The organism is Bradyrhizobium sp. USDA 336 (assembly GCF_044908355.1).
GTDB classification, from domain to species: domain Bacteria; phylum Pseudomonadota; class Alphaproteobacteria; order Rhizobiales; family Xanthobacteraceae; genus Bradyrhizobium; species Bradyrhizobium yuanmingense.
The window spans coordinates 6,685,104-6,909,693 of sequence record NZ_JBIYDC010000002.1 but is presented as its reverse complement, the minus strand read 5'-3'; the positions used below and the strand labels follow the sequence as shown (position 1 = coordinate 6,909,693).

Below are 224,590 nucleotides of genomic sequence, written 5' to 3'. Positions count from 1 at the left end.
GATGCCGATGATGGCGCCGGTGATCTGCGACATGGCTTTCCGCGTCGCTTCCTTCGGCGGCAGGCCTTCCTCGGCCATGATGCGCTCGACGTTCTCGACCACGACGATGGCGTCGTCGACGAGGATGCCGACCGCGAGGACCATGCCGAACATCGAGAGCATGTTGATGGAATAGCCGGCGAGCAGCAGCGTGGAGCAGGCGCCCAGCAACGCCACCGGGACCACGATGGTCGGAATGATGGTGTAGCGGATGTTCTGCAGGAACAAGAACATCACCACGAACACCAGCACCACGGCTTCGACCAGCGTCGTCAGCACCTTCTCGATCGAGGCCTCGACCACAGGCGTGATGTTGTAGGGGATCTCGTAGGTGATGTTGGCCGGGAAGAAGCGCGACAGCTCCTTCATCTTCGCTTCGACCGCGCTGGCGGTCGCCAGCGCATTGCCGGTCGGCGACATCAGGACCGACAGGCCCGCCGTCGGCTTGCCGTCGAGGCGCGTGTTGAACTGGTAGCTGAGGCCGCCGACCTCGACGCGCGCGACATCGCGCAGGCGCACGGTCGAACCGTCGGCATTGGCACGCAGGATGATGGCGCCGAACTCGTCCGGCGAGGAGAGCTGGCCCTTGACCAGCACCAGCGCAGAGGTGCGCTGGTTCGAGGTCGACGGCTCGGCGCCGATGCTGCCGGAAGCGACCTGCGCGTTCTGCGCGGTGATGGCCTTGTTGACGTCGTCGGCGGTCAGGCCATAGCCGACCAGCTTGGCCGGATCGACCCAGACACGAAGCGAGCGCTCGGTCGAGTACAGTGTGGCGCGGCCGACGCCGGGAATGCGGCGGATCTCGCCGAGCACGTTGCGGATCATGAAGTCGCCGAGGCCGACTTCATCCAGGCTGCCGTCGGTCGAGTTCAGCGTGATGATCTGCAGCACTGCGCTCGAGGCCTCCTCGATCAGGATGCCCTGCTGCATCACCGCGCGCGGCAGGCGCGCCTCGACGCGCTTGATGCGGTTCTGGACCTCGACCGAGGCGGCACTGGTGTCGGTGCCCGGCTGGAAGTTGGCGATGATCTCGACCTGGCCGAGCGAGTCGCTGGTCGATTCGAAATTGAGGATGTTGGCGGCGCCGTTGAGCTCCTCCTCGATCAGCCGCGTGACGCTGTTGTAGAGGTTTTCCGGCGAGGCGCCGGGATAGCTGGTCGAGACCGAGATCGAGGGCGGCGCGATGATCGGATATTGCGCGATCGGCAGCAGCGGCACCGCGATCGCGCCGATCAAGCAGATGAACAGCGCGACCACCCAGGCGAAGATCGGCCTGTCGATGAAGAAACTCGGCATTGGCCGTTTTATCCTCGTTGTTCGGTTAGACCCTCATGGTGAGGAGCGCGGAACGCGCGCTCCGGACGATGCCGCGCATCGCCGCGAGAACCATGAAGGCCCGGCTCTCTCCCGCGGCCATCCTTCGAGACGCCCGCTTGCAGCGGGCTCCTCAGGTTAAGGACGACACTTGCTGCGCGGAGCGTTACCGCGTGAGCTGCTGAGCGTGCCGGTTGTCTGCGGTCGCTTCCGCCTCCGACCAGGATTGCGGCTTGACCTTGTCGCCGGCCGCGAATTTCTGGAAGCCTTCGACCACGACCTTGTCGCCGGACTTCAGGCCTTCGGTGATGAACCAGAGGCCGTCCTGCACCGAGCCGGTGCGCACCGGCTGCACCGCGATGTGATTGTCGTCCTTGACGACGAACACCTCGCTGCCGCCGCCGCCATTGCGCTGGATCGCCTGCTGCGGCACCGCGATCGCGTCGGAATCGAGACCCTGGTCGATGCGGACCCGGACATACATGCCCGGGAGCAGCTCGCGCTTGGGATTGGGGAACTCGCCGCGCAACGTCACCTGCCCGGTGTGGGCGTCGACCTTGGCGTCGGAGAACAGCAGCTTGCCGTCGAGCGAATAGATGGTGTTGTCGTCGAGCACGAGGCGCACCTTGGCGGCATCGGCGGCGATGCGATCGAGGTCGCCGGTCTCGAAGGCGCGGCGGAGCTGGTTGAGCTCGGTCACCGACTGGGTGAAGTCGGCATAGATCGGATCGAGCTGCTGGATGGTGGCGAGATTGGTCTCGTTCTGCACGGCGAGCGCGCCCTCGCTGACGAGGGCCGCGCCGACCACGCCGTCGATCGGCGCACGCACGGTGGCGTAGTCGAGATTAAGCCTGGCCCGCGCGAGCTCGGCCTTGCGGCCCTCGACCTCGGCATGGGCCTGGCGTTCGGCCGCAATCGCCTTCTCGTTCTCGGCTTCGGGGGCGGCGCGATCCCTGGTCAAGGTGGCGATACGATGCGCCTGCTGCTTGGCCTGCGCCAATGCCGCTTCGGCCTTGGCCAGCGCGGCCTCGTTGGCCATGACCTCGACCTCGAACGGGCGCGGATCGATGCGGTAGAGCGGATCGCCGGCCCTGACCTCGCTGCCCTGGCGGAACAGGCGCTCGACCACGATGCCGGACACGCGCGGCCGCACGTCGGAGACCCGGGTCGGGGCGATGCGGCCCGGCAGCTCGCGCACTACGGCGCGCGGCTGCGGCTTGACGATAACGATGCTGACGTCAGGGGCAGGCGGCTGGGCGGCGGACACCGCGGAACTGGATTCCTCGCAAGCACCCAGCAGCGGCGCAAGGGCCGCGAGCATCATTGCAACGCATGCCGATCGCGCTCGAATTCCAAACATGAAGTGGGATGCCCCGATTGTTGAAACTGATCATGCTCGCGCGAAGCCCGTTCTGGACCTTTTGCACGCGGCTGATGCCGCCAAGATAGAATGCATCTGCTGCGATGCAACGCATGGCGCGGGCGGCTCATTGTCACACAGCTTATCCTGTTGAAATCAGAGATCTTTTGCGGTGTAACTTGATTGTGAATCTAAGTTCCACCGCCGCGTGTGCGGCCGAACATCGCAATTACTCGGCGGCCTTCATCCGGTAATGGCTGACGCCCCATTCCGTTCCGTCGGCGTGACCGAACAGGCCCGAGGTCCCGAGCAGGAACCAGCGCCAGCGGCGCATCCAGAGAGCGGTCTCCTCGTCGTGGACCCTGCGCAACGAGACTTCGATGGGGTCGCGATGCGCATCGAAATTGGCCAGCCAGTCGTCGGCGGTGCGCTGGTAGTGCGTGCCGCTCCAGCACCATTCCTTCTCGATGGCAAAGATATCGTCGAACTGCCTGACGAGGTGATGGCTCGGCATCAGCCCGCCCGTGTAGACGTATTGCGCGATCCAGTCGTCGCGATCGGCCGGGTCAGGCAGATGCGAGCCGGACCGGTGGGTGACGACGTGCATGAAGAACCGCCCCTCCGGCGCGAGCCATGACCGCGCGCGTGTCATCAGCTTGCGCCAGTTGCTCATCCGCTCGAACATCTCGACCGAGACGATCCGGTCGAACTGGCCCTCGGGCGCGAACACGTTCATGTCGGCCGTGACCACGCGCAGATTCAGCAGTCCGCGCCGCCGCGCCTCCTCCTCGACATAAGCACGCTGAGCCTGTGAGGCCGCGACCGCCGTCACCGTCGCGTGCGGAAACTGCCGTGCCACCCACAGCGCCAGCGAGCCCCAGCCACAGCCAAGCTCCAGGATGGCCTGGCCGTCGGCCAGGCCGGCATGCTCGACGGTCTGGCGCAGCGCCTCCTCCTCCGCCTCCCGCAAGGTGGTCGCGTCGGTCTTGTAGAAGCAGGAGGAGAATTTACGTTTGGGGCCGAGCAAGTCGGCGAAGAAGGCCGCGGGCACCTCGTCATGGCCCGCTGCCGCGCCCTCGGCGATCGGCCGTAGCATCATCCGCCCAGCGAAGGCGGCATCGTCGCCGGGGCCGAGCCCGGACAGGCGCGTCGCCATGCGGGAGCACAGGCGCTGGATCGCGGCGCGGACCACCACGTCCGGCAGCGGCACGCGCTCGGCAGTCCCGATGATCGCGGAAACGACGCTCATGCGCCCCCCGAATGGCGAACTTCTGCAGAGACTTGGCTATCAAAGCGCCGCTTCCGGTCCGGGTTCCCGAGCTGTCCCCGAAATCGGCGCATCCGGCGCTTTTTTTGGGCCGGCGCTGTGCCATAGTGCGCGCCGCAAGCAAGCTTTACGTAACGGATGATACCGGCATGCGGTCTGGCACTTCCCGATCCACCATGGACATCGAGTACACCAAACTGTCCTCGCCCAGCGTCTTCCTGGTGCGGATGCTGGTCTTCCTGGTGCTGTGCACGCTGGTGAGCGTGGTGCTCTACAAGCAGATCGTCCAGGCCTTCTTCGCCAATCCCGGGCTCAACGCCCTGATCGGGGGGGTGCTGTTCATCGGCATCATCCTGGCCTTCCGCCAGGTCATCCGGCTCTATCCCGAAGTCTCCTGGGTCAACAATTTCCGCGTCGCCGATCCCGGCCTGGCGCCGGCCCGCCACCCCAAGCTGCTGGCGCCGATGGCTGCGATCCTCGGCGGGGAGCGTTCGGGGCGGATGACCATCACCCAGACCACGATGCGGCACCTGCTCGATTCGATCGCGACCCGCCTGGACGAGGCCCGCGACATCTCCCGCTACATGACCGGCCTCTTGGTCTTCCTCGGCCTGCTCGGCACCTTCTGGGGCCTGATCGAGACGGTGGGCTCGGTGGGCAAGGTGATCGACGGGCTCAAGGTCGGGAGCGATTCCGGGGCGCTGTTCGACACGCTGAAGGAAGGCCTCGCCGCCCCGCTCGGCGGCATGGGCATCTCCTTCTCCAGCTCGCTGTTCGGCCTTGCCGGCTCGCTGATCCTCGGCTTCCTCGATCTGCAATCGAGCCAGGCGCAGAACCGCTTCTACACCGATCTCGAAGACTGGCTCGCCACCACAGTGCGCGAGTATGGCAACGGCGAGGCGCCTGTCGCGACCGGCGGCGGCGTCGCCAGCGGCGAGCTTCAGGCCGCGGTCGAACGGCTGCGGTCCGTGCTCGAGGAAGGCAGCGCCGGCCGCGGCACCACCGCGGCGATGGCGAGCCTTGCCGAAGCCATCCAGGCGCTGGTCTCGCACATGCGCACCGAGCAGCAGATGATCCGCGAATGGGCCGACGGCCAGGGCGAGCAGAATCGCGAGATCCGCCGCCTGCTGGAGCGGATCGCGCGCCAGCCCGAGAAGAGTTGAGGGCTCGCCGAACCATCGTGCCCCGGACGCAGCGCAGCACGTAGTGATGCGCTGCTGAGCCGGGGCCCAGAGAAACGAGGAATGGGTCCCGGCTCTGCGCAGCAGCGTTGCACGCTGCAGCGCGTCCGGGACACGAGAGCAGAAGCGGAGAACTAAATGGCCCTTGCCCGCGCCCGCCGCAGCGAAGGCGGTCTCAACTACTGGCCCGGCTTCGTCGACGCGCTGTCGACGCTGGTGCTGTCGATCGTGTTCCTGCTGTCGGTGTTCCTGGTCGTGCAGTTCTTTCTCTCACAGGAGGTCACCGGCAAGGACAAGGCGCTGGAGCAGCTCAATGCCAAGATCGCCCAGCTCAACGAGCTGTTGTCGCTGGAGAAGCTCGGCAAGCTCACCCTCGACGACCAGGTCTCGTCGCTGAAAGCCGGGCTCGCCTCGGCCGAATCCGAGCGCGACCGCATCAAGGGCCTCTATGACGGCTTAGCTGCCGCCGGCAACGACGCGCAAGGCAAGACCGCCGAGCTCGGCAAGGCATTGGACTCCGAAAAGGCGGTCTCGGCGCGGGCGCTGGCGCAGATCGAGGTGCTGAACCAGCAGATCAGCGCGCTGCGCCGGCAGTTGGCGGCGCTGGAGGAGGCGCTCGATGCCTCCGAGAAGCGCGACAAGGAATCGCAGAACCGCATCGCCGACCTCGGCTCCCGCCTGAACGTGGCACTGGCGCAGCGCGTGCAGGAATTGTCGCGCTACCGCTCGGAATTCTTCGGCCGGCTGCGCGCCATCCTCGGCAACCGCCCCGACATCCGCATCGTCGGCGACCGCTTCGTGTTCCAGTCCGAAGTGTTCTTCGACACGGGACAAGCGGTGCTGCTGCCCGAGGGCCGCGCCGAGCTCGACACCTTGGCAGCGGCGCTGATCGAGCTCGACAAGAAGATCCCGAGCGACATCCCCTGGGTGCTGCGCGTCGACGGCCATACCGATTTGCGGCCGGTGAGCGGCGCGAACTTCAAGTCGAACTGGGACCTGTCCGCAGCGCGCTCGATCTCGGTGGTGCAATATCTGGTCTCGCTCGGCGTGCCCGCCCAGCGCCTCGTCGCGGCCGGCTTCGGCGAGTTCCAGCCGCTCGATACCGGCAACACAGAAGAGGCCTACAAGCGCAACCGCCGCATCGAGCTGAAGCTGACGGAGCGGTAGTGGTGAGGGACACACTACCTCAACGTCGTGGCCGGGCTTGTCCCGGCCATCCACGATCTTTGGCCCGCCGCGACAGAAAGGCGTGGATGCCCGGGACAAGCCCGGGCATGACGACCTTCGTAAAATGAGCCCCCTCCACCTCCGCCCCTACCGTCCCGAGGACGAGGCGGCTGCGATCGATCTCTGGCATCGCACCTGGCAGCAGGCCTATCCGCAGATCGACTTCGCCGCACGACTCGAATGGTGGCGCGAGCGCTGGCTGAGGGATCTGGTGCCGAAGGCCCAGATCGTGGTGGCGGAGCAGGACGGCGCGCTGACCGGCTTCGTCACCATCGACGGCGAAGGCTATCTCGACCAGCTCGTCGTCGATCCCGCGCATTGGGGCTCCGACGCGGCAAGGCTGCTGGTGGACGAGGCCAAGCGCCTGTCGCCCTCGGGCGTCACGCTGCTCGTCAACAAGGACAATGCCCGCGCGATCCGCTTCTACGAGCGCAACGGCTTCGCCCATGCGGGCGACGACGTGAACCCGACCTCGGGGCGGCCGGTGTTGAAGATGGTGTGGCGGGCGTGAGGTCCACGGCACTTCCAACCGTCAATGCAAGCGCCGCGAAAATGAACTCACGTGCCCCGGACGCAGCGCAGCGCTTCTTCAGCGCTGCGCTGCAGAGCCGGGGCCCAGAGCGCTGGGTCCCTGTGTCTTGGAAGTCTGTCAGAATAGGGTTGGGCGGGAAGCCGTTGGGTCCTTGGCGCTTGACGCCGTGAGCCGGCTCGGTCTCCCGCCCGTTCCATTACCAACCTGAACAGTTGCACGAGGCTGCGCCAACAGACCTCGCATCACAGGGACAGGCACCGTGATCATACCCCTTCGCTACGTTGGAATCGACGTCTCTAAAAAATATCTCGATATCTTCGATGAAGGCCTGGGCGTGCCGGAGCGCATCGCCAACGCGACGCAGGCCATCACACAGATCGCGGCGCGTTGGCGATGCGATGTGCTGGTCGTCTTCGAGGCCACGGGCGTCTATGACCTCGAACTTCGCGAGGTGCTGAGCCAGGCCGGGATCCGCTTCGCCCGGATCAACCCGGCCCGAGCCCGCGACTTTGCGCGCGCCAGCGGCCAACTTGCCAAGACGGACCCGATCGATGCGCGGATGCTGGCGGCCTTCGCGCGAGCCATGCAGCCGGAAACCGAGCAAACGGCTACCCCCGCCCGCAACGCCTTGGCAGGGCTCGCAAAACGGCGAGATCAGTTAGTCCGCATGCGCGCGCAGGAGAAGAACCGGCGCAGCGAGGCCGATAACCGTGGTATGGCCGAACGGATCAGCCGCCTCATCGAGATCCTCGACGGCGAGATCGCCGAGATCGAGGCCGACATCAAGGCACTGATCAAGGCCGAGCAGGAGATCGCGGACGATGCGCGATTGATGCGCTCGCTGCCTGGCGTCGGGCCCGTGGCTTGCATGCAACTCATCGCAAAGATGCCGGAGCTCGGACATGTTGGGCCCAAGCAGATCGCGGCGCTGGCCGGCCTCGCCCCCTTCAACGTCGATAGCGGTGCCTTCCGTGGCAAACGCAAGATCGCCGGCGGCCGCAAGCGCGTCCGTGATGCCCTCTACATGGCCGCTCTGAACGCAGTCCGCCGCGCCGATCCGTTCAAGACCTTCTACGCACGGTTGCGACAGGCCGGCAAACCAGCCAAGCTTGCCCTCATTGCAGTTGCCAGGAAGCTGCTCACGATACTCAACGCCATGATGCGAGACAGAAAACCGTATCTGAAGGACGTGCCAACGTAACAGTTGCCGGCTCTGCGGAGCGGCACTGCGCGCCGCACCCCGTCCGGGACACTGGGCTCTCACGCGCCTTCGAATTGAAGCCTGGCCAATCTAGCGTAAAGCCCGTTCGCCGCGACGAGCTCGGCATGCGTGCCCTGCTCGACGATCCGGCCCTGGTCCATCACGAGGATGCGGTCGCAGGAGAGCACGGTGGCGAGGCGATGGGCGATGACGAGCGTGGTACGGTGGCGCATCAGCTCTTCCAGCGCGGTCTGCACAAGCGTCTCGCTTTCGGCGTCGAGTGCCGAGGTGGCTTCGTCCAGCAGCAACAGTGGCGCATCGCGCAGGATGGCGCGTGCGATCGCAATGCGCTGGCGCTGGCCGCCGGACAGCGTCACGCCGCGCTCGCCGAGCGCGGTCTCGAAACCTTCGGGCAGGCGGCGGATGAATTCGGCGGCATGGGCGAGCTCGGCGGCGCGCTCGACCTCGGCATCGCTCGCATCGGGCCGGCCGAAGCGGATGTTCTCGCGGGCGCTCGCGGCAAACACCACGGATTCCTGCGGCACCAGAGCGATGCGCGCGCGGAAATCGCCGGGGTCGGCGGACCTGACCGGCACGCCGTCGACCGAGATCGTCCCGCTGCGCGGATCGTAGAAGCGCAGCAGCAGATGAAAGATGGTGCTCTTGCCGGCCCCGGAGGGACCGACGATCGCGACCTTCTCGCCGGGGCGCACGGTGAACGACACCGCGTCGAGCACCTTGACGTCGGAGCGCGCCGGATAGGCGAAGCTGACCCGATCGAAGCCGACCTCGCCGCGCGCCGGCACCGGCAGCGCAAGCGGCGCTGCGGGTGCCGTGATCTCGGGCTCGACGTGGAGGATCTCGAACAGGCGCTCGGCCGCGCCCGACGCCGCCGAGACCTCGCCCCAGACCTCGCTGAGCTGGCCGAGGCCCGCTGCCGCGAACACAGCATACAGCACGAACTGGCCGAGCCGGCCCGGCGTGATCGCGCCGGTGAGCACGTCATGCGAGCCGATCCAGAGGATGGCGACAACGCTTGCGAACACGATGAAGATGATGATCGCCGTGAGCACGGCGCGCGCTTGGGTCGAGGTGCGCGCCGCTTCATAGGCCTGCTCGACCTCGCCGCCGAAGCGCTTCTCGGCAAATTGCTCGCTGGTATAGGCCTGCACGGTGCGGATCGCGCCGACCAATTCGCCGGCATAGGCGGAGGCGTCGGCGAGCGTGTCCTGCGCATTGCGCGACAGGCGCCGCACCCAGCGCCCGAACGCCACCAGCGGCAGCACGATCAAAGGGATGGCGAGCAGCACGAAGCCCGACAGCTTCGGGCTCGTGATCACCATCATCGCCGTCGCGCCCAGGAACATCATCAGGTTGCGCAGCGCGATCGAGACGGAGGCGCCGACGGCCGATTTCAGCTGGGTGGTGTCGGCGGTGAGGCGCGAGATCAATTCGCCGCTGCGGGCGGAATCGAAGAAGGCGGGAGAAAGCGACAATAGATGGGCGAAGACGTCGCGCCGGAGATCGGCGACGATGCGTTCGCCGATCGTCATCACGAGGTAGTAGCGCGCGGCGCTGGCGATCGCGAGCACGGCGACGACCGCGAGCATCACCGAGAAGTAGCTGTTGATCAGCTCGATGCCCTCGGGCGTCAGGCCGAAATCGATCATTCGGCGCACCGCGACCGGCACCAGCAGCGTGGTCAACGCTGCGATGGTGAGCGCGACGAAGGCCAGCGCCGCCCGGCCGCGATAGCGGATCACATAAGGCGCGAGCGCGAGCAGCGGCCGCAACTTGGCGCGGCCCTTGGCCGGCGCTTCGATCAGCTCGGCCTCGATCGAGGGAGTGTCTGCGGCGTTCATTGCGGGCCGTTCGACATCGTGGTCATCCAGCCGTTCCACTGCGCTCATGAGATCCGACCCGTTGCATCGATCTGCTCCCAATAGGCCGGTGCAGGAGTAGTGGCAAATCCGGGAAGTCCCTTAGGGGCAAACCCGGTCCAGCGCGCCGGCATGGCTTGTTTTGCGGGGTTTCGTGAGGTATAGAGCCGCCCAAATCCGTCATTCGCGAGCCACCCAAGAAGGCGCCGGAGCGCCGAGGAATTGCCATGAAAGCCGAAATTCATCCGAATTATCATACGATTAAGGTCGTCATGACCGACGGAACCGAGTACCTGACCCGCTCGACCTGGGGCAAGGAAGGCGACACGCTGAACCTCGACATCGACCCGAAGTCGCACCCGGCCTGGACCGGCGGCTCCGCCCAGATCATGGACCGCGGCGGCCGCGTCTCGCGCTTCCAGAAGAAGTTTTCGGGCTTCCTCAAGAAGGATTGAGCCGGCCGCAAGGCTGGAGACGAAAACGCCCCCGGGAGACCGGGGGCGTTTTTGTTTTTGGGCTGTCATTCCGGGGCGCGACGAAGTCGCGAGCTACGATGCGCAATTGCGCATCTGAGAATCTATAACCACGATCGGGAGTATGGATTCCGGGCCCGCGCCAAGAGGCGCGTCCCGGAATGACGATTTGAACTGTTGATAGACCCTAACGCTCGAACGCGGCCTTCAGCGCGTTGAGGTGCGGCACCAGCGGGTTGCCGATCGTGGCCTGCTCGGCCGGCGGGGTGTGGATCGTGCTGTCGAGGCGGCGGACGCGCGTCTGCAGGCTCATCGAGCGATGGATCAGGTCCTGAAGCTGCGCGGGCAGCTTCTCGATCGTGTCGGCGGGACCGGGATCGGCGGCGGTGAGCTTGACCTTGGTCTTCTCGCGATTGGCCTGGCTCAGCGTCATCTCGCCTTCCTTGACCGCGCGGTGCAGCAGCAGCCAGGAGGCGAGCTGCATCAGGCGCGTCGTGAGGCGCATGCTCTCGGTCGCATAGGTGAGGCTGACGGCGCGGTCGAGCGCCTTGGCCTCGACGCGGCCGGCGCCGTCGAGATAGGCGGCGGTCTCCTCGACGAGGTCCATGCCCTCACGGAACAAATTGCCGAACGCCGCAGAATTGGTGAATCGCTCACTGAGCTGAACGAGCGCGCCGTCGGCCTGCAAACGTTCCATGGTTAACGCCTCTTACGCAACTGTTTGACTGCCCGGCTTTGGCGCCGGCTTATGATGAACAAATCATTGCGCGGGCGGGACGCGGAGTCCAGTGACAAGCGCGGATATGGTTTCCGCGGGTCAATCCTTTCAAATGCAACCGGGATGAGAGGCCCAAACCGGGCAGTGAACGCAAAAAAGAGCCGCCGGAGACCGGCGGCTTTGAAAGTTGATAACAGGGAGGCGTCAAACAGAGTGGACAGGAGCCACTCGGTGTCCAAACGAGGACAGTTCCAGTCATAAACCCGAAAGCTTAATCTGAAGTAAACGAGCTAATTTTTTCAGAGTTCATTAGTCATGTGAGCCAGTGGCCGAGTGTGCTGCGGGAACAGACGTCTCCGTCGTCATTCCGGGGCGCGACGAAGTCGCGAGCCCGGAATCCATAACCACGAGCGGATGGAACGGCCCGGCTCTCTTAGCGCGCCCTTTTGCAAGAGCCTGTGATTATGGATTTCCGGGCTCGGCGCTGACGCGCCGCCCCGGAATGACGAGACGGAGAAAGTTCGGCCCACGCGTCCGGGACGACAGTGGCTGTGTGGCGACTGCTACGACTTGAAAATACTGTTCGCCGCATCGCGCGAGGCGCGCTTTTTGGCGGCGGCTTCTTCCAGTCTTGCGATCTCGGTCTTGAGCAGCGCCACGCGCTCGGTCAGTTCCTCCACTGACAAAAGTGAGAGGTCCTGCCCAATTTCATGACTGATCTTCTTGCGCGGGCGGTCGTCGTCTTCGATCGGCATCGTCGTTCCTCCTCTCCGTCCGCGGGTCGGACCACATCGCTGAGGCGGTTGCCAGCCTGCACCGCGCTGGCTAAGCAAGGGCCTCGTTTCCTCCCGCACTTTTGCTCAAGGACACATCATGGACAAGCTGCCCGCGCAAATGACCGTGGTCGCCATCTCCAAGCCCGGCGGGCCGGAGGTGCTGGTGCCGGAGCAACGCAGTGTTCCGCAGCCCGGGCCCGACGAGATCCTGGTCAAAGTCGAAGCTGCCGGCGTCAACCGGCCCGACGTGGCGCAGCGCTCCGGCGCCTATCCGCCGCCGCCCGGCGCCAGCGACCTGCCCGGCCTCGAGATATCAGGCGAAGTCGTCGCGGTCGGCAGCAACGCCAAGCGGCACAAGGTCGGCGACAAGGTGATGTCGCTGGTCGCCGGCGGCGGCTATGCGCAGTACTGCATCGCCCAGGACGCCCAGGCGATGAGTGTGCCGCCGGCGCTGTCGATGAAGGAAGCCGGCGCGCTGCCGGAAACACTGATGACGGTCTGGCACAATGTGTTCGAGCGCGGCGGCCTCAAGGCCGGCGAGACGCTGCTGATCCATGGCGGCTCGTCCGGCATCGGCACCATGGCCATTCAGCTCGCCAAAGCCTTCGGTGCGAAAGTGTTCGTCACCGTGGGATCGCAGGACAAGATCGACGCCTGCCTCAAACTGGGGGCCGACCGCGCCATCAACTACAAGACCGAAGATTTCGTCGCCGTGGTGAAGGCGGAGACCAACAACGTTGGCGTCAACCTGATCCTCGACATGGTCGCCGGAGAATATGTCGATCGCAACTATGATGCCGCCGCGGTCGACGGCCGCATCGTCCAGATCGCGACCCTCAACGGCCCCAAGGTCAGCGTCAACATCGCCAAGGTGATGGTCAAGCGCCTGACCCATACCGGCTCGACCTTGCGCCCCCGTAGTAATGCGGACAAGGCGGCGATGGTGGCCGCGATCGAGCAGAAAGTGATGCCGCTTTTGCGCGAAGGCCGCGTCAAGCCGGTGATGGACAGCACTTTCCCGCTGGAAAAGGCGGCAGACGCCCACCGGCGCATGGAAACGAGCGCACATATTGGCAAAATTGTGTTGGAGGCCTAGGCCGCTGGCCCACAGGGCAAGCCGGAAACCCTTTGATTTTCCTCGCTTTCGTGGCATCTATCGCGACGCACCGAACCATATCGGTCCGGTCTGAATCGTCTTCTAGATTTGCCTTGCACTGACGAGTTTGCGTCGAACGCGGAGAACTGACCTTGCGTCTGATCAGGTGCCTCGCGCCCATCGCGCTGGGCCTCATGATTCTTGTCGCCGCGTATCCCGCGCGCGCGCTCGACGCCGTCAGCGTCCGTAGCGACGCGCCCGCGATCGACCTCACCGGCGTGCTCGAGCATCAGCGCAGCGATGCCGATCGTATCCAGGTCTCCACCGCACCCGGCACCGACGGCATCGTCCGCCGCATCGAGGTGCGCGCCCGCGAGGGCGGACAGAACTGGGTGGTGTTCGCGCTCGCCAACAACACCGACGACCAGCTCGACCGCCTGATCGTCGCTCCGCATTACCGCATCGTCTCCTCGGGATTGCTGTGGCCCGACCTCGGCCTGTCACGCATCGCGACCATCACGCCCTCGATCGGCGACCGCCCGGAACGGCAGGAAAGCGCCACCGCGGACGTGTTCCGCATCACGCTCGACCCCGGCGCCGTCGTCACCTTCGTTGCGGAGCTGCGCACCGACAAGCTGCCGCAGCTCTATCTGTGGGAGCCGGAAGCCTACAAGGACAAGGTCAACTCCTTCACGCTGTACCAGGGCATCGTGATCGGCATCTCCGGGTTGCTCGCGCTGGTGCTGACCATCCTGTTCGTGGTGAAGGGCAGCATCATGTTCCCGGCCGCGGCGGCGCTGGCCTGGGCGGTGCTGGTCTATATCGGCGTCGATTTCGGCTTCTGGGGCAAGGTGCTCGACATGTCGAACAACGCCGAGCGCATCTGGCGCGCGGCGGGCGAGGCGATCCTGGCGGCGACACTCCTGGTGTTCCTGTTCGCCTATCTCAATCTCAGCCGCTGGCACGTGCGCTATTCGCACATCACGGTCGGGTGGCTCGCGTTCCTCGGCTCGCTGGTCGCGCTCGCGCTGTTCGACCCGGCGGTGGCCTCCGGCATCGCACGCATCTCGCTGGTGCTGATCGCCTTCGCCGGCTTCGCGCTGATCGTCTATCTCTCCACCCACGGCTTCGACCGCGCCGTGCTCTTGATCCCGACCTGGTTCCTCCTGGTGGTCTGGGTGGTCGCGGCCGGCATGACGGTGGCGGGCTCGGTCACCAACGACATCGTCGGCCCTGCCCTGCTCGGCGGCCTCGTGCTGATCGTGATGCTGATCGGCTTCACGGTGATGCAGCACGCCTTTGCCGGCGGCGGTGCCAGCACGGGCGTCGTCTCCGACATCGAGCGGCGCGCTTTGGCGCTGGCCGGCTCCGGCGACCTGATCTGGGACTGGGACGTCTCCGCCGACAAGGTGTTCACCAGTCCCGAGACCGAAGCCCTGCTCGGGCTGAAGCGCGGCACGCTGGAAGGCCCGGCGGCGTCCTGGCTAGAGGTGCTGCATCCGCTCGACCAGGACCGTTTCCGCGCCGCGCTCGACAGCGTGCTCGACCAGCGCCGCGGCCGCCTGGTGCAGGATTTCCGTCTGCGCACGCCGGACGGTCATTTCATGTGGTTCGCGCTCAAGGCGCGCCCGGTGGTCGGCTCGGACGGCGAGGTCTCGCGCGTGGTGGGCACGCTGACCGACGTCACCGAGTTGCGCAACGCCGAGGAGCGCCTGCTGCACGATTCCGTGCATGACAATCTCACCGGCCTGCCCAACCGAAAACTGTTCATGGACCGGCTGGGCGCGGTCGCGCATTTCGCCAAGACCATGCCGACGCTGCGGCCGACGCTGATGGTGATCGACCTCGACCGCTTCAAGCAGGTCAACGATTCCGTCGGGATCGCGGTCGGAGATTCCATCCTGCTCACGCTGGCGCGCCGCCTCACCCGCATCCTGAAGCCGCAGGACACGCTGGCGCGGATGGCCGGCGACCAGTTCGGCCTGATCCTGCTGTCGGAGCAGGACCCGGCCCGCATCACCGCTTTCGCCGAGACCATCCGCAAGACCATCCGCGCGCCGATCGCCTTCAACGACCGCGAGATCTTCCTCACGGCGTCGATCGGCCTCGCGCTGTCCGATCCGCAAACCCAGCTCACGGACGAGATCATCAAGGACGCCGAGCTGGCGATGTATCACTCCAAGCGGATCGGCGGCGACCGCATCGACGTCTACAAGCCGGCGATGCGGGCGCGCAAGACCGACCGCCTGACCTTGGAGAGCGAATTGCGCCGCGCCATCGAGCGCCAGGAGATCACGATCCTGTACCAGCCGATCGTGCGGCTGGAGGATCGCTCCATCGCCGGCTTCGAGGCCCTGGCGCGCTGGGACCACCCGAAGCTCGGACGCATGGCGCCCTCGGAGTTCATCACCATCGCCGAAGAGACCGGGTTGATCGTCGACCTCGGCATGTTCGTGCTCGACCAGACCGCCAAGCAGCTTTCGGTGTGGCAGCGGGCGATGCGCTCGCGCGAGCCGATCTTCGCTTCCGTCAACGTCTCCTCGCGGCAGCTGCTGCGCCACGATTTGATCCACGATGTCCGTACCGTGCTGTCGCGCTCCTCGGTGGCGCGCGGCACGCTCAAGCTCGAGCTGACGGAATCGCTGGTGATGGAGAATCCGGAGCACGCGGCCCAGATGCTGACCCGGATCCGCGAGCTCGGCACCGGGCTGTCGCTCGACGATTTCGGCACCGGCCACTCCTCGCTGGCCTATCTGCAGCGCTTCCCGTTCGACACCATCAAGATCGACCAGTCGTTCGTGCGCACCACCAGCCGCGGCACCCGCCCCGTGATCCTGAAGTCGATCATCGCGCTCGCCCACGATCTCGGCATGGACGTCGTCGCCGAAGGCGCCGAGACCGATTCGGACGCCGTCGAGCTCTACCAGATGGGCTGCGAATACGCGCAAGGTTTTGCCTTCGGCGAGCCGATGGACGCGGACGCGGCGATGCGGCTGCTCACGGAAGTGCGGCTGGAAGCGGCGAGCTAGGCTCTCTTACCCTCTCTTGGAGGGCAGGGCGATCGCATATAGGCGAACTCGCCTGTGGCCATCCTTCGAGACGCCCGCCGTTGGCGGGCCCTCAGGATGAGGGCGGAGTTCGCGGCAACAGTTTCAACGAGCACTGACGGTAGATTAGCCTCATCCTGAGGAGGCGCGTAAGCGCCGTCTCGAAGGACGAGGCGTGCGCACCGGCGCCGCGACAAGTCATATGCGATCGCCCTGCCCTGGAGGGGGAGAGTGGACGGCGTGCCCTACGATACTATCGCCGCCGCTCGCCCTTCTGCTTCCTGAACCGTACGCTCTGGCCGTCCGGCATGCGCGTTGCCACGAAGCCGGCGGCGAGGCAGGCTTCGCGTTGCGGCATCTGGATGTCGGGGCTGCGCAGGCTGTCCCACCATGAGGCGCGCTGGGCCGCGCGCGGCAGCGCCGCGCCGATGATCTCCTCGATCTGCTCGAAGCTCAGCACGAGCTCCTCCTGCTTCTGCCGCAGCAGATAATCGCGCAACGCGTCGTAGTCGTTCACACTCGTCCTCTCGTCAGGGGCGATGTCAGGTTGCTCAAAACCGTCAGCCGCATAAACCGATTCTTAACTCATTGCGGCAGCGCCGTCGCGGCTTAAACACTACGCAAGCTTTCGGGCGCATCCACTATGGACAGGAGCGAACAATGTTCTCTGGATGGCGCGACGTTGCGGCCCGCCGGCCGTTGCGGATTTCGGCGAAGCTGCTGATCATCTCGTCCGTGGTGACGGTGATCGGCTTTTCCGCCATTTGCGTCAACGTCATGCTCGACATGCGCCGCGGCGAGGAGGCACTCGCCCGCCAGACGCTGGAGAACCTCGCGACCACGATCGAGTCCGACGTCAGCCGCAACGTCGAGATCTACGATTTGTCGCTGAAGGCGGTCGCCAGCAACATGCTGCTGCCCGAGCTGGCGACGGTCTCAAAGACGATCCGTCACCTGATCCTGTTCGACCACGCGACCACCGCCAAGCATTTCGGCGCCATCCAGGTGTTCGACGCCGAGGGCCGGCTGACCATCGATGCCTCCACGCTCGATCCCCTGCCCGAGGACCGCAGTGAGGAGGATTATTTCAGGGTTCACCGGGACAGTCCCGGCGCAGGCCTGTTCATCAGCCGTCCCATGCTGTTTCGCGGCGCCTACTCGATCGTGCTGAGCCGGCGCATCAGTGACGCTGACGGCGGCTTCATGGGCGTCGTCGCCGGCTCGATCCGCTTCAGCTATTTCCACGAGCTGTTCGATCGGCTCACCCTCGACCCTGAGGACACCATCACCGTGCTCAAGCGCGACCGCACCATCATCATGCGGCGACCGTTCGATCTCGACATCATCGGCACGAACCTGAACGACCGTCAGAACTGGAAGGCCGACAATCTCAGGGTCGGCGCCGCCTATTCGGGACAGGGCCCGGTCGATGCGACGCCGCGGCTCTATGTCCGCAGCAAGAACAATGGTCCGCTGTTCGTGGTCGCCGGCAAGCCTTTGGCCGCGGTGTTCGCACTCTGGCAAAGGGAGGCGCTCCGCATCGGCACCGTGGTGCTGGCGCTCATCCTGTTCGTGCTGGGATCGACCCTCGTGCTCGCGCGCGAGATCGGCCGGCGCGCCGAGGCCGAGCGCAAGCTCGAGGAGTTGGCGACGACCGACGCGCTCACGGGCCTGAAAAACCGCCGCAAGTTCGATTCCGTCATCGACGTCGAATGGCGACGCGCCATGCGCCAGAAGGCGCCGATCGCGCTGCTCATGATCGATACCGATCACTTCAAGGCCTACAACGACACGTTCGGCCATCAGGCCGGCGATCAGGTGCTGGTCGGCATCGCCATCTGCATTTCCGATTCGGTGAGCCGCGCCGGCGATTGCGCGGCGCGCTATGGCGGCGAGGAATTCGCCGTGCTGCTGCCGAACACCTCCTCCGCCGAGGCCTTCAAGGTGGCGGAGACGATCCGCCGCAAGGTGCAGGGCTGGTCCGACGAGCAAGCGACGTCGACGGTGTCCTGCGGCATCGCCAGCCTGGTCCCGGATGCCGGCATGGATTGGCCGATGCTGGTTGCCGCCGCCGACAAGGCGCTCTACGCCGCCAAGGCCGGCGGGCGCAACCAGTCGGTGGTGGCGAGCCTGCCGCAGCTGTCGCTGGTGGCGTGAGGCGGTCTCTCCCCGTCGTCATTGCGAGGAGCTCTTGCGACGAAACAATCCAGACTTCCTCAGCGGAAGGATTCTGGATTGCTTCGCTTCGCTCGCAATGACGAGCGGCCCGCTACTGCCCCAGATACTTCTTCATCTCCGCGACCAGGCCGTCGCGCAATTCCGGGCGCTTCAAGCCATAGGCGATGTTGGCGCGCAGGAAGCCGGGCTTGGAGCCGCAATCATGGCGCTCGCCTTCGAATTCGACGCCGTAGAATTTCTGCGTCTTGGCAAGCCCGATCATGGCGTCGGTGAGCTGGATCTCGCCGCCGGCGCCGCGCTCCTGGGTCTCCAGGATCTTGAAGATCTCGGGCTGCAGGATGTAGCGGCCGGTGATCGAAAGGTTGGAGGGCGCGGTGCCCTTGGCCGGCTTCTCGACCATGCCATCGACCTCGAACATCTTGCCGTTGCGCTTGCCGACGCCGCAGATGCCGTATTGATGGGTCAGGTGATCGGGCACCGCCTCGACCGCGATCAGGTTGGATTTCTCGCCGAGCGAGGACGCCATCTCGATCATCTGCTTCAGGCAGCCGGGCGTGTTGAGCACGAGTTCGTCCGGCAGCACGACGGCGAACGGCTCGTTGCCGACGATGTCGCGCGCGCACCAGACCGCGTGGCCGAGGCCGAGCGGCGCCTGCTGGCGGGTGAAGCTGACCGCGCCGGCTTCGGGCTGGTTCTGCGCCAGGATGTCCTGCTCCGCTTTCTTGCCGCGCGCGGCAAGCGTCGCGTCGAGCTCGAACATCCGGTCGAAATGATCCTCGATGACAGCCTTGTTGCGGCCGGTGACGAAGACGAAGTGCTCGATGCCGGCTTCCTTCGCCTCGTCATAGACGTATTGGATCAGCGGCTTGTCGACGATGGTCAGCATTTCCTTCGGCATCGCCTTGGTGGCAGGCAGAACGCGGGTGCCGAGGCCGGCGACGGGGAATACGGCTTTGCGAATCTTCATGGGATCGATCGAATACCTTGGGGGCACATGGGACGGGAGCAATGGCATCCTTGCTAGCCTGTTTGCAGCCGCCAACAAAGGCGGATGTGGGGCCTCGCCCCGACGGAGTTAAGAAAAAGGCCGCCACCAAAATTTCACCTTTGTTAAGCTATTGGCAACGCTAACCAGGCCTCCTGTGGCGGGTTTTTAGGCCGACGGGTGGAATATGATGCGATCAATGGCAGGACTGGCGAGACGGGCTGGCGGAGCAATCGTTGCGGCCGCTTTGCTGCTGCCGGCTGGCGCGCACGCCCAGGCGCAGAACGGCCTGTCCAACCTGTTCGGCGGCATCTTCTCGGGATCGAACCCGGCACCGGCGCAACCCACACCTGGCCCGAGCGGCGCGCCGACGGGTCCATTGCCGTGGAGCGGCGAGGATGGCGCCTCCGGCCATCCCTTGATGACGGCCGCCGCGATCCGCGAGGCTGCCGGCAATTTCGACAATTGCGTCGCTGCGATGTGGCCCGATGCCGCACGACGCGGCGTTACGCAGGAGAACTTTCAGCGCTTCACCGCCGGACTCTCGCCCGACCTGCGCATCATGGACCTCATGGATTCGCAGCCGGAATTCACCAAGTCGATCTGGGCCTATCTCGACATCCTGGTGAACGACAACCGCCTCGCCAAGGGCCGCGAGGTCCTCGCCAAATACAAGACGCAGTTCGACGCCACCGAAAAGGCCACCGGTGTCGACCGCTACATCATCGCCTCGATCTGGGGCATCGAGTCCAATTACTCGACGCAGATCGGCGATCGCAGCGTGCTGCAATCGACCGCGACGCTCGCCTGCATCGGCCGCCGCCAAGCCTATTTCAAGGACGAATTCCTCTCCGCGCTGGAGATCCTCAACCGCGGCGATTTGCGTCCGGAGCAGCTGCGCGGCTCCTGGGCCGGCGCCTTCGGCCCGACCCAGTTCATGCCGACCGCGTTCAAGCGCTTCGCGGTGGACGGCGACGGCGACGGCCGGCGCGACGTCGTCGACAATCCGACCGACCTGATCGCGTCGACCGCCAACAATCTGAAGAAGGACGGCTGGCAGCCCGGCCAGACCTGGGGCTACGAGGTCGTGGTGCCGCAAGGCTTCAACTACATGCTGGCCGACCGTGCCAAGGCGATGCCGATCGCGCATTGGGAGAAGCTCGGGCTCAAGCGTCCGAACAACCAGGCCTTCCCGCATCCTGCGGACAAGGCTTACCTGCTGGCACCCGCCGGCGCGCAGGGACCGGGCTTTTTGATGCTGCAGAATTACCGCGTCATCATGAAGTACAACCCGGCCGAGGCTTATGCGCTGGCGATCGGCCATTTCGCCGACCGGCTGCGCGGGGGACAGCCTTTCGTGCAGCCTTGGCCGCGGCAAGAGCGCGAGCTGTCCCGTACCGAACGGCTGGAGCTGCAGCAGCTGCTGGCTCAGCGCGGCTACTACAAGGGCACCCCGGACGGCCAATTCGGCGGCCTGACCAGGGAGGCCCTGCGTAATTTCCAGGCCTCGATCGGGGTCCCCGCCGACGGTTTTGCCTCCTCCGACGTGCTGGACCGGCTGCGCGGGCGGTAAAATCGCGCCTGAAGTAATCTTGAAGGGGGATTTTGGCTGATAGCCTTGACCGGGACTGGTGTTCCCCGGTCTATGGACAAGAATCTGAGATGGAATTTGCCCGTTTGGCGCCTGATTCCGTTATTATATTGAGCTAACTTCGATCCCCCATTGCGCGTGCCCGAGATCGCATGTCGAAGAAGTCCCTGTTCAAGGCGCTAACCGAGACCGGCCCGTTGATCGCGCTGGGGACGGCGCTTGCGATCCTGGTGTCGGTGGCGGCACCCGCTTCGGCGCAGTTCTTCAACTTCCCCGGCTTCGGCGGTCCGCCGCAGCGTTCGGCCCCACCACCGCCACCACGGGGCGGCGGAGGTGGCGGCTGGTTCGGCGGCGACTTCTTCTCACCATTCCAGCCACCGCCGCAGGCGCCGCGCCAGGATTTTTCGCGCGCGCCGGCACCGGCCAAGCGCGACACGATTCCCGAGAAGAACGTGCTGGTGATCGGCGATGCCATGGCCGACTGGCTCGCCTATGGCCTAGAAGACGCCTACGCCGAGCAGCCCGACATGGGCGTGATCCGCAAGCACAAGACCACGTCCGGCCTGATCAGGTATCAGCCCAAGGGCGAGCCCGCGGACTGGGCCGCGGCGGCCAAGGGCATTCTCGAGACAGAGAAGCCGGACGTGATCGTCGTCATGCTCGGCCTCAACGACCGCGTCGCGATCCGCGAGCCGGCCGCCGACAAACCCGACAAGCAGGCCGCGGAAAAGGACAAGGACAAGAAGAACGACAAGGGTGCGCGCGCCAAGCCGCCTGGCAAGCCGGGCGACGCCAAACCCGGCGACAGCGCCGCCAAGCCGGACGACAAGCCTGCCGATGCCGACCTGCCGCAGGACGACGCCGACAATTCCGACACGCCGGCGGCCGCCCCGGAAAAGACCGCGCGCAATCCGAACGGCCTCTACGAATTCCGTGACGAGCGCTGGGTCGAGCTCTACGGCAAGAAGATCGAGGAGCTCGCGGCCGTCCTCAAAACCAAGGGCGTGCCGGTGCTCTGGGTCGGCCTGCCCGCGGTCCGCGGACCGAAGGGCACCGCGGACACGCTGTTCCTGGATTCGCTGTACCGTGAAGGCGCGGCCAAGGCCGGCATCACCTATGTCGACGTCTGGGACGGCTTCGTCGACGAAGCCGGCCGCTTCCTGCAGAAGGGCCCGGACTTCGAAGGCCAGATCCGCCAGCTGCGCAGCTCCGACGGCATCTATTTCACCAAGGCCGGCGCGCGCAAGCTCGCGCATTATGTCGAGCGCGAGATCACGCGCCTGCTTGCCGGACGCTCCGGCCCGATCGCGCTGCCGAGCGAGCCCGCGACGCCCGACACCAGCGCCGAGCCGGGCAAGCCTGCGCCGCGGCCGCTGGCCGGGCCGATCGTGCCGCTGGTTGCAGCCTCGATCTCGACCGATCAATTGCTGGGCGGACCGGGCACGCGTCCCGCCGCCGTCGATGCGCTCGCCGCCAAGACGATGGTGAAGGGTGAGCCGCTGGCAGCTCCTGCCGGCCGCGCCGACGATTATGCCTGGCCGCGCCGGGAAGTCGGCCGCGAGCAGGCCAAGGGCGATACGCCGATGGCGGCAACGACGCCGGACGGCGGGGCGGCTCAGGGCGCACCGGGCGCGGCCGCTGCAATCGCGCCGCCAAAGCTCGCGCCGAAGAAGCCGCAGGTCGCCCCGCAACTGCCGGCCCAGGCAACGCCCACATTCCGTGATTTCTTCGGCTTCGGCTCGCCGCAGCCCCCGCCGCCGCGCCAAATGGCGCCGCCGCCCGGGCCGCGCAATCCGAATCCCAATCCTGGGATCCCGCGTCCGCCGGCTAACGTCGGCCGTTCCGCCGAGATGTTCCGGTAAGGTAAGATCTCGTGTCCCGGACGCGACGCAGCACCTTCTGGTGATGCGGCGCAGAGCCGAGACCCAATTCGTGCGGCATTCAGAAAAGATGGCCCCGGCTCAGCGATGCAGCGTCTCACGCTGCATCGCTGAGCCGGGGCACGCGTGACAGGCGTTCGGCAACTAGCCCTAATAGCGCCAGCGTGACGGCGGGCGGCGGGCGGGACGCGACATCAGCAGCGCCAGCGCGAAGCCGATGCCGCCGGCAACCAGCAGCGCGCCGAGCGGATTGTCCTGCACCTTCTGCGCAATGGCCTTCGAGCCGTCGCGGAAAGTCTCACCACTGTTCTCGTAGGCGTCCTTGGCATAGCCCGCGGCGGTGTCCGTGGCGTCGCGCACGGCATCCTTGGCCTGGCCGTAGAGATTCTGCACCGTGCCCGCGGCTTCCCGCGCCTTGCCCGACGCCTGCGTCTTGGCATCGCCTGCCATGTCTCCGATCGCGCCTTCCGCGCGTCCGGCATATTCCTTCGCCGATCCAACAATCCGATCCGTGTCCATGATGATCCTCCTCGGTGGTCAGCCGAAGTAACCGATCAGACGCAGCGCGGTTCCTTAGGCTCTCCTATAGAATCAGGCCACCATCGACGACCAGCGTCTGGCCGATGATGTAGGACGACAGCGGCGAGGCCAGGAACAGCGCCGCGCCCGCCATGTCGGCCGGCGTGCCCAATCGCCGCAGCGGGATGCGCGCGAGCGCGCCTTCGAGCCGCTTCGGATTGTCGGTCGTCACCTTCGTCATCTTGGTGTCGACGAGCCCTGGCGCGATGCCGTTGACGCGGATGCCGTCCTCGGCCCAGGCCTCGCCCAGCGTGCGCGTCAATCCGACCGCACCGGTCTTCGAGGCGTTGTAGGCCGGATTGCCCATGGTGGAATGATAGGCCGCGGTCGAGGACACGATGATCAGCGCGCCCTTCGCGTCCCGCAACATGGAATGAAAGCGCGTCGCGCAGGCCATCAGGCTCATCAGATTGACCTCGACGACCTTGCGGAAACCCGCCATCTCGAATTCGCCGCGGCGGTAGATCACCGCGCCCTGCGCGAGCACCAGGATGTCGAGACGGTCGAACGGCGGCCTGAATGCTTCGATGGCATTGGGATTGCTGACGTCGAGCTGCGCGTAAGCAAGACCTTCGAGATCGGAGCCTTCGTCGGCTGAATATTCCGTTGCGCGAGCACGCGTGCCGCAGACGGCAACAGCTGCGCCCTTGGCGCGAAAGGCCTGCGCGATGCCGTTGCCGATGCCGCTGGAACCGCCGACCACCAGCACCTGCTTGCCTGAGAAATCGAGCTCGTTTGCCATTGTCGGCCTCCCCTTTTGTTTTCTGCTTGTTTGACCTGTCTGCGGATCGATGCCAGCCTTGTCAATCACAACAAGAACCAGCTCGGCGCGAGGGAACAGCATGTCCGACGTCAGGGAGCTCAGCCGGTCCGTGAAGGGGCTCACCGTACTCGTCACTGGCGCAGCCAGCGGCATGGGGCGCGCCACTGCGCGTGTGTTCGGAAACGAAGGTGCGAACGTCGCCGTCACGGATTTCGACGAGCAAGGCGCGCAGGACGTCGCCAGGGAGATTGCGGCAAGCGGTGGCGCGGCAAGGGCGTGGAAGCTCGACGTCGCCGACGGCGGCGAGATCAAGCGCGTGGTCGGCGACGTCGCCGCGCATTTCGGCGGCCTCGACATCGTCGTCAACAATGCCGGCATCTCGTTGCGCGTCGCGATCGACGATGAGGGCTTTGAGGATGCCTGGGCGAAGGGCATCGCCGTGATGCTGACGGCGCACCCACGCATCATCCGCGCCGCGCTGCCCTACTTACGCAAGTCGAAGAGCCCGCGCATCGTCAACATCGCCTCGACCGAGGCGCTCGGCGCCACCGCATTGCACAGCCCGTATTCGGCCGCGAAGGGCGGCGTCGTGAGCCTCACCCGCTCGCTGGCGGTGGAGCTCGGCCGTGAGGGCATCACCGTCAACTGCATCTGCCCCGGACCGATCCGCACGGGAATCACCGACCGCATCCCGGAGGAGCACAAGACCATCTACGCCAAGCGCCGCACCGCACTCGGCCGTTATGGCGACCCTGAAGAGGTCGCGCATATGACGCTGAGCCTGTGCCTGCCGGCGGCGTCCTTCCTCACCGGCGCGGTGATCCCGGTCGATGGCGGGCTGATGGCGCGGAACGCGTGAGAGGCATGCGCGCGGCGCGTTGACATCGCCGGATGCGGGAGTCATTTTTTCCACAAACAGAGCGGGGAAACCGCTCGTAGATGCGGGAGGAACGCAATGACCATCGCCATCCGGCAGCTTCAGAAGCATTTCGTCGGCGAGGTGTCCGGCCTCGACTTGCGCAAGGCGCTCACGCCGGATCAGGCGCGCGAGATCGAGGCTGCCATGGACAAATACGCGGTGCTCGTCTTCCACGATCAGGACATCACCGACGAGCAGCAGATGGCGTTCGCGCTGAATTTCGGCCAGCGGGAGGAGGTGCGCGGCGGCAACATCACCAAGGCGGACGAGTACCGCCTCACCTCGGGTCTGAACGACGTCTCCAATCTCGGCAAGGACGGCAAGCCGCTGCCCAAGGACAGCCGCGCCAATCTGTTCAACCTCGGCAATTGCCTGTGGCACTCGGACAGCTCGTTCCGGCCTATCCCCGCAAAGTTCTCGCTGCTGTCGGCGCGGGTGGTGAACCCGAAGGGCGGCAACACCGAGTTCGCCGACATGCGCGCGGCCTATGACGCGCTCGACGATGAGACCAAGGCGGAGATCGAGGATCTCGTCTGCGAGCATTCGCTGATGTATTCGCGGGGATCGCTCGGCTTCACCGAATACACCGACGAAGAGAAGGAGATGTTCAAGCCGGTGCTGCAACGGCTGGTGCGCACGCACCCCGTGCACCGCCGCAAGTCGCTGTATCTGTCATCGCATGCCGGCAAGGTCGTCGGCATGAGCGTGCCCGAGGGGCGGCTGCTGCTGCGCGATCTGAACGAGCACGCCACGCAACCCGAGTTCGTCTACGTGCACAAATGGAAGCTGCATGACCTCGTGATGTGGGACAACCGCCAGACCATGCACCGCGTCCGCCGCTACGACCAGTCCCAGCCCCGCGACATGCGCCGCGCGACGGTGGCGGGGACGGAGCCCACGGTGCAGCAGCAGGCCGCGGAGTAGGCGCCGCACAGCTCCGCTCAGCAAATGGTGTCATCGCCCGGCTTGACCGGGCGATCCAGTATTCCGTGATGGTCGTGATCGAAACGATAGGCTGCGGCGTACTGGATGCCCCGGTCAAGCCGGGGCATGACAGCGGAGAGGATGTACGACATCGGAAGGATGCCACACCCCCTACGCGTGCCCGGCCTCGTTCGAGAGCATGCCGGGGTCGATGCCGATCTTCTGCAAAGCACGGTTGTACTTGTCGTCGACGTCGTCGCCGAAAATCAGATCCGCGTCCGCGTCGCAATGCAGCCAGCCGTTGCTCTGGATCTCCGTCTCGAGCTGGCCCGGCGCCCAGCCGGCATAGCCGAGCGCGAGGATGGCGTGCTTGGGGCCGGAGCCGTTGGCGATGGCGCGCAGAATGTCGACCGTCGCGGTCAGGCAGACGCCGTCATCGATCCGCAGCGTGGCGTTCTCGATGTAGAAGTCGCTGGAATGCAGTACGAAGCCGCGCCCGGTGTCGACCGGCCCGCCCCGCAGCACCTTCATGCTTTCGGCGTTCTCCGGCAGCTTGATGTGCTCGCCCTTCTTGATGATGCCGAGCTGCTGCAAGAGCTCGGGGAAGTCGATGCTGCCGGCGGGATGGTTCACGATGATGCCCATCGCCCCCTCCGCCGAATGGGCGCAGAGATAGATCACCGAGCGCTCGAAGCGGGAATCGCCCATCACGGGCATTGCGATCAGGAGCCGGCCGTCGAGATAGCCGCCGGAACTGGGCAGCGCGGCGCCCGAGCTGCGGGTGCTTTCGCCCGTCCTCTTGCCTGTGGGAGCCATCGCTCGAGCACTCCGGTTTCAATTCCTATCCTGATGTCGGGCCGGGCGGCTGTCAAATCAAGGCTTGCGGCGACTTGATTCGAGTGCATCCATCACAAGCAATTCAATGGTTTGGCCCTGGGCGACCCTGTAAAGACGTGCCATGTCCAGCATTGTTCCCCTGCGTGCGGCGATTGGCGTCGCGACAACCCTGCTCGCGTCGTCGTTGGCCCTCGCGGCCCGTGCCGATGACGCCTCGCCCTGGCAGCGCGATGGACATTCCGCGGTGCGGTTACTCGCGGGATCGCGCAGCGGCGCGGTGCTGCTCGGCGGTATCGCCTTCCAGCTGCAGCCCGGCTGGAAGACCTATTGGCGGTCGCCTGGCGATTCCGGCGTTCCACCCCGGTTCGACTTCTCCAAGTCCGACAATGTCGAAGCGGTGACGGTGATGTGGCCGGCACCGCTGAAGTTCGACGACGGCGCGGGCGGCCATTCGATCGGCTATCGCGACCAGGTGGTGCTGCCCCTGCGCATCGTCGCCAAGGCTGCGGACAAGCCGGTGACCTTGCGCGCCGAGATCAACTACGCGGTCTGCGAGAAGCTCTGCATTCCCGTGGAGGCCAGCGCCGAGCTGGGTTTCAACAGCGTCGCCTCGACCGAGGATGCGAACTTGCGTGCCGCGCTCGACACCGTGCCGAAGCCCGCCAATATCGGCGATCCCAATCCGCTCACCATTCGTGACGTCAAGCGTGACGGGCCCAAGAACGTGGTGGTCGACGTGGTGGCGCCGGACAGAAGCAACGTCAATCTGTTCGTGGAAGGCCCGACACCCGATTGGGCGCTGCCGATTCCGGCGCCGGTGCAGCACGGCGCGTCGGGAGTCGTGCGCTTCTCGTTCGAGCTCGACGGGCTGCCGCCGGGTGCCAAGCCCGAGGGCGCCGCACTGAAGTTCACGCTGGTCGGGCCGGAGAAGGCGTACGAGTTCAACACGAATTTGGAGTGAGGCCGGACGGCGCGAGTGAGTTGCACTGCTGCCGTTCCACTTTCAGCTGTGGTCCCGGATCGGCGCGCGCTTGAGGCGCGCTTGTCCGGGACGACACCGAGCATTGAATAGCTGCCCAACCGAATCTTAACGAATGGTTGCTAATCCCACGCCTGCCGCTGCAGGTCGCTAGGGATTGTTCGAATTGGCCGTGATGGACGCACCACCCGCAACGACCGGACCGGCCGGGCTGGTCGCGCGGCTGCGCGCCAAGCTCGCGGGCGGATCGAGCGAGGCGTCGCTGACCCGGCGGCTCGCCGGCACCATCTTCATCATTCGCGTCATCAGCGCCGGCCTCGCTTATGTCTCGCAGGTGTTGCTCGCGCGCTGGATGGGCACGTCCGATTACGGCATCTACGTCTATGTCTGGACCTGGGTGCTGCTGCTCGGCAGCATGATGGATTTCGGCATCTCGGCCTCCGCGCAAAAAATCATTCCGGAGTACCGCGCCAGCGGCGCGCACGCGCTGCTGCGCGGCTTCCTGTCCGGCAGCCGCTGGCTGACCTTTGCCGTGTCCACGCTGGTGTCGCTCGGCCTTGCCGGCATCGTCAAATTGCTGTCGCCCTGGATCGATCCGGCCGAGGTGCTGCCGCTTTATATCGGCTGCATGACGCTGCCCGCTTTCGTCGTCGCGAACACCCAGGACGGCATCGCGCGCTCGCACGACTGGATGCAACTCGGCCTGATGCCGCAATTCATCATCCGTCAGGCGCTGATCATCGGCATCACGGCGCTCGCCTTCCTGCTCGGCTATCACCTCGGCGCGGTCGCCGCGATGGTGGCAAGCCTTTGCGCGGTATGGATCGCAATGGCCGGGCAGATGGTGGTGCTGAACCGCAAGCTCGCCGATCACATCACACCGGGACCGAAGGCCTATGACGTCAAGGGCTGGCTCGCCGTCTCGCTACCGATCCTGCTGGTCGAGAGCTTCTACCTGCTCCTGTCCTACACCGACGTGCTGGTGCTGCAGCAATTCCGTCCCTCGGACGAGGTCGGCGTCTATTTCGCCGTGGTGAAGACGCTGGCGCTGGTCTCGTTCATCCACTACGCGATGTCAGCCACGACGGCACACCGCTTCGCCGAATACTATGCCAGCGGCGACAAGGCGCGCCTGTCGGCCTACGTCGCGCATGCCATCACCTGGACGTTCTGGCCGTCGCTGGCCGCGACCATCGTGCTGCTCGCGCTCGGCAAGCCGCTGCTCTGGCTGTTCGGACCACAATTCGTGATCGGCTACGACATCATGTTTGTGGCCGCGATCGGCCTCGTGGTGCGCGCCGCGATCGGCCCGGTGGAGCGCCTGCTCAACATGCTCGGCCAGCAGAAGATCTGCGCGCTCGCCTATGCGCTGGCCTTCGTGATGAACCTAGTGCTCTGCATCGCGCTGGTCCCGCGCTACGGCGGCCATGGCGCGGCGGCCGCGACCTCGATCTCCCTCACCTTCGAGACGGTGCTGCTGTTCTGGATCGTGCGGCAGCGGCTCGGGCTGCACGTGCTGGCGTTCGGACGTTAGCCATCAGCTTGAGATGATTGGAAAGCTCTTCGGCACCTGATATAGTCGGGTATGGCTGCAAGCGATCTGCGAGATCTTCTGGAACGTGCCCAGACTTGGCCCGAAGAGGCCCAGAACGAGCTGGTTGCGATTGCCAGCGAAATCGAGAGCGAACTGCTCGGCGGCGAGTATGTTGCGACGCAGGAAGAGCTGCGAAGTATCGACGCTGCGTTAGCCTCCATAGATCGCGGCGAGTTCGCTTCGGATGCCGAGGTCGCAGAAGTCTTCGCGAAATTCAGGCGCGGATGAAGGTCGTCTGGTCCCGAGAGGCGCTTGCTGACCTCGAAAACATTGCAACCTATTATGCCAGCAACGCCAGCCCAGCGATCGCCGATGCCATAGGACGAAGATTTGCGGATGTTATCGAGCGCGTCCGGGGTGCGCCTTTCTCATCGCCACGGGTCACACAACGTTCCCAAGTCCGCGTGGTAACGGTCGTCCGCTATCCATTTCGGATATTTTACCGTGTCAGTGGCGAGTTCGTTCATATCGTCCATATCCGCCACACGTCGCGGCGGCCCCTTGCCGGACTGAACGAACCGGAAAGCCAATATGGTTCGCCTCGGACCTGAGAACGGCTGGTTCGCAGAAGGCGCGGGAAGAGGTGAGACACCCAGTGCCGCTGACGCTGGTCGCGAGCAGCGGAAAATTGGTGGGCACGGCGCAAGAACGCCTTTGCCCACCCTACGGCATCGCCTCTTACTCCGCGGTCCAGCCGCCGTCGATCGAGAGGTTGGTGCCGGTGATCTGGGCGGCGTCGTCGCTGCACAGGAACAGGGCGAGCGCGGCGACCTGCTCGGAGGTGACGAACTCCTTGGTCGGCTGCGCATCGAGCAGCACGTCGTTGATGACCTGCTCGCGCGTCAGATTGCGCGCCTTCATCGTGTCGGGGATCTGCTTCTCGACCAGCGGGGTCCAGACGTAGCCGGGGCTGATGCAGTTGCAGGTGATCTTGTGGGTCGCGACTTCCAGCGCCACGGTCTTGGTGAGGCCGGCGATGCCGTGCTTGGCCGAGACGTAGGCCGACTTGAATGGCGAGGCCACCAGCGAGTGCGCCGACGCCGTGTTGATGATGCGGCCCCAGCCCTTCTTCTTCATACCGGGCACCGCGGCGCGGATGGCGTGGAAGGCCGAGGACAGATTGATCGCGATGATCTGGTCCCATTTCTCCGGCGGGAATTCCTCGATCGGCGAGACGAACTGGATGCCGGCATTGTTGACGAGGATGTCGACCGAGCCGAACGTCTTCTCGCCGAGCGCGATCATGCCGGCGACCTCGGCGGGCTTGGTCATGTCGGCGGGCGAGTAGACCGCCTTGACGCCGAAATCGGATTCGATCTTGGCGCGCTCCTTCTCGATGTCCTCCGGCGAGCCGAAACCGTTGATGACGACGTTGGCACCGGCGCCGGCGAAGGCGCGCGCGTAAGCGAGCCCGATGCCGCTGGTCGATCCGGTCACGACGGCGTTCTTGCCTGACAGAGTACCCATTCTATTCGCTCCTTTTTGCCGGGGGCGCGGTGACGTCCCCCGTGAGATCGTAGGTCACCATGGTCTCGCCGGACTGCGGCCGCTCCAGCCAGTCCTTGTGGCGCATCGACAGATGCACGTCGCGCACGCCGGCTTCCCAATGCTCGACCATGGCAATGTGCGAGAAATCGTAATCCTTGGACGAGGATTCGTAGTTCTTGCTGCGATAGATCAGGTGCACCACGGTGACGGTGCTTTCGCGCGACACTTTCGCCAGGAATTCGACGGAAGGATCATTCTTGAGATAGTCCGGCAATTTGCCGATCAGATCGCGCACGGCCCTGCGGGCGTTGTGCAGCTGCTTGTTCTTGTCGGTGTTCATCCGCGTGCGGCTGGAATAGCGGATGTCCTTTTCGCGCTCGGCCGCCTCCAGCAGCGAGTTCGGCAGTTCGCCCCGCGCGGAAAACAAATCGACCTGAAAGATCAGCATGTCGCGTTCGACCTCGGCATCGAGCACGTAGTCGAGCGGAGTGTTGGAGGCGATGCCGCCGTCCCAATAATGCTCGCCGTCGATGACGACGGAGGGAAAGCCCGGCGGCAGCGCGCCGGAGGCCATGATGTGCTCGGGGCCGATCTTCTTGCCGAGCTTCTTGCACGCGTAATTGTCGAAATATCTGAAATTGCCCGAGGTGACGCCGACCGCGCCGACCGACAGGCGTGTCTTCAGATCGTTGATGCGGTCGAAATCGACGAGACGTTCCAGCGTCTTCTTCAGCGGCGAGGTATCGTAATAGCTTTCGGCCTCGGGATGCCCCGGCGGCCACAGCGGCGCCGGCGGAATGCGTGGCGTGAAGAAGCCGGGCACGCCGAACGTCGCAATCAGCGCGGCACTGGTGGAATTGAACAGCTCGCGGCTGCGGTCGCTCTTGCCGACCGGCTTCCACGGCACCGGGGCCGACACCATTTCCCAAAATTCCTTGAGCCGCTCGACGCGGGTGTGCCCCTCGTTGCCGGCGATGATGGCGGCATTGACCGCGCCGATCGAGATGCCGGCGACCCATTCCGGATCGAAGCCGTAGCCACACAGCGCCTGGAAGGCGCCAGCCTGGTACGAGCCGAGCGCGCCGCCGCCCTGGAGGACCAGGACGCGTTGCGCATTCGTGGGGATTGTTGCGGTTTCCGGACTATGATCGCTCATGCGGGAACAATAGCAAAAGGCTGGCCACCGTGGCGACACTCCGCCGCGACGTCAATGCATACCCGGGATCAAGTCTGGCTTATCGAGGCTCGGTGGAGGCCAGGATCATGGTCCAGAACACCTTGTATTTGGTTCCTGGAGCATAGCTCGCCGCGATGCCTAATTTTGTGACACCGCTCTTGAGCATGTTGGCGCGGTGCGGAGGCGAGTCGCGCCAGCCGGAAAACGCTTCCGCCAGCGTATGATAGCCGGCGGAGATGTTCTCGACCGCCACGGTGGCGGGATAACCGCCAGAGGCCAGACGCTTGGCGAGCGGCGCGCGGACGTCGTGGTCCATCTTGTTGGCCGCCGCCATCGCGCCCGATTGGGATTCGGCGAGCCGAGTCAAATCCGGGTCGACCACGACCGTACCGAGCCCGTTGTTCTGGCGGTATTGCGAGATCATGATCGCAGCTGCCTGGACGTCGAGCTTGGAGCCCGGGACCGCCATGTCGGCATACATCGACGGCTGCTGGACCGGAGCTTCGTTGCCGGCACAGCCGGCAAGCAGCAACATGATGAGAATTGCGGCCGCAGCGCGCATGAATCGGGGCCCCCAAATGAGGGGCTGTTGTTGCATACCAACAATGGCTGAAAGGTGAATTTTGAAGAGAATTTGAGCCGTCATTCCGGGGGCGGAATGACGACGGGCCTAGCCCGCAAAAATTCGGTAGCGGCGCGGATTGAGGCCGATCGTGTCGCCGGCACGCAGTTCCTTGTCGCGGGGGGCGTCGATCTCGATGGTCTCGCCGCCGGACAGGGCTACTTCCGCCCGCTGCACCGGGCCGAAATTACGGACGTGCTGGACCGCGCCCTCGAAGGCGCCGCTGCCGGGCGGGCCGACCAGCATGTCATGTCGCCGCACGAACAGCTTCGACGCGCCAGGCGCAAGCCCATCGGCCGCCAGATCGAGCTGCCGGTCGCCGAGCCGGATCGCACCATCGCCGATCTGGATCGGCAGCACGATGGATTCGCCGATGAAGCCGTGCACGAACGCCGTCGCCGGATTGTCGTAGACATCGTCGGGCGAGCCGATCTGCTCGATCCGTCCCTTGTCCATCACCACGACGCGGTTGGCGACTTCCAGCGCCTCCTCCTGGTCGTGCGTGACGAAGATCGAGGTGACGTGGATCTCGTGATGCAGCGAGCGCAGCCATTTGCGCAGCTCCTTGCGCACCTTGGCGTCGAGCGCGCCGAAGGGTTCGTCGAGCAGCAGAATGCGCGGCTCGATCGCAAGCGCACGGGCGAGCGCGATGCGCTGACGCTGGCCGCCGGAAAGCTGGCTCGGATAGCGGTCGGCGAGCCAGTCGAGCTGCACCAGATCGAGCAGCTCCTTGACGCGCGAGCGGATAGCAGCCTCATCCTTTCGGACCGCGCGCGGCTGCACGCGGAGGCCAAAGGCAACGTTCTCGAACACCGTCATGTGGCGGAACAGCGCATAGTGCTGGAACACGAATCCGACGTGGCGCTCGCGGGCTCCTTGCGCCAGCGCGTCCTCACCGTTGAAGGAGACTTCGCCTGAGTCCGGCCAGTCGAGGCCGGCGATGATCCGCAGCAAGGTAGTCTTGCCGGAGCCGGACGGGCCGAGCAGCGCCAGCAGCTCACCGTCATTAACCTTGAGATCGACGCCGTCGAGGGCTGCAAAACTGCCGAATTTCTTGACGAGATTCTTGACTTCAATGGTCACTGGCGTCTTGTCCTTCGTCGAGATGACGTTCGAGAACGGTTTTTGCGATCAGCGTGATCAGCGCCAGCATTGCGAGCAGCGAGGCGATCGCGAAAGCGGCGACGAACTGGTATTCGTTGTAGAGGATCTCGACCAAGAGCGGCATGGTGTTGGTCTCGCCGCGGATGTGGCCGGAGACGACGGAGACCGCACCGAACTCGCCCATCGCGCGCGCGTTGCAGAGCAGGACGCCGTAGAGCACGCCCCATTTGATGTTGGGCAGGGTGACGCGGAAGAAGGTCTGCAGGCCGGAGGCGCCGAGCGAGATCGCGGCCTCCTCCTCCTGCGTGCCCTGCTCCTGCATCAGGGGGATCAGCGCGCGCGCCACGAAGGGGAAGGTTACGAAGGTGGTGGCGAGCGCGATGCCGGGGACCGCGAACAGGATCTGGATGTCGTGCTCGCGCAGCCAACTGCCGAAATAGCCTTGCGCGCCGAACAATAGCACGAAGACGAGGCCCGAGATCACCGGGCTGACCGAGAACGGCAGGTCGATCAGCGTGATCAGGAAGGTCTTGCCCGGAAACTCGAATTTTGCAATCGCCCAGGCGGCGACGAGGCCGAACACCAGATTGAGCCCGACCGAGATCGCCGCGACGATCAACGTCAGCTTGATCGCCGCCATCGCCTCCGGCTCGGCGAGCGCGGCGAAATAGGCGAGGATGCCGCGCGAAAATGCCTGCGCGAACACGACGACCAGCGGCAGCACGACGAAGACGGTGAGAAACAGCAACGCCAGCGTGATGATGATGATACGGACAGCGCGCGGCTCGGTGCGCAAATTGTTCCGCGCCGCCGCCGCGTGCGCGCGTGCCTGCGAGTCGGAGGCCGAGAGCGACACGGAATCTGCGATCTGCATCGTCATGGTCCGCCCTCAGCGCGCCGGGATCCGGCTCTGCGCCCAGCGCTGGAGCCGATTGACCGCGAAGATGATGACGAAGGAGACGACCAGCATGACCACCGCAATCGCGGTCGCATCGGCGTAACGGAATTCGGACAGGCGTATCACGATCAAGAGCGGCGCGATCTCGGAGACGTTGGGCAGATTGCCGGCGATGAAGATCACCGAGCCGTATTCACCGACCGCGCGGGCGAAGGCGAGCGCGAGGCCCGTGAGCAGCGCCGGCGCGAGCGAAGGCAGGATCACGCGAACGATGGTCTGCAAGCGGCTGGCCCCCAGGCTGCCCGCGGCCTCCTCGATTTCAGGGTCGAGATCCTGCAGCACCGGCTGCACGGTGCGGACAACGAAGGGAATGCCGATGAAGATCATAGCGACGAAGATGCCGACCGGCGTGAACGCCACCTTGAGGCCGAGCGCGGCGAGCGGCGCACCCAACCAGCCCTTCTCGGCGAACAGCGCCGTCAGCGCGACGCCGGCCACCGCCGTCGGCAGCGCAAACGGCACGTCGACGATGGCATCGAAAATGCGGCGGCCGGGGAAGCGGTAGCGGACCAGCGCCCAGACGATGATGCTGCCCATCACCAGATTGACGCAAGCCGCCGCAAAGGCGAGGCCGAACGAGACGCGGAGCGCGTTCAGGGTGCGGCGGCTGGAGAGGATGTTCCAGAACTGCTCGGGGCTGAGCTCGAGCGATCTCAGGAACAGGCCGGCGAGTGGAATCAGGATGATCACGGACAGCCAGGAAAGCGTCAGTCCCATGGTGAGACCGAAGCCCGGCAATGTCCGGCGTCGTGCTGCGAGTGCGCTCACCAGGCCCCCTGCTAAAGCCCCCTACGACAGCGCCCGATCAGTTCTTGTAAATCTGATCGAAAACGCCGCCGTCTGCAAAATGTTCCTTCTGTGCCTTGGTCCAGCCGCCGAAGACGTCGTCGATCGTGAACAGCTCGACCTTGGCGAAGGAATTTTCATACTTTTTGGCGGTCTCGGCATCGCGCGGACGGTAGAAATTGCGCGCGGCGATCTCCTGCCCTTCCTTGGTGTACCAGTATTGAAGGTAGGCGTCAGCCGCATTGCGGGTGCCCTTTTTGTCGGCAACCTTGTCCACGATCGCGACCGGCGGCTCGGCGAGGATCGACTGCGGCGGTGCAACGATCTCGAACTTGTTCGCACCGAATTCCTTCAGGGCCAGGAACGCCTCGTTCTCCCACGCGAGCAGCACGTCACCGACGCCGCGCTCGACAAAGGTCACAGTGGCGCCCCGGGCGCCGGTATCGAGCACCGGCACCTGCTGGAAGAGCTTCCCGACGAAGTCCTTGGCCTTGTCGGTCGAACCGTATTTCTTCTGCGCAAAGCCCCAGGCGGCCAGATAATTCCAGCGCGCGCCGCCCGACGTCTTCGGGTTCGGCGTGATGACGGCGACGCCCGGCTTGATCAGATCGTCCCAGTCCTTGATGCCCTTGGGATTGCCCTTGCGCACCAGGAAAACGATGGTCGAGGTATAGGGTGATGAATTCTGCGGCAGCCGCTTCTGCCAATCCGCCGCGGTAAGGCGCTTGTTCGCGATGGCGTCGATGTCATAGGCGAGCGCAAGCGTCACCACATCGGCCTGCAAGCCGTCGATCACCGCGCGTGCTTGCGAGCCGCTGCCGCCGTGCGACTGCTTGATCTCGACGCTCTTGCCGGTTTCCTTCTGGTAGGCGCTCGCGAACGCCTTGTTGAACTCGACATAGAGCTCGCGCGTCGGATCGTACGACACGTTCAGCAGATTGATGTCGGCGGCCAGAGCCGAGCCTGCCCAGAGCCCCGTCGCGAGCAATCCTGCGGCGAGCGGAACGATACGGCGCATCATGTCCATCTCCATTCACCTCGACGACATCGGCGTCGTCGACGGCAGGCATAACTCCTGGCGAAACGCTCTTGTGTCAACGGAACCCGATTTTCTTGTTCGCTAGCTCGCAGCGTGACTGTGCTACGAAGTCTTCATCGTATGGATGCCGCATTCTGTCTTGGCCCGGCCGCGCCACCGGCCGGCGCGTGCATCCTCACCTTCAGTCGTTCTGCTGGTGCAAGGCATGCACCCAACCGACAGGAATCCTGACACAACCAGAGGGTGCCGCGGCAATTTGGCGCGGGTGAAGATCGCCTCGATCTCCTCGCGCGAGACGTTGGCGAAGGGATTGAACTTCAGCCGCGCGCCGTCGTCCTCGACGACCGGAATGTCGGCGCGCGCATTGCCCTGAAAGCGCTTGCGGCCGTTGAGCCAGGCGTCGAACGGCTTCAGCGCACGCGCCAGCGGCTCGACCTTGCGGATCCGGCAGCAGGCGTCGGGATCGGAGAACCAGAGGTCGCGGTCGGGATCTTCGCGCAACAGCGTCTCCTCGGCCGGCTTGATCGAGCGAACGTCCTTCAGGCCCAGCGTCGCAATCAGCGTATCGCGATAAGCCAGCGTCTCCTCAAACAACCAGCCGGTGTCGAGAAAGATCACGGGGATTGCGGGATCGACATCCGACATGACCTTCAACAGCGTCGCCGATTCCGTGCCGAAGGACGACACCAGCGCAAGCTTCTCGCGCCCGACCGTCTTCAGCGCCGCGGCAATGACCTCCGCGGGCGAGGCATCGCGCAAGGCGCGATCGAGCTCGTCCGCCGAAGGTAGCGCAGACACGGGCGAAACCTGAGGCGCGATCGCGTTCACGTGCCGACCCCTTCGGAATGGCGCAGCTGCATGCGCCGGTGCAGCGCGGTGATGCGGCCATCGCCGGTCGGCTGGTAGAACACCGAATAGCGCTTGGCGGTCTGCATGAAGGCCTCCGCGTCGGCCTGCTTCTTGACTTCGAAGGCATCGAAGCCGGCGCGCAGCATGAACACGAACTGGTCGCGCAGCACCTGACCGGTCGCGCGCAATTCGCCGCGATAATTGTAACGTTCGCGCAGCAGCCGCGCCTGACTGTAGGCGCGCCCGTCACGGAAGGTCGGGAACACCAGCGCGACGGCGGCGATCTGGCCGAGATACGGCACGAGTTCGGCGATGTCGCGATTGTTGGGCCAGATCACGCCGACCTTTCCGGCGCGCTTGAGCAAGCCCTCGGCCTCGCCGAGGAAGCGCTCGGCGGGCACCAGGATGTCGCCGCCCTCGGGCAGCGGCGTGTCGACGGCGAGCTTGACGAAGCTGTCGTCCGTGATCTTTCCGCCATTAACGAGTGGCATAGACGCGCTCCTTGAAGGGTTCGACGCCGAGGCGCTTCACCGTGTCCATGAACAGCTCTTCAGGCCGCTCGCGCAGCGCCAGATAGGCTTCCACGATGTCCTCGACCACGTCGGCGACCTCGTCGAACTTGACGCCGGGACCGATCAGGGTGCCGAGCGCGGCGTTCTCGTCGGCACGGCCGCCGATGGTGATCTGGTAGACCTCCTCGCCGTTCTTCTCGACGCCGAGAATGCCGATATGGCCGACATGGTGATGGCCGCAGGCATTGATGCAGCCGGAGATGTTGATGTGCAGGCGGCCGATCAGGTTGGCGAGCTCGTGATTGGCGAAGCGCCGCGTCAGCTCCTGCGCGATCGGGATCGAGCGCGCATTCGCCAGCGAGCAATAATCGAGCCCGGGGCAAGCGATGATGTCGGTGATCAGGTTGACGTTGGGCGTCGCCAGCCCGAGCTTGTCGAGCGCCTTCCACAGCGCCGGCAGGTCGCGCTTGGCGACGTGCGGCAGCGCCAGGTTCTGCTCATGGCCGACGCGGATCTCGCCGAAGGAATATTTGTCGGCAAGATCTGCCAGCGCGTCCATCTGCTCGGCGGTGGCATCGCCCGGAGGCCCGCCGGCCGGCTTCAGCGAGATCGTGACGATGGAGTAACCCTGCACCTTGTGCGGGGCCACCGAGTTCTTGCGCCATGCCTCGAAATCGGGGTCGGCCGCGGCCTGCCGCAGCTCGTCCGGCATGTGCGGCAGCTTCTCGTAGGCAGGATAGGTGAAGCGCGAGCGGATGTCCTCGATCACCTCGTCGTCGATCTGGAGCGAGGAGTTGCGAATGTGCTGCCACTCGTCCTCGACCTCGCGCGAGAATTTCTCGATGCCGAGCTCGTGGACCAGGATCTTGATGCGCGCCTTGTAGATGTTGTCCCGGCGGCCGTACTGATTGTAGACGCGTAAGATCGCCTCGATGTAGCTGAGGATGTCGCGGCCGTGCACGAAGTGCTTGATGGTCTTGGCGATGAACGGCGTGCGGCCGAGACCGCCGCCGACCAGCACCTCGAAACCGGTCTCGCCCTTCTCGTTCTTGATCAAGCGCAGGCCGATGTCATGGATCTTGATCGCGGCGCGGTCGTGGTCCGAGGCGGTGATCGCGATCTTGAACTTGCGCGGCAGGAACGAGAATTCCGGATGCAGCGTGGTGTGCTGGCGGATCAGCTCCGACCAGATGCGGGGGTCCTCGATCTCGCCCGGCGCGACGCCGGCCCACTGATCCGAGGTGACGTTGCGCATGTTGTTGCCGGAGGTCTGCATCGCGTGGATGCCGACCTTGGCGAGGTCTTCGAGTGCATCCGGGAGTTCGGCAAGCTTGATCCAGTTGAACTGGATATTCTGCCGCGTGGTGAAGTGGCCGTAGCCGCGATCGTATTTGCGCGCGACATGGGCGAGCGCCCGCATCTGGTTCGTCGCCAGCGTGCCATAGGGGATCGCGACGCGGAACATATAAGCGTGCAGCTGCAGATAGACGCCGTTCTGCAGCCGCAGAATTTTGAACTCGTCCTCGGTGAGCTCGCCGGACAGGCGCCGCTTCACCTGGTCGCGGAACTCCGAGACGCGCTCGTTGACGAGCGTGCGGTCGATTTCGTCGTAAGCATACATAAGTGGGCGCCTTAAACCTGGGCCGGCTGTCCGATGGTGACGCCGGTGCGGCGAATCTGCTCGCGCAGATTGCCGGGCTGGACCTTGCCATCGTCGCCGATCTGCACCGGCGCGATATAGGGGCCGATGGCGCCGACGTCATCGGCCACGGCTTCCGCAAGCAACGCCTTGGCCTCGTCGGAGTTGCGCACGATCGCGGCTTCCGACAGCTCGGCGGACCAGCTCTTGGCGGCGGTGCGGTAGACCACGATGCCGTCCCAGGTACGGTTGGCGGTCACGACCGAGGGGCCGGCGATACGAATCTTCTTTTGTTCGAGCGGAGAGGTCATTCGGCTGCATCCAATAGGTCAGAGATGATTTGTTTGGGTGTCTGGCGGCGAAGCGAGCCGGCATGCCGGACCACGTCGCCGATGATGAGGATGGCGGGACCGCCATGGATCTGCCGCACCAGTTCCGGCAGATCGCGCAGCGTGCCAATTGCGCCTTGCGCATCCGGCCGCGTGACGCGGGCGAACACGCCGACCGGCGTCTCCGGCGAGCGGCCGGCCGCGAACAAGCCTGCGCGCACGGCGGGCGCTGCGGTCATGCCCATGTAGACCACGACCGTCATCCTCGTGTCGGTCAGCGTCGACCAATCCACGTTCTCGGCATCGCGGGCCTTGTGTGCGGTGAGGAAGGTGATGCGGGTCGCTTCGTGACGATAAGTGAGCGGCACCTCGAAATCGGCGGCGGCGCCGAGCCCTGCGGTAATGCCGGGAATGATCGAATAGGCGACGCCGGCGGCGCGCAGCGCTTCCACCTCTTCGCCGCCGCGGCCGAACACGAAGGAATCGCCGCCCTTCAGCCGCACGACACGCTGGCCCGATTGCGCGGCCTCGATCATGCGCTTGTTGATGGCGTCCTGACCGATGCCGGGCTTGCCGACGCGGCGGCCGACCGGAACGCGCGTGGTGTCGCGGCGAATGCGGTCGAGAATCTCGGGCGAGACCAGCTCGTCATGGAAGACGATGTCGGCGTCCTGCAGCGCGCGCAGCGCCTTGATGGTGAGCAGATCGGGATCGCCGGGGCCGGCGCCGACCAGTGCGACGGAGCCTTCCGGCTTGTCGGCGCGCGCGAATGCGGTGGGATCGGAGATCGCCTTGAGCGATGCATCGGCTTCGCTGTTGCGGCCGGCGAGCACGGCGGCGCCGATCGGACCGTCGATGACGCGCTCCCAGAAGCGGCGGCGCAGCGGAAACTCGGCGATGCGCTCGTTGATCGACTTGCGGAAGGTGCCAATGAACTCGGCGAGCTCGCCGATGCGCGCCGGCAGCAGCGCCTCGATCTTCTCGCGCACGCGCCGCGCCACCACCGGGGAGGTGCCGCCGGTGCCGACCGCGACCACGACATCGCCGCGATCGACGATGGCCGGAAAGATGAAGCTGGAATGCTCGAGGTCGTCCATGACGTTGACGGGCAGGCCAGCCGCCTTGGCGCGAGCCGACATGGCGACACCGACATCGCCTGCGCCCGCACAGACGACGGCGATGACGCCGGAAAGATCCGCCGTGAGCGGATCGCCCGCCGCGATCTCGATGCGCGCTCCGTCTTCGGAGCCCAAGCCGAGGTCATGATTGCCATCGATCGCATGCACGCGCAGGCGCGCGCCGGCAGCGGCGAGCACGCGCAGCTTGGCGCGCAAAAGCTCGCCCGCCCCGATGAGGACCACCGGGCCGGCCTTGAGATCGAGAAACACCGGCAAGAACCGCATGTGATACTCGCTTCCCCACAAACGGGGTTGACTGGAATTATTTTCTATATATGTCTCGTTTCTAGCGCGCAAAGAGAAAATTTTTTCTTCTCTTGCGCACTGCAACTATAGAATTTTCGCCTCCAAACGCAAAGTGGCAGAGATGCATCTTCTCAAGGACGATTCCGCTGCTGATCGACTGAGCAATCCGGCGCTGGCTGAGCGCGTGCGCGCCCACGAATTTTCTGCCGAACTTGCCCCGAGCATGGACCATCTCGACCAGCTCGAAGCGCAGAGCATCTACATCTTCCGTGAGGCCTTTGCCCGGCTGAAGAAGATTGCCCTGTTGTGGTCGCTCGGCAAGGACTCCAACGTCATGATCTGGCTGGCGCGGAAAGCCTTCTTCGGCAAGATGCCGTTCCCGGCCCTTCACGTCGATACTGGCAAGAAGTTTCCGGAGATGTATCGCTTCCGCGATCATTACGGCAAGGAATGGGATCTCGATCTGCGCGTCGAGCCCTGCCCGCCGATCGATGCCGTCGACCCAACGTTGCCGCCGGCCGCCCGGTCCGCCGCGCGCAAGACCGAGGGCCTCAAGATGGCGCTCGCCAAGTATGGCTTCGACGGCCTGATCGCCGGTATCCGCCGCGACGAGGAAGCGACGCGCGCCAAGGAGCGGGTGTTCTCGCCGCGCGGCTTGGAGGGCAATTGGGACGTGCGCGACCAGCCGCCGGAGTTCTGGGATCATTTCAACGCCTCGCCGCCGCAAGGCGCGCATCTGCGCATCCATCCCATCCTGCATTGGACCGAGGCCGACATCTGGGCCTACACCAAGCGCGAGAACATCCCGATCATTCCGCTGTACCTCGCCAAGGACGGCAAGCGTTATCGCTCGCTGGGTGACCAGGACATCACCAATCCGGTTGCCTCGAACGCTGCGAGCATCGACGAGATCCTGATCGAGCTCGAGCAGACCAAAGTGCCGGAGCGCTCGGGCCGCGCACTCGACCACGAGACCGAGGACGCCTTCGAGCGCCTTCGCGTCGCCGGCTATCTCTGATCAAGGACGCGGCCATGAACATGATCGTCACGTCAGCCTCGCCCGGCACGCCGAACGGCACCACGCGTCCCCAGGTCCGCATTGTCATCGTCGGCCATGTCGACCACGGCAAGTCGACCCTGGTCGGCCGCCTCCTGCATGAAACCGGCAGCCTGCCCGAGGGCAAGCTCGAAATGCTCAAGGCCGTCAGCGCGCGGCGCGGCATGCCGTTCGAATGGTCGTTCCTGCTCGACGCGCTGCAGACCGAGCGCGACCAGGGCATCACCATCGACACCACGCAGATCCGCTTCCGCACCAATTCGCGCGACATCGTGCTGATCGATGCGCCCGGTCACGCCGAATTCCTCCGCAACATGATCACCGGCGCCTCGCAGGCCGACGGTGCGGTGCTGATCATCGACGCGCTGGAGGGCGTGCGCGACCAGACCAGGCGGCACGGCTATCTCCTGCATCTGCTCGGGGTGAAGCAGGTCGCGGTCGTCGTCAACAAGATGGACCGCGTCGATTTCTCCGCCGCACGCTTCAAGGACATCAGCGACGAGATCTCCGCGCATCTGAACGGCCTCGGCGTGACGCCCACGGCCGTGATCCCGATTTCCGCGCGTGACGGCGACGGCGTCGCAATGCGCACCGACCGCATCTCTTGGTACAAGGGACCGACCGTGGTCGAGGCGCTTGATCACCTTGAGCCGGCGCGTCCGCTGGAAGCGCTGGCGCTGCGGCTCCCGGTGCAGGCGATCTACAAGTTCGATGATCGCCGCATCGTCGCCGGCCGCATCGAATCCGGCAGCCTGATTGCGGGCGACGAGATCGTGATCATGCCGGCCGGTAAGATCGCCAAGATCAAGACGGTCGAGAGCTGGCCGGCGACGCCGGTAGCGGGCCGTCAGGGCGCCGGCCGCTCGGTCGGCATCACGCTCGACCGTGAATTGTTCGTCGAGCGCGGCGACATCATCGCACATGCCGGCACTGCGCCGCGCGAGACGCGGCGGCTCCGCGCGCGCATCTTCTGGCTGCACGACAAGCCGCTCGCCAAGGGCGACCAGCTTTTGGTGCGGTCGGGGCCAAAGGAAAGCCGCGCCACCGTGGTCGCCATCGAGAAGGCGGTCGATCCCGGCGAGCTCTCGAGCAGCGAGAACAAGGCGATCGGCCGCAACCATGTCGGCGAGATCGACATCTCCCTGTCCAATCCGATCGCGACCGATCCCTACACCGAAAATCCGCGCACCGGCCGCCTCGTGATCGAGGTGTCCGGGCGCATCGCCGGCGGTGGCCTGGTGCTGTCGGTCGATGCCGGTCAGCGTGCCGTGCCTGTCGACATCGTGCCGGTGGAATCGGCGCTGCGTAGCGATGAGCGCTCGGCCCGCTACCGCCACAATGGCGCCGTGGTCTGGCTCACCGGCCTGCCGGCCTCCGGCAAGTCGACGCTGGCGCGGGCGCTGGAGCGGCGCCTGTTCACCAATGGCGGCTCGCCGATCCTGCTCGATGGCGACACGCTGCGCGCCGGGCTCAACAGCGATCTCGGCTTCTCCGCCACTGATCGCAGCGAGAACATCCGCCGCCTCGCCGAGGTCGCGACGCATCTCGCCCGCAACGGCCACATCGCCATCGTCGCGGCGGTCTCGCCCGCGCGCGAAGATCGCGCCGCCGCGCGTCGCATCGCCGACACCGTGTTTCGCGAGATCCATGTCGCGACGCCCGCCGAGGTGTGCGAGGAGCGCGATCCCAAGGGCCATTACAAGAAAGCCCGCGCCGGCGCACTCGCCTCGTTCACTGGCATTGGCAACGACTACGAGAAGCCTGAGGCCGCCGAGCTCGTGATCGATACGTCGAAGCGAACGGTTGCGGAAGCGGCCGACGAGATCGAGCAGATGCTGAAGGCATCAGGCGTGCTGTTCGACGAGCTCGTGGACCTCGCTGCGAATATTTGAGGCCTCCCTAGTCGTCGCCCGGCTCGGCCAGGCGACCCATTATTCCAGAGACAGCGTAGAAGCCGCAGCGTACTGGATTCCCCGCTTGCCGCCTTCGCTAAAGCTTCGGCGCCCCTAGAGCTCAACCTCGGCGAAGCCTTAGCGTAGCCGGGTCGCGGGGAATGACACCGGTGCGTGGGGCCTTCCCCTCTCCTTGACATTTTGACAAGCCCCCGGGGGTCTTCTCACGGCCTCTTTTTTGGGGCTAATAGGTCCGGAAAGCTGCCCCGCGCGGGCGCATTTTGCTGCTGTCGGGTCAAAAGCAGCCAAAAACAGCCATTTCCAACAAGAAAGCCCATCATGAAACGCGTCGACGCCCACGGATTGAAGATCGCCCCTGTTCTGTTTGACTTCATCGCCAAGGAAGCGGCCCCGAAAACCGGGATCGCGCCGGATGCGTTCTGGGCTGGGCTCGCCGCCATCATTAAGGAGCTCGGGCCGAAGAACCGTGAGCTGCTCGCATTCCGCGACAATCTGCAGGCCAAGATCGACGACTGGCACCGCGCCAACAAAGGCAAGGCGTTCGACCTCGATGCCTATACCGCCTTCCTAAAGGAGATCGGCTATCTCGTCCCGGAGCCGGCGACGCAGAAGGTCGAGACCGCCAATGTCGACGAGGAGATCGGCAAGATCTGCGGCCCGCAGCTCGTCGTGCCGCTCACCAATGCGCGCTACGCGCTGAACGCGGCGAACGCACGCTGGGGCTCGCTCTATGATGCCTTCTACGGTACCGATGCGATTCCGCATGATCCGTCCGAGAGCGGCAAGGGCTACAACAAGGCGCGCGGCGACAAGGTGATCGCCAAGGCCAAGGCGTTCCTCGATAACGCCGTGCCGCTCGCAACCGGCAGCCACACCGACGTGACCGGCTATAGCGTCGTCGCGAGCCAGCTCGCAGTGAAGCTGAAGAGCGGCAACGCCACCGCGCTGAAGAATGCCGCGCAGTTCGCGGGCTTCCAGGGTGATCCAGCCGCGCCGAGCGCCGTGCTGCTCGTCAACAACGGCCTGCATATCGAGGTCAAGATCGACCGCAGCAGCGCGATCGGCAAGGACGATCCGGCCGGCGTCGCCGACATGATCATGGAGGCTGCGGTCTCCACCATTCTGGACATGGAGGACTCGGTCACCGCTGTCGATGCCGAGGACAAGGTGCTGGTCTACCGCAACACGCTCGGCCTGATGAACGGCACGTTGTCGGCCGATTTCGAGAAGGGCGGCAAGACGCTGACGCGTTCGCTCAATTCCGACCGCCTCTACAAGACGCCGGACGGCAAGGGCGAGCTCAAGTTGCACGGCCGCAGCCTGCTGTTGATGCGCAATTGCGGTCACCACATGTTCACCGACGCCGTGCTCGACGAGAAGGGCGAAGAGGTTCCGGAAGGCCTGTTGGACGCCGCCGTCTCGGGCCTGCTCGCGATCCACGACCTCAAGGGCCATTCCAAGGTCAAGAACAGCCGCACCGGTTCTGCCTACATCGTCAAGCCGAAGATGCACGGCCCGGACGAGGTCTCGCTGACCTGCGAGATCTTCGACCGCGTCGAGAAGGTGCTCGGCCTGCCCGAGAACACGCTCAAGGTCGGCATCATGGACGAGGAGCGACGCACCACCGTCAACCTCAAGGCCTGCATCCAGCGCGCCTCCAAGCGCATCATGTTCATCAACACCGGCTTCCTCGACCGCACCGGCGACGAGATCCACACCTCGATGGAAGCGGGCCCGATGATCCGCAAGAATGAGATGAAGGCGCAGGCCTGGATCAAGGCCTATGAGGACTGGAACGTCGACATGGGCCTGACCTGTGGCCTGCCCGGCCACGCCCAGATCGGCAAGGGCATGTGGGCCGCCCCCGACAAGATGGCGGACATGCTGGTGCAGAAGCTCGGCCATCCGCAGGCCGGCGCCACCACCGCCTGGGTGCCCTCGCCGACCGCGGCGACGCTGCACGCGCTGCACTACCACCAGGTCAACGTGATCGCGCGCCAAGAGGAGCTCGCCAAGGGCGGACCGCGCGCAAAACTGTCCGACATCCTCACGATTCCGGTGTCGAAGTCGAACTGGGCGCCCGATGACGTCAGGCAGGAGATCGACAACAATTGCCAGGGCATTCTGGGCTATGTCGTGCGCTGGATCGACCAGGGCGTCGGCTGCTCCAAGGTGCCCGACATTCACGATGTCGGCCTGATGGAAGACCGCGCCACCTTGCGCATTTCCAGCCAGCACCTTGCCAACTGGCTGCATCAGGGCGTCATCACCGAGGCCCAAGTGATGGAATCGCTCAAGCGCATGGCCGTCGTCGTCGACAAGCAGAACGCGGGTGATCCCATCTATAAGCCGATGGCACCCGCCTTTGACGGCGTCGCCTTCAAGGCCGCCTGCGACCTCATCTTCAAGGGGCGCGAGCAGCCGAACGGCTACACCGAATACATCCTCACCGCGCGCCGCCGCGAGGCCAAGGCTCTTGCATAAAGAGGCTCTTGGATAGAGAGGCGCTTGGATAAGCGCGCTCGGCTGAGCAAAGTCACGGGAACATCGAAAGCCCCGGCCGAGCCCGGGGCTTTTTGTTGGGCGAAACGTCCCGCTGTGTCACGGAACAGGCTGCGTGCGCCTTGCGTTGTCGGGCCATCAACCAACGGGAGATGGTCATGGACTGGAATCGGATCGAAGGAAACTGGAAGCAGTTCAAGGGATCGGCCAAGGAGAAATGGGGCAAGCTCACTGACGACGACCTCCAACTGATCGAGGGCCGCCGCGAGCAGCTTGAGGGCCGGTTGCAGGAGCGTTACGGCAAGGCCAAGGACCAGGTCCGTCAGGATGTCGACGACTGGCTGAAGTCGCTGCACTGAAGCAGCACGAACGAAGCCCCGGCGAAAGCCGGGGCTTTTGATTTGAGGTGTAGCCCCGGATGGCGTGAAGTGCGATCCGGGACCTTCGTTGCGGCCCGGATACCGCTTCGCTTGTCCGGGCTGCGATTGCTAGAACACCGCCAGGTATTTCAGCAGCGAAACAATGCCGATGATGATGACGATGACGCGCGCGATCTGCTTGGCGCGGCCGTCCATTGGCAGCATGTTGATGAGATAAAGCACAAGAATGACGACGAGAAAGGTGACGAGTACGCCGACCAGCATCGCGAGGCCCCCTTCAGGCAATTGCTACGCTGTTCTAACGCGCTGCACCCAAGCCGGTTCCATCTCGGAAACCCTGCCGCGCGATCTCATGAGGCCTCCGCGGCAGGCCAATCCGGCATTTGCCGTCCGACAAGGTTCGGAGGCCGACAGATGCGGCGCTCCCTACTCTTTCGCCACCACGGGGACCTGGCGGAATCTCGCGCGCACTGAATCCGGCAGCGGCGAGAAATTCATCGCAACGCCCCGGCGGTCGTTGGCATTGCGGCTGGCGACCACTAAACCATTGGCGCCGGCGACGATATCCCCCTTGCGCAGGGTCGGATCGTCCTCGACCTTGACGGATGCGAGCCCCACCGGGTCCTTGCCGTTGCAGGTGCAACCCGCGACGATCTCATTGCGATAGCGGTATGCGTTGGGCAGATCCGAATAGGATTTTCCCTTCTCCGTCGTGGCATCGTCGATGTTGCCGCCGTAGACCAGCGAGGTTTCCGAGGCAGGGCAGAAACTCTTGCAAGATTGCGCCTTGCTCTCCGCATCATTGCCTTGTGCCGGGAAGTAGCGACCGTCGCAGCTGCGCACGCAATAGGCGGTGCCGCCGCCGTAGGACGCGCGCTGGCGTGGCGCCTCATAGCGCGGCATATCGTCGGTGGGGAAAGGCATCCGGATTTCCGGCGGCGGCCGCATCCGAAAGCCGCCGAACAGGCCCGAGAAGAAATCCTGCGCATGCGCCGACGGCGCCATTGCCAGCCCGCTGGAGACGACGACGACAATCGCCGCTCCGCCCGCCAGTTTGTCAATCAGCCGTCTCGCCATAGGACCTCGCAGACTAATTCACGGCCGACGTGGTCATGTTCAGCGCCTGCCGACCCGAAGGCAGCGTCGTCACGGCCGGACGCTTGCGCACGGGATCACCTCCCTTCGCCATTAGCGGCACGTTCTTCGGCAGCACCACGACCTTGGCTCCGACATTGACGCGGCTGTACAGATCCATGACGTCCTCGTTGGTCATGCGGATGCAGCCGGACGAGACGAACTTGCCGATGGTGGAGGGATCGTTGGTACCGTGGATGCGGTATTGGCTCGAGCCGAGATACATCGCGCGCGCACCGAGCGGGTTGCCGGGCCCGCCGGCGACGAAGCGCGGCAGATAGGGCTGGCGCGCGATCATCTCGGCCGGCGGATGCCAGTCCGGCCACTCGGCCTTGCGGCTGACGCTTTGCACGCCCGACCAGGTAAAACCCTCGCGGCCGACGCCGACGCCGTAGCGGATCGCGCGGCCGCCTCCGAGCACGTAATAGAGATAGGTGCTGTTGGTATCGATGACGATCGTACCGGCCGGCTCGCTCCGGTCGAAGCCGACGATCTGCCTGCGCAGCCGGTCGGGCAATTGGGCATCCTCATCGGCGACCTGCGGCGCCTCGTTGATGTCATCCTGCGAATAGCCTTGGTCCTGCAAGTATTGGCCCTGCGAGTAAAGGTCCTGCGGGTACACCCGCTGCATCGGCGCATAGCCGAAGGTTTGCGCGCTCGCGGTGCCCACCGGCACTGCGAGAAGAGCGGTTGCGAAGGCGAACGCGCCGACGGCGCGCGGCGAGAAGCTGCGACGGACTGCAAACAACTTTGTCATGAGCTGCCCCGTTGGATGTGCATCAGGTGATGCGCTGCCTCAACAAACTCCGCCGGGTCGATCGAAGTTCCGGCGCAGCGTGCGGCAGCGACGTCACAGTCAAGCGAGCACCTGTTCACGAGGCCGCGATGGAACCAGCCCGCCGCCCAAGCATTAGTCAGGTCATCAATGGGCGCGCGGATCACGGATTCCGTGCGGGAGAGAGATTGTGCGCGTCCTACCCAGTGAACGTTTGATTTCCGGCAACAGCGAAGGCGATCCGTTTCCCGAGAGCCATGTCGAGCTGCCGCCGGTTATCCGCCGCACTGAATTCGTTGCGTTCGCGCTGGCCGGGCTGTTGCTGATCGCCATCGTCGCCGTGCTCTATGTCGGCCGGGCGTTCTTCCTGCCGGTTGTGATGGCGTTCGTCATCGGGACCATGCTGTCTCCGGCGGCCACCTTCCTGGAGCGAAGCAAGGTCCCACGCAGTGTCGGCGCCGTGCTGATCGTGGTCGCAGTGAGCGCGGTGGTCGCTTTCGCCGTCGCGTTGATCGCTTCGCCAGTCATGGCGTGGAGCACGCGCCTGCCGGAGCTCGGCGCGCAATTGAAGGACAAGCTGCACGTATTCGACCGGCCGCTTGCGCTCTGGCGGGAGCTGCAAGCCATGCTCGGCGGCTCGGAGGGATTGCCGAGCCTCCACATGCCCAAGATCGAGTGGGTGCAGCCGACGCTGGAATTCCTGTCACCGACCTTTACCGAATTCCTGCTGTTCTTCGTCACCCTGATCCTGTTCATCGCAAGCTGGCGCGACCTGCGGCGGGCCATGATCATGACCTTCAGCAATCATGACGCGCGGCTGCGCACGCTCCGGATCCTCAACGAGATCGAGGTCCATCTCGGCAATTATCTGCTGACCGTCACCCTCATCAATGTCGGCGTCGGCGTCGCCACCGGCCTGATCTGCGCGCTCACCGGAATGCCCAATCCGGCCGGGCTCGGCGCACTGGCGGCCACGCTCAACTTCATCCCGATCATCGGGCCCGTGGCGATGTTCGTGGTGCTGGTCGTGGTCGGGCTGATCGCCTTCCCGACCCTCGGCGGCGGCCTGATGGCCGCGCTCGCCTTCGGTGGCCTCACCTTTCTCGAGGGTCACTTCATCACGCCGACGATCATCGGGCGGCGGCTCGCCCTGAACGCGCTCGCCGTGCTGCTCGCGCTCGCGTTCTGGACCTGGCTGTGGGGGCCGATGGGCGCGTTCCTGTCGTCGCCGCTCCTGATCGTCGCGCTGATCCTGAAGGACCACCTGCTGCCGGAGAATTCGCCGCAGCTGCCGCAAGCCTGACCGGTTTCAGCGAACGGAACTTACCCGGCGACGAAACGTTCTCCGCCCATCTCAGCCGTCAACAGTTCGGAGCTCCCGATGTCCACGCCCAATGCCGAAGCCGGGATGAGAGACTGGACCGACAAAGCCACCCGAGACCGCCTCGAAAAGGATGTAGCAGCCGTGAAAAGCGATATCGCCGCCCTCACCGACCAGATCACCGACGCGCTCAATACTTTCGCAAACTCCACCAGCAAGCAGGCTCGCCGCGGCTATCGCCAGGCGCGCGAGAACATGGACTCCGCGATGGACGACATGTCCGAGCGCGGCAGCGCGATGATGGAAGCCGCACATGACGCCTACGGCTCGATCGAGGAGACGCTGGAAGAGGCGATCACGCAGCGGCCGCTGGCGACCGTCGGGCTGGCGCTCGGCATCGGCTTCCTGATCGGCGTCGCCTGGCGTCGCTAAGGATGTCGACGCCCATTTGATACGGCGGCGGCACGCCGCCGCTGCCGGCTCGTGACCATTCGGCTGGCGGGGATTGAGGAGCAAGGTCATGTTTCAGCGCATCATCGACGGCATCAGCGCATCAACCGGCACGACGGTTCGGCTGACCTCCCTTGCCGCGGGCGCTGCCTTCGCGCTGCTCGTGACCACAGGCTTCCTCTGTGCCGCCGTCTTCATTTGGGTGCTGCAGAAATATGGCCCGGTGCAGGCTTGTCTTGCCGGCGCCGGCATCTTCTTTCTGTTGACCTTGGCCGCGGCAGGCTCCTATTGGAGCTACAAGCGCGAGGTGCAGAAGCGCGCCCAGATCGCGGCCGAGCGCGCCGCGAAATCGGCCGCGCAGAGCATGCTTGCAGACCCGATGCTCCTCGCCACCGGGCTCCAAATCGTTCGTGCCATCGGCGTCAAGCGGCTGCTGCCGATTCTGGCGATCGGGGGCGTTGCCCTTGGCATCCTGGCGAGCCGCGCCGGCGTGTCCGACGAGGTGTCGGCCGAACCCGCCGAGTAAAGGTCCGGCATTATAATTACTGCGCGCGCATCTATCTGCATTTCATGGAGCAAGCGGCACATTTGACGCCGTTTGGCGCGGTTCTTCCCCGCTCACGCAAACGCTACTCGGACGAGCAGGCGGTTGCCGTTAAAAGCATCATCCTGATTCCCAAAGCTATTTTGCTCAATGAAACCGTCCGTCAAGGCGAACCTCGCCGCATTCCAGCATGATGCCAGGCTCTATCTGACGCTCGGCATCGCCAATTGGTCCATATTCGTCGACCATATTCCCAACAACGTCGTCAACCTGCTGACGCTGCGCAATTTCGGCTTCAGCGGCGCGGCGGACCTGTTCGTGTTCGTGGTAGGGTATGGGGTTGCCATCATCCATGGCAGGATGGCGCTGGAACGCGGCTACCTGGTCGCGGCGACGCGCATCTTTCGCCGGGTCTGGCGGCTCTATGCCGCCTATGTCGTGCTGTTCGTGATCTATATCGATGCCATCGCCTATGTCGCCAGGCAATCGATGGCGCCGGAGATCATCCACCAATACAACATCTCCGGAATTCTCGAGCACCCGCTGCGCATCCTTGTCCGCGGTCTCGTGCTCCAGGAAGAGCCGCTGAACCTCGACCTGCTGCAGCTGATGGTCCCGCTGATGGCGTTGTTTCCGTTGGTGCTGTGGGGCCTGCTGCGAGGACCGAACCTGACGCTGGCAGCATCGGTCGCGCTGTATCTCGCCGCACGCTGGTTCGACTGGAATTTTCGGATCTATCCCGACGGAGAATGGACCTTCAATCCGCTGTGCTGGCAGATGCTGATGGTGCTGGGCGGCTGGTTCGCCGTGACGGGGGCGCCGGGCCGTGCGCTGCATGGCATGTCCTGGCTGCGGATCCTCGCCGGCGCCTACCTGGTCTTCGCGATGGCCGTCACCTTGATGCGCCATTCGCCGGCGCTGTCCGCTTACCTGCCCGATCTACTCCTCAACAGCATCGCTCCGACCGACAAGGAAAACCTCGCTCCCTATCGGGTGGTCCACTTCCTCGCCCTCGCGTTCATTGCCACCCATCTCATTCCGGCGGATCACCCCGGCCTGAGATGGAAACCGCTGCAAGCGGTGATCGCATGTGGTGAGGAATGGCTCGCGGTATTCTGCGTCGCCGTGTTCCTATCCTTCGCTGGCCACCTCATCCTAATCACCGGGCCGAACCTGGTGGTGATGCAGGTGGCGGTGAGCATCACCGGCTTCGCGGCGATGACCGGGCTCGCCTACTACATCGCCTGGTCGAAACGGCAGGATCTGCCGGCAGCCCTGCGGCAGCGGGCCCGGAGCTGAGCGCTTCTCGCGACGAATCGTGCGATTCTGCTAGGCCGAATGGCGCCCCTGCGCTATGCCGGGACCCTGCGTGAGGAGACCGGGCGTGGCGATGGCGAAAGACGGGCGTGAAGAGGCGGAGCGCGCGCCCCGGCGCGGCCGGCCAAGGTCGATCGAGACCACCAACGCCATCCTCGAAAGTGCCTATGCGCTGATGGCGGCCACCGGCCTTGCCGCCACCACCATCGATGCGATCGCACGGCACTCCAGCGTGTCCAAGATGACGATCTACAAATGGTGGCCGTCGCGGGAAGCGCTATTGATCGACGCCTTCCTCCACCATGCGTCGCAGATGCTGCCGCTGCCGCCCGCGAGCGCCGGCACGCCCGCGGCGCGCGCGCGGCGCCACGCCGCTGCCTATGCCGAGGCGCTGCAGGGCGAGTTCGGCAAGGTCCAGCTCGCCGTCGTCTCCGAATGCATCTCCAAGACCGGGTCGGCCGAGCTGTTCTACGCCCGGTACCTGCAATTCCGCCGCGACGCGCTGGTGGACATGATCGCCGCCGGCCAGAAGGACGGCAGCATTCAGGCCGAGGGTCCCCCCGAGAATCTATACGACGCGATCTATGGCAGCCTGTTCTACCGCTATATCTTCGGCATCGCGCCGATCACACCCGGCTACGCGCGCAGCCTCGTCGATCTGGTGTTACGGCCGAAGGGCTAGCTTCGCACCGGCCTGACCGGCGCCGAGATTTTATCCGTGCGGTCGCGCTCGGTCATGTCGACCACCGTCTCCATCGGCGCGGTCAATTCATAGACGTAGGAGACGTCGGTGAAGAAGCGCTTGGCGGTCCCCCCCAGCGCCTCGGGCGCGACACGGTCGAGCAAGATCAGGCCGAAATCGGAATCGGGCCGGCGCGTCGCCTCGCTGGTGTTGAACTCCTCCCAGCGGAAATGGAAGACCTCATCGCCCTCCTCGCCGGTCACCGTCCAGTTCGCGGTGATGTGCGGATGCTTGCCGACCAGCGACAGGCCCTCGTCGGAATGCGAGGCGAGCTCGAAAAACAGCAGCGACAGGCTTTGTGCGGCACGCGCGCTGACCGCGATGTCGGGGCCGGTGACGGCGATGCGATCGGCATGCGGAATCGCGCGCGCCTCGAACAGGCCCTTCAACTTGACACCCTGCCACTGGCTCTCGCTGAGCAGCGACACCACGTTGGACATGGCGTGGATGCGCCCGATCAGGAGCTCGCGCGCGATGTCGATGTCCGAGCCGTGACGCAAGGTGCGCGTCACGATCGACTGGATCACCGCCAGGATGTTCTTGACGCGGTGGTTGAGCTCGTCGATCACCGCGGTCAACCGCCGCTCGAAGCCGATCCTGACCTGGATCTCCCGGCTGAGCCGCAGATTGTTGTAGGCGACGTAACCGAACAGGCCGCACACCATTGCGGTGATGGCAAAACCGATCGCCGCTACGATGATGGCGGTCTGCTCGGCGCGGCGCACCGAATTGGTCTTCGCGTAATAGCCGAGCTGCCAATCGCGGCCACCGAAGCTCACCGTGCGCGTCGCCGACGGCGCCCCGTCCGCCGCCGCGATCCGCGTCGAGACCACGCCCTGATCATTGGCGATCAGCTCGCCGCCGTCCTTGCGCGGATCCCTGAGCGCCACCGCGAACAGCGACATGTCGTCATTGGCCAGCATCAGCGAGGCGAGCTCGTAGGAAAATGTGACGAAGCCGGCCGGCTCCGTCGCACCCTCGGGAACGACTGGCGCGGCCACGATGATGCCGATCGGACCGTTTCCGCGGATCAACGGCACCGGGTCGGAGGCAACCGACCTCTTTTGGGCGCGCGCCCGCGTGAGCATCGCGCTGCGAACCGGATCCTGATCGTAGCTGCGGCCGGGCAAGGCCGTGGTCTCGTTGCTGCGCGGCTCGAGATCCAACAGCACGTCGATCGGCTGGGTGACATCGGCAGGATTGATCGGCTTGTCGTCAAACGAGCGGATCTGCGGATTCGGGAAGCCGGCGCTGGCGATGGCGGCTTGCGCGTCCGCAAGCTCGTTCGGCTTCAGCCGGGCGATCCAGCCGGCCACCACAAAGTCGGTCTTGAAGGCGTAGATCGCCGAGCGCAGCGGCTCCAGCATGTTCGGCTTGATCACCGACGGCGCGCGGAACAGGCCCGAGGCGACACGCGCGAGCAGCTCCCGCTCGGTCAGGCGGTCCTGAACCAGGCTCGCATGCACGTCGATCGCACGCGCCAGCGCGATCCGGTCCAGTGCCAGCTCCTGGTCGTGGACGCGATAAGCCGCAAGCCCGGAGAGCAAGGCCCCGAGCAGAGCGATGAAGCCGATGATGAAACCCAGCCTGACCACGCGATTACTCAGGCGAAAGCAGGAAGTCGGCAATGAACACGGAGCACATGAACGCCGCTCGAACGGCCAGAGGCCGAAGCAGGGTAAATCCCAGTGGCGGAGATAATGAAGGAGGAGGCATCAGTACGCAACTTGGGTCGCCTGGAAAGCTTAATCCGTCCGGCCGATGGTCTGGCCGGGATGAATTCGCCCCGGGCGCCGGAGGTAGTTAATCGCCTTGTCCGAAATTTGTTCCGCGGGTTGCGGCACGGCCCAGGCGTTACGGCGAAAAACGCCTGCGCCAACTGGTCGCGTCCGGTCAGCCCGCCCGTTTCAGCCCGCCTTTGGCCTCGATGAAGCCGACGATTCGGTCGAGCCCCTCGCTCTTCTTGAGGTTGGTCATGACGAAGGGACGCTCGCCGCGCATGCGCCTGGCATCCGTCTCCATCTTCTCCAGGGACGCCCCGACATGGGGCGCAAGGTCGGTCTTGTTGATGACCAGGAGGTCGGACCGGGTGATGCCCGGGCCGCCCTTGGACGGGATCTTGTCGCCGGCGGCGACGTCGATGACGTAGATGGTGAGGTCGGCCAGCTCCGGGGAAAAAGTGGCAGCGAGATTGTCGCCGCCGGATTCGATCAGCACGAGGTCAAGTCCGGGAAACTTGGCGCGCATGTCCGCGACCGCAGCGAGATTCATCGAGGCATCCTCGCGGATCGCCGTGTGGGGACAGCCGCCGGTCTCGACGCCGGCGATGCGATCCGGCGTCAGCGATCCCGAACGCACCAGGAACTCCGCATCCCATTTGGTGTAGATGTCGTTGGTGATCGCCGCAATGTCATAGCGCTCGCGCATGGTCTTGCAGAGCAGGTCCATCAGCGCGGTCTTGCCCGATCCGACCGGACCGCCGACACCGACACGCAGGGGACCGTGAGATTTCGCCATGTGACTAGTTCTCTCCTGATGACTTGACGGCCGCACCGCTCACGACCGAAACAAGCGGGTATACTGCGTCTCGTGCCGCAAGCTGGCGAGATCGGCCCGGAACGTCGCGCTGCCGAGATCGTCCAGGGTTGCATTCAGCGCGCGATTGGCGGTGGCGGCGACGGCGGCTTCCAGCTTCACCAGCACACGCTGGCTATCGGTCTGGCCGAGCGGAATGAGCCGGCTGGCGGCGGAAATCCAGTTCGAGACCAGCGCATGCAGGAAGGCGTGCAGCGTCGGCGCCAACGGCACGGCGTGCATCGCGGCAACCACACCGACCGCGACTGGATAGACCAATGGCGCGCAGCATGCCGCGACCGTCGCGTCCAGTCCGTCGGCATCCCATGCGGCGCGCGAGATATCGATGAAGGCGCGACCCTGCGAGGTCGTCTCCAGCTGCCGCTCGCGCGACGGCACGAAGGCGCTCGCGAGCTCGGCGATCTCGTTCAATGCGGCCGTCTCGCCCGATTCCGTGGCGCGATAGGCGTGGACCAGAAACGTGGCGTCACAGAAGCCGGAGCCGTCGCCGAGCATCGCATCGAGCCAATCCGCCAGCGTCGTCGTGTCGGTGACGTCGCCCGCCTCGACCGCCCATTCGATGCCGCTGGAGTAGGAGAAGCCGCCGACGGGAAATGCCGGCGAAAGCCAGGTCATCAGCCGGTACAGCGCCGCCGCCTCGCCCTCGGCAGGATCACCGGCGCCGACCGGCTCATTTGTGGTCATGAGCATGCTTGTGGCCGTGGTGATGATCGGGATGATCGCAATGCTCGTCGTGGTGATGGTGGTGCTCGTGGCCATGGTCATGCGAGCCATGATCATGGTGGTGACCATGGTCATGGTGATGATGGCCGTGATCGTGATGCGCATGGTCGTGTCCATGCGCGTGGCCGGCATCGGCGTAGGCGCCGCCTTCGGGATCGAACGGCGCCTCGATCTCGATCACACGCGCGCCAAGGCCCTTCACCATCGCCTCGATGACGTGATCGCGGCGGATGCGCAGGGCCTTGGCCATGATCTGGGTCGGCAGATGACGGTTGCCGAGATGCCAGCCGACGCGGACGAGGTGGTGCGGATCGCGGCCGCGGATTTCGAGCAGCGGCTCGGGCGCCGCGACCACCTCGATCAGCCTTCCGTCCTCCAGCACCAGCGCATCGCCGCCGCGCAGCGCGACGGCATGTTCCAGGTCGAGCAGGAATTCGAGACCACGCGTTCCGGTCATCGCCATGCGGCGGCGGTGCCGGTTGTCGAAATCGAGCACAACCGTGTCCACTGGTGCTTCCGTGAAACGGTGCTGTCCCCTGACCTGCGTCGCCCGGATCATGCGTCTTACCTCTTTACCGTGTCTCGACCTTCTCGGGCGTGATGTATTCGATCTTCGGCGGCGCCGTGAAGCATTTCACCGCAACGCGGCCGAACGTCTTCATGTGCTCGGCAGCGCGATGCGGCCCCAGCGCTTCCATATTCTCCCACTGCTCGACGAACACCATCTTGGCAGGGTCGGTGACGCTCTCATGCAGGTCATAGGCGATATTGCCGGGCTCTTTCCGCGTCTCCTTGATGCAGGCGGTGGCGGCTGCAATGAATTCGGCGCGCGTCTCGGGCTTGATGGTCAAGGTTGCAACGACGTAGATCACGAGAAATCCTCCCGGCTTTTCTTCTGAGGGTTACGATACCGGGCGGGACATTAGACCAGGCGGGACCGAACGCAAAACCGCAAAAAGCCGTCCCCGGACACCGCCGGGGACATGTGTCGAGGCGCTATTTCAGTACATGAAATATCGCTGCGCCATCGGGAGCACTTCGGCCGGCGCACAGGTGAGCAACTCGCCATCCGCGCGCACTTCATAGGTCTCCGGATCGACCTCGATATTGGGCGTCGCGTCGTTGTGGATCATGCTCTTCTTGGAGATCTTGCCGCGGGTGTTCTGGACCGCATAGAGCTTCTTCTCGATGCCGAGCTTGCGCGCGAGGCCACCGGTGATCGCGGCCTTGGAAGTGAACACCACCGAGGATGCCGTACGCGCCTTGCCGAACGCGCCAAACATCGGCTGGTAATGCACCGGCTGCGGCGTCGGGATCGAGGCGTTGGGATCGCCCATGGGTGCCGCTACGATGGTGCCGCCCTTGACGATGCAGTCCGGCTTGACGCCAAAGAAGGCCGGCGACCACAGCACGAGGTCGGCAAGCTTGCCCTTCTCGACCGAGCCGATCAGCTTCGACACGCCGTGCGCGATCGCCGGATTGATCGTGTACTTGGCGATGTAGCGCTTGACGCGGAAATTGTCGTTGTCCTTGCCCTTGTCCTGCGGCAGCGAGCCGCGCTGCTTCTTCATCTTGTCCGCGGTTTGCCAGGTCCGGATGATGACCTCGCCGAGGCGGCCCATGGCCTGCGAGTCCGAGGACATCATCGAGAGCGCGCCGAGGTCGTGCAGGATGTCTTCGGCCGCGATCGTCTCCTTGCGGATGCGGCTCTCGGCGAACGCCAGATCTTCGGCGATCGAGGGATCGAGATGGTGGCACACCATCAGCATGTCCAGATGCTCGTCGATGGTGTTGCGGGTGAAGGGCCGCGTCGGGTTGGTCGACGACGGCAGCACGTTCTTCAGCCCGGCCACCTTGATGATATCAGGGGCATGGCCGCCGCCGGCGCCTTCGGTGTGGAAGGCGTGGATGGTGCGGCCCTTGAAGGCCTTGATCGTGTCCTCGACGAAGCCGGATTCGTTCAGCGTGTCGGTGTGGATCATCACCTGGATGTCGTGATCGTCGGCCACCGACAGGCAATTGTCGATCGCGGCCGGCGTGGTGCCCCAGTCCTCGTGCAGCTTCAGCGCACAGGCGCCGGCCCTGATCATCTCGACCAGCGCGGCGGGGCGCGACGCGTTGCCCTTGCCGGAAATGCCGAGATTGACCGGGAAGGCGTCGAACGACTGGATCATTCGCCCCATGTGCCACGGCCCCGGTGTGCAGGTGGTCGCGAAAGTGCCATGGGACGGTCCTGTGCCTCCGCCCAGCATCGAGGTGACACCTGACATCAGCGCGTGCTCGATCTGCTGCGGGCAGATGAAATGGATGTGGCTGTCGAAGCCGCCGGCGGTGAGGATCTTGCCCTCACCCGCGATCACGTCGGTGCCGGGACCGATGATGATGGTGACGCCCGGCTGGATATCGGGATTGCCGGCCTTGCCGATGCCAGCGATCATGCCGTCCTTGATGGCGACGTCGGCCTTCACGATGCCCCAATGGTCCACGATCAGCGCATTGGTGATGACCGTATCGGCGGCGCCCTGCTTGTTGGTGACCTGCGACTGCCCCATGCCGTCGCGGATCACCTTGCCGCCGCCGAACTTCACCTCCTCGCCATAGGTGGTGAAATCCTTCTCGACCTCGATGATGAGGTCGGTGTCGGCCAGCCGCACCTTGTCGCCGGTGGTCGGACCGAACATGTCGGCATAGACGGAACGCTTCATCTTGACGGACATCACAAGCCCCGTTTGCGATTGAATGTCTGGTTGGTCACAGCAAGGCCTTTGCTGCTTTCACGGCGTCATCGAATTTTTCGTCGAGCCACGCATTGCCGCCGCGGCACCCAGCCACGACCTTCGTGGCCCAGGCGATATAGTCGGCGAGATCTTCGCGCTCCCCAGCACTCGGATCGGTTTGAATGCGCGCGCCCGTATTGCTGATCTTGTCGGCGATCTTGATCAGCTTGGCGCCCGGCGACTTGTGGGGCGCGTCCTCGATCTGCTTCTGCCGCCGCTTCGCTTTCGGCAAGCTCATGTCGTCGGTGCACTCGGCAACGAGGGACGCGACCCGATCGGAAAATCTCTGCGCGAGTTCCTCGCGCGTGGTGTCGGTGTCCTCGATGGTGTCGTGCAGCCAGCCGGCCGCGACCAGTTCGGCATCGGCGCCGTCGGTCGCAGTCGCGAGCAGGTTCGCGACCTCGGCGAGATGATTGATATAGGGTTCGTTGCCGCGGCCCTTGCGCGCCATGCCGTTATGGCGCTGCGCGGCGAGCTCGGCAGCTTCCGAGACGAGGCGGATTGGTGAGAGCATGGAAATACCTCCGTTTCCGCCTCAACCATGCCGCGGCGTGCTCGTTCCTGCGGAGGTCACAGCTTCCCCATCACATCGCCGCGGAAGCCGTAGATCGTCTTCTTGCCGGCCATGGCGACGAGCTGGACGTCGCGGGTCTGGCCGGGTTCGAAACGGACGGCGGTGCCGGCGGCGATGTCGAGGCGCATGCCGCGCGCCTTCTTGCGGTCGAACTTCAGCGCCGGGTTGGTCTCGAAGAAATGGTAGTGCGAGCCAACCTGGATCGGGCGGTCGCCGGTATTGGCGACCGTCAGCGTCACGGTCTTGCGGCCGGCATTGAGCTCGATCTCACCGTCCTGAATGAAGAGTTCGCCGGGGATCATGTGCTACCTCGTCTTGCTCCGCTGCGTCATGGCCGGGCTTGTCCCGGCCATCCACGTGTTGGCGTCTGGTTTGATAGTCGTGGATGCCCGGGACAAGCCCGGGCATGACGATGTTGATACAATCTCGCGCTTCAACGGATCGGCTCGTGCACGGTGACGAGCTTGGTGCCGTCAGGAAAAGTTGCCTCGACCTGAATGTCGTGGATCATCTCGGGAATGCCCGGCATCACCTGGTCGCGGGTCAGCACCTGCGCGCCTGACTGCATCAGCTCGGCGACGGTGCGGCCGTCGCGCGCCCCTTCCAGAATGAAATCGGAGATGATCGCGATCGCCTCGGGATGGTTGAGCTTGACGCCGCGGTCCAGCCGGCGGCGGGCCACGATCGCGGCCATCGAGATCAGAAGCTTGTCCTTTTCGCGGGGAGACAGATTCATGCGACATCTCTTCCGTTCAACACGTCAATTCAACCAGTCTAGTTCAGCCAGAGCCGCGGCAGGGCCGCACCGGTGCGCGCCAGCACCGTCATCATGTCGGCGCGCAAGCGCGCCGCATCTTGGGCACAGAACCGCGCCATTGCAAAGCCATTCCAGGCCGAGATTCCGACCTCGCCGGAGAACGATTCCGACGCCTCCCGGATACGCTCGACCAGAGCCCCGTCGCCGGGCACGATCAGGGCTGTGCCGATCGCCGCGCCACCTTTGGCGACCGCGGGCCGTGCAAGCTTGGCACCGATATCGCCGTCGAGCCGGACCGTCTCGGCGAACACCAGCCGCCCGCCGCGGCGTAGCCGCCAGCGGTCGACGAACTCGCCCTTCTGCATCCGCTCGCCCATGGCGGTGCGGCCGAACACGACGATCTCGCAGAGCAGGAGCGAGGCCGCCTCGTCGAGATCGATATCGAAGCGGCGCTGGACGCGGGCACGGTCGAACAGAATCGTCTCCTGGGGCAGCCAGGCAAGATGCGCGCCCGCGCCGACCTTCAGGGCGATGTTGAGCTGCGCTGCCGCTCCGGGTGTGCGATAGACCTTTTCGGCGGCCGCTGTGGTCAGTGTCAGCCGCGCGCCATCCGCCGCCGCGATGTCGATATCAAAACTGTCCCCGCCGGCGACCCCACCGGCCGTGTTGACGAACACGCCGGACAGACCCTGATCTTCCGGCGAGGGAAAGCGGACGCGGAGCGAACCGGATTCATGCAAGGCGCCGCGACGCGTCACGCCGTCGCGCGCATGCACGTCGAAGCGCACCGCGCCACGGGCGCGGTTGGCCTCGAACAGCGTGGACGTGGCCGACAATTCGCTGCGCATCCGCCTCCCCCAGCCGGTCGCGGCAGAATGGCCTACAGCGCCATCTGGCGGCTGATCTCGGCCGGATCGAGATTGGAGCGGTCGCAGGTGAACTTCACCGCGCCGCGATCCATCACCGCGAAACTGTCGCCGAGTTCGCAGGCAAAGTCGAGATATTGTTCGACCAGCACGATGGCGATGTTTCCGAGATTGCGCAAATAGGAAATGGCGCGGCCGATGTCCTTGATGATCGAGGGTTGGATGCCTTCGGTGGGCTCGTCGAGCAAAAGCAGTTTTGGCCGCATCACCAGGGCGCGGCCGATCGCGAGCTGCTGCTGCTGGCCGCCGGAGAGGTCGCCGCCGCGCCGGCCGAGCATGGATTGCAGCACCGGAAACAGCGAGAACACGTCGTCCGGAATGTGCTTGTCCTCGCGCTTGAGCGGGCCGAAGCCGGTCTTGAGGTTCTCCTCGACTGTCAGCAGCGGGAAGATCTCGCGGCCCTGCGGTACGAAGCCGATGCCCTTGCGCGCCCGCTCGTACGGCCTGAGGCCGGTGATATCGCTGCCGTCGAACACGATTGCGCCCGAGGAGATCGGATATTGCCCGACCATCGCGCGCAGCAGCGAGGTCTTGCCGACGCCGTTGCGCCCGAGCACGCAGGTGACCTTGCCGGGCTCGGCCGATATCGAGACGCCGCGCAGCGCCTGGGCAGCACCGTAAAACAGGTTGATGTCTTTCACTTCAAGCATCGGAAACACCTTTGCGGGCGAATAGCGAATGGCGAGTAGCGAATAGGAGAAGCGGCCAGTCCATTCGCCATTCCCTATTCGCCATTCCCTATTCGCCATTCGCTACCTTCCCAAATACACTTCGATGACCCTCTCGTTGGACGAGACCTGGTCGATGGTCCCTTCCGCGAGCACCGTGCCTTCGTGCAGGCAGGTGACTTTGACGCCGAGCTCGCGCACGAAGGTCATGTCGTGCTCGACCACCATGACGGTGTGGGTCTTGTTGATTTCCTTCAGCAGCTCGGCGGTGAGATGCGTCTCGACGTCGGTCATTCCCGCGACGGGCTCGTCGACCAGCAGCAGTTTCGGATCCTGCGCCAGCAGCATGCCGATCTCCAGCCATTGCTTCTGGCCGTGGCTGAGGCTGCCGGCGAGACGATTGCGAGCCTCGGTGAGGCGGATCGTCTCCAGCACCTTGTCGATACGCTCGGACTCCGCCTTGCTGCCGCGCCAGAACAGCGTGCCGCGGACCGAATGGTCGACATTGAGCGCCAGCAGGAGGTTGTCCTGCACGGTCTGGCTCTCGAACACGGTCGGCTTCTGGAATTTGCGGCCGATGCCGAGCTCGGCGATGCGGGTCTCGTCGAGCCGCGTCAGGTCGGTGACGCCGTCGAACAGCACGGTGCCTTCATCCGGCTTGGTCTTGCCGGTGATGATGTCCATCATCGTGGTCTTGCCGGCGCCGTTCGGGCCGATGATGGCGCGCATCTCGCCGGGCTCGAGCGTCAGCGACAGATTGTTGATGGCGTGGAAGCCGTCGAACGAGACGTGCACGCCGTCCAGATAGAGCATTGCGGAGGTTGCGCGGGTGTCCATGACGTTCATGACCGCTTACTCCGCCATCTTGGGTTCGGTGACGCCGTCTTCGGCCGCAGCGCTCACGGAAGTCGCGGGGGTGCGTTTTTCCTTCGACTGATCCCACCAGGCATTGAAGGTGCCGACGATGCCCTTGGGCAGCAGCAGCGTCACCAGGATGAACAATGCGCCCAGCATGAACAGCCAGTACGGCGCGAGCACGCCCGAGGTGAAGAACGTCTTGGCGTAGTTGACGACGACGGCGCCGAGCGCCGCGCCGACCAGCGTGCCGCGGCCGCCGACCGCGACCCAGATCACCGCCTCGATCGAATTGCCCGGTGCGAATTCGCTCGGATTGATGATGCCGACCTGCGGCACGTAGAGCGCGCCGGCGACGCCGGCCATGCAGGCCGAAACCGTGAACACGAACAGCTTGTAGGATTCGACACGGTAGCCGAGGAAGCGCGTGCGCGATTCGGCGTCGCGCACGGCAATCAAGACCTTGCCGAGCTTGGAGGAGACGATGGCGCGGCAGATCAGGAAGCCGATGATCAGCGCCAGGCAGCTCAGCGCGAACAGCGCGGCGCGCGTCCCCTCCGCCTGCACGTTGAAGCCCAGGATATCCTTGAAGTCGGTCAGGCCGTTATTGCCGCCAAAACCAAAGTCGTTTCGGAAGAAGGCGAGCAGCAACGCATAGGTCATCGCCTGCGTGATGATCGACAGATAAACGCCGGTGACACGGGAGCGGAAGGCGAGCCAGCCGAAGCAGAAGGCGAGCAGGCCGGGCACGACCAGCACCATCAGCGCGGCGAACCAGAACATGTCGAAGCCGTACCAGTACCAGGGCAGCTTCTCCCAGTTCAGGAACACCATGAAATCCGGCAGGATCGGATTGCCGTAGACGCCGCGGGTGCCGATCTGCCGCATCAGGTACATGCCCATGGCGTAGCCGCCGAGCGCGAAGAAGGCGCCGTGACCGAGCGAGAGGATGCCGCAATAGCCCCAGATCAGGTCGATCGACAGCGCCAAGATGGCGTAGCAGACATACTTGCCCCAGAGCGCGACGAGATAGGTCGGCACCTGCAGGAACGAGCCCGCGGGCAGCAGCAGGTTGGAGAGCGGGATGAGGATACCGCAGGCCGCGACCACGGCAAGGAAGATCGCCGCGCTGTGGTCCAGCGATCGCGTCAGCATGTGAGGGGTCATGCTTCCACCGCACGGCCCTTGAGCGCGAACAGGCCGCGCGGCCGCTTTTGAATGAACAGGATGATGAGGACCAGGATCGCGATCTTGCCGAGCACGGCACCGGCGACCGGCTCCAGGAACTTGTTGGCGATGCCGAGCGTGAAGGCGCCGACCAGCGTGCCCCAGAGATTGCCCACCCCGCCGAACACCACGACCATGAAACTGTCGATGATGTAACTCTGGCCGAGATTGGGGCTGACATTGTCGATCTGCGACAGCGCGACGCCGGCGATGCCGGCAATGCCCGAACCGAGGCCGAATGTGAGCGCGTCGACGCGCGAGGTGGCGATGCCCATGGAAGCCGCCATGCGGCGGTTCTGCGTCACCGCGCGCATTTCGAGGCCCAGCGCGGTGTAGCGCAGCATCGCGAGCAGGATCGCGAACACGGCGAGCGTGAAGAGAAGGATCCAGAGCCGGTTATAGGTGATGGTGATTTGGCCGAGCTCGAACGCGCCGCTCATCCAGGAGGGGTTGCCGACCTCGCGGTTGGTCGGGCCGAACATGGTGCGCACCGCCTGCTGCAGCACCAGCGAGAGGCCCCAGGTCGCGAGCAGCGTCTCGAGCGGGCGGCCGTAGAGGAAGCGGATGATGCTGCGCTCGATCAGCACCCCGATCGCGCCGGCGACGAGGAAGGCGAGCGGCACGGCGATCAAGAGCGAATAGTCGAACAGGCCGGGATAGCGGGTGCGGATCACCTCCTGCACCACGAAGGTGGTGTAGGCTCCGATCATCACCATCTCGCCGTGCGCCATGTTGATGACGCCCATCACGCCGAATGTGATGGCGAGCCCGATCGCGGCGAGCAGCAGCACCGAGCCGAGCGAGAGGCCGTACCAGGCATTCTGCACCATCGACCAGACCGCGAGCGAATTCTGGATCGAGCCGATCGCGCTCGCGGCGGCCTTGGTGACCGAGGCCGGCTGGTCGCCCATGCCGGTGAGCAGCGCCAGCGCATCCTGGTCGCCCCGCGCCTTGAGGGTCGCGACCGCTTCGAGCTTCTCGACCTCGGTGGCGTCGGATTTGAACAGTAGGATCGCGGCGCGGGCCTCAGCGAGCGCCACCTTGACGGATTTGTTGGCTTCCTTGGCAAGCGCGGCATCGACCGCCTCGAGCGCGGTCTCCTCGTGCGACTTGAAGACGGACTGCGCGGCCTGCAGGCGCGTGCCGACGTCCGGAGACTGCAGCGTCAGGCTGCCGAGCGCGGCATCGACGCTGCGGCGCAGGCGGTTGTTGAGGCGAACCGCGCTCGCACTGTCGGGAACGCTGGCAACGGCCTCGCCGGTCGCAGCGTCGATCGACTTGCCGTCTCCATCAGTGACGTACACCTTCTTGCTGTCGGGATCGGCCATGAGGCGACCGTCCTGAAGCGCATTGATGATCGGAAAAGCCAGCTTGCTGCCGCTGCCCGCGATCACACCGATCGCCTCTTCCGTGTCGGAAAAATCATCGTTGGCGAATTTGGCGACCGCATCCTCGAAAGGACCGGCGAAGGCCGGCAGCGCGAACGCAATCAGAAACAACGAGAGTGCAAGCGAACAGAGACGAGCAGACAAATGGGCTGGCACTGTGAATGACCCCGGCAGAAATGAGTGGAGAAGGCGGCGGGATCGCCGCCCTCTCCGGTCTTGCAATGGAGCGTCAGATCGGGATCAGGAGCCCGAGCCGAGGCACTTGTTGGACTTGGTGTTGAAGTTGCCGCACTTCTTGCCGACCCAGTCGCCGATCAGGTCCTTGGAGCCGTCGAGCTCCTTCGACCAGGCGTCGCCGGGGACGAGGCTCGGGGTCTTCCAGACCACGTCGAACTGGCCGTTGCCCTTGATCTCGCCGATGAACACCGGCTTGGTGATATGGTGGTTCGGGAGCATCTTGGAGGTGCCGCCGGTCAGGTTCTTGGCTTCGATGCCCGGGAGAGCGTCGATGACCTTGTCGGGATCGGTCGACTTCACCTTCTCGACCGCCTTGACCCACATGTCGAAGCCGATCACGTGCGCTTCCATCGGATCGTTGGTCACGCGCTTCGGATTCTTGGTGTAGGCCTGCCACGCCTTGATGAACTTCTCGTTCTCCGGCGACTTGATCGACTGGAAGTAGTTCCAGGCGGCGAGGTGGCCGACCAGCGGCTTGGTGTCGATGCCGGCGAGCTCTTCCTCACCCACCGAGAACGCCACCACCGGGATGTCCTTGGCCTTGATGCCCTGGTTGCCGAGCTCCTTGTAGAAGGGAACGTTGGCGTCGCCGTTGATGGTCGAGACCACCGCGGTCTTCTTGCCGGCCGAGCCGAACTTCTTGATGTCTGCCACGATCGTCTGCCAGTCGGAATGACCGAACGGCGTGTAGTTGATCATGATGTCTTCCTGGGCGACGCCCTTGGACTTCAGATAGGCCTCGAGGATCTTGTTGGTGGTGCGCGGATAGACGTAGTCGGTGCCCGCGAGCACCCAGCGCTTCACCTTCTCGTCCTTCATGAGGTAGTCGACGGCAGGGATCGCCTGCTGGTTCGGCGCAGCCCCCGTGTAGAACACGTTACGCTCGCTCTCCTCACCCTCGTATTGCACGGGGTAGAACAGGATGCTGTTGAGCTCCTTGAACACCGGGAGCACCGACTTACGCGACACCGAGGTCCAGCAGCCGAACACGACCGAGACCTTGTTCTTGGTGATCAGCTCGCGCGCCTTTTCGGCGAACAGCGGCCAGTTCGATGCGGGATCGACGACGACGGCTTCCAGCTTCTTGCCGAGCACGCCGCCCTTCTTGTTCTGTTCGTCGATCAGGAAGAGGATGGTGTCTTTCAGCGTGGTTTCGCTGATTGCCATGGTGCCGGACAGGGAGTGGAGTACACCCACCTTGATGGTGTCGTCGGCGGCCTTTGCGCCAGTCAATGAAGCCAGACCGAGCATCAGTCCGGCGGTCGCAGCGAGCACGCCGCGGCGGCTAAATGACGCCGCTATATCGTGAGTGGATTTGTTAAACATGAGTGCCTCATCTCCCTGACGCAGACGTGAAAAACGCTGCGAAACGGCCCCACGGCCGCCTGCGGTTAATGGAATCGCAAGAACCATGCCATGGGCTGGGCACCCATCAACTGATTGAATTTGCAAAGCTAATTGGCAGAAATCGAAGTTTCTCCGCAGTCTTGCAGCCTAAATCATAGGCAACATAAATGTATGCGAAAGCGGCAGTCAGACTACTTTCTAAGCAAATCGCCAATTTTGGCTAAATTTCTGGCAGCAGTATTTTTGCACCGCACCCGCTGTTTCGGAGGCAAGTGCCTTGAAAGCGCCCCCTCGATGTTCCATATGAGCGTTCGAGACCTCTTGCGAATCAAGGGGTCGTAGCGAGCCGCGTGTTCTTAAGCCCTCTACGGGCCTCTGGCTTGCCCCATATCATCCAAGCCATCCGACACCCCAAACACGCAGGTGTCTTCTCGACACCCTTTTGCGCGCGCCGCGCTGATGCGCCGGGCGTTCGCTTTTGACATGGAAAGAACCCCTCTTTTGACTTCGTTTCAGGACTTCGGCCTCGCCGAACCCATCGCGCGCGCTCTTCGTGAAGAGAATTACGTCACCCCGACCCCGATCCAGGCCCAAACCATCCCGCTGGCACTGACCGGCCGCGATGTCGTCGGCATTGCCCAGACCGGTACAGGCAAGACCGCGTCCTTCGCGCTGCCGATCCTGCATCGTCTGCTTGAGAACCGCATCAAGCCGCAGCCCAAGACCGCCCGCGTGCTGGTGCTGTCGCCGACCCGCGAGCTGTCCGGCCAGATCCTTGACAGCTTCAACGCCTACGGCCGCCACATCCGCCTGTCCTCGACGCTCGCGATCGGCGGCGTGCCGATGGGCCGCCAGGTCCGTGCGCTGATGCAGGGCGTCGACGTGCTGGTCGCCACCCCCGGCCGCCTGCTCGACCTCGTGCAGAGCAACGGCTTGAAGCTTTCGAGCATCGAGTTCCTCGTGCTTGACGAGGCCGACCGCATGCTCGACATGGGCTTCATCAACGACATCCGCAAAATCGTCGCCAAGCTGCCGATCAAGCGGCAGACGCTGTTCTTCTCGGCCACCATGCCGAAGGACATCGCCGAGCTCGCCGATTCCATGTTGCGCGACCCCGCCCGTGTCGCGGTAACCCCGGTGTCCTCGACCGCCGAGCGGATCAACCAGCGCATCCTGCAGGTCGACTTCGCGGCCAAGCCCGCCTTCCTGACCAAGCTGCTGCAGGACGAGGCGATCAACCGCGCGCTGGTCTTCACCCGCACCAAGCACGGCGCCGACAAGGTGGTGAAGACGCTGGCCAAGGCCGGGATCGCCGCCAACGCCATCCACGGCAACAAGTCGCAGAACCACCGCGAGCGCACGCTCGCCCAGTTTCGCTCGGGCGAGATCCGCACCCTGGTCGCCACCGACATCGCCGCTCGCGGCATCGACGTCGACGGCATCAGTCACGTCATCAATTTCGACCTGCCGAACGTGCCGGAGACCTACGTCCACCGCATCGGCCGCACCGCGCGCGCCGGAGCCGACGGCACCGCAATCTCGCTGGTCGCGGGCGGCGAGGAGCTCGGCTATCTGCGCGACATCGAGCGGCTGATTCGCGTCGCCCTGCCGCGGGAGGACCACCGTACCGACGCCGGCCGCCGCGATCCCGGTCCCGCCCCGTCGCAGCAACGACAGGGCCGGCCGGCCGGTCGTCCGGGCCAGCGCCCGCAAGGCGCACGGCACGGTGACGGACGTCGCGCCGACGAACGGCATGCCGACGGGCGCCACCATAGTGCGGGCAAGCAAGGCGACGGCAGGCACGGTGAGGGACGCCACGCCGAGGCAAGGCATGCCGACGGACGGCCCGGCAGTGGCCCGAATGCCTCCAAGGGTTCTCGCCGCCGCCGCTCCGGTGGTAAGATGCATTCAGCGCCTGTCGACCGTCCGGAACAGCGTTCCGCGCATAGCGCCGGGACCCCTGATGGGATACAAGGCGTTGCCTTTTTGCGCCGCCAGAGTCGGCCAAACAGCCAACCGAACCGCAAACCCTATTCGCACTAGCCGTCCACGACCTGGAGATATCAATGGCTAAGGAAGAGCTGATCCAGTTCGAAGGACTGGTCACCGAAATCCTCCCCGATGCCCGCTACCGCGTGCAGCTCGACGCCGGACACGAGATCGTTGCCTATACCGCCGGCAAGATGAAGAAGAACCGCATCAAGACGCTCGCGGGCGACCGCGTGACGGTGGAGATGTCGCCCTATGACCTCGAGAAGGGCCGGCTGATTTTCCGCCACAAGGACGAACGTCCCAGCACCCCGGGCGGACCGCCCCGTCCCGGACAGCGCGGCGGCCAATTCCGCCGCCGCTAGTCGGCTGCGGCGCGGGTTCGAATTCCGATCTGTAGATTGATCCGCCGTTGACATCACGGCGGATCAAAAAATCGTGCGCGTCCGGATTGTTTCGAACCATTGCTTCCGATAAAATGAATTAATCGATTTTCGGCCGGACGACATTGGCATCCACCGGTACAGCCGGTTCAGACACGCTGACGACCCTTCCAGAAATTCGATCTAACCCTGCCCGCGCGAGCGGGCTCCGACATAGTGTTATCTGAGAGGGACTACCCCCGTGAGCATGGGAACCGTGAAGTGGTTTAACGCAACCAAGGGCTATGGCTTCATTCAGCCCGACGATGGCGGCCAGGACGTGTTCGTTCACATCAGCGCCGTGGAGCGCGCCGGCCTCGGCTCGCTCCGCGAGGGCCAGAAGATCTCCTATGAGATCGTGGCCGACCGCCGTTCCGGCAAGTCGGCGGCGGACAACCTGCGCGCTGCGAGCTGAGCCCGCCGGGCGCCGGCCCGATCAGCGAGCCAAAGCAAAAAGGCCGTGCGCGACGCACGGCCTTTTTTTCATGTCACGGACGGCTGACGAATCTCAACACGTCGATGGCACGTTGTTGTAGGGCACGCAGGTGACCTGACGCGGCCGCGTGTAGGAGAGATCGCTCAGGGTTACGCTCGACTTCAACACGTAGCCGATAGTCGGCGTGTAAGTGTAGTTGGCTTCGCTCAGGATGAGATAGCTCGACGGAATCAAGAGTGCCGGGGGAATCATCGTAGTGACCGTGTCGCCGGCGTTCCGAGCCGAGGTCGCAAGCGTGGCTTGCGTCGCGCCGCTCGCAATCGTGCCGGCCCTGCTCCACTGGACCTTGGCGATGCTGTTGGCGTCGATGTAGATCTGGGAGATCGTGCCCTTCACGAGCGCAGCGTCGTAAGGCATGACGACGGAGATGCTTGCCGTGAACGTATCCTTCATGCCGGCATCGTTGAGCGTCGTCGACTGCGAGGTCAAATCGGACAATGTCCGCGCGATCAACGTGATCTTGCGGTCGATCGCCACGGCGGACGAAAATTCGACGGTGCCGAAGAACATCACCAGCATCAGCGGTACGATGATCGCGAATTCGGTCGCCGCCAGCGCGCGCTTGTCGGCGACGAAGCCGCGCACGGAGCCGCGTGCATTCCTCCAGATGTTCGCAATCGCCCGCATCGGTCCGCCCAGATCCATCTGCCTCAGAAGGGTTCGTTCTTGAAAGCCACCGTCGCCACCATCAGCCGCTTGTTGCTGCATCCCGCGTTGTAGCCGAGGCCCGTGACGATGAGCGGCCATTGATAGAACAGGCGCACCACGACGACCTGGCCGGAGGTTCCGGCACTGTACTGCATCCCGGAGGGATTGAAGGTGCAGGAATTGCCGAAATTGGTGAGGCTGAGCGTCCCGAACGAGCTGGTGCTGACGACGTCGACGTACAGCTTGCTGCAATCGAACAGCGCCGGAATCTTGCTGCAGACGAAGGTCTTGAACGTCGTCTGATCGCATGCAGCGACCGTGTTGGGCGCGGACTGGCAGGCCGCCACCGAGCCGCCCTGTGCCTGAGCCTGGCCGGTTAGAATCGCGCGCGCGGAGTCCTGCGCGATGGTCTCGAGCACCTGGCTGGAGAAGAACATGAGAGCCGTCTCGAGGATCGCGAACAGCAGCGCGAAGAACATCGGTGCGACCAGCGCAAATTCGACGGCTGCGGAGCCGCGGCGGTTGCCGCGAAACCGGAGCAGCGCTTTCCGGAGCGTGAACCTCGTAGGTGCAGGCGATGGCATCTCTTCAAATTCCCCAGCGACCGGCGATCATCTGCCCGTTCAATAGCGGAAACTGATTGTCTAAGTGTTTCAGACGATCCGCTTCCGGCGGTCCGCGCCGTTAACACCGTGTTAACCAGGCGCGCCCGCAAGCGGGAGGAAGCACGGCATGCAACGAGGGCCGCCCTCGAATCGAGCGGCTTGGCGGGATCGAGGCCCGCCGGTCGGCTAGTTTGGCTTGGCAGCCGCGCCGGCACCCGCACCTCCGCTGGCGCTGCTGCTCAGCGTACCGGCCTGGCTCATCGCGTTGTTGAAATAGGTGTCGCTGTCGCCGAGCGTCACGCGGCGCTGGCAAAGCGGCACGCAGCTGTAGGACTCCCTCTCGACCCCGCGATAGACGGTGACGAGCCGGTCGCTCGGACCTTCGACCTGGATCTGGCGATCCACCAGAATCTCGCCGCCGCGGTCGAGCGCGATGAAGTTGGTGGCCCCGTAGCCCTTTCCGGTCACGACGATCATGCCGCCGGGCTGGAGCGTGACGTCGGCGATCAGGGGATTGCCGACCACGATGGTCGCCACCTTGCCGGGCAGCCGCACCAGCTTGGCCTGGTCGACATTGACGGCGATGGTATCGGCGGCAGGCTCGGCGAGGCCGGCGGCCGGCGATGCCAGCACCGCAGCGGCAACCAGAACACAGACGCGCACATGACGGCGCAGCATTTCTTTACGCATACTCTTACCCCCGGGACGTCACAGACCGGCAGAAGCGACCGAATACAGCGGAGCCGGTGCCCGACCCGGCTAACCTGCCTTTAATTCGTGAACGTTCCGCAAACTCGCCGAGTATTGTTTGAACGGACGGACATTTGCGGGCTCGCCCCTAAAGCGCGATGAGTTTTGGATGAATCGTCATCGCGATTTAGGTTGTTGTTTACGCATGATCTTTCCGGAAAACCGCTTCGCACTTTTCCGGATCATGCTTTAGTGCCGGAACGGATAGGCGAGCTGGCCCCCGATCTCCTTGGGCATGGCCGCTTCGTCCTTGCCGTAATCCTGCGGCAGCTTGCCCTCCGGCATGCGGAAGGTGCCGAACAGCACGTCCCAGATCGGGAACGTTCCGGCGAAATTGGTGTCGCCGCCCTCTTCGAGCGAGGTGTGGTGCCAGCGATGGAAGACCGGCGTCGCCAGGACGTATTTGAACGGTCCGAAAGTCCAGTTCAGGTTGGCGTGCACGAAGGCCGAGTGGAAGGTGGTGAAGGGGCCGACCCAGACCATGACGTTCGGGGAGATGCCTGCCATCAGCAGCACGACGTCGACGCTGATCGTCCCGAGCAAGAGATTGACCGGATGGAAGCGCGCCGCGGAGATCCAGCCGATCTCCTCCGACGAATGATGGATGGCGTGATATTTCCAGAAGCCGCCGTCGTGGAAAAGCCGGTGCAGCCAGTACAGCATGAAATCGGACAGCACCAGGAACAGCAGGGCCTGCAGCCACAGCGGCAGCTGCGCCAGCGGACCGTGGCCATTGTCGTAAAAGGCGATGAGCTCGTCGGCGTCGTGGATGTTGAAGACGACGCTGGCGCCGACGACCAGCAGCCCGATCCGCATGGTGCGGGCGAACACCGGAACGAAGAACCAGTAGCAGATGTCGGTGACGATCTCCCGCTTGCGCCACCACGGCGCGCCGGGATTGCAGGCCCAGAAATGCTCCAGCATGGTGAAGACCGCCGCGAGCACCAAGGTGACCGGGATCACCTTGACGATGGTCTCGCCGAGCATCAAGGCGACTTGCATGGGCAGGCTCGACATCGTCGCCTCTCTCCGCGAATTCCGCTGTAGCTTAAGGCCTACTCCGCGAAATTTAAGGGAGGGTGAAGCACGCGTCGCGTTGTCGGCGCATCCGGAACAGAAGCGAATTTGCAGGTGCCGTCTTAAGGTGAAATTCACTCTGGGCAAAAGCATCGCGCCGGACGTGGGATTACCCGATCGAATTAACTCTCCCGAAAGAGCTCGGCTCTCATGGTCGTCGCGTCAACGACAGCGCCGAACGAGGCGGTCCCCACCCAGACGGAGTTTTGTTCATGAAGAGCTTGATTGCGCGTTTCGCGAAGGATGAATCCGGCGCCACCGCCATCGAATACGGCCTGATCGCCGCCGGCATCGCGCTGGCCATCATCACCGTCGTCAACAATCTCGGCACCACGCTGAACGCCAAGTTCAGCTCGATCAGCACTTCGCTGAAGTAAGCGGGTCCACGAACGACGGCAAAAGCCCCGGACCTCCGGGGCGTTTGTTTTTCTGAAGACGGCGAGTTCCAGTGGCGTTGCACGAGTTCAGAACCGATGCCGCGGTCGCGGCGCAGGAGGCGGAAGCGGCGCAGGCCGGCTCGCCGGTCTATTGGATCTGCCTTGCGCTGCTGGTTGCGACGGTCGCGCTCGCCGCACGTATTGCCAGCTTCTGGTGAAAGCGCGTTCGTCGGCCGAGGCCCGGGCGCGCCCGTGCCGCCGTTGTCGGTTTGTTTAGCATCGCGCGCTAGCATCGCCCGAAGCAGCTCCCGCGACAAACCCAGGCCTCAAGACGCAGCTCATGATTCTCGACCTTGCGCGCCTTCTGCTCTTCCCGGCCCTGATGGCGTTCGCCGCCGCGAGCGATCTCTTCACGATGACGATCTCGAACCGCGTATCGCTGGCGCTGGTGGCGGGCTTCTTCGCGCTCGCCCTCGCCGGGGGCATGGCACCTTACGAGATGCTGAGTCATGTCGGCGCCGGTGCGCTCGTTCTGGTCGTGGCCTTCGCCTGCTTCGCCATGGGCTGGGTGGGCGGCGGCGACGCCAAGGTTGCGGCCTCCGTCGCGCTCTGGTTCGGCTTCCCACATCTAATGAACTTCCTGCTCTACGCCTCGCTGTTCGGCGGCGCGCTGACGCTGCTCCTGCTGCAGTTCCGGCAGTGGCCGCTGCCTTACGGGCTGGCAGGACAGGCCTGGCTCGCACGGCTGCACGCCAAGGAGAGCGGCATTCCCTACGGCATCGCGCTCGCGCTGAGCGCGCTGATGGTCTACCCGGACACCGAATGGGTGAAGGCGATCGACCTCGCTCGCCTCGCGCTGCGCTGAACGCTCCGGGTAAACCCGGCGTTAAGGCGATTTAGATACGCCTCATTAACCATGCTTTGACGAATAGCTGGTCAACTGCCGATCACGGCGGCGGCAGCGTCGCGGCGTATTGTTGGAAAGTTGAAGCGTATGAATAGGGCACGCATTGTCGTCCTGACGGTCGCCATCTGCGCCGGCGGCGTCGCCGCGTACCTGGCGAGCGGCTCCGACAATTCTGCGCCGCCTCCGGTTCCGGTCGCGCAGCTGCCGACCGTCGACGTCCTCGTGGCCAAGAACGACATCGGCCTCGGCCAGACCGTGAAGCCCGAAGACGTGCAATGGCAGACCTGGCCGACCGCGACCGCCAGCGCCACCTTCATCCGACGCAACGAGCGCCCCGACGGTGCGACCCAGGTGACCGGCTCGATCGCGCGCGCGCCCTTCATCCAGGGTGAGCCGATCCGCGACCAGAAGCTGGTCAAGGCCGAAGGTTCCGGCTTCATGGCGGCAATCCTGCCCACCGGCATGCGGGCGATCTCGACCGAGATCTCGCCGGAGACCGGCGCGGGCGGCTTCATCCTGCCCAACGACCGCGTCGACGTCCTGCTCACCCGCCGGCTGAAGAACCCGGATCAGAGCAGCGGCGCTCCCGACATCGTCACCTCCGAGATCATCCTGGCCAATATCCGGGTCCTGGCCATCGACCAGGCACCCAAGGAGAAGGACGGGCAGAACGCGGTGATCGGCAAGACCGTTACCCTCGAGCTCAATCCCGCGCAGACCGCAACGCTCTCCGCGGCGCGTCAGAGCGGCACGCTGTCGCTGGCGCTGCGCAGCATCGTCGACGTCAAGATGAGCGAGATCACGCTCGATGACTCCGCGCAGAAGCGCGAGGGTGTCTCGATCATTCGCTACGGCATTCCAAGTCAGGCGGCTAAGGCACGATGAAGACAGTCGACATCAAATACAGGGCAGATTCGGCGACGATGCGGACCTCACTGGTCCGCGCCCTGTCGTTTTCGGCCGCCCTCACGCTGGCGCTCAGCCCGACGATCGCCCCGGCGGTCGCCGCCGATTACCGCCCCGTGCCGCAGGCCGCGGCGGACGGCCAGATCAACGCGCGTTTCCTATCGCTCGGCATCGGCAAGTCGGTCGTGATCGACCTGCCGCGCGACATCAAGGACGTGCTGGTCGCCGATCCCAAGATCGCGAATGCGGTGGTCCGCTCCGCACAGCGCGCCTATATCATCGGCGCCGCGGTCGGCCAGACCAATATCGTGTTCTTCGATTCCGCCGGGCAGCAGATTGCGGCCTACGACATCGCGGTCAAGCGCGACCTCAACGGCGTGCGGGCTGCGCTGAAGCAGGTTCTGCCCAATTCGGACATCCAGATCGACGGCCTGGGCGACGGTATCGTCCTGTCCGGCACGGCCGCCAACCCTATGGAGGCGCAGCAGGCCAACGAGCTCGCTGCGCGCCTGGCCGGCGGCGTCGACAAGGTGGTGAACTCGATCGTGGTCCGCGGCCGCGACCAAGTCATGCTCAAGGTGACCGTTGCCGAAGTCGCGCGCACGATCGTCAAGCAGCTCGGTATCGACCTCACCGCCAACCTCAACTACGGCACCTCGGTGGTGAGCTTCAGCAACTCCAACCCGTTCACGGCCCTCGGCCGTAATCTGGTGGATGGCAACAATCTCACTGCGAGTTTCGGCGCGACGCCTTCGGTGCAGGCGACCCTGCGTGCGATGGAGAGCGCGGGCGTGATCAGGACGCTTGCCGAGCCGAACCTGACCGCGATCTCCGGAGAGTCCGCCACCTTCCTCGCCGGCGGCGAATTTCCGGTGCCTGCAGGTTATTCGTGCGATCCCGTCACGCGCGTCTGTACCACTCAGATCAGCTTCAAGAAGTTCGGCATCTCACTCAACTTTACGCCTGTGGTCCTGAGCGAAGGCAAGATCAGCTTGCGGGTGATGACCGAGGTCTCCGAACTGTCCAATGAGAATGCGATCACGCTGTCGCAGGCGGTGACCTCGAACACGGTCAACTCGCTGACGGTCCCCTCAATCAAAACACGCCGCGCAGAGACTTCGCTGGAAATTCCGTCCGGCGGCGCGATGGCGATGGCCGGCCTGATCCAGCAGCAGACCAAGCAAGCTGTCAACGGAATGCCGGGGCTGATGCAGCTCCCGATCCTCGGCACGCTGTTCCGCAGCCGCGACTTCGTCAACAATGCAACCGAGTTGGTCGTGATCGTGACGCCCTATGTGGTCCGCGCGGTGGCGCCGAAGGACCTGTCGCGGCCGGATGACGGCTTCGCCCCGCCTGCGGATCCGCAGGCGCAGCTGATCGGTAATATCAACCGGATCTATGGCGTGCCGGGCCGGACCGAACCGGCCAAGAACTACCGCGGCACCTACGGCTTCATTACCGACTGAGGCGGGGATTTCATGATGATCACGAGACCACCCCAGCTTCGCAAGCGCGCCATCAGCCTCGGTGGTGCGCTCATCGGCCTCGCGCTCGCGGTCGGGGGCTGCCAGCACGACGAAGTCCTCACGGCGTCCATTCCCGACGACTACAAGCAGCGCCATCCGATCGCGGTCGAGGAGCAGAATCGCTCGATCGTCGTCTTCGTGGGTCATGCCCGCGGGGGATTAACCGCTGCCCAGCGCGCTGACGTGATGGGCGTGGCATCGGCGTGGTTGCAAGAAGGCACCGGCGCGATTCGCATCGACGTGCCTTCCAATACGCCCAATGCTCGCCCGGTCGCCGATACGATGCGTGAGATCCAGGCGATGCTGGCGGCGGCAGGCGTTCCGCCGCGCGGCGTCAGCCTTCACCCCTACCAGCCGCAAGACACGCGCTTCCTCCCCCCGATCCGGCTCACCTATTCCAGGATTGCCGCAGTCGCCGGTCCCTGCGGCCTGTGGCCGGAAGACATCGGACCCTCGATGAAGAACAAGCGCTGGTTCGAGAATAAGGACTATTACAATTACGGCTGCGCTTATCAGCGCAACCTCGCGGCCATGGTCGACAATCCGTCGGATCTTGAGCAGCCGCGGCCCGAAACTCCGTCATACACGCCGCGGCGCATCACCGGGTTCGAGAAGTATCGCAAGGGAACGACGACGGCGACCACCTATCCCGAGGCCGACAGGGCCAAACTCAGCGACACCGGCAAATGATCAGTTACGCGCGCCAGACACACGAAGAGCAGCCGGCAGCAGCTCCTCCGCCGGTCGAGGAGCATATTGCGCCTGCGCCGCGCGTCTCGGTTCAGGCTTTCTGCGAAACCGTGGAGACGGCCGCCGCGGTGCAGTCGGCCGGCGAGGATCGCCGTCTCGGCAAGGCTCACCTGAAGATCCAGATGGGCGGCATGGCGGCCGCGATCGAAGCCTACCGCTCGGCTCCCACGCCGAACGTGATCGTGCTCGAGAGCGACGGCCGCAACGACCTGCTGGGCGGACTCGACCAGCTCGCCACCGTCTGCGATGCCGGGACCCGCGTGGTGGTGATCGGCCGCATCAACGACGTCACGCTCTATCGCGAGCTGGTGCGCCGCGGCGTCAGCGATTACGTGCTCGCGCCGGTCGGCGCGATCGACGTCGTACGCTCGATCTGCAACCTGTTCTCGGCCCCTGAAGCCAAGGCAGTCGGCCGCATCATCGCCGTGGTCGGAGCCAAGGGCGGCGTCGGGGCTTCGACCATCTCGCACAACGTCGCCTGGGCGATCGCGCGCGACCTCGCGATGGACGCCGTCGTCGCCGATCTCGACCTTGCCTTCGGCACCGCCGGCCTCGACTACAACCAGGATCCGCCGCAGGGTATCGCCGACGCGGTGTTCTCGCCCGACCGCGTCGACACCGCCTTCATCGACCGCCTGCTGTCGAAGTGCACCGACCATCTCAGCCTGCTGGCGGCGCCTGCGACGCTTGACCGGGTCTATGATTTCGGCACTGACGCTTTCGATGCCGTATTCGACACGCTACGCTCCACCATGCCCTGCATCGTGCTCGACGTTCCGCATCAATGGTCGGGCTGGACCAAGCGCGCCTTGATCGGGGCGGACGACATCCTGATCGTGGCCGCCCCGGACCTCGCCAATCTGCGCAATACCAAGAACCTGTTCGATCTATTGAAGGCCGCCCGCCCCAATGACCGGCCACCGCTCTACTGCCTGAACCAGGTCGGCGTGCCGAAACGGCCCGAAATCGCCGCCGCGGAGTTCGCCAAGGCGATCGAGAGCCAACCGGTCGTCTCGATCCCGTTCGAGCCGCAGATCTTCGGCTCGGCGGCCAACAACGGCCAGATGATTGCGGAGATCTCCGCCAACCACAGGTCGATCGAGATGTTCCTGCAGATCGCCCAGCGCCTGACCGGCCGTAGCGAGACCAAGAAGCAAAAGTCGTCCCTGCTTTCACCTCTGATTGAGAAGTTGCGGGGAAGATAAGCCGCCGCATGGAGTTGTTAAGTGTTCGGTAAGCGTAGCGGAACAGACACCGACCTTCGGGCGCCCAAGCCCGGCGCCGTGTCGCTCGAGCCTGCCCCGGCTCAGGCGTCGACGGTGTCGCGCGCTCCGCCTCCGCCGGCCGTCGCCTCGCCGCCGCTTGCGCCCGCCAAGGCTCCGCCGCCTCCGGCCATGGAGAGCCGGCGTTCGGACAATTATTACGAGGTCAAGGCGACCATCTTCGGCGCGCTGATCGAGGCCATCGACCTCGCCCAGCTCGCCAAGCTCGATTCGGAGTCCGCGCGCGAGGAAATCCGCGACATCGTCAACGAGATCATCGCGATCAAGAACATCGTGATGTCGATCGCCGAGCAGGAGGAGCTGCTCGACGACATCTGCAACGACGTCCTCGGCTACGGGCCACTCGAGCCGCTATTGTCGCGCGACGACATCGCCGACATCATGGTCAATGGCGCCAACACCGTCTACATCGAGGTCGGCGGCAAGATCCAGCGTACCGGCATCCGCTTCCGCGACAACCAGCAGCTTCTCAACATCTGCCAGCGCATCGTCAGCCAGGTCGGCCGGCGCGTCGACGAATCCTCGCCGATCTGCGACGCGCGCCTCGCCGACGGCTCTCGCGTCAACGCCATCGTGCCGCCACTGTCGATCGACGGCCCCGCGCTCACCATCCGCAAATTCAAGAAAGACAAGCTGACGCTGGATCAGCTCGTCAAGTTCGGCGCGATCACGCCGGAAGGCGCCGAGATCCTTCAGATCATCGGCCGCGTCCGCTGCAACGTGCTGATTTCCGGCGGTACCGGCTCGGGCAAGACGACCCTGCTCAACTGCCTCACCAACTACATCGAGCACGACGAGCGCGTCATCACCTGCGAGGACGCCGCCGAGCTCCAGCTGCAGCAGCCCCACGTGGTGCGGCTGGAAACCCGTCCGCCCAACATCGAGGGCGAGGGCCAGGTCACGATGCGCGAATTGGTGCGCAACTGCCTGCGTATGCGTCCCGAACGCATCATCGTCGGCGAGGTCCGCGGACCCGAAGCCTTCGACCTGCTGCAGGCCATGAACACCGGCCATGACGGCTCGATGGGCACGCTGCACGCCAACAACCCGCGCGAGGCGCTGTCGCGCTGCGAATCCATGATCACGATGGGCGGCTTTTCCCTTCCGTCGCGAACAATTCGCGAGATGATCTGCGCCTCGATCGATGTCATCATTCAGGCCGCGCGCCTGCGCGACGGCTCCCGCCGCATCACCCACATCACGGAGGTGATGGGCATGGAAGGCGACACCATCATCACCCAGGACATCTTCCTCTACGACATGGTCGGCGAGGACGCCAACGGCAAGATCATCGGCCGGCACCGCTCAACCGGCATCGGCCGTCCGAAGTTCTGGGAACGCGCCCGTTATTACGGCGAGGAGAAGCGCCTCGCCGCGGCACTCGACGCGGCGGAAGTCGCGCCGAAGACGTGAGCAGATCGGCAGCGCCATGAACATGCAGGTCCTCGCCCTCGCCTTCCTCGCCACCGCAGCAGTCGGTGGCATCGCCTGGGTATTCCTCTATCCGGTGCTGTCTGGGGAGCGAAAGGCGGAAAGCCGCCGTGCCTCGGTCGCGCGCGCCGAAGCGCCCACGGCCCGGCAAGCCGAGAAAACCCAGCGCTCGCGCCGCGAGCAGGTCGAGTCCACGCTGAAGGACCTCGAGGCGCGGCGCGCCCAGGAGAAGAGCGCCCCGCTCAGCGTCCGCCTGTCGCAGGCCGGGCTCGACTGGACGCCGCAGAAGTTCTGGACCGTGTCCGCCGTGGTGGCCGGCGTTTTTTTCGCGGCCGCCATGTTCGCGGGCGGCGGCCTGATCGGCGCCGCCGGTCTTGCCTTTGCCGGCGGCTTCGGCCTGCCGCGCTGGGCACTCGGCTTCCTCAAGAAGCGTCGCGAAACCAAGTTCCTGGCTGCACTGCCCGACGCGGTCGACGTGATCGTCCGCGGCATCAAGGCAGGCCTGCCCTTGTTCGAATCGATCAAGGTCGTAGCCGCCGATTCGCCCGAGCCGCTGCGCAGCGAGTTTCTGGCCATCATCGAGACGCAGGCGATCGGCATGCCGCTGGGCGAGGCCTGCGCGCGGCTCTACGAGCGCATGCCGCTGCCGGAAGCCAATTTCTTCGGCATCGTGGTGTCGATCCAGCAGAAATCGGGCGGCAACCTCTCCGAAGCGCTCGGTAACCTCTCCAAGGTGCTGCGCGACCGCAAGAAGATGAAGGAAAAGATCCAGGCGATGTCGATGGAAGCCAAGGCCTCGGCCGGCATCATCGGCTCGCTGCCGCCGATCGTGATGTTCCTGGTCTATCTCACGACGCCGCAATACATCTCGGTGCTTTGGACTCATCCCACCGGCCAGCTGATGCTGGTCGGCTGCGTCGTCTGGATGTCGATCGGCATCCTGGTGATGAAGAAGATGATCAACTTCGATTTCTGACGGTGTCGCATGGTCGAATTCCTCGTCTCGAAACTGCACGACGTCCGTTTCATGACCATGCTGCTCGCGGCCATCGCCGCGAGCGCCACCGTCTATACGCTGGTGATGCCGTTGTTCGCCGGCGAGGGCCTCTCCAAGCGCATGAAGGCGGTGGCGAGCGAGCGTGAACGCATCCGGCAGCGCGAGCGTGAGCGTCTCAACAAGAGCGAGAAGGTTTCGCTGCGCCAGACGCCCAAGCAACTCGTCTCCAAGGTGGTCGAGGACTTCAACCTAACCAAATGGCTCGCGCAGGAGGCTGCGCGGGACAAGCTCATCATGGCAGGTTACCGCGGACAGGCGCCCTACATCACCTTCCTGTTTGCCCGCATGGTCGCCCCGATCGTGTTCTTGATCGGCTCGGCCCTCTACGTGTTCGTGATTGGAAACATGCAACAGGCGTTGCCGATCAAGATCGGCATCTGTATCGGCGCCGCCTATCTCGGCCTCCAGGCGCCGATGCTGTTCCTCAGAAATGCGATCTCCAAGCGCCAGCTCTCGATCAAGCGTGCGTTTCCCGACGCACTCGATTTGCTCCTGATCTGCATCGAATCCGGCATGTCGGTCGAGATGGCATTCCGGAAAGTTGCGACCGAAATCGTGGGCCAGTCAATCGCGCTGTCGGAGGAGTTCACCCTGACCACGGCCGAGCTGTCCTACCTGCAGGATCGTAAGGTCGCCTATGAGAACCTGGCACGGCGCACCGGGCTGGAGGGCGTCAAGTCGGTGTGTCTGGCGCTGCAACAGGCGGAACGATACGGCACCCCGCTCGGCCATTCTCTGCGCGTCATGGCGCAGGAAAATCGCGACATGCGCATGAACGAGGCCGAGAAGAAGGCGGCCGCGCTGCCGCCGAAGCTCACGGTGCCGATGATCCTGTTCTTCCTGCCTGTGCTGTTCGTGGTCATTCTCGGACCCACCGCCATCAAGGTCACCGAGATGCAATGAGCCGGGCTGGACCATACGGTCCGCCACCAAGGCCAGGAAGTCAGATGATCAGCCGGGCTGGCTCAGCGAAGCGACCGCTGCATCCGCTTCGGCGCGCCGCGCGGGACCTCGCTACGGCTCAGCATCTCCTTGAGATAGGCGACATTGGCCGCAGCCTGGTCCGGCGGCAGGTCCGCCTTGACGATGGTCTCCGCCTCCGCGAAGCGGCCCTGCAGGCCGACGACCAGGCCGAGATTCTGCCGGACCCGGGCGCTGGCACGCGGCGAGGCATGCGCCTGCCGCAGCGCCTCTTCCGCCTTCGGCAGCTCTTTCGACAGCATGTAGGACAGGCCGAGGTTGGAGAGCACGCCGGGATCACCCGGTGCGATCTTGAGCGCGCTCGCGTAATAGGATCGCGCCTCCTCATGACGGCCCATCTGGTCGAGCGCGGTGCCCTGCACCGAGAGCAGGCGCCAGTCCGGATTGTCGGGCGAATGCGCCTTCGACAGCACGTCGAAGGCCTGCTGGAAATTGCCGTTGTCGGCGAGTGCGCGGCCGTACTGGGCAAGCAGCGCCTTGTTGCCGGGGTTGGCGATGGTCGCCTGCTCGAGCACGGCGGCGGCCTGGGCGCGCTGGCCGTTGGCGCGCAAGGCCTGTCCATAGGCGAGCGCGGCGTCGGCATCTTTGGGATTGGCGCGGTAGCGCTCGCCATAGGCTTCGACCGCACGCGCCGGATCGGTGGGCGCGCGATCGGCGGAGGCCGCGTCCGCCCGGCCGACCGAGCCCGTCACCTCCGAGAGTTTCGACATCGCCGTGCAGCCGCCGAGGCTCATCGCCACCGTCGCGACCAGCGACGTCGAAGCAAGTAGCCGGGTAAGCCTGATCCGTTGACGCATGACGCTTTGACTCTCGAGCTGCTCGATCGAGCCGAACGTGTCAGCAGTAGAATGTTAACCCTAACGGCCGGTTAACAGCGCTCAGACGCGCTTCTCTCACGCCGGCGATGGTTGCGGCGGCGCTTTGCCGCCGAGGCCGAGATCGAGGCCGAGCGCCTGCACCTGCTGATCCAGCTCCCGCAGCAATTGCAGCCGCTGCCGCCCCCGCCGCTGAACGTCGACACTATCACAAGGCAGCCGCGGCACCTGACGCAGGAAGTCGTTACAATTGATCAGGCCTTTCCCGTAGAGCTCATCGAGCCGAGCGCGATCAATGCCGAGCACGTCAGCGGATTGCTCGATCAATCGGTTGAGCAGCGTTTTCACCGCGGCGAGCGCGTCGCTGTCGAATCCCGGCCGGGATCTCGCGGCCTTACGCTCGAGCTCCGCCCAGGCATGGGCCGAGACCATGTAGGTGTAGAGCGCTATCGCCCAGTTCGGCTCCGCCTCATCGTAAAAGCTGCCACGCATGAACAGCCGGCGGACGATCGCCGCGACCTGGTCGCGTTTCAGTGAGCGGGACGAGGCCGCCTCGATCGCCGACTGGACGGCCGGATCGCGAGAAAAATCCCGCCCCGCCGACAGCCTGATGACGCCGCCCGGCAGGTTGGAGTCGAGCGGCCTGAAGGCCGCATCGTTGCGGAGCCTCGTGTAGCGGGTGATCGCGAAGCGGTGCTCGTTGCGGCCGGCCGCGGGGCCGAAATGAACGAGGTTGAAACCGGCATCGTCGCCGGCTTGCCCGGTCGAGGACGGACAGGAGAGCACGTAGATCGTGCGCCAGAACGCCTCACCGCTCTCGCTCGACGTCGCACGCGGATCGGGGATGGAATAGCGGGTCAGCCCCTCGACATGGCGATGACCGTGCAGAACCAGATCGACGTTGAGCGAGGTGGCGGCCTCGAGGAAGGTCGCGGGTGCGGCGAGATACATCAGCGGCTCGTCCGGCATGCCTAGAAAGCGCTTTCCTTCGCCGGTGGCCTGCGGCAGCGGGTGATGGTGCAGGGCCAGCACACGCACCAGATTTTCCGCCGGCTCGGCGTAGTCGGCGCGCCCGGTCGAACCGATGCTTCCCGCGACCTCGGCGCTCAGCCGGGCGGAATCGGCGACCATCGCCTTGTAAGCGCTCTCGTCGATCTTGCCGCTCGCGAGCGCCTTCAAGTTGGCGCGATTGGAATCGAGCAGCACCAGGTCGAGGCCTGCCTGAGGGTAATAGACATTCTTCGCGGTCCGCGGCAGGTGCAGGTAGTCGTAGGCGTCGTGACGGCCCGCACGCTGGCTCGGCCGCTTGACGTCGTGATTGCCTGCCACGGCCTGGATATCGGTGAACAGCCCTGTCTGCCGGAAGGATGCGATGACGGCGAGCGCCTCGTCGAGCGCGCGCGGCGTTGGGTCGTCCACCAGATCGCCCGTGATCAGCAGGATGCGATCGGGAACATTCGCGGCAGCCGCCATCTTCTCGCAAATCGCGGCCCTGAGCGTCTCGATGGCCGGAAGCAGCCGGCCCGACCCGTCCAGATGCAGGTCGGAAATCTGCGCAACAACGAACGATCTATCCATTTTGCGCCGCTCATCTGCACATGCTGCGCCGCCTAAACAATGAGAAAAATGCTTCGACGAACAGATTCAGCCGTATCGACCCAACCTGGGCGGGCACCATGCCGCCGCGTGTCTGCGTTCGGGTTCATGCAGAGCAAGCGACACAATCTAAAATGTTCGTTGATAATGCCACAACCGAAGCGCTAGTAAAGCCCTGCGGCCGTGGCGTTGCGAACGGCAGCTCTCGGCGTGAGATACGAGATTTGTCCGCGGACGGTTTCGTCGCGCCCGGTCGATATTCGATGGCAAGCCGCTCGCGGATCCCGTCGAGCGCATCGAACCGCATGCCCACCTTGCGACGCGTAGCGGCTCGCTGAACGGTGACGGCAAAGCCGATTGCAGCGGCGGCCAAACTCTGCGAAGTCTCGTCCGTTCGCATGACTCGCCTGAACTGACGATCCGGACCCGCCAATGCCTTCTGTCTTCGAGACGTCATCCGCCGCCACCCCGATCACCTTCGTCACCAAATCGAGCTGGGATCAGGTCGCCGAGACGCTGCCGCCGGCGCAACGCCAGTTCGCGCGTGCCAGCGCCTTCGCCGCCAAGCCGGGCAGCTATCTGGCGCTGCCCGCGACCGACGGCACCATTGCGCAGGTACTGTTCGGGCTGGAGGAAGAGGATGCAAGATCGCGCGACCTGTTTCGGCCCGGCGCCCTGGCCGGCCTCTTGCCGCCCGGCACCTATCGGTTTGCCAATGCACCGCACGATGCGCGGCTGGCCGCGCTCGCCTTCGCACTGGGTTGCTACCGCTTTGCCCGCTACCGCAAGGCAGACCGCCCCGAGATCCGGCTGGTGCCGCCTGACGGGGTCGAAGCGGCCGAGATCGAGCGGATTGCCGATGCGGCAATGCTCGCGCGCGACCTCATCAACACGCCGTCCAACGACATGGGCCCGGGTGAGCTCGCCGCAGCCGCGCAAGCGCTCGCCGCCGAGTTCGGCGCGAGCTTTTCCTGCACCATCGGCGAAGAGCTGGCGAAGAACTTTCCGCTGATCCACGCCGTCGGCATGGCCTCCAGCCGCGCGCCGCGGCTGATCGACATCGTCTGGGGCAATCCCGATCATCCCAAGGTGACGCTGGTCGGCAAGGGCGTGTGTTTCGACACCGGCGGCCTCGACCTCAAGCCGTCGAGCGGCATGCTGATCATGAAGAAGGACATGGGCGGCGCCGCCAACGTGCTGGCGCTGGCGCGCATGGTGATGGATGCAAAGCTGAAGGTGCGGCTGCGCGTGCTGATCCCGGCGGTGGAGAACGCTGTCGCGGGCAATGCCTTCCGCCCGCTCGACATCTTCACCTCGCGCAAAGGGATCACCGTCGAGATCGGCAACACCGACGCCGAGGGCCGCCTCGTGCTCGCCGACGCGCTGGCCCTGGCCGACGAGGAGAAGCCTGATCTGCTGATCGACCTGGGCACGCTGACCGGTGCGGCCCGCGTCGCGCTGGGGCCGGATCTGCCGCCCTTCTACACCCATGATGAGACGCTGGCCGCCGACGTCGCGCGCTGCGCGATGAAGGAGAACGATCCGTTGTGGCGCATGCCGCTGTGGCCGCCTTACGATGCCTGGCTGGACTCCAAGACCGCCACCATCACCAATGCACCGTCGGGCGGTTTCGCCGGCTCGATCACCTGCGCGCTGTTCCTGCAACGCTTCGTCGAGCACGCCAAGAGCTGGCTCCATGTCGACATCTATGGCTGGACGCCGTCGGCGAAGCCGGCGCGGCCCGAGGGCGGCGAATGCCAGGCCGCACGCGCCATCTACGCACTGCTGAGCGAGCGCTATGCCTGATCCAGGACACGACCCGAGGCTGACGCCGGCGCGGGGCGACCTTGCCGCCAAATATCTCGAAGGCAAGGTCGAGGCGCAGCGCTTCGTCGAGGGTGACGAGTTCGAGGTCGTCGAGCCGATCGCGCCCATACGCGAGCAGCCGTCCTCGAACGCGACGTTGATGACCGAAGCGCTGCGCGGCGAACGCGTCACCATCTACGACCGCAACGGCGAGGGTTGGGCCTGGGGCCAGCTCAATGACGATGGCTATGTCGGCTGGCTGCCGGATGCGGCGCTCGCAAAGCCGTCGGCTGCCGCAACGCACTTGGTCGGCGCACTGCGGACGTTTGCGTTCCCCGGCCCCTCGATCAAGCTGCCGCCGGCCGACACGCTCGTGATGGGATCGAAGCTCGCCGTGGCGCGCGAGGACGGCAGCTTCGCCGTGACGCACGACGGCAGATATCTGCCGAGAACGCATCTCATCCCGCTCGATCGTCGCGAACCGGATTTCGTCGCGGTGGCCGAGCGCTTCGTCGGCACGCCCTATCTGTGGGGGGGCAAGAGCAGCTTTGGCATCGATTGCTCCGGCCTCGTCCAGGTCTCGCTGACATCAGCCGGGATCGGCTGCCCGCGCGACAGCGACATGCAGCTCGCCGGTCTCGGCCGCACACTGGAGCCGCATGAATGGAGCAGCTTGCAGCGGGGCGATCTGATCTTCTGGAAAGGTCATGTCGCGATCGTGCGCGACGCCACCACCATGGTTCACGCCAATGCGCATGACATGGCAACGGTGATCGAGCCGATCGAGCCAGCGATCGCGCGGATCAAGGCGGCTGGCAGCGAGGTCGTCGCGATCAAGCGGCTCTGACGGAGCGCTACGTCGCCACCGCCCCGTTCCCGGCCGTCTCCAGCCGGAACGCGGCTGCGAACAACGCACGGGTGTAGTCCGTTTTCGGATTCCTGAACAATTCGGCCGCCTGCCCCTCCTCGACCACCTTGCCGCCGCGCATCACGATGAGGTGGCTGGCGAGCGAGGCGACGACACGCAAATCGTGCGAAATGAACATGTAGGTGAGCTCGCGCTTGCGCTGCAGCTCGCGCAACAGATCGACCATCTGCGCCTGGAACAGCATGTCGAGCGCGCTGGTCGGTTCGTCCAGCACGACGAAATCAGGCTCCAGCACGATCGCGCGCGCGATCGAGATGCGCTGACGCTGGCCGCCGGAGAATTCGTGCGGATAGCGGAAGCGCGTCTCCGGATTGAGTCCGACATCCTCGAGTGCCTTGACCACGCGCGCCTCGCGTTCCTCGCGCGAGAGCGCCGGCTGATGCACGGACAGGCCCTCGGCGATGATGTCGGCCACCGACATGCGCGGTGAGAGCGAGCCGAACGGATCCTGGAACACGATCTGCATGTCGCGACGGAAGGGACGCATCTCCTTGAAGCGCAGGCCCTGGATGTCGTTCCCCAAGAACACGATGCGTCCGTTCGAGGAGATCAGCCGCAGCAGCGCCAGCCCCAGCGTGGTCTTGCCCGAGCCGGATTCGCCGACCACGCCGAGCGTCTCGCCCTTGCGTACGGCGACACTGACCCCATCGACCGCCTTGATGTGACCGACCGTCTTGCGCATCAGGCCGCGCTTGATTGGGAACCAGACCTTGAGATCATTGGCCGACATCACCACCGGCGCATTCGGCTGCGGCGGCGCCGGATCGGGCTTGGGCTCCGCCGCGAGCAGGTCACGCGTATAGGGATGTTTCGGGGCCTTGAAGACCTGCTCGACCGGACCCTGCTCGACGATCAGGCCGCCCTTCATGACACAGACGATGTCGGCGATGCGGCGCACGATGCCGAGATCGTGGGTGATGAACAGCAGGCTCATGCCGAGCCGCGCGCGGATCTCGGCGAGCAGCGCCAGGATCTGCGCCTGCACCGTGACGTCGAGCGCCGTGGTCGGCTCGTCCGCGATCAGAAGGTCCGGCTCGTTGGCGAGCGCCATCGCGATCATTACGCGCTGGCGCTGGCCGCCGGAGAGCTGGTGCGGATAGCTGTTCAGCCGCGTCTCGGGATCAGGGATGCCGACCTGGGTCAAGAGCTCCAGCGTCCGCTTGCGCGCCTGCGCATTGCCGGTCGGATTGTGCAGCTGGATGATCTCGCCGATCTGCGCCTCGATCGTGTGCAGCGGATTGAGCGAGGTCATCGGCTCCTGGAAGATGATGGAGATGTCGCTGCCCCTGATCTCCCGCATCTGCTGCTCGGACCGGTCGATCAGCTCCTGGCCCTTGAAGCGGATGCTGCCGGACGGATGGGAGGCATTCGGATACGGCAGCAGCTTCAGGATCGAGAGTGCGCTGACCGACTTGCCGGAGCCGGACTCGCCGACCAGCGCGACGCATTCGCCCCGCTTGATCTGGAACGAGACCTTGTCGACCGCGAGCGTGGTGGCGCCGCCCTGGTGAAAGGCCACCGAGAGGTCGCGAACGGCGAGCAGGGGCTGGTTGATCGCATCCATGGCCTTACCTGAACGTCTTGCGCGGATCGAAGGCGTCGCGCACGGCTTCACCGATGAAGATCAACAGCGAGAGCATGATCGCGACCGAGAAGAAGCCGGAGAAGCCGAGCCACGGTGCCTGCACATTGGCCTTGGCCTGCGAGAGCAATTCGCCGAGCGAGGGCGATCCCGGTGGCAGGCCGAAGCCGAGGAAATCGAGCGCCGTCAGCGTCATCACCGAGCTCGAAACGATGAACGGCAGGAACGTCATGGTCGCGACCATCGCGTTCGGCAGCAGGTGGCGGAACATGATCAGGGGATTGGAGACGCCGAGCGCACGTGCCGCCTGGACGTATTCGAAATTACGCCCGCGCAGGAACTCGGCGCGCACGAGGCCGACCAGCGACACCCAGGAGAACAGCAGAAGGATTCCGAGCAGCACGAAGAAGCCCGGCACGAGCACCGAGGACAGGATCAGGAGAAGATAGAGCGAGGGAATCGCCGTCCAGATCTCGATAAAGCGCTGGAAGATCAGATCGACCCGGCCCCCGAAATAGCCCTGCACCGCTCCCGCCGCGATGCCGATGACGGACGAAACGATGGTGAGGCAAAGACCGAACAGCACCGAGATGCGGAAGCCGTAGATCAGCCGCGCCACCACGTCGCGCCCCTGATCGTCGGTGCCGAGCCAATTGTATTCGAGATCGCGGCAGCTCTTCAGTCCCTTCTTCTCCACCACCGGCTTGCACTGCTTCTCCGTCAGCATCCAGGTCGGCGGCGACGGCGCCGGCGTCGGCAGATCGAGATTGTGGGTATCGTAGGAGTAACGGATCAGCGGCCAGACGATGCTGCCGCCCTTCTCCTTGATCAGCTTCTGCAAGTAGGGGTCACGATAGTCGGCCGCCGTCTCGAAATCCCCGCCGAAGGTCGTCTCCGAATAGGTGACGAAAGCCGGCCAATAGAGACGGCCATCGAATTTGATCAGGAAGGGCCGATCATTGGCAATCAGCTCGGCGAACAGCGAAATCACGAACAGGCCGATGAAGATCCAGAACGACCAGTAGCCGCGGCGGTTGGCCTTGAAATTCTGCCACCGCCGCTTGTTGAGCGGTGAAGGCACGAAGGCTTTGCGCGTGATAGGAACGGCATCGCCAAGCGGCGACTTCGCGGTAGTCTCGATCGGCGTCGGCGCGGTGATCGTCATCAGACCTCCCGTGCCTCGAAATCGATCCGGGGGTCGATCCACATATAGGTCAGGTCGGAGATCAAGTTGATCACGAGTCCGACCAGCGAAAAGATGTAGAGCGTGCCGAACACCACGGGATAGTCGCGATTGAGCACGCTCTCGAAGCTGAGCAGTCCGAGCCCGTCCAGCGAGAAGATGGTCTCGATCAGCAGCGAGCCGGAAAAGAAGGCGTGGATGAAAGTGCCGGGGAAGCCGGCGATCACGATCAGCATCGCGTTGCGGAAGACGTGGCCATAGAGCACCCGGTTCTCGCTGCAGCCCTTGGCGCGCGCGGTCATGACGTATTGCTTGCGAATCTCGTCCAGAAACGAGTTCTTGGTCAGAAACGTCATCGTGGTGAACGCGCCCAACCCCATGGCGATCAGCGGCAGCGTCAGGTGCCAGAAATAATCGATGATCTTCCAGTACCAAGGAAATTGCGACCAGCCGTCCGAGGTCAGCCCGCGCAGCGGGAACCAGTTGAAGAACGAGCCGCCGGCAAACAGGATGATCAGCAGGATCGCGAACAGGAAGCCGGGGATGGCATAGCCGAGCACGAGCACCGTCGAGGTCCAGGTGTCGAACCGCGCCCCGTCATTCACGGCCTTGCGAATGCCGAGCGGAATCGAGATCAGGTAGGTCAGAAGCGTCAGCCAGAGACCAAGCGAGATCGAGACCGGCAGCTTTTCCTTGATCAGCTGCAGCACGCTGACGTCGCGAAAATAGCTCTTGCCGAAATCGAAGCGGGCGAAATTCCACACCATCAGCAGGAAGCGTTCCGGCGCCGGCTTGTCGAATCCGAACTGCACTTCCAGCTTCTTGATGAAATCGGGGTCGAGGCCCTGCGCGCCGCGATATTTCGAGTTGACGGAATCGCCGCCCGCACCGACCTGCCCCGGGGCGCGCTGCGCAAAATCGCTGCCGCCCGATATGCGCGAGGTGCCGCCGGTGTCGGCGCCCGAGAGCTGCGCGATCACGCGCTCGACTGGGCCGCCCGGCGCGAACTGCACGACGACAAAGGACACGAAGAGGATCCCGAGCAGGGTCGGGATCATCAGGAGCAGGCGGCGGGCGATATAGGCGCTCATGGCTATTTTGCCTGCTCGAGCTTGGCCGCCTTGGCGGATTCATACCACCAGATCTCCGGCGCTCCGACGCCGTTGGCATAGCGCGGGAGCTTCGGCGGATGGCCGAACTGATCCCAATAGGCCAGCCGGTGCGTCTTGTTGTACCATTGCGGCACCCAATAGCGACCGGCGCGGAACAGGCGATCGAAGGCGCGGCAGGCGACGGTCAGCTCTTCGCGGCTGTCGGCCGCCATGATCTTCTCGATCATGGCGTCGATCGCCGGACTGGCGACCCCAGCGAGATTGTACGAGCCCTTGGTGTTTGCGACCTGCGAGGAGAAGAACGCGCGCATGGCATCGCCTGGTGTCGCCGACATGCTGAAGCGTTGGATAGTCATGTCGAAATCGAAATCTTCCTGCCGGGCCTTGTGCTGTACGGCATCGACGAGGCGCACGCTCGCTTCGATGCCGAGTGTCGCGAGATTCTTGATGTAAGGCGCGTGGTGCGGCTGAAACGAGGGCTCATCCAGCAGGAACTCGATCTTGAACACCTCCCCGTTCGGCAGCACCCGCTTGCCGTCCTTGATGGGTACGCCGGCCTCGGTCAGCAATTGCTGCGCCTTGCGGAGCAGGCTGCGATCCTGACCGGAGCCGTCGGAGGTCGGCGGCATGAACGGCGCCGCAAATACCTCATCGGGAACCTGGCGGCGAAACGGCTCCAGCAGCTTCAGTTCTTCCGGCGAGGGCGGCGCATTGCCAGCCATCAGGTCCGAGTTCTGGAACGGCGACACCGTACGGGCATAGGCGCCGTACATGATGGTCTTGTTGGTCCATTCGAAATCGAAGGCGTTGATCAGGGCCTCGCGCACGCGTGGGTCTTTGAATTTGTCGCGCCGCGTATTGATGAACCAGCCTTGCGCGCCGGAGGGCGTATCGTCGGGCACGACCTCCAACTTGACCCGACCTTCCTTCACCGCGGGGAAGTCATAGCGCGTCGCCCAGATGCGCGAAGTGAACTCCTCGCGATAGAGATAGCTCTTGCCGGTAAAGCCCTCGAAGGCGACATCGCGGTCGCGATAGAACTCGTAGCGGACGACATCGAAATTATAGCTGCCGCGGCAGGGCGGTAGATCAGCGGCCCACCAGTCCTTCACACGTTCGAACTCGATGTAGCGATTGACCTCGAACCTGCCGACCTTGTACGGACCCGAGCCGAGCGGAATGTCCAGAGACGATTCATCGAACGGGCGGGAGGCGTAGTACGCCTTCGAGAAGATCGGCAGACTGGCGACATAGAGCGGCACGTCGCGCGCGCGCCCCTTGGCGAAGGTGACGACGAGCATCGCATCGTCGAGGGCTTCCGCACTGATCATGTCGCGCATCTGCACGATGATCAACGGATGCCCCTTAGTCTTCAGCGTCGTCAGCGAAAAAGCCGCATCGTGGGCTGTGAGCCTGGTCCCGTCGTGGAATTTCGCCTCGGGCCGCATCGTGAAGCGGTAGACCAGCTTGTCCGGCGATATCTGCACGGATTTGGCCGCCAGCCCGTACATTGCGTCAGGCTCGTCAGCTGCCCGGACCATCAGCGGCGAAAACGTCATACCCATACCTTGCGCGCCGTCGCCTTTCAGGATGAAGGCGTTGAGCGAGTTGAAGGTCTGGTAAGACTGATTGTAGGCCCGCACCGACGGGATCAGCGAGAACGTGCCGCCTTTCGGCGCGTCGACATTGACGTAATCGAAATGACGGAAGTCGGCGGGATATTTGAGATCGCCGAATGCCGACATGCCGTGCGCCTCGGTCGCCGCTTCCGATGCTCGCGCGCTGCGCGCCAGCGGCGCGCCGACGGACGCCCCGAGGGCGCCGCCAACACCCAGGACCAGCACATGGCGGCGTGACATCTGCGTCATGCGGGGATTGTCCTTCACGATTTCTTTGCGATCCGTGCCGCCTTGTCTGCGTCGTACCACCAGATGAACGGGAAGCCGGACAGACCATACCTGGGCAATTCCGCCGGCCGGCCGAAGCGATCCCAGCGCGCGGTGCGGACCTTGTTGTAGGTCCATTGCGGCACGACGTAGTGATTCCACAGCAACACGCGGTCGAGGGCCTTGGTGGCCGCGACGAGATCGTCGCGATCAGTGGCGTAGATCACCCGCTCGATCAGCTTGTCGATGGCCGGATTCTTGATGCCGGCGATGTTGCGCGAGCCGGCGATGTCGGCCGATTTGGAGGACCAGAACTCGCGCTGCTCGTTGCCCGGCGATTGCGACTCGCCCCAGGAGTTCGTCACGATGTCGAAGTCCCACTCGCGCGTCCTGTTCTCATACTGGGTCGGATCGACCGTCCGAACGCTCACCGCAATGCCGAGCCGCTCCAGCGACGGCTTGTAGAACAGCGTAATTCGTTCGAAGCTGGGATCCGAGTTGAGCAATTCCAGCGAGAACTGCGCACCGGTCTTGACGTCGACCAGCTTGCGATCTCGCACCTCGTAGCCGGCTTCCTTGAACAGGCGCAGCGCCTCACGCAAATTGTCGCGCACCGCCTCCGGACTACCCCCGACCGGATTGGTGTAGGGCGTCGTGAAGACCTCGGGCGGTACCTGGGCGCGGACGGTCTCGAGAATTTCGAGCTCCTTACCCTGCGGCAATCCCGTTGCCATCAGCTCCTCGATGCCGTCGAAATAGCTGCTGATGCGCTTGTACTGACCGTAGAAGATCTGCTTGTTCATCTCCTCGAAGTCGAACGCGTAGTTGAGCGCACGACGCACGCGCGGATCGCTGAACTTGGCGCGGCGCAGGTTCGGCACGAAGGCCTGCATCACGCCCGAGCTGCGATTGACGAATTCCTCGAGGATCACCCGCTTTTCGGTCACGGCCGGGAAATCGTAGGCGGTCGCCCAGCTCTTCGCGCTGTTCTCGGTGCGCCAGTCGACCTGGTCGGCCTTGAAGGCCTCGATCGCAACGGTGCCATCGCGAAAATATTCGTAGCGCAGCTCGTCGAAATTGTTGCGGCCCACATTGATGGGAAGATCGCGGCCCCAATAGTCCTTGACGCGCTCCAGCGCGATCGAGCGTCCTGCGACGAATTCCTTGACCTTGTAGGGGCCCGAGCCGAGCGGCACTTCCAGCGTGGTGGTGGCGATATCGCGCTTGCGGCCCTGCGCGTCCGTCCCCTCCCACCAATGTTTCGGAAGGACGATCAGCTGTCCCACGATCAGCGGCAGCTCGCGGTTGCCGGGTGCGTCGAACACGAACTTCACGTCACGCTCGCCGACCTTCTCGGCCTTCACCACATGGCTGTAATAGGCCGAGTACATCGGGTGGTTCTTCTTGAAGGAATCGAGCGAGAAGATCACGTCCTCGGGCGTAACAGGCTTGCCGTCATGCCATTTCGCCTGCGCGCGCAGGCGATAGGTGACGAAGGAAAAGTCGTCGGGATGGCTGACCGCTTCGGCCAGCGCGCCGTATTCGGTCGAGACCTCGTCGAGCGACTGCGTCAGGAGCGATTCATAGATGAATGCGACGGCGCCGGCGACCTGGCCCTTCACGCCCGAGACGACGATGTTGAAATTGTCGAACGTGCCGACGGCGATCTGGCGCGCGACACCGCCTTTGGGGGCGTCCGGATTGACGTAGTCGAAGCGCTTGAAGTCGGCGGGGTACTTGACCTTTCCGAACAGCGACAGCGCGTGGCGCCAAGGCAACCCGCCGGAAGTCAGTTCAGTTGCTGATTGCGCATGCGCCACGCCGACGGGAACGCCCGCAACGGAGCCAAGGACTGGAAGCGCTGCGGCTGCAGTGCCGGTGAGCAGGAGATCGCGTCGGGTAATGGCCAAATCAACATCCCTGTCTTGAAGGAGGCTACTCCTTTAAGTTCCCAATATAGGCGAGGTTTCGACCGAATATGTTGCTTTTTCCTCATCTTGGAAGCCCGGCCGGCCTATCGGATGCGGCCAAACGCCCCGATAACGTCGCCGCGAGGCCCGGATAAGGAAACGGCCAGACTTTCCAGCCTGGCCGTATTCGAGCGCCCGGTTCTTGGGACCCTATTTTGATGCCGTAGGCAGCGGCTGAGGCTTCTCCGACTGCGAATTCAGATAGGCGATGATATCGGCACGCTCGGAATCCTTGGCAACACCGGCAAAGCCCATCGCGGTGCCCGGAATGAAGCCCTTCGGATTGGCGAGGAACTTGTTGAGGTCGTCGAAGCTCCAGTTGCCACCCTTGGCCTTTATGGCAGCCGAGAAGTTGAAGCCACCACGGCCCTGGCCCTTGGGCTCGCCAACGACGCCGTAGAGGTTCGGACCGACCCGGTTCGGGCCGCCCTTCTCGAAGGTGTGGCAGGCGCCACACTTCTTGGCGGCCGCGGAGCCCTTCTCGACGGAGGCGGTTTGGAGCAGCTTTTCGATCGGTTCGGACGACGCGGCGGCAGCGGCGCCCTCCTTGCCGGAGCCGGCATCTTGCTTGACCGCGATCTCGAAGCCCGGCTTTTCCGGCATCTTGGGGGAGAACAGCGCACTCGCGGTGAAGCTCGTCACCAGCAGGAAGAGACAGGTGCCGAACACGGCGCCGAGAATCTTGTTGAGTTCGAAAGAGTCCATTTCCGGCCAGGCCCCACCGCAAGAAGGAAACAGCGGCCCGGATGGCCGCAGGACGAGCCTCAGAGAATCAAACGTTCCTTATTGTTTCCCCGAGTTTTGCCATTGAGATATCGGTTTGCCCGGGGTCTGGCAACCCGTATAAGCGACCCGGCTTCAGGCCCGTCCCCATCCCATTTCCTGGTGCGGAAAACGCTCCGTTTTCAGGCTCTTGACCTCAGACCTTTGAACCCGATGATCGACCCCCGCATCCTGGTGCTGATCCCGGCCCGCATGGCCGCCACCCGCCTGCCCGGCAAGCCGCTCGCCGATATCGCGGGACTGCCGATGATCGTGCATGTGCTGCGCCGTGCGGAGGCTGCGGCAATCGGCAGGGTCGCGGTGGCCACCGACACCGACGAGATCGCCGCGGTCGTGACCGCCCATGGCGGCGAGGCCGTGATGACCCGCGGCGACCACCCCTCCGGCTCCGACCGCGTCCATGAGGCCATGCAGAAGCTGGACCCCGAGGGCAAGGCCGAGATCGTGGTCAATGTCCAGGGGGATTTCCCGACCATCACGATCGACAACATCCGCGAGGTGCTGCCGCCGCTGCAAGACCCGGCCGTGGACATCGCGACGCTGGCCTCGCGGATCCACACCGAGGAAGAGGATCTCGCCCCAAGCGTGGTGAAGGCGATCGGAACCTCGGTTGGCGGCAGGCGGATGCGCGCACTTTATTTCACCCGCGCGACCGCCCCGACCGGCGACGGACCGCGTTATCACCATATCGGCCTCTATGCCTTTCGCCGCGCCGCGCTGGAGCGCTACGTCTCTCTTCCGCCGTCTCCGCTGGAATTGCAGGAGAAGCTCGAGCAGCTCCGGGCGCTTGAGGCCGGAATGCGCATCGATTTCACCATCGTCGACACCGTGCCCCGCGGGGTCGATACGCCGGCGGACCTCGAGACCGCGCGCAGCATCCTTTCCAAATCCTGAGCCGCTGCTACAAGGCCGAGCATGAGCAAGATGAAGATCGCATTCCAGGGCGAGCCTGGCGCCAATTCCCACATCGCCATCGTCGAGGCCTATCCCGACGCCGAACCGATGCCCTGCGCCACATTCGAAGACGCGCTGTCGGCGATCTCGTCGGGCGAGGCCGATCTCGGCATGATCCCGATCGAGAATTCGGTCGCCGGCCGCGTCGCCGACATCCATCACCTCCTGCCGGCGTCCGGCCTCTTCATCGTCGGCGAATGGTTTCTGCCGGTCCGGCATCAGCTGATGGCCGTGAAGGGCACCAAGCTCGAAGACATCAAGAGCGTCGAGAGCCATGTGCATGCGCTCGGCCAGTGCCGGCGCATCATCCGCAAGCTCGGCATCAAGCCGATCGTGCATGCCGATACCGCCGGCAGCGCCCGCGACATCTCGGAGCGCCAGGACAAGACGGTGGCCGCGATCGCCTCGCGCCTTGCTGCAAAAATCTACGGTCTCGACATCCTCGCCGAGGACATCGAAGACGAGGCCCACAACACCACGCGCTTCGTGGTGCTGGCGCGCGAGCCGAAATGGGCGCCCCAAGGCACCGGGCCGCTCGTCACGACTTTTGTTTTCCGGGTGCGCAATTTGCCGGCGGCGCTCTACAAGGCGCTCGGCGGCTTCGCCACTAACGGCGTCAACATGACCAAGCTCGAGAGCTACATGGTCGACGGCAATTTCTTCGCCACGCAGTTCTATGCCGACGTCGACGGCCATCCCGATGACAAGGGTCTCGCCTTCGCCATCGAGGAGCTGAAATTCTTCTCGCGCGAATTCCGCATCGTCGGCGTGTATCCGGGCCATCCGTTCCGCGCAACGTTCAGCGAGGCGCAGGATTAGTGGCGTGTCCCGGACGTGCGAAGCGCGAGCCGGGACCCAGGAGCGGCAAGACTCGAGGCTGCGATGGGCCCCGGCTCAGCAGCGCATCACCGTAGTGCGTCGAAGACGCGCGTAAACGCGCTCATGGTGCTGCGCTGCGTCCGGGCACGAGAGCGGTTACGCGTTTTCTCTTCGCGCCAGCCCGAACGCCTCCGCCAGCAGCGAATACGACTTCTTTCGCGCCTCGTGGTCATACACCGCCGTGATCACCATCAGCTCGTCCGGCTTGCTCGCGTAGATCAGCGGCTGCAGCTTCTTCTGCACCGTCGCGGGACTGCCGACGAACAGGCGCGAGCGGTTACGCAGGATCGAGGTGCGCTCGGCGTCCGTATACGGATAGGCCATCGCCTCCTCGACGCTCGGCAGCGGCAGATATTGACCGCGGTCGCGGCGAAGACGGTTGAGGTCGAAGGACGAGGCGAGCCTTTCGGCCTCCTCGTCGGTATCGGCCGCGATGACGGCGACCGCGAGAATGGCATGTGGGCTCGCACGCCAGGCCGAGGGCTGAAAGCGATTGCGGTAATGCACCATCGCATCGATCGCGTCGTGGGACGCGAAATGATGGGCGAAGGCGAAGCCCATGCCGACCTGCGCGGCCAATTCCGAGGAATAATCGCTGGAGCCGAGCAGCCAGATCGGCGGCAGGGCGGTGTCGTCGGGCATGGCGACGACGTTGTTGTAGGGGTGCCCTGCGGGGAATTCGCGGGTCTCCCACAGGATCAGCTCGTGCAGCCGTTCCAGGAAATCGTCGCCCTCGCGGCGGTCGAGCCGACTCCGCAACGCATACGCCGTGGCGCCATCGGTGCCGGGGGCGCGGCCGAGACCGAGATCGATCCGGCCGGGAAACAGTGCTTCCAGCATCTTGAAGCGCTCGGCGACGACCAGCGGCGCATGGTTGGGCAGCATCACCCCGCCGGAACCGACGCGGAGGTGCTTCGTCACCGCCGCGATCTGCCCGATCATCAGGTCGGGCGCGGGGCTCGCGACGGAGGCGAGATTGTGATGCTCGGCGAGCCAGTACCGGACATAGCCGAGGCCATCCACGTGACGCGCCAAATCGATGCTGTTGCGCAGCGCCGCGGCGGGCTTGGTGCTTGTTGTGACGACGGAGAGGTCGAGGACGGAGAGCGGGATCATGGCGGCTTAACCTAATGGAGGCGGTCGCAGCGGCAATGGGCAGGCTGCGCAGGCCTGACGTGTACGGACGGGCGGGCACACCAGCCACTGGAGTTGGGACAACCGCCGCTACTTTGCAGACGATTCTGGTCTGCCCACCAAGAAAATGGTCCATAAAAGATGGTCACGAGAGATAATATCTGAAAATTCAACACATTATGTCGTGCAGCGCGCTTCCCACCCAAAACATGATTCGCAAGAATTACCCATCAGACTTCACCTGAATGGGCAACTTCCCATGCATGATGGGCTGTCGATCAAGGGGCCTTTGCCGTATTTTAGCTCTCCGAGGCTAGACCCCGATCGCCGGCCTACATTGGAGTGAGTGGTGCCATGACTGACCTGACCACGCCTGCGACAGCCGACCGGCAGGACGGGCACCTGAAGCGGGCTGCGATCTCCTTCGAATTCTTTCCGCCGAAGACGGAAGAGATGGAGCGCAATCTCTGGGAGACCATCAACCGGCTGGCCCCGCTCGAGCCGAAGTTCGTTTCGGTGACCTATGGCGCCGGCGGCTCGACCCGCGAGCGCACCCATTCGACGATCACGCGCATCCTGAAAGAAACCGCGCTGCTGCCGGCGGCGCATCTGACCTGCGTCGGTGCTTCGCGCGGCGAAATCGACGAGATCGTCGACCGCTATCACGAGGTCGGCGTCCGCCACATCGTGGCCTTGCGCGGCGATCCCGTCGGTGGCATCGGCACGCCCTATTCGAGCCATCCCGAGGGTTATCAGAGCTCGGCCGAACTCGTGGCGGGGATCAAGAAGCGGCACGGCGATATCGAAATCTCGGTTTCCGCCTATCCCGAGAAGCACCCCGAAGCGCGCGACTTCGATGCCGATATCGACACGCTCAAGGCCAAGGTCGATGCGGGCGCGACGCGCGCGATCACGCAGGTGTTCTTCGACAACGATCTCTACTTCCGCTATCTCGACCGCGTGCGTGCGCGCGGCATCGACATTCCGATCGTGCCGGGCATCATGCCCATGCACAATTTCAAGCAGGCGCGCAATTTCGTGACGCGTGCCGGCACCACGGTGCCGGACTGGTTCGCGGCGAAGTTCGAGGGCCTCGATGACGATGCCGAAACGCGCAAGCTGGTGGCCGCGACCGTCGCGGCCGGCCAGGTGCAGAAGCTCGCCAAGCACGGCGTCGACACCTTCCATTTCTACACCATGAACCGCGCCGATCTCGTGTTCGCGATCAGCCATTTGCTCGGCATTCGCGCCAAGAGCGCGCAGAAGGCGGCGTAAGAGAAAATGACCGTGACCACTTCGCCCAAGCGAACCGCCCTCCTCGCTGCCGCGCGCGAGCGCATCCTGGTGCTCGACGGCGCCATGGGCACGATGATCCAGAATCTGCAGCTCGACGAGAAAGCCTTCCGCGGCGAGCGCTTCAAGAACTTCCATCGCGACTTGCGCGGCAACAACGATCTTCTGATCCTGACGCAGCCGCAGGCGATCGAGGACATCCACGCCGCCTATTTGCGCGCCGGCGCCGACATCGTCGCGACCAACACGTTCTCGACGACCTCGATCGCGCAGGCCGATTACGACCTCACCGACATCGTCTACGAGATGGCGCGTGAAGGCGCCCGCCTCGCCGGCAATGCCGCGCGGCGCGTCGCGGCCGAGGACGGCAAGCCGCGCTTCGTCGCCGGCGCCATCGGCCCCACCAACCGCACGGCCTCGATCTCGCCCGATGTTTCCAATCCCGGTTACCGTGCCGTCACCTTCGACGATCTGCGCAAGTCCTATGGCGAGCAGATCCGCGGCCTGATCGACGGCGGCGTCGACCTCCTGCTGGTCGAGACCATCTTCGACACGCTCAACGCCAAGGCAGCGCTCTATGCGATCGCCGAGATCACCGAAGAGCTCGGCATCGACGTGCCCGTGATGGTGTCGGGCACCATCACCGACAAATCCGGCCGCCTGCTGTCGGGCCAGATGCCGGAAGCGTTCTGGAATTCGGTGCGGCACGCCAAGCCCATCACCATCGGCTTCAACTGCGCGCTCGGCGCCGAAGACCTGCGCGCGCATATCGCCGATATCGGCCGCGTCGCCGACACGCTGGTTTGCGCCTATCCCAATGCCGGCCTGCCGAACGAGTTCGGCCAGTATGACGAGACGCCCGAATACATGGCGCGGCTGATCGGCGAGTTCGCGCGCGACGGGCTCGTCAACATCGTCGGCGGCTGCTGCGGTACGACCCCGGACCATATCGCGGCGATTGCTGCGGCAGTGGCCCCGCACAAGCCGCGCATCGTGCCGGAGATCACCCCGCGCCTGCGGCTTTCCGGACTCGAGCCGTTCGTGCTGACCGACGCGATCCCCTTCGTCAACGTCGGCGAACGCACCAACGTCACCGGCTCGGCCCGCTTCCGCAAGCTGATCACCGCTGGCGACTACACCGCCGCGCTCCAGGTCGCGCGCGACCAGGTCGAGAACGGGGCCCAGATCATCGACGTCAACATGGACGAGGGCCTGCTCGATTCCGAAGCGGCGATGGTGACGTTCCTCAATCTCCTCGCCGCCGAGCCCGACATCGCGCGCGTGCCTATCATGATCGATTCCTCGAAATTCTCGGTGATCGAGGCCGGCCTGAAATGCGTGCAGGGCAAGCCGGTCGTCAACTCGATCTCGATGAAGGAAGGCGAGGAGAAGTTCATCCACGAGGCGCAGATCGCCCGTCGCCACGGCGCGGCCGTCGTCGTCATGGCGTTCGACGAGGTCGGCCAGGCCGACACGTTCGCGCGCAAGACCGAGATCTGCAAGCGCGCCTACGACATCCTGGTCAACAAGGTCGGCCTCCCGCCTGAGGACATCATCTTCGATCCGAACATCTTCGCGATCGCGACCGGCATCGAGGAGCACAACAATTACGGCGTCGACTTCATCGAGGCGACGCGCTGGATCCGCCAGAACCTGCCGGGCGCGCATGTCTCGGGCGGCGTCTCCAATCTCTCCTTCTCGTTCCGCGGCAACGAGCCGGTGCGTGAGGCGATGCACTCGGTGTTCCTGTATCACGCCATCAAGGCCGGCATGGACATGGGCATCGTCAATGCCGGACAGATGATCGTCTATGACGACATCAACCCGGAGCTGCGGCAAGTGTGCGAGGACGTCGTCCTCAACCGTGACGCGGGCGCCTCCGAGCGGCTGCTCGCGCTCGCGGAGAAGTTCCGCGGCAAGAAGACCGAAGGCAAGGAAGCCGATCTCGCCTGGCGCGAATGGCCGGTGGAGAAGCGGCTGTCGCATTCGCTGGTGCACGGCATCACCGAGTTCATCGAGCAGGACACCGAAGAAGCCCGCAAGAAATCCTCGCGCCCGCTCGACGTCATCGAGGGCCCGCTGATGGCCGGGATGAACGTGGTCGGCGACCTCTTCGGCGACGGCAAGATGTTTTTGCCGCAGGTGGTGAAGTCCGCGCGCGTGATGAAGCAGGCTGTCGCTTACCTCATGCCGTTCATGGAGGAGGAGAAGGCGCGCAACCTCGCCAGCGGCATCGGCACCGAGGGCTCCTCGTCCGCCGGCAAGATCGTGCTCGCGACGGTGAAGGGCGACGTCCACGACATCGGCAAGAACATCGTCGGCATCGTGCTCCAGTGCAACAATTTCGAGGTGATCGATCTCGGCGTGATGGTGCCAGCGGCCAAGATCGTCGAGACCGTGAAGGCGGAGAAGGCCGACATCGTCGGGCTGTCAGGCCTGATCACGCCCTCGCTCGACGAGATGGCGTTCTTCGCCGGCGAGTTGCAGCGCGAAGGCTTGAGGCTGCCGCTCCTGATCGGCGGCGCCACCACCAGCCGCGTGCATACGGCCGTCAAGATCGACCCGAGCTATCGCGCCGGTCCCGTCGTGCATGTCAACGACGCCAGCCGCGCGGTCGGCGTCGCCTCCGCGCTGCTCTCGCCGGAGAAGCGCGAGGCCTATGCAGCCGAGGTGCGGGCCGAATACGCCAAGATCTCGGAGGCGCATCTGCGCGCACAGGCCGACAAGAAGCGGCTGAAGCTGGCTGACGCGCGTGCCAACCGCGTGCCGGTCGATTTTGCCAAGAGCAAGCCGGTGAAGCCGACCTTCCTCGGTATTAGGAGCTTCGACGATTACGATCTCGCCGAGCTCGTCGACTGCATCGACTGGACGCCGTTCTTCCAGACCTGGGAGCTCGCCGGACGATTCCCCGCCATCCTCGATGATGCCAAGGTCGGCGAGGTCGCGCGTTCGCTCTACGACGATGCGCGCAAGATGCTCAACACCATCGTCAAGGAGAAGTGGTTCCGGGCGCGCGCGACGATCGGCTTCTGGCCGGCGAACGCGCAAGGCGACGACATCGTGCTCTATGCCGACGATAACAGGACCAAGAGCATCGCGACGCTGCATACGCTGCGCCAGCAATTGGAGAAGCGCGAAGGCCGCTTCAACGCTGCGCTCTCCGACTTCATCGCGCCGGCCGGCGTGCCCGATTATATCGGCGGCTTCGTCGTCACCGCAGGGATCGGCGAGGATGCCGTTGCCGACCGCTTCAAGATGGCGAACGACGATTACTCCTCGATCCTGTGCAAGGCGCTGGCTGACCGTCTCGCCGAGGCGTTTGCGGAGCGCATGCACGCCCGCGTGCGGCGTGAGTTCTGGGCCTATGCACCGGATGAGGCGCTCTCCAACGAGGAGCTGATCCTGGAGAAGTACTCTGGGATCCGCCCGGCGCCCGGCTATCCCGCGCAGCCCGATCACACCGAGAAGGCGACGCTGTTCGAGCTGCTCGACGCGGAGGCCACCGCCGGGGTGAAGCTGACCGAGAGCTTTGCGATGTGGCCGGGCTCGTCCGTCTCCGGCCTCTATTTTGCCAGCCCCGAAAGCTACTATTTCGGCGTCGGCAAGATCGAGCGCGACCAGGTCGAGGACTACGCGGCGCGCAAGGGCATGAGCCTGGCCGAAGCCGAGCGCTGGCTCGCGCCGGTGCTGAACTACATCCCCTCCCAGGACAAGCCCTTCCCCGCCAAGCCGGCGAACGACGAGATGCCGAAAGACCTCGCCTCGCATCCGCCCGGCTGCACCTGCGCGGTGCACTTGGTCTGGCAGAAGAAGCGCGCGGGGGCGGGTTAAGCGGGCGTTCAAAACCGAAAGTTGGAAAACAACCCCATGCACAGTAGCGATGGGGTTGAAAAAGCTGAGTTATTTCTGTTTTGGCGAAATTTCGTTGCGGCGTCGGGCAAAACAGGGGTAGTATTGCAACATCGGACTGTTGTGGCGGACTGACAAAGCTCGCCAAGTCCAGCGCCGTCATTCCGGGGCGCGCGTAGCGCGAGCCCGGAATCCATTTCTCCACGTTATCCGCTGCACGATGGATTCCGGGCTCGCGCCAAGAGGCGCGCCCCGGAATGACGGAGGGGCTCATCCCTTTGGCGGGGCCAGCGGCTGCAAGATCTCCTGGAACGGGGCCAGTGCCTCGCAACGCTCGCTATGGGCCGCGAGCGCGGGATAGCGTGCGGCATCGAACAGCTGCGAATGGGCTTCGCGGGTGAAGCGGACGACACAGGCGACGGCGACGTCGGCGTGGCCGGTTCGGTCACCCAGCCAATACGGTGTCGTCACCTTGGCGCGCTCGGCCTCGAGCACTGTCAGCACGTCCGCGATCTGCGCCTGGCAACGCTCGACCCACAGCGCGAGCTGCTCCTTCCGCAGCACGCGCTCGTAGAGCAGGCTCACCGCCTTGTCGCCGAGACCGGAGGCGAGCGCGCAGATGCGCAAATGCCTGCGCCGCTCGGTGCCGCCGCGCGGCAGCATGGCCTTGTCCGCGCCGACGAGGTCGTCGAGATAATCGAGGATGATCGTGCTCTCGATCAGCGCCTCGTCGTCGTCGAGCACCAGGGTCGGCACGCGGCGGAGCGGATTGTACGGCGCGATCTTGTCGGCGTCGCCGAAGGTCGACCATGGCCTGTGCTCGAAGGCGAGCCCGTAAAGCCGGAGCGCAATCGCGACGCGGCGGACGAAGGGGGAATCATATTGGCCGATCAGGAACATGGTTCTCGCTCTTCTCGATCATTGAACACCGCAGGGCCGATCAGTCTCCACGACCAGCCCGGCGCGGCGCAACAAAAATCTCGGAAAGGGAGCATTGCGCCTGCCGCAACGACGCCGCGATGCATTGCGCTCAAAGGCCGTCCTGGATCGAGCGCTTGATCGCGGCGATGGCGGTCTCGTTGCGCTTGTACATCGTCCATTGCTTGATGCGCTTGGCACGCACCAGCTTGGCCGCTGTCAGCACCCGCATGTGCTCGCTCAATGTCGGCGCGCTGACCCCGAGCTTCTCGGCGATCAGCAATCCGCAGACGCCGTCCTCGACCAGATCGCCGTCTTCCTGCTCGCGAAAATGCCGCCGCGGATCCCGCAGCCATTCCAGGATCTGCAGGCGGCGTTCGTTGGCGAGCGCGCGCAATGCGAGGGCAAACTTCATTTAGCCATTTTGCTAATTACCTAATTGATGTCAACTCTCACTTGGGCTATCCTGGACGGCATCATGACAGCGACAATGGACATCACACGGGAGCGGATCGCGGCGACCGAGCCGGTCATCCGTCCGCATATCAGGCGCACGCCGCTGCTTCAGGCCGACCTCGCCGATTTCGGCCTGCCGGCCGCGCCGGTCACGTTCAAGCTCGAGATGCTGCAGCATTCCGGATCGTTCAAGGCGCGCGGCGCCTTCGCCAATCTGTTGCTGCGGCAGGTGCCGCAGTCAGGTGTCGTCGCCGCATCCGGCGGCAATCACGGCGCGGCGGTCGCCTATGCGGCGCAGCGACTCGGCGTTCCCGCCACGATCTTCGTGCCCGACATCACCTCGCCGGCCAAGGCCGAGCGGATCAGGAACTATGGCGCAAAGCTCGTGATCGCAGGCAGCCGCTACGCCGATGCGCTCGCCGCGAGCGAGGCGCATGTCGCGCAGACCGGCGCGCTGGCCGTCCATGCCTTCGATCAGGCCGAAACCCTGCTCGGCCAGGGCAGCGTCGGATTGGAATTGGAGCAGGATGCTCCCGGCATCGACACGCTGCTGGTGGCCGTCGGCGGCGGCGGGCTGATCGGCGGCATTGCGGCGTGGTACGCCGGCAGGACGCGCATCGTCGCGGTCGAGCCGGAGCAATCGCCAACGCTGCACGCCGCGTTCGAGGCGGGCGCGCCGGTCGATGCGCCGGCCGGCGGTCTCGCCGCCGACAGCCTGGCGCCGCGCCGGGTCGGCGAGCTGATGTTTCCGCTCGCGCGGGCCCATGTGGAGCGTGTCGTCCTGGTCAGCGACGATGCGATCCGCCAGGCGCAGGCCGCGCTGTGGTCGCACTTGCGCCTCGTCGCCGAGCCCGGCGGCGCCGCTGCCTTTGCCGCGGTGCTCTCCGGCCGCTATCGTCCCTCGGCCGGCGAACGCGTCGCGATTCTTGTCTGCGGGGCGAATACGACGGCGGTGAATCTCGACAGCTGAGCGGGAAATGACATGACGGGACCGCGCGGGCTGATCCTGCTCTCCATCCTGCTGCCGATGATCGGCGCTGGTCACGCGCAGGACCGTCCGATCGGCTTTCTGACGCCGTCGAAGAACATCGCCTGCCAGTTCTTCACCGACAACGGTCAGGGCGTGCTCCGCTGCGACATCATGAACATGGACGCGCGCCCGCGCCGGCCGGCCGATTGCGAGCTCGACTGGGGCCACGCCTTCGAGATGAGCGCGAAGGGCACTGCGGGGCGCATCTGCGCCGGCGACACCGTGATGGACCCGTCGCTGCCGGCGCTGGCCTATGGCGAGGTGTGGCAGCGCGGGGGATTCACCTGCCGGTCGGAGCAGATGGGGCTGACGTGCTTCAACGCGATGCAGCGAGGGTTTTCGCTGGCGCGAGGGAAGCAGGATGTGTTTTGAGCATGCTCGACCAGAACAACAAGAATGCCGACGAGAATCCATCGCTCAGTATCTTGGGCGTCTACTCGTTCAGCGCCGACAAGGCCACCTATGCCCGCTTCATCCGGGAGCTGATCGATTCGCACGATCCGCCTAATTTCAGCGAAGAAGTTAAGGATATCCTCCGTCTCGGCGGCAGGGGTGACGAGATGGTGCCGTTGACTCCTGAGGAGCGACAGGATCTGGAAAGCGAGCTGCGCTTCTATATGGACGACGCCGCGGTTCTCGAGGTGCTGGTGAAGAATCCGGACCCACGATTTAATCCCCATGACTTCGCTCAGATTGACCCGGCCAACCCCAAGGACCACTCGGAGATGACGTGGAACGAGATGTTCCTGACGGCAGACGGCGAGACGGAGATCAGGACCGACTACAGGCAAAGGCTGCCTGCGGCCAAGCAATATCGCGTGGTGTTCGTCATCCATCGGTGGATGCCTAGCCTCCCACTGCTTTCCAGCTACGGAGAGCTTCAGGCTCCTCCCGTGCAGCCGCTCCCCGAGCGATTATGGCGTCTCGCTCCTTATGAGCTTCTGGAGCCGAGTGTTCGTGCATTCCAGTAGTCCGGAGCGCACCAATCCGAATGGGTCAGCCCGTTACCCCATCCACGGCCGCTAATTGGAAGATTGACAGCAGCGCAGCACTCCGTCCTTGCGAGCGAAGCGAAGCAATCCAGAATCTCTCCATACAGACATTCTGGATTGCTTCGTCGCAAGGGCTCCTCGCAATGACGGTGAGGGAGCGGCCGCGCGTTATTCAATGATCGGCACATGTCTCGCCGCATCGCGCGGTGCCGTGCCGTCAAGGCGCGGATCATCCGCCACTTCGATCTGGCGGCGGAAGGGGCGGAAGCCGGAGCGCTGGTAGAAGGCGACGGCAGAGGGGTGGTCGAGGGTGCAGGTGTGGACCCAGACGCGGCGGACGTCGTGTGACCAAGCGCGCTCCAGCGCGCGGTTCATCAGGAAGCGGGCGGCGCCGGTGCCGATGAGGCCAGCGGTGACGCCGAAATAGGTCAGCTCGCACTGGCCGGCCTCGCGGAAGTCGAGCTCGAGCAGGCCTTCGTCGCGGCCGTCGAGGGCGAGGGCGTAGACTTCGATGCCGGGCGCGTGGATGATTGCGGCGAGTTCGGCGTCGCGCATGCGGGCGCGGGAGAACCACAGCCAGTCTTCGCCGACGCGGCGGAAGAGGTCGCGGTACCAGGGAAGCGCGGGCGCATCGACCTTGCGCAAGGTCCAGGCGCCGGGCGGATCATCGCGGCGCGCGGGGCGAGTGGTCATCTCCAGATGGGTGACGATTGCGGCGATCTTGCCGTTCGGGACGTCGGAATAGCCGTCGGGGACGATCATGTTTCTTGCTTCTTTTGTTGTGGGCTAGCGGGCGGCGCCGTTTGAGGCACCACAGCAGCGCCACACTCCGTCATTGCGAGCGCAGCGAAGCAATCCAGAATCTTTCCGCAGAGGCAGTCTGGATTGCTTCGTCGCAAGAGCTCCTCGCAATGACGGTCGAGACAGTGGAATGCGCCTCGCGAGGTTGGAGCTAAGAGTCCGTGCTACCCCTCCCCCTCGTCGCTCGACAGCACGCCCTTCACCGCGCGCGCCCAGCCCGCGAGTTTCCGCTCGCGCGTGGCCTGGCTCATGTTGGGCTTGAAGCGATGCTCGAGGCGCCAATTGTCGGCGAATTTGGTCGGCTCGGGATAGACGCCCGCCTGGAGGCCGGCGAGGTAGGCGGCGCCGAGGGCCGTGGTCTCCTGGATCACCGGGCGATCGACCGGCGCGTCCAGGAGATCGGCGAGGCGCTGCATGGTCCAGTCCGACGCCGTCATGCCGCCGTCGACTCGGAGCACGACGCTGGCGGTTTCCGAGCTCGGCCAGTCCGCGCGCATCGCGGCCCAGAGGTCGAAGGTCTGGTAACAGACGCTTTCCAGCGCGGCATGGGCAAGCTCGGCGGGGCCGGTGTTGCGGGTGAGGCCGAACAGCGCGCCGCGGACACGCGGATTCCAGTAAGGCGCGCCCATGCCGACGAAGGCGGGGACGAGATAGACGCTCTGCATGGAGTCCGACTGATCGGCAAGCGGTCCGGTCTCGGCGGCGTGCTTGATGATGCCGAGACCGTCGCGCAGCCATTGCACCGCGCTGCCGGCGACGAAGATCGAGCCTTCGAGCGCGTAGGTGCGCTTGCCATCGAGCTGATAGGCGACGGTGGTGAGCAGCTTGTTCTTGGAGACCACGGGCGTTGTGCCGGTGTTCAGCAGCGCGAAACAGCCGGTGCCGTAGGTGGACTTCATCATGCCCGGGCGGAAGCAGGCCTGACCGATGGTGGCGGCCTGCTGGTCGCCGGCGATGCCGGAGATGACGATGGGGCCGCCGAACAGGTCCGGCGTGCTCTCGCCGAAGCGGGCGGAGGAATCCTTCACCTCGGGGAGCATCGAGCGCGGCACGCCGATGATCTCCAAGAGCTCGTCGTCCCACGCGCCGGTGTGGATGTTGAACAGCAGCGTGCGCGAGGCATTGGTGGCGTCGGTGGCGTGCACCTTGCCGCCGGTGAGGCGCCACAGCAGGTAGCAATCGATGGTGCCGAACATCAATTCGCCCCGCGCGGCGCGCGCGCGGGCGCCGGGAACGTGGTCGAGGATCCAGGCGACTTTGGTGCCGGAGAAATAGGGATCGATGATCAGGCCGGTCTTCTCAGAGATCACGGGCTCGCGGCCGTCGGCCTTGAGTTTGGCGCAGATGTCGGCGGTGCGGCGGTCCTGCCAGACGATGGCGCGGTGCACGGCCTGGCCCGTCGCACGGTCCCACACCACGGTGGTCTCGCGCTGGTTGGTGATGCCGATCGCGGCGATATCCTTTGCGCTAATGCCGGCGTGCTCGATCGCCTCGCGGCAGACCATCACGGTCGAGGTCCAGATGTCCTCCGGCTCGTGCTCGACCCAGCCGGAGGCCGGAAAATGCTGCGGAAACTCGGCCTGCGCCTTCGCCGCAATGGAAATATCGCCGCGAAACACGATCGCGCGCGAAGAGGTGGTGCCCTGGTCGATGGCGAGGACGAAAGACATGGCGGCTTACCTTGGCGTTTCCCTGAGACGGGTCATTGTGTCGCGCCAAAGGGAGCGGATTAGGGCGGCAAGGTCAATACCAGCGGCGCCGTCTTGTTCACCTCGCCCCGCTTGCGGGGAGAGGTCGGAATTCGCGCAAAGCGCGGATTCCGGGTGAGGGGGTACAGGTCCCTCGACGATATCACGCGTGGAGAGAAGCCCCTCACCCCAACCCTCTCCCCGCAAGAGCGGGGCGAGGGAGTCAACCGGCTACACCGCCGCCGTCGTCACGCCGCCGTCGATGACGATGGTTTGGCCCGTCATGAAGCTCGAAGCGTCCGAGGCGAGGTAGGCGACGGCGCCGGCGATTTCGTCGGGTTCGCCGATGCGGCGCAGCGGCGTGGTGGCGGTGCGGCGCTTGAGGTTGGCTTCGTCTTCCCAGAGCGCGCGGGCGATGTCGGTCTTGACGAGGCCGGGCGCGATGCAGTTGACGCGGACGCCTTTCGGGCCCCATTCGCCGGCGAGCGAACGGCACAGCGCGAAGTCGGCGGCCTTGGAGATGCCGTAGGCGCCGATCACGGTGGAGCCGCGCAAGCCCCCGATCGAGGAGATGATGATCACCGAGCCCTTGCCGCGCGCGGCCATCTCAGGGATCGCGAGCGCGGAGAGCCAGATGTTGCTCTTGACGTTCGAGCCCATGATCTTGTCGAAGGCTTCATCTGATATGTCGAGCAGCGGGCCGTAATATGGATTCACCGCGGCGTTGCAGACGAGGATGTCGATCTTGCCGTAGTGCTTCGTGGCACCCGCGATCAGCGCCTCGACCTCGTTCTTGCGCGCGATGTTGCAGGGAATGACGATGGCATCGCCGCCAGCGGCATTGATGCCGTCGGCGACCTCCTTGCAGGCCTCCGCCTTGCGCGAGGAGACCACGACCTTGGCGCCGAGCTTGGCGAGCAGCTCGGCGGAGGAGCGGCCGATGCCGCGGCTGGAGCCGGTGACCACGGCGACCCTGCCGGTGAGATCGAACGGGGTGTTTTGCATTTGTTGTCCCTCTATCTGGTCATTCCGGGGCGCGCCACTAGGCGCGAGCCCGGAATCCATTTCACCGCGCGTGATGCCGCCCGATGGATCCCGGGCTCATCGCTTCGCGATGCCCCGGGATGACAATCGTCGTGTGACTAGATCAACCCGCCCGCGTCGGCGACGCGGCGCTGGTGGTAGTCGGTGTCGCCGAACGTGTTCTCGATCATGGTGAGGCGCTTGAAGTAGTGGCCGATCTTGGCCTCCATGGTCATGCCGATGCCGCCGTGAAGCTGGATCGACTGCTGGCCGACGAACTTCAGCGACTTGCCGATCTGCACCTTGGCCGCGGCGATCGCGTTGCTGCGCTCCTTGGCGTCCTCGAAGTCGCTTGCCATGGTCGCGAACATCGACATCGAGCGCGCCTGCTCGGTGGCGACGAACATGTCGGAGGCGCGGTGCTGCAGCGACTGGAACGAGCCGATCGCGACGCCGAACTGCTTGCGCGTCTTGATGTACTCGACCGTGGTCTTGAGCGATTCGTCCATCAGGCCGACCGCCTCGGCGCAGAGCGCGACGCGGGCTTCGTCCACCACGCGCTCGATCAGCGCGAGCGAATCCTCGGGATTGCCGAGCACGGCCTCAGGGCCGATCTCGACACCGGTGAAGGTGATGTCGGCGGCGTGCAGGCCGTCCTGGGTCGGATAGGACTTCTTGGCGACGCCCTTGGCATTGGCCGGGACCAGGAACACACCGATGCCTGACTTGTCGCGGCGGTCGCCCCTGGTGCGCGCGGTGACGACCAGGGTGTCGGCGTTCTCGCCGTTGAGCACGACGAATTTTTCGCCGTCGATCACGTAAGAATCACCCTTCTTCTTCGCGGTCGTGGTGACGTCGAACAGATCGTAGCGCGAGTTCTTCTCGAGCTGGGCGAAGGCCAGCGTCTTGCTGCCGTCGATGATGCCGGGCACGTGCGCGGCCTTCTGCGCATCGGTGCCGGCATGACGCAGGAAGCCGCCGCCGATCACGACGGTGGCGAGATACGGCTCCAGCACCAGCGCCTTGCCGAGCGCCTCCATCACGATCATGGTCTCGACGCCGCCGCCGCCGAAGCCGCCATCGGCCTCGCTGAAGGGCAGACCGAGCAGGCCCTGCTCGGCGAGCTTGAGCCAGACCGTTTTGCTCCAGCCCCCCTTCTCCGCCATGTACTTCTTGCGCTGCTCGAAATCGTAGGAATCGGTCAAGAGGCCGTCGATGCTTTCCTTGAGAAGCCGCTGCTCCTCGTTCAGATCAAAATCCATGTTCTTTGGTTCCTCGTACCCGGACTTTTTGACTTCGTCATTCCGGGATGGCCCGAAGGGCCAGGCCCGGAATCCATTTCGCCTCAGCGTATGCGGCCCGATGGATTCCGGGTTCGCGACTTCGTCGCGCCCCGGAATGACGGTGGAAATATTGCCCTCCCCGCTGTCGCGGAGAGGTGGCAGATCACAGCCCCAGCACCGCCTTGGCGATGATGTTGCGCTGGATCTCGTTGGAGCCGCCGTAGATCGAGACCTTGCGGTTATTGAAATAGCTCGGCGCGATCTGGGCGGTCCAGTCCATGGCTTCGTTCGAGCCGTCGTCGCCATGCACGTCATAGGGCGCGGCGAACGGGCCGATCACTTCCATCAGAAGCTCGGTGGTGGTCTGCTGGATCTCGGAGCCCTTGATCTTCAGCACCGACGAGGCCGGATTGGGCTTGCCCTTGCCGTGCTTGCCTTCGTCGGCGACGACGCGCAGCTGCGTGAGCTCGAGCGCCTTCAGCTCGATCTCGCAGGCCGCCAACTTCTCGCGGAAGGCAGAATCCTGGATGATCGGCTTTCCGGCGGATTCGACCTTGGACGCCAGATCCTTGATGCGGCGGATGCGCTCCTTGGAGACGCCGACGCGGGCGATGCCGGTGCGCTCATTGCCGAGCAGGAACTTGGCGTAATCCCAACCCTTGTTCTCCTCGCCGATCAGGTTCTCGTAGGGAACCTCGACGTCGTCGAAGAAAACCTCGTTGACCTCACGGCCGCCGTCGATGGTCTGGATCGGGCGCACGGTGACGCCCTTCGACTTCATCGAGAACACGATGAAGGAGATGCCCATCTGCTTCTTGGCGTTGTTGTCGGTGCGGCAGAGGCAGAAGATCATGTCGGCGTGCTGGGCGAGCGTGGTCCAGGTCTTCTGGCCGTTGATGATCCATTTGTCGCCACGGCGCTCGGCCTTGGTCTTGAGCGAGGCGAGGTCGGAGCCGGAGCCGGGCTCGGAGAAGCCCTGGCACCACCAATCGTCGACATTGGCGATGCGCGGCAGGTACTTCTTCTTCTGCTCCTCGTTGCCGAAGGTGTAGATGACCGGACCGACCATGCTGACGCCGAAGGCGAGCGGCTGCGGCGCCGGATAGGACTGCAGCTCCTCGTTGAAGATGTAGTGCTGCACCGAGGTCCAGCCTGTCCCGCCATATTCCTTCGGCCAATGGCTGACGCCCCAGCCCTTCTTGTTGAGGATGCGCCACCACGTCACCATCTCGTCCTTGGAGAGGTGACGGCCCTCGACCAGCTTGCGCCGCGTATCCGGCGGCACGTTGTCGCGGAAGAACTGCCGCACTTCGTCGCGAAACGCCTGCTCTTCTCTAGTGAATGCGAGATCCATCGGATCCTCCTGTGAAACGTTACTTCATTTTCGTCATTGCGGGGGCATCAACAGCGCGAATCCCGGAAGACGATTTCTGCTGCTGGCGCAGTTCGTGGCGCGACAATTTCCCGACCGGCGTGCGCGGCAGGTCATCGACGAACTCGACCGCGGCAGGTAATTCGTGCCTGCCGAGCTTGCCGGCGAGCTGCGCGCGCAGCTCGTCGAGCGTGAACGGCTTTGCCTCGGGCCTTAGCTTGATGAAGGCCTTTGCGGCTTCGCCGCGATAGGGATCGGGAATGCCGAGCACGATCACCTCGTGCACGCCCGGGATGGTGTAGATCGCCTGCTCGATCATCTGCGGATAGACGTTGAAACCGCCGGAGATGATCATGTCCTTCTTGCGGTCGACCAGGAAGAAATAGCCGTCGGCATCGACATAGCCGATGTCGCCGGTGAGAAAGCGGCCGTCGACGAAGGCCTCGGTCGATCCCGCCGGCTTGTTCCAGTAGCCCTTGGTGACGTTCGGGCCCTTGATGCGGATTTCTCCGATCTCGCCCGGCGGCAGCACGCGCCTTGGATCGTCCAGCGCGACGACGTCGAGCTCGATGCCGGGCAGCATCAGGCCGATCGAGCCGGGCTTCTCGGGGCCCGTGGGCGGATGGCCGGTGCCGGGCGAGCAGGTCTCGGTCATGCCCCAGCCGCTCTTCAGCTTCTTGCCGACCTTGCGCTCGAAGAAGCTCGCGATCTCCACCGGCAGCGGCGCGCCGCCGGAGCCGATGGTGACGAGCGAGGAGAAGTCGCGCTTGTCGAGATCGGGCAACGCGGCGATCGCGATCCACATCGTCGGCACGCCGGGGAAATAGGTCGCACGCTTGACCTCGATGTCGCGCATCACGGCTTCGACGTCGAAGCGCTGATGCAGCGAGATCAGATTGCCGCGGCGGAGCGAGGACAGCAGTACCACCGTGAGCGCGTAGATGTGGAATAGCGGCAGCACGCAGATCACGCGCTCGATTGCCTCGCCGCGGGCGGCACGGGCCGGCTTGCCCCAGACGTCGTAGATCGACACCGCCGAGGTGAGATTGCCGTGGGTAAGCATCGCGCCCTTGGGCAGGCCGGTGGTGCCGCCGGTATATTGCAGCAGCGCGACGTCGTCGGCCGCGACGACAGGCCATTGCGCGGGCGCTGTGGCGCCCTCGACGAACGCCTTGAAGGTGACGATGCGGGGATCGTCGGGGATCGCCGCCTGCGGCGTGCCGACCTTGCCCCAATGATCGTCCTCGCAGACGACGAGCTTGTCGATCAGTCCCTTCTCCAGGAATTTCAGGGCGGTCGGCAGCAGGGCCCGGAGGTTGGAGGTGACGAGCAGGCGCGAGCCGGAATCGGTGATCTTGTGCGTCAGCGCAATCTCGCCGTCGAGCGGCGACAGATGCGCGACGCGGCTGCCGGTCTTCAGCGCGCCGAAGAAATTGACGGGGTGATCGGGCGTGTTGCCGAGGAACAGCGCGACCGAGGCGCCCTTACCGCAGCCAGCGCGCAGGAACGCCGCCGCTGCGCGATCGGCCAAGCTTGCGAGCTCGGTGTAGCTGATCGGTCGGTCGCGGAATTCCAGCGCGATGCGCGTGCCGAAATCGGCGGCAGCCTTAGAGAGGAGGTCCGGCAGCGTGCCCTGGACGATGGTGTCGTCCCACCGCACGCCCTCGGGGTAAAACTGTTCGCCGGGATGGGTCATGGAATCCTTAAACCGCACAAACCGTCATTCCGGGGCGCCCGAAGGGCGAACCCGGAATCCATCGGGCAGCGCACTCAGAGGCGAGATGGATTCCGGGCCTGGCCCTGCGGGCCATCCCGGAATGACACCGAGAGTGCAAGCTCCCATCACGCTGCTTTCGACTCCGCAGCCAGCGACGCAAACGTCTTGCCCTCCGCAGCTAACTTCTTCAGCAGCGGGGCGGGCTCGAGGCTGGGGTCATTGGTCTCCTTGGCGTAGAAGGCCAGGCGATCGGCGATGTGCTTGAGGCCGACGCTGTCGGCCCAGAACATCGGGCCGCCACGGTAGATCGGCCAGCCATAGCCGTAGAGCCAGACCACGTCGATGTCGCTGGGACGCGCGGCGATACCCTCTTCCAGGATCTTCGCGCCCTCGTTGATCATCGGATACATCATGCGCTCGAGGATCTCCTCGTCGCTGACGACGCGCTTCTTGCGGCCGAGACGCAGCAAGGTCTCGTCGATCAGCTTCTCGACCTCGGGGTCCGGCATCGGCGCACGGGAGCCCGCTTCGTACTTGTAGTAGCCCTTGCCGGTCTTCTGGCCGAAGCGGCCGGCCTCGCAGAGCGCGTCCGCGATCTCCGACTTGATGCCGCGATCTTTCCGCGAGCGCCAGCCGATATCGAGGCCGGCGAGATCGCTCATCGCGAACGGGCCCATCGGCATGCCGAACTTGGTGACGACGGCATCGACCTGCTGCGGCAGCGCGCCCTCGAACAGCAGCTTTTCCGACTGCTTGCCGCGCTGGGCCAGCATGCGGTTGCCGACGAAGCCGTCGCAGACGCCGACCACGGCCGGCACCTTCGCGATTTTTCGCGCGATGGTCACCGCAGTCACCAGCGCATCCGGCGCGGTCTTGTCGGCGCGCACGATCTCGCACAGCTTCATGACGTTGGCCGGCGAGAAGAAGTGCATGCCGAGCACGTCCTGCGGACGCTTGGTCGACTTCGCGATCTCGTCGATGTTCAGATACGAGGTGTTGGAGGCGAGCACCGCACCCGGCTTGGCGTACTGGTCGAGCTTGCCGAACACCTCTTTCTTCACCGCCATGGTCTCGAACACGGCCTCGATGACGAGATCGGCATCGCCGACATTCTCGATGCCGACGACGCCGTTGATCAGCGCCATGCGCTTGGCGGGCGCATCGGCCGGGATGCCGCCGCGCGCGGCGGTCGCTTCCCAATTCTTCTGCATCACGCCCATGCCGCGCTTGAGCTGCTCATCGCCAGTCTCGATTAGGGTGACGGGAATGCCCGCATTGGCAAAGGACATCGCGATGCCGCCGCCCATGGTGCCGGCGCCGAGAATGGCGACGCGGTTCACGGGCCGCGGCTTGGTGCCTTCGGGCACGCCCGCGATCTTGTTGGCCTCGCGCTCGGCGAAGAAGGCGTAGCGCTGCGCCTTGGACTGGTCGCTGGCGACGAGCTTGAGGAAGCCCTCGCGCTCCTTCTTCAAGCCTTCGTCGAACGGCAGGTCGATGGCGTAGCCGACGGCATCGGCGGCGGCGAACGGCGCCTCGAGGCCGCGCGACTTCTTGGTCATGGCCGCGACCGCATTGGTGAAGATGGAGCGGTCGGCCTTGGCGGCGGCGAGCTTGGAATCGTCGTCGCGCAGGCGGCGCAGCGGGCGCTTCTCCGCGAGCAGCTTGCGCACGAAGGCTTCGCCACCGGAGGCCGGGCCCTCGACGATCTCCTCGATCAGGCCGTTCCTCAGCGCTTCCGCAGCCCCGATCGGGTCGCCGCCGACGATCATCTTGACGGCGAGCTCCGGGCCCACCGCACGGGGCAGGCGCTGGGTGCCGCCGGCACCGGGCAGAAGTCCGAGCTTCACCTCGGGCAGGCCGAGCTTGGCCTCTTTCACCGCGACGCGGAAATGGCAGGCCAGCGCGACCTCGAGGCCGCCGCCGAGCGCGGTGCCGTGGATCGCGGCAACGACCGGCTTGGGCGAGTTTTCGATCTCGGACAGCACGTCGTTGAGCGCGGGCGGCTTCGGCGGCTTGCCGAACTCGGTGATGTCGGCACCGGCAATGAAGGTGCGACCGGCGCAGGTCAGCACGATGCCCTTGATGGCGGGATCGGCGATCGCGGCCTTGATGCACTCGAGGATCCCACCTCGGACTGCGGCACTCAGCGCATTGACCGGCGGGCTGTTGACCGTGACGATCCCGACTTCGTCATGACGCTCAAGCTTGACCACTTCGCTCACGGTGTCCCTCCTTGATGGGGATTTACTTTTGTTTCGATTTCGCATTGCGGAATTTAATTCCGCATCTTGACGGCAGGGTTATTTTGAAGCACGGACGTTGTCAACGACTCCGCGCAAGAAGCAGATCAGGGATGAAGCGTACAGGAAAGAAGACCGCGACCGATCGGAATTTCGTCGTCGCGCTTTCCCGCGGACTGGAAGTATTGCGCGCGTTCCACCCCAATGACGGCCTGCTCGGCAATCAGGAGATTGCGTCCCGTACCAATCTGCCCAAGCCCACCGTGTCGCGGCTGACCTACACGCTGACCAAGCTCGGTTATCTCACGCCGGTTCCCCGCTTCGAGAAGTACCAGCTCGCCCCGGCAGCGATGTCGCTCGGCTACGCGGCGCTGGCCAATCTGGGCGTTCGGCATTTGTCCGAGCCGTTCCGCGAAGAGGTGATGCGCGCGACCGGCGGCGCCGTCGCCGTCGGCGGCCGTGACCGCCACAGCATGATCTATTTCGGGCAGAGCCGCGGCAGCGAGACCGTCGGCGTTCAACTTGACGTCGGCTCGCGCGTGCCGATTGCAACCAGCGCGATGGGCCGCGCCTATTTCTGGGCACTCGATGACGAAGGTCGCGCCGAAGTGTCGCGCATCCTGCGCGAACATTACGGCAGCCGTTGGCCGAAGATGCGCGAGGGCTTGGAACGTTCCGGCGAGACGGTCGCGAAATACGGCTTTGCGATTTCGGTCGGCGATTGGCACGACGACATCGGCGCGGCCGGCGTCGCGCTCAAGCTCAACGACGGAACCGGACCTTACGCATTCAATTGCGGCGCGCCCGCATTCCGTTTCACGGAAGAGCGTTTGATCAACGACATTGGACCGCGTCTCTTAGCGATGGTAAGGAACATCGAAGCGGCGCTCGGGGGTCTGATGCCGCATTCAAAAAAAGACAGCAGCAAAAAGCTGAAATCAGGAGGAAAAGTTGCGCGTGTGGCCGAGGGATTCAGATAGCCTTTGTCATCATCGGGAGCGGCTCGCATCGCCCCATCGCTCACTGAACGACGTGAGCGAGACGAGATGACGCAGGCACAGCTCGCGCAGGGTACATCGCCCCTGCTCGCGGTTCGCGACGTCAGCGTCGTGTTCGGCGGCATCGTCGCGCTCAACGGCGTGTCCTTCGACATGCACAAGGGCCAGATCCTCGGCTTGATCGGCCCGAACGGCGCCGGCAAGACCACGCTCTTCAATTGCCTCTCGCGCCTCTATCAGCCGTCGTCCGGCGACATCTTGATGGACGGCGTGAGCATCCTGACGCGGCCGCCGCACCGGATCGCCGAGATCGGCATCGGCCGCACCTTCCAGAACGTGGCGCTGTTTCCCAACCTTTCGGTGATGGACAACGTCCGCGTCGGCGCCCATTCGAAGACCTCGAGCGACATTATCAGCGACTCCCTGAAGCTTGCCTGGGTCCGGCGCAGCGAGACAAGCATCAACAAGAAGGTGCACGAGATCCTTGCTTACCTCGACCTCGAGGACGTCGCCCATACCGTCGTGTCCGGCCTACCGTTCGGTACGCAGAAGCGGGTCGAGCTGGCGCGTGCGCTGGCGGCCGATCCGAAGATCCTGCTGCTCGACGAACCCGCCGGCGGCCTCAACCACGAGGAAGTTCATGTGCTCGGCGATCTCATCCGCAAAATCCGCGACGAGCGCCATATGACCGTGCTCCTGGTCGAGCATCACATGGGCCTCGTGATGTCGATCGCCGACCATGTCGTCGCGCTGAATTTCGGCAAGAAGCTCGCGGAAGGCACGCCCGCCCAGGTGCAGGCGGACCCGGACGTCATCAAGGCCTATCTCGGGAGCAAGGATCAATGACGCCACTGCTCAACGTCAAGGACCTGCGCGCTTATTACGGCCAGGTCCAGGCGCTCCATGGCCTGTCCTTCTCGCTCAACGAGGGCTCGCTCGTGACGCTGCTGGGTGCCAACGGCGCCGGCAAGACCACCACACTGCGCGCGATCTGCAACATGGTGCGCTCCACCGGCGGCGTCGAGTTCGAAGGCAAGCCGCTGAACAACCGTTCGACCGAGAGCATCGTGCGGTTCGGCATCGCCCACGTGCCGCAAGGCCGCGGCACTTTCACCAACATGACGGTGGAGGAGAACCTCCAGCTCGGGGCCATCACCCGCAAGGACCGCGCCGGCATCGTCTCCGACATCGAGCGCATGTACGCGCATTTCCCGGTATTGAAGCAGCGCCATACCCAGCAGGCCGGCACGCTCTCCGGCGGCGAGCAGCAGATGCTCGCGGTCGCCCGCGCGCTGATGCTGCGGCCGCGGCTGATGCTGCTCGACGAGCCCTCCTTCGGCCTCGCGCCGCTGGTGGTGCGCGACCTGTTCGGCATCCTCGGCAAGATCAACCGCGAGGACAAGGTCTCGATCCTGGTGGTCGAGCAGAACGCCCAGCTCGCGCTCGAGCTCGCCGACCAGGCCTATGTGATCGAGACCGGGCGCATCGTGATGTCGGGCAAGGCCAAGGACATCGCGAACAACGAAGAAATCCGCAAATCCTATCTGGGTTACTGAGGGAGCCGGCACAATGGAGCTGTTCACCAACCAGGTCCTGGCCGGCATCGCCACGGGGGCGATTTATGCCTGCATGGCGCTCGCCGTGGTCATGATCTACCAGGCCATCGACCATCTCAACTTCGCGCAAGGCGAGATGGCGATGTTCTCGACCTTCATCTCATGGCAGCTGATGCAGTGGGGCGTGTCTTATTGGGCTGCCTTCCTGATCACGCTGGCATTTTCTTTCGTTGCCGGCATCGCGATCGAGCGCATCCTGTTCAAGCCGCTCGTCAAGGCGCCGGTGCTCACCAACGTCGCCGGCTTCATCGCGCTGTTTGCGATCATCAACTCCTCGGCGGGCCTGATCTGGGACTTCACGATCAAGCAATATCCGACCCCGTTCGGCTCCGCACCGTTCCTCGGCAGCCAGCTGATCTCGACGCACCAGGCCGGCATGATCGGCGTCACCGTGGCGCTGCTGCTCGCGCTCTATTTCTTCTTCCAGTACACGCGCATCGGCCTTGCGATGCGAGCCGCAGCGTCGGTGCCGGAATCGGCCCGCCTCGTCGGCATCAACACGAGCTGGATGATCGCGCTCGGCTGGGGCATGGCGACCGCGATCGGCTCGATCGCCGGCATGCTGATCGCGCCCGTCGTATTCCTCGAGCCGAACATGATGGGCGGCGTGCTGATCTACGGCTTCGCCGCGGCGGTGCTCGGCGGGCTGTCGAGCCCGTTCGGCGCCGTGGTCGGCGGCTTCCTGGTCGGCGTGTTCGAGAATCTCGCCGGTACCTACATCCCCGGCGTCGGCAATGAGCTGAAACTCCCGATCGCGCTCGCGCTGATCATCTCCGTCCTGGTCGTCAAACCCGCTGGTCTGTTCGGCCGGCATATCGTCAAGCGAGTTTGATCATGAGCGCAGCAGAAGAAGTCGTCGCCGAGGGCCACGAGGCGGTCGAGGCGGTTCCGAAGCGGGCCATGACGCTGGGCACCGGCACCTCGCTGGTGGTGCTGGCGGCGCTGTTGATCGTGCCGATGTTCGTCAAGAACTTCATCATCTTCCAGATGACGATGCTCCTGATCTACGGGCTCGCGGTGCTGGCGCTGAACATCCTGACCGGCGGAAGCGGCCAGTTCTCGCTCGGCCAGAGCGCGTTCTACGCCGTCGGCGCCTATGTGTCTGCGGTGCTGATGGAGCATGCCAACGTCAACTACGCGCTGACCATTCCGATCTCGGCCGTGATTTGCTTCGGATTCGGTTACCTGTTCGGCAAGCCGGCGCTGCGGCTGTCGGGCATCTATCTCGCGCTCGCGACCTTTGCACTCGCGACCGCGATGCCGCAGTTGCTCAAGCTGAACTTCCTCGAGCACTGGACCGGCGGCGTGCAGGGCCTCGTCGTCACCAAGCCGGACGCACCGTTCGGCTTGCCGATGTCGCAGGACATGTGGCTGTACTACTTCACGCTCGCCGTGACGGTCGCGATCTACATCTTCTCGGTGAACCTGTTGCGCTCCCGCTCGGGCCGCGCCTTCATGGCGATCCGCGACAACGAGATCGCGGCCTCCTCCATGGGCGTCAACGTCGCGCTGTACAAGACGCTGGCCTTCGGCGTGTCCGCCGGCATCACCGGCGTTGCCGGCTCGCTCGGCGCCATTGCGGTGCAGTTCGTGGCGCCCGACAGCTACACCATCACGCTCGCGATCTCGCTGTTCCTCGGCATGGTGGTCGGCGGCGTCGGCTGGCTGCCCGGCTCGTTCGTCGGCGCGGCCTTCATCATCTTCGTGCCGAACATGGCGGAGAGCATCTCCAAGGGCCTCTCCGGCGCGGTGTTCGGCGTGCTGCTATTCCTCGTCATCTACCTCGTGCCGCATGGCGCAAGGCAGGTCGCGATCCTGGGCCAGCAACTCGTCGGCAAGCTCAGGAAGAACTGAAGCCCCGTTGAATTAACCAAGGAGACCGAATTGTATTTTGGAAGAACACTGCGAGCCGCCGCGCTGGTCACGGCAACGGCGGCCATCACTCTCACCTCCGGCGCTGCACTCGCCCAAAAGAAATACGACACCGGCGCGTCCGATACCGAGATCAAGATCGGCAACATCATGCCGTACAGCGGTCCGGCGTCGGCCTATGGCATCATCGGCAAGACCGAAGAAGCCTATTTCAAGATGATCAACGACAAGGGCGGCATCAACGGCCGCAAGATCAACTTCGTCACCTATGACGACGGCTATTCGCCGCCAAAGGCCGTCGAGCAGGTTCGCAAGCTGGTCGAGAGCGACGAGGTGCTGGTCGTTTTCAACCCGCTCGGCACGCCCTCGAACAGTGCGATCCAGAAGTACCTCAACTCCAAGAAGATCCCGCAGCTCTTCGTCGCGACCGGCGCCACCAAGTGGAACGACCCGAAGAACTTCCCCTGGACCATGGGCTGGCAGCCCTCCTACCAGAGCGAAGCGCAGATCTACGCGAAGTGGCTGATGAAGGAGAAGCCGGACGCCAAGATCGCGATCCTCTACCAGAACGACGATTTCGGCAAAGACTACCTCAAGGGCACCAAGGACGGCCTCGGCGCCAAGGCCTCGTCCATGATCGTCATGGAGGAGAGCTACGAGGTCTCCGAGCCGTCGATCGACGGCCATATCGTCAAGATCAAGGCCGCCAATCCCGACGTGCTGCTGATCTACACCACGCCGAAGTTCGCGGCCCAGACCATCAAGAAGACCGCCGAGCTCAGCTGGAAGCCGCTCCAGATCCTCACCAACGTGTCGATCTCGGTCGGCAGCGTGATGAAGCCGGCCGGCTTCGAGAACGCGCAGGGCGTGCTGTCGGCCGCCTACGCCAAGGACTCCACGGATCCGCAATGGGCCAACGACCCCGGCATGAAGAAGTGGAACGAGTTCGTCGACAAGTACATGCCGGGTGCCGACAAGTCGGACACCAGCATGGTCTACGGCTATGGCGCCGCGTCGACGCTGGCCAAGGTGCTGGAGATGTGCGGTGACGATCTCACCCGCGCCAACATCATGAAGCAGGCCGCCTCGTTGAAGGACTTTGCTCCGGATACGCTGCTGCCCGGCGTCAAGATCAACACCAGCGCCACCGACTTCGCTCCGATCGCGCAGCTGCAGATGATGCGCTTCAAGGGCGAGAAGTGGGAACTGTTCGGCGAGATCATCAGCGGTGACGTCGCCTCCGAGTGACGCGTGACGCGATGATCGAGGACGAGGAGCCCCCGCGGACAGTCGCGGGGGCTTTTTGTTGACGACAGGCGCCAATCTTGTTCAATGCGATCGATCCATCCCGGGGTAGGAGAGCAATGGCCGCCGTTCGTTCCCAGGTTGCGCCGCTCTGGGCCGCGCTTGCCTTGTGCACTGCAATGAGCGGCGAGGCGCTGGCGCAGAAGAAATACGACAGCGGCGCGTCCGATACTGAGATCAAAATCGGTAACATCATGCCCTACAGCGGTCCGGCCTCCGGCTATGCCGCGATCGGCAGGACCGAGGAAGCCTACTTCAACAAGATCAATGCCGAGGGCGGCATCAATGGCCGCAAGATCAGATTCATCTCCTATGACGACGGCTATTCGCCGCCAAAGACGGTGGAACAGGCGCGAAAACTGGTCGAGAGCGACAACGTGCTGCTGATCTTCGGCTCGCTCGGCACTTCCACCAACAGCGCCATCCGCAAGTACATGAACGAGAAGAAGGTGCCGCAATTGTTCGTGGCGAGCGGCGCCTCGAAATGGAACGACCCCAAGCAATATCCCTGGACCATGGGCTGGCAGCCGAGCTACGTCAGCGAGGCCCGGATCTATGCCAAATACATCATGAAGGAGAAGCCAAACGGAAAGATCGGCGTGCTCTACCAGAACGACGATTTCGGCAAGGACTATCTAAACGGGTTGAAGGAGGGCCTCGGCGCCAAGGCTTCGATGATCGTGCGGGAGGAAGCCTACGACACTTCCGAGCCCGCAATCGACGAGCGAGTCGTGAAGCTGAAGGCGGCCGGCGCCGATATCTTCATCAGCCTCACAAACCAGAAATTCGCCGCGCAGGGAATCAAGAAAGCCGCGGAGATCAACTGGCATCCGATGCACATCATCTCCAACGTCTCGGCTTCGGTCAGCGGCGTATTGGAGCCAGCGGGCATTGAAGTCTCGCAAGGCATCCTGTCGGCGACCTACACCAAGGACGGCTCCGACCCGCAGTGGAATGCCGACGACGGCATGAAGAAGTTCTACAGTTTCCTCGCGCAATACGAGCCCAAGGCCAACAAGCTCGATGCCGGCGTCGTGTACGGCTATGCCGCCGCACAGACCATCGTGAAGGTGCTGCAGATGTGCGGCGACGATCTCACCCGCGAGAACGTCATGAAGCAGGCCGCCAGCCTGAAGGACTTCGCACCCGACACGCTGCTGCCAGGCATCAAGATCAACACCGCGCCCGACGATTTCGCCCCGATCGAGCAGCTGCAGATGATGCGCTTCAAGGGCAGGAAATGGGAGCTGTTCGGTGACATCATCTCGAGCGAGATGAGCCACTGAACGACACAATTCAGGATAGCTTCGTTTTCACAGGGCAACTCAAGCGGTGAGTTTTGCCCCGCAAAAAGAATCTCACGCGCCGGAATATTCACTATCCCATCGAAGAGATCGCCGCCCGCGCGAGGCCCGTACCGGCGTTTGTCTTGCTGACGGCCTTGGATAGGTATTGAATGTGCGACGGAGCGGCAACGATCGCTCCCAACAAGAACAATCGACACATTCAATCCTGTCCAGGGAGATCAAAATGCCTGCAATGCATGTGCGATTGGGGGCCCTCTCGGCTGCCCTCGTGCTGGCCACCACCCTTTCCACGACCGCGTCCGCGCAGAAGAAATACGACACCGGCGCATCCGACACCGAAATCAAGATCGGCAACATCATGCCCTATAGCGGTCCCGCATCCGCCTACGGCGTGATCGGCAAGACCGAAGAGGCCTATTTCCGCAAGATCAACGCAGAAGGCGGCATCAACGGCCGCAAGATCAACTTCATTACCTATGACGACGCCTATTCCCCGCCCAAGACCGTGGAGCAGGCGCGCAAGCTGGTCGAGAGCGACGAGGTGCTGCTGATCTTCAACTCGCTCGGCACCCCGCCGAACTCGGCGATCCAGAAGTACATGAACCAGAAGAAGGTGCCGCAGCTGTTCGTCGCCACCGGCGCCACGAAGTGGAACGACCCGCAGACGTTCCCGTGGACGATGGGCTGGCAACCCAACTACCAGATCGAGTCGATCATCTACGCCAAGTACATCCTGAAGAACCATCCGAACGCCAAGATCGCCGTGCTCTACCAGAACGACGATTACGGCAAGGACTATCTGAAGGGGTTCAAGGACGGGCTCGGCGCCAAGGCCGCCTCGATGATCGTCATCGAGGACAGCTACGAAGTCTCCGAGCCGACCATCGACTCCCACATCGTCAAGATGAAGTCGACCAACGCCGACGTGTTCTTCAACATCACGACGCCGAAATTCGCGGCACAGGCGATCAAGAAGAACGCCGAGATCGGCTGGAAGCCGCTGCACTTCCTCAACAACGTCTCGGCCTCGATCGGCAGCGTGATCAAGCCGGCCGGCTTCGAGAACGCGCAGGACATCATCTCGTCGCAATATTTCAAGGATCCCACCGACGCGCAGTGGAAAAACGACAAGGCGATGATCGCCTGGAACGAATTTCTGGATAAGTATTATCCGGAAGCCAACCGCGCCGACGCCTCGGTGATGTACGGCTATATCGTCGCCCAAGGCCTCGTTCACGTGCTCAAGGCATGCGGTGACAATCTCACCCGCGAGAACATCATGAAGCAGGCCGCCAACATCAAGGACTTCGAGCCGGCGGGCCTGTTGCCGGGCATCAAGGTCAACACCTCGGCGACCGATTTCGCGCCGCTCTCGCAACTGCAGCTGATCCGGTTCAAGGGCGAGCATTGGGTGCCATTTGGCGAGGTGCTGAGCGGCGACGTCGGCGGCTGACCATCAACCAGTTGCTCAAGATGTAGCCAAACCGACGAAAGACGCAGCCCCTGCGGCCATGCCGCAGGGGCTTTTCCTTGAAGCTTTCGGGCAAATCGTATTGAATTGCGCTCGCGTCGCGAAGAAAAACGAGACAAGAAAAGGGACGCACACACAAAGAAAAAACAGGGAGATTGGAATGCCTGCTGTCACCGGCAAGCTTGCGGCCGCATCATTGGCGCTCGCGCTCATCGCGGCCTCGGCCTCAACCGCAACGGCCCAGAAGAAATACGATACCGGTGCGACCGACACCGAGATCAAGATCGGCAACATCATGCCCTACAGCGGACCGGCCTCCGCCTACGGCATCATCGGTCGCACCGAAGCCGCCTATTTCAAGAAGATCAACGAAGAGGGCGGCATCAACGGCCGCAAGATCAATTTCGTCTCCTACGACGACGCCTACTCGCCGCCGAAGACGGTGGAGCAGGCGCGCAAGCTGGTCGAGAGCGACGAGGTGCTGCTCGTCTTCAACTCGCTCGGCACGCCGCCGAACTCCGCGATCCAGAAATACATGAACTCGAAGAAGGTGCCGCAGCTGTTCGTCGCCACCGGCGCCACCAAGTGGAACGATCCGCAGAACTTCCCGTGGACCATGGGCTGGCAACCCAACTACCAGAGCGAGACGCAGATCTACGCGAAATACATCCTCAAGGCCATGCCGAACGCCAAGATCGGCGTGCTCTACCAGAACGACGACTACGGCAAGGATTACCTGAAGGGCCTGAAGGACGGCTTGGGGGCCAAGGCCGCGAGCATGATCGTGCTGGAGGAAAGCTACGAGACGTCGGAGCCGACCATCGACAACCACATCGTCAAGCTGAAAGCCACCGGCGCCGACGTCTTCATCAACATCACCACGCCGAAGTTCGCGGCGCAGGCGATCAAGAAGATCTCCGAGATCGGCTGGAAGCCGACCCACTTCCTCAACAACGTCTCGGCCTCGGTCGGCAGCGTGATCAAGCCCGCCGGCTTCGAGAATTCGCAGGACATCATCTCGGCCGCCTATCTGAAGGACGTCTCCGATCCGCAGTGGAAGGACGACGCCGGCATGAAGGCGTTCCTGGAATTCATGACGAAGTACTTCCCCGAGGGCGACAAGCTCGACGGCGGCACCATCGTCGGCTACGGCGTCGCACAGACGCTGGTCGAGGTGCTGAAGAAGTGCGGTGACAATCTCACGCGCGAGAACGTCATGAAGCAGGCGGCGAGCCTGAAGGACTTCCGCACCGAAGTGCTGCTGCCCGGCATCAAGATCAGTACCGGGCCGAACGACTTCGCGCCGATCAGCTCGCTGCAGCTGATGAAGTTCAAGGGCGACAAGTGGGATCTGTTCGGCGAGGTGATCAGCGCCGACGCCGGCGGCTAGAAACTGCAACGCGCGGACGACGAGCCCCCTGCGCTGATCGCGCAGGGGGCTTCTCCTTTGGGTGGCAATTATGATCACGCGATTGCACAATCGAATGACGGCGAAGGCGCTTACGCTTCGGCACACGATGCGGTAGGCAGATGGCGGCGACCTCGTCGCCGCCAGTCCAGTCTGCGCAAGGCCATTGTCCATGACCGACCGACGTCCCCTGCTCCGCGCGCTCTACGACACTGCCGTTGCTGCCGCCCATCCGGGCGTGGTGCTGGCCCCTCACCTGCGGCCTGCGCCCAGGGGGCGCGTGATCTGCCTTGCGGCCGGCAAGGGCGCCGGCGCGATGGCTGCGGCCGCGGAGCGGCATTATCTCGATGCGCTGGGATTGGCGCCGGAGCGCCTCGTCGGCATCGCCACCACGCGCCACGGCTACGGCGTGCCGACGCGCAGCATTCGCGTGGTCGAGGCCGGTCATCCCGTGCCTGACGAAGCGGGCCTGAAGGGCGCGGCCGACACGCTCGCGCTCGCGGGCGAGGCCGGGCCGGACGACCTGCTGCTGGTGCTGCTCACCGGCGGCGGCTCGGCCAACTGGATCGCGCCGGTGGACGGCATCAGCTTCGCGCAGAAGCAGGCGGTCAACAAGGCGCTGCTGCGTTCGGGCGCGCCGATCGGCGAGATGAACGTCGTGCGCAAGCACCTGTCGCGGATCAAGGGCGGCCGTCTCGCCCGCGCCGGCAGCAACGCCGCGGAAATCGTGACGCTCGCGATCTCCGACGTGCCGCATGACGATCCGTCCGCGATCGCCTCCGGCCCCACCGTGCCCGATCCGACCACGCTGGCGGATGCGCGCGCGATCGTGGCGAAATACAGGCTCGACATCGACGATGCGGTACGCCGCGCGCTCAACGATCCCAACAACGAGAGCTGCAAGCCGGGCGACGCCGCCTTTGCGCGCGCCTCGTTCGAGCTGATCGCGCGGCCCAAGCAGTCGCTGGACGCTGCGGTCAAGCTCGCGCGCGAGGCCGGCTACGAGACCATCGATCTCGGCGCCGATCTCGAAGGCGAGGCGCGCGAGGTGGCCGCCGATCACGCCAGGCTGGCGCTTGAGGCACGCAGCCAGGGCAAGCGCGTCGCGATTCTCTCCGGCGGCGAGCTCACGGTCACCGTGCGCGGCAACGGGCGCGGCGGGCCGAACCAGGAATACGCGCTAGCGCTGGCCTCGCTCTTGAAGGACACTTCCGGCATCGCCGCGCTGGCCGGCGACACCGACGGCGCCGATGGCGGCGCGGGCCACCCGACCGACCCCGCCGGCGCGCTGATCGATGCGGCGACGTTCGCGAAGATGAAGGCGCTGGGGCTCGAGCCGCAGGCCTATCTCGACAACAACGACGCCACCACGTTCTTCGAGGCGACCGGCGACCTGCTGCAGCCCGGCCCGACGCTGACCAACGTGAACGACATCAGGGTGATTTTGGTGGATTGACGTTCGCTTACCCTCCCCTGGAGGGTAAGAGTCAAAACTCGTTGGCGATCTTCGCGAGCATCCCGATCAGGGCTTCGCGGTTGGCCTGGCCGAGCAAGTCGTTCAGCCGGGCCTCGTGCTTGGTGGCGACGAGCTTCTTGGCGCGCGCCAGCACGGCCTTGCCCTTGTCGGTCAAGACCAGGATGTGCGAGCGCCGGTCGTTGGTGGAGCGGATCCGCGCGCAGAGGTCGCGGCTCTCCAGATTGTCGAGCATGGCCACGAAGTTCGGCCTGAGGATGCCGAGCGTGGAGGCGATCTCGGTCTGGTTACGGCCGGGGTTTTTCTCGACCAGCAGCAGCACCGAGAACTGCGCCGGCGTCAGCTGGAGCGAGGCCATGCAGCGCAGGAAATTCTCGAACACCTTGAGCTGTGCACGTTTCAGGACATAGCCCAGCTGCTCGGAAAGCTCGCCGAGTTGGAGGGCCTCCGCCTGCGTCCTTGCGGCCCTTGGCCGGGTCGGCCGGCTTGTCGGAGGACTTTTCAGCGGTTTTGGAAACGGTCATCGCCTCGTGCTCGTAATCCCGCTAAATTCCGGGGCGGGTCGTTCCCACCCTTGAAGTTATATTTGATAATTGTTATGGACCATACCAAATATCGCCTGCGTTTTTCAATGGCTGTGAGCGGACCGTCCACCGCAATCGAGGGGACCGGTCCGGATTAGGGGGAGCGTCCGGTCTTGAATACCACCATCATGCTGTTCCTGGTGCAGGACGGCATCACCAATGGCGCGATCTATGCGCTGCTCGGCCTGGCGCTGGTGCTGGTGTTCGCCGTCACCCGGGTCATCCTCATTCCCCAGGGCGAATTCGTCACCTATGGCGCGCTGACCTATGCCTCGCTGGCCGCCGGCCAGATGCCGGGCACGGCAAAGCTGGCGCTGGCGCTCGGCATCGGCGCGTTCGGCTTCGACCTGTTCGTGGCGCGCAAGGCGCTGCACGGGCGGCTGGTCGTTCGCAGCTTCATCGCCAACGTCGTGCTGCCGGCGATCGTGCTGGCGCTGACCCTGTCGCTCGCGGCGCAGAAACCGCCGGTCGCGGTCTGCATCGCGCTGTCGCTGGTGATCGTGGCGATGATCGGCCTCTATCTCTACCGCATCGCCTTCCAGCCGCTGGCGCACACTTCGGTGCTAGTACTGCTGATCGCCTCCGTCGGCGTCCACCTCGCGCTGCAGGGCCTCGGCCTGTTGTTCTTCGGAGCCGAAGGCCAGCGCGGGCCTGCCGTGCTGTCCGGCGCCTTCACCGCCGGCGCATTGCGCTTCACCGGCCAGAGCATCACCGTCTATGCCATCACCATCGCCTTCATCGTCGCGCTCTGGCTGTTCTTCGGCCTGACGCTCTATGGCAAGGCGCTGCGCGCGACCGCGGTCAACCGGCTCGGGGCGCGGCTTGCCGGCATCCGCACCACGCTGTCGGGCCAGATCGCCTTCCTGCTGGCCTCCGTGATCGGCGCACTCTCGGGCATCCTGATCGTGCCGATCACGACACTGTATTACGACTCCGGCTTCCTGATCGGGCTGAAGGGCTTCGTTGCCGCGATCATCGGCGGCCTCGTCAGCTATCCCCTCACCGCCGTCGCGGCGCTGGTGGTCGGCATCGTCGAGGCGTTCTCGTCCTTCTATGCCTCCAACTACAAGGAGGTGATCGTCTTCATGCTGCTGATTCCCGTGCTGCTGCTGCGCTCGCTCGCCGCGCCCGCGGTCGAGGAAGAGAAGGACTGAGCCCGATGCAGAGCCGGCTTCCTATCCTCGTCTTTGCGATTCTCATGGCGGCGATCCCGCTCATCCCGGGCGTGCCCCCGTTCTGGATCGTGCTGCTCGACAATATCGGCCTTGCCGCGCTGGTCGCGATGGGCCTCGTGCTGCTGACCGGCGTCGGCGGCCTCACCTCGTTCGGCCAGGCCGCCTTCGTCGGCTTCGGCGCCTACACCACCGCCGTGCTGACGACGGCCTATGGCCTGTCGCCCTGGCTGACGCTGCCGCTGTCGCTTCTGGTCAGCGGCTCGCTCGCGGTGCTGCTCGGGCTGATCACCGTGCGCCTCTCGGGGCATTACCTGCCGCTCGGCACGATCGCCTGGGGGCTTGGGCTGTTCTACCTGTTCAGCAAGCTGGAGTTTCTGGGACGCAACGACGGCATCTCGGCGATCCCGCCGCTGTCGATCGGTGCCTTCAAGATGCTCTCGCCCGGCTCGATCTATTACGCGATCTGGGTCGCCGTGATCCTCTCGGCCCTGCTGACGATGAACCTCTTGGACTCCCGCACCGGCCGCGCCATCCGCGCGCTGCGCCGCGGCCATGTCGCCGCCGAAGCGTTCGGCGTCCACACGCCGCGCGCTAAGCTGCTGGTGTTCATCCACGCCGCGGTGCTCGCGGGCCTATCCGGGTGGCTCTACGCTCATTTCCAGCGCGCGGTGAACCCGACGCCGTTCGGCGCGCATATGGGCATCGAATATCTCTTCATCGCGGTGGTCGGCGGCGCCGGCTATGTCTGGGGCGGCGTGCTGGGCGCCGCGATCGTCGTGATCCTGAAAGAGGTGCTGCAGAGCTATCTGCCGTTGATCCTGCCCGGCTCCGGCCAGGTCGAGACCATCGTGTTCGGCATCATGCTGGTGGCGCTGCTGCAGCTTGCGCCCGGCGGCCTCTGGCCCTGGCTGATGTCGTTCTTCCCCGAGCGCACCGACGGCAAGAAGCCGGACACCTCGCTGAAGCTGGAGCATCGCACCCGCGCGCCGGCCGAGACCGGCGTTCTGCTTCAGGTCGAGAAGGCGCGAAAGCAGTTTGGCGGCGTGGTCGCGGTGAACAACGTGTCCTTCGACGTGCAGGCCCGCGAGATCGTCGCGCTGATCGGCCCGAACGGCGCCGGCAAGAGCACGACCTTCAACCTGATTACCGGGGTGCTGTCGGCAACCTCGGGCTCGATCTCGGTGCTCGGCAGGAAGGTCGACAATGCGCCGCCGCAGGAGATCGTCAAGCTCGGTATCAGCAGGACCTTCCAGCACGTCAAGCTCGTCCCCGACATGACCGTGCTGGAGAACGTCGCGATCGGCGCACATTTGCGCGGCCATTCCGGCCCAATCTCCTCGATGCTGCGGCTCGACCGCGCTGACGAGGCCAAGCTGCTCGCCGAGGCCGCCCGCCAGATCGAGCGCGTCGGCCTCGCCGAGCAGATGCACCAGCTGGCAGGCTCGCTCTCGCTCGGCCAGCAGCGCATCGTCGAGATCGCCCGCGCGCTCTGCGTCGATCCGATGCTGCTGCTGCTCGACGAGCCGGCAGCCGGACTGCGCCACATGGAAAAGCAACGGCTGGCCGCACTGCTCCGCGAGCTGCGCGACGGCGGCATGTCCGTCCTTTTGGTCGAGCACGACATGGGCTTCGTGATGAACCTTGCCGACCGCATCGTGGTGCTCGATTTCGGCACCAAGATCGCGGAGGGCACGCCGGCGACGATCAAGACCAATCCCGAAGTGATCAAGGCATATCTCGGAGTAGCGGCATGAGCACGCTGTTATCCGTCACCGACGCGCATGTCGCCTATGGCAAGGTCGAGGCGGTGCGATCGGTCTCGCTCGAGGTCGGCAGCAACGAGATCGTCACCATCGTCGGCGCCAACGGCGCCGGCAAGACCACGCTGCTCTCGGCCATCATGGGCATCCTGCCGCTGAAGGGCCGCGTCGCCTTTGCCGGCCAGGATCTCGCCCGCCTCGAGATTGAGGATCGTGTCGCGATGGGCCTCGGGCTCGTTCCCGAGCATCGCGAATTGTTCGTGACCATGAATGTCGAGGACAATCTCGAGCTGGGCGCGTTCCGGATCGAGCGCAGCAAGGCCAAAGCCTCGATGGAGCGGGTCTATGCGCTGTTTCCGCGGCTCAAGGAGCGGCGCAAGCAGCTCGCCGGAACGCTCTCCGGCGGCGAGCAGCAGATGCTCGCGATGGGCCGCGCGCTGATGGGCGAGCCGAAGCTCTTGATGCTGGACGAGCCGAGCCTGGGCCTTGCCCCGATCATCGTCGCCGACATCTTCCGTATCGTCACCGAGCTCCGCGCCGCCGGCGTCTCCGTGCTGCTGGTCGAGCAGAACGCGCAGGCCGCGCTGAAGATCGCGGATCATGCCTATGTGATGGAGCTCGGGGAGTTCGCGCTCAGCGGCAAGGCCAGCGACATCGCGGCAAACGAGCGGGTTGCGGCAAGCTATCTCGGCTTCCAGCACGAAGGCGCGAGTGCGATTTAGTGTCGCCTACCCTCCCCTGGAGGGGGAGGGTCGCTTCGCATGTAGCGGAGCGGAATGCGAAGCGGGATGGGGTGACGGTCTCTCCGCGTCGTAGACTGCCCGTGTTGAGAGATCACCCCACCCCGCTCGCGCTTCGCGCGATCGACCCTCCCCCTCCAGGGGAGGGTAAAAGAAGAAGTGGTTACGGAGCTACACCCGCTGTCTTCTCCCCCTTCAGCGCCGCGACCTCCGCCTCCAGCTCGGCGATCCTCGCATCCCTCGCCGCCAGCGCCGCGGCAACATCGCTTGCATCAAACTTCTGCGGTATGTGCTGCGGGCAGTTGGTGTCCCAGGCTGCGATCTTGAAGAGGATCACCTGCTCGGGCCGGGCGCGGTAGCCTTTCGGCATCAGTGACGTGGTCAGCGCTTCGTCGTCCTCGACCACGCGCGCCTCGCCCCAGATCTTCACACGGCGGCGGTGGGCGTAGTCCATCACGAAGATGTAGGCCTTGGGATTCTCCGAGAGATTTCCTTGCGTGATGAACTGCTGGTTGCCGGCGTAGTCGGCGAAGGCGAGCGTCTGCTTGTCCAGCACCTTGAGAAAGCCCTTCGGCCCGCCGCGGTGCTGGATATAAGGCTGGCCGTCGGCTGAAGCCGTGGCGAAATAGAAGCTGTTGGCGTCGGCCAGGAACGCGGCGAGATTGTCGTCGACCTCGGTGCGCCAGCCGCGCTGCTCGCTGCGCGCATAGGCCTCGCGCGAGCCCTTGCGCGCCTGGATCGTCTTCACCGCCGGCGAAAAGGCCACGTCGCTGGCATAAGTATCAATTGCCGTCATCGGAACGTCTCCTGAAATTCCGGCGCATTGCTGCGTCTTCCGCGCCTAATCTGGGCCCTTCGGCGTCTAAAACAATTGAGCAGCTTGACACTTCATCATTGCGATATATGCAATAATGTCCATGGACCGCCTGGAAGCCATGCAAGTCTTCGTCACGGTCGCCGACCTGCGCGGCTTTGCGCCGGCCGCACGCAAACTGCGGCTGTCGCCGTCGGCGGTGACGCGGATGATCGCGGCGCTGGAGGAGCATCTCGGCGCGCGGCTGCTGCAGCGGACCACGCGGCAGGTGGCGCTGACCGACGTCGGCACGCGCTATCTGGAGCGCGCGCGGCGCATCCTCGCCGATGTCGAGGAGGCCGACGGCTCGGCGCGGGAGGAGCGCCATCGGCCGAGCGGGCGCCTCGTCGTGTCCGCGCCGGTCGGCTTCGGCCGCCTGCATGTCGGGCCGGTCATGACCGCCTATCTCAAGCGCTATCCCGAGGTCACGGCCGAGCTCAGGCTGTCCGACCATCTCGTCAACCTCGTCGAGGACGCCGTCGATGCCGCGGTGCGGATCGGCCATCTCGCCGATTCCTCGCTTGTCGCACGCCAGGTCGGCGAGATGCGACGGATCGTGGTGGCCGCGCCCGGTTATCTCAAGCGCAACGGCGAGCCGAAGACGCCGGAAGCGCTCGCCACGCACCAGACCATCCAGTTCGGCCCCTGGTCCGAATGGCGTTTCCTGCGCGACGGCCGCGATATCGGGCTGCCGCTGTCGCCTCGCTTCATCAGCAACAGCGCCGACGCCGCCCTGCAATATGCCGAGGCCGGCGGCGGCGTGACGCGGGTGCTGGCCTATCAGGCCGCCGAGGGCCTGAAGGGCGGACGCCTGAAGATCGTGCTGGCGCAATACGAGCAGCCGGCGCTGCCGATCCACATCGTCTACCCGACCTCGCGCCTGCTCTCGGCCAAGGTGCGCGCGTTCGTCGATCTCGTGGTGGAGACGGCGGAGTGGAGGTTTGGGTGATCTTTTCCGTCATGGCCGGGCTTGTCCCGGCCATCCACGCGCCACCACGCATGCGGTGCCAAACACGTGGATGCCCGGGTCAAGCCCGGGCATGACAACAGAGAGAGTTGGGCCTCACCCCTTCTTCGGCACCACCCGGAACGTGCCGCTGGCCCGCGCGATCACGGCGTCGTCCGCCTTCACCAGGCACTGCGCGAAGCAGATCGTGTTCCCGGTCTTGATCGCCTCGCCTTCGACCGCGAGCCATTGGCCGATCTCGGCAGCGCCGACATAATCGACCGACAGCGAGATGGTGACGAACGACGTGGTCCAGCCAGTCGCCTGGGCGCAGCTGTAGCCCATGGCGGCGTCAGCGAGCGCCGCGATCAGCCCGCCATGGATCAGTCCGCGGGCGTTGGTGTGTGGCGTCGCCAGGCGCAGTCCGACGGTGACGCCCTTGTCGGTCTTCTTCGAATAGAGCGGCTCCCAGGGATCGGTCAGCGGGGCTTTGCGGAAATGCGGCTCGTAGCCGGCGGGGATGTCGGTGCGGGTCATGGCGGTCTCGCTTCATTGCCTTGGCTGCATTGGAAGCGAATGACGCGAGGAATGCATCACCTACAAAGCTTTAAACGGAATTTGTGCAGATGTTTGAAACGAGCCCCGCCATCGCCGCAACGGCCCGACGATTGCGACCTTTGTCCGCATACATGCTGCTTCCGATCCTGTTAGGCTTTGGTCGCAGCCTGCTTGTGGCAGAGGCTCGCAGGCGATAATTATACCATATAACGTTTGCGCAAAGGGAGGGCGGTGGTCGCCCGAGCAGCGACAAATCCATGCAACATGGCTGACGTAGATGGCGCGACACGGCGCGCCTCAGTTCCGGCTTGAACGCGCCGGCGAATTATATAACATGTTAATTAACGAGACCGGGCCAACGAAGCCCGCCGTCGCAAAAGGGAGAGACGCGTGATGAGGAAAGCCTGTCTGGCCTTGCTGCTGGCAGCAAGCGTGAGCCCTGCGCTCGCGCAGGACAAGACATTTGAGCTGAAGGTCTCGCACTGGGTGCCGGCATCGCATCCGCTGCAGAAATCGCTGGAAGACTGGGTGGCTGCGGTGAACAAGGATTCCGGCGGCACCATTACCGGCAAGGTGTTTCCGGCCCAGCAGCTCGGCAAGGCGTTCGACCATTACGACATGGCGCGCGACGGCATCGCCGACGTCACCTATGTCAATCCCGGCTACCAGCCCGGCCGCTTCCCGATCATCGGCGCCGGGGAATTGCCGTTCCTGATCTCGGATGCCAAGGGCGGCTCGATGGGCCTCGACGCGTGGTATCGCAAATATGCCGAGAAGGAGATGAAGGACGTCAAATACTGCCTCGCCTTCGTCCACTCGCCCTCCTCGTTCCATTCCCGCACCAAGAAGATCGTCAACCCCGAGGACGTGAAGGGCATGAAGATCCGCCCCGCCCACGCCACCATGGCGAACTTCGTCACCTCGCTCGGCGGCACCAACGTGCAATCCTCGGCGCCGGAAGTGCGCGACATCATCGAGCGCGGCGTCGCCGACAGCGTCACCTTCCCCTGGGGCTCACTGGTGCTGTTCGGCATCGACAAGGTGACCAAGTACGACATGGAGGCGCCGCTCTACACCACGACCTTCGTGTTCGTGATCAACAAGGACAAGTACAATGCGATGTCCGACAAGCAGAAGGCCGCGATCGACAAGAACTGCACGGTCGAGATGGCAGGCGCGGTCGGCGAGCATTGGGGCAAGTTCGAGGACGCCGGCATCGCCAAGGTGAAGGCGGAATCCAGCCATGAGGTCTACAAGCTGACGCCCGAGCAGATCGCGGCCTGGAAGAAGGCCGCCGAGCCGCTGGTCAAGACCTGGGGCGACGGCGCCAAGAAGGCCGGCGCCGAACCGGATGCGGCGCTCGCGGAGCTCAAGGCCTCGCTGAAGAAGTACAACGCGCTGGCGGAGTGACGCCCAGCAGTGGCACGCGCTCACTGCACCTCTCCCGCTTGCGGGAGAGGTCGCGCCGAAGGCGCGGGTGAGGGCTCTCTCCTCTTGGGGGTTCTCGATTGTGGAAGCACCCTCTCCCCAACCCTCCCCCCGCAAGCGGGGGAGGGAGCGCACCTCCCTCGCGGACAAACTGAACCCGGCTTCGCTGGATTTAGATAGGAATCTTCCCCCATGAAGCGCTCCTGGATGGATCGCGTGATCGATTCGATCGAATGGATCGCGGCCGGCTTCGTCGGCATCGTCGCGCTCGACATCTTCCTGTCGGTGCTGTTGCGCAACACGCTGAACTATTCGATCCCCGACAGCTTCGACATCGGCCGAATGCTGCTCGGCATCCTCATTTTCTGGGGCATCGCGGCGACCTCCTATCGCGGCACCCACATCACGGTCGACCTGGTCTGGGGCAATGTCGGGCCGCGCCATCAGCGCTGGATCGACGTGTTCGCGACCCTGGTGCTGCTGTTCGTCGTCACCGTGCAGACCTGGACGCTGTTCGACAAGGTTCGGCTGACCTACAACGACAACGTCCAGACCTTCGACCTGCACATGCCGACATGGCCATTCTTCCTCGTCGCGTGGATCGGCGACGTCTGCGCCGTGCTGCTGATCGCGATCCGCACGTACCGGCTGATCTTCCACCCCGAAGACATGCATGAACCCAAGATCAAGGTGACGGAGTAACCATGAGTACCGACGCCGTCGCCGTCATCGGCTTCGTCGCCCTGTTCGCCCTGATGCTGCTGCGCGTGCCGGTCGGCATGGCCATGGGCCTCGTCGGCGTGTGCGGCTTCAGCTATCTCGTGGGCTCGACACCGGCCCTGAAGATGGTCGGTCAGGTCACCATGCGGACCGTGACCGACTACACCTTCGGCGTCATCCCGATGTTCCTGCTGATGGGCTCCTTCGTCAGCAATTCCGGCATGAGCCGCGAGCTATTCCGCGCCGCCAACGGCTTCGTCGGACATTTGCGCGGCGGACTCGGCATTGCCACCGTCGGCGCCTGCGGCGGCTTTGCCGCAATCTGCGGCTCCTCGGTCGCGACCGCGGCGACCTTCTCCGCCGTCGCCTATCCCGAGATGCGGCGCTTCGGCTATCCGCAATCCTTCGCCACCGGCGTGATCGCGGCCGGCGGCACGCTGGGCGCGATGCTACCGCCATCCACTGTTCTTGCGGTCTACGGCATCATCACCGAGCAGGACATCGGCAAGCTGTTCATCGCCGGCATCATCCCGGGCCTGCTCGCGATGACCATGTACATGATCACGATCTCCCTGATCGGCTATTTCCGTCCCGACTTCCTGCCCAAGGGCAAGGTGACGCCGTGGCGCGAGCGCTTTGCCGGATTGAAGGAGATCTGGGCGCCGGTGCTGCTGTTCATCTTCGTCATTGGCGGCCTCTACGGACTGCCCTTCCTGCCGCGCTTCACGCCGACCGAGGCCGGCGGCGTCGGCGCGACTGGGGCCTTCATCATCGGCGTGCTGACCGGCCGCCTCGACCGCGAGAAGGTGCTGGCCTCGCTGCTGCAGGCGACGCGCACCGCGGCTGCGGTGTTCACCGTGCTGATCGGCGCGCTGATCTTCGGCTATTTCCTGACGGTGACGCAGACGCCGCAGAAGGTGACGGAATTCCTCACCGGGCTCGGCCTCGGCCCCTACGGCGTGCTGGCGCTGATCATGGTGATGTATCTCGTGCTCGGCTGCCTGATGGATGCCATGGCGATGATCATCCTGACCGTGCCGATCATCTTCCCGGTGATCATGCATCTGGGGTTCGATCCGATCTGGTTCGGCATCATCATCGTCGTGACGGTCGAGCTCGGCCTGATCACTCCGCCGGTGGGCATGAACGTCTTCGTCATAAAAAGCGTAGTGAAGGACGTCTCCTTCTCCACCATCTTCAGGGGCGTAAGCCCGTTCGTGGCAACGGACCTCGTGCGCCTCGTGATCCTGATCGCCTTGCCGCTGCTGGCGACCTGGCTGCCGACGCGCATGATGGCGCATTAGCTTGGCGAAGACCGTTACTTGCCCTCCCCTGGAGGGGGAGGGTCGATCGCGCATAGCGCGAGCGCGGTGGGGTGACGGTCTCTCCACATTGAAGACTGCCCGAGCGGAGAGATCACCCCACCCCGGCGCTTCGCGCCGACCCTCCCCCTCCAGGGGAGGGTAAGACGCGGTATCGTTCGTCATGGTCAATTAAGAGGTGAAGCGATGACCACCCCGACCCTCGAAACCAAATACGTCTTCACCATCACCGCGCGGATCGGCGACGTCGTGACCGCGGGCGAGACCGGAATCGGCGTCCGCCGGATCATTCCGATCATCGGCGGCGAGGTGACGGGCGCGGTCAGCGGAAAGGTGCTCCCCTTCGGCGCCGACTTCCAGACCATCCGGCCCAACGAGCTGATCGATCTCGAAGCGAAATACGCCTTCGAGACCGAGGACGGTGCGACCGTCTACGTCGAGAACAGAGGTATGCGCTTCGGCCCGGTCGAGCTGTTGCAAAAGCTCAAGCGCGGCGAGCCGGTCGATCCGAAACTGATCTATTTCCGCACCGTGCCGAGGTTCGAGACCGGGCACGAAAAGTACCGCTGGCTGATGGAGCACATCTTCGTGGCGTCTGCGGCGCGCCATGCGGATCGCGTCGTGATCGACGTGCATCAGGTGATGTGAGGGAGAGGCCGTAGGGCCTCTAGCCGGATCGCGCCGGACGATGCTGCGCATCGCCGGGGGCGACCCGGATGAGGTGAAGACGCCTACAACGTCTCTTGCTTATGCCCGCAGTTCTTGCAGGCGAACTTGACGCGGGTCTGGCCCTTCTCCGCCTGCACCCGGTTCGGCGCTCCGCACTTGCCGCAGACGGCCTCGATGCGGGTCGTGCCCTGCTTGACCACGATGGTCTTCTTTTCCATCGATTCGCGGATCAGGCGCTCGGCCTCCTCGCGCAGGGATTGTTTCGACAAAGCTAGTCTCCGCCTCTGGAAAGCGCGAGAGCCATATCGCACCTGCACGCGAAGCACAATGCACCCTGCCTGCCGCGCGCGCCCCTGTCGCCCCAGAGGGCGCGCTGCGACCGTTCGCCTTACGCCGCCTTGGAGACCTCCATCAGCAGCCGCTCGGCCTTGGCATCCTCGATGCGGTTCACGAGGCGGCTGCTCTCATGATTGTCGCGCACGGTCTTGGTCAGGGTGACGCAGGTCTGGATCATCATCACGATCCCCATGGTGAGATAACCCTTCATCCAGAGGTCGATCGGCAGGAAGAAGATGCCGATGGCAACGAGGAAGGCGGACGCTGCGAAGGACGCGTAGGTGAAGCTCACCCAGGCACCGCTGTGGGGCTGGCCGTTCTGGTTCATGATAGTCTCCTGTCGATTGGAATGATGATGGTGTTCGGGTTCGAACTTGAGATCAGGCCGCCGGCATGCGCCTGGACTTCAACCGCGCCAGCACGTCGTCTGCGGTCGTCTTGAGCCGCGGGCCGAAGCCCTGCTCGGCGAGTCGTTCGGCGGTGGCGAGCGGACCGGTGGCCGCGTCGAGCTCGACCAGGGCATCGTCGGCCGCTTGCGCCTCCATCTGCCGCTCGCGCAGACGCTTCAAGGTCCCCTCCGCCTCCGGCAATGTCGATTCATAGGGGCGCGCGGCCTCGATGCCGCTGCGGCGAAGCGAGCGCACCGCTTCCGAGGCGCGGGCGATGCGGCGGCCGCGATCGAGCTCGGTGATGCGGGCCTGCGCGTTGGCGACGTGGCGCTTCAGCCGCGCGATCTCGGTCGCGAACAGCGCGCGCGCCGTCATGGCCGCATCGCGATCGGCCTCCAGCGCCGCAATGGCTTCGGCGGCCTCCTTGGCGAGGTCCTCGCGGCCGCCATCCAGCGCCGCAACGGCACGGGTTTCAAGATCGGCGATGCGCGCATTCGTGGCCTCGAGCTTGCGGCCTTCCTGCTGGTCCTGCGCGATCGCCAGCGCCAGCGTGCGCTTGCTGCGCTCGACGGCTGCGGCCGCATCGCGCATCTGCTGGTCCAGGATCAGAAGGGCGGTGCGGTCTTCCAGTTCCTCGCCCGCAGCGGCGACGCTGCCGCGGAAGAGGGTCACGACGGTCTTGAACATTGGTTGCTCCCTGTCTATGAGCGTTGCTCACAAAAGCTTTGTAGCAGGAAACGTGAACATCGTTCAATATTATTTTGAGCGGCGCTCACAAACTTGATTAAGAATGACTAAGGCCTTGGAACGGCGAGAGAAATTGCGCGACGCCCTGATCCAGGCGGCAGAACAGATGATCGCCGAGCGGGGGTTGGCAGGTCTGAAGACGCGCGATTTGGCCCGCGAGATCGGCTGTGCCAATGGCGCGGTCTATAATCTCGTCGCTGATGTCGACGAACTGATCCTGCGGGTCGGCTCGCGCACGCTGCTCCGGCTCGACGAGGCGCTGACTCTCGCAACAAATGCCGGCGAGCCATCGCCACGGGAATCCCTGGTCCGCATCGCCCTCGCCTATTGCGATTTCGCCGCCGAAAACCTCCAGCTCTGGCGCGCGCTGTTCGAGCACCGGATGGAGACGGGCAAGCTGGTGCCGGACTGGTCCGTGCACGACCAGATGCAGCTGTTCCGTCATATCTACCAGCCGCTGGCCGCGCTGTTTCCTGGGCGCAGCCCGGAGGAACTCGGCATCACCGCACGCAGCCTGTTCTCGGCCGTGCATGGCATGGTGGCGCTCGGGCTGGAGCAGAAGCTGGTGGCCGTGCCGCTGCCGGCGCTGCGCAAGGAGATCACGGGCCTCGTGCGTGCGATGATCGACGGGCTGATCGCGCACGACGTGAAAGGAGCGGCGGCAGCTGACTAAAATTTCACCTGTCGCATCGCCAGTCGCGCGCTTAGCCTTCGAGCCGTCCCTCACCTCTCGGAGCACCTCATGCCCCTCCTCATCCGCGGCGGCACCGTCGTCAATCACGATCATTCGCGCCGCGCGGACGTGCTGATCGACGGCGAGACCATCGTCGCGATCGGCGCAGCGCTCGATGCGCCGACGGGTAGCGAGGTCATCGATGCAGGGGGCGCCTATGTCATCCCGGGCGGGATCGATCCGCACACCCATCTCGAAATGCCGTTCATGGGCACCGTCACCGCCGACGATTTCGAATCCGGAACCAAGGCGGCGCTGAGCGGCGGCACCACCATGGTGGTGGATTTCTGCCTGCCCGATCCCGGCCAATCCATGCTGGCAGCGTATCAGGAGTGGCGGCACAAATCCGAGAAAGCGGCCGGCGATTACGGCTTCCACATGGCGGTGACGTCATGGTCGAAGCAAATCCATGACGAGATGGAGATTGTGGTCAAAACCTACGGCATCAACACCTTCAAGCATTTCATGGCCTACAAGGGCGCGCTGTGGTGAACGACGACGAGCTCTACAACTCGTTCGCGCGTTGCGCCCATCTCGGCGCCATACCGGTTGTCCATGCGGAGAACGGCGACGTCGTCGCCCTGATGCAGGACGCCCTGATCGCGCGCGGCGTCACGGGGCCGGAAGGGCACGCCTATTCGCGGCCGCCGGAGGTCGAGGGCGAAGCCACCAACCGCGCCATCATGATCGCCGACATGACCGGCACGCCGGTCTATATCGTGCATACCAGCAGCCGCGAGGCGCATGAGGCCATCGCGCGGGCACGCGCCGCCGGCAAGCGCGTCTATGGCGAGCCCCTGATCCAGCATCTGCTGCTGGACGAGCGTGAATATCAGAACAAGGACTGGGATCATGCCGCACAGCGCGTGATGTCGCCGCCGTTCCGCGACAAACAGCATCAGGACAGCCTCTGGGCCGGCCTGCAAGCCGGCTCGCTCCAGGTGGTTGCGACCGATCATTGCGCCTTCACCACCGAGCAGAAGCGGTTCGGGCGCGGCGATTTCAGGAAGATCCCGAACGGCACCGGCGGCCTCGAAGATCGCCTGGCGCTGCTCTGGACCGCGGGCGTCGCCACGGGGCGGCTGACCAAAGAGGAATTCGTCGCGGTGACCTCGGCGAACATCGCCCGCATCCTCAACATCTATCCGCGCAAGGGCGCGATCGCCGTGGGTTCGGATGCCGATATCGTGGTGTGGGATCCCAAGGCGAGCAAGACCATCAGTGCCAAGCGGCAGATGAGCCGGATCGATTACAACGTGTTCGAGGGTTTTGCCTGCACCGGCGGTGCGGCCGCGACGCTATCGCGCGGCCGTATCGTCTGGAAGGATGGCGATCTGCGCGCCGAGGCCGGCGATGGGCGATACGTCGAACGTCCCGCATTCTCGCCGGTGCATGTGGCAAACTCGGCCTGGAAGGAACTGACGGCTCCGCGCGCCGTCGCACGCGGTGCGGTGACGCCGTAAGCCATCGCGCTCCCTGGCAGACATCCGGGCAACGACAGCCTCGATCTCGGAGAGACTTAGGAACGAACGGCTGGAGGCCTCGTTGTCGCGTAGTTTCTCTCCAGCACGCGAGTCTCCCATGTATCACCACGTCAAGAAGCTGATGTTCACCGTGCGCGTCGACGAGCCCGATCCGCGCTTCGGCAATATGCTCCTGGAGCAGTTCGGCGGCGCCAACGGCGAACTTGCGGCTGCGATGCAATATTCGATTCAAGGGTTGAATTGCGAGGATCCCGACCGCAAGGACCTCTTGATGGATATCGGCACCGAAGAGCTCAGCCATCTCGAGGTCGTCGGTTGCCTCGCCCGGATGCATCTTGCGCCCTCGCGGAACGACCGCCAGGCGGCAGAGGCCGATCCTCTGATCGCGATTGCCGGCGGAGGCGGCGTCAATCTGTTCAACTCGCAAGGCAATCCCTGGACCGCGGACTATCTCAAGATCACGGGCGAGCTCGACGTCGATCTCCGCAGCAACATCGCCGCCGAAGCGCGTGCCAAGATCGTCTACGAGCGCCTGATCAATTTTTGCGACGATGCCGGCAGCAAGGACGCGCTGCAATTCCTGATGACGCGCGAGATCACGCATATGAAGGCGTTCGCGCGCGCACTCGAGAGCCTGTCGAAGCCGGCCTTCAGCATCGGCCGGATCGCGCCGACGCCCGGCCTCGTGAACCAGTACTTCAACGATTCCACCGGCAGCGGCGACCACGGCGAAATCGATACCCGCGGCCCCTGGAACGAGGGCGAGGACTGGGTGTTCACGGAATCGCCTGCGCTGCAATCCGCCGATCCGGGCGCGGCCACCCCGATCGTCGCGGAGAGCTCACCGCCTGTCGACGAGGCCGGCCTGACCGATCTGCTGCTCCATGAGCTGCGTGACATCCTCCATGCCGAGAAGCAGCTGACGAAGGCGCTCCCGAAGATGGCGCAGTCCGCCCGCTTCGACCAGTTGCGGGAACTGTTCGAGCAGCATCTGGCCGAGACCGAAAACCAGGTCGAGCGCATCAACGAGTGCTTCGAGCTGCTCGGCGAGAACGCGCGCGCCAAGCCTTGCAAGGGCATGATGGGCCTGATCGAGGAAGGCCAGGAGGTCATGAAGGAAAGCCAAGAGAAGGAGGATGCAGCCGCCGACCTCGCGCTGATCTCTGCGGCGCAACGTGTCGAGCATTACGAGATGGCCGGCTACACCACCGCGCGCAACCTCGCGCAGCAGCTGCGCCACAGCGCGATCGTCGCCCTGCTCTCCAAATCTCTCGCCGAGGAAGAGAATGCCGACCTCCTGCTCAACCAGGTCGCGCGATCGCTGATGTCGGTGGCGAAGATGCCCGCCGCGCTGGAGCAGGCCGAGTAGTCCGCGCCGACGCGCAACACCTATCAACCCACGCCGCCTCGCGTTCGCGGGGCGGCTTGGTGCTTCCTGGCTGTGGCATACAGCTTGCCTCTCGATGCCGGACAATTCCGGAACGGGAGGCACCCTTGAGCATTTCACCCCTCGATTTGAACCGCCGCAGCGTCGTGCTCGGCGGCCTCGGTGTCGCCGGAATGGCAGCCTTTGCTCCACGCCTCGCCTGGGCGCAGGGGCGCAGCGAAACGCTGCTGGTGGTGCAGGAGCTCGGGCCGAACTCGCTGGACATGCAGGGCGTCGGCTCCAACCAGACCGTGAACGGCCTGTCCTGGAATTGCTACGATCGCCTGCTCACCTACGCCTCCAAGACACTGCCGGATGGCACGTTGTCGTATGACCGCGAGAAGCTCGCGCCCGAGCTCGCCTCGAGCTGGGAGGTCGCCGCCGACGGCATGTCCTGCACCTTCAAGCTTCGCAGGGACGCCAAATTCCACGACGGCACGCCTGTGACCGCCAAGGACGTCAAATGGTCGTTTGACCGCGCCGTGAAGGTCGGCGGGTTTCCGACCTTCCAGATGTCGGCGGGATCGCTGGAGAAGCCGGAGCAGTTCGTGGTGGTCGACGACCACACTTTCCGTATCGACTATGTCCGCAAGGACAAGATGCTGCTGTTCAACGTCGCCGTCGTCGTGCCCTTCATCATCAATTCCGAGCTCGCCAGGAAGAACGCGACGCCGGAAGACCCGTGGGCGCTGGCCTGGCTGAAGAACAACGAGGCCGGCGGCGGCGCCTACAAGATCGAGAGCTGGAAGCCGGGCAGCGAGACCGTGCTGACGCGCTTCGACGACTGGAAGAGCGGGCCGCTGCCGAAAGTGAAGCGCGTGATCGCCCGCGACGTTCCCTCCGCCGGCACGCGCCGTGCCATGCTGGAGCGGGGCGATGCGGATATCTCCAGCGGCTTTGCACCACGCGATTTCGAGCAGATCATCAGGGAGGGCAAGGTCAAGGTCTCGGGCGTGCCGATCCCGAACGCGCTGTGGTACGTCGCGCTGAACACCGCGAAGCCGCCATTCGACAATGTCAGGCTCCGTCAGGCCATCGCGTGGGCCATGCCCTACGAGCAGATCCAGACCAGCGCCTTCTTCGGCCGCGCCGTTCCCATGTATGGCGGCGCCGCCGAAGTCTCAAAGCCGGTGTGGCCGCAGCCGTTTCCTTACGTCACCGATCTCGACAAGGCCAAGGCGCTCCTGAAGGAAGCGGGCTTCGAATCCGGCCTGGAGACGACGTTGTCGCTCGACACCGGTACCGCCACCGTCGGCGAGCCGACCGCGATCCTGATCCAGGAGAATCTCGCCAAGATCGGCATCAAGGCGGGAATCGAAAAGATTCCCGGCGCGAACTGGCGTACGACGCTGAACAAGAAAGAGCTGCCGCTCGCGCTCAACCGCTTCAGCGGCTGGCTCGATTATCCCGAATATTACTTCTACTGGAATTTCCACGGCAACAACTCGATCTTCAACATCTCCTCGTACAAGAACAAGGAGATGGACGCCCTGATCGACAAAGCGCGCTTCACCACCGATGCCGCCGAGTACGACAAGACCGTGAAGGATTTCATCGCGCTCTGTATGCGCGACGTCCCCGTGGTTCCGCTCAACCAGCCGATCCACGACGTTGCCATGCAAAAGGGCATCTCCGGCTACGAATTCTGGTTTCACCGTGAACCGGACTACCGCCAGTTCGCGAAATCATAGCTTGGCGGCCAGAGAGCTCGAAATGTTCTCATCGTCATGGCCGGGCTTGTCCCGGCCATCCACGCCTTGCCTCTCTGCACCAAAAACGTGGATGCCCGGGACAAGCCCGGGCATGACGAGACGCTTCAGTCGCGCCTGACTCGCGTGCAGCATCGCCGCGTCGAGCCTGCCCTGTCGCGATCCTTCCAGGACGCAGGCAAAGACACGGTAGAACTGCGCGCCGTCATAGGCGACCAGCAGCAGATCGACGCCGGCATTGATCGCCTCGACCGCGGCCTTGCAGACGTCGTTCTGGTAGATCGCGCCCATGATGAGGTCGTCGGTCATCACCACGCCCTGGTAACCCCACGTCCCACGAATGATCCCCTCGACGACGCGCTTCGAATGCGAGGCGGCGCGATCGGGATCGACGGCTGTGAGCGTGACGTGGCCGACCATGAGGGCGCTGCGCGAACGCGACAGCACCTCGCGGAACGGGAGCCAGTCGGTTGCCTCCAGCTCCTTCACCGGCGTGTCGAGATTGGCGCTGAAATGATGCGTGTCGGCGCGCACGCGGCCAATGCCGGGAAAATGCTTGAGCGTGGCGCCGACGCCCGTCTCTTCCAGCCCGCGCACATACGCGCTCGCGATGGTGCTGACGACGGCGGGATCGCTCGCTATCGCGCGCTTGCCGATCAGCGTGTGGAAATCGAGACGGTTGCGCCGCGCCGGCGGCTTGAGGTCGAGCACCGGGGCGAGATTGAGGTTGACGCCGACGTGGGCGAGCTCGCGGCCGTGGATGCGGCCGAACTCCTCGGCCTTGGCCTGCTGCTCATCGGAAGCCAGCCCCGTCAGCGTTGCCAGCGCCGGCACCTTCGTCAGCGGCGGCGCAAGATGCCCGACGATGCCGCCTTCCTGATCGGCGGCGACGATCAGTGGCGGCAGGCCGGCCGCGCGCCTGAGATCCTGCAGCGCCGCGATCTCCGCCCGCAACGTCTCGATGGCGCGGCCGCGGATATTGTGCCGGGTGACATAGACGCCGCCGATCAGCCCCTTCTCGGCAAGACGCGCGACCTCGGGAAAGGAGGAATAGCCGACCATGAAGTGCGGCCCGAGCTGCCGCGCCTCGGCGGCGCTGGCGTTGAGAACGTCGTGCTTGCGCAGCTCGAACTTCAGATGTGCAGCCGACATCAAGAGCGGCGGCAGGCACCAGAGAACGACGAGCGCCTTGCCGGCGATGGTGCGCCAGCGACCTCCCCACAGCAAAAGAGCGACGATTGCGATGCTTGCGACGACAAGGGAGATGTTTCCGGCGCCACGCAGCACGAGCAGATAGGGATCGTTCTTGTTCGCGGCGACAAATGCAGCGAGCGGCGCGGCGAGCCAGAGCAGGACGAGACCGATGCGGTTGAGCAATTGCATGATGCACCAGGTGCGATGGGCGATGAATGTTTCGCACCTAGCAAAGCGAATCGCGCTGCGCGAGAGGCAAAAGCGCGCCTGCACGAAAACTGCAAAAAACTCCTGAAGCCGTGCAGACGATGATCCCGCCGTCTGCACAAGTGCCGTTCAGAATTCGTGATGCCACCATTCACGGAGACTCTCTGGACATGACGAGCCTGGCTTCGACGACGGACATCCAACCGATCAGGCCTTCTGCGCTGTCGGCCAAGCTCGCAGTGGCGCTGCTGCTGGCTGGGCTCGCCGACTGGCTGTTCTATGGTCAGCGGATCGGGCTGTCGCTGACGCTGTTTGCGCTCGCGACCGCCTGCGTGTCGGTGCTGTTCAATCACGCGACCCTGGACTGGCGGCGGGCGATGATCAGCGGCGCGATCCTTGTGCTCGGCCTTGTGCCGGCCATGGAAGAGCTCAACACGCTGTCCTTCCTGATCCTCGTCGCGTCGCTGACGATTGCGCTGTTGCTTGCGACCAATCCCGATACGACCGGGCTCACCGACCGCGCCCGCGCGCTGCGCAATTTCCTCCTGCTCGGTCCCTTCAGGTTCTTCCTCGATGCGCCCCAGGCCTTCAACATGTCGGCGCTCACCCGCGGCATCGCGCTCTGGCTGATGCCCGCGGCGCTCGGCACCGTCTTCATCGCCCTGTTCGCCGCCGCCAATCCGGTGATCGAGCAATGGGTGTCGCTGCTCAATCCCAAGGTCATGTTCGACCATATCAACATGTGGCGCGTCCTGTTCTGGACCTTGATGCTGGCTCTGGTCTGGCCGTTCATCCATGTGAGCTGGCGGCGCAAGACGATAGACATCGCCCCCGTGGCCGAAGGCCCCGTGCCACCGCCGCTGCCGCCCATGGTCTCGGCGGAATTTCTCGGCCCCTCCACCATCCTGCGCTCGCTGATCCTGTTCAACCTGCTGTTCGCGGCGCAGTCCATTCTCGACGGCATCTATCTCTGGGGCCACGTGGCGCTGCCCGACAACATGACTTATGCGACCTACTCCCATCGCGGCGCCTATCCGCTGATCGCGACCGCCCTCCTCGCCGCTGCCTTCGTGCTGGTGGCGATGCGTCCGGGCGGGCCGGCCGAAAAGTCGAGAGTGATCCGGCCGCTGGTCTATCTCTGGGTTGGACAGAACGTGCTGCTGGTCGTCTCCTCCATCCGCCGGCTCGATCTCTATGTCGACATCTACATGCTGACCTATTGGCGGATTGCAGCGTTCGTCTGGATGGGGCTGGTGGCGCTCGGCCTGATCCTGATCGTCGCGCGCATCGTGCTCGACAGGTCCAACCAATGGCTGATCGGCGCCAATCTCGCCGCGCTGACGATCGTGCTCTACGGCTGCTCGCTCGTGAACTTCGACGCCTTCATCGCCGACTACAATGTCACCCATAGCCGGGAAGCGTCGGGAAAAGGCGTGCAGATCGACATCGATTATCTCATGACGCTCGGACCGCAGGCGGTGCCCGCCATCGACAAGGCGTTCGCGCTGCGGCCCGCCGCCAGGGAGGGCTGCCTTGTGCCCCGCCGCGACCTCCTTGTAGAACAGCTGCGTCAGGATCTGGCCTGGCGAAGCTGGAGCTTTCGCGACTGGCGGCTCCAGCGCAGGCTGGGCGCCCAGGCAAGAGCTCAGGCCGGCAGCCAGCCGGAGAGCTGACGAGGACACGGAGAGTTTCTTGGCGCATCGCATTCTCATCGTCGACGACGAAGGCCACATCCGCGAGGTCATCCGCGTCGCCCTGAAGAAAGCCGGCATGGACGTGATCGAGGCCCGCGACGGCAGGGAGGCGCTTCTCCGCTTCGCCGCCGACAAGCCCGATCTCATCGTGCTGGACATCGGCATGCCCGAGTTCGACGGTCTCGACGTCTGCCGCGAGATCCGCAGAGGCTCCGACGTGCCGATCCTGTTCCTGTCGGCGCGCGACGAGGAGATCGATCGCATCCTCGGTCTCGAGATCGGTGGCGACGATTACGTCACGAAGCCGTTCAGCCCGCGCGAGCTGGTGGCGCGGGTCAATGTCATCCTGCGCCGCCTCAGCCCGCGCAACGGAGAGGCCAAGGCCGGGCCCACCGCGCTGACGCAAGGCGGGCTGCTGATCGATCCCGAACAGCATGTCGCGTCCTTTGCCGGCACACCGCTGAAGCTGACCGCGATCGAGTTCGGCATCCTGCGCGCGTTCCTGTCCCGGCCGACATCGGTGTTCAACCGCGAGCAGCTGATGCGCGCGGCCTACCAGCTCAACATCCAGGTCTCCGACCGCACCATCGACAGCCATATCCGCAACATCCGCGCCAAGCTCGCGGCGCTTGCTTGCGACAACGTGATCGAGACCATCCACGGCGTCGGCTTCAAGCTCGGCCGCTGCGAGAAAGAGGCATGAGCGCTGCGCCCGACAAATGGCGGCCGTCGCTCACCCTCGTGATCTTCACGGTGCTGGCGACGGTCGGCATATTGCCGCTGGTCGGCCTGTTCTTCTTCCGTCTCTACGACAACCAGCTGATCCGCCAGACCCAGGCCGAGCTGATCGCACAGAGCCGCGTGCTGGCGACGATCTATGCGCAGGAGGTCGCGGCCCGGCTCGACAGCGGCCTCGTGCTCGGCGCCGAGGTGCCGCCGGGCGTGCTGCCCGATCCCGGCGACCAGGTAACACCGATCCGCCCCGCGCTCGACCTCACCGCGAACGACCTGTTGCGGCGGCGGCCCGACGCATTGCCCGCGCCCAGGCAGGCGCAAGCAGCCTATGTCGAGATCGGCGCCCGGCTGACGCCGATCATCCGCGAGACCCAGAAGGTGACATTGGCCGGCTTTCGCATCCTCGATCCGCAAGGCGTGGTGATTGCCGGGCGGCAGGAGGTCGGGCAGTCGCTCGCCCATATCGAGGAAGTCGCGGACGCTCTGCAAGGGCAATACCGCGCGACTTTACGCAACCGCGTGCCGGACAAGCCGCCGCCGCCGATCTATTCCTTCAGCCGCGGCCTCGGCGTGCACGTGTTCTCGGCGATGCCCGTCATCGTCAACAACCACGTCGCCGGGGTGATCTACACGACGCGGACGCCAAGCAACATTTTCGACCATCTCTATCAGGAACGCGCCAAGTTCGTGCTGGCGGGACTCGCCGTGATCCTCGGCACCATCGCGATCGGCCTCGTGTTCTCGCGCACCATCACGCTGCCGATGCGCGAGCTGATCGACCGCGCCGCCCGAATCGGCCGCGGCGACCGGGAGGCGTTCCAGCCGCTGAAGCATTACGGCACGCGCGAGTTCGCCCAGCTCTCGCACAGCTTTCTCGGCATGGCCGAGCAGCTGGCGCGGCGCTCCGACTATATCGCAACCTTCTCGGCCCATCTGACCCACGAGCTGAAATCGCCGCTGACCTCGATCAAGGGCGCAGCCGAGCTGTTGCAGGATTCGGTGCAAGGCAAGGCCGAGGGCCTGACGCCGGCCGAGCAGAACACCTTCATCGCCAACATCCTGTCTGATACCCAGCGGCTGGAGGCGATGGCGCAGCGGCTGCGGGAGCTCGCCCGCGCCGAGAGCCTGCCGCAGAACGAGCGCACCGAGCTGGCGCCCGTGATCGCCGATCTCAGGAGCCGGTTTCCGGCAAGCTCGATCGAGGCCAGCGGCAGCCTCGACCGGGCGATCGGAATGTCCTCGGAGAAGGCGCTGATCGTGCTGTCGCACATCGCCGACAATGCGGTGCGGCACAAGGCCGGGACGATCAGGCTGGAGGCGGTCGACGCACGGACGACCGTGCTTGTGACGGTCAGCAATGACGGCGAGCCGATCTCGGCGCCGAACCGCGACAGGATCTTCGATGCGTTCTTCACCACCCGCCGCGACCAGGGCGGCACCGGGATGGGGCTGGCGATCGCGCGCGCGGTGATGGCGAGCCATGGCGGCTCGATCAGGCTTAAGCCGACCGACGAGGGCGCAGCCTTCGAGCTCCAGTTTCCGGTTGCCTAGATCGCAAAGACCCAGACGGCGACGATGGTGCCGATGGTGGCGAGACCGGCGATGGTCCAACCGGCGGCGTATTCCAACTCAGGATGACCGGTCGCCCGCATGATCTCAACCGGATCGGCGGTATGCTTCTCTGCCATGACAGCCTCGCACGTTTCTTCCCGCGTCATAGATAAGTCGCATCAGCCGCAAAGAGGTTCCATCACGGAAATGCGAGGCATGACGCAGCTAGGTTTGTTCGCCGACCCGCAGGAAGGCCCGGCCGGCCTTCGCACCACGGACGACTTTATCGATCACGCCGCCGAGCAGGATCTGATCGGCCGCATCGCAGCATTGCCGCTCCAGCGCTTTCAGTTCGGCGCGTTCGAGGGCAACCGCCGGGTGGCGTCGTTCGGCTATCGCTACGACTACACGCTGCAGCGTCTGGCCGAGGCCGATCCGATCCCGGACTGGGTCCGGCCGGTCGCGCGGCAGGCCGAGGCCTGGGCGGCGCTGCCGGAGGGCAGCGTCCGGCAGGTGCTGTGCACTGAATACGAGGTCGGCGTCGGCATCGGCTGGCATCGCGACAAGCCGCATTTCGACAAGGTTCTCGGCCTGTCGCTGGGCTCGCCGTGCAACTTCCGCTTCCGCCGCCGCAACGGCGCCAAGTGGGAGCGCCATACGCTCACCGCCCTGCCGCGCTCGCTCTACATGATGGACGGCGAGGCGCGGTCGCAGTGGGAGCACAGCATCCCCCCGGTCGCGGCGCGGCGCTATTCCATCACCTTCCGGACGATGAAGCGGGCCTGACGGACCATTCAAAACAAAACCGCGAAAACAACCCCATGCACAGTAGCGAGCCGTTTGCCGGCGCGAGCCTCGGCTGGGCTGGACAACCGCATGACGGATCGGGATAAAGCGGCGGCGGCGCGGCCTGCCCGCCAAGGTGCCGCGAATTCGCCTCAAGGCCGGCTGACTAATGAGGCGAATTCTGGCCAGATCAGCGAGCCAAGATGAGCCCCGCAAGGCCGCCACGCCCATGAAGAATTTTCTGACATTTTTCCTGTTTCTGACCATGGCCGCGGCGTCCGCGCACGCACCCGCGCCGGGGCGGCTGCCGCGGCCCTCCGATCTGGTGCAAGTGGGCCTCACCGATTCCGACACCACCGCTGGCGGCACTGCACGGCTGTGCGAGCAGGTCACCTTCTCGCGCGGCCTGCGCTATGGCGAGAGCGAGGCCAATGTGCTCGACGTCGCAACCAGCGCGACCAAGGCCGACACGCCGCGGCCGGTGCTGCTGTTCGTGACGGGGGATACCTTCACCGGCGACCGCGGAGCGCCGGAGCTGTCGCGCCAGATCCAGGACCAGGCGATGTGCTTTGCCGCGCGCAACGGCATGATCGGGGTCCGCGTCAATTATCGCCTGGCGCCTGCCGCGACCTGGCCGGCCGGCGCGGCCGACGTGGCCGCAGCTCTGTCCTGGGTCCACGGCAATATCGACCTCTTCAACGGCGATGCCCGCGAAATCGTCGCGGTCGGCTACGGCGCCGGCGCCTTCCACGTCGCGACCATGCTGGCGCATCCCGAGCTGCAGACAGCCGGCGCCGACGTCGCGGGCGTGGTGCTGGTGTCCGGGATCTACCGCGTCGGCAAGGACGCCAGCGACAGCGAGAAGGCCTATCTCGGCGGTGATGCCACCCAGTACGACAAGCGCTCGGTATTCCCCGGCATCCTCAATGTCGACGTGCCGATCGTGCTGGCCTGGGCCGCGGATGATTCCGCCGGCCTCGTGGCGCAGGGCGAGACGCTGAAGAAGACGCTGTGCGGCGCCGGCCATTGCCCGCGCAGCACGCTGCTGCGCAGCCGCGACGGCATCGCGAACGCCTTCGGCCTCGACGGCTCCGGCGACAGCCTCGCAGAGCCGACGCTGCTGCTGGTGCGGCAGTTGGAGGCGCGGGGATTGCCGTAGGGGTTGCGGTAGCGCGGTTTCTACTCTGACCGTTTGCTGAGCCAATCCCCCGCCCTCCGCCGCAGGAGCACACTTCTCGCGTCGTGGGCGGTCGGCACCCTCCCCTGGAGGGGGAGGGTCGGCTCACATGAAGCGAAGCGCAATGTGAGACGGGGTGGGGTGACGGTCTATCAGCGTCGCACACTGCCCGGGTCGAGAGATCACCCCACCCCGCTCGCGCTACGCGCGATCGACCACGGGCGAGCTACGCTCGTCCCGGACCCCTCCAGGGGAGGGTAAGAGCAGGTTGCCACACGACACACACTCTCGATCAGAAATCAAAGCAGCGCGTCAACACGCCTGCCATTTCGCTTCCGGCCCATGCGTCGCATCGAAGCGCGACAGCCACACGATTGCCAAACGCTTGACCTAGATCAATCGGCCTTGGTGGGGATTGAGCCGACCTCGTTGGGGGCCAACCACAAGGCGTCGAACATGCGCTTCATCGGCAGGATGCTGTTCGTTTCCGTGATTGCCGTCGCATCGCTGGGCGCGATGTCGCTGCAGCAGCACGCGGATCAACCCGCAAGCCATGAGGAAATCCGCATCGGCAATGTCATGCCGTATTCGGGGCCGCTGTCGGAGTTCGGCGCGATCGGCCAGGCGGAAGCGGCCTATTTCGACATGGTCAACGCGCGCGGCGGCATCAACGGCCGCAAGATCCGCTTCATCACCCGCGACGACAATTCCGATCCGGCAACCGCGCTGGAGCTGACGCGCAAGCTGGTCGAGAAGGACGGCGTGCACCTGATGTTCGGCTCGTTCGGCACGCCCGGTAATCTCGTCACGCGCTCGTACCTGAACGAGAAGAAGATCCCGCAACTGTTCGTCGCCTCCGGCGACGAGGAGCTGAGCCAGCCGAGCGCGTTTCCCTGGACCATGGGGTGGCAGCCGTCGTTCCGGTCGGAAGGGCGCATCTACGCCAACTACATCCAGGCCTCTTACCCCAGGAAGAAGATCGTCGTGCTCTGGCAGAACGACCAGTTCGGGCGCATGCTCTACAAGGGCATCCAGGAGGGCCTCGGTGATCTCAACCGTCACGTCCTGGTCGACATCGCCTTTGACCTTGCCGACGAGCATCTCGACGGGCACGTCTCGATCCTCAAGCGCGCCGGCGCCGATATCTTCGTCTTCCTCGGCGTGCCCTCGACCGCATCCAAGGTGATCAAGCTGGCAGCGTCCCTGAATTGGCGTCCCGTCTTCATCGTCAACGATGCCTCCGCCTCGATCGCCAACGCGATGGCACCCGCGGGGCTGGAAAACTCGGCCGGCGTGATTTCGGCGGCCTTTTTGAAGGATCCGAGCGATCCCGCCTGGAAGGACGATCCCGGCATGAAGGACTGGTTCGCCTTCATGGACAAATACCATCGGGTCGAAAGCACCAACAACAGTGCGGCCGTTTATGGCTACGCCGCGGCCGAGGCGCTGACGCAGGTGCTGAAGCAATGCGGCGACGATTTTTCACGCGACAACATCATGCGCCAGGCGGCTTCGCTCAGGGACTATCAGCCTTCGGTCGCATTGCCCAACATCAGGATGAACACCTCGCCCAACCGCTACCTGCCGATCCGGCAGATGCGGCTGGTGCAGTTCGACGGGCGGTCGTGGCAGCCGTTCGGGGACGTGATCGAGACGGCGTTCACGGAAGGGGCGGCAAGGTGAGGTGACTTACCCTCCCCCTCCAGGCCCCTGGAGGGGGAGGATCGCTACGCATGTAGCGAAGCGGAATGCGTCGCGGGGTGGGGTGACGGTCTCGCCACATCCGACACCGCCCGAGGGGAGAGATCACCCCACCCCGCTCGCGCTGCGCGCGATCGACCCTCCCCCTCCAGGGCAGGGCTATCGCATGTGGCCTAGGAGTTCGAAGAAGAAGGTATCGTTCCAGCCGGCGCGCTTGAGCTTGAGGCGCAAGGAGATTTTTGTATCGGGGTGAGCTCTGGCGACGTTGAGGGCGAGTCGTCTGAGCACGGCAAGGTTGGCCGGACCGTTGTCCTTGCGATTGCGTGCCAGATCCTCGTCGAGGATGACATCGAGCGGCCAGTGCAGGCCGTTTTCGATGGTCCAATGGGTGCGAACAATGCGCAAAACCTGCGTTCGACTGTAGTTTTGGCTCATCAGGAAGTAGCGTTCGACGGTTTTGTCGTTCCCCCGCTTGCTCCTGATCCGCGCGACTGCCTTGAGGCCAGGAAAGTTATGCTTTTGGGCCATGTCTTTGACGGGCACGACAAGCGCGCTGCGCTTTTCTTTTCGCCCATGGTCTGCATCCGTGGTGGCGACCGGCTTCTGACCCTTGCGCGTGGCTGCGGCAATCGCTGCCTTGGCGTCAGCCAACAGCGCGGGCTGATTCTCCTTCACAGCCAGCACGTAATCGCCGCCCCGCGTCACGATCTTTTCGGCCATGCCGCGGTGGCAATGCAGTGCATCCGCCGTCACTACGCAGCCTTTGAGTTGCAAGAGTTCGAGGAGTTGCAAAGCGCCGAGAGCTTCGTTGTTGTTTGGCGCCAGAACATTGGCCAACGCCATACGCGTCTGCGCCGCCCAGGCCGTCACCATGACCGGCGGCATGTGGCTTTTGCCGCTCTCGTAGCCACGCCGCAGCGCCTTGCCGTCTAACGCGATCACGCCTTGTGGCTGTGCAATCTTCGCACCTTGAGCGAAAGCCTCCATAAAGCGTCGGAATGCCGCTTCGAACCCTTTTGGATCGAGCATGCGGAACACACGGCTGAACGTATCATGGCTCGGCAATCCATGCTTAAGCACCAGCACGTCCTGCCAAAGGTAAGCCTTCAGCCGCGCAAACAGCGCCATGTCGGTGCAACTTGTCGCTCCGCACAACGTAGCCATCAGGGCGATGAACAAAAGCTCCGTCAGGTCGTGCAGCGCATTGTCCGCACGCGGGTCGGGCAGCTCTTCGAAGCACTCCGAAAATCGATCCATCGGTCGCTCCTTCCAACTCCAGGAGTCACCTTCAGAATCGATTTCTCTCCAAATCGCAATGCCTTAGGATTACATGCGATTCCCCTGCCCTCCAGGGGAGGGTAAGAGCCCCCTCACGCCGGCTTCAGCGAGGCCAGCGCGTTCTCCAGGAGCGAGCGGACGCGCGCAGCGTCGCCTGATTTCACCACGGCGGGGTCGAGATAGAGCTCGAGGCCCGGCGCGCGTTCGGTGATGATGCCGCTGTTCTCCGCAGCTTTGTCGTTCAGCGCGTCGACCGAATAGGGAATGACCTCGCGGCTGATGCCCTTCATCGTGATCGCGGGCAGCGCATGGGCGCGGACGATGTCGCTAACGAGGGCGAAGGCCTCGTAGCTCAGCACGATGCCGCCGGGCTCGGCGATCGATTGCAGGCGCGCGGCGAGGTTCGCCTCCGCACCGATGATGGTGTAGTCCATCCGGTCGGCGCTGCCGAAATTGCCGACATTGCAATAGCCCGAGTTGATGCCCATGCGCGAGCGGAACGGCTGCTCGATGCCGGACGCCCGCCATTTCGCGTTCAGCTCGGCAAGGCGTTGCTGCATGCGCCAGGCCATCTGCAGACAGGCCTGTGCATCGGCGCGATCGCCCTTGGTCTCGGGGTCGCCGAAGAAGATCAGCATGGCGTCGCCGATGAACTTGTCGATGGTGCCGCCATATTCGTGGGCGATGGCCGACATCTCCGTGAAATATTCGTTGAGCAACTGTGTCAGCTGCTCCGGCTGCAGCCGCTCGGCGGTGGCGGTGAAGTTCTGGATGTCGGAGAAGAAGATGGTGAGCTTCTTGCGCTCGGTATGGATGGTGACGTCCTTCTGGCCCGAGAAGATGCTCTTGTAGACCTGCGGCGGGATGTAGCGCGAGATCTTCATCGACAGCGAGGCCAGGAAGTCATTGGCGGATTCGAGCTCCTTGTTCATGTTCTTGATGCGGCGCGCCTGACGGCGCTGCAATGACAGGAACGCCAGTCCGCTCCCGGCGGCGATCACGAAATAGGCCAGCAGGAACTTGAACGAGAAGATGTTGGCGGCAATCGGCTGGGCGATGATCACCTCCTGGATGCCGCGGACATCCCCTACCTTCCAGTCCTTCTTCGGGCTCTCGGGATGGCTGTTGTGGCAGCTGACGCAAGCCGGCCCCATCGTAACGGGGGCAACGAGACGGACCTTGTCGTTGAACAGCGAGGTCTCGGTCTCCACGATCTTCTGCTCGGGATCTTTCCGCAGCGCCTCCAGCGCATCCTTCTCGAACTTGTCGAGCTGATGCGGGGCGCGGTTCTGGAACGGGAAGTCCGAGACGAAGCGGTAGGTGATGTTCTCCTGCTGGGCGCCGATCACCCGGCCGAGCTCCAGCGACAGCGTCGCGGGGATCGGGATCGCGCCAGGCACGGATTCATAATTGTGCACGACCTTGGTGCTGCCGTTGGGGTTGGCGAGCACGCGCCCGACCACGTTGGAGGCGTAGTAGCTGCGCACGCTCGTGATCACCGAATTGAGATCGATCGCCTGGCGCCGCAGCGCCGTCTTGCTGAGCTCGGTCAGGTCCAGCCACACCGCGACCGGCAGGGCGAGCAGGAGGAAGGCGATCGCAGCACCCGTGAGGACGCCGCTCTTGCGCTGTTCTTCGGAGATCGCTTGTTTCACGTCGTGGCTCCGTTCTGTGCGATTTGTCGCAAATCCTTCCGGAATCCGCGACACAGCATGCGGCGGCACAGAGCCAAGAATTGCCGGTCGGCGCAACCCCATTTTATGGTGGTCGCAGCAAGCGGCTTTTCGTTTGATCACGGATGCTTAAGATCGGCACCGACCTGCAACCGCCCCGCCGGGAGACGCCCATGACCGAGACCATCCGCATCAAGCGCTTCCAGGCGCGTCCCGTGATCGTGCCGATGAACCTGCCGCTCCAGACCGCGACCGGGGCGGTCGCCAAAGCGCCGCTGGTGCTGATCGACTGCGAGACCGATCAGGGCGCGGTGGGCCATTCCTATCTGTTCTCGCTCACGCCCTCGGCCTTGAAGCCGCTGGCGGCGATGGTCACGGAGATGTCAGACCTCGTCACCGGCGACGAGCTGCTGCCGTTCGAGATCGAACGCAAGCTGAGCCAGCGTTTCACGCTGCTGGGCCTCGCCGGCCTGCAGCGGCTGGCGCAATCCGGCATCGACATGGCGGCATGGGACGCGCTGGCGCGCACGCGCGGCCTGCCGCTCGCCCGCCTGCTTGGCGGCGCGCCGAAGCCGGTGCGCGCCTACAATTCGAAAGGGCTCGGCATCATGCCGGCGGGCGCCGCGGTGGAGGAAGCCCACAAGCTGCTGGCCGAGGGGTTTCACGCCGCAAAGATCCGCGTCGGCCGAAGCGATGCGCGGGAGGATCTCGCCGTCGTGCGCGCGGTGCGCAAGGCCGTCGGCGACGAGGTCACGCTGATGTGCGACTACAATCAGGCGCTGACGGTCACCGAAGCGATCCGCCGCGGTGAGATGCTCGACGACGAGGGCCTCAGCTGGATCGAGGAGCCGATCCGCCACGACGATCATGCCGGCTGCGCCCGCATTGCCGACGCGCTGCAGACGCCGGTCCAGATCGGCGAGAACTTCGACAGCGCGTTTTCCATGCAAGCCGCGCTCTCGGCGGAAGCCTGCGACTACGTGATGCCTGACGTCCAGCGCATCGGCGGCGTCACCGGCTGGCTGCGAGCCGCATCGCTTGCCCATGCCGCCGGCATCGAGATGTCGTCGCACCTGTTCTCTGAGGTCAGCGCGCATCTGCTCTGCGTGACGCCGACCGCGCATTGGCTGGAATATGTCGACTGGGCCGACGCGGTGCTGGCAACGCGGCTGCAGATCAGGGACGGCTTTGCGCTGCCGAGCGAGGAGCCGGGCAACGGGATTGCGTGGGACGAGGCGGCGGTGAGGAAGTATCTGGTGGAGTGACGGGTCTCTCATCTCGCCATTGCAAGCACACCATCTCCTCCCTCGTTGCGAAAGCATGCGACACGGATTAACGATCCGCCATGACCACATGGCGCCCCCATCCCCATATCCGCGTCGTCGCGATCGGCCTGCACTGGCGCGGCGGGCGGCTGCTGGCGGCCGAGGTGCGCGACGATGCGGGGCGGATCAAGGGCGTGCGCCCGCTCGGCGGCGAGATCGAGTTCGGCGAGAGCTGGCGCGCGGCCTTGGTGCGGGAATTCAACGAAGAGCTCGGCATCGACGTCAGCATCGTGGGCGAGCCGCTGGTGATTGAGAACATTTTTGTGCACGAGGCATCGACCGGGCACGAGGTGATGTTCATCGCGGAGGTCGCGTTTCCGGATGGCGCATTCGCCGGCCAGGAGCGCATCGACTTCCGCGAGGACAACGGAGAGCAAATCGTCGCGCGGTGGTTCGACCTTGCCGATCTCGATCTGGACGGCGGGCCGAGGCTCTATCCGACGGGGCTGAAAGACTTGCTGCTCGGGAGCAAACTCGACGTTCCGCCATCCTGAGGCGCGCACTGCCTCCATGTTGTGATTGCGAGCCCCCGGGTCCGCGCGAAACGCACGGCCGATGACAGGCTCCGCGAAGCAGTCCAGAATCCCGCCGCCGAAAGACTCTGGATTGCTTCGCTGCGCTCGCAATGACGGAATGTGGGGCGACAGCATGCCTGCATCGTTGCCGTCACTGTGATCCGCCTCCATCGCGCTTGTAGCGGAAATCGCAATGGGAGGCGCCTTGCATGATAGTCTGCGTGCGCGTGAGCCTGATGTCGGGACCAAAACCTTCCGCGGTGGCAAAGTCCGCGGTGCAGATCAGCAGGAAGCCGAGTTCGGGCTCGCCGAGGGCCTTGTAGAATTCGGCATAGGCGCAGCGCGTCACGTCGAAGGCGAACGCGTCATGGGTCTGCTCGAGGACGTCATAGGCGAGCGCATCGTCGCGGGCATAGGTGCGGAAGGCCGACGACACGGCCTTGCCGAGATCGCTCTCGTTCTTGGCATTCCAGAACGCCTCGCCGAAGCGGCGATAGAGATCGCCGAGCGCCTTGCGCACCAGCGCATTGGCGCGCGCCTCGCCGAGCTCGGCCTGCAACGCCTTGATCAGGGGCACCAGCACCTGCGCCTGGATCTTTGCCTGTTCGATGACGGACACGGTCATGGGCAGCCTCGCGGCGAAGGCGTCATGGTAGCGCGGATGAGCGTACGCGTAATCCGGGGCGGGGCCCGAAGGGAGAGAGCCCTGGATTGCGCTGTGCTCCATCCAGGCTACGGGACGTTCCTATGATACCACGCAAGTCGCAAGAGTCCGTCGTCGCTCTTCGAGCCACGCCGGACACGCTTCGCAATGCGATTCTCGGCTTGCCGAGCCGAAGCTCGCTGCGACAGCCCGCCTGTGCCCGTTGGGCTTCGGCGCGGCATCCTTCACTCTGCTACCGCGAGCGAAGGATGGTGGGCACGACAGGGATCGAACCTGTGACCCCTACCATGTCAAGGTAGTGCTCTCCCGCTGAGCTACGTGCCCTAAAAGTCCACTTGTGCCGGGTGGGGTCCCTATAACGGCTCAGGGGAGCGCGCGCAAGGACGAACGAGGCCGATTCAGGCGGCCAGCATCTTGTTCACTTCGCTGACCAATTCGCGCAGATGCACCGGCTTGGACAGCACCTTGGCGTTCTTGGGGGCGTCCGAATCCGAGTTCAGGGCGACCGCGGCAAAGCCAGTGATGAACATGATCTTGATGTCGGGGTCGAGTTCCGAGGCCCGGCGGGCGAGCTCGATGCCGTCCATTTCCGGCATCACGATATCGGTCAGCAGCATCTCGAACGGCTCTTCCCGCAGCCGCTGATAGGCGGCCATGCCGTTGTCGTGGGACGAGACCTGAAAACCGGCGTTTTCCAGCGCCTTGACCAGGAAACGGCGCATGTCGTTGTCGTCTTCGGCGAGCAGGATCTTTGGCATGGCAGGAAACGTCGAATCCCCAGAGGATATCAGCAGAGGTCACTAAGCCCGACAGAGGGTAAATTTGGGGTGAAAATCTTAACCCTGCGCCGGCCCCGCCGCCGGCTCTTTGTGGACCGGAACGAGGTCTGAATCAATCGAGCCGGACCGGCGCGTCCCCTTCCCGCTGGCCGCACGGTTAAGATCTGTTCCAAGAGGCCATCACATCTTTTCGCTTGGCAGAATGGTTGCGATTCCGGACAATGACGACACATAAGAGCCGCGAGATCGGCCGAATCATTGGACCCGGAGCTTGTCCGGATCGGACGGCACGAAGGGACGAAGCCTGAGAAGATGACCCGCTTTGACGGCGACATGTCGCCAGCCTTCGAGATCTTCGAGCCTGCCGAATGGCGCGCGCCCGTCATCTTCAACTCGCCACATTCCGGCTCGACCTATCCTGAGGAATTCCTGGCGGCGTCGCGGATCGACCTGCCCACGCTGCGGCGGTCGGAAGATTCGTTCATGGACGAGCTGATCGGCCATCTGAGCGCGCGCGGCTTTCCGACGGTGCGTGTCAACTTTCCCCGCTCCTATGTCGACGTCAACCGCGAGCCCTATGAGCTGGACCCGCGCATGTTCACCGGCCGGCTGCCGAGCTTCGCCAACACCCGCTCGATGCGCGTCGCGGGCGGCCTCGGCACCATTCCGCGCGTGGTGGGCGACGGCCAGGAGATCTATCGCGACCGCCTCCTGGTCGACGATGCGCTGGGGCGGATCGAGACGCTGTACAAGCCCTACCATCGCGCGCTGCGCCGGCTGATCAACAAGGTGCACCAGATGTTCGGCACGGTGGTGCTGGTCGACTGCCACTCGATGCCGTCGGTGGGCGTCAGCAGGGACGAGCCGCGCAGGCCCGACGTCGTGATCGGCGATCGCTACGGCACCAGCTGCACGCCGCTCTTGCCCGATCGCGTCGAGGAGACCATGAGCGGGCTCGGCTATTCGATCGGCCGCAACAAGCCCTATGCCGGCGGCTTCATCACCGAGCATTACGGCAATCCCGCGAGCGGCCTGCACGCCGTGCAGCTCGAGCTCAACCGCGCGATCTACATGGACGAGCGGCGGCGGGAGCGCAGCGCACGCTTTGCGCAAGTGGCCTCCGACTTCGGCGTTCTCGCCGACGTGCTGGCGACCACGATTCCGTTCGCCGATCTCGGCCCATTCCAGGCCGCGGCGGAATAGGACGCAGCTTCTCTCCGAAACGACGAGGCCTTCTGAGACGAAGAAGCTTTGCGCGCGACTGCGTTTTCGCTTCGCAAGCTTGCGCGCGCGAAATGAAAACGGCGGGGCTCAGAAAAAAGGGCCGCTCGCGAATGACGCAAGCGGCCCAAGTCTAGGGAGGAAACGCCCAAGGAGGGCAGCGGTAACGCGAAGCGCTACCGCACCGCAACAATATGCGACCGCGCCGCACAAAGCGCAAGGGCTTTTGCGCGGTTTCCCATGCAAATCGCACATGGCTCAGTTGCTTCTATGGAAACCCAGATTCAGTTTCTTTGATAAGGAAATTCAATGGGTTGATAGTCATTTGCATACGAACAAGGCAAGGTCGGAACTAAGATTTCAACTCAATGATCGATATTTGGCCAGGAGATGACTGGAATGGGGCAGCGCCCGCGGCATCCAAAATACCAGGGCGCAACGCCAAGACAGCGCTGCACGCGGCAGGCGAATTGAGCTAGGCAGGAGCAAGCTCCATCCAACCTTCGTTTCGAGGATTTCGCCTGTGACGGTGATCGACTTCTCCGCCTTCATCGGCCGGCTCGCCACCGCCTCCGGCGAAACCATCCTGCCGTTCTTCCGCACCTCGCTGTCGATCGACGACAAGAGCAAGACCAAGGATTTCGACCCCGTGACGGAGGCCGACCGCGCCGCGGAGGCGGTGATGCGGCGGCTGATCAAGGCCAACTTCCCCCAGCACGGCATCGTCGGCGAGGAATTCGGCAACGAGCGCGAGGACGCCGACTACGTCTGGGTGCTCGACCCCATCGATGGCACCAAATCCTTCATCGGCGGCTTTCCGATCTGGGGCACGCTGATCGCGCTGTTGCACAAGGGCACGCCGGTGTTCGGCATGATGCACCAGCCCTTCATCGGCGAGCGCTTTTCCGGCGACAACGGTTCGGCCAATTATAAAGGGCCGTCGGGCGAGCGCCGGCTCCAGGTCCGCCGCTGCGCTTCGCTGTCGGAGGCCACGACTTACACCACCAGTCCCCTGCTGATGAACGAGAGCGACCGCGCCATCTTCGGCCGCATCGAGAAGAGCGCGCGGCTGTCGCGCTATGGCGGCGACTGCTACTCCTATTGCATGCTTGCCGCGGGCCACGTCGACCTCGTGGTCGAGACCGAGCTGAAGCCCTACGACATCGCGGCGCTGATCCCGATCGTGACCGGCGCCGGCGGCGTCGTCACCACCTGGGAAGGCAAGCCGGCCCAGGGCGGCGGCCGCATCGTCGCGGCCGGCGACGCGCGGGTGCACGAGGCAGCGTTGAAGCTTTTGAACCCGTAGCGAGCGAGGCTTGCATGATCAACGCGGGCGTGTAGACGGCGAGCTAGGTGTTCTCACCCTCCCTTGGAGGGCAGGGCTATCGCATATGAGACGTCGCTGTGGGCACCGGCTGCCGCCACAGCGTCATGGCCGGGCCTGTCCCGGCCATCCACGCCTTTCCACGCAGCACAAAGAACGTGGATGCCCGGGACAAGCCCGGGCATGACGACCTCTGCAATATCGACATGCGATCCATATGCGATAGCCCTGCCCTCCAAGGGAGGGTAAGAGTTCCTCACGCCGCTTCCGCTCGCAAGTGCTCCACCAGCATCTTGGCGGGCTTCGGCAGCGTCTTGAAGCTGCGCGCGCATATGACGAGGCGGCGGTTGGCCCAGGCATCACGCAGGCGGACCATGGCGAGCGGCATGGTCTTGGCGCAGCGGCGGGCCGCGGCTTCGGGCACCAGCGCCACGCCGACATCGGCCGCGACCATCTGGCAGATCGCGTCGAAGTCGCGCAGGCGCGCGCGGAAATGCGGCCGCATGCCGAGCCGCGCGGCGTGCTTCGAGATGTGCATCTGGAGCGCGGTGGCGCTGGTCAGGCCGACGAAGTCGCAAGCCCCTGCCTCCTGAAAGTCGATCTGGCGGCGGCCGGCGAACGGGCCGCGTTTCGACGTCACCAGCGTCAGGCGATCCTCGCTGAAGGGAAAGCGCTCGATATGCTCGGGCAGCGCGTGCTCGGCGGCGAAGCCGAGATCGGCGGCGCCTGCGGTGATCGCCGCCGCGATATCGGTGCTCTCGCGCTCCTCGATGTCGACGGCGACGTCGCGATGCTCGCGCAGGAAACCGGCGAGCGCCTTCGGCAGATGCTCCGACAGGCCCGACGTGTTGGCGAGGAAATGCACGCTGGCGCGCACGCCGCTGGCAAAGCCGGCGAGATCGCCGCGCATGGCGTCGATCTGATGGATCACGAGCCTGGCATGATCGAGCAGGCTCTCGCCGGCCGCGGTCAACTCGACGCCGCGGCGCCCGCGCTTGAGCAGCGCGACGCCGAGCGCATCTTCGAGCCCCTTGATGCGCGCGCTGGCCGAGGCCAGGGCCAGATGCGAGCGCTCCGCGCCGCGGGTGATGCTGCGCTGGTCGGCGACCGCGATGAAGAGCTGGAGATCGACCAGGTCGAAGCGCATGCGATGTCTCCCTGAGCTCCCTGAGCCTTCGTTGAGGCCGAAGGCTCTCTCCGTAACCTCCAGATTGTGCGACCGCGCGGCTTCGGTCAATGTGCAGACATGATCGACCCGCTGCTCATCCTCATCGCCGCCGTGTTCCTGCTCGCCGGATTCGTCAAGGGCGTGGTCGGGCTCGGCCTGCCGACGGTGTCGATGGGCCTGCTGGCGGTCAGCATGGCGCCGAGCCGCGCCATTGCAATCGTCATCGTTCCCGCCATCGTCACCAACATCTGGCAGACCTTCGTCGGCCCGTATTTGCGCGACATCCTGCGGCGGCTGTGGCCGCTGATGATCGGCACCGTGGTCGGCTGCTGGCTCAACGCCGGCGCACTGACCGGGCCGCATGCGCGCTACGGCACGATCGTGCTCGGCGCCCTGCTCGTCGTCTACGCCGTGATCGGCCTGAACAAGTTCCAGTTCCGCGTCGCGCCCGAGAACGAGAAATGGGTCGGCGGCGTGGTCGGCGTCATCACCGGCGTGATCTCGGCCTCCACAGGCGTGCAGGTGATTCCGTCGATGCCGTTCATGCAGGCGATCGGCATGGAGAAGGACGAATTGGTGCAGGCGCTCGGGGTGTTTTTCACCACCGCGACGCTGGCGCTCGCCTTCAACTTGACCGCGGTCGGATTGCTCACGCCCGCCAATGTCGTGCCGGGCGCCGTGGGCCTCGCCATGGCCTTCGCCGGCATGTTCATTGGGCAATCGGTGCGGGCGCGGATGCCGGCGGAAGCGTTTCGCCGCTGGTTCCTGATCGCGATGATTCTGCTCGGCCTGTATCTGGCCGGCAGCGCGCTGGTGAAGGAATTCGCTTAAGCGCCTTACGATTTCGGCCCGTAGCCCGGCACCCATTTTTCGTGCTGGGGCAGGTCGTCCTGGATTGTCCACCACGACGCGCGCGACGAGGTGAAAACGTGGAGGCGAGGCCGGACTTCCGGGTCGTCATCGAGCAGGCCAGCGGGAATGCTGACGGTCGGGAGATAGCTCGCCTTGCCCGGCGTCGGGCAGCCGCAGGTCCTGCAACGATAGCGGATACTGCCCGGCGAGGATTCGTAAGATGCCGTCATGTCCTCGCCCGCCACGAAGCGAAATCTGTCGGCATCGACATGCGCGTAGGTGGCGAAGGCCGCGCCGCTTAGCTTGCGGCAATTGACGCAATGGCAGTGCGTCAGCGCGCGCACCTTCTCGATCTCGAACCGCACGGCGCCACACAGACAGCTTCCACGGATCATCGAAACCTCCCGAGCGCAGCCTCGATCGGACCGCTTCTCATTCACCAGAAGGAGCTACCGCGTCTCCAGCATGGCGACGCGGATGCCGAGATAGACGAAGAGGCCGCCGAGAGCGCGGTTGACCCAGGCGATCGCGCCCTCGGACTGCCGCAGCCGGTAGGCGGCTCTGGCGGCGAACGCCGCCAGCACCAGGCACCACAGTGTCCCCGTAAAGATGAAGATCAGGCCGAGCGTCAGGAAGGCGAGCGGCTTGTGCGGGGCATCGGCTGCGACGAATTGCGGCAGAAAGGCCAGGAAGAACAGCGCGACCTTCGGATTGAGCGCGTTGGTGAAGACGCCCTGGAGGAAGACCCGCTGCAATGAGCTCCGCGCCGGCTCGTCGATGCTTGCAGCCAGCGCCGGGCGCGACCACAGCATCTGGAGACCGGTCACGACGAGATAGGCCGCGCCGACCAGCTTCAGGATCGAGAAGGCCGTGGACGAGGCCATCAGCAGAGCCGAAAGCCCGATCGCCGCGCCCGCGACATGGACGACGCAGCCGCAACTGATGCCCAAGGCGGCAGCGGCGCCGCCCCGCCAGCCCATCTGCATGCTGCGGCCGATCACGTAAACCGAATCCGGCCCTGGCGTGATGTTGAGCAGCACGCCCGAGAGGATGAAAAGCCCGATCTCGTGAATGCCCAGCATGAAGGTCCTCCGCTGCCGTCCTGGCAGTCCTGGTTCCGCTTAGTCGGTTCGCCCGTTCCCGTCCACCGCCGGGATTGCGCAGGATTTACCTCAAATTTGCAATGCGGATCATGCTTCCGCTGCGGCGCATCTGCTCTATAAAGGCGGGGTTCTTGAAATGCGGGATTCGCGGCAACCGCCATGCTGGGGCCGGTCCCGGATTCTCGACCCAAGTCCCGTTGGAGCTCTGCGGATATGGAAAGACGTCTGGCCGCCATCGTCTGCGCCGATGTCGCCGGCTATTCGCGCATGATGGGCAGCGACGAGGCCGGCACCCATGCCGCCTTCAAGGCCCATCGCGCCGCGATCCATCCGATCATCCTCAATCACGGCGGCCGCGTCGTGAAGAACACCGGCGACGGCTTCCTGCTGGAATTCGCCTCCATCGTCGGCGCCACCGAGGCGGCGATCGCGATGCAGACGCTGATGGCAGAGCGCAACCGCCATCTGCCGGCGGACCGCGCCATGCAGTTCCGGCTCGGCATTCACATGGGCGACGTCATCGCCGACGAGGACGAGGTCTTCGGCGACGACGTCAACATCGCCGTCCGCCTGGAATCGGTGGCGAGCCCCGGCGGCTTCGCGATCTCGGCCAAGGCCTACCGGGAGGCGAGCAAGCATCTCACCGTGCCGCTGATCGATGCCGGCAACCATCGCTTCAAGAACATCAAGGATGCGATCGGGGTCTTTACCTGGACGCCCGAGGGCGCGCCGGCGCTTGCCCCCGAGCTTCGTGAGGCCTCGGCGCTGTCGCAGCAGTACCGCACCGCGATCGTCGGCGTGCTGCCCTTTGCCAATCTCAGCGACGCCCAGGACGAATATTTCTCCGACGGCCTCACCGAGGACCTGATCCACGCGCTATCGCTGCAATCCTTCTATCGGGTGCTGAGCCGCAACTCGACCTTCGCCTTCAAGGGCAAGAATGTGGGCACCCGGCTGATCGCGCGCGAGATCGACGCCACCTATCTGATCCAGGGCTCGGTGCGGCGCGCCGGCGCCAAGATCCGCGTCACCGCCGAGCTGATCGCGCCAGAGACCGGCGAGCAGCTCTGGACCGGCCGCTACGACCGCGACATCGGCGATTTGTTCGCGATGCAGGACGAGATCACCACCAATTTGTCCGCCGCCATCGCTACCGAGATCGTCCGTGCCGAAGCCTCGGCACCGGCGCGGCTCTCGACCGACGTCACCGCCTGGGACCGCTTCCTCAAGGGGCTGTCGCATTACTATCTGCAAACCAAGGAAGATCTGGCCGCCGCGGTCGACCTATTCCGCGAGGCCATCGGGCTCGATCCCAAGCTGTCGATCGCGCATGCCTATCTCGCCACGATCCAGATCCAGAGCATTCAGTTCGGCTGGGTCAAGGGCACGCGCGAGATGTGGGCCGAGGCGATGAGCCTCGCCGAAACCAGCGTCCGGCTTGATCCGCGCTCCTCCTTTGCGTTCTCGATCCTGACCTGGGCGCACGCGTTGGAGGGTCATCACGAGGCGGCAATGGACGCCGCCAAGCGCGCGGTCGCGCTCAACCCTTACGACAATGGCGCGCGCGGCGTGCTCGGCATCTGCCATTTCATGATCGGCGAGCACCGCGAGGCGATCGAGCTGTTCTCGATGGCCGCGCAACGCGACAACAGCGACCCGCGCTACCAATGGTCGGCGCTGAACGCGTTCAGTCATTATCTTCTGCGCCAATATGACGCGACGCTGTCGTGGGCCCGCGAGCAGCTCTACATCAACCCGAATCACATGCAGGCGCTGGCGATCCGCGCGGCGGCGTTGGCGCAGCTCGGGCGAAGCGACGAGGCCAGCGAGGCCGCCCGCGTGCTGATGGCAAATTATCCAACGCTGAACGTCGACAGGCACTTGCGCAACTTCCACTGGAAGCGGCCCGAGGATATCGCCCATTATCGCGAGGGGCTGCTGAAGGCCGGCGTACCGCTCGGCAAGCTGACGCTGGTGCAGAGCGACGTGAGACGGGCCGCCGAATCCTGAGCGAAGGAGCCGCAGGCCCGACGTGGTTCCGGTGCGACCGCCTGCTCGTGTTGACACGACAGTGAAATGGGCCACACTCGTCACACGCTGAAGTAGTATATCGTGCTGTCGGTTTGTTAGGACTTTCCGCGCTCTAACAGCGCGCCTGCTTTTTCAAGATTCGCTGCTTTCAGGATTTGGGCCATGCATCACCCCGCTTCGAAGCCGCCCCTCGATCCCTCGATTCCAGTCTCGCCGAACAATCCCTGCCCGTTCCTGCGCGGCCTCGTCGGCGAAGGCTTCGTCGAGGGCGGCACCGTCCCGCTCAACACGCTGTCGCAGACCATCGCCAATGCGACCGGCGAGACGGGGCTGAAGAAGGTCTCGGCCCGCATCCAGGTCCGCGGCGTTGCGATGATCGCCAACGGCGTCAAGCACATCCTCAAGAGCATCTTTTCGGGCGCGCAGCTCGACGCGCTGCGCGGGGGGCCGCTGGACAAGCGCGGCGCCGGCTCGCGCATCCTCGGCGTCGACGGCAAGGTCGACGAGGACGAGATCGCGCGGCTCGCGAGCTTCGGCCGGACCTACACCGACCCGAACACCGGCAGCAGCGAGCCCGGCCTCAATGCCGCGGAAATCAAGACCTTCATGCGCGCCAACCTCGAGCGCGCCGGCAGCGCCGCTCGTTGGTACTACCCGCTGCTGATGAAGTTCGAATGGCCCATCCTTTTGAAGATCATCGGCAAGGGCAAGCAGGGCGAAGAGCGCTATCTCAGCGTGGCCGACGTGCGCACGCTGTTCGAACAGCGCCAATTCCCCGACCGCATCAACCAGCGCATCGTATCGCAGCCGCTGCTGTCGTCCTGCCAGCTCCGCTTTCGCTGGGCGGTCGCGCTCACGGCGCTCGTCATCGGCCTTGGCCTCGCCGCCCTGGTCGCGGTCGCCGAATTCCCCAACCAGGTTCGCGCCATGCTGCCGCAGAAGGGCGTGCTGGTGAATCTCCTGCCGCCGCCCCTGCCGGCGATGCCCGAAACCAAGGCTGCTTACTGGCTCGAGCAAAACTGGTCGCTCAAGGACCGACACTGGTTCCACCACGCCAGCCAGGGCACCGCGACGTTCCCGGTGCCCTATGAGTGGTTCGTGGCGCTGGAGCAGCCGCGGCTCCACCTGTTCTCCAAGCCGGGCCTGATCAAGGACAGCGCCTATCTCGAGCGCTTCGGCTTCATCCCGAGCCCGCAATCGGTCCAGGTCGACACGGCGACGCTGCGCCGCTTCGGCTACGCCAATGTCTACGAGACCACGCAAGCGTCGGACTGGTCGACGCGCTGGACGCCGGCGGAGAACGTCGACCGCCTGCCGGTCGGCTTCGCGCGCATGACCGGCGTGGTCGATCCCGCGACGAGCCGCCGCGAGGACGACATGATCGGACTGACCTGCGCCGCCTGTCATACCGGCCAGATCCATTACCAGGGCGTCGACGTCCGCTTCGACGGCGGCCCGGCGATGACCGACCTGAAGAAGCTCGAGCTCGCGACCGGCCTGTCGATCGCCTACACGCTGTACGTCCCGTTCCGCTTCCAGCGTTTCGCCGATCGCGTGCTCGGCCCCGACGCCAGCAAGGCGGACCGCGCTGCGCTCAAGCAGAAGCTGAGCACGATCGGCAGCTTCCTGATCGACTGGGCCAAGACCTACGAGAAAACGATCGAAGGCAAGACGACCTGGGACGGCAAGCAGCAGCAGGACACCGAGGAAGGGTTCGGCCGGCTCGATGCCCTCAACCGCATCGGCAACCAGGTGTTTTCGCAGGACCTTGCAATGAGCGGGGTCAAGGGATTCGAGAAGAACCTGCACGCCCAGGACGCGCCGGTCAGCTATCCCGCGATCTGGACGGTGCCCTGGTTCAAGTTCGCCCAATACGACGCCTCGATCGAGCAGCCGCTGATCCGCAACGCCGGCGAAGCCCTCGGCGTCACGGCGCTGCTCAATTTGTCCGACGCCTATCCACAGGACAGGCTATGGCGCTCCTCGGTGAACATCAGGACGCTCGGCTGGATCGAGGACATGCTGAGAGGCCCCGATCCATTCAAGGCGGCTGATGGTCCGAAGTTCGGCGGCCTGCTCGCACCGAAATGGCCCTCGCACATCCTCGGCGATGCCTGGAAGCTGAAGCCCGACCGCGTCGAGCGCGGCCGTGCCATCTACGCGGAGATGTGCTCCGGATGCCATCTGCCTGACATCAACACCCCGGCCTTCTGGTCGTCGAAGCGCTGGGAGCCGAGCGGCGACAGCAAGGTGCTGAATGCGGTCACGATCCCGCTCGACGAGATCAAGACCGATCCCGAGCAGTCCCTGGTTCTCAGCAAGCGGACCGTCGACGTGCCCGGCTTTCTGAAGGTCAACACGGCCGACCTGCAGACATGGTGGCAGTGCGAGATCCCGACTGCGAGCGCTTCGCCCAACGAGATGGTCTATGCGCTCGGCCTCATGACGGTGGTCGACCTCGTCGCCCGCAAATGGATGGACGACGAGAACATCCCCGAGGCCGAACGGGCGCAGATGTGGAATCTCGCGCGCAAGAACTGTCTCAATCCCGCGCCCGATCCGCGCTATCGCGCGAGGCCCTTGAACGGCATCTGGGCCACTGCGCCTTACCTGCACAACGGCTCGGTGCCTTCGCTGTACTGGCTGCTGAAGCCGCAGAACGAGCGTCCGCAAAAATTCTGCATGGGCCGCCGCGACTACGACCCCGACACCGTCGGTTTCGCAGTCGCCGCCGACGAGCGCTGCAAGACCGGTCAAACGGAGTTCTCCGCGACCGGCTCCGACGGCAAGCCGATCCAGGGCAACAGCGTGCTCGGCCATTCCTTCGAGCGCAAGGACGGCGAGCCAAAGCGTCCCGGCGTCATCGGCCGCATGTTCAAGGACGACGCCGAGCGCTACGACCTGATCGAGTATCTGAAGACGCTGTAAGCTGCTTTTCACCTCTCCCCGCTTGCGGGGAGAGGTCGGATCGCTCTTGCGATCCGGGTGAGGGGGTACCGGTCTCTCGACGATCTCGCGTGCGGAGAGAGGCCCCTCACCCCAACCCTCTCCCCGTAAGAACGGGGCGAGGGAGCGCACCGTCTTCTCACTTGAACAGTGGCGTGCCCGGCACGAAGGCGTCGAAGGCGGCCCAGAACTGCGCGCGGTAGCGGTCCTGCTCCTGGAGGATCTCGTGCTTGGCACCGGCGATCACGAGATGGGAGCCGGCGCGCAAATGATAGGCGAATTCCTCGATCGCCGCGGTCGAGACTACGGCATCGTTGGAGGCCGCCAGCATCAGGATCGGCTGGCGGATCTGTGAGGGGTAGTTCACGCGCTTGAAGGTGTGCATCGCGCGGAAGGCGGTATCGGCCCAGGCGACCGTCGGCGAGGCTAGGCCAAGCGTCGGGTCTTCCTCCAGGATCGCGGCGTTGCGCGCATAGCGGACCGGATCGCTGGTCAGGGGATTGTTGATGAAGGGTTCGAGCCCGGTGAGGCGGTCGCTGCCGCCGGGAACGTAGCGGCCGCCCTGTCCGAAGAGGCGCATCGTCTTGAGCAGCGCACGCACCGGCAACGAGGTGGTGCGCCCGGGCAGGTCGATCATCGGCGCAGACAGCACCATGCGGTCGAACCAGCGCTTGCCGGCATGCGCCACGCGCAGCAGCACCGTGCCGCCCATGGAATGGGCCAGCGCGAAGAAGGGCGGCGGGCAATCCGGCAGCACCACCTGCTGCACGAAGGTCTCGACGTCGATTTCGAAATCGGCGAAGTCGCGCACATAGCCCTTGCGCGGATCGCGCAGGCGGCGCGACGAATGGCCCTGCCCGCGCCAGTCGATCATCGCCACCGCAAAGCCGCGGTCGCGCAGGTCGCGCACGGTCTCGAAATATTTCTCGATCTGCTCGCTGCGCCCGGTGAAGACGCAGACCGTGCCCTTGCGGCCCGCCGGCGGCGCCCAGCGCGCAAAGCGCAGCTCGACGCCATCAGGGGTCTTGATGGTGCCGCTGACGACGTTTTCGGGGACGGGATTGGCGGGAATCGAGACCAGCGTCATTGGGCGGGAAGTGCTGCAAATCAAGGGGCCAAAGCGCCGAAAAGGCGCCTGTCCCGCCCTCTTGAACGCCGTCTCGTTCCACCCATATCATCTTCGTGCAGGCCGCTACCAGTGTTTCGGAACCGGAACATCAGGCTGCACACAGACTAAAGCCCGGCCCGGTTGGCGGGCGGGTTACCAACAGTCGCTCAATGGAGGACTTGACCATGCGTACCTACGATCTCACTCCGTTCTATCGTTCCACCGTCGGCTTCGACCGTCTCTTCAACCTGCTCGACCAGACCAGCTCCGACGGCAGCCCCGGTTATCCCCCCTACAACATCGAGCGCACCGGCGAGAACGCCTACCGCATCACCGTTGCGGTTTCGGGCTTTGCCAAGGATGAGCTCTCCATCGTGGCCAAGGAAAACACGCTGACGATCAAGGGCGAGAAGGTCGCGAACGAGAACTCGAAATCCGAAGTGCTCTACCGCGGCATCGCCGCGCGTGCCTTCGAGCGCGCCTTCCAGCTTGCCGACTTCGTGCAGGTGAAGGACGCCTCGCTCGAGAACGGGCTGCTTCACGTCGACCTCGTTCGCGAGATTCCCGAGGCCAAGAAGCCGCGCCAGATCGCGATCAACGCCGGCGCCAAGGCGCAGGTGATCGAGAACTCCGCCGCGCAGGCCGCCTGAGCCAGGCGACCAAACCCAGCGACTTCCAGGTTGCGAAAACGCCCCGGTGCCCCGGGGCGTTTTTTCGTTGCAATGCATCACAGAGCAGTGAAGGCGTAACACCGCCGTCCCCGTCTCCGTCCTTTGGGCATCGAACCAAAAACACGGAGAAGATCATGTCACTCTGGCGCAGCCTTTTCGTCGCCGCGAGCCTTTTGGCCGCTCCCCTCAACCTCGCTCATGCCCAGACACCGCAGACGGTCAAGGCGAAGAACGTCGTGCTGGTGCACGGCGCCTGGGCCGACGGCTCGAGCTGGTCGGAGGTGATCCCGATCCTGCAGGCTGCAGGCCTGCATGTGACGGCCGTGCAAAATCCGCTGTCCTCGCTCAGCGACTCCGTCGAGACGACCAAGCGGGCGCTGGCCGAGCAGGACGGGCCGACGGTGCTGGTCGCGCATTCCTGGGGCGGCACCGTGATCAGCCAGGTCGGCACCGACCCGAAGGTCACCGGCCTCGTCTACGTCGCCGCACGCGCGCCCGATGCGAACGAGGATTTCGTTGCGCTGTCGAAGCAGTTTCCGACCGCGCCGGCGCGTGCCGGCATCGTCGAGCGCGACGGCTACACCAAGCTCTCGGAAGACGCCTTCCTGAAGTACTTCGCCAACGGCGTGAAGCCGGAGCAGGCCAAGGAGCTCTACGCCGTGCAATGGCCGACGGCGGCCTCGATCTTCGCCGGCCGCACCACGGAGGCGGCGTGGCGCTCCAAGCCGAGCTGGTACGCGGTGTCGAAGAACGACTACACCATCAACCCCGATTTCGAGCGCTTCCTCGCCAAGCGCATGAACGCGACCACGATCGAGCTCGATGCCGGCCACCTCTCGCTGGTGTCGCATCCGAAGGAGGTGGCGAATCTGATCCTGGATGCGGCGGGATATCCGCGGAGCTGAAGCGATCGTCGAAATGGAAAAGGCGCCTGAATGCTCAGGCGCGTTTGTCTTGGCCAACTCTCTCCAGATGTCGTCCCCGCCTAGTGCGCAATTGCGCACGGGGGCGGGGACCCATAACCCCAGGGAGCGGTTTGGCGAAGACTCGGAGTCCGGTACTCGCACCTCATCCCCACCGATAGATCACGCGGTATGGGTCCCCGCCTTCGCGGGGACGACAGCGACGGTGTGATGAGCGGTGTCACGTCAAACTCGCGTCGCCCTAGTCCAACCCCTGCGCAGCCGGCATGTCCTGCGTCGGCAGGATCGTCGGGGCCGGCCTGACCTGACCGACGGTCGGCGCGGCGGCCTCGGCCGGCTTCGCCTGCACAGCGGCGGCTTGCTGGACAGGCTGGGCCTGCACTGCCTGGGCCTGCGAGTCTGTCGGCTTGGCAACGGCGACCGGCGTCTCGGCACGCCGCGGGGCAGCCTTCGGCAGCGGCACGGCGCGGCTTGCCACATGCGGGATCGACGCCGGCGGGCGCGGCGGGCCGCCGCGGATCACGGTCGGCGGCGGCAGTGCGGTTTGCGGCCCATAAGGCGCGACCGCGCGTTCGTCATAGGAAGGCGCCATGCCATAGGCATCAGTGGCAGGCATGAAGCGGATGACCCGCCCGTCGCGGGCGTCGATCACCAGCCGGCCATCGTCGCCACGGCGGTCGATCACCGCAATGGTGTAGACGCTGCCGCGCAGGCGCGGGATACCGAGCGGCAAGAAGCCGTTTTCGCGCAGCACCGCGTAGACCTCCGTCGACGGCAGCAAGGCCTGTGCCGGGCCGCGTTCTTCGTAGCCGTAGCCATAGCCATAGCCATAACGCGGCGGCGGGGCGGCCTCCGGCGGCGCGTAAGGCCCGTCGAAATCCGAGACCGCGATGACGGCCCCTCGAGCGAAACCGCTCGCGGGAACCTGGGCATGGACCGCACTGGCAGCCAGCACCAACGCGGCGGCCGCCACACATCCTGTGAAAAACTTCATGATCCAGACGCTCCTGTCAGGCCCTCCGGTGGCCGCCCTGTTTCGCTTCTCGCGGCGTGGCGCGCCTTCCGAAGGGTTGATCCGAAGCTTCATTTGGGATTTCGGCGCCCGCGGGGCCGGATAAGGGCGTGTTTGCCTCAAAACCGGGGCTGCGCAACTTTTGGAAAGCGATTGATTGACTTCTGCGGAATCGGGACTTCCGCGCGCTTGTGTGCTAGACAAAAATTTGGCAAGGTGATGGTTAGGACAGGAAGACTGTCTCATTTTGCTTGCGGTTCCGGCATAGGGATTGCAGCGAGAACTGGTGCTCTCGAGCGCCGGCAAGGTACCAGGCAAAGCCGTTCTCGGGGACGAAGAACGCCTAGGCCTGAATTTAAGAAAATGCGGCTCGCAGAGGACGAGCGGTGGCCCAGGAGCGGGTGCCGCGGGACGCCCAAGGTGCGCCGAAGATGGCGGTGAGGCAGCTTGCCGCATGGAGAGGACAGGAACAATGAACGGGTCGCAATTCGAGCGCGCAAGCATCGTGGCAGAAGAGCTGTCGGCGACGGTCGCCTCGAAAACGACCGATCCGATCACCTCACCGATTCAAGAGCACAATTCGCGCCCCACAGCCGAAGGCCTGTACGATCCGAGCCTGGAGAAGGATTCTTGCGGCGTCGGCTTCATCGCCAACATCAAAGGCAAGAAGTCGCACGAGATCGTCTCGGACGCGCTGAGCATCCTCTGCAACCTCGAGCATCGCGGCGCCGTCGGCGCCGACCCGCGCGCTGGCGACGGCGCCGGCATTCTGGTGCAGATCCCGCACGCCTTCTTCAGCCGCAAGGCCTCAGAGCTCGGCTTCAAGCTGCCGGCGCCCGGCGAGTACGCCATCGGCGCGTTGTTCATGCCGCGCGACACCGCCTGGCGCAACGTGATCAAGAGCATCGTCGCCGACCAGATCAAGGAAGAGGGTCTGACCCTGCTGGGCTGGCGCGACGTGCCGACCGACAATTCCTCGCTCGGCGTCACCGTGAAGCCGACCGAGCCCGCCTGCATGCAGGTGTTCATCGGCCGCAACGGCACCGCCAAGACCGAGGACGAGTTCGAGCGCCGGCTCTACATTCTGCGCAAGTCGATCTCGCAGGCGATCTACCAGCGCCGCGACCGCGGCCTCGCCGGCTATTACCCGTGCTCGATGTCCTGCCGCACCGTGATCTACAAGGGCATGTTCCTCGCCGACCAGCTCGGCAAGTACTATCCCGATCTGCACGAGGCTGACTTCGAGAGCGCGCTCGCGCTCGTGCACCAGCGCTTCTCGACCAACACCTTCCCGGCCTGGTCGCTGGCGCATCCCTACCGCATGATCGCGCACAACGGCGAGATCAACACGCTGCGCGGCAACGTCAACTGGATGGCGGCGCGCCAGGCCTCGGTCAGCTCCGAGCTCTACGGCAAGGACATCAACCGGCTCTGGCCGATCTCCTATGAAGGACAGTCGGACACCGCCTGCTTCGACAACGCGCTCGAATTCCTGGTGCAGGGCGGCTACTCGCTGCCGCACGCCGTCATGATGATGATTCCGGAGGCGTGGGCCGGCAATCCCTTGATGGATGAGAAGCGCCGCGCCTTCTACGAATATCATGCCGCGCTGATGGAGCCGTGGGACGGCCCTGCCGCGATCGCCTTCACCGACGGCCGCCAGATCGGCGCCACGCTCGACCGCAACGGCCTGAGGCCCGCGCGCTATCTCGTCACCAAGGACGATCGCATCGTCATGGCGTCCGAGATGGGCGTGCTGACGATCCCAGAGGACCAGATCATCACCAAGTGGCGGCTGCAGCCGGGCAAGATGCTGCTGGTCGACCTCGAGCAGGGCCGCCTGATCCCGGACGACGAGATCAAGGCTTCGCTCGCCGCCAGCCATCCCTACAAGGAGTGGCTGGAGCGGACCCAGATCGTGCTGGAAGACCTGCCGAAGGTGCCGACCACTGGCGTGCGCTCAAACCTGTCGCTGCTCGACCGCCAGCAGGCGTTCGGCTACAGCCAGGAAGACATCACCATCCTGATGACGCCGATGGCGGCCACGGGCGAAGAAGCCGCAGGCTCGATGGGCAACGACACGCCGATCTCGGCGCTGTCGGACAAGGCCAAGCCGCTGTTCACCTACTTCAAGCAGAACTTCGCACAGGTCACCAACCCGCCGATCGACCCGATCCGCGAGGAGCTGGTGATGAGCCTTGTCTCGATCATCGGGCCGCGGCCGAACCTGTTCGACCTGCAGGGCATGGCTACGACCAAGCGCCTCGAAGTGCGCCAGCCGATCCTGACCGACGCGGACCTGGAAAAGATCCGCTCGATCTCGGAGGTGGCGGAGTCGCACTTCAAGTCGCGCACGCTGGACACCACCTTCCACGCCGGCCTCGGCGCGGCGGGCATGGACCAGGTGCTGGACGAGCTCTGCGCGCGCGCCGAAAGCGCAGTGCGCGAGGGCGTCAACATCATCATCCTGTCCGACCGCATGGTCGGCACCGACCGCGTGCCGATCCCCTCGCTGCTGGCCTGCGCCGCCGTGCATCATCACCTGATCCGCACCGGCCTGCGCACCTCGGTCGGCCTCGTCGTCGAATCCGGCGAGCCGCGTGAAGTGCATCACTTCGCCTGCCTTGCCGGCTACGGCGCCGAAGCGATCAATCCCTACCTCGCGTTCGAAACCATCACCGCGATGAAGGACCGCCTGCCCGGCTCGCTCGACGACTATGAGATCGTCAAGCGCTACATCAAGTCGATCGGCAAGGGCCTGCTCAAGGTGATGTCCAAGATGGGCATCTCGACCTACCAGTCCTATTGCGGCGCCCAGATCTTCGACGCCGTCGGCCTCAAGGCCGACTTCGTCGCCAAGTTCTTCGCCGGCACGCACACCCGCGTCGAGGGCGTCGGCCTTGGGGAGATCGCCGAGGAAGCCGTGCGCCGCCACGCCGACGCGTTCGGCGAGGCGCAGGTCTACAAGACTGCGCTCGATGTCGGCGGCGAATATGCCTATCGCAGCCGCGGCGAGGACCACGCCTGGACCGCGGAGTCGGTGTCGCTACTGCAGCACGCCGCGCGCGGCAATTCGCAGGAGCGCTACCGCGCCTTCGCCAAGATCCTGAACGAGCAGTCGGAGCGCCTGTTGACGCTGCGCGGCCTGTTCCGGATCAAGAACGCGGAGGAAGAGAAGCGCAAGCCCGTGCCGCTCGAGCAGGTCGAGCCGGCCAAGGAGATCGTCAAGCGTTTCGCCACCGGTGCGATGAGCTTCGGCTCGATCTCGCGCGAGGCGCACACCACGCTCGCGATCGCCATGAACCGGATCGGCGGCAAGTCGAACACCGGCGAAGGCGGCGAGGAAGCCGACCGCTTCAAGCCGATGCCGAACGGCGATTCCATGCGTTCGGCGATCAAGCAGGTCGCCTCGGGTCGCTTCGGCGTCACCACGGAGTATCTCGTTAACTCCGACATGATGCAGATCAAGATGGCGCAGGGTGCCAAGCCCGGCGAAGGCGGCCAGCTGCCCGGCCACAAGGTCGACGCGACCATCGCAAGAGTCCGGCACTCGACGCCGGGCGTCGGCCTGATCTCACCGCCGCCGCACCACGACATTTACTCGATCGAGGACCTGGCGCAGCTCATCTACGACCTCAAGAACGTCAACCCGACGGGCGACGTCTCGGTCAAGCTCGTCTCGGAGATCGGCGTCGGCACTGTGGCCGCGGGCGTTGCCAAGGCGCGCGCCGACCATGTCACCATCGCGGGCTTCGAGGGCGGCACGGGTGCTTCGCCGCTGACCTCGATCAAGCATGCGGGATCGCCGTGGGAAATCGGCCTCGCCGAAACCCACCAGACCCTGGTGCGCGAGCGGCTGCGCAGCCGCATCGTGGTCCAGGTCGACGGCGGCTTCCGCACCGGCCGTGACGTCGTGATCGGCGCGCTGCTGGGCGCCGACGAGTTCGGCTTCGCTACCGCGCCGTTGATTGCGGCCGGCTGTATCATGATGCGCAAGTGTCATCTCAACACCTGCCCGGTCGGCGTCGCGACCCAGGACCCTGTCCTGCGCAAGCGCTTCACCGGCCAGCCCGAGCACGTGATCAACTACTTCTTCTTCGTCGCGGAGGAAGTCCGCGAGATCATGGCTTCGCTCGGCTTCCGCACCTTCAACGAGATGGTCGGCCAGGTGCAGCTGCTCGACCAGACCAAGCTGGTCGCGCACTGGAAGGCCAAGGGGCTCGACTTCTCCAAGCTCTTCGTCAAGCAGAAGGAAGAGAGGGGCCAGAAGATCTATCACTCCGAGCGCCAGAACCATCATCTGGAGGCGGTGCTCGACCGCACGCTGATCGAGAAGGCGCAGGCAGCGCTCGATCGCGGCGCGCCGGTGAAGATCGAGGCCGCCATCAACAGCACCAACCGCTCCGCAGGCGCGATGCTGTCCGGCGCGGTCGCCAAGATCTACGGCCATGCCGGCCTGCCGCACGACACCATCCATGTCAGCCTCACGGGCACGGCAGGTCAGGCCTTCGGCGCCTGGCTCGCCCACGGCGTCACCTTCGAGCTCGAAGGTGAAGGCAACGACTATGTCGGCAAGGGCCTCTCGGGCGGCAAGATCATCGTCAAGCCGCCGAGGAACTCGGCCATCGTGCCGGAAGAGAGCATCATCGTCGGCAACACCGTGATGTACGGCGCGATCGAGGGCGAGTGCTACTTCCGCGGCATCGCCGGCGAGCGTTTTGCCGTGCGTAACTCGGGCGCGGTCGCCGTGGTCGAGGGCGCGGGCGATCATTGCTGCGAATACATGACCGGCGGCATCGTGGTCGTGCTCGGCAAGACCGGGCGCAACTTCGCGGCCGGCATGTCCGGCGGCATCGCCTACGTGCTGGACGAGGCCGGCGACTTCGACAAGCTGTGCAACCTCAGCATGGTCGAGCTCGAGCCGGTGCTGTCGGAGGAGTTGATCAACGCCGGTACCTATCACCATGCCGGCGACCTCGAGGCGCATGGCCGGGTCGACGTGTTCAGGAACCTGCTCGCCTCCGACGTCGAGCGGCTGCACGTCCTGATCTCGCGCCACGCCAAGGCGACCGGCTCCAAGCGCGCCGCCGAGATCCTCGCCAATTGGAAGGACTGGCTGCCCAAATTCCGCAAGGTGATGCCGGTCGAGTACCGGCGCGCGCTGCGCGAGATGGCCGCCAACGCGGACGCCGAGCCGAAAATCGCGATCGGGGCGTAAGACATTACACCTCGTCATTGCGAGCGAAGCGAAGCAATCCAGAAACTCTGCGGAAACAGACTGGATTGCTTCGTCGCAAGAGCTCCTCGCAATGACGACGAGAAAGAAACAGAACGAATCTAGGCGGCAGGGACTTCGGGTTTAATGGGCAAGATCACGGGTTTTCTGGAAATCGAACGGCACGACCGCAAGTACACCCCGGTCGCCGAGCGCGTGAAGCATTACAAGGAATTCGTCGTTCCGCTCTCCGAGAAGGAGGTGCGCGACCAGGCCGCGCGCTGCATGAATTGCGGCATTCCCTATTGCCACGGCACCGGCTCGGTCGCGCCGGGCACGCCGGGCTGCCCGGTCAACAACCAGATCCCCGACTGGAACGACCTCGTCTATCAGGGCAATTGGGAAGAGGCCTCGCGCAACCTGCATTCGACCAACAATTTCCCGGAGTTCACGGGGCGCATTTGCCCAGCGCCGTGCGAAGCGTCCTGCACGCTCAACATTGACGACAACCCCGTCACCATCAAGACCATCGAATGCGCGATCGTTGACCGCGCCTGGGACAATGGCTGGCTCAAGCCGGAAGTCGCCACCGTCAAGACCGGCAAGAAAGTCGCGGTGATCGGCTCGGGTCCGGCCGGCATGGCCTGTGCGCAGCAGCTGGCGCGCGCCGGCCACGACGTCCACCTCTACGAGAAGTACGCCAAGGCCGGCGGCCTGCTGCGCTACGGCATCCCCGACTTCAAGATGGAGAAGGGCGTCATCGACCGCCGCGTGGCGCAGATGGAGGCCGAAGGCGTCACCTTTCACTACAACAGCCATGTCGGCGCTGACGGCAATGTCGATCCGCGCGAGATGCTCAACGAGTACGACGCGGTGGCGTTGACCGGCGGCGCGGAAGCCCCGCGCGACCTGCCGATCCCCGGCCGCGAGCTCGCCGGCATCCACTACGCCATGGACTTCCTGCCGCAGCAGAACCGCCGCGTCTCCGAGGAGCCGCTCGGCGGCGTCCAGGAGATCCTAGCCGGCGGCAAGCATGTCGTCGTCATCGGCGGCGGTGACACCGGCAGCGACTGCATCGGCACCTCGCTGCGCCAGGGCGCGCTGTCGGTGACCCAGCTCGAGATCATGCCCGCTCCCCCCGAGCGCGAGAACAAGGGCCTGACCTGGCCGAACTGGCCGCTGAAGATGCGAACCTCGTCGAGCCAGGCCGAAGGCGCGGTGCGCGAATACGCCGTGCTGACCCAGAAGTTCTCTGGCGAGAACGGCCAGGTCAAGAAGCTGCACTGCGTCCGCGTCGACGACAAGTTCAAGCCGCTTCCCGGCACCGAGTTCGAGCTCGATGCCGAGCTCGTCCTGCTCGCGATGGGCTTCGTCCACCCCGTGCACGAGGGCCTGTTGAAGCTGCTCGCGGTCGACCTCGACCCGCGCGGCAACGTCAAAGCCAACACGCTCGACTACCAGACCTCGCGCCCCAACGTGTTCACCGCCGGTGACATGCGCCGCGGCCAGTCACTGGTGGTGTGGGCGATCCGCGAGGGCCGGCTGTGCGCCCGGTCGATCGATACGTTCCTGATGGGGAAGACAGATCTGCCCCGGTAGGCAAGCCGGTCATTCCGGGGCGCGCCACTTGGCGCGAGCCCGGAATCCATCGGGCCGCAAGGGTGGTGGATAAATGGATTCCGGGCTCGCGCTGCGCGCGCCCCGGAATGACGAGCGGAGCGAGCCACGCCCGCGCGGCATCTCGCCCCGACGTGTTCCGACAGGCGCACTAATTCTGCAGCCTCACCCCCAGCAGCACCACCGTGCCCTGCGAGCTCGATCCCGGCTGGCTCGAATTCAGGATGTCGTGGCGCAGCGTGCCCTTGACCCAGATGTTGCGGTTGAGCTTGTAAATCAAATTGCTTTCGAACGAGTAGGTCTTGTCGTTGCGGTTCTGGCCCTGGTAGTCGAGCGTGCCATAGGTGAACTTGCCGACCGCGGTGAGCCAGCGGCGGAAGTCGTGGTCGACTTCGGCCGAGTAGGTGCGCACCAAAACTCCGGATGAGCCGGGGACCGTGGTCTCCGAGATCTGCGTGTCGGTGAAGAACTTCACCGTGGTGAGGCCGCTGGCGCTCCAGATCAGCGAGCCCGTGGTCAGAAGCCCTGCGAGCTGGCTGAGGCGCGGGTCGGTGTAGCTGCGCGCGGAATAGCCGACCGAGATCTCGCCGGTGAGGATGCGCGAGAACTCGAAGGACGAGCCGACCTTGGCATAGCCGCCGTTCGAGTCGCGGAAGTAGCCGTTGCGGTCGGCGGCCTGGTCGTGGACACGCCTGTCGCCCTGGACCTCGACGAAGGGCTTCAGGCCCGGCTTGAGGTCGTAGGAGAAGCGGCCGACGCCGCCATACTGGTTGAAATTGCGGTCGTCGTTGCTGAAGGTCGAGCCGTCGGTGAGCTTGGAATCGGTGTAGGCGGTGCGATCGATGGTGGCGCCGGCCGCAACCTGGAAGCGGTTGAAGGTCTGGTCGAAGCCGAGCGTCGTGCCGTAGGCGGCGTAGACCGGGTATCGCTGCAGGCCGGCCTGCACGTTGGGGCTGCCGGGATTGTCGGTGGCGAGCCGCAAACGCAGCTGCGAGAGAAGCTTGAAGTCGCGGGTGACGTCGAGCCGGCCGTCGACATGGCCGTTGAAATCGGGCCGATTGGCCTCGACCGGCGACGGCGAGGCGAGGCCGTTGATCGTCGCCGGCATGTCGTTGGTGTAGCCCGAGAACGAGCCGCGCAGATCGGCGACCAGTGCGTGGCGCTCCCAATCCGACACCACGAGCAGATCGGGCGCGATGACATAGGCCGGCGACCCGACCGGTCTGTTGAGGCGCGTCGGATTGCTGTCGTAGCCGGCGGAGAGCTCGAGCCCGCCCTTGATCAGGAAGCTGCCGGCGTAATCGCCGACCGCGCCGAACGGATCGTCATCGGCCTTGAGACGACGGCGCAGCGGCTGGCCGGGCACATTGCCCGCCATTGCCGCCGGCACCGGCACCTTGTGCGCGGTCTCGGACGGCGGCGGCGCAATGCGCGGTGGGCCGAGCGTCGTGGCCGGCGTTGCGGGTGGCGGCGGCGAGCCGGGACCGACGCGCTTCGGCTTCGGCTGGCCCGGATAGAGCTTGGGCTGCTGCCGCTTGCGGTTGAGCGAGTCATAGCCGGATCCGCTCGCGCCGGTGGCGGCCGGCAGGCCGTAGGTCGGGACCTGACCGACACGCGAGCTCGCCGGCGTCTGCTGGCGCTGGCGCGGGTCGGCGTTGGGATCAGGCAGTCTCGGCAAGGCGTCGGAGGGCGCCTGCGGCACGCCAGCGGTACGGCGGGTCGGCAGCGTGTCAGGCGAGGCAAAGGCGCCGCGGTTGGGATTGAACAGGTCGGGCGTCAGGCCCTGGGCCGCCGCCGGGCCGCTTGCGAGGGCGGTCAGCGCGAGGCACGGCAAAGCGGCGCGCAGGAAATGCGCGACCTTGCTCCGGCCCCTGCCTGGAGACGACCCCACGATGGAATTACCCCAACGAAATCAAACACTTTCTCGATCATCCCCGCCGACTGGCGAGAACCATCGTTAATGGAGTTAAAACAATTATGGTTAATGACCGGTTGAGGGCGTCGGGGCGCGCGTCGCCTCGCTGATCGGGGCGTGCTAAGCAGGCGCCAATGGGCGAACGCCCCTCCTCCCTGGACCCGACCATGCCGAGCTCGAAACCGCTGATGACCCAATCATCCGGCTCCATCCCTGACAGCGTCGAATCCGCGCTCCGCACGCTGGAGACGGAGAGCGGCGGGATCAATGCGCTCGCTAGCGCGCTGCGCGGCCCGCTGGGCGAGCCGTTCGCGAAGGCGGTCGAGCTGATCCGCAATGCCAAGGGCCGCGTCATCGTCACCGGGCTCGGCAAGTCAGGCCATATGGGCCGCAAGATCGCCGCGACGCTGGCCTCGACCGGCACGCCCTCCTTCTTCGTGCACGCCGCCGAAGCCGGTCATGGCGACCTCGGCATGATCACGCCCGACGACGTCATCCTGGCGCTGTCCTGGTCAGGCGAGCAGCCGGAGATGAAGAACCTCGTGAACTATTCGGCGCGCTTTGCGATCCCGATGATCGCGGTGACCTCAAGTGCGTCGTCCTCGCTCGGCCAGGCCGCCGACCTCGTGATCGAGCTGCCCAAGGCGCGCGAGGCCTGCCCGCACAATCTGGCGCCGACCACCTCGACGCTGATGCAGGCCGCGATCGGCGACGCGCTCGCGATCGCGCTGCTGGAGGGACGCGGCTTCACCGCGCTGGAGTTCGCGCATTTCCACCCCGGCGGCAAGCTGGGTGCGATGCTGAAATTCGTCCGCGACTACATGCGCACGGGCGCCGAGATTCCGCTCAAGCCACTCGGCACCGAGATGTCGGAAGCCGTGGTCGAGATGTCGGCCAAGGGTTTGGGGTGCGTCTGCATCGTCAACGATGCGGGCGAGGCCGTCGGCATCATCACCGACGGCGATCTGCGCCGCCACATGCGGCCCGACCTGCTGACGGTGACCGTCGACGAGATCATGACGAAGCAGCCCAAGACCGTGCCGCCCTCGATGCTCGCGACCGAGATGATCGAGGTGCTGAACACGCGCAAGATCACCACGCTGCTGGTGACCGAAGCAAACAAGGTGGTTGGGATCGTGCACCTGCACGATCTGCTGCGCGCGGGGGTGGCGTAGGGCACGCAGCCCGCTTCACCCGTCATTCCGGGGCGCGCCACTTGGCGCGAGCCCGGAATCCATTTCACCCCGGGTCGCTGCCCGATGGATCCCGGGCTCGCGCTTCGCGCGCCCCGGAATGACGGTGAGGATGAGACGCTCCTCGCAATGACGGTGGAGAGACCTACGCCGGAAACCGCGCCGCGTTCTGCTCCAGCGGCAAGCGCAGCCCGTTCGCCAAGTACGACACCGTGCGATAGAAGCCGCATAGCAACATGATTTCCAGGATCTGCGCTTCATCGTAATGCGTCGACAGCGCGGCGAACTCCTCGTCCGCGAGTGTCGCGCGATGATGCAGCGCGTCGACGGCTGCGATCAGCGCCTGCTCGGCCGGCGACCAAAGCGCCGAATTCGTATCACCCAGCACCGTGGCGCGCACCTCGTCCGCGGTGAGCTTTGCCAGCCCGGCAAAGATTGCGACATGCACGCCCCATTCGTATTCGCATCCGTTCAGCGCACAGGTACGGTCGATGACGATCTCACGCTGGCGCAGCGAGAGCGGCCCCGGATCAAGCAGCCCGCCGGCGCGAAACTTGTCCCAGGCCCGGCCATGGCCCGCCATCACCCGGAACAGCACCAGCGGCGGCGCACCGCGCATGATGCGGTCGAACTGCGCCTGGATGTCCGGGGGATAAGGCGGCGAGAGCGGGGCGATGCGCGGTGAGGCCTGGGACATGAGCGGCTTCCGTTGCTACATTTACCGTAGCATTACGCTACATTATCCGTAGCAGGACGCAAGAGGTGACCATGGCGAAACGGGCGACAACAGCAGAACGCCGCGTCCGCGGTTCGCGTACCGGGCGGCCGATCATGGCTTTGCTCGACCTGCTCGGCCGGCGCTGGGCCTTGCGGATCCTGTGGGAGTTGCGCGGAGAGCCCCTCACCTCGCGCGCCCTGCGCAGCGCCTGCGACGAGGCCTCGCCCACGGTACTGCAGGCCCGGCTGACCGAGCTGCGCGAGGCGGGCTTCGTGGAGCTGGGCGACGGCGGAGGTTACGGACTGACACCGCTGGGCCGGGAATTGTGCGAGACGTTCATGCCGCTGCACAGGTTTGCGGAGCGATGGAGGAGGTGAGACGGCGCTCTCCCTCTCCCCGTTCTTGCGGGGAGAGGGTCGGGGTGAGGGCCTCTCTCCACGCTTGAGATTCTCGAGGGACCTGTACCCCCTCACCCGGACTGCATCTGCGATGCAATCCGACCTCTCCCCGCAAGCGGGGAGAGGTGAAGAAGGGGCTACGCCGCGGCGACCGTCAGGTTGGCGCCGTCGACCTGTACCACCTTCACCCGCGTGCCCGCCGGCGTATCGGGCCCAGCCACGCGCCATACCGTGTCGCCGATGCGCACGGTGCCGGTGCCGTCGATGATCGGCTTCTCCAGCGTGAACTCACGGCCGAGCAAGGCTTCACTGCGCTTGTTGAGGAACGGGCTGGCACTAGCCTCCGGCTTCGGCTTGGCGAGACGGCGCCAGATCGGCACGGCGGCGGCGGCGAAGATCGCGAACATCACGAGCTGGATCTGCCAGGAGATCGCAGCCGCGAATGAGATCAGGCCGACCAGCAGCGCAGCGAGCCCAAGCCAGAACAGGAAGATGCCGGGCGCCAGCACCTCCAGCGCCATCAGGATGAAGCCGAGGATCAGCCAGTTCCAGTTGCCGAGCGATACGAACATGTCGGTCATGACACGACCTCTGTGAATAGTCCCGTTACTGCTGCGGCACGAACGGCGGTGTCGGGCCCGACGACGGTACCGATCCCCCGCGGCGGGCGGCGGTCGCCGCGCTCTCCCCGAACGTGGCCTTCGCAATTTCGCCGATGCCGGCGAGCGAGCCCAGCATGCTCATCGCTTCGACCGGAAGCATGATGACCTTCTGGTTCGGCGAGTCGGCGAGTTGCCCGAATGCCTTGATATACTTATCGGCGATAAAATAGTTTAGCGCAGCGACATCGCCCTTGGCGATGGCCTCGCTGACCATTTGCGTGGCCTTGGCCTCGGCTTCCGCCGACCGCTCGCGCGCCTCGGCATCGCGGAAGGCGGCCTCGCGGCGGCCTTCCGCCTGGAGGATCTGCCCCTGCTTGGCGCCCTCGGCGCGCAGGATCTCGGACTGGCGTTGGCCTTCGGCCGCGAGAATGTCGGCGCGCTTGACCCGCTCGGCCTTCATCTGCCGTCCCATGGCTTCGACCAGGTCGGCGGGCGGCACGATGTCCTTGATCTCGATGCGGTTGACCTTGACGCCCCAGGGCGAGACCGCGGCGTCGACCACACGGAGCAGGCGCTCGTTGATTTCGTCGCGGTGCGACAGCACCTGGTCGAGGTCCATCGAGCCCATCACCGAGCGGATGTTGGTCATGGTCAGCACCGTGATCGCCTGGTTCAGGTTGGCGACCTCGTAGCTCGCCTTGGCGGCATCGAACACCTGATAGAAGGCGACGCCGTCCACCGTCACGGTGGCGTTGTCCTTGGTGATCACCTCCTGCTCGGGAATGTCGATCACCTGCTCCATCATGTTGATCTTGCGCCCGACGCGATCGAAATAGGGCACGATCAAATTGAGCCCGGGGCTCAGCGTCTGGGTGTATTTGCCGAACCGCTCGATGGTCCAGTCATAGCCCTGCGGCACCGTCTTCACGCCGGCGACCAGCGTGACGATGACGAGCAACACCAGAACAATCGCGAAAATGTCGAAACCGCTCATATCTCCTCCAAGCCGGGAAAAGAAATCAGGAAAAAGCCCTTTCCGGCGCTGTCATTGGTCGGGATCACGATCCTACCGGTTCAGCGGTCGCAAGTAACGTCGGTACCGGCGCAATTCTGCACAAGACACACAGCAAGAGAGCGGTCGCGAGGCGTCAGTCACGGACGGGCTCATTCGATCACGTCATTCGCAATTGCAAGCAGGCCCGGGGAAAGCGTGACGCCGAGCGCTCTCGCCGCCTTCAGGTTGAGCGCGAGCTCAAACTTGGTGGGATTCTGCACCGGCAGGTCGGCCGGCCGTGCGCCCTTCAGGATCCGATCGATATAGTCCGCGGCGCGGCGGAGCTGCTCGATGCTGTCGGTGCTGTAGGACATCAGCCCACCCTCGTCGACGAAGGTGCGGCTCCAGAACACCGCGGGCACGCCCGCCTGTGCGATCGCCGAGAGCAGTTGCGCGCGGTTGGCCATGGTGAAGAAGTCCGGCAGGACCAGCAGCCCATCGGACTTGCGCGAGGCCAGCGCCGCGATCGAGGCCGCGTCATGCACCGGCGCGGGCTCGACCGTCATATGGAGCGCGCGGCCGGCGTCCTCGATGGTGCGCAGCATCAGGGGCGCGAACGGCGCGGTGGCGGGGTTGAACACGACCGCAACGCGGGACACCTTCGGCGTGACCTGCGTCAGCATCTCCAGCCATTTGCCGGCCAGCGGACCATCGTAATCGGTAAAGCCGGTGAGATTGCCGCCGGGATGCGCGAGGTTTTCGACAAAGCCCTGGCTGACGGGATCGGTGACGACGGCGAACACGATCGGGATCGTCGTGGTGCGCCGGCGCAGCTCTTCGACGGAGGGTGTGCCGACCGCAAGCAGGATGTCAGGCTTGAGCGCGATCAGCTCGTCGGCGAGCTGCGCGATGCGGGCGCGGTCACCGCCGCCGTTGCGCCAATCGATCTTGAGATTGTCGCGCTCCTTCCAGCCTTGGCCGGCGAGCACTTCGATCAGGGCCATGCTGCGCGTCTGGCCGATCGCATCGTCGGCAGCCGTGACCGAGAGCACGCCGAGCCGCCGCGTCGCGTTCGGCTGCTGCGCCAGGGCCGGGGCCGGCAGCGCCGCGAGCATCCCAAGAAGCGCCAGGCACCGGCGGCGGTTCATGGGATGCCCATCAGATCCAGCCCTGGAGCTCGCGCAGCACCAGGGTGCGGATCACGTCCATGCCCGGTCCGCTGTCGTTGAGGCAGGGGATCGCGGAAAACTCTTCGCCGCCATTGTGCTTGAAGATCTCCGCGTTCTCCTGCGCGATCTCCTCCAGCGTCTCCAGGCAGTCGGCGGAAAATCCCGGCGTCACCACCGCGATGCGGCGCACGCCCTCCTTGGCAAGCCGCTCCATGGTCTTGTCGGTATAGGGCTGCAGCCACTCGTCGTTGCCGAAGCGCGACTGGAAGGTCAGCAGCAGCTTGGTCTCGTCCATGCCGAGCCGGCGGCGCAGCGCCTCGGTCGTCGCGATGCAGTGCTGCTGATAGGGATCGCCCTTGTCGACATAGGCTTTCGGCATGCCGTGGAAGGATGCCACGATCAGCTCCGGCTTGAAGGACAGCGTCGCCAGATGGCCCTCGATCGAGGCGGCGAGCGCCTCGATATAGGCTTCGTCGTCATAGTAGGGCGGCGTCACCCGCAGAGTCGGCTGGTTCCGCAGCTGCGCGAGCACGCGGAAGACTTCGTCGCAGACGGTCGCCGAGGTCGAGGCCGAATATTGCGGATAGAGCGGCACGGCCAGGATACGCTCGCAGCCCTTCGCGATCAGCGCGGCGATGCCCGACTTGATCGACGGATTGCCGTAGCGCATCGCCCAATCGACGACGACGTTGTCGCGGTCCGACAAGGCGGCCGCGAGCTTGTCGCTTTGCGAGCGGGTGATGGTTTTCAGCGGCGACTCGTTCCGCTCATTGTTCCAGATCTTCTGGTAGTCGAGCGCCTTGGTGCGCGGACGGCTGCGCAGGATGATCCCGTTCAGCACCAGCTTCCAGATCAGGCCCTGGTCCTCGATGACGCGGGCGTCGCTGAGGAACTCCTTGAGGTAGACCCGCACGCCCGGAGCATCGGCCGTATCGGGCGTTCCGAGATTGATCAGGAGCACGCCGACGCGCGGCACGGCGGATCGGGTGGCCGGTTTCGCGGTCTCGAGGGGGAGGACGCTGTTCATGACCGGTTGGGTCGCGCGTTGGTCCGAACTTGTCAAGATGAGCCGGGGTTCGCTAGGGTCGCACCCAAGCGGGGGGAGGCAGGATGACACTCGCGGAATGGTGCGTCTTCGGGGCGCTGCTGCTCTATCTGTCAACGATCGTCTCGGTCAAATGGATCAGGTTTCGCCGCTTCGACAATTCCCGGCCGCGCGACCCCGCCTTCTATGAGGACGCCCTGTCGCAACGCGCGCTCGGCGCGCACCAGAACGGCATCGAGACGTTTCCGTTCTTTGCGTTCGCGGTGCTGCTCGCCGAGTACAGGGAAGCGCCGCAGCGGCTGATCGACGAGCTCGCGGCGCTGTTCCTGATCGTGCGGATTGCCTATGTCCTGACCTATCTCGGCAACCGCCCGACGCTGCGCTCGATCCTCTGGAGCATCGGCTTTGCGATCAATCTCGGTATCTTCTTCATGCCGGCATTGAAGCGGTTTCTGCCGGTGTGAGCGACTTCACGCCGAAAGATGGCGTTCTCGCGTCGCGATCAGTGCCCGCATTGATGCCGGGATCGTGACCGGACGATGGGTGTTCTGGTCCGTGTAGACCCAGACGATCTCGCCGGTTACCAGCGCCTCAGTGCCGCCCTTCCGGAAGATGGCGAGCTCGAACAGGAGGCTCGAATTGCCGATCCGCGCCACGCGCGCGCCGACGTCGAGCTCCCAGTCGAACCTAACAGGCGCCTTGTACTCGATCAGCGATTTGACGACGTGGAAATCGATGCCGCTCGCCTTTGCATCCGCATATTGGTCGAAGCCGAGCGCGCGGAAATATTCGGTGATGGTGGTGTCGAAATAGGTCAAATAATGCGCGTTGAAGACGACGCCCTGGCCGTCGATCTCGGAATAGCGCACCCGGAACGGATGGAAGAACCAGAAATTTTCGCGCGACATCTTAACTCCCCCCGACCGAGATATATGCCCGTCATTGCGAGGAGCCCTTGCGACGAAGCAATCCAGACTGCCGCTGCGGAGAGCTTTCTGGATTGCTTCGCTGCGCTCGCAATGACGGAACAAGGTGCACGATCATCGTGCTCAACTGAGCGCCGCGAACCGCAGGGGCTACTCAAAAACACGTGGTCCGTTCGGCGGCGATGTAGCCGAACAGGAGGCCGACGCCGAACAGCAGGACCAGACCCGCGGCGCCGAACTCGATGCCGCGCATGAACAGCGCGCCACCGCCGTCGCGTCCGGCGCTGAGGCGCGCGGCGATGTCCTTGGCGGAGACGGCGATAACGGCGATGGCCGCCACGGTGATCGCGGTGCCCAATCCCATCAGGAAGGTCGCAGCGATCCCTGCCCAGAACAGGCCCTGCGCCAGCGCGAACACCAGGACCAGGATCGCGCCCGAGCAGGGGCGGATGCCGACGGTCAGGATCGCAGCGAAGCCGCGCCGCCAGCCGCCGGGGCCGGCGAGTTCGCTTGGCGTCGGTCCGTGGGAATGGCCGCAATGCTCGTCATGAACGTGGTCGTGCCCATGGTGATGGTGAGCGTGGCCGTGGCCATGGTGGTGATCATGGCCGTGATCGTGGTGATGATGATCATGCCTATCACGATGATGGTGATGATCGTGATCATGGTCGTGCGGCACGCCTGCGATCGCCGGCACCGGCTGGGCGGCCTGAAACGCGCCGATGAAGGTGCGGCCTTTGACCCAGACCAGGCGCAGGCCGAACAGCGCGATCAGGGCGTAGCTCGCAATCTCGATCACGCCTTCCGCCTTGCACATCGTCTTGGCCGTCGCATTCAGCACCCAGGCCGAGATGCCGACGATGAGGATCGCGACCAGCGACTGCATCAGGGCCGAGGCAAAGGACAGCGCGATGCCGCGCCGCGCCGTCTCGCGGTTGGCGACCAGATAGGACGCGATCACGGCCTTGCCGTGGCCGGGACCGGCGGCGTGGAAGATACCATAGGCGAACGAGATGAAGAGCAGCGTCCACACCGCCGACCCATCGGACTTCGCGGCGCGGATGGTTGCCGACATCTGCCGATAGAATTCCGACTGTTTTGTCAGGAGCCAGCCGATGAGGCCGCTGGCCTCGGGCTCGGCCGCCGGCGCGGGCCGCGGCGCGCCGAACGGGTTTTGCGCGAGGAGATCGTGAAGCGCGGCATCGGCCATAGCCACGACCAGCAGCACAGCGGCAGAGGCGAGCAGCCCGCGCGCAAGCGGAGAGAGTTGCGGCTTCAAGGGCAATCCACCGTGATCTTGTTGGCGAACATCATGCCGAAATTCGAGTTCTCGCCGTTGAGGAAGGTCTGCTCGTTCAGCTTCTGGGCGCTCGCGGTGCCGTCGTTCGGCCGCTCCAGCTTCATCTGGCAGCCCGCAGGCGCACCGACCAGCTTGACCGGACTGTCCTTGGCCATCTGGAAGTCGATGAAGAAGGAGCGGTCGAACACTTCGAGCACCAGCTGCCTGGGCTTGACCGGGTTCTTCAGCGGCAAGGTGAAGTGCAGGGTCAGCACCGTATCCTTGTAGTCGAGGAAATAGTCGACCGGCTCCTGGAACCGCTCCTTCTTGCCGTCGGCCTTGGCGAAGGTGAAGTAGGCGTATTCCTTCAGCGACTCGACATTGGTCTGCGCCAGCGGCTTGAGCTCCTCACTCGTGTAGGTGCCCTTGGTCTTGCTCTCGAGCCCCTGCACCGCATAGGCCGAGAACATGTCGTCGAAGGTCCAGGCATGGCGCACGCCGGTGATGCTGCCATCGGCGGCATACAGCAATTCGCTGGTCGCGGTGATCCAGACATGCGGATGAGCGCTCGCCGCGCCCGCGGCGAGCGTCATCGCGGCGGCGAGCAGGCATCCGAACAGGGCGCGCATGCTCATCAGGCTGCCCTGGCGTCTTCGAGCAGGCCGCGGCGGCGGAGCAGCGCATCCGGCTCCGGCGGGCGGCCGCGGAAGGACTCGTAGGCGGCTTCCGGATCGACCGATCCGCCCGACGAATAGATGTCGTCGTGCAGGCGCTTGGCCACAGCGGGATCGAAGATGTCGCCGGCCTCCTCGAACGCGCCGAAGGCGTCGGCGTCCATCACCTCCGACCACATGTAGCTGTAATAGCCGGCGGCGTAGTGGTCGCCGGTGAAGATGTGGCCGAATTGCGTGGGCCGGTGACGCAGCGCGATCTCCTCGGGCATGCCGATCTTCTCCAGCTCGCGTTTCTCGAAGGCGCGGACATCCTGCGCGGCGGCGGCCGGCTGGGTGTGGAATTCCAGATCAACCAGCGCCGAGGAGACGAACTCGACCGTGGCAAAGCCCTGGTTGAATTTTCGCGCGGCGAGGAAGCGTTGCAGCAGGTCGTCCGGCAGCGGCTCGCCGGTCTGGTAGTGGCGGGCGAACTTCTGCAGCACCTCGGGCCGCTCCTGCCAGTGCTCGTAGAGCTGCGACGGCAGCTCGACGAAGTCGGTGAACACGGAGGTGCCCGACAGCGAGGGATAGGTCACGTTGGAGAGCATGCCGTGCAGGCCGTGGCCGAACTCGTGGAACAGGGTGCGGGCATCGTCGGGCGACAGCAGCGACGGCTCGCCGCCGGCGCCCTTGGCGAAATTGCAGATGTTGAGAACCAGCGGCGCGACGTCGCCGTCGAGCTTCTGCTGGTCGCGCAGCGAGGTCATCCAGGCGCCGGAGCGCTTGGACGGCCGGGCGAAGTAGTCGCCATAGAACAGCGCCTTGTGCTTGCCGCCCCCGTCCTTCATCTCCCAGACCCGGACGTCGGGGTGCCAGACCGGAACGTCCTTGCGCTCCTCGAAGGTGACGCCGAACAGGCGCGTGGCGCAGTCGAAGGCGGCGGCGATCATGTTGTCGAGACCGAGATACGGCTTGATCGCGGAATCGTCGAAATTGGCGCGCTGCAGACGCAGCTTCTCGGCGTAGAAGCGCCAGTCCCAGGGGGCGAGCTTGAAATTGCCGCCCTCCTCCGCGATCAGCGCCTGCATCTCGTCGCGGTCGGCGAGCGCCCGCGCCCTCGCGGGCTTCCAGACTCGCTCCAAAAGGCTGCGCACCGCATCCGGCGTCTTGGCCATGGAATCCTCGAGCCGGTAGGCGGCGTAGGTCGGATAGCCCAGCAGCCCGGCGCTCTCCTCGCGCAGCTTCAGGATCTCGACAATGGTCGCATTGTTGTCATTGGCGTTGCCGTTGTCGCCGCGCGCGATGAAGGCCTTGTAGACCTTCTCGCGGAGGTCACGCCGGGCGGAGCTCTTCAGAAACGTTTCGACCGAGGAGCGCGACAGCGTGACGATGGCCTTGCCTGCCATGCCGCGCTCTTCCGCCGCAGCCTTGGCGCTGGCGACGAAGCTCTCCGGCAGGCCCTGGCGATCGGCCTCCCCAAGCTCCAGGAACCAGTCCTGCTCGTCGCCGAGCAGATGGTGGCTGAAGCCGGTGCCGAGCTGGGCCAGCCGCTCGTTGATCTCGGCCATCCGGGTCTTGGCCTCCTCGGAGAGGCCGGCGCCGGCGCGGTGGAAGCGGGTGTAAGTACGTTCCAAGAGGCGGAGCTGCTCGGGCGTGAGACCGAGACCCGCGCGGTTCTCGTGCAGATGGGCGATGCGGCCGAACAGCACGGCGTTCATCATGATCGGATTCCAGTGCCGCGCCATCCGCAAGGAAACCTCCTTGTCGATCTCGAGGATGGCCGGGTTGGAATGCGCCGAGACGAGGTCGTAGAAGACCGCCGCGACCTTGCTCAGGAGCTTGCCTGAGCGCTCCAGCGCCGTAATGGTGTTGGCGAAATCTGGTGCCGCGGGATCGTTGGTGATCGCCGCGATCTCGGCGGCGTGGTCGGCGAAGGCCTGCTCGAAGGCCGGCAGGAAATGCTCCGGCTTGATCTCGTCGAAAGGCGGGGTCGCGAACGGCGTCACCCAGGCCTTCAGCAGCGGATTGGTCTCGGCTTCCGTAGTTTGGCGGGGTTCTGACATCACAAGTCCCGGATTTCGTGGCTCGATTGTTGCGGCCAGCTATAGCACGCGTGGGGCTTTTTTGGGCCGTTTGCCCTTGCCCCCAGCCTCCTTTTCGGGGAGATTGCGGCCCTCGAAGCCAGGACCCTCTGAAGCCATGAACGCGCCTTCTTCATCGTCCCGCCAGATTGTCTGGTCCAGCGTCATCACCGTCATCAGCGCCGCCATCTTGATCGGCGCGGAGGTGTTCGGCGCGGCGTTTGCCGGCGGCTGGGCGCTCGCGATCCTGTTCGGGCTCGGCGACCAGGGCGCCCATATCCTGCAGGCCGTGCTGTTCGCACTCGGCGTGCTCGTGATGACCGCCTTCATCCGCGGCGCTCAGCGCATCGAGCCCTTCACCAAGCGCGGCTGACGCGTCTCGCGCACGGGCAGCACGCGCAGCGCGGCGAAAACTTAACGCGCGTTCATCTTCCGCGGCGCTCGCGCAACAGCGCGCAAGCAGATGTTAGGCAATCCTGTCCGCAGCCTAAAAAAATTCTTGCGAACCAGAGTCAAAACGCTTATGTGCGGACTTGCCCAATTTCGCACGTGCCTGTGGTCGTGTGTCAGTCGGTAGGTATCCGGACAAGAGGCCGGACAGCCGCCAAGGGGTGAAGAAGCCGAGGGGCTCTTCGGAAGTGCGGAAGTCGAGACTGAAACGTCGAGCGACCGAAGCAAACCCGGAGCGCCCAGCATCTCTCTCAAAGAGATGCCATGTCGAAGGTGACTTCACTCTTTGCAACCGTGACTGGCAGCCGGAGGCGAACCGGCGCACCCCGCTCTCAACGGGGGACGCGACTTAAAGCAACGACGGATCGGGCTTTTTTGGTCTCTACCGGCAGTCCAACGCCGGCGCGGGCTACTGAAAAGGCTTGTCCTTCATTGCCAGGTGAGCGGGCGGGAAACTCTCCCAACCAATCCACGGCAGCACAGTCTGGTTTGAGTTTTTTGGCCTCGGCGCGCCTCCATCGCGCGATGCGGCCGAAGCACTCTCATCAGACGTCACGTTGATACGGCTCCCGTCGCTGGGACCGTTGGAGAGTGCCATGACCGAACGTATCCAGGAATTCCTGCGCAACCGCCGCAACGAAGGCCTCGACACCGAGCCGTGCCTCGTCGTCGACCTCGAGGTCGTGCGCGACAATTACCAGAGCTTCGCCAAGGCGCTGCCCGACAGCCGCGTGTTCTATGCCGTCAAGGCGAACCCGGCGCCGGAAGTGCTGGCCCTGCTGGCGTCCATGGGCTCCTGCTTCGACACCGCCACGGTCGCTGAGATCGAGATGGCGCTGGCTGCGGGTGCGACGCCCGACCGCATCTCCTTCGGCAACACGATCAAGAAGGAGCGCGACATCGCGCGCGCCTTCGCGCTCGGCATTCGCCTGTTCGCGGTCGATTGCGCCGCCGAGGTCGAGAAGGTCGCTCGTGCCGCCCCCGGCGCGAAGGTGTTCTGCCGCATCCTCTATGACTGCGCCGGCGCCGAGTGGCCGCTGTCGCGCAAGTTCGGCTGCGACCCGGAGATGGCGGTCGAGGTGCTCGACGCCGCCAAGCGCCTGGGCCTGGAGCCGTGCGGCATCTCCTTCCATGTCGGCTCGCAGCAGCGCAAGGTGAAGGCGTGGGACCGTGCGCTGGCGATGGCCTCGCAGGTGTTCCGCGACTGCGCCGAGCGCGGCATCAACTTGTCCATGGTCAACATGGGCGGCGGCTTCCCGACCAAGTACCTGAAGGACGTGCCGCCGGTGGTGACCTACGGCCGCTCGATCTTCCGCGCGCTGCGCAAGCACTTCGGCAACCAGATCCCGGAGACCATCATAGAGCCGGGCCGCGGCATGGTGGGCAACGCCGGCATCATCGAATCCGAGGTCGTGCTCATCTCGAAGAAGAGCGATGAGGACGAGGTGCGCTGGGTGTACCTGGACATCGGCAAGTTCGGCGGTCTCGCCGAGACCATGGACGAGTCGATCCGCTACGCCATCCGCACCCGTCACGACGGCGCGGACATGACCCCGTGCGTGCTCGCAGGTCCGACCTGCGACAGCGCCGATGTGCTGTACGAGAAGACCCCGTATCCGCTTCCGGTGACGCTCGAGATCGGCGACAAGGTGCTGATCGAAGGCACCGGGGCTTATACGTCGACCTACTCGTCGGTGGCGTTCAACGGCATTCCGCCGCTGCGGACGTACCACATCTGATCCGCCTCTGTTTTCCAGAGGCCTGACGAACCCGGGAGCCGGTCCGCCGGCTCCTCATCCAACATCTCGATTTCTGACGACGTCTTGGACAGGCGTGCTGTGCGCACGCCGCTTCAAGCGGGGACTGACGTGCCATGACTGCTCATCGGAAGCCGCAAATTGCCCTCACCTCGAAAGCCGCTCCGTTCGTGATCCGTGCGGAACGTGCTGGAGACGTCGCGACGCGTGAAGCGCTGCTCGATGCCTGCTTTGGCGAGAACCGCCATGGCCGCACCTGCCAGCGCCTGCGCGACGGACGCGCGCCCGCCGCAGGCCTTGCCCTGTCGGCGATGCGCGAGGGCAAGCTCGTGGGAACCGTGCGGCTGTGGCATGTCAGCGCCGGAGGCAGGCCCGCTCTGGTCCTCGGACCGCTGGCGGTCGACCCTGCCTGCCGCGAGCTCGGGATCGGCGCCGCGCTGATGCATCAAGCGCTGGCTGCCGCCCGGGCGCGCGGGCATCACGCCGTGATCCTGCTCGGCGATGCCCCCTATTACGCCCGCTTCGGCTTCACAGCCGAGAAGACCGCCGGGCTGTCGCTGCCCGGCCCGTTCGAGCGCAACCGCCTGCTGGCGATCGAGTTCACTGATGGCGCGCTCGATGGCGCCGCCGGGATGATTGTCCCGACCGGCGCGGCCCTGCCCAAACGGAGGTCGGTTCGCGCGCCTGAGGCGCACGCGGCCTGAGGGATCGCTGGGGTAGGTACAACCGCAGCCGCATCGAGCCAGCAACGCCCTGCCGCGCCTGCGCGAGGCCCGTTCCTTTGGGGTTGCGCAGGCGCCGGAAACGCCCTTTAACCCCGCGAAACACCCCTTCAGTCGAGGCCCATGACCATGTCCCGTCGCCTGATCTCCACCGGCTCCCCGCTCGAGAAGACTGTCGGCTACAGCCGTGCCGTGATCGACGGCGAGTTCGCCTTCGTCGCGGGAACCACCGGCTATGACTACACCACGATGACGATGCCATCAGATGTCACGAGCCAGTCACGCAACTGCTTCAAGACCATCGCAGCCGCCCTGCAGGAGGGCGGATTCGAGATGGCCGATATCGTCCGTGCGACCTATTACGTGACCGACGCCAGCTATATCGATGCCCACTTCGCCGTCTGCGGCGAGGTCCTCGGCGACATCAGGCCGGCGGCGACGTTGCTGGTCGTCTCTGCCCTCGCCAGGCCCGAGATGAAGGTCGAGATCGAAGTCACCGCCAAGCGCCGCGGCGTCTAAAAAGCGCCGCAGCATCTGACAAGCGCCGCAGCGCCTGATCCATCCTCACTGCCAGCACGTTCCGGAGAATCCATCCCATGAGCCCTCCCTCGCAGATCTACGCGAAGATCACCGGACCCATCGTCATGGTCGGCTTCGGCTCCATCGGCAAAGGCACGCTGCCCCTGATCGAGCGGCATCTCGACTACGACAAGTCGCGCATCACCGTGCTCGATCCCAAGGACGAGGGCCGCAAGGCGCTTTGTGAGAAGCACAATGTCCGCTTCATCCAGAAGGGCCTGACCAAGGACAATTACCGCGAGGTGCTGACCCCGCTGCTCACCGAGGGCGGCGGCCAGGGCTTTTGCGTCAATCTGTCAGTCGATACCGGCTCGACCGACATCATGGAGCTCTGCAACGAGCTCGGCGCGCTCTACATCGACACCGTCAACGAGCCCTGGCTCGGTTTTTATTTCGATTCCTCGAAGGGTCCGGAAGCGCGCTCAAACTATGCGTTGCGCGAAACGACGCTGGCCGCCAAAAAGGCCCGTCCCGCCGGCTCGACCACGGCCGTGTCCTGCTGCGGCGCCAATCCCGGCATGGTCTCCTTCTTCGTCAAGCAGGCGCTGCTCAATGTCGCCGCCGATCTGAAGCTCAATGCACCCCGGCCGAAGACCAAGGGCGAATGGGCGGATTTGATGCGGCAGGCCGGCATCAAGGGCATCCACATCGCCGAGCGCGACACCCAGCGCTCGAAGAAGCCGAAGGAGCCTGACGTCTTCGTCAACACCTGGTCGGTGGAAGGCTTCCTGTCCGAAGGCATGCAACCATCCGAGCTCGGCTGGGGCACCCACGAGAAATGGATGCCCGAGAATGCGCACACCCATGAAGCCGGCTGCGGCGCCGCCATCTACCTGATGCAGCCCGGCGCCAACACGCGCGTGCGCACCTGGTGCCCGACCCGCGGAGCCCAGTACGGCTTCCTGGTCACCCATAACGAGTCGATCTCGATCGCCGATTACTTCACCGTGCGCGATGCGTCGGGCAAGGCGATCTACCGGCCGACCTGCCACTATGCCTACCATCCGGCCGACGATGCCGTGCTGTCGCTGCATGAAATGTTCGGCCGCGCCGGGAAGATGCAGGAGAAGCACCACATCCTCGACGAGAACGAGATCGTCGACGGCATCGACGAGCTCGGCGTGCTGCTGTTCGGCCATGACAAGAACGCCTATTGGTTCGGCTCGCAGCTGTCGATCGAAGAGACCCGCGAGCTCGCGCCCTACCAGAACGCCACCGGCCTGCAGGTGACCTCCGCCGTGCTCGGCGGCATGGTCTGGGCGCTGGAGAACCCGAACGAAGGCATCGTCGAGGCCGACGAAATGGATTTCGAGCGCCTGCTCGAAATTCAGCTGCCCTATCTCGGTCCGGTGAAGGGCTTTTATACTGAGTGGACGCCGCTGACGGATCGTCCGGGACTGTTCCCGGAGGATATCGACAGCAGCGATCCCTGGCAGTTCCGGAATATACTGGTGCGGTGAGGCGGGGCTCTCTCCGCCCGTCATTCCGGGGCGACGCGTGGCGTCGAGCCCGGAATCCATCGGGCGGCAGACTCTGCGGGTAAATGGATTCCGGGTTCGCGCTTCGCGCGCCCCGGAATGACCGGAAAAAAACTACTTCTTCTCCATGGGCGGCGCGATCTTCTCGGCCGGCGCTGGCGGCAGCGCTGGCCTGGTCGCCGCGCCCTGAGTCTGCGGATCCGGCCGTGCCGGCTCGGGGGCCGGCGTCGTCGGGCGATCACCGCCGGGCTTCGCCTCCGCGGGCACCTTGCTCTGTTCGTCGGACGGGGTGCCCTGGAGCGGGGGCGTCGCCTGCGCCAGCTGCATGCGGCTTTCGGCGCGGATTTGCGCCAGGGACATCACCGACACCGCAACGCCTGCTGCGAACAGTGCACCAGCGATTGCCAGGTTGAGCTTCAGTGTGCGCTTGTCATCTCGGCCGGGCATGTCCATCACCGCCTTTGTTCGCGGGATCAACGAAACTGGGGCGCGCCGGTTCCGGAACCGAAAACGCGCGGAACCCACCGGCACGCGCCAAAACGCCGCGCTACTCCGTCGTGCTGACTTCCCAGGTTGCATGCCGGACGCCCGGCAAATGCTGCAGATCGGTCGCGACCGCGTTCAGCTCGTTCGGGTCGACCGCGGTCGCAACCAGCTTGGCAGCGATCTCCAGAATGCCTTCGCTGATCTCGGCGACCTCAATGTCGGCCACCGAATATTTCGCCGCCTCGAGCTTGTCGACGAGGCGGTCGCGCATGTCGGGCAAGGCGTCGACCGCAACCGCGAGCTTGAAATAATAGGTCGCCTCCAGCGCCTTCTCGTTCATCGGGATACGGTTGATGGCGTTGACCAGCGGACGCAGCATGGTGTTGCCGGCGATGACGAACACGGTCAGCGCCGCCGCCTGCGCAACCATGTCGGCGCCGGCGCAGGAGCCGACCGCGGCCGAGGCCCACAGGGTCGCCGCGGTGTTGAGCCCGCGCACGTCCATGCCCTGCTTCATGATGACGCCGGCCCCCAGGAAGCCGATGCCGGAGACGACATAGGCGATCACGCGGACCGCACCCTCGGCACCGTCCAGATGCATGGCGAGATCGACGAAGGCGGCGGCGCCCACTGCGACCAACACGTTGGTGCGCAGCCCCGCGGTGCGCTGACGGTATTGCCGCTCGGCGCCGATCAGCGTACCCAGCACGAAGGCCGTGATCAGGCTGACCAGGGTGTCGCCAAAGTCGGCAAGCTGGAAGGTCGTCAGAAATCGCATGAATTTGAGCTGCCGTGGGTGGGCAAAGGCGCGCTCTTTGCGCGACGTGCCCACGATTCTTGCGTTGCGGAGAGAATGGTGGGCACGGCGCAAGAGCGCCTTTGCCCACCCTACGGCTGGAACGATGACAGATTAAAGCTCGAGCAGACCGCCGTCCCCATTTTCGTCGGCAAAAGCCAGCAGCGTGCCCTTCGCATTCCAGCCGATCGCGGCCACGGGCGGCGTGCCGTTGCGGCGGACCAGGATCTCCGCGCCATCCTCCAGCCGGACCATCAGCACCGTACCATCGCTGTAACCGGCGGCGAGAATGTCGTTCTTGGGATGACAGGCGACCGCGGAGACGCGCGCCTGCAGCGGCGCGAGCATCGCGGGCTCCTTGCCCATCGGACCGTCCTTGCTGCCGAACGGCCAGATGATCACCGTGTCGGCGCCCGAGGTCGCCAGCCCCTTGCCGCCGGCGCTCCACGACATCGAGCGGACGCGGCCCGGATAGCCGGTCATGCGCATGTGTCTGTTGTCGGCGAGCCGCCAGCCGTGCAGCGCCGGCTCGTGCATCGCGGTGACCAGGAATTTGTTGTCGGGGCTGAAGGTGACCGCGTGATGCGAGCCGGCCCAGGGCAGGAATTCGGCCGATCCCGCCATGTTCGGAAACCACAGCGTCACGCCGTTGTAATGCGCGATAGCGAGCCGCAGGCCCTTCGGCGCGAAGGCAAGGCCGCCGACGGTCGAGGGCACGTCGATCGACTTCTCCTCGGCCTTGCCGCTCTTGACGGTCGCGGTCTTGCCGGCCGACCAGGCGAAGGCGCCGTCGGCGTGCAGCGCCACCGCGTCGATCCAGCGCCGCTTGGGATCGGTGGCGAGCAGCGTCACCTCGCCCTTGGCATCGAGCGAGACGACCTTGCCGTCGTCGCCGCCCATGACGAGGCGCTTGCCGTCGGAGGCGGTCGAGAGAATGCCGCCGCTATGCACGGCAACCGTGGTGATCTCGCAATTGGCATCGACGAATGCGACGTTCTCCTCGCCGCCGACGAAGGCGGCGCGATCCTTCAGGAAATGCACCGAGGTCACTGCCATGCCGAGCGCAATCGGCTTGACGCGGTCGGTGACGGAAACGATCGAAGCGGACTCGGGCGCGGGCGTAAACTCTTTCATCACGAGACGATGCAGCTCTCGAAACCCTTGCGGATCGCCTCTTCGGGCAATTCGCGGCCGATGAAGACGAGGCGGCTCTCGCGCGGCTCGCCCTCCTTCCACTTCCGCTGGTGGTTGCCCTCCAGCATCATATGGACGCCCTGGAAGACGTAGCGGTCGTCGTCGTCGTGGAAGGCGAGGATGCCCTTGGAGCGCAGAATCTTGCCGCCCTCGACCTGCACCAGGTTCTGCAGCCAGGGCATGAACACGTTGGGATCGAGCGGCTTGTCGGTCTTGAGCGAGAGCGACTGCATCTCCTCGTCGTGATAGTGCTTCAGGCCGTGACCGTTATCATGGTGATGATGGTGGTCGTGGCCGTGATGATGGTGATGATCATGGTCGTGGTCATGATCGTCGGCCTCCAGGAAAGCCGGCTCGATGTCGAGGATGCGGTCGAGATCGAACGCTCCGCGGTCGAGCACGTCGGCCAGCGCCACCGCGCAGCGCTCGGTGCGATGCAGCTTCGCATACGGATTGATGCCGCGGATACGGGCCTCGACCTCGGCGAGCTCGCCCTTGTTGACGAGGTCGGTCTTGTTCAGAACGATGACGTCGGCAAAGGCGATCTGGTTCTTGGCCTCGGGTGCATCCTTCAACCGGTCGGACAGCCATTTGGCGTCGGCGACCGTCACGACCGCATCGAGCCGGGCGTTTTTCTGCACATCCTCGTCGACGAAGAAGGTCTGCGCGACCGGCGCGGGATCAGCGAGGCCAGTGGTCTCGACGATGATGGCGTCGAACTTGCCCTTGCGCTTCATCAGGCCGTCCATGATGCGGACGAGGTCGCCCCGTACGGTGCAGCAGATGCAGCCGTTGTTCATCTCGAACACTTCCTCATCGGCGCCGATGATGAGGTCGTTGTCGATGCCGATCTCGCCGAATTCGTTGACGATGACGGCGTATTTCTTGCCGTGGTTCTCCGACAGGATACGGTTGAGCAGCGTGGTCTTGCCGGCACCGAGATAGCCGGTCAGCACGGTCACGGGAATCTTCTGGGAGGTCGCGTCAGACATAACAACTCCGGACTTCAAGGCTTTTTCGCGCGACGCGAGGCGGGTGGCCCCTGCCCTAATGGTCAAGCGCGCTGGTCAGGGCCTTTATATTGTGCCTGACCATGTCAATGTAAGTGGGTGCGGGGCCCTTTTCGCCGGTCAAACCGTCCGAAATCAGGGTGCCGCCGACCTTGGCGCCGGTCTCGGCGGCGATCCGCCGGATCAGGCGATCATCGCTGATATTTTCAAGGAATACGGCGGGGATTTTCTGGGCCTTGATCTGGCCGATGATGGCGGCGATATCTCGCGCGCTCGGCTCGGTCTCCGTGGAGACGCCCCGGGGGGCGATGAACCGGATACCGTACTCGGCGGAAAAATAGCCGAAGGCATCGTGGGTGGAGATGACCTTGCGCCGCTCCGGCGGGATTTTTGCGACGGCGTCGCGGACCTCGCGGTCCAGTGTTTCGAGCTTTTCCAGATAGGCCTTGACCTGGCCGCGGAAGAACTCCGCGTCGTCAGGAGCGGCCGCGGCGAGCGCGCTTGCAATGTCGGTGACGTAGATCCTGGCGTTCGGGATGGACTGCCAGGCGTGGGGATCAGCGGCCGCACCCATTTTCAGCGGCGTGATGCCGGCGCTTGCAGTCACGACCTTCGCCTTGCTGCCGGAGGATTGCACGAGGCGCGGCAGCCAGCCCTCCAGCCCGAGCCCGTTGACAATGACGAGCTTCGCCGCCGCGACCCGCTTGGCATCGCTAGGGGTCGGCGCATAGACGTGGACATCGCCGTCGGGCCCGACCAGCGTCGTCAGGTTGATGCGGTCACCACCGACATTGCGGACGAAATCGCCGAGGATCGAGAAGCTCGCGACGACGTTGAGCCGCTCCGCGGCCTCAAGCGGCGAGGCGATCAGCAACAGCGCACAAACCAGGATGAAACGCATCGTCATGCTTCCAGATGCCGGCCGGGAAACAGCTGCCGGACGATGCCGCCGACGCGGCCGAACAGGACGGAGACGATGTAGAGCACCGTCGCCACGAGGATGATCGCGGGGCCCGAAGGCACGCGGGTCTGGAACGAGAGCACAAGGCCGGCATAGCCGGACACCGCAGCAGCAATGACGGCGATGCAGATCATCGCGGTGAGATCGCGCGACCAGAACCTTGCGATGCCCGCAGGCAGGATCATCAGACCCACCGCCAGCAGCGTGCCCAGCGCCTGGAAGCCGTTGACGAGGTTGATGACGACCAGCGCCAGGAAGGCGAGATGGGCCGGGCCGCCGGCCCGGCTCACCGTGCGCAGGAACAGCGGATCGACGCTCTCGATCACGAGCGGGCGATAGATCACCGCGAGCACCAGCAGCGTCACCGTGGCGTTGAAGGCCACCACCAGCAGGGTCTGGTCGTCCATCGCGAGGATGTTGCCGAACAGCACGTGCAGGAGATCGATGTTGGTGCCCTTGATGGAGACGATGGTGACGCCGAGCGCAAGCGAAGCGAGATAAAAGGTCGCGAGCGAGGCGTCCTCCTTCAGCCCGGTCGAGCGTGCGACCACACCAGCGAGGATCGCGACGGCAAAGCCGGCGACCAGGCCCCCGGCCGTCATCGCGAACAGATTGAGGCCGGAGAGCAGGAAACCGACCGCCGCGCCAGGCAGGATCGCGTGCGCCATGGCGTCGCCGACGAGGCTCATCCGCCGCAGCATCAGGAACACGCCGATCGGCGCCCCCGCCAGCGCCAACGCGATCACCGCGGCGAGCGCGCGCCGCATGAACTCGAATTCGGTGAACGGACCGATCAGCGCGTCATAGAGCATCGGATATCAGGCCGCCCGCGAGCTGATATCATCGGCCGCGCAGGCCGCGGCGCTGTCGTCGAAGGCCTCGCACATCCGCATCGCGACCAGCAGATTTTCCGGCGTCAGCACCTCCGCCGTCGGGCCCCACGCGACGGGGCCGCGCGCCAGCACCAGCGTTTCGGTGAAATGATTGCGCACCATCTCCATGTCGTGCAGCGCGGCGAGCACGGTGCGACCCTCGCCATGCCAGCGCCTCACCAGCGCGAGCAGATCGGCGGTGGTCTTGCTGTCGATGGCGTTGAAGGGCTCGTCGAGTACGATCAGGCTGGCATCCTGGAGCAGCACACGGGCGAACAGCACGCGCTGCATCTGACCGCCGGAGAGCGTGCCGATCGGGCGGTTCTCGAAACCGCTGAGGCCAACGGCTCCGATTGCCCGGAGAATCTTGTCGCGCGCGGCCTTGCCGATGCCGCCGAACAAGCCTGTGCCGCGCCACAGCCCGGTGCCGACGAAATCGAACACCGAGATCGGGAAGCTGCGATCGATCTCCGCGCTCTGCGGCAGATAGGCGACGTCGCGGGCATCGAGCCCGCCGAGATGGATCGTCCCGTCGAGCGGCCTCAGGATGCCGACGATGCCGCGCAGCAGCGTCGACTTGCCGGCCCCGTTCGGGCCGATCACCGCGACCAGCGCGCCCGGCGCGACCTCGCCGCTGAGATGATGCACGGCGGGGTGCCGGTCATAGCCGAGCGTGACGTTGTGAAAGTGCAACGCGGCCATCGTCACCTCATCGCCAGCAAGACGATGCCCCACAGCACGGCACAGACGGCGAGCGCGGCCGCGAGGCGGCCCGCCATGGTCATGCGCAGGATCGACCAGGGCGCGGCCTGGGCCGGATGCGGCGAGGCCGCATCGTGGACATGGGCGTGGGCGTGATCGTGCCCGTGCGAATGTCCATGGCCGTGACCATGGGAATGGCCATGAGCATGGTCGTGCTGGTGGGCGTGAGACGCGGCGGGAGCCATTTGCGGACGTTATATTATAACATTACGACTGTCCACGGCGGGCTGCCATTCCGCTTCACGGCTTGCCGATCACCATGGCGATAGCGGCCGCCACGAACGGAAACGGCACCGACACGGCGCAGCGGAACCAGACGAAACGGGCCGGCATGAACGGGATCTCCCACAGGATCACCCGCTGGAAGGCGAACAGCGCCCAGGCGACGACGTAGGCGACCACCTGCGGCACGCCGCCGCCCGACTTCAGCGCCACCGCGCCGATGGAAAAGCCGACCACGGGGCCGCCGGGCGTGGCGGCGCCGGCGACCACAGCGGTGGCAACCCCGAGCCAGCCGCTATCCGGGCCGAGCCAGCTGGTGATCACCTCCTGCGGGATGATGGCGGCGATGTAGCCGGAGCCGATCACGCCAAGCGCGATCCGCGGCACGATGTTGACGAAATCCATCGTACCTTCGCGCAAGGAGGCCACGAACACCGGGCGCCCACGACGAAAGGCGATCAGTCCGACGCCGAGCACCGAACCCCACAGCAGGACGTCGATCAGAAGCGCTGCGCTCAACTCTCGTCGTCCTTCGCGAGCGGCTTCGGATAGAGCCTGACATAGACGAAGCGGCCGAGGGCGCCGGCGAGCACCGGCAGCGGCAGCGAGATCACGATCCGCCACAGCGTGAAATCGGTGCCCATGATCGGGATTTCCCAGGCGACCGCCCGGCCATAGCCGATCAGCGTCCAGCTCACGACCATGGCGATGGTGGCGCCGAAATCGGCGCCGACCGCGAGCAGCGCACTAGCCACCGGGTAGGCCGTGAAGGGACCGCCGGGCAGAATTGCGCCGAAGGCGGTGCCGATCAGCAGGCCCATCAGGCCGGATTTCGGCCCGAGCGAGCGCGAGACCTTCTCGTGCGGCAGGATTTCCGAGATGAAGGCCCCTAACAGGCAGCCGGCGAGCACGCGCGGCAGGATGCCGGAGAACAACGAGAGATCGTGGGTGAGGATGTCCAGAACGCCGTCAGTGCCGTCCCGCCGCCAGACCAGTGCTGCACTCACCGCCACCAGAGCTGCGATGATGATGGTCGACCAGCCGATCGGCTTGCGGACCCGGCCCGGCCGCGGCTCGGATTCCGCGTCGCCGCCAGGCGCCGGATTGTTCGGGGAAGGTTCTGACAACGGGCTAGAGTCGCTCGAGGGTGATGCCCGTCCTGATTAAGGGCGGTGTTCCCCCGATGCAAACGGTGTGACGACAGACCCATGCGCGCGCCGCGCAGGGCAATTCCGCACAGCAAAAAGGCGGCCGCGCCTGCGACCGCCTTTGTTTCTGTCATTCCGGGGCGGCGCGTCAGCCCGAACCCGGAATCCATCGGGCGTCATCCGAGCAGACAAATGGATTCCGGGCTCGCGCTTCGCGCGCCCCGGAATGACACCTGTTACGCCTTCTCGAACAGGGACTCCACGTATTCCCAGTTCACGAGGTTCTCGACGAACGCCTTGAGATAATCGGGACGCCGGTTGCGATAGTCGATGTAGTAGGAGTGCTCCCAGACGTCGCAGCCGAGGATCGGGGTGGCGCCGTGCACCAGCGGATTCTCGCCGTTCGGGGTCTTGGAGATCTCGAGCTTGCCATTCTTGACCTGGAGCCAGCACCAGCCGGAGCCGAATTGGCCGACGCCGGCCGCCTGGAAGTCCGTCTTGAACTTCTCGAAGCCGCCGAGGTCCTCGTTGATCTTCTTCTCGAGCTTGCCCGGCAGCTTGGTGCCGCCGCCATTGGGCTTCATCCAGCTCCAGAAGTGGATGTGGTTGTAGTGCTGGCCGGCATTGTTGAACACCGCGGGATTCTTGCCGAACGAGCCCTTGACGATCTCCTCAAGGGACTTGCCTTCCCATTCGGTCCCCTTGAGCGCGTTGTTGCCGTTGGTGACGTAGGCCTGATGATGCTTGTCGTGGTGATATTCCAGCGTCTCCTTCGACATGTACTGGCCGAGGGCGTCATAGGCGTAAGGGAGTGGGGGCAGCGTAAAGGTCATGGCTTCTTGTCCGCAACTGGTGGGGAACGAGTTCTAACGGTCACCCCTTATAGAAGGTTCCGCCGCCATTAAATACCTCAGAATTTGCGAAAAGGCGTGACTTGGCGCGTCCTGCTTGAATGCACAAATTCGTCGCAACCGGCCGCCGTCGATCAGACCTGCGGTTCGCTGTAAAATATCATTGCCTTTGAGGCGCTTAAGACAGAACAAACGCGCCACGAAGCGGAGCTGTGGAGGACGAGGCCATGAGCATCGAGATCGACATATTGAACGGCGACGCCTCGTGGCCGATCGCCGAGCCGCTACTTCAGGCGGTCTGGGCACCGCAATTCGTCGCAGGCAAGCCCTGGGCCCATGTCAAATGGGCCAATGCCGATCTCCGCGTGCTGGTCGAGACGCCCGAGGATGGTCTCGTGTGCCATGTCGGCATCTACTTCCGCACCATCACCTGGAACGGACAGAAGATTCATATCGGCGGCATCGGCGGCGTCTCCACGCGCGAGGACCAGCGCGGCCGTGGCTATGCGACCATGGCGATCGACGCGGCGGTGCATACCATGCGCGCCAACGAGGCGGTTCGGTTCGCCCTACTGTTCTGCGAGCCGCACAATTTCGCGTTCTACGAGGCCCGGAGCTGGCTGCCGTTCAAAGGCGAGGTCTATTGCGAACAGCCGGAAGGGCGGATCCGGTTCACCTACATGGCGCCCTATGTCTTCCACATCGTGCGCGCGCCGACGCTGGGCACCATCGACCTATGCGGCCTGCCATGGTGAGCCCTGCGTGAGCCAGGGCTGCGCCGGCCGGCTCATTCTCTTATAATATGTCGGTCATCATTTAATTTTCCGCCCGGTGGACATGACGATCGACGCCCCAGCAGATGCCGTCCCGCCGGTTGCGCCGGTCGCCTCCCCCATCGCCAGCCTCCTGACCGCGCCGATCCTGCCGACGCTGCTGCGGCTCGCGATCCCCAACATGATCGCGATGGTCGGGAGCACGCTGGTTGCGGTAGCCGAGACCTCCTATATCGGCCGGCTCGGCACCATCCCCCTTGCTGCGATCGCGCTGGTGTTTCCGTTCGCGATGCTGACGCAGATGATGAGCGCCGGCGCGATGGGCGGCGGCGTCTCCTCTGCGATCAGCCGCGCGCTCGGCGCAGGGGATCGCGACCGCGCCGCGACGCTGGCGCTGCATGCCGCCATCATCGGCCTTTGCGGCGGGCTGTTCTTCACGGTGATGATGCTCGCCTTCGGCCGCTCCTTCTTCTCGCTGCTCGGCGGACGCGAGCGCGTGCTCGAAGAGGCCAGCGGCTATTCGCAGGTGCTGTTCTCCGGCGCGGTCGCGATCTGGCTCGTCAACACGCTGGCCTCGGTGATCCGCGGTACCGGCGACATGCGCCTGCCTTCGATGATTCTGATCGGGGCGAGCGTGCTGCAGATCGTGCTCGGCGGCACGCTGGGGCTCGGCCTGTTCGGCGTGCCGCAATTCGGCATGCCGGGCGTGGCGAGCGGCCAGCTGATCGCGTTCAGCTGCGCGGCACTGTTCTTCCTCTGGTATCTGATGTCAGGCCGCAGCCGGCTGCCGCTCAATCTCCGCGCCTTCCATTTCGAGCGCGCGATGTTCCTGGACATTCTCAAAGTGGGCGCGGTGGCCTGCCTGTCGCCGCTCCAGACCGTGCTCACCATTCTGATCTTCACGAAGATCCTCGCGACCTTCGGCACCGAGATGCTGGCCGGCTACGGCATCGGCTCGCGGCTCGAATTTCTGCTGATCCCGATCACCTTCGCCTTCGGCATCGCCTCGGTGCCGATGGTCGGCATGGCGATCGGCGCCGGGCATGTGAAGCGCGCGCGGCGTGTCGCCTGGACCGCGGCTGCGGCCTCAGGACTCACGGTGGGCCTGATCGGGCTCGTCGTTGCGCTCGCTCCGTCGCTGTGGGTCGGGCTCTTCACCCGCGATCCCGGCGTCACCGCCGCCGCGCACAGCTATTTCCACTGGGCAGGTCCGGCCTTCGTATTCTTCGGCATGGGCGTGTCGCTTTACTTCTCCTCGCAAGGCGCCGCACGCGTCGGCGGTCCCGTGCTCGCCTCCACGGCACGGCTTCTGATCGTCGCGATCGGCGGTATCGGACTGATGACCGCGCAGGCTCCGGCCTGGACCCTGTTCGCGCTGGTCGGCGGCGCCATGGTCGTGTTCGGGCTCTCGACCGCCGCCTCGGTCGCTTTCGCGCGCTGGGGCAAATGATCGCAGGTAAATAGGCGCAGGCAGATAAGCTCAGAATGTGATTCCCTCGGACGTTGCGCGCGCTCGATTTGCTGCTATGGAGGCGCCTCCATTCCAGGGCTCCTCTCCATGACATTCAGATTCGCCGCTCTCACCGTCATTCTGGCTGCGCTGATCGGTGCGCCTTCCGCCTATGCGCAGAGCGCCGAAGGGACCTGGCTCACCCAGGCGGGCGATGCGCGCGTCAAGATCAGCAAATGCGGCGGCGGCATCTGCGGCCACATCGTCTGGCTGCGCGAACCCATGGACAGCGCGACCGGCCAGCCCGCCACAGACAGCAAGAATCCCAATCCCGCGCTGGCCAGGCGTCCGATGATCGGCCTGCCATTGTTCAGCGGCATGGAGCCGGCAGGACCGAACAAATGGTCGGGCCAGATCTACAATGCCGACGACGGCAGCACCTATGCGAGCAACGTCAGCCTGACCGGCGCGGACGCGCTACGGGTCGAAGGCTGCGTCGGCGCGCTCTGCGGCGGTGAGACCTGGACGCGCGCGGGGCGCTAACCCGCTGCCATCATCGCCTTCAACGCCGTCGCCGCCGAGGCATAGCCGCCGCGCGCGCCGTCGATGAAATGGACGTGATCGCTGCGCAGCGCCGACGGCGCGAAGCAGGTCATCATCGCAGCGTCCTGCTGGTAGAGGCCGTAGCGCACGATGCCCTCGCGCGCGGCGGCTTTGAGACGATCGTTCAAGGCGCGCTCGAGCTGCGGCGTGCAGTCCAGGATCATGCGCAGGCCGTCGTCGTATTTACGGAAGTCCGAGTTCTCGACCACTTGGCGCTTGTAGAGGCTGGGCACGAAACCGCCGATCTTGATATCGAAGCGCATGATGAAATAAGCGAACAGCGTATAGGCCAGCACGCTGGCTCTGCGCGCGAGCAGCGGACCGCCGCGCCTGGTGCGGGCCTCGAATTCCACGCCCTGCGGCGGCCATTTCAGCGGGGGCCCCTGCGGCGGCACCGGCCGGCCGCCCTCCGGGCTTCGCTCGACGAGATGAATGATGTCCTCGATCACCTTGCGGAAGGCCTGCGGATCGACGCCACGCGCCGGCATCACCAGCACCGACAGGATCAGGCCGCGCGCCGCCGGCATCACCTCGAAACGACACGACAGGCCCGAAAGGTCCGGCTGCGTGCCGGCAGGCGCCTCCTCGACGGCAAACTCGCCGCACTTCATCGCGGCGTCGGCCCAGGCGAGCCCGCCGCCCGAAAACATCGCATAGGACAGGTTGGCCGACGGCCCGAACCGGGCGACGCGCACATCGAGGCCGTGTGTGCGAATGACGCTGACCGGCACCAAGGCGACGCGCAGGGTCAGATCGAGGTCTTCGCGCACCCAGGTCGCGGTCGCAGCCAGCGCCTGGCGGGCAAGTTCGACATCGTCAGGCGCCACCGCGAAACTGGCTCCGTCGCCGCCGAACACGAAGGGGAATTCCCGCCCCTCCAGCGCATTGGTCACCGCCGCGATCACGGCGGCACCCGCCATGTTCACGGCCTTGTAGCGCTGCGCCGCGATCGCCTTGGTCGAATCGACGATATCGGCAACACCGATGCTCCAGTCGTCCGGCAGCGGCGCATAGAGCGCAGGATCCATCAGGCTGGTGAAGCCTCGGAAGACGGGAATGCCGCCATAGAAGGACTCGCCTGAGCTCATCGGGATTGCCGGACGGTTGGAATACGAAACAAAATACGTGGCAGGATCGATCCGGGTTCGCTGGCTCGCGCCCCCTTTCGATCATTGGCCGAAAGTGGCCCGGACAACAAGATGCGGCCGCCTTGCAATGCCCCGGCGCGATCACTGATCGGCGTCAAACGACCACGGGGGAGAGCGGCTATCGTCGCGCGGCCCCAAGGGGTTGCATGGGAAAATCGAGGTGTCCGACTTCAACAGCAAGGACTCTGCCATGCGCGAGCGCCGCATCCGCCGCCTCACCGAAGTACCGCCGGAATCTTCACACGAGCGGATTGACCTGCCGAAGCAGCGGCCGTGAGCGGCTAGTGCAGCTTCTCGTCCTGACGCTTGCGCAGCTGGGATGCAGGGACGTCGTGGCAGCCGATCAGGTGCACGAATTGCTGCGGATACGCCTCGTGGCCGTGATCGCCGGAATTCTGATGCGACATCGGCGGGCAGCGGACCTCATTCACACGCACCGGCTCTTTCAGGACCCGACTTGAAGCGCTCATGTTTGAAGTGGTCATCGACTGCTCCCCTTCGTTTAGGGCAGACCGATTGACGTAAACCAATCGATTGCGGGGCATCTTACGACCAAATCCGGCTGGCTGTCATTGCGCGTGATCAACGCAATTGTGGCAGTCGGGTTCCGCTTAGGCGGTATTGCCCGCGTCGATGGTGAACACGGTGCCGGTGACGTTGCGGCCGCCTTCGCCCAAAAGGTATTCCACCATGCGCGCGACGTCGTCCGTCTCCGGCAGCCGGCGCAACGCGCTGCGGCCCGCAATGCGCTTGCGGCCTTCCTCGGAGAGATTGTGGGTGAGCTCGGTGTCGATGAAGCCTGGCGCGATCGCGTTCACGGTGATGCCGAGCTTGCCGACCTCACGGGCCAGCGAGCGGGTGAAGCCGGTCGCGGCGGCCTTGGTCGCGCCATAGACGGACAGGCCGTTATAGCCTGTCGTCGCGATGATCGAGGAGATGTTGATGATGCGCCCCGCGCCGTCGGCCATCATTTGTCGGGCCACATACTTGGTGAGGATGATCGGCGACAGCACGTTGAGCTGCACCAGCGCCTCGATCTCGGAATTGTGCATGGTGGCCAGCAGGCCTTCGGTGCCGAGACCGGCATTGTTGACGAGGCCGTAGATCGGACCGAATTCGTCGCGGACGAGCTTTGCGAAGGCCGGGATTGCATCGATCACGGCAAGATCGCAGGCGCGGAAATGCAGGCGCCCGTCGGCGGCAGCGATGGCCGCCTTGAGCTCGTCGCTTTCGCGCCGCGCTGCCGCGATCACGTTGAAGCCGGCAGCAACCAGACGCTTGCCGATTGCAAGCCCGATGCCGCGGCTGCCGCCGGTGACGAGAACGTTATGCATCGGTGCGCGCCAGTTTTCCGGCCGGGGTAACGTCGAGCGCCTCGACGAAGCGGAGCACCGCCGGCACCTTGTGGGATGCGAGCTGGGCACGGCACAGATCCAGGATCTGGTCGCGGATCTCTTTCGCGCGCGCCGGATCGGTGCCCTCGGCGAGGATCACGTCCGCGACCACGATGCCGCCGGTGATCGGGCTCTTGCGCGACTTCGCGCGCGACATCCGCACGTCGGGATGGCGGTTGATCACGGCCTCGATCTCCTCGGGGTGGACCTTCAGTCCGCCGATGTTGATGATGCCGCCACGACGACCGACGAAATAATAGCGGTCGCCGCGCAGCTCGACGATGTCGCCGCTATCGACAAAGCCGTCGTCGTCGGTGAGCGACGCCGCATTGCGGCCGATATAGGCATGGGCCGTGCGCGTTGAGCGGATGCGCAGCGAGCCGTCGACGACCTTCATCTCGACGCCGTTGCGGTTGCCGAGATAGTCGGCCGGAAAGCCTTCCAGCCCGTCATTGACGGCGAAACCGACGCCGGCCTCGGTCGAGGCATAGGCATGGCCGACGGACGCGTGGGGGAATGCCGCCTTCAGGCCGTCGAGCACGGCCTGGTCGGCGATCTCGCCGGAGAGGCGGACGTAAGCCGGGGCGAATTGCGCGGCCGAGCCGCTCATCAGGAGCTTGCGCCAGTGCGAGGGCGTGCCGGAGATATGCGAGACACCGCGCGCCTTCAGCCGCGCGACGTGATCGGCGAGCGCCTCATGGGGATCGGACAGCACCAACGAGCCGCCGGAGAGGATGGCACGGAGAAAGATTTGCAGGCCGCCATAGCGGCGGATGTCGTAGAACGTTGCCCAGACCGGTGCAGGTCCGCGCGACGGGCCTTCGGCGACGATCGCACCGGTCAAGGCTTCCAGCGTATGGCCGGCGATCTTTGGCACGCCCGAGGTGCCCGAAGTCAACATCAGCCATTCGGTGCCCCGCTCGGTCTTGGCAGGCGCCGCGGCTTGCGGCGGCAAGTGCGCGGTGACGACCAGCGGCACGCCGGACGCCGCCCAGCAATCGGGCTCGTCGGTGACGACGGCATCGATCCCCGCATCCGCGATCAAGGCGTCGAGATGCGCCGGATTGAGGTCCGGCGGACACAACAGCATGCGGCGGGCGATACCGTCGAGCTCAATCATGGCAAGGCCGGACCGGAGCTGGTCCGACAGCTTGAGCAGCACGGCACGGCCGGACAACTCGTGCAGCCGGCCGCCCAGAACCGTGTGCGACAGGATGCCCGTCAGCGATACGACATCATGTGCATCGGAGATCGCGCGGCCTTTCAGCTCCGCGCCAAGATGGTCGCGAAGTGCAAAGATCTCACGCGGGGACATTTTCGTAGGCCCGCACGAAATCGCCCACCGTGGCGGGGAACGCTGCGTCCTCGGAAATGGTGAAGGGGTCGACGCCGGTCTCGTCCTCGAGGCGGGCGACCAGGATGGCGAAGGCGAGCGAGTCAAAGCCCGTCTCATGCAGGGACAGATCGTCCGAGAGGGCGGGAAGCGTGACGTGCTGCTCCTTGGCGATCTGCTGGATCGCTTCAATGACCTTTGACCTTACCGACATGGTTGGCTCGCTTTGTTATCGATCTCGTTGTTGCGGCGGCTCTTGCTGACCGCCTCCCCATCGCGGTCTGTTTACCCGACAGAAGTAAATGGCTTCTTGGACAATTCAGATAAAATTGGACCTAACTCTCGATTTTGGTTGCCCTACAGCCTGATCGTACCGCCCGAGATGGCCGCATACGTCTCCGCGTCCAGCGCAACGTACGCGCCCGATGTCGGGTCGAGCATGAACAGCGGATCGGAGACCGCAGCCGGATCAAACCCTTCGCGGGCGAGCTCGCCCTTCTTCTGCTTGAAGGTCTCGGTGGCGTCGAGCTCGCGCGAGATGCGGATGAAGAGCGGGCGGGCGTAGACCGGCAGGCGCTGCGCGAGATGGGCGGGCAGCGCGGCGATGTCAAAGCCCTCGTTCACGACGATCGCGCTCATGCCGGCCCGGCCGTCGGCGCCGGGAATGCTGACGCCATAGGTAGTGGCATCGACGACGCCGGTGAAATCGCGCACGGCATCGTTCACCTCCGAGGTCGCGACATTCTCGCCCTTCCAGCGGAACGTGTCGCCGATACGGTCGACGAAATGGAAGAATCCCTTGTCGTCCATCCGCATCAGATCGCCGGTGCGGAACCAGGCATCGCCCTTGACGAAGACATCACGCAAGACTTTTTTCTCGGTCTCACCGGCATCGGTGTAGCCCTCGAAGCGCCCACCGCCCTCGTCCGCGGTGCCGATGCGGCCGATGGCTTCGCCGGCCTCGCCGCGGCTGCAGGCGATGCAGAAGCCCTCTTCATTGCGCAGCGGCGCGCCGCTATCGGGGTCAAGCTTGACGAGACTTGCAGGAAAGCGGTGCGCGAGCAGCGCCGGGACGCGGCCGATCGCACCCGGCTGGCCCTCGACGTTGAACAGCGAGAAATTGCCTTCGGTCGCAGCGTAGAATTCGAGGATGCGTGGAATGGCGAAACGCGCCTGGAAATCCTCCCAGATATCGCCGCGCAGACCGTTGCCGCAAGCGAGCCGCAGGCGGTGCCGGTTCTCGTATTCCGAGGGCGCGGCCTTGAGCAGATAGCGGCAGAGCTCGCCGATATATTGAAACAGCGTGCAGTCGTGCCGGACGATGTCGGACCAGAAATGCGAGGCCGAGAATTTCTCGGCGATCACCACCGAGCCGCCGGCGGCCAGCATGCTGCACGGCGCGACGATGCCGCCGACCGAATGGAACAGCGGCAGACAATCGTAGAGTCGATCCTGCGGCGTCGCGCCGGTGAGGCCGGCGAACCAAAAGCCCCAATTGAGGATGCGGCGGTGGCTGATGCTGGCGGCTTTCGGCAGGCCAGTGGTGCCGGAGGTGTAGATCAGCAGCGCACGGTCGTCGATGGTGACCTGGCCATGCTCCTCCGGCGATAGCGGGCCGTCATCGAGAACGGCAAGCGCGACGTCGATCGCACGTTCGCTGCGGCTATCGCCATGCGTCCAGACTTTTGCCCCCGTCTTCAGATGCGGAGCCGCGCTGTCCAGCATTCCCGTCAGCACATGCGCAACGATGACATGCATCGGCTTCGCGACATCAAGGCAGTGCGCGAGCGATTGCCCGACGAGCTTGGTGTTGATCAGTGCGACCACACCGCCGACGCGACTGATGCCGAGCCAGGCCGCGACATAGTCGATGCCGTTCGGCATGATCAGCGCAACGGTATCGCCCTTGGACAGGCCGACCGAGCGCGCCCAGCGGGCGTAGCGATTGATTCTCTTCGAGAGGCCTGCGTAATCGAGGCTTGCCTCGTCCGCCACCAGAGCGACGCGGTTCGGCTGGCGTTGCGCCCAATCGTCGACGACGTCGGCGAACAGACGGCCCGGCAGCGTTTCGATCCGCGCCGTGAGCTCGATCGCCCTCAACCAGATCTTGGAAGCCGACGGTGCGCGCGCGGCTTTCGGCTGCTCGATGACGCCGGTGGTCATATTGCTTACTCTTTCGGGCGGTCTGCGGTGTCCGACAGCTTAGCCCGAGCGCCCTGACCCAGGCGTTAAGAGACAAGGTAAACTCGGTTAGGGCGCGGTTAACTGTCAACAGCCCGCAACCAAGATCGCACCCGCCGGCAGCGTACTGGCGGGTGTGATCAGGTCGAAAGAGTGATGAATGCAGACGTCGCGGCTTTGGTCCCGCTCGGCTCAGTGCACCTTCTTGGGACGTCGGCGGGGCGGCGGCGATTCGTTGAAGGCGTAATAGGGATTGAGGTCGCAGGTCGCGGCAAGGCCCGAGGCCGTGGCGCGGCACTGCTCCAGCGAGGTAAACGAGCAGTCGTAATAGTCACTTCCTCCGCCACCAGGGCCACCGACGTAGCGGTGCATGCAGACGGGATAGGCCGGATCGTATCGCTGCGCGCTGGCATCCGCCGCGCCCAGCAGCGTGGAGATCGCGGTAACAGTGAGGAATGACAAGCGCATGGGGAAATCCTCGAATTGGTGACGTCGCATTATATGACACAACATCTCGCCGTCCGCGACTGTTCCTAAGACCTGATGACGTCAAGGTGAGCGAGACGCGCAGCGCCGGAAGCGATGCGCGCCGAGCGACCTGACGACCTAGGTCAAGCGCGGTCGAAATGATGCTGCGAGGCAGCGTTAGCCGCCGAGCCCCTGCAGCACCAGCCGGTTCAGCCGCGCCGCGAACGCTGCCGGGTCTTCCGGCAATTCGCCGTCCAGGATCTGCGCCTGCTCGAGCAGGAGCAGGCTGATATCGTCGACGACTGTCGAAGCAGCCTGCGCCTTGGTGACCGCGGTGACCAGCGGATGGCGCAAATTGATCTCGAGGATCGGCTTGGTCTTCATGCCGCGGTTCTGCTGCGACAAGATGCGCTCGAGCTCGCGGCTCGGGCCCTGGCTGTCGGCGACGAGGCAGGAGGCCGAGCTGGTCAGGCGCGTCGAGACCTTGACGTCGCTGACGCGCTCGCCCAGCGCGGCCTTGATCACCGCGATGGTGGCTGCTTCGTCCGCAGCCGGCTCGTCCTTCTTCGCCTCGTCCTTATCGTCGATACGCGGAATCAAATCGAGATTGAGATCGCCCTGGCTCAGCGACTTCAGCGGCTTGCCTTCGAAATCCGAGGGCATCGAGGTCCAGAACGCGTCGACGGGATCCGACAGCAGCAGCACCTCGATGCCGCGCGCGGTCGCAGCTTCCAGCCGCGGATTGGACTTCAGCCGCTCGATGCTGTCGCCGACGAGATAATAGATCTCGGTCTGGTTCGGCTTGAAATCGGCGATGACCTGCTTCAGCGACCGCTTCTCGCCCGACGTGGTGGTGAAGCGCGACAGCGACAGCAGCTTTTCGCGCCGCTCGAAATCCTCGTAGATGCCTTCCTTCAGTACCGCGCCGAAGGCGTCCCAGATCTTGGCAAAGTTCTCCGGGTCCTTGTCGGCGAGGCTTTCGAGCTCGGACACCACGCGCGTCGCCACCGCCTTGCGGATCTGCGCCAGCTGCGGATTGTTCTGGAGCATCTCGCGCGAGATGTTGAGTGGAAGATCCTCGCTGTCGACCACACCGCGGACGAAGCGCAGGTACCCCGGCAAGAGGTCGGCATCGTCGGTGATGAAGACGCGCCGCACGTAGAGCTTCACGCGGCCCTTGCGGTTCGGCTCGAACAGGTCGAACGGCTTGGTCGAGGGCGCGAACAGCAGCACGGCGTAGGAGTAACGTCCTTCCGCGCGGTAGTGCAGCGTCATCGCGGGATCGTCGAAGGCAGAGGCGATCTGCTGATAGGCCTTCTTGTAATCGTCAGCCGTCAGCTCCGACTTGGAGCGCTGCCACAACGCGCTCGCCGAGTTAATCTGGCGCGGCTCGCCTTCTTCAGGCACCAGCTCGATCGGAAACAGGATGTTGTCGGAATAGGCGGTGACGATACGCTCGATCTCGTAGGTCTCGAGATATTTCTTGGCGTCGTCCTTCAGGTGCAGGACGATCTCGGTGCCGCGCGTCAGGCGCGCCGCTTCCTCATCGCTGGCACGGGCGATCTCGAAGCCGGAGCCGCCGGAGGACGTCCAGATCCAGACATCGCTCTCGCCGGCGCGGCGGCTGATCACGACGATCTTCTCGGCGACCATGAAGGCAGAATAGAAACCGACACCGAACTGGCCGATCAGGCCGAGCCCGTCCTTGGCCTCTTTCAGCTTGGACACGAACGTCTTGGTGCCGGAGCGGGCGATGGTGCCGAGATGGTCGATCAGCTCCTGCCGCTCCATGCCGATGCCGTTGTCGGCGATCGTGAGCGTCTTGGCCGTCTTGTTCGGGGTGATGCGGATCTTGAGTGCGCCGCCTTCGCCTAGCAGGGCGGGACTGGCGATGGCCTCGTAGCGCAGCTTGTCGCAGGCATCGGAGGCGTTGGAAATGAGCTCGCGGAGGAAGATGTCGGTTTCCGAATAGACGGAGTGCACCATCAGGTGCAGCAGTTCGGAAACTTCGGCCTGGAAAGGCTGCGTATGCACAGCCGTATCTGACGTCGTCATGCGCTTACCCGGTCAAACAAAAGGGAGGGAACCCGGATATAGCGCGAGGCAATGGCGGATCAAGAGGATGTGAAGCCTGGGTCTGCCAGCCACCCCTGGCGGGGTGGATCAGGTCACGCAGCGGCCGGGCTGGAGGAGCCTTGCGACCTCGGTTAGCGAGCTGACCATCGGCTCACAGGCGATCGTCGGCTTGTTGCGAGGCTTCTTCTGGTTCTGGAGCAGCACCGGCGTCTTGGCATTGCCGGTCTCGATGACCGCGGGAACCCGCAGCAGAACCGACGTATCCGCGAGGTCATTCAGCCGCATCGAGACCGTGCGGGTGGGAACAGCTGCCGGCTTGATCTCGGCGAGCCGGTCTGCCTTGGCGGTGCGGTTGACGTTGTGGCCCACAGCGACGCTGGAACTGTGGCTGGGGAGGTCGGCGACCGCCTGCCAGCGGTCTGCGAGATCGTGCCCGGAGGCCAGCTGCACGGCACCGAGGGTGGCAACGACCGCAATTGCGCTCAAAAAAACCTTTTGAATCTGTGACATGGCTGCCGATCCTCGCCCCATGGCGGGCACGGGAACAACGCCGCCGCAGGATCGGGGGTTCTCAACAGCAACGATCACTTAACCGTGTGCGGAAAATGCCGCAGACCGGCAAAATATTTCGCGAGCCCTGGAACGACTTTCGCGCGCAGGAGTCATCTCAGCAGCCGGCTATTCCCCCCTGCCCCATAAGCCGGCGACGTAGGGCGCGACTGTGGTGATGCCAGTCGCGCCTTACTTTTTTCTGCAGGACATCCGTCCCATTGTGTCACCGCCCCCGCCGGGAGCAGCGGTTTCGCTCCTCCTTCGAAATTCAGTCGAACTGCCAATTCGCAGGAACCCAAGCGTAGCCGCCGTCGGTTCTCAATATTCGGCCGAGACCGGGGAAGGGGTAATGGAATCCCAGGACGAGAAGCTTGTCCGCTGCCGCGCGGTCGAAAATACGGCGGCGCGACTGCAATGCGGCATCCTTGTCACGATCGGGGCCTGGTCGCCAATTTCGATCAACATTGACGACCGGATGATATGCGAGATCGGCGGTCAGCAAGAGCTGGCTTGACCCTGAATGAACGAGGAACGTCGCCATCCCGGGCGTATGCCCCTGCGCTGCCAGCGTGGTCAACCCAGGCACGATCTCCGTTCCGGCCTGATACAACACGGCGTCGGTCGCAATCGGTTCTACGCTGCGCTTGATGGCCTCACCGAATCGTCGGCGGAATTCCGCATTTACAGGCATGTATGAAAGGTCGGGCTCGCCGCGGACGAAGAAATTCCAATCGGCTTCGGGCAGATACACCGTTGCACGCGGGAATGATTTGCCGCCGTTGGCGTTTCGTAGATTACCGACATGGTCCGGATGCGTGTGCGAGACGACGACGACGTCGATATCCTCCGGCTTCAAGCCAACAGCCGCGAGGTTGCCAAACACTCGCCCACCGTTCGGTCCCATCGTCTGCGCTGCGCCAGCCTCGATGAGAACGCGACGGCCGCCCGTCTCGATCAGAAGCGTGTTGAGATTGAGCGTCATCACGTCCGTAGGGAGGAATGCGCGGATCAGTGCCTCCTGAAGCTCCATTTCCGGCGCATCGTTGGCGTATATCCTGGGCGGGCCAGAAAGGAGCCCGTCGCTGAGCACGGTCGCCTGGATGTCCCCGACGCGAAATCGATAATATCCGGCATTGTTCGCCGCACTGCCCGGTGCTGCCGCCTTGGCGCCACCGCCGGTTGCCAGCACGGGGAGCGCCGCAGCAGCGGTCAGCATGATCTTGCGGCGGTTGATCGAGTAGGCGCTCAAGACAAACTCCTTCTGTCATTCGAATTGCCGAGCGCCGGAGACGCTACCGGGCGGCTGAGACGCCACGAACCTAGGGGATGCGACGAATTGCAGAAAGTGGCCCACCGCGATAAACGTTATTCACTAACTGGAAAACGTGCATCAGAAGCGACCCTTCGATGAGGAGCCCGTGGATCGTCCGTCAACCGATGACATCCTCTATCGCGTCGATCTCAACCTGTTGGTGATCTTGAAGACGCTGCTCGAAACGCGCAGCGTCACCAAGACTGCAGAACGAAGCCAAATGAGTCAGCCCGCCGTCAGCAGAGCATTGGCGAAGCTGCGCAAGGTTTTTGACGATGCGCTGCTCGTGAAAGCTGGAACGACAATGCGGCCCACAGTCCGCGGCGGCGAACTTCTCGAACCGATACAGAAGGCTCTGGCGGGCGTCAGCGATGTGCTCGCCAACCGGTCCGAGTTCGACCCGACCTCGAGTGAGCGCGTCTTTCGTATTGCCACGACGGATTACGGAGCGACGGTCATCCTTCCGCGACTTGCACATCTCATGACTTCCGAAGCGCCGAGGACAAGTCTCGAAATCACGCCCGTCGATGCGCAGACTTTCAGGAGCCTTGGAGAGGTGAACATCGACCTTGCGCTCTATAGCGATAACCCGCTCCCAACCAGCCTTCGTACCCGAGACCTTTTCCGGGAGCGCTTCGCATGCCTGGTACGCGCCGGCCATCCCGCCGTCAGGCGGTCCAAAGCAGGGCGGATGCGTCTGGACGACTACGTCGCATTCTCCCACATCCTCGTGACCGTGGTTGGGGGCAGAGCTGGTCCGGTCGATACCGCGCTCGCAACGCTTGGCCATATCAGGCACATCGCGGTGCGGTTACCCTATTTCGCCACGGCAGCTCTTGTGGCGTCGACCTCCGATCTCATTTTGACGATCCCACGCCGTGCCGCGGAAAATTTCTCGGGTGACCCGCGGCTTCGCCTGATCGAACCTCCCCTGGAGCTTCCCCATTTCGATTATCGGATGGTATGGCACGAGCGAACGCATTCGGAGCCGGGCCACGCCTGGCTCCGTCGACTCGTCTTGAAGGCCGTCCGGTCAAACACGCCTTTGTCTTGATCATTGGAAAACGGATGCCTGCGGCGCTGTCGGGATGCCTGTTCATCGGCAGGTGCATCCTTCCTGATCCAATGATCGGCCGTTCAGTAAACGAAGACCGCGCCGACCGCGAGCAAAGAGGCCACGAGGGTCAGACGAATGCCGAAGTCGAAGGCGGCGATCCATTGCATCAGGGGCCTCCAAAGCTACTGCGCTCAATCAAATGACGAACGGAAGATTGCTCGTTGGTCGCTCGGTCAGACTCAAAAGAGCGCTCAGGACGACCGCGCGCTTCGCTTTTGAGCGAGGTCCGTCACTGCCTTGTCTCGCATGGCCTGCAGGCCGACCTCCATGAACCTGCGAAAGTCGTTCTGGACGTAGGTCCGGATGAGGTAGCCGTCCGGCCAGATCTTGGGCCGGAACGAATAGGTCCAGCGCACGCGGGTCGCCTGGCCGTTACCGATGAACTCCAGCTCGCTGACCGCATATCTGATGTAGCGCCCGGTACGGTTGGTAAGATTCCATATCTGATATT

Annotated in this window: 209 protein-coding genes, 1 tRNA gene and 2 pseudogenes (2 of these 212 only partly in view); 99 read left to right on the top strand and 113 right to left on the bottom strand. The window is 64.8% G+C overall.

Annotation, left to right across the window (positions count from 1 at the left end):
* From ABIA45_RS33350 to ABIA45_RS33340, 3 genes are all read right to left on the bottom strand, one after another.
* Positions 1 to 1,335: the 5' portion of a multidrug efflux RND transporter permease subunit gene (locus ABIA45_RS33350; protein ID WP_157283740.1), read on the bottom strand. It extends 1,827 nt beyond the left edge of the window; only the first 1,335 of its 3,162 coding nucleotides appear in the window; its start codon is at positions 1,333 to 1,335; its stop codon lies beyond the left edge, outside the window.
* Positions 1,336 to 1,519: 184 nt separating this feature from the next.
* Positions 1,520 to 2,713, bottom strand: coding sequence for an efflux RND transporter periplasmic adaptor subunit (locus ABIA45_RS33345; RefSeq protein ID WP_157283739.1), 1,194 nt, complete (start codon positions 2,711 to 2,713; stop codon positions 1,520 to 1,522).
* Between the two features lie 229 nt (positions 2,714 to 2,942).
* Positions 2,943 to 3,962 carry an SAM-dependent methyltransferase gene (locus ABIA45_RS33340; RefSeq protein WP_404654866.1) on the bottom strand — a complete coding sequence of 340 codons (1,020 nt, stop codon included), beginning with the start codon at positions 3,960 to 3,962 and terminating at the stop codon, positions 2,943 to 2,945.
* Positions 3,963 to 4,129: 167 nt separating this feature from the next.
* Between ABIA45_RS33340 and ABIA45_RS33335 the strand changes: the two genes are divergently transcribed.
* The 4 genes from ABIA45_RS33335 to ABIA45_RS33320 all read left to right on the top strand — a co-directional run bounded on the left by ABIA45_RS33335 (position 4,130) and on the right by ABIA45_RS33320 (position 8,121).
* Positions 4,130 to 5,143: a hypothetical protein gene (locus tag ABIA45_RS33335; RefSeq protein WP_036021706.1), complete on the top strand. Its 1,014-nt coding sequence runs from the start codon at positions 4,130 to 4,132 to the stop codon at positions 5,141 to 5,143.
* A gap of 156 nt (positions 5,144 to 5,299) precedes the next feature.
* Positions 5,300 to 6,328, top strand: coding sequence for a peptidoglycan -binding protein (locus tag ABIA45_RS33330; protein WP_128264247.1), 1,029 nt, complete (start codon positions 5,300 to 5,302; stop codon positions 6,326 to 6,328).
* A gap of 124 nt (positions 6,329 to 6,452) precedes the next feature.
* Complete coding sequence (locus tag ABIA45_RS33325; protein ID WP_404654865.1) at positions 6,453 to 6,899, top strand: GNAT family N-acetyltransferase; 447 nt, start codon at positions 6,453 to 6,455, stop codon at positions 6,897 to 6,899.
* Positions 6,900 to 7,179: 280 nt separating this feature from the next.
* A complete protein-coding gene (locus ABIA45_RS33320) occupies positions 7,180 to 8,121 on the top strand; it encodes an IS110 family transposase (RefSeq protein WP_404654540.1) in 942 nt (313 codons plus the stop codon).
* Positions 8,122 to 8,180: 59 nt separating this feature from the next.
* On the opposite strand, the gene ABIA45_RS33315 is transcribed toward ABIA45_RS33320, so the two are convergent.
* Complete coding sequence (locus ABIA45_RS33315; protein WP_404654864.1) at positions 8,181 to 10,031, bottom strand: ABC transporter ATP-binding protein/permease; 1,851 nt, start codon at positions 10,029 to 10,031, stop codon at positions 8,181 to 8,183.
* A 197-nt stretch (positions 10,032 to 10,228) separates the two neighbouring features.
* Here ABIA45_RS33315 and rpmE point away from each other — a divergent pair, with 197 nt between their 5' ends.
* Positions 10,229 to 10,456, top strand: coding sequence for a 50S ribosomal protein L31 (rpmE, locus tag ABIA45_RS33310; RefSeq protein WP_027573780.1), 228 nt, complete (start codon positions 10,229 to 10,231; stop codon positions 10,454 to 10,456).
* A 205-nt stretch (positions 10,457 to 10,661) separates the two neighbouring features.
* Here the strand turns inward: rpmE and ABIA45_RS33305 are convergent, their stop codons facing one another.
* Both ABIA45_RS33305 and ABIA45_RS33300 read right to left on the bottom strand, forming a co-directional pair.
* A complete protein-coding gene (locus ABIA45_RS33305; RefSeq protein WP_035998279.1) occupies positions 10,662 to 11,171 on the bottom strand; it encodes a DUF1465 family protein in 510 nt (169 codons plus the stop codon).
* Positions 11,172 to 11,755: 584 nt separating this feature from the next.
* On the bottom strand, positions 11,756 to 11,947 hold the full coding sequence (locus ABIA45_RS33300) for a DUF1192 domain-containing protein (RefSeq protein ID WP_035998277.1): 192 nt from the start codon (positions 11,945 to 11,947) through the stop codon (positions 11,756 to 11,758).
* A 118-nt stretch (positions 11,948 to 12,065) separates the two neighbouring features.
* Between ABIA45_RS33300 and ABIA45_RS33295 the strand changes: the two genes are divergently transcribed.
* Positions 12,066 to 13,064 (top strand): NAD(P)H-quinone oxidoreductase, encoded by a 999-nt coding sequence (locus ABIA45_RS33295; protein ID WP_157283734.1) that lies wholly within the window; start codon positions 12,066 to 12,068, stop codon positions 13,062 to 13,064.
* Between the two features lie 152 nt (positions 13,065 to 13,216).
* On the top strand, positions 13,217 to 16,093 hold the full coding sequence (locus ABIA45_RS33290; RefSeq protein ID WP_035998272.1) for an EAL domain-containing protein: 2,877 nt from the start codon (positions 13,217 to 13,219) through the stop codon (positions 16,091 to 16,093).
* A 271-nt stretch (positions 16,094 to 16,364) separates the two neighbouring features.
* On the opposite strand, the gene ABIA45_RS33285 is transcribed toward ABIA45_RS33290, so the two are convergent.
* The gene (locus ABIA45_RS33285) at positions 16,365 to 16,628 is read right to left on the bottom strand and encodes a hypothetical protein (protein ID WP_035998268.1); all 264 of its coding nucleotides are present in this window, start codon (positions 16,626 to 16,628) and stop codon (positions 16,365 to 16,367) included.
* Between the two features lie 143 nt (positions 16,629 to 16,771).
* On the opposite strand from ABIA45_RS33285, the gene ABIA45_RS33280 reads away from it, so the two are divergent.
* Positions 16,772 to 18,268, top strand: coding sequence for a diguanylate cyclase (locus ABIA45_RS33280; RefSeq protein WP_404545923.1), 1,497 nt, complete (start codon positions 16,772 to 16,774; stop codon positions 18,266 to 18,268).
* A 112-nt stretch (positions 18,269 to 18,380) separates the two neighbouring features.
* Here the strand turns inward: ABIA45_RS33280 and ABIA45_RS33275 are convergent, their stop codons facing one another.
* On the bottom strand, positions 18,381 to 19,256 hold the full coding sequence (locus ABIA45_RS33275; RefSeq protein WP_225111690.1) for a UTP--glucose-1-phosphate uridylyltransferase: 876 nt from the start codon (positions 19,254 to 19,256) through the stop codon (positions 18,381 to 18,383).
* A 208-nt stretch (positions 19,257 to 19,464) separates the two neighbouring features.
* Here ABIA45_RS33275 and ABIA45_RS33270 point away from each other — a divergent pair, with 208 nt between their 5' ends.
* Together ABIA45_RS33270 and ABIA45_RS33265 are read left to right on the top strand one after the other, a co-directional pair.
* Positions 19,465 to 20,847, top strand: a complete 1,383-nt coding sequence (locus ABIA45_RS33270) for a lytic murein transglycosylase (RefSeq protein WP_271543089.1) — start codon at positions 19,465 to 19,467, stop codon at positions 20,845 to 20,847.
* A gap of 170 nt (positions 20,848 to 21,017) precedes the next feature.
* Entirely contained in the window at positions 21,018 to 22,727 is a 1,710-nt protein-coding gene (locus ABIA45_RS33265) for a DUF459 domain-containing protein (RefSeq protein WP_404654863.1), read from the top strand.
* A gap of 168 nt (positions 22,728 to 22,895) precedes the next feature.
* Here ABIA45_RS33265 and ABIA45_RS33260 read toward each other — a convergent pair whose 3' ends face one another.
* Together ABIA45_RS33260 and ABIA45_RS33255 are read right to left on the bottom strand one after the other, a co-directional pair.
* A complete protein-coding gene (locus ABIA45_RS33260; RefSeq protein ID WP_128264255.1) occupies positions 22,896 to 23,264 on the bottom strand; it encodes a CsbD family protein in 369 nt (122 codons plus the stop codon).
* A 64-nt stretch (positions 23,265 to 23,328) separates the two neighbouring features.
* Complete coding sequence (locus ABIA45_RS33255; protein ID WP_128264256.1) at positions 23,329 to 24,066, bottom strand: SDR family NAD(P)-dependent oxidoreductase; 738 nt, start codon at positions 24,064 to 24,066, stop codon at positions 23,329 to 23,331.
* 100 nt (positions 24,067 to 24,166) lie between these two features.
* Between ABIA45_RS33255 and ABIA45_RS33250 the strand changes: the two genes are divergently transcribed.
* Complete coding sequence (locus ABIA45_RS33250; RefSeq protein WP_157283729.1) at positions 24,167 to 24,946, top strand: SDR family NAD(P)-dependent oxidoreductase; 780 nt, start codon at positions 24,167 to 24,169, stop codon at positions 24,944 to 24,946.
* A gap of 96 nt (positions 24,947 to 25,042) precedes the next feature.
* Positions 25,043 to 25,930, top strand: a complete 888-nt coding sequence (locus tag ABIA45_RS33245) for a TauD/TfdA family dioxygenase (protein ID WP_271542864.1) — start codon at positions 25,043 to 25,045, stop codon at positions 25,928 to 25,930.
* 171 nt (positions 25,931 to 26,101) lie between these two features.
* Here ABIA45_RS33245 and ABIA45_RS33240 read toward each other — a convergent pair whose 3' ends face one another.
* Positions 26,102 to 26,746 (bottom strand): YqgE/AlgH family protein, encoded by a 645-nt coding sequence (locus ABIA45_RS33240; RefSeq protein WP_036021679.1) that lies wholly within the window; start codon positions 26,744 to 26,746, stop codon positions 26,102 to 26,104.
* Positions 26,747 to 26,888: 142 nt separating this feature from the next.
* On the opposite strand from ABIA45_RS33240, the gene ABIA45_RS33235 reads away from it, so the two are divergent.
* The 4 genes from ABIA45_RS33235 to ABIA45_RS33220 all read left to right on the top strand — a co-directional run bounded on the left by ABIA45_RS33235 (position 26,889) and on the right by ABIA45_RS33220 (position 29,891).
* Positions 26,889 to 27,728, top strand: a complete 840-nt coding sequence (locus ABIA45_RS33235) for a protein-disulfide reductase DsbD domain-containing protein (RefSeq protein WP_404654862.1) — start codon at positions 26,889 to 26,891, stop codon at positions 27,726 to 27,728.
* A gap of 184 nt (positions 27,729 to 27,912) precedes the next feature.
* Entirely contained in the window at positions 27,913 to 29,280 is a 1,368-nt protein-coding gene (locus ABIA45_RS33230) for a flippase (protein WP_404655792.1), read from the top strand.
* Positions 29,281 to 29,331: 51 nt separating this feature from the next.
* Positions 29,332 to 29,568, top strand: a complete 237-nt coding sequence (locus ABIA45_RS33225) for a hypothetical protein (RefSeq protein WP_404654861.1) — start codon at positions 29,332 to 29,334, stop codon at positions 29,566 to 29,568.
* Complete coding sequence (locus ABIA45_RS33220; RefSeq protein WP_271542860.1) at positions 29,565 to 29,891, top strand: type II toxin-antitoxin system RelE/ParE family toxin; 327 nt, start codon at positions 29,565 to 29,567, stop codon at positions 29,889 to 29,891. Before ABIA45_RS33225 ends, ABIA45_RS33220 begins: the two co-directional genes overlap by 4 nt.
* Positions 29,892 to 30,018: 127 nt before the next feature.
* Here ABIA45_RS33220 and ABIA45_RS33215 read toward each other — a convergent pair whose 3' ends face one another.
* From ABIA45_RS33215 to cysG, 12 genes are all read right to left on the bottom strand, one after another.
* Positions 30,019 to 30,807 carry a 3-hydroxybutyrate dehydrogenase gene (locus ABIA45_RS33215; RefSeq protein WP_057028138.1) on the bottom strand — a complete coding sequence of 263 codons (789 nt, stop codon included), beginning with the start codon at positions 30,805 to 30,807 and terminating at the stop codon, positions 30,019 to 30,021.
* 1 nt (position 30,808) lies between these two features.
* Complete coding sequence (locus tag ABIA45_RS33210; RefSeq protein ID WP_404654860.1) at positions 30,809 to 31,984, bottom strand: DUF3734 domain-containing protein; 1,176 nt, start codon at positions 31,982 to 31,984, stop codon at positions 30,809 to 30,811.
* Positions 31,985 to 32,063: 79 nt separating this feature from the next.
* Positions 32,064 to 32,567 carry a CAP domain-containing protein gene (locus ABIA45_RS33205; RefSeq protein WP_035998228.1) on the bottom strand — a complete coding sequence of 168 codons (504 nt, stop codon included), beginning with the start codon at positions 32,565 to 32,567 and terminating at the stop codon, positions 32,064 to 32,066.
* Between the two features lie 108 nt (positions 32,568 to 32,675).
* Positions 32,676 to 33,710 carry a sulfate/molybdate ABC transporter ATP-binding protein gene (locus ABIA45_RS33200; RefSeq protein WP_035998225.1) on the bottom strand — a complete coding sequence of 345 codons (1,035 nt, stop codon included), beginning with the start codon at positions 33,708 to 33,710 and terminating at the stop codon, positions 32,676 to 32,678.
* Positions 33,700 to 34,611 (bottom strand): sulfate ABC transporter permease subunit CysW, encoded by a 912-nt coding sequence (cysW, locus tag ABIA45_RS33195; RefSeq protein ID WP_404654859.1) that lies wholly within the window; start codon positions 34,609 to 34,611, stop codon positions 33,700 to 33,702. Before cysW ends, ABIA45_RS33200 begins: the two co-directional genes overlap by 11 nt.
* A gap of 9 nt (positions 34,612 to 34,620) precedes the next feature.
* Positions 34,621 to 35,457, bottom strand: a complete 837-nt coding sequence (gene cysT, locus ABIA45_RS33190; protein ID WP_074447692.1) for a sulfate ABC transporter permease subunit CysT — start codon at positions 35,455 to 35,457, stop codon at positions 34,621 to 34,623.
* 37 nt (positions 35,458 to 35,494) lie between these two features.
* Positions 35,495 to 36,508 carry a sulfate ABC transporter substrate-binding protein gene (locus tag ABIA45_RS33185; protein ID WP_271542859.1) on the bottom strand — a complete coding sequence of 338 codons (1,014 nt, stop codon included), beginning with the start codon at positions 36,506 to 36,508 and terminating at the stop codon, positions 35,495 to 35,497.
* 108 nt (positions 36,509 to 36,616) lie between these two features.
* Positions 36,617 to 37,342 carry a phosphoadenylyl-sulfate reductase gene (locus ABIA45_RS33180; RefSeq protein WP_271542858.1) on the bottom strand — a complete coding sequence of 242 codons (726 nt, stop codon included), beginning with the start codon at positions 37,340 to 37,342 and terminating at the stop codon, positions 36,617 to 36,619.
* Positions 37,339 to 37,854, bottom strand: coding sequence for a DUF934 domain-containing protein (locus tag ABIA45_RS33175; RefSeq protein ID WP_271542857.1), 516 nt, complete (start codon positions 37,852 to 37,854; stop codon positions 37,339 to 37,341). The genes ABIA45_RS33180 and ABIA45_RS33175 overlap by 4 nt, the downstream gene beginning before the upstream one ends.
* Entirely contained in the window at positions 37,841 to 39,496 is a 1,656-nt protein-coding gene (locus tag ABIA45_RS33170; RefSeq protein ID WP_271542856.1) for a nitrite/sulfite reductase, read from the bottom strand. The genes ABIA45_RS33175 and ABIA45_RS33170 overlap by 14 nt, the downstream gene beginning before the upstream one ends.
* A gap of 11 nt (positions 39,497 to 39,507) precedes the next feature.
* Complete coding sequence (locus ABIA45_RS33165) at positions 39,508 to 39,825, bottom strand: DUF2849 domain-containing protein (protein ID WP_035998194.1); 318 nt, start codon at positions 39,823 to 39,825, stop codon at positions 39,508 to 39,510.
* Positions 39,822 to 41,246 (bottom strand): siroheme synthase CysG, encoded by a 1,425-nt coding sequence (cysG, locus tag ABIA45_RS33160; RefSeq protein WP_404654858.1) that lies wholly within the window; start codon positions 41,244 to 41,246, stop codon positions 39,822 to 39,824. Before cysG ends, ABIA45_RS33165 begins: the two co-directional genes overlap by 4 nt.
* 244 nt (positions 41,247 to 41,490) lie before the next feature.
* Here cysG and cysD point away from each other — a divergent pair, with 244 nt between their 5' ends.
* From cysD to ABIA45_RS33140, 4 genes are all read left to right on the top strand, one after another.
* A complete protein-coding gene (gene cysD / locus ABIA45_RS33155) occupies positions 41,491 to 42,285 on the top strand; it encodes a sulfate adenylyltransferase subunit CysD (RefSeq protein ID WP_128264420.1) in 795 nt (264 codons plus the stop codon).
* Positions 42,286 to 42,299: 14 nt separating this feature from the next.
* Complete coding sequence (cysC, locus tag ABIA45_RS33150; protein ID WP_404654857.1) at positions 42,300 to 44,216, top strand: adenylyl-sulfate kinase; 1,917 nt, start codon at positions 42,300 to 42,302, stop codon at positions 44,214 to 44,216.
* Between the two features lie 339 nt (positions 44,217 to 44,555).
* Positions 44,556 to 46,721 carry a malate synthase G gene (locus ABIA45_RS33145; protein WP_404654856.1) on the top strand — a complete coding sequence of 722 codons (2,166 nt, stop codon included), beginning with the start codon at positions 44,556 to 44,558 and terminating at the stop codon, positions 46,719 to 46,721.
* A 176-nt stretch (positions 46,722 to 46,897) separates the two neighbouring features.
* Positions 46,898 to 47,098, top strand: a complete 201-nt coding sequence (locus tag ABIA45_RS33140) for a CsbD family protein (RefSeq protein WP_008546815.1) — start codon at positions 46,898 to 46,900, stop codon at positions 47,096 to 47,098.
* Between the two features lie 129 nt (positions 47,099 to 47,227).
* On the opposite strand, the gene ABIA45_RS33135 is transcribed toward ABIA45_RS33140, so the two are convergent.
* From ABIA45_RS33135 to ABIA45_RS33125, 3 genes are all read right to left on the bottom strand, one after another.
* Entirely contained in the window at positions 47,228 to 47,383 is a 156-nt protein-coding gene (locus ABIA45_RS33135; RefSeq protein ID WP_008546817.1) for a Thivi_2564 family membrane protein, read from the bottom strand.
* A 162-nt stretch (positions 47,384 to 47,545) separates the two neighbouring features.
* Positions 47,546 to 48,196 carry a DUF2865 domain-containing protein gene (locus ABIA45_RS33130; RefSeq protein WP_128264269.1) on the bottom strand — a complete coding sequence of 217 codons (651 nt, stop codon included), beginning with the start codon at positions 48,194 to 48,196 and terminating at the stop codon, positions 47,546 to 47,548.
* 13 nt (positions 48,197 to 48,209) lie between these two features.
* Positions 48,210 to 49,010 carry a L,D-transpeptidase gene (locus ABIA45_RS33125; protein WP_275497946.1) on the bottom strand — a complete coding sequence of 267 codons (801 nt, stop codon included), beginning with the start codon at positions 49,008 to 49,010 and terminating at the stop codon, positions 48,210 to 48,212.
* Between the two features lie 208 nt (positions 49,011 to 49,218).
* On the opposite strand from ABIA45_RS33125, the gene ABIA45_RS33120 reads away from it, so the two are divergent.
* The 5 genes from ABIA45_RS33120 to ABIA45_RS33100 all read left to right on the top strand — a co-directional run bounded on the left by ABIA45_RS33120 (position 49,219) and on the right by ABIA45_RS33100 (position 53,342).
* Positions 49,219 to 50,331, top strand: coding sequence for an AI-2E family transporter (locus tag ABIA45_RS33120; RefSeq protein ID WP_404654855.1), 1,113 nt, complete (start codon positions 49,219 to 49,221; stop codon positions 50,329 to 50,331).
* A 78-nt stretch (positions 50,332 to 50,409) separates the two neighbouring features.
* On the top strand, positions 50,410 to 50,781 hold the full coding sequence (locus ABIA45_RS33115) for a YqjD family protein (RefSeq protein ID WP_035998171.1): 372 nt from the start codon (positions 50,410 to 50,412) through the stop codon (positions 50,779 to 50,781).
* An 88-nt stretch (positions 50,782 to 50,869) separates the two neighbouring features.
* Positions 50,870 to 51,325, top strand: a complete 456-nt coding sequence (locus ABIA45_RS33110) for a hypothetical protein (RefSeq protein ID WP_057028148.1) — start codon at positions 50,870 to 50,872, stop codon at positions 51,323 to 51,325.
* Between the two features lie 168 nt (positions 51,326 to 51,493).
* Positions 51,494 to 52,642 (top strand): OpgC domain-containing protein, encoded by a 1,149-nt coding sequence (locus ABIA45_RS33105; RefSeq protein ID WP_275510616.1) that lies wholly within the window; start codon positions 51,494 to 51,496, stop codon positions 52,640 to 52,642.
* A gap of 91 nt (positions 52,643 to 52,733) precedes the next feature.
* Positions 52,734 to 53,342: a TetR/AcrR family transcriptional regulator gene (locus tag ABIA45_RS33100; RefSeq protein WP_198399745.1), complete on the top strand. Its 609-nt coding sequence runs from the start codon at positions 52,734 to 52,736 to the stop codon at positions 53,340 to 53,342.
* Here the strand turns inward: ABIA45_RS33100 and ABIA45_RS33095 are convergent.
* From ABIA45_RS33095 to urtA, 15 genes are all read right to left on the bottom strand, one after another.
* A complete protein-coding gene (locus ABIA45_RS33095) occupies positions 53,339 to 54,997 on the bottom strand; it encodes an HWE histidine kinase domain-containing protein (protein WP_225126407.1) in 1,659 nt (552 codons plus the stop codon). The two genes, ABIA45_RS33100 and ABIA45_RS33095, sit on opposite strands and share 4 nt — an antisense overlap.
* Before the next feature lie 298 nt (positions 54,998 to 55,295).
* On the bottom strand, positions 55,296 to 55,919 hold the full coding sequence (gene ureG, locus ABIA45_RS33090; protein ID WP_025033975.1) for an urease accessory protein UreG: 624 nt from the start codon (positions 55,917 to 55,919) through the stop codon (positions 55,296 to 55,298).
* 39 nt (positions 55,920 to 55,958) lie between these two features.
* On the bottom strand, positions 55,959 to 56,687 hold the full coding sequence (locus ABIA45_RS33085) for an urease accessory protein UreF (protein WP_404655789.1): 729 nt from the start codon (positions 56,685 to 56,687) through the stop codon (positions 55,959 to 55,961).
* A complete protein-coding gene (locus ABIA45_RS33080) occupies positions 56,668 to 57,279 on the bottom strand; it encodes an urease accessory protein UreE (RefSeq protein ID WP_404654854.1) in 612 nt (203 codons plus the stop codon). The genes ABIA45_RS33085 and ABIA45_RS33080 overlap by 20 nt, the downstream gene beginning before the upstream one ends.
* 13 nt (positions 57,280 to 57,292) lie before the next feature.
* Positions 57,293 to 57,592 (bottom strand): putative quinol monooxygenase, encoded by a 300-nt coding sequence (locus tag ABIA45_RS33075; RefSeq protein ID WP_035998129.1) that lies wholly within the window; start codon positions 57,590 to 57,592, stop codon positions 57,293 to 57,295.
* A 129-nt stretch (positions 57,593 to 57,721) separates the two neighbouring features.
* Positions 57,722 to 59,437 (bottom strand): urease subunit alpha, encoded by a 1,716-nt coding sequence (ureC, locus tag ABIA45_RS33070; protein ID WP_157283713.1) that lies wholly within the window; start codon positions 59,435 to 59,437, stop codon positions 57,722 to 57,724.
* A 34-nt stretch (positions 59,438 to 59,471) separates the two neighbouring features.
* Entirely contained in the window at positions 59,472 to 60,011 is a 540-nt protein-coding gene (locus ABIA45_RS33065) for an HD domain-containing protein (RefSeq protein ID WP_157283712.1), read from the bottom strand.
* Positions 60,012 to 60,067: 56 nt separating this feature from the next.
* Positions 60,068 to 60,373 (bottom strand): urease subunit beta, encoded by a 306-nt coding sequence (locus ABIA45_RS33060; protein WP_026202067.1) that lies wholly within the window; start codon positions 60,371 to 60,373, stop codon positions 60,068 to 60,070.
* A 131-nt stretch (positions 60,374 to 60,504) separates the two neighbouring features.
* A complete protein-coding gene (locus ABIA45_RS33055) occupies positions 60,505 to 60,807 on the bottom strand; it encodes an urease subunit gamma (protein ID WP_007605424.1) in 303 nt (100 codons plus the stop codon).
* Between the two features lie 38 nt (positions 60,808 to 60,845).
* A complete protein-coding gene (locus tag ABIA45_RS33050) occupies positions 60,846 to 61,676 on the bottom strand; it encodes an urease accessory protein UreD (protein ID WP_404654853.1) in 831 nt (276 codons plus the stop codon).
* A 32-nt stretch (positions 61,677 to 61,708) separates the two neighbouring features.
* Complete coding sequence (urtE, locus tag ABIA45_RS33045) at positions 61,709 to 62,404, bottom strand: urea ABC transporter ATP-binding subunit UrtE (RefSeq protein WP_225141073.1); 696 nt, start codon at positions 62,402 to 62,404, stop codon at positions 61,709 to 61,711.
* A gap of 102 nt (positions 62,405 to 62,506) precedes the next feature.
* Positions 62,507 to 63,268 carry an urea ABC transporter ATP-binding protein UrtD gene (gene urtD, locus ABIA45_RS33040; protein WP_018646608.1) on the bottom strand — a complete coding sequence of 254 codons (762 nt, stop codon included), beginning with the start codon at positions 63,266 to 63,268 and terminating at the stop codon, positions 62,507 to 62,509.
* A gap of 6 nt (positions 63,269 to 63,274) precedes the next feature.
* Complete coding sequence (gene urtC / locus ABIA45_RS33035) at positions 63,275 to 64,444, bottom strand: urea ABC transporter permease subunit UrtC (RefSeq protein WP_404654852.1); 1,170 nt, start codon at positions 64,442 to 64,444, stop codon at positions 63,275 to 63,277.
* A complete protein-coding gene (gene urtB, locus ABIA45_RS33030; protein ID WP_271542841.1) occupies positions 64,441 to 66,048 on the bottom strand; it encodes an urea ABC transporter permease subunit UrtB in 1,608 nt (535 codons plus the stop codon). The genes urtC and urtB overlap by 4 nt, the downstream gene beginning before the upstream one ends.
* An 84-nt stretch (positions 66,049 to 66,132) precedes the next feature.
* Positions 66,133 to 67,455 (bottom strand): urea ABC transporter substrate-binding protein, encoded by a 1,323-nt coding sequence (urtA, locus tag ABIA45_RS33025; protein ID WP_035998103.1) that lies wholly within the window; start codon positions 67,453 to 67,455, stop codon positions 66,133 to 66,135.
* A gap of 480 nt (positions 67,456 to 67,935) precedes the next feature.
* On the opposite strand from urtA, the gene ABIA45_RS33020 reads away from it, so the two are divergent.
* From ABIA45_RS33020 to ABIA45_RS33010, 3 genes are all read left to right on the top strand, one after another.
* Complete coding sequence (locus tag ABIA45_RS33020) at positions 67,936 to 69,519, top strand: DEAD/DEAH box helicase (protein ID WP_404654851.1); 1,584 nt, start codon at positions 67,936 to 67,938, stop codon at positions 69,517 to 69,519.
* Positions 69,520 to 69,542: 23 nt separating this feature from the next.
* A complete protein-coding gene (gene infA, locus ABIA45_RS33015) occupies positions 69,543 to 69,830 on the top strand; it encodes a translation initiation factor IF-1 (RefSeq protein ID WP_035998101.1) in 288 nt (95 codons plus the stop codon).
* A 259-nt stretch (positions 69,831 to 70,089) separates the two neighbouring features.
* Positions 70,090 to 70,302 carry a cold-shock protein gene (locus tag ABIA45_RS33010; protein WP_027573722.1) on the top strand — a complete coding sequence of 71 codons (213 nt, stop codon included), beginning with the start codon at positions 70,090 to 70,092 and terminating at the stop codon, positions 70,300 to 70,302.
* Positions 70,303 to 70,395: 93 nt separating this feature from the next.
* Here ABIA45_RS33010 and ABIA45_RS33005 read toward each other — a convergent pair whose 3' ends face one another.
* The 4 genes from ABIA45_RS33005 to ABIA45_RS32990 form a co-directional block, all read right to left on the bottom strand.
* Positions 70,396 to 71,010, bottom strand: a complete 615-nt coding sequence (locus ABIA45_RS33005; protein WP_036036873.1) for a TadE/TadG family type IV pilus assembly protein — start codon at positions 71,008 to 71,010, stop codon at positions 70,396 to 70,398.
* A 23-nt stretch (positions 71,011 to 71,033) separates the two neighbouring features.
* Positions 71,034 to 71,615: a TadE/TadG family type IV pilus assembly protein gene (locus ABIA45_RS33000; RefSeq protein ID WP_035998094.1), complete on the bottom strand. Its 582-nt coding sequence runs from the start codon at positions 71,613 to 71,615 to the stop codon at positions 71,034 to 71,036.
* Positions 71,616 to 71,822: 207 nt separating this feature from the next.
* Positions 71,823 to 72,326 carry a pilus assembly protein N-terminal domain-containing protein gene (locus tag ABIA45_RS32995; protein ID WP_036036842.1) on the bottom strand — a complete coding sequence of 168 codons (504 nt, stop codon included), beginning with the start codon at positions 72,324 to 72,326 and terminating at the stop codon, positions 71,823 to 71,825.
* 249 nt (positions 72,327 to 72,575) lie between these two features.
* Positions 72,576 to 73,403 (bottom strand): sterol desaturase family protein, encoded by an 828-nt coding sequence (locus ABIA45_RS32990; protein ID WP_404654850.1) that lies wholly within the window; start codon positions 73,401 to 73,403, stop codon positions 72,576 to 72,578.
* A gap of 272 nt (positions 73,404 to 73,675) precedes the next feature.
* Between ABIA45_RS32990 and ABIA45_RS32985 the strand changes: the two genes are divergently transcribed.
* From ABIA45_RS32985 to ABIA45_RS32940, 10 genes are all read left to right on the top strand, one after another.
* A complete protein-coding gene (locus ABIA45_RS32985) occupies positions 73,676 to 73,840 on the top strand; it encodes a Flp family type IVb pilin (RefSeq protein ID WP_404654849.1) in 165 nt (54 codons plus the stop codon).
* Positions 73,841 to 73,917: 77 nt separating this feature from the next.
* The gene (locus ABIA45_RS32980) at positions 73,918 to 74,058 is read left to right on the top strand and encodes a hypothetical protein (protein ID WP_404655861.1); all 141 of its coding nucleotides are present in this window, start codon (positions 73,918 to 73,920) and stop codon (positions 74,056 to 74,058) included.
* A gap of 122 nt (positions 74,059 to 74,180) precedes the next feature.
* Positions 74,181 to 74,705, top strand: a complete 525-nt coding sequence (locus ABIA45_RS32975; RefSeq protein WP_404654848.1) for a prepilin peptidase — start codon at positions 74,181 to 74,183, stop codon at positions 74,703 to 74,705.
* 129 nt (positions 74,706 to 74,834) lie between these two features.
* On the top strand, positions 74,835 to 75,632 hold the full coding sequence (gene cpaB / locus ABIA45_RS32970) for a Flp pilus assembly protein CpaB (RefSeq protein WP_036036838.1): 798 nt from the start codon (positions 74,835 to 74,837) through the stop codon (positions 75,630 to 75,632).
* A complete protein-coding gene (locus tag ABIA45_RS32965; RefSeq protein ID WP_271542837.1) occupies positions 75,629 to 77,119 on the top strand; it encodes a type II and III secretion system protein family protein in 1,491 nt (496 codons plus the stop codon). Before cpaB ends, ABIA45_RS32965 begins: the two co-directional genes overlap by 4 nt.
* Positions 77,120 to 77,134: 15 nt before the next feature.
* Positions 77,135 to 77,869, top strand: a complete 735-nt coding sequence (locus tag ABIA45_RS32960; protein WP_404655788.1) for a CpaD family pilus assembly protein — start codon at positions 77,135 to 77,137, stop codon at positions 77,867 to 77,869.
* On the top strand, positions 77,866 to 79,134 hold the full coding sequence (locus tag ABIA45_RS32955; RefSeq protein WP_036036832.1) for an AAA family ATPase: 1,269 nt from the start codon (positions 77,866 to 77,868) through the stop codon (positions 79,132 to 79,134). The genes ABIA45_RS32960 and ABIA45_RS32955 overlap by 4 nt, the downstream gene beginning before the upstream one ends.
* Before the next feature lie 21 nt (positions 79,135 to 79,155).
* Positions 79,156 to 80,625, top strand: coding sequence for a CpaF family protein (locus ABIA45_RS32950; RefSeq protein WP_128264290.1), 1,470 nt, complete (start codon positions 79,156 to 79,158; stop codon positions 80,623 to 80,625).
* Positions 80,626 to 80,641: 16 nt separating this feature from the next.
* Complete coding sequence (locus ABIA45_RS32945) at positions 80,642 to 81,619, top strand: type II secretion system F family protein (RefSeq protein ID WP_057028159.1); 978 nt, start codon at positions 80,642 to 80,644, stop codon at positions 81,617 to 81,619.
* A 9-nt stretch (positions 81,620 to 81,628) separates the two neighbouring features.
* On the top strand, positions 81,629 to 82,603 hold the full coding sequence (locus tag ABIA45_RS32940; RefSeq protein ID WP_271542836.1) for a type II secretion system F family protein: 975 nt from the start codon (positions 81,629 to 81,631) through the stop codon (positions 82,601 to 82,603).
* A 48-nt stretch (positions 82,604 to 82,651) separates the two neighbouring features.
* Here ABIA45_RS32940 and ABIA45_RS32935 read toward each other — a convergent pair.
* Positions 82,652 to 83,478: pseudogene (locus ABIA45_RS32935) on the bottom strand (tetratricopeptide repeat protein).
* Between the two features lie 96 nt (positions 83,479 to 83,574).
* Positions 83,575 to 85,074 carry a metallophosphoesterase family protein gene (locus tag ABIA45_RS32930; RefSeq protein WP_404654847.1) on the bottom strand — a complete coding sequence of 500 codons (1,500 nt, stop codon included), beginning with the start codon at positions 85,072 to 85,074 and terminating at the stop codon, positions 83,575 to 83,577.
* A gap of 450 nt (positions 85,075 to 85,524) precedes the next feature.
* Here ABIA45_RS32930 and ABIA45_RS32925 point away from each other — a divergent pair, with 450 nt between their 5' ends.
* Together ABIA45_RS32925 and ABIA45_RS32920 are read left to right on the top strand one after the other, a co-directional pair.
* Complete coding sequence (locus ABIA45_RS32925) at positions 85,525 to 86,898, top strand: leucyl aminopeptidase family protein (RefSeq protein WP_404545882.1); 1,374 nt, start codon at positions 85,525 to 85,527, stop codon at positions 86,896 to 86,898.
* A complete protein-coding gene (locus tag ABIA45_RS32920; protein WP_404654846.1) occupies positions 86,891 to 87,745 on the top strand; it encodes an NlpC/P60 family protein in 855 nt (284 codons plus the stop codon). Before ABIA45_RS32925 ends, ABIA45_RS32920 begins: the two co-directional genes overlap by 8 nt.
* Positions 87,746 to 87,752: 7 nt before the next feature.
* On the opposite strand, the gene ABIA45_RS32915 is transcribed toward ABIA45_RS32920, so the two are convergent.
* The 6 genes from ABIA45_RS32915 to ABIA45_RS32890 all read right to left on the bottom strand — a co-directional run bounded on the left by ABIA45_RS32915 (position 87,753) and on the right by ABIA45_RS32890 (position 96,264).
* Positions 87,753 to 89,390 (bottom strand): ABC transporter ATP-binding protein, encoded by a 1,638-nt coding sequence (locus tag ABIA45_RS32915; RefSeq protein WP_404654845.1) that lies wholly within the window; start codon positions 89,388 to 89,390, stop codon positions 87,753 to 87,755.
* A 4-nt stretch (positions 89,391 to 89,394) separates the two neighbouring features.
* Entirely contained in the window at positions 89,395 to 90,573 is a 1,179-nt protein-coding gene (locus tag ABIA45_RS32910; RefSeq protein ID WP_271542831.1) for an ABC transporter permease, read from the bottom strand.
* Positions 90,573 to 91,682 (bottom strand): microcin C ABC transporter permease YejB, encoded by a 1,110-nt coding sequence (locus ABIA45_RS32905; protein ID WP_035998032.1) that lies wholly within the window; start codon positions 91,680 to 91,682, stop codon positions 90,573 to 90,575. Before ABIA45_RS32905 ends, ABIA45_RS32910 begins: the two co-directional genes overlap by 1 nt.
* Before the next feature lie 2 nt (positions 91,683 to 91,684).
* Positions 91,685 to 93,571 (bottom strand): extracellular solute-binding protein, encoded by a 1,887-nt coding sequence (locus tag ABIA45_RS32900; protein ID WP_404654844.1) that lies wholly within the window; start codon positions 93,569 to 93,571, stop codon positions 91,685 to 91,687.
* 14 nt (positions 93,572 to 93,585) lie between these two features.
* The gene (locus ABIA45_RS32895) at positions 93,586 to 95,499 is read right to left on the bottom strand and encodes an extracellular solute-binding protein (protein ID WP_271542829.1); all 1,914 of its coding nucleotides are present in this window, start codon (positions 95,497 to 95,499) and stop codon (positions 93,586 to 93,588) included.
* A gap of 210 nt (positions 95,500 to 95,709) precedes the next feature.
* The gene (locus ABIA45_RS32890) at positions 95,710 to 96,264 is read right to left on the bottom strand and encodes a cytochrome c family protein (protein WP_057028167.1); all 555 of its coding nucleotides are present in this window, start codon (positions 96,262 to 96,264) and stop codon (positions 95,710 to 95,712) included.
* Positions 96,265 to 96,495: 231 nt separating this feature from the next.
* On the opposite strand from ABIA45_RS32890, the gene ABIA45_RS32885 reads away from it, so the two are divergent.
* Positions 96,496 to 97,236, top strand: coding sequence for a 3-deoxy-manno-octulosonate cytidylyltransferase (locus tag ABIA45_RS32885; protein ID WP_404654843.1), 741 nt, complete (start codon positions 96,496 to 96,498; stop codon positions 97,234 to 97,236).
* Between the two features lie 21 nt (positions 97,237 to 97,257).
* Positions 97,258 to 98,115, top strand: coding sequence for a prephenate dehydratase (locus ABIA45_RS32880; RefSeq protein WP_157283696.1), 858 nt, complete (start codon positions 97,258 to 97,260; stop codon positions 98,113 to 98,115).
* Between the two features lie 156 nt (positions 98,116 to 98,271).
* On the opposite strand, the gene ABIA45_RS32875 is transcribed toward ABIA45_RS32880, so the two are convergent.
* Positions 98,272 to 99,291 (bottom strand): LLM class flavin-dependent oxidoreductase, encoded by a 1,020-nt coding sequence (locus tag ABIA45_RS32875; protein ID WP_404545871.1) that lies wholly within the window; start codon positions 99,289 to 99,291, stop codon positions 98,272 to 98,274.
* A gap of 372 nt (positions 99,292 to 99,663) precedes the next feature.
* On the opposite strand from ABIA45_RS32875, the gene metF reads away from it, so the two are divergent.
* A complete protein-coding gene (metF, locus tag ABIA45_RS32870; protein WP_275510632.1) occupies positions 99,664 to 100,584 on the top strand; it encodes a methylenetetrahydrofolate reductase [NAD(P)H] in 921 nt (306 codons plus the stop codon).
* A 6-nt stretch (positions 100,585 to 100,590) separates the two neighbouring features.
* A complete protein-coding gene (gene metH / locus ABIA45_RS32865; protein ID WP_404654842.1) occupies positions 100,591 to 104,433 on the top strand; it encodes a methionine synthase in 3,843 nt (1,280 codons plus the stop codon).
* Between the two features lie 288 nt (positions 104,434 to 104,721).
* Here metH and ABIA45_RS32860 read toward each other — a convergent pair whose 3' ends face one another.
* Together ABIA45_RS32860 and ABIA45_RS32855 are read right to left on the bottom strand one after the other, a co-directional pair.
* A complete protein-coding gene (locus ABIA45_RS32860) occupies positions 104,722 to 105,351 on the bottom strand; it encodes a glutathione S-transferase family protein (RefSeq protein WP_404654841.1) in 630 nt (209 codons plus the stop codon).
* A 130-nt stretch (positions 105,352 to 105,481) separates the two neighbouring features.
* Positions 105,482 to 105,784, bottom strand: coding sequence for a helix-turn-helix transcriptional regulator (locus ABIA45_RS32855; RefSeq protein WP_271542823.1), 303 nt, complete (start codon positions 105,782 to 105,784; stop codon positions 105,482 to 105,484).
* 27 nt (positions 105,785 to 105,811) lie between these two features.
* Between ABIA45_RS32855 and ABIA45_RS32850 the strand changes: the two genes are divergently transcribed.
* From ABIA45_RS32850 to ABIA45_RS32840, 3 genes are read left to right on the top strand one after another with little or no spacing between them, the layout of a single operon-like run.
* Positions 105,812 to 106,795, top strand: coding sequence for a threonine/serine dehydratase (locus tag ABIA45_RS32850; RefSeq protein ID WP_404545863.1), 984 nt, complete (start codon positions 105,812 to 105,814; stop codon positions 106,793 to 106,795).
* Positions 106,796 to 106,807: 12 nt separating this feature from the next.
* Positions 106,808 to 107,227 (top strand): DUF6636 domain-containing protein, encoded by a 420-nt coding sequence (locus ABIA45_RS32845; protein WP_404654840.1) that lies wholly within the window; start codon positions 106,808 to 106,810, stop codon positions 107,225 to 107,227.
* A 2-nt stretch (positions 107,228 to 107,229) separates the two neighbouring features.
* Positions 107,230 to 107,826 (top strand): hypothetical protein, encoded by a 597-nt coding sequence (locus tag ABIA45_RS32840; protein ID WP_404654839.1) that lies wholly within the window; start codon positions 107,230 to 107,232, stop codon positions 107,824 to 107,826.
* A 189-nt stretch (positions 107,827 to 108,015) separates the two neighbouring features.
* Here the strand turns inward: ABIA45_RS32840 and ABIA45_RS32835 are convergent, their stop codons facing one another.
* The 7 genes from ABIA45_RS32835 to ABIA45_RS32805 all read right to left on the bottom strand — a co-directional run bounded on the left by ABIA45_RS32835 (position 108,016) and on the right by ABIA45_RS32805 (position 117,953).
* Complete coding sequence (locus tag ABIA45_RS32835; RefSeq protein ID WP_275510637.1) at positions 108,016 to 108,609, bottom strand: GNAT family N-acetyltransferase; 594 nt, start codon at positions 108,607 to 108,609, stop codon at positions 108,016 to 108,018.
* Between the two features lie 203 nt (positions 108,610 to 108,812).
* A complete protein-coding gene (gene glpK / locus ABIA45_RS32830; protein WP_404654838.1) occupies positions 108,813 to 110,318 on the bottom strand; it encodes a glycerol kinase GlpK in 1,506 nt (501 codons plus the stop codon).
* Positions 110,319 to 110,567: 249 nt separating this feature from the next.
* Positions 110,568 to 111,341: an SDR family NAD(P)-dependent oxidoreductase gene (locus ABIA45_RS32825; protein WP_404654837.1), complete on the bottom strand. Its 774-nt coding sequence runs from the start codon at positions 111,339 to 111,341 to the stop codon at positions 110,568 to 110,570.
* Positions 111,342 to 111,478: 137 nt separating this feature from the next.
* Positions 111,479 to 112,621, bottom strand: coding sequence for a pimeloyl-CoA dehydrogenase small subunit (pimD, locus tag ABIA45_RS32820; RefSeq protein WP_404654836.1), 1,143 nt, complete (start codon positions 112,619 to 112,621; stop codon positions 111,479 to 111,481).
* A 184-nt stretch (positions 112,622 to 112,805) separates the two neighbouring features.
* A complete protein-coding gene (gene pimC, locus ABIA45_RS32815; RefSeq protein WP_404654835.1) occupies positions 112,806 to 113,996 on the bottom strand; it encodes a pimeloyl-CoA dehydrogenase large subunit in 1,191 nt (396 codons plus the stop codon).
* Positions 113,997 to 114,015: 19 nt separating this feature from the next.
* Positions 114,016 to 115,710 (bottom strand): dicarboxylate--CoA ligase PimA, encoded by a 1,695-nt coding sequence (gene pimA / locus ABIA45_RS32810; RefSeq protein WP_404654834.1) that lies wholly within the window; start codon positions 115,708 to 115,710, stop codon positions 114,016 to 114,018.
* Positions 115,711 to 115,856: 146 nt separating this feature from the next.
* Positions 115,857 to 117,953 (bottom strand): 3-hydroxyacyl-CoA dehydrogenase NAD-binding domain-containing protein, encoded by a 2,097-nt coding sequence (locus ABIA45_RS32805; RefSeq protein ID WP_404654833.1) that lies wholly within the window; start codon positions 117,951 to 117,953, stop codon positions 115,857 to 115,859.
* A 131-nt stretch (positions 117,954 to 118,084) separates the two neighbouring features.
* On the opposite strand from ABIA45_RS32805, the gene ABIA45_RS32800 reads away from it, so the two are divergent.
* The 10 genes from ABIA45_RS32800 (at position 118,085) to ABIA45_RS32755 (ending at position 129,404) form a co-directional block, all read left to right on the top strand.
* On the top strand, positions 118,085 to 118,951 hold the full coding sequence (locus ABIA45_RS32800) for an IclR family transcriptional regulator (RefSeq protein WP_271543085.1): 867 nt from the start codon (positions 118,085 to 118,087) through the stop codon (positions 118,949 to 118,951).
* Between the two features lie 66 nt (positions 118,952 to 119,017).
* Positions 119,018 to 119,815, top strand: a complete 798-nt coding sequence (locus tag ABIA45_RS32795) for an ABC transporter ATP-binding protein (protein ID WP_157283681.1) — start codon at positions 119,018 to 119,020, stop codon at positions 119,813 to 119,815.
* Positions 119,812 to 120,525 carry an ABC transporter ATP-binding protein gene (locus ABIA45_RS32790; RefSeq protein ID WP_035997952.1) on the top strand — a complete coding sequence of 238 codons (714 nt, stop codon included), beginning with the start codon at positions 119,812 to 119,814 and terminating at the stop codon, positions 120,523 to 120,525. The genes ABIA45_RS32795 and ABIA45_RS32790 overlap by 4 nt, the downstream gene beginning before the upstream one ends.
* Positions 120,526 to 120,538: 13 nt before the next feature.
* Positions 120,539 to 121,417, top strand: coding sequence for a branched-chain amino acid ABC transporter permease (locus ABIA45_RS32785; protein ID WP_035997949.1), 879 nt, complete (start codon positions 120,539 to 120,541; stop codon positions 121,415 to 121,417).
* A 2-nt stretch (positions 121,418 to 121,419) separates the two neighbouring features.
* Positions 121,420 to 122,439 carry a branched-chain amino acid ABC transporter permease gene (locus tag ABIA45_RS32780; RefSeq protein WP_036021517.1) on the top strand — a complete coding sequence of 340 codons (1,020 nt, stop codon included), beginning with the start codon at positions 121,420 to 121,422 and terminating at the stop codon, positions 122,437 to 122,439.
* A gap of 30 nt (positions 122,440 to 122,469) precedes the next feature.
* The gene (locus tag ABIA45_RS32775) at positions 122,470 to 123,705 is read left to right on the top strand and encodes an ABC transporter substrate-binding protein (protein WP_035997943.1); all 1,236 of its coding nucleotides are present in this window, start codon (positions 122,470 to 122,472) and stop codon (positions 123,703 to 123,705) included.
* 116 nt (positions 123,706 to 123,821) lie between these two features.
* Positions 123,822 to 125,048 carry an ABC transporter substrate-binding protein gene (locus ABIA45_RS32770; RefSeq protein ID WP_157283679.1) on the top strand — a complete coding sequence of 409 codons (1,227 nt, stop codon included), beginning with the start codon at positions 123,822 to 123,824 and terminating at the stop codon, positions 125,046 to 125,048.
* A 244-nt stretch (positions 125,049 to 125,292) separates the two neighbouring features.
* Entirely contained in the window at positions 125,293 to 126,522 is a 1,230-nt protein-coding gene (locus ABIA45_RS32765) for an ABC transporter substrate-binding protein (RefSeq protein ID WP_275497882.1), read from the top strand.
* Positions 126,523 to 126,700: 178 nt separating this feature from the next.
* Complete coding sequence (locus tag ABIA45_RS32760) at positions 126,701 to 127,930, top strand: ABC transporter substrate-binding protein (RefSeq protein WP_035997932.1); 1,230 nt, start codon at positions 126,701 to 126,703, stop codon at positions 127,928 to 127,930.
* A 190-nt stretch (positions 127,931 to 128,120) separates the two neighbouring features.
* Positions 128,121 to 129,404 carry a glycerate kinase gene (locus ABIA45_RS32755; protein ID WP_404654832.1) on the top strand — a complete coding sequence of 428 codons (1,284 nt, stop codon included), beginning with the start codon at positions 128,121 to 128,123 and terminating at the stop codon, positions 129,402 to 129,404.
* A 31-nt stretch (positions 129,405 to 129,435) separates the two neighbouring features.
* Here ABIA45_RS32755 and ABIA45_RS32750 read toward each other — a convergent pair whose 3' ends face one another.
* The gene (locus ABIA45_RS32750) at positions 129,436 to 129,927 is read right to left on the bottom strand and encodes a MarR family winged helix-turn-helix transcriptional regulator (RefSeq protein WP_404655786.1); all 492 of its coding nucleotides are present in this window, start codon (positions 129,925 to 129,927) and stop codon (positions 129,436 to 129,438) included.
* A gap of 192 nt (positions 129,928 to 130,119) precedes the next feature.
* Between ABIA45_RS32750 and ABIA45_RS32745 the strand changes: the two genes are divergently transcribed.
* Genes ABIA45_RS32745 through ABIA45_RS32735 form a run of 3 tightly spaced genes read left to right on the top strand, consistent with a single transcriptional unit; the run spans position 130,120 to position 133,663 of the window.
* Positions 130,120 to 131,160, top strand: a complete 1,041-nt coding sequence (locus ABIA45_RS32745; RefSeq protein WP_271542811.1) for a branched-chain amino acid ABC transporter permease — start codon at positions 130,120 to 130,122, stop codon at positions 131,158 to 131,160.
* Positions 131,161 to 131,165: 5 nt separating this feature from the next.
* On the top strand, positions 131,166 to 132,935 hold the full coding sequence (locus ABIA45_RS32740; RefSeq protein WP_404654831.1) for an ATP-binding cassette domain-containing protein: 1,770 nt from the start codon (positions 131,166 to 131,168) through the stop codon (positions 132,933 to 132,935).
* Entirely contained in the window at positions 132,932 to 133,663 is a 732-nt protein-coding gene (locus ABIA45_RS32735; protein WP_404654830.1) for an ABC transporter ATP-binding protein, read from the top strand. Before ABIA45_RS32740 ends, ABIA45_RS32735 begins: the two co-directional genes overlap by 4 nt.
* A 181-nt stretch (positions 133,664 to 133,844) precedes the next feature.
* On the opposite strand, the gene ABIA45_RS32730 is transcribed toward ABIA45_RS32735, so the two are convergent.
* Positions 133,845 to 134,477: a pyridoxamine 5'-phosphate oxidase family protein gene (locus ABIA45_RS32730; protein ID WP_404654829.1), complete on the bottom strand. Its 633-nt coding sequence runs from the start codon at positions 134,475 to 134,477 to the stop codon at positions 133,845 to 133,847.
* 121 nt (positions 134,478 to 134,598) lie between these two features.
* Between ABIA45_RS32730 and ABIA45_RS32725 the strand changes: the two genes are divergently transcribed.
* On the top strand, positions 134,599 to 135,483 hold the full coding sequence (locus tag ABIA45_RS32725; protein ID WP_404546436.1) for a LysR family transcriptional regulator: 885 nt from the start codon (positions 134,599 to 134,601) through the stop codon (positions 135,481 to 135,483).
* 114 nt (positions 135,484 to 135,597) lie between these two features.
* Here the strand turns inward: ABIA45_RS32725 and ABIA45_RS32720 are convergent, their stop codons facing one another.
* Positions 135,598 to 136,017: a PaaI family thioesterase gene (locus ABIA45_RS32720; RefSeq protein ID WP_035997915.1), complete on the bottom strand. Its 420-nt coding sequence runs from the start codon at positions 136,015 to 136,017 to the stop codon at positions 135,598 to 135,600.
* Positions 136,018 to 136,431: 414 nt separating this feature from the next.
* Here ABIA45_RS32720 and ABIA45_RS32715 point away from each other — a divergent pair, with 414 nt between their 5' ends.
* The 4 genes from ABIA45_RS32715 (at position 136,432) to ABIA45_RS32700 (ending at position 140,156) form a co-directional block, all read left to right on the top strand.
* Positions 136,432 to 137,448 (top strand): TRAP transporter substrate-binding protein, encoded by a 1,017-nt coding sequence (locus ABIA45_RS32715; RefSeq protein WP_404654828.1) that lies wholly within the window; start codon positions 136,432 to 136,434, stop codon positions 137,446 to 137,448.
* Positions 137,449 to 137,658: 210 nt separating this feature from the next.
* Complete coding sequence (locus tag ABIA45_RS32710; RefSeq protein WP_035997911.1) at positions 137,659 to 138,168, top strand: TRAP transporter small permease; 510 nt, start codon at positions 137,659 to 137,661, stop codon at positions 138,166 to 138,168.
* 2 nt (positions 138,169 to 138,170) lie between these two features.
* Positions 138,171 to 139,490 carry a TRAP transporter large permease gene (locus tag ABIA45_RS32705; protein WP_157283672.1) on the top strand — a complete coding sequence of 440 codons (1,320 nt, stop codon included), beginning with the start codon at positions 138,171 to 138,173 and terminating at the stop codon, positions 139,488 to 139,490.
* A 204-nt stretch (positions 139,491 to 139,694) separates the two neighbouring features.
* Positions 139,695 to 140,156, top strand: a complete 462-nt coding sequence (locus ABIA45_RS32700) for a DUF3237 domain-containing protein (RefSeq protein WP_275497871.1) — start codon at positions 139,695 to 139,697, stop codon at positions 140,154 to 140,156.
* Between the two features lie 83 nt (positions 140,157 to 140,239).
* Here ABIA45_RS32700 and ABIA45_RS32695 read toward each other — a convergent pair whose 3' ends face one another.
* The 3 genes from ABIA45_RS32695 to ABIA45_RS32685 all read right to left on the bottom strand — a co-directional run bounded on the left by ABIA45_RS32695 (position 140,240) and on the right by ABIA45_RS32685 (position 141,589).
* Positions 140,240 to 140,446, bottom strand: coding sequence for a hypothetical protein (locus ABIA45_RS32695; protein ID WP_025033895.1), 207 nt, complete (start codon positions 140,444 to 140,446; stop codon positions 140,240 to 140,242).
* A 119-nt stretch (positions 140,447 to 140,565) separates the two neighbouring features.
* Complete coding sequence (locus ABIA45_RS32690) at positions 140,566 to 140,841, bottom strand: YiaA/YiaB family inner membrane protein (protein WP_035997898.1); 276 nt, start codon at positions 140,839 to 140,841, stop codon at positions 140,566 to 140,568.
* A gap of 52 nt (positions 140,842 to 140,893) precedes the next feature.
* Complete coding sequence (locus ABIA45_RS32685) at positions 140,894 to 141,589, bottom strand: PspA/IM30 family protein (protein ID WP_404654827.1); 696 nt, start codon at positions 141,587 to 141,589, stop codon at positions 140,894 to 140,896.
* Positions 141,590 to 141,692: 103 nt separating this feature from the next.
* Here ABIA45_RS32685 and ABIA45_RS32680 point away from each other — a divergent pair, with 103 nt between their 5' ends.
* From ABIA45_RS32680 to ABIA45_RS32665, 4 genes and pseudogenes are all read left to right on the top strand, one after another.
* On the top strand, positions 141,693 to 142,322 hold the full coding sequence (locus tag ABIA45_RS32680) for a TetR/AcrR family transcriptional regulator (protein ID WP_271542805.1): 630 nt from the start codon (positions 141,693 to 141,695) through the stop codon (positions 142,320 to 142,322).
* A gap of 69 nt (positions 142,323 to 142,391) precedes the next feature.
* Positions 142,392 to 143,845, top strand: a pseudogene (gene hydA, locus ABIA45_RS32675) (dihydropyrimidinase).
* A 118-nt stretch (positions 143,846 to 143,963) separates the two neighbouring features.
* On the top strand, positions 143,964 to 145,235 hold the full coding sequence (locus ABIA45_RS32670) for a DUF892 family protein (RefSeq protein ID WP_157282801.1): 1,272 nt from the start codon (positions 143,964 to 143,966) through the stop codon (positions 145,233 to 145,235).
* Positions 145,236 to 145,360: 125 nt separating this feature from the next.
* Positions 145,361 to 146,983, top strand: a complete 1,623-nt coding sequence (locus ABIA45_RS32665) for an ABC transporter substrate-binding protein (protein ID WP_404654826.1) — start codon at positions 145,361 to 145,363, stop codon at positions 146,981 to 146,983.
* Here ABIA45_RS32665 and ABIA45_RS32660 read toward each other — a convergent pair.
* Complete coding sequence (locus ABIA45_RS32660) at positions 146,978 to 148,384, bottom strand: glycoside hydrolase family 3 N-terminal domain-containing protein (RefSeq protein ID WP_404655784.1); 1,407 nt, start codon at positions 148,382 to 148,384, stop codon at positions 146,978 to 146,980. The genes ABIA45_RS32665 and ABIA45_RS32660 overlap by 6 nt on opposite strands.
* A 188-nt stretch (positions 148,385 to 148,572) precedes the next feature.
* Between ABIA45_RS32660 and ABIA45_RS32655 the strand changes: the two genes are divergently transcribed.
* From ABIA45_RS32655 to ABIA45_RS32645, 3 genes are read left to right on the top strand one after another with little or no spacing between them, the layout of a single operon-like run.
* On the top strand, positions 148,573 to 150,075 hold the full coding sequence (locus ABIA45_RS32655; RefSeq protein WP_404654825.1) for a DUF4153 domain-containing protein: 1,503 nt from the start codon (positions 148,573 to 148,575) through the stop codon (positions 150,073 to 150,075).
* Positions 150,076 to 150,094: 19 nt separating this feature from the next.
* A complete protein-coding gene (locus ABIA45_RS32650; RefSeq protein WP_404654824.1) occupies positions 150,095 to 150,799 on the top strand; it encodes a response regulator transcription factor in 705 nt (234 codons plus the stop codon).
* The gene (locus tag ABIA45_RS32645) at positions 150,796 to 152,382 is read left to right on the top strand and encodes an ATP-binding protein (protein ID WP_404654823.1); all 1,587 of its coding nucleotides are present in this window, start codon (positions 150,796 to 150,798) and stop codon (positions 152,380 to 152,382) included. Before ABIA45_RS32650 ends, ABIA45_RS32645 begins: the two co-directional genes overlap by 4 nt.
* On the opposite strand, the gene ABIA45_RS32640 is transcribed toward ABIA45_RS32645, so the two are convergent.
* Entirely contained in the window at positions 152,379 to 152,519 is a 141-nt protein-coding gene (locus tag ABIA45_RS32640; protein WP_167361649.1) for a hypothetical protein, read from the bottom strand. The two genes, ABIA45_RS32645 and ABIA45_RS32640, sit on opposite strands and share 4 nt — an antisense overlap.
* Before the next feature lie 79 nt (positions 152,520 to 152,598).
* Here ABIA45_RS32640 and ABIA45_RS32635 point away from each other — a divergent pair, with 79 nt between their 5' ends.
* The 3 genes from ABIA45_RS32635 (at position 152,599) to ABIA45_RS32625 (ending at position 156,028) form a co-directional block, all read left to right on the top strand.
* Positions 152,599 to 153,168, top strand: coding sequence for an alpha-ketoglutarate-dependent dioxygenase AlkB (locus tag ABIA45_RS32635; protein WP_157282815.1), 570 nt, complete (start codon positions 152,599 to 152,601; stop codon positions 153,166 to 153,168).
* A gap of 229 nt (positions 153,169 to 153,397) precedes the next feature.
* A complete protein-coding gene (locus ABIA45_RS32630) occupies positions 153,398 to 154,327 on the top strand; it encodes an alpha/beta hydrolase (RefSeq protein WP_404654822.1) in 930 nt (309 codons plus the stop codon).
* Between the two features lie 474 nt (positions 154,328 to 154,801).
* Positions 154,802 to 156,028, top strand: coding sequence for an ABC transporter substrate-binding protein (locus ABIA45_RS32625; RefSeq protein WP_271543080.1), 1,227 nt, complete (start codon positions 154,802 to 154,804; stop codon positions 156,026 to 156,028).
* Positions 156,029 to 156,205: 177 nt separating this feature from the next.
* Here ABIA45_RS32625 and ABIA45_RS32620 read toward each other — a convergent pair whose 3' ends face one another.
* Together ABIA45_RS32620 and ABIA45_RS32615 are read right to left on the bottom strand one after the other, a co-directional pair.
* Positions 156,206 to 157,303, bottom strand: coding sequence for an ISAs1 family transposase (locus ABIA45_RS32620; RefSeq protein WP_404654821.1), 1,098 nt, complete (start codon positions 157,301 to 157,303; stop codon positions 156,206 to 156,208).
* Positions 157,304 to 157,416: 113 nt separating this feature from the next.
* The gene (locus tag ABIA45_RS32615; protein ID WP_404654820.1) at positions 157,417 to 158,979 is read right to left on the bottom strand and encodes an adenylate/guanylate cyclase domain-containing protein; all 1,563 of its coding nucleotides are present in this window, start codon (positions 158,977 to 158,979) and stop codon (positions 157,417 to 157,419) included.
* Between the two features lie 191 nt (positions 158,980 to 159,170).
* Here ABIA45_RS32615 and ABIA45_RS32610 point away from each other — a divergent pair, with 191 nt between their 5' ends.
* Both ABIA45_RS32610 and ABIA45_RS32605 read left to right on the top strand, forming a co-directional pair.
* Positions 159,171 to 160,262: an enolase C-terminal domain-like protein gene (locus tag ABIA45_RS32610; protein ID WP_271545689.1), complete on the top strand. Its 1,092-nt coding sequence runs from the start codon at positions 159,171 to 159,173 to the stop codon at positions 160,260 to 160,262.
* An 80-nt stretch (positions 160,263 to 160,342) separates the two neighbouring features.
* Positions 160,343 to 160,816 carry an NUDIX hydrolase gene (locus tag ABIA45_RS32605; RefSeq protein ID WP_404654819.1) on the top strand — a complete coding sequence of 158 codons (474 nt, stop codon included), beginning with the start codon at positions 160,343 to 160,345 and terminating at the stop codon, positions 160,814 to 160,816.
* 172 nt (positions 160,817 to 160,988) lie between these two features.
* Here the strand turns inward: ABIA45_RS32605 and ABIA45_RS32600 are convergent, their stop codons facing one another.
* The 3 genes from ABIA45_RS32600 to cpdR all read right to left on the bottom strand — a co-directional run bounded on the left by ABIA45_RS32600 (position 160,989) and on the right by cpdR (position 162,259).
* Positions 160,989 to 161,462, bottom strand: coding sequence for an L-2-amino-thiazoline-4-carboxylic acid hydrolase (locus ABIA45_RS32600; RefSeq protein ID WP_404654818.1), 474 nt, complete (start codon positions 161,460 to 161,462; stop codon positions 160,989 to 160,991).
* Positions 161,463 to 161,750: 288 nt separating this feature from the next.
* Positions 161,751 to 161,825 (bottom strand) — tRNA-Val (locus tag ABIA45_RS32595).
* A gap of 74 nt (positions 161,826 to 161,899) precedes the next feature.
* Entirely contained in the window at positions 161,900 to 162,259 is a 360-nt protein-coding gene (cpdR, locus tag ABIA45_RS32590) for a cell cycle two-component system response regulator CpdR (RefSeq protein ID WP_007597092.1), read from the bottom strand.
* Between the two features lie 333 nt (positions 162,260 to 162,592).
* Here cpdR and ABIA45_RS32585 point away from each other — a divergent pair, with 333 nt between their 5' ends.
* Together ABIA45_RS32585 and hisN are read left to right on the top strand one after the other, a co-directional pair.
* The gene (locus tag ABIA45_RS32585; RefSeq protein ID WP_036021434.1) at positions 162,593 to 163,483 is read left to right on the top strand and encodes an N-formylglutamate amidohydrolase; all 891 of its coding nucleotides are present in this window, start codon (positions 162,593 to 162,595) and stop codon (positions 163,481 to 163,483) included.
* A gap of 541 nt (positions 163,484 to 164,024) precedes the next feature.
* Positions 164,025 to 164,807 carry a histidinol-phosphatase gene (gene hisN / locus ABIA45_RS32580; protein ID WP_404654817.1) on the top strand — a complete coding sequence of 261 codons (783 nt, stop codon included), beginning with the start codon at positions 164,025 to 164,027 and terminating at the stop codon, positions 164,805 to 164,807.
* A 274-nt stretch (positions 164,808 to 165,081) separates the two neighbouring features.
* Here the strand turns inward: hisN and ABIA45_RS32575 are convergent, their stop codons facing one another.
* Complete coding sequence (locus tag ABIA45_RS32575; protein ID WP_404654816.1) at positions 165,082 to 165,972, bottom strand: LysR substrate-binding domain-containing protein; 891 nt, start codon at positions 165,970 to 165,972, stop codon at positions 165,082 to 165,084.
* Between the two features lie 99 nt (positions 165,973 to 166,071).
* Between ABIA45_RS32575 and ABIA45_RS32570 the strand changes: the two genes are divergently transcribed.
* Positions 166,072 to 166,824: a sulfite exporter TauE/SafE family protein gene (locus ABIA45_RS32570; RefSeq protein WP_404654815.1), complete on the top strand. Its 753-nt coding sequence runs from the start codon at positions 166,072 to 166,074 to the stop codon at positions 166,822 to 166,824.
* Between the two features lie 5 nt (positions 166,825 to 166,829).
* On the opposite strand, the gene ABIA45_RS32565 is transcribed toward ABIA45_RS32570, so the two are convergent.
* Together ABIA45_RS32565 and ABIA45_RS32560 are read right to left on the bottom strand one after the other, a co-directional pair.
* The gene (locus ABIA45_RS32565; RefSeq protein ID WP_225126470.1) at positions 166,830 to 167,240 is read right to left on the bottom strand and encodes a GFA family protein; all 411 of its coding nucleotides are present in this window, start codon (positions 167,238 to 167,240) and stop codon (positions 166,830 to 166,832) included.
* A 54-nt stretch (positions 167,241 to 167,294) separates the two neighbouring features.
* The gene (locus tag ABIA45_RS32560) at positions 167,295 to 167,927 is read right to left on the bottom strand and encodes a LysE family translocator (RefSeq protein ID WP_404654814.1); all 633 of its coding nucleotides are present in this window, start codon (positions 167,925 to 167,927) and stop codon (positions 167,295 to 167,297) included.
* 234 nt (positions 167,928 to 168,161) lie between these two features.
* On the opposite strand from ABIA45_RS32560, the gene ABIA45_RS32555 reads away from it, so the two are divergent.
* The gene (locus tag ABIA45_RS32555) at positions 168,162 to 169,958 is read left to right on the top strand and encodes an adenylate/guanylate cyclase domain-containing protein (protein WP_404654813.1); all 1,797 of its coding nucleotides are present in this window, start codon (positions 168,162 to 168,164) and stop codon (positions 169,956 to 169,958) included.
* 183 nt (positions 169,959 to 170,141) lie between these two features.
* Positions 170,142 to 172,907, top strand: coding sequence for a di-heme-cytochrome C peroxidase (locus ABIA45_RS32550; RefSeq protein ID WP_404654812.1), 2,766 nt, complete (start codon positions 170,142 to 170,144; stop codon positions 172,905 to 172,907).
* A gap of 157 nt (positions 172,908 to 173,064) precedes the next feature.
* Here the strand turns inward: ABIA45_RS32550 and ABIA45_RS32545 are convergent, their stop codons facing one another.
* Positions 173,065 to 174,012: an alpha/beta fold hydrolase gene (locus tag ABIA45_RS32545; RefSeq protein WP_404654811.1), complete on the bottom strand. Its 948-nt coding sequence runs from the start codon at positions 174,010 to 174,012 to the stop codon at positions 173,065 to 173,067.
* 206 nt (positions 174,013 to 174,218) lie between these two features.
* On the opposite strand from ABIA45_RS32545, the gene ABIA45_RS32540 reads away from it, so the two are divergent.
* Positions 174,219 to 174,683, top strand: a complete 465-nt coding sequence (locus tag ABIA45_RS32540) for an Hsp20 family protein (RefSeq protein WP_271545705.1) — start codon at positions 174,219 to 174,221, stop codon at positions 174,681 to 174,683.
* Positions 174,684 to 174,838: 155 nt separating this feature from the next.
* Positions 174,839 to 175,609, top strand: coding sequence for an alpha/beta fold hydrolase (locus tag ABIA45_RS32535; RefSeq protein ID WP_271545708.1), 771 nt, complete (start codon positions 174,839 to 174,841; stop codon positions 175,607 to 175,609).
* 259 nt (positions 175,610 to 175,868) lie between these two features.
* Here ABIA45_RS32535 and ABIA45_RS32530 read toward each other — a convergent pair whose 3' ends face one another.
* Positions 175,869 to 176,621 (bottom strand): hypothetical protein, encoded by a 753-nt coding sequence (locus tag ABIA45_RS32530; RefSeq protein ID WP_404654810.1) that lies wholly within the window; start codon positions 176,619 to 176,621, stop codon positions 175,869 to 175,871.
* Between the two features lie 490 nt (positions 176,622 to 177,111).
* On the opposite strand from ABIA45_RS32530, the gene gltB reads away from it, so the two are divergent.
* Positions 177,112 to 181,857, top strand: a complete 4,746-nt coding sequence (gltB, locus tag ABIA45_RS32525; RefSeq protein ID WP_404654809.1) for a glutamate synthase large subunit — start codon at positions 177,112 to 177,114, stop codon at positions 181,855 to 181,857.
* 144 nt (positions 181,858 to 182,001) lie between these two features.
* On the top strand, positions 182,002 to 183,453 hold the full coding sequence (locus ABIA45_RS32520) for a glutamate synthase subunit beta (RefSeq protein WP_404654808.1): 1,452 nt from the start codon (positions 182,002 to 182,004) through the stop codon (positions 183,451 to 183,453).
* Positions 183,454 to 183,622: 169 nt separating this feature from the next.
* Here ABIA45_RS32520 and ABIA45_RS32515 read toward each other — a convergent pair whose 3' ends face one another.
* A complete protein-coding gene (locus ABIA45_RS32515) occupies positions 183,623 to 185,362 on the bottom strand; it encodes an outer membrane beta-barrel protein (RefSeq protein WP_404654807.1) in 1,740 nt (579 codons plus the stop codon).
* A gap of 191 nt (positions 185,363 to 185,553) precedes the next feature.
* Between ABIA45_RS32515 and ABIA45_RS32510 the strand changes: the two genes are divergently transcribed.
* Positions 185,554 to 186,561, top strand: a complete 1,008-nt coding sequence (locus ABIA45_RS32510; RefSeq protein WP_271545721.1) for an SIS domain-containing protein — start codon at positions 185,554 to 185,556, stop codon at positions 186,559 to 186,561.
* Between the two features lie 163 nt (positions 186,562 to 186,724).
* On the opposite strand, the gene ABIA45_RS32505 is transcribed toward ABIA45_RS32510, so the two are convergent.
* On the bottom strand, positions 186,725 to 187,276 hold the full coding sequence (locus ABIA45_RS32505; RefSeq protein WP_271545723.1) for a carboxymuconolactone decarboxylase family protein: 552 nt from the start codon (positions 187,274 to 187,276) through the stop codon (positions 186,725 to 186,727).
* Between the two features lie 71 nt (positions 187,277 to 187,347).
* Between ABIA45_RS32505 and ABIA45_RS32500 the strand changes: the two genes are divergently transcribed.
* A complete protein-coding gene (locus tag ABIA45_RS32500) occupies positions 187,348 to 187,674 on the top strand; it encodes a helix-turn-helix domain-containing protein (protein WP_035997791.1) in 327 nt (108 codons plus the stop codon).
* A 158-nt stretch (positions 187,675 to 187,832) separates the two neighbouring features.
* On the opposite strand, the gene ABIA45_RS32495 is transcribed toward ABIA45_RS32500, so the two are convergent.
* From ABIA45_RS32495 to hemH, 4 genes are all read right to left on the bottom strand, one after another.
* On the bottom strand, positions 187,833 to 188,276 hold the full coding sequence (locus ABIA45_RS32495) for an NfeD family protein (protein ID WP_157282872.1): 444 nt from the start codon (positions 188,274 to 188,276) through the stop codon (positions 187,833 to 187,835).
* Between the two features lie 25 nt (positions 188,277 to 188,301).
* Positions 188,302 to 189,291: an SPFH domain-containing protein gene (locus ABIA45_RS32490; RefSeq protein WP_271545725.1), complete on the bottom strand. Its 990-nt coding sequence runs from the start codon at positions 189,289 to 189,291 to the stop codon at positions 188,302 to 188,304.
* A gap of 170 nt (positions 189,292 to 189,461) precedes the next feature.
* Positions 189,462 to 190,439, bottom strand: coding sequence for an ABC transporter substrate-binding protein (locus ABIA45_RS32485; RefSeq protein WP_404654806.1), 978 nt, complete (start codon positions 190,437 to 190,439; stop codon positions 189,462 to 189,464).
* A 10-nt stretch (positions 190,440 to 190,449) separates the two neighbouring features.
* Positions 190,450 to 191,487, bottom strand: coding sequence for a ferrochelatase (gene hemH, locus ABIA45_RS32480; protein ID WP_404654805.1), 1,038 nt, complete (start codon positions 191,485 to 191,487; stop codon positions 190,450 to 190,452).
* A gap of 83 nt (positions 191,488 to 191,570) precedes the next feature.
* On the opposite strand from hemH, the gene ABIA45_RS32475 reads away from it, so the two are divergent.
* Positions 191,571 to 191,969, top strand: a complete 399-nt coding sequence (locus ABIA45_RS32475; RefSeq protein WP_157282884.1) for an MAPEG family protein — start codon at positions 191,571 to 191,573, stop codon at positions 191,967 to 191,969.
* A gap of 6 nt (positions 191,970 to 191,975) precedes the next feature.
* On the opposite strand, the gene ABIA45_RS32470 is transcribed toward ABIA45_RS32475, so the two are convergent.
* The 4 genes from ABIA45_RS32470 to ABIA45_RS32455 form a co-directional block, all read right to left on the bottom strand.
* The gene (locus ABIA45_RS32470; protein WP_275497821.1) at positions 191,976 to 192,413 is read right to left on the bottom strand and encodes a thioesterase family protein; all 438 of its coding nucleotides are present in this window, start codon (positions 192,411 to 192,413) and stop codon (positions 191,976 to 191,978) included.
* A gap of 172 nt (positions 192,414 to 192,585) precedes the next feature.
* The gene (locus ABIA45_RS32465) at positions 192,586 to 193,710 is read right to left on the bottom strand and encodes a nickel/cobalt transporter (protein ID WP_404654804.1); all 1,125 of its coding nucleotides are present in this window, start codon (positions 193,708 to 193,710) and stop codon (positions 192,586 to 192,588) included.
* Positions 193,707 to 194,345 (bottom strand): DUF1007 family protein, encoded by a 639-nt coding sequence (locus tag ABIA45_RS32460; protein WP_157282893.1) that lies wholly within the window; start codon positions 194,343 to 194,345, stop codon positions 193,707 to 193,709. Before ABIA45_RS32460 ends, ABIA45_RS32465 begins: the two co-directional genes overlap by 4 nt.
* A complete protein-coding gene (locus ABIA45_RS32455; protein ID WP_404654803.1) occupies positions 194,345 to 196,426 on the bottom strand; it encodes a M3 family metallopeptidase in 2,082 nt (693 codons plus the stop codon). Before ABIA45_RS32455 ends, ABIA45_RS32460 begins: the two co-directional genes overlap by 1 nt.
* 136 nt (positions 196,427 to 196,562) lie before the next feature.
* On the opposite strand from ABIA45_RS32455, the gene ABIA45_RS32450 reads away from it, so the two are divergent.
* The 5 genes from ABIA45_RS32450 to ABIA45_RS32430 all read left to right on the top strand — a co-directional run bounded on the left by ABIA45_RS32450 (position 196,563) and on the right by ABIA45_RS32430 (position 201,412).
* Positions 196,563 to 196,817: a hypothetical protein gene (locus ABIA45_RS32450; protein ID WP_035997726.1), complete on the top strand. Its 255-nt coding sequence runs from the start codon at positions 196,563 to 196,565 to the stop codon at positions 196,815 to 196,817.
* A gap of 673 nt (positions 196,818 to 197,490) precedes the next feature.
* Positions 197,491 to 198,633 carry a type III PLP-dependent enzyme gene (locus ABIA45_RS32445; RefSeq protein ID WP_157282899.1) on the top strand — a complete coding sequence of 381 codons (1,143 nt, stop codon included), beginning with the start codon at positions 197,491 to 197,493 and terminating at the stop codon, positions 198,631 to 198,633.
* Between the two features lie 134 nt (positions 198,634 to 198,767).
* Positions 198,768 to 199,355, top strand: a complete 588-nt coding sequence (locus ABIA45_RS32440; protein WP_271545740.1) for a GNAT family N-acetyltransferase — start codon at positions 198,768 to 198,770, stop codon at positions 199,353 to 199,355.
* Between the two features lie 147 nt (positions 199,356 to 199,502).
* Complete coding sequence (locus tag ABIA45_RS32435) at positions 199,503 to 199,892, top strand: RidA family protein (RefSeq protein ID WP_404655782.1); 390 nt, start codon at positions 199,503 to 199,505, stop codon at positions 199,890 to 199,892.
* Between the two features lie 77 nt (positions 199,893 to 199,969).
* Positions 199,970 to 201,412, top strand: a complete 1,443-nt coding sequence (locus ABIA45_RS32430; protein WP_271545741.1) for a homospermidine synthase — start codon at positions 199,970 to 199,972, stop codon at positions 201,410 to 201,412.
* A 132-nt stretch (positions 201,413 to 201,544) separates the two neighbouring features.
* Here the strand turns inward: ABIA45_RS32430 and ABIA45_RS32425 are convergent, their stop codons facing one another.
* From ABIA45_RS32425 to ABIA45_RS32375, 11 genes are all read right to left on the bottom strand, one after another.
* Positions 201,545 to 201,877 carry a hypothetical protein gene (locus ABIA45_RS32425; protein WP_198399690.1) on the bottom strand — a complete coding sequence of 111 codons (333 nt, stop codon included), beginning with the start codon at positions 201,875 to 201,877 and terminating at the stop codon, positions 201,545 to 201,547.
* 100 nt (positions 201,878 to 201,977) lie between these two features.
* The gene (locus ABIA45_RS32420; protein ID WP_404654802.1) at positions 201,978 to 202,694 is read right to left on the bottom strand and encodes an MgtC/SapB family protein; all 717 of its coding nucleotides are present in this window, start codon (positions 202,692 to 202,694) and stop codon (positions 201,978 to 201,980) included.
* Between the two features lie 132 nt (positions 202,695 to 202,826).
* Complete coding sequence (locus ABIA45_RS32415; RefSeq protein ID WP_271546503.1) at positions 202,827 to 203,846, bottom strand: WD40 repeat domain-containing protein; 1,020 nt, start codon at positions 203,844 to 203,846, stop codon at positions 202,827 to 202,829.
* Entirely contained in the window at positions 203,846 to 204,898 is a 1,053-nt protein-coding gene (locus tag ABIA45_RS32410) for a CobW family GTP-binding protein (protein ID WP_404654801.1), read from the bottom strand. The genes ABIA45_RS32415 and ABIA45_RS32410 overlap by 1 nt, the downstream gene beginning before the upstream one ends.
* 55 nt (positions 204,899 to 204,953) lie before the next feature.
* Positions 204,954 to 205,817: a metal ABC transporter solute-binding protein, Zn/Mn family gene (locus ABIA45_RS32405; RefSeq protein WP_404655780.1), complete on the bottom strand. Its 864-nt coding sequence runs from the start codon at positions 205,815 to 205,817 to the stop codon at positions 204,954 to 204,956.
* 2 nt (positions 205,818 to 205,819) lie between these two features.
* Positions 205,820 to 206,689, bottom strand: coding sequence for a metal ABC transporter permease (locus ABIA45_RS32400; RefSeq protein ID WP_404654800.1), 870 nt, complete (start codon positions 206,687 to 206,689; stop codon positions 205,820 to 205,822).
* Between the two features lie 6 nt (positions 206,690 to 206,695).
* The gene (locus ABIA45_RS32395) at positions 206,696 to 207,451 is read right to left on the bottom strand and encodes a metal ABC transporter ATP-binding protein (RefSeq protein ID WP_404654799.1); all 756 of its coding nucleotides are present in this window, start codon (positions 207,449 to 207,451) and stop codon (positions 206,696 to 206,698) included.
* Between the two features lie 2 nt (positions 207,452 to 207,453).
* Positions 207,454 to 207,696 (bottom strand): hypothetical protein, encoded by a 243-nt coding sequence (locus ABIA45_RS32390; protein WP_157282926.1) that lies wholly within the window; start codon positions 207,694 to 207,696, stop codon positions 207,454 to 207,456.
* Positions 207,697 to 207,751: 55 nt separating this feature from the next.
* Positions 207,752 to 208,252: a hypothetical protein gene (locus ABIA45_RS32385; RefSeq protein WP_404654798.1), complete on the bottom strand. Its 501-nt coding sequence runs from the start codon at positions 208,250 to 208,252 to the stop codon at positions 207,752 to 207,754.
* Entirely contained in the window at positions 208,249 to 208,860 is a 612-nt protein-coding gene (locus tag ABIA45_RS32380; RefSeq protein WP_271545750.1) for a permease, read from the bottom strand. The genes ABIA45_RS32385 and ABIA45_RS32380 overlap by 4 nt, the downstream gene beginning before the upstream one ends.
* A gap of 257 nt (positions 208,861 to 209,117) precedes the next feature.
* Positions 209,118 to 209,714 (bottom strand): superoxide dismutase, encoded by a 597-nt coding sequence (locus tag ABIA45_RS32375; protein WP_027573470.1) that lies wholly within the window; start codon positions 209,712 to 209,714, stop codon positions 209,118 to 209,120.
* Between the two features lie 245 nt (positions 209,715 to 209,959).
* Between ABIA45_RS32375 and ABIA45_RS32370 the strand changes: the two genes are divergently transcribed.
* The 3 genes from ABIA45_RS32370 to ABIA45_RS32360 all read left to right on the top strand — a co-directional run bounded on the left by ABIA45_RS32370 (position 209,960) and on the right by ABIA45_RS32360 (position 212,498).
* Complete coding sequence (locus ABIA45_RS32370; RefSeq protein ID WP_157282935.1) at positions 209,960 to 210,487, top strand: GNAT family N-acetyltransferase; 528 nt, start codon at positions 209,960 to 209,962, stop codon at positions 210,485 to 210,487.
* Positions 210,488 to 210,569: 82 nt separating this feature from the next.
* Positions 210,570 to 211,955, top strand: a complete 1,386-nt coding sequence (locus ABIA45_RS32365; RefSeq protein WP_271545754.1) for an MATE family efflux transporter — start codon at positions 210,570 to 210,572, stop codon at positions 211,953 to 211,955.
* 108 nt (positions 211,956 to 212,063) lie between these two features.
* Positions 212,064 to 212,498: a DUF2147 domain-containing protein gene (locus tag ABIA45_RS32360; protein ID WP_157282941.1), complete on the top strand. Its 435-nt coding sequence runs from the start codon at positions 212,064 to 212,066 to the stop codon at positions 212,496 to 212,498.
* Here the strand turns inward: ABIA45_RS32360 and ABIA45_RS32355 are convergent.
* From ABIA45_RS32355 to ABIA45_RS32310, 10 genes are all read right to left on the bottom strand, one after another.
* Complete coding sequence (locus ABIA45_RS32355) at positions 212,495 to 213,646, bottom strand: DUF3095 domain-containing protein (protein ID WP_404654797.1); 1,152 nt, start codon at positions 213,644 to 213,646, stop codon at positions 212,495 to 212,497. The two genes, ABIA45_RS32360 and ABIA45_RS32355, sit on opposite strands and share 4 nt — an antisense overlap.
* Before the next feature lie 341 nt (positions 213,647 to 213,987).
* A complete protein-coding gene (locus tag ABIA45_RS32350) occupies positions 213,988 to 214,191 on the bottom strand; it encodes a hypothetical protein (protein WP_404654796.1) in 204 nt (67 codons plus the stop codon).
* 126 nt (positions 214,192 to 214,317) lie between these two features.
* On the bottom strand, positions 214,318 to 215,040 hold the full coding sequence (locus ABIA45_RS32345; protein WP_157282950.1) for an SDR family NAD(P)-dependent oxidoreductase: 723 nt from the start codon (positions 215,038 to 215,040) through the stop codon (positions 214,318 to 214,320).
* Positions 215,033 to 216,415, bottom strand: coding sequence for a class I adenylate-forming enzyme family protein (locus ABIA45_RS32340; protein ID WP_404654795.1), 1,383 nt, complete (start codon positions 216,413 to 216,415; stop codon positions 215,033 to 215,035). The genes ABIA45_RS32345 and ABIA45_RS32340 overlap by 8 nt, the downstream gene beginning before the upstream one ends.
* Positions 216,402 to 216,647 carry an acyl carrier protein gene (locus ABIA45_RS32335; protein WP_015688794.1) on the bottom strand — a complete coding sequence of 82 codons (246 nt, stop codon included), beginning with the start codon at positions 216,645 to 216,647 and terminating at the stop codon, positions 216,402 to 216,404. The genes ABIA45_RS32340 and ABIA45_RS32335 overlap by 14 nt, the downstream gene beginning before the upstream one ends.
* 143 nt (positions 216,648 to 216,790) lie before the next feature.
* Complete coding sequence (locus ABIA45_RS32330) at positions 216,791 to 218,596, bottom strand: long-chain-acyl-CoA synthetase (RefSeq protein WP_404545773.1); 1,806 nt, start codon at positions 218,594 to 218,596, stop codon at positions 216,791 to 216,793.
* A 210-nt stretch (positions 218,597 to 218,806) separates the two neighbouring features.
* Positions 218,807 to 219,082, bottom strand: coding sequence for a DUF3551 domain-containing protein (locus ABIA45_RS32325; RefSeq protein ID WP_404654794.1), 276 nt, complete (start codon positions 219,080 to 219,082; stop codon positions 218,807 to 218,809).
* Between the two features lie 177 nt (positions 219,083 to 219,259).
* A complete protein-coding gene (gene htpG / locus ABIA45_RS32320) occupies positions 219,260 to 221,137 on the bottom strand; it encodes a molecular chaperone HtpG (protein WP_404654793.1) in 1,878 nt (625 codons plus the stop codon).
* 108 nt (positions 221,138 to 221,245) lie between these two features.
* Complete coding sequence (locus ABIA45_RS32315; protein ID WP_404654792.1) at positions 221,246 to 221,668, bottom strand: hypothetical protein; 423 nt, start codon at positions 221,666 to 221,668, stop codon at positions 221,246 to 221,248.
* A gap of 310 nt (positions 221,669 to 221,978) precedes the next feature.
* Entirely contained in the window at positions 221,979 to 222,926 is a 948-nt protein-coding gene (locus ABIA45_RS32310) for an MBL fold metallo-hydrolase (RefSeq protein WP_275498098.1), read from the bottom strand.
* A 202-nt stretch (positions 222,927 to 223,128) separates the two neighbouring features.
* On the opposite strand from ABIA45_RS32310, the gene ABIA45_RS32305 reads away from it, so the two are divergent.
* Both ABIA45_RS32305 and ABIA45_RS32300 read left to right on the top strand, forming a co-directional pair.
* Positions 223,129 to 224,076, top strand: coding sequence for a LysR family transcriptional regulator (locus ABIA45_RS32305; protein ID WP_404654791.1), 948 nt, complete (start codon positions 223,129 to 223,131; stop codon positions 224,074 to 224,076).
* A gap of 14 nt (positions 224,077 to 224,090) precedes the next feature.
* Positions 224,091 to 224,282 (top strand): hypothetical protein, encoded by a 192-nt coding sequence (locus ABIA45_RS32300; protein ID WP_271545769.1) that lies wholly within the window; start codon positions 224,091 to 224,093, stop codon positions 224,280 to 224,282.
* 48 nt (positions 224,283 to 224,330) lie between these two features.
* Here ABIA45_RS32300 and ABIA45_RS32295 read toward each other — a convergent pair whose 3' ends face one another.
* Positions 224,331 to 224,590, bottom strand: the 3' end of a protein-coding gene (locus tag ABIA45_RS32295) for an SRPBCC family protein (protein ID WP_271545771.1). The gene runs 400 nt beyond the window's last position; 260 of the gene's 660 nt are visible here — the last part of the coding sequence; its start codon lies off the right edge, out of view — the gene reads right to left on this strand; it ends in the stop codon at positions 224,331 to 224,333.

What these genes read in the sequence shown, in the direction of transcription:
- ABIA45_RS33115 (WP_035998171.1), top strand. Translation starts at nt 50,410, where the DNA reads ATGTCCACGCCCAATGCCGAAGCCGGGATGAGAGACTGGACCGACAAA.
- ABIA45_RS33205 (WP_035998228.1), bottom strand. Translation starts at nt 32,567, where the DNA reads ATGCGCGCTGCGGCCGCAATTCTCATCATGTTGCTGCTTGCCGGCTGT.
- ABIA45_RS32630 (WP_404654822.1), top strand. Translation starts at nt 153,398, where the DNA reads ATGAAGAATTTTCTGACATTTTTCCTGTTTCTGACCATGGCCGCGGCG.
- ABIA45_RS32730 (WP_404654829.1), bottom strand. Translation starts at nt 134,477, where the DNA reads ATGACGGCAATTGATACTTATGCCAGCGACGTGGCCTTTTCGCCGGCG.
- infA (WP_035998101.1), top strand. Translation starts at nt 69,543, where the DNA reads ATGGCTAAGGAAGAGCTGATCCAGTTCGAAGGACTGGTCACCGAAATC.
- ABIA45_RS32925 (WP_404545882.1), top strand. Translation starts at nt 85,525, where the DNA reads ATGCCTTCTGTCTTCGAGACGTCATCCGCCGCCACCCCGATCACCTTC.
- ABIA45_RS32880 (WP_157283696.1), top strand. Translation starts at nt 97,258, where the DNA reads ATGAGCAAGATGAAGATCGCATTCCAGGGCGAGCCTGGCGCCAATTCC.
- ABIA45_RS32700 (WP_275497871.1), top strand. Translation starts at nt 139,695, where the DNA reads ATGACCACCCCGACCCTCGAAACCAAATACGTCTTCACCATCACCGCG.
- ABIA45_RS32495 (WP_157282872.1), bottom strand. Translation starts at nt 188,276, where the DNA reads ATGACCGACATGTTCGTATCGCTCGGCAACTGGAACTGGCTGATCCTC.
- ureC (WP_157283713.1), bottom strand. Translation starts at nt 59,437, where the DNA reads ATGTCCGTCAAGATGAAGCGTTCCGTCTATGCCGACATGTTCGGTCCG.
- ABIA45_RS32905 (WP_035998032.1), bottom strand. Translation starts at nt 91,682, where the DNA reads ATGAGCGCCTATATCGCCCGCCGCCTGCTCCTGATGATCCCGACCCTG.
- ABIA45_RS33060 (WP_026202067.1), bottom strand. Translation starts at nt 60,373, where the DNA reads ATGATCCCCGGCGAACTCTTCATTCAGGACGGTGAGATCGAGCTCAAT.
- ABIA45_RS32655 (WP_404654825.1), top strand. Translation starts at nt 148,573, where the DNA reads ATGACGAGCCTGGCTTCGACGACGGACATCCAACCGATCAGGCCTTCT.
- ABIA45_RS33265 (WP_404654863.1), top strand. Translation starts at nt 21,018, where the DNA reads ATGTCGAAGAAGTCCCTGTTCAAGGCGCTAACCGAGACCGGCCCGTTG.
- ABIA45_RS32350 (WP_404654796.1), bottom strand. Translation starts at nt 214,191, where the DNA reads ATGACCACTTCAAACATGAGCGCTTCAAGTCGGGTCCTGAAAGAGCCG.
- ABIA45_RS32440 (WP_271545740.1), top strand. Translation starts at nt 198,768, where the DNA reads ATGACTGCTCATCGGAAGCCGCAAATTGCCCTCACCTCGAAAGCCGCT.
- ABIA45_RS32535 (WP_271545708.1), top strand. Translation starts at nt 174,839, where the DNA reads ATGTCACTCTGGCGCAGCCTTTTCGTCGCCGCGAGCCTTTTGGCCGCT.
- ABIA45_RS32435 (WP_404655782.1), top strand. Translation starts at nt 199,503, where the DNA reads ATGTCCCGTCGCCTGATCTCCACCGGCTCCCCGCTCGAGAAGACTGTC.
- ABIA45_RS33295 (WP_157283734.1), top strand. Translation starts at nt 12,066, where the DNA reads ATGGACAAGCTGCCCGCGCAAATGACCGTGGTCGCCATCTCCAAGCCC.
- ABIA45_RS33280 (WP_404545923.1), top strand. Translation starts at nt 16,772, where the DNA reads ATGTTCTCTGGATGGCGCGACGTTGCGGCCCGCCGGCCGTTGCGGATT.
- ABIA45_RS32735 (WP_404654830.1), top strand. Translation starts at nt 132,932, where the DNA reads ATGAGCACGCTGTTATCCGTCACCGACGCGCATGTCGCCTATGGCAAG.
- ABIA45_RS32725 (WP_404546436.1), top strand. Translation starts at nt 134,599, where the DNA reads ATGGACCGCCTGGAAGCCATGCAAGTCTTCGTCACGGTCGCCGACCTG.
- ABIA45_RS32625 (WP_271543080.1), top strand. Translation starts at nt 154,802, where the DNA reads ATGCGCTTCATCGGCAGGATGCTGTTCGTTTCCGTGATTGCCGTCGCA.
- ABIA45_RS32600 (WP_404654818.1), bottom strand. Translation starts at nt 161,462, where the DNA reads ATGACCGTGTCCGTCATCGAACAGGCAAAGATCCAGGCGCAGGTGCTG.
- cpdR (WP_007597092.1), bottom strand. Translation starts at nt 162,259, where the DNA reads ATGCCAAAGATCCTGCTCGCCGAAGACGACAACGACATGCGCCGTTTC.
- ABIA45_RS32690 (WP_035997898.1), bottom strand. Translation starts at nt 140,841, where the DNA reads ATGAACCAGAACGGCCAGCCCCACAGCGGTGCCTGGGTGAGCTTCACC.
- ABIA45_RS33335 (WP_036021706.1), top strand. Translation starts at nt 4,130, where the DNA reads ATGCGGTCTGGCACTTCCCGATCCACCATGGACATCGAGTACACCAAA.
- ABIA45_RS33110 (WP_057028148.1), top strand. Translation starts at nt 50,870, where the DNA reads ATGTTTCAGCGCATCATCGACGGCATCAGCGCATCAACCGGCACGACG.
- ABIA45_RS33250 (WP_157283729.1), top strand. Translation starts at nt 24,167, where the DNA reads ATGTCCGACGTCAGGGAGCTCAGCCGGTCCGTGAAGGGGCTCACCGTA.
- ABIA45_RS33340 (WP_404654866.1), bottom strand. Translation starts at nt 3,962, where the DNA reads ATGAGCGTCGTTTCCGCGATCATCGGGACTGCCGAGCGCGTGCCGCTG.
- ABIA45_RS32885 (WP_404654843.1), top strand. Translation starts at nt 96,496, where the DNA reads ATGATCGACCCCCGCATCCTGGTGCTGATCCCGGCCCGCATGGCCGCC.
- ABIA45_RS32340 (WP_404654795.1), bottom strand. Translation starts at nt 216,415, where the DNA reads ATGTCCCCGCGTGAGATCTTTGCACTTCGCGACCATCTTGGCGCGGAG.
- ABIA45_RS33125 (WP_275497946.1), bottom strand. Translation starts at nt 49,010, where the DNA reads ATGACAAAGTTGTTTGCAGTCCGTCGCAGCTTCTCGCCGCGCGCCGTC.
- ABIA45_RS32395 (WP_404654799.1), bottom strand. Translation starts at nt 207,451, where the DNA reads ATGGCCGCGTTGCACTTTCACAACGTCACGCTCGGCTATGACCGGCAC.
- ABIA45_RS32685 (WP_404654827.1), bottom strand. Translation starts at nt 141,589, where the DNA reads ATGTTCAAGACCGTCGTGACCCTCTTCCGCGGCAGCGTCGCCGCTGCG.
- ABIA45_RS33345 (WP_157283739.1), bottom strand. Translation starts at nt 2,713, where the DNA reads ATGTTTGGAATTCGAGCGCGATCGGCATGCGTTGCAATGATGCTCGCG.
- cpaB (WP_036036838.1), top strand. Translation starts at nt 74,835, where the DNA reads ATGAATAGGGCACGCATTGTCGTCCTGACGGTCGCCATCTGCGCCGGC.
- ABIA45_RS33020 (WP_404654851.1), top strand. Translation starts at nt 67,936, where the DNA reads ATGCGCCGGGCGTTCGCTTTTGACATGGAAAGAACCCCTCTTTTGACT.
- ABIA45_RS33260 (WP_128264255.1), bottom strand. Translation starts at nt 23,264, where the DNA reads ATGGACACGGATCGGATTGTTGGATCGGCGAAGGAATATGCCGGACGC.
- ABIA45_RS32660 (WP_404655784.1), bottom strand. Translation starts at nt 148,384, where the DNA reads ATGCAATTGCTCAACCGCATCGGTCTCGTCCTGCTCTGGCTCGCCGCG.
- ABIA45_RS33130 (WP_128264269.1), bottom strand. Translation starts at nt 48,196, where the DNA reads ATGGCGAGACGGCTGATTGACAAACTGGCGGGCGGAGCGGCGATTGTC.
- ABIA45_RS32570 (WP_404654815.1), top strand. Translation starts at nt 166,072, where the DNA reads ATGATCGACCCGCTGCTCATCCTCATCGCCGCCGTGTTCCTGCTCGCC.
- ABIA45_RS32415 (WP_271546503.1), bottom strand. Translation starts at nt 203,846, where the DNA reads ATGAAAGAGTTTACGCCCGCGCCCGAGTCCGCTTCGATCGTTTCCGTC.
- ABIA45_RS32740 (WP_404654831.1), top strand. Translation starts at nt 131,166, where the DNA reads ATGCAGAGCCGGCTTCCTATCCTCGTCTTTGCGATTCTCATGGCGGCG.
- ureG (WP_025033975.1), bottom strand. Translation starts at nt 55,919, where the DNA reads ATGGCGAAATCTCACGGTCCCCTGCGTGTCGGTGTCGGCGGTCCGGTC.
- ABIA45_RS32840 (WP_404654839.1), top strand. Translation starts at nt 107,230, where the DNA reads ATGCTCGACCAGAACAACAAGAATGCCGACGAGAATCCATCGCTCAGT.
- ABIA45_RS32330 (WP_404545773.1), bottom strand. Translation starts at nt 218,596, where the DNA reads ATGACCACCGGCGTCATCGAGCAGCCGAAAGCCGCGCGCGCACCGTCG.
- ABIA45_RS32545 (WP_404654811.1), bottom strand. Translation starts at nt 174,012, where the DNA reads ATGACGCTGGTCTCGATTCCCGCCAATCCCGTCCCCGAAAACGTCGTC.
- ABIA45_RS33300 (WP_035998277.1), bottom strand. Translation starts at nt 11,947, where the DNA reads ATGCCGATCGAAGACGACGACCGCCCGCGCAAGAAGATCAGTCATGAA.
- ABIA45_RS32770 (WP_157283679.1), top strand. Translation starts at nt 123,822, where the DNA reads ATGGCCGCCGTTCGTTCCCAGGTTGCGCCGCTCTGGGCCGCGCTTGCC.
- rpmE (WP_027573780.1), top strand. Translation starts at nt 10,229, where the DNA reads ATGAAAGCCGAAATTCATCCGAATTATCATACGATTAAGGTCGTCATG.
- ABIA45_RS32420 (WP_404654802.1), bottom strand. Translation starts at nt 202,694, where the DNA reads ATGCGATTTCTGACGACCTTCCAGCTTGCCGACTTTGGCGACACCCTG.
- ABIA45_RS32355 (WP_404654797.1), bottom strand. Translation starts at nt 213,646, where the DNA reads ATGAGCTCAGGCGAGTCCTTCTATGGCGGCATTCCCGTCTTCCGAGGC.
- cysD (WP_128264420.1), top strand. Translation starts at nt 41,491, where the DNA reads ATGGACCATCTCGACCAGCTCGAAGCGCAGAGCATCTACATCTTCCGT.
- ABIA45_RS32530 (WP_404654810.1), bottom strand. Translation starts at nt 176,621, where the DNA reads ATGAAGTTTTTCACAGGATGTGTGGCGGCCGCCGCGTTGGTGCTGGCT.
- ABIA45_RS32640 (WP_167361649.1), bottom strand. Translation starts at nt 152,519, where the DNA reads ATGGCAGAGAAGCATACCGCCGATCCGGTTGAGATCATGCGGGCGACC.
- ABIA45_RS33235 (WP_404654862.1), top strand. Translation starts at nt 26,889, where the DNA reads ATGTCCAGCATTGTTCCCCTGCGTGCGGCGATTGGCGTCGCGACAACC.
- ABIA45_RS32470 (WP_275497821.1), bottom strand. Translation starts at nt 192,413, where the DNA reads ATGTCGCGCGAAAATTTCTGGTTCTTCCATCCGTTCCGGGTGCGCTAT.
- ABIA45_RS32505 (WP_271545723.1), bottom strand. Translation starts at nt 187,276, where the DNA reads ATGTCCCAGGCCTCACCGCGCATCGCCCCGCTCTCGCCGCCTTATCCC.
- ABIA45_RS32855 (WP_271542823.1), bottom strand. Translation starts at nt 105,784, where the DNA reads ATGAAGTTTGCCCTCGCATTGCGCGCGCTCGCCAACGAACGCCGCCTG.
- ABIA45_RS32555 (WP_404654813.1), top strand. Translation starts at nt 168,162, where the DNA reads ATGGAAAGACGTCTGGCCGCCATCGTCTGCGCCGATGTCGCCGGCTAT.
- ABIA45_RS32365 (WP_271545754.1), top strand. Translation starts at nt 210,570, where the DNA reads ATGACGATCGACGCCCCAGCAGATGCCGTCCCGCCGGTTGCGCCGGTC.
- ABIA45_RS32920 (WP_404654846.1), top strand. Translation starts at nt 86,891, where the DNA reads ATGCCTGATCCAGGACACGACCCGAGGCTGACGCCGGCGCGGGGCGAC.
- ABIA45_RS33240 (WP_036021679.1), bottom strand. Translation starts at nt 26,746, where the DNA reads ATGGCTCCCACAGGCAAGAGGACGGGCGAAAGCACCCGCAGCTCGGGC.
- ABIA45_RS32455 (WP_404654803.1), bottom strand. Translation starts at nt 196,426, where the DNA reads ATGTCAGAACCCCGCCAAACTACGGAAGCCGAGACCAATCCGCTGCTG.
- ABIA45_RS32715 (WP_404654828.1), top strand. Translation starts at nt 136,432, where the DNA reads ATGAGGAAAGCCTGTCTGGCCTTGCTGCTGGCAGCAAGCGTGAGCCCT.
- ABIA45_RS32910 (WP_271542831.1), bottom strand. Translation starts at nt 90,573, where the DNA reads ATGACGATCACCGCGCCGACGCCGATCGAGACTACCGCGAAGTCGCCG.
- ABIA45_RS32990 (WP_404654850.1), bottom strand. Translation starts at nt 73,403, where the DNA reads ATGTCGAGCCTGCCCATGCAAGTCGCCTTGATGCTCGGCGAGACCATC.
- ABIA45_RS33315 (WP_404654864.1), bottom strand. Translation starts at nt 10,031, where the DNA reads ATGAGCGCAGTGGAACGGCTGGATGACCACGATGTCGAACGGCCCGCA.
- ABIA45_RS32410 (WP_404654801.1), bottom strand. Translation starts at nt 204,898, where the DNA reads ATGTCTGACGCGACCTCCCAGAAGATTCCCGTGACCGTGCTGACCGGC.
- pimC (WP_404654835.1), bottom strand. Translation starts at nt 113,996, where the DNA reads ATGGATCTCGCATTCACTAGAGAAGAGCAGGCGTTTCGCGACGAAGTG.
- ABIA45_RS33255 (WP_128264256.1), bottom strand. Translation starts at nt 24,066, where the DNA reads ATGGCAAACGAGCTCGATTTCTCAGGCAAGCAGGTGCTGGTGGTCGGC.
- ABIA45_RS32940 (WP_271542836.1), top strand. Translation starts at nt 81,629, where the DNA reads ATGGTCGAATTCCTCGTCTCGAAACTGCACGACGTCCGTTTCATGACC.
- ABIA45_RS32795 (WP_157283681.1), top strand. Translation starts at nt 119,018, where the DNA reads ATGACGCAGGCACAGCTCGCGCAGGGTACATCGCCCCTGCTCGCGGTT.
- ABIA45_RS32825 (WP_404654837.1), bottom strand. Translation starts at nt 111,341, where the DNA reads ATGCAAAACACCCCGTTCGATCTCACCGGCAGGGTCGCCGTGGTCACC.
- ABIA45_RS32710 (WP_035997911.1), top strand. Translation starts at nt 137,659, where the DNA reads ATGAAGCGCTCCTGGATGGATCGCGTGATCGATTCGATCGAATGGATC.
- ABIA45_RS32860 (WP_404654841.1), bottom strand. Translation starts at nt 105,351, where the DNA reads ATGTTCCTGATCGGCCAATATGATTCCCCCTTCGTCCGCCGCGTCGCG.
- ABIA45_RS32405 (WP_404655780.1), bottom strand. Translation starts at nt 205,817, where the DNA reads ATGCGTTTCATCCTGGTTTGTGCGCTGTTGCTGATCGCCTCGCCGCTT.
- ABIA45_RS33065 (WP_157283712.1), bottom strand. Translation starts at nt 60,011, where the DNA reads ATGCTCTCACCAATCCGCCTCGTCTCGGAAGCTGCCGAGCTCGCCGCG.
- ABIA45_RS33080 (WP_404654854.1), bottom strand. Translation starts at nt 57,279, where the DNA reads ATGATCCGGGCGACGCAGGTCAGGGGACAGCACCGTTTCACGGAAGCA.
- ABIA45_RS32755 (WP_404654832.1), top strand. Translation starts at nt 128,121, where the DNA reads ATGACCGACCGACGTCCCCTGCTCCGCGCGCTCTACGACACTGCCGTT.
- ABIA45_RS32445 (WP_157282899.1), top strand. Translation starts at nt 197,491, where the DNA reads ATGACCGAACGTATCCAGGAATTCCTGCGCAACCGCCGCAACGAAGGC.
- ABIA45_RS33105 (WP_275510616.1), top strand. Translation starts at nt 51,494, where the DNA reads ATGAAACCGTCCGTCAAGGCGAACCTCGCCGCATTCCAGCATGATGCC.
- hemH (WP_404654805.1), bottom strand. Translation starts at nt 191,487, where the DNA reads ATGAACAGCGTCCTCCCCCTCGAGACCGCGAAACCGGCCACCCGATCC.
- ABIA45_RS32360 (WP_157282941.1), top strand. Translation starts at nt 212,064, where the DNA reads ATGACATTCAGATTCGCCGCTCTCACCGTCATTCTGGCTGCGCTGATC.
- metH (WP_404654842.1), top strand. Translation starts at nt 100,591, where the DNA reads ATGACCGTGACCACTTCGCCCAAGCGAACCGCCCTCCTCGCTGCCGCG.
- ABIA45_RS32485 (WP_404654806.1), bottom strand. Translation starts at nt 190,439, where the DNA reads ATGAACCGCCGCCGGTGCCTGGCGCTTCTTGGGATGCTCGCGGCGCTG.
- metF (WP_275510632.1), top strand. Translation starts at nt 99,664, where the DNA reads ATGACTGACCTGACCACGCCTGCGACAGCCGACCGGCAGGACGGGCAC.
- ABIA45_RS32800 (WP_271543085.1), top strand. Translation starts at nt 118,085, where the DNA reads ATGAAGCGTACAGGAAAGAAGACCGCGACCGATCGGAATTTCGTCGTC.
- ABIA45_RS32450 (WP_035997726.1), top strand. Translation starts at nt 196,563, where the DNA reads ATGAACGCGCCTTCTTCATCGTCCCGCCAGATTGTCTGGTCCAGCGTC.
- ABIA45_RS32680 (WP_271542805.1), top strand. Translation starts at nt 141,693, where the DNA reads ATGACTAAGGCCTTGGAACGGCGAGAGAAATTGCGCGACGCCCTGATC.
- ABIA45_RS32960 (WP_404655788.1), top strand. Translation starts at nt 77,135, where the DNA reads ATGATCACGAGACCACCCCAGCTTCGCAAGCGCGCCATCAGCCTCGGT.
- ABIA45_RS33145 (WP_404654856.1), top strand. Translation starts at nt 44,556, where the DNA reads ATGAAACGCGTCGACGCCCACGGATTGAAGATCGCCCCTGTTCTGTTT.
- ABIA45_RS33330 (WP_128264247.1), top strand. Translation starts at nt 5,300, where the DNA reads ATGGCCCTTGCCCGCGCCCGCCGCAGCGAAGGCGGTCTCAACTACTGG.
- ABIA45_RS32430 (WP_271545741.1), top strand. Translation starts at nt 199,970, where the DNA reads ATGAGCCCTCCCTCGCAGATCTACGCGAAGATCACCGGACCCATCGTC.
- ABIA45_RS32835 (WP_275510637.1), bottom strand. Translation starts at nt 108,609, where the DNA reads ATGATCGTCCCCGACGGCTATTCCGACGTCCCGAACGGCAAGATCGCC.
- ABIA45_RS32565 (WP_225126470.1), bottom strand. Translation starts at nt 167,240, where the DNA reads ATGATCCGTGGAAGCTGTCTGTGTGGCGCCGTGCGGTTCGAGATCGAG.
- ABIA45_RS32785 (WP_035997949.1), top strand. Translation starts at nt 120,539, where the DNA reads ATGGAGCTGTTCACCAACCAGGTCCTGGCCGGCATCGCCACGGGGGCG.
- ABIA45_RS32985 (WP_404654849.1), top strand. Translation starts at nt 73,676, where the DNA reads ATGAAGAGCTTGATTGCGCGTTTCGCGAAGGATGAATCCGGCGCCACC.
- ABIA45_RS32635 (WP_157282815.1), top strand. Translation starts at nt 152,599, where the DNA reads ATGACGCAGCTAGGTTTGTTCGCCGACCCGCAGGAAGGCCCGGCCGGC.
- ABIA45_RS33185 (WP_271542859.1), bottom strand. Translation starts at nt 36,508, where the DNA reads ATGGAGATGGACATGATGCGCCGTATCGTTCCGCTCGCCGCAGGATTG.
- urtA (WP_035998103.1), bottom strand. Translation starts at nt 67,455, where the DNA reads ATGTTTAACAAATCCACTCACGATATAGCGGCGTCATTTAGCCGCCGC.
- ABIA45_RS33055 (WP_007605424.1), bottom strand. Translation starts at nt 60,807, where the DNA reads ATGAATCTGTCTCCCCGCGAAAAGGACAAGCTTCTGATCTCGATGGCC.
- ABIA45_RS32965 (WP_271542837.1), top strand. Translation starts at nt 75,629, where the DNA reads ATGAAGACAGTCGACATCAAATACAGGGCAGATTCGGCGACGATGCGG.
- ABIA45_RS32300 (WP_271545769.1), top strand. Translation starts at nt 224,091, where the DNA reads ATGCCTGCGGCGCTGTCGGGATGCCTGTTCATCGGCAGGTGCATCCTT.
- ABIA45_RS33245 (WP_271542864.1), top strand. Translation starts at nt 25,043, where the DNA reads ATGACCATCGCCATCCGGCAGCTTCAGAAGCATTTCGTCGGCGAGGTG.
- ABIA45_RS32975 (WP_404654848.1), top strand. Translation starts at nt 74,181, where the DNA reads ATGATTCTCGACCTTGCGCGCCTTCTGCTCTTCCCGGCCCTGATGGCG.
- ABIA45_RS32490 (WP_271545725.1), bottom strand. Translation starts at nt 189,291, where the DNA reads ATGAGCGGTTTCGACATTTTCGCGATTGTTCTGGTGTTGCTCGTCATC.
- ABIA45_RS33270 (WP_271543089.1), top strand. Translation starts at nt 19,465, where the DNA reads ATGCGATCAATGGCAGGACTGGCGAGACGGGCTGGCGGAGCAATCGTT.
- urtD (WP_018646608.1), bottom strand. Translation starts at nt 63,268, where the DNA reads ATGAACGTCATGGACACCCGCGCAACCTCCGCAATGCTCTATCTGGAC.
- ABIA45_RS32310 (WP_275498098.1), bottom strand. Translation starts at nt 222,926, where the DNA reads ATGCTGACCGCTGCTGCGGCGCTCCCCGTGCTGGCAACCGGCGGTGGC.
- ABIA45_RS32550 (WP_404654812.1), top strand. Translation starts at nt 170,142, where the DNA reads ATGCATCACCCCGCTTCGAAGCCGCCCCTCGATCCCTCGATTCCAGTC.
- ABIA45_RS32585 (WP_036021434.1), top strand. Translation starts at nt 162,593, where the DNA reads ATGACCCGCTTTGACGGCGACATGTCGCCAGCCTTCGAGATCTTCGAG.
- ABIA45_RS32670 (WP_157282801.1), top strand. Translation starts at nt 143,964, where the DNA reads ATGTATCACCACGTCAAGAAGCTGATGTTCACCGTGCGCGTCGACGAG.
- ABIA45_RS33005 (WP_036036873.1), bottom strand. Translation starts at nt 71,010, where the DNA reads ATGCGGGCGATTGCGAACATCTGGAGGAATGCACGCGGCTCCGTGCGC.
- ABIA45_RS32900 (WP_404654844.1), bottom strand. Translation starts at nt 93,571, where the DNA reads ATGACGCAGATGTCACGCCGCCATGTGCTGGTCCTGGGTGTTGGCGGC.
- ABIA45_RS33210 (WP_404654860.1), bottom strand. Translation starts at nt 31,984, where the DNA reads ATGAGCGATCATAGTCCGGAAACCGCAACAATCCCCACGAATGCGCAA.
- ABIA45_RS32605 (WP_404654819.1), top strand. Translation starts at nt 160,343, where the DNA reads ATGACCACATGGCGCCCCCATCCCCATATCCGCGTCGTCGCGATCGGC.
- ABIA45_RS32765 (WP_275497882.1), top strand. Translation starts at nt 125,293, where the DNA reads ATGCCTGCAATGCATGTGCGATTGGGGGCCCTCTCGGCTGCCCTCGTG.
- ABIA45_RS32335 (WP_015688794.1), bottom strand. Translation starts at nt 216,647, where the DNA reads ATGTCGGTAAGGTCAAAGGTCATTGAAGCGATCCAGCAGATCGCCAAG.
- ABIA45_RS33100 (WP_198399745.1), top strand. Translation starts at nt 52,734, where the DNA reads ATGGCGAAAGACGGGCGTGAAGAGGCGGAGCGCGCGCCCCGGCGCGGC.
- htpG (WP_404654793.1), bottom strand. Translation starts at nt 221,137, where the DNA reads ATGACGACGTCAGATACGGCTGTGCATACGCAGCCTTTCCAGGCCGAA.
- ABIA45_RS32370 (WP_157282935.1), top strand. Translation starts at nt 209,960, where the DNA reads ATGAGCATCGAGATCGACATATTGAACGGCGACGCCTCGTGGCCGATC.
- ABIA45_RS33085 (WP_404655789.1), bottom strand. Translation starts at nt 56,687, where the DNA reads ATGCTCATGACCACAAATGAGCCGGTCGGCGCCGGTGATCCTGCCGAG.
- ABIA45_RS32425 (WP_198399690.1), bottom strand. Translation starts at nt 201,877, where the DNA reads ATGCCCGGCCGAGATGACAAGCGCACACTGAAGCTCAACCTGGCAATC.
- cysW (WP_404654859.1), bottom strand. Translation starts at nt 34,611, where the DNA reads ATGACGATGCAGATCGCAGATTCCGTGTCGCTCTCGGCCTCCGACTCG.
- ABIA45_RS32460 (WP_157282893.1), bottom strand. Translation starts at nt 194,345, where the DNA reads ATGAGCATGCGCGCCCTGTTCGGATGCCTGCTCGCCGCCGCGATGACG.
- gltB (WP_404654809.1), top strand. Translation starts at nt 177,112, where the DNA reads ATGAACGGGTCGCAATTCGAGCGCGCAAGCATCGTGGCAGAAGAGCTG.
- ABIA45_RS32610 (WP_271545689.1), top strand. Translation starts at nt 159,171, where the DNA reads ATGACCGAGACCATCCGCATCAAGCGCTTCCAGGCGCGTCCCGTGATC.
- ABIA45_RS33000 (WP_035998094.1), bottom strand. Translation starts at nt 71,615, where the DNA reads ATGCCATCGCCTGCACCTACGAGGTTCACGCTCCGGAAAGCGCTGCTC.
- ABIA45_RS32780 (WP_036021517.1), top strand. Translation starts at nt 121,420, where the DNA reads ATGAGCGCAGCAGAAGAAGTCGTCGCCGAGGGCCACGAGGCGGTCGAG.
- ABIA45_RS32915 (WP_404654845.1), bottom strand. Translation starts at nt 89,390, where the DNA reads ATGGATGCGATCAACCAGCCCCTGCTCGCCGTTCGCGACCTCTCGGTG.
- ABIA45_RS32520 (WP_404654808.1), top strand. Translation starts at nt 182,002, where the DNA reads ATGGGCAAGATCACGGGTTTTCTGGAAATCGAACGGCACGACCGCAAG.
- ABIA45_RS32760 (WP_035997932.1), top strand. Translation starts at nt 126,701, where the DNA reads ATGCCTGCTGTCACCGGCAAGCTTGCGGCCGCATCATTGGCGCTCGCG.
- ABIA45_RS32645 (WP_404654823.1), top strand. Translation starts at nt 150,796, where the DNA reads ATGAGCGCTGCGCCCGACAAATGGCGGCCGTCGCTCACCCTCGTGATC.
- ABIA45_RS32345 (WP_157282950.1), bottom strand. Translation starts at nt 215,040, where the DNA reads ATGCATAACGTTCTCGTCACCGGCGGCAGCCGCGGCATCGGGCTTGCA.
- urtC (WP_404654852.1), bottom strand. Translation starts at nt 64,444, where the DNA reads ATGACCCCTCACATGCTGACGCGATCGCTGGACCACAGCGCGGCGATC.
- ABIA45_RS33220 (WP_271542860.1), top strand. Translation starts at nt 29,565, where the DNA reads ATGAAGGTCGTCTGGTCCCGAGAGGCGCTTGCTGACCTCGAAAACATT.
- ABIA45_RS32475 (WP_157282884.1), top strand. Translation starts at nt 191,571, where the DNA reads ATGACACTCGCGGAATGGTGCGTCTTCGGGGCGCTGCTGCTCTATCTG.
- ABIA45_RS32850 (WP_404545863.1), top strand. Translation starts at nt 105,812, where the DNA reads ATGTCAACTCTCACTTGGGCTATCCTGGACGGCATCATGACAGCGACA.
- ABIA45_RS32325 (WP_404654794.1), bottom strand. Translation starts at nt 219,082, where the DNA reads ATGCGCTTGTCATTCCTCACTGTTACCGCGATCTCCACGCTGCTGGGC.
- ABIA45_RS33175 (WP_271542857.1), bottom strand. Translation starts at nt 37,854, where the DNA reads ATGCCACTCGTTAATGGCGGAAAGATCACGGACGACAGCTTCGTCAAG.
- ABIA45_RS32875 (WP_404545871.1), bottom strand. Translation starts at nt 99,291, where the DNA reads ATGATCCCGCTCTCCGTCCTCGACCTCTCCGTCGTCACAACAAGCACC.
- ABIA45_RS32890 (WP_057028167.1), bottom strand. Translation starts at nt 96,264, where the DNA reads ATGGACTCTTTCGAACTCAACAAGATTCTCGGCGCCGTGTTCGGCACC.
- ABIA45_RS33165 (WP_035998194.1), bottom strand. Translation starts at nt 39,825, where the DNA reads ATGACCTCTCCGCTCGAACAAAAGAAGATTCGTATCGCCGGCCCCTCG.
- pimA (WP_404654834.1), bottom strand. Translation starts at nt 115,710, where the DNA reads ATGACCCATCCCGGCGAACAGTTTTACCCCGAGGGCGTGCGGTGGGAC.
- ABIA45_RS32560 (WP_404654814.1), bottom strand. Translation starts at nt 167,927, where the DNA reads ATGCTGGGCATTCACGAGATCGGGCTTTTCATCCTCTCGGGCGTGCTG.
- ABIA45_RS32540 (WP_271545705.1), top strand. Translation starts at nt 174,219, where the DNA reads ATGCGTACCTACGATCTCACTCCGTTCTATCGTTCCACCGTCGGCTTC.
- urtE (WP_225141073.1), bottom strand. Translation starts at nt 62,404, where the DNA reads ATGCTTGAAGTGAAAGACATCAACCTGTTTTACGGTGCTGCCCAGGCG.
- ABIA45_RS32500 (WP_035997791.1), top strand. Translation starts at nt 187,348, where the DNA reads ATGGCGAAACGGGCGACAACAGCAGAACGCCGCGTCCGCGGTTCGCGT.
- ABIA45_RS32845 (WP_404654840.1), top strand. Translation starts at nt 106,808, where the DNA reads ATGACGGGACCGCGCGGGCTGATCCTGCTCTCCATCCTGCTGCCGATG.
- ABIA45_RS33215 (WP_057028138.1), bottom strand. Translation starts at nt 30,807, where the DNA reads ATGGGTACTCTGTCAGGCAAGAACGCCGTCGTGACCGGATCGACCAGC.
- cysC (WP_404654857.1), top strand. Translation starts at nt 42,300, where the DNA reads ATGAACATGATCGTCACGTCAGCCTCGCCCGGCACGCCGAACGGCACC.
- ABIA45_RS33050 (WP_404654853.1), bottom strand. Translation starts at nt 61,676, where the DNA reads ATGCGCAGCGAATTGTCGGCCACGTCCACGCTGTTCGAGGCCAACCGC.
- ABIA45_RS32955 (WP_036036832.1), top strand. Translation starts at nt 77,866, where the DNA reads ATGATCAGTTACGCGCGCCAGACACACGAAGAGCAGCCGGCAGCAGCT.
- ABIA45_RS32995 (WP_036036842.1), bottom strand. Translation starts at nt 72,326, where the DNA reads ATGCGTAAAGAAATGCTGCGCCGTCATGTGCGCGTCTGTGTTCTGGTT.
- ABIA45_RS32620 (WP_404654821.1), bottom strand. Translation starts at nt 157,303, where the DNA reads ATGGATCGATTTTCGGAGTGCTTCGAAGAGCTGCCCGACCCGCGTGCG.
- ABIA45_RS33135 (WP_008546817.1), bottom strand. Translation starts at nt 47,383, where the DNA reads ATGCTGGTCGGCGTACTCGTCACCTTTCTCGTCGTCATTCTTGTGCTT.
- glpK (WP_404654838.1), bottom strand. Translation starts at nt 110,318, where the DNA reads ATGTCTTTCGTCCTCGCCATCGACCAGGGCACCACCTCTTCGCGCGCG.
- ABIA45_RS32705 (WP_157283672.1), top strand. Translation starts at nt 138,171, where the DNA reads ATGAGTACCGACGCCGTCGCCGTCATCGGCTTCGTCGCCCTGTTCGCC.
- ABIA45_RS33325 (WP_404654865.1), top strand. Translation starts at nt 6,453, where the DNA reads ATGAGCCCCCTCCACCTCCGCCCCTACCGTCCCGAGGACGAGGCGGCT.
- ABIA45_RS32315 (WP_404654792.1), bottom strand. Translation starts at nt 221,668, where the DNA reads ATGTCACAGATTCAAAAGGTTTTTTTGAGCGCAATTGCGGTCGTTGCC.
- ABIA45_RS32790 (WP_035997952.1), top strand. Translation starts at nt 119,812, where the DNA reads ATGACGCCACTGCTCAACGTCAAGGACCTGCGCGCTTATTACGGCCAG.
- pimD (WP_404654836.1), bottom strand. Translation starts at nt 112,621, where the DNA reads ATGGATTTTGATCTGAACGAGGAGCAGCGGCTTCTCAAGGAAAGCATC.
- ABIA45_RS33275 (WP_225111690.1), bottom strand. Translation starts at nt 19,256, where the DNA reads ATGAAGATTCGCAAAGCCGTATTCCCCGTCGCCGGCCTCGGCACCCGC.
- ABIA45_RS32375 (WP_027573470.1), bottom strand. Translation starts at nt 209,714, where the DNA reads ATGACCTTTACGCTGCCCCCACTCCCTTACGCCTATGACGCCCTCGGC.
- ABIA45_RS32400 (WP_404654800.1), bottom strand. Translation starts at nt 206,689, where the DNA reads ATGCTCTATGACGCGCTGATCGGTCCGTTCACCGAATTCGAGTTCATG.
- ABIA45_RS33140 (WP_008546815.1), top strand. Translation starts at nt 46,898, where the DNA reads ATGGACTGGAATCGGATCGAAGGAAACTGGAAGCAGTTCAAGGGATCG.
- cysG (WP_404654858.1), bottom strand. Translation starts at nt 41,246, where the DNA reads ATGCGGTTCTTGCCGGTGTTTCTCGATCTCAAGGCCGGCCCGGTGGTC.
- ABIA45_RS33170 (WP_271542856.1), bottom strand. Translation starts at nt 39,496, where the DNA reads ATGTATGCTTACGACGAAATCGACCGCACGCTCGTCAACGAGCGCGTC.
- ABIA45_RS32720 (WP_035997915.1), bottom strand. Translation starts at nt 136,017, where the DNA reads ATGACCCGCACCGACATCCCCGCCGGCTACGAGCCGCATTTCCGCAAA.
- ABIA45_RS32930 (WP_404654847.1), bottom strand. Translation starts at nt 85,074, where the DNA reads ATGGATAGATCGTTCGTTGTTGCGCAGATTTCCGACCTGCATCTGGAC.
- ABIA45_RS33305 (WP_035998279.1), bottom strand. Translation starts at nt 11,171, where the DNA reads ATGGAACGTTTGCAGGCCGACGGCGCGCTCGTTCAGCTCAGTGAGCGA.
- ABIA45_RS32945 (WP_057028159.1), top strand. Translation starts at nt 80,642, where the DNA reads ATGAACATGCAGGTCCTCGCCCTCGCCTTCCTCGCCACCGCAGCAGTC.
- ABIA45_RS33225 (WP_404654861.1), top strand. Translation starts at nt 29,332, where the DNA reads ATGGCTGCAAGCGATCTGCGAGATCTTCTGGAACGTGCCCAGACTTGG.
- ABIA45_RS32390 (WP_157282926.1), bottom strand. Translation starts at nt 207,696, where the DNA reads ATGGCTCCCGCCGCGTCTCACGCCCACCAGCACGACCATGCTCATGGC.
- ABIA45_RS32510 (WP_271545721.1), top strand. Translation starts at nt 185,554, where the DNA reads ATGCCGAGCTCGAAACCGCTGATGACCCAATCATCCGGCTCCATCCCT.
- ABIA45_RS32575 (WP_404654816.1), bottom strand. Translation starts at nt 165,972, where the DNA reads ATGCGCTTCGACCTGGTCGATCTCCAGCTCTTCATCGCGGTCGCCGAC.